General features: G+C 42.0%; 152 protein-coding genes, 2 tRNA genes and 2 pseudogenes (1 of these 156 cut by a window edge). 67 read left to right on the forward strand and 89 right to left on the reverse strand.

The features are described 5' to 3' along the window. Positions 1-136: the 3' portion of a formylglycine-generating enzyme family protein gene (locus tag ACQ93I_RS01065; protein WP_431696755.1), read on the forward strand. 644 nt of this gene lie to the left of the window's left edge; only the last 136 of its 780 coding nucleotides appear in the window; its start codon lies off the left edge, out of view; its stop codon occupies positions 134-136. A 2-nt stretch (positions 137-138) separates the two neighbouring features. Next, positions 139-756 carry an SCO family protein gene (locus ACQ93I_RS01070; protein ID WP_431696756.1) on the forward strand — a complete coding sequence of 206 codons (618 nt, stop codon included), beginning with the start codon at positions 139-141 and terminating at the stop codon, positions 754-756. Positions 757-876: 120 nt separating this feature from the next. Here the strand turns inward: ACQ93I_RS01070 and ACQ93I_RS01075 are convergent, their stop codons facing one another. The 4 genes from ACQ93I_RS01075 to ACQ93I_RS01090 form a co-directional block, all read right to left on the reverse strand. After that, positions 877-1,830, reverse strand: a complete 954-nt coding sequence (locus tag ACQ93I_RS01075; RefSeq protein WP_431696757.1) for a GNAT family N-acetyltransferase — start codon at positions 1,828-1,830, stop codon at positions 877-879. Between the two features lie 416 nt (positions 1,831-2,246). Then, complete coding sequence (locus ACQ93I_RS01080; RefSeq protein ID WP_431696758.1) at positions 2,247-4,616, reverse strand: heavy metal translocating P-type ATPase; 2,370 nt, start codon at positions 4,614-4,616, stop codon at positions 2,247-2,249. Between the two features lie 135 nt (positions 4,617-4,751). Beyond that, positions 4,752-5,636: a YihY/virulence factor BrkB family protein gene (locus ACQ93I_RS01085; protein WP_431696759.1), complete on the reverse strand. Its 885-nt coding sequence runs from the start codon at positions 5,634-5,636 to the stop codon at positions 4,752-4,754. 79 nt (positions 5,637-5,715) lie between these two features. Continuing rightward, entirely contained in the window at positions 5,716-6,981 is a 1,266-nt protein-coding gene (locus tag ACQ93I_RS01090) for a cation:proton antiporter (RefSeq protein ID WP_431696760.1), read from the reverse strand. 141 nt (positions 6,982-7,122) lie between these two features. Between ACQ93I_RS01090 and ACQ93I_RS01095 the strand changes: the two genes are divergently transcribed. After that, the gene (locus ACQ93I_RS01095; RefSeq protein ID WP_431696761.1) at positions 7,123-7,890 is read left to right on the forward strand and encodes an XRE family transcriptional regulator; all 768 of its coding nucleotides are present in this window, start codon (positions 7,123-7,125) and stop codon (positions 7,888-7,890) included. 75 nt (positions 7,891-7,965) lie between these two features. Here ACQ93I_RS01095 and ACQ93I_RS01100 read toward each other — a convergent pair whose 3' ends face one another. The 5 genes from ACQ93I_RS01100 to ACQ93I_RS01120 form a co-directional block, all read right to left on the reverse strand. Continuing rightward, positions 7,966-8,130, reverse strand: coding sequence for a hypothetical protein (locus tag ACQ93I_RS01100; RefSeq protein WP_431696762.1), 165 nt, complete (start codon positions 8,128-8,130; stop codon positions 7,966-7,968). 21 nt (positions 8,131-8,151) lie between these two features. Beyond that, positions 8,152-8,304: a hypothetical protein gene (locus tag ACQ93I_RS01105; RefSeq protein WP_266067940.1), complete on the reverse strand. Its 153-nt coding sequence runs from the start codon at positions 8,302-8,304 to the stop codon at positions 8,152-8,154. A gap of 98 nt (positions 8,305-8,402) precedes the next feature. Continuing rightward, entirely contained in the window at positions 8,403-8,639 is a 237-nt protein-coding gene (locus ACQ93I_RS01110; RefSeq protein ID WP_431696763.1) for a hypothetical protein, read from the reverse strand. Between the two features lie 306 nt (positions 8,640-8,945). Further along, positions 8,946-10,640, reverse strand: a complete 1,695-nt coding sequence (locus tag ACQ93I_RS01115) for a hypothetical protein (RefSeq protein WP_431696764.1) — start codon at positions 10,638-10,640, stop codon at positions 8,946-8,948. Positions 10,641-11,036: 396 nt separating this feature from the next. Next, a complete protein-coding gene (locus ACQ93I_RS01120) occupies positions 11,037-11,534 on the reverse strand; it encodes a DUF456 domain-containing protein (protein ID WP_431696765.1) in 498 nt (165 codons plus the stop codon). 107 nt (positions 11,535-11,641) lie between these two features. On the opposite strand from ACQ93I_RS01120, the gene ACQ93I_RS01125 reads away from it, so the two are divergent. The 6 genes from ACQ93I_RS01125 (at position 11,642) to ACQ93I_RS01150 (ending at position 19,344) form a co-directional block, all read left to right on the forward strand. Continuing rightward, positions 11,642-11,998, forward strand: coding sequence for a BlaI/MecI/CopY family transcriptional regulator (locus ACQ93I_RS01125; RefSeq protein ID WP_266067937.1), 357 nt, complete (start codon positions 11,642-11,644; stop codon positions 11,996-11,998). A 6-nt stretch (positions 11,999-12,004) separates the two neighbouring features. Further along, positions 12,005-13,378, forward strand: coding sequence for a M56 family metallopeptidase (locus ACQ93I_RS01130; RefSeq protein WP_431696766.1), 1,374 nt, complete (start codon positions 12,005-12,007; stop codon positions 13,376-13,378). Between the two features lie 3 nt (positions 13,379-13,381). After that, positions 13,382-14,545, forward strand: a complete 1,164-nt coding sequence (locus tag ACQ93I_RS01135; protein ID WP_431696767.1) for a tetratricopeptide repeat protein — start codon at positions 13,382-13,384, stop codon at positions 14,543-14,545. A gap of 279 nt (positions 14,546-14,824) precedes the next feature. Next, entirely contained in the window at positions 14,825-15,214 is a 390-nt protein-coding gene (locus ACQ93I_RS01140) for a (deoxy)nucleoside triphosphate pyrophosphohydrolase (RefSeq protein ID WP_431696768.1), read from the forward strand. Continuing rightward, positions 15,211-18,357: a DUF3427 domain-containing protein gene (locus tag ACQ93I_RS01145; protein ID WP_431696769.1), complete on the forward strand. Its 3,147-nt coding sequence runs from the start codon at positions 15,211-15,213 to the stop codon at positions 18,355-18,357. The genes ACQ93I_RS01140 and ACQ93I_RS01145 overlap by 4 nt, the downstream gene beginning before the upstream one ends. Positions 18,358-18,363: 6 nt before the next feature. Next, entirely contained in the window at positions 18,364-19,344 is a 981-nt protein-coding gene (locus ACQ93I_RS01150; protein WP_431696770.1) for an HNH endonuclease, read from the forward strand. 316 nt (positions 19,345-19,660) lie between these two features. On the opposite strand, the gene ACQ93I_RS01155 is transcribed toward ACQ93I_RS01150, so the two are convergent. The 6 genes from ACQ93I_RS01155 to ACQ93I_RS01180 all read right to left on the reverse strand — a co-directional run bounded on the left by ACQ93I_RS01155 (position 19,661) and on the right by ACQ93I_RS01180 (position 27,031). After that, on the reverse strand, positions 19,661-19,915 hold the full coding sequence (locus ACQ93I_RS01155; protein WP_431696894.1) for a type II toxin-antitoxin system RelE/ParE family toxin: 255 nt from the start codon (positions 19,913-19,915) through the stop codon (positions 19,661-19,663). Positions 19,916-19,934: 19 nt separating this feature from the next. Then, positions 19,935-20,186, reverse strand: coding sequence for a hypothetical protein (locus tag ACQ93I_RS01160; RefSeq protein ID WP_431696771.1), 252 nt, complete (start codon positions 20,184-20,186; stop codon positions 19,935-19,937). A gap of 229 nt (positions 20,187-20,415) precedes the next feature. Beyond that, complete coding sequence (gene hemN / locus ACQ93I_RS01165) at positions 20,416-21,780, reverse strand: oxygen-independent coproporphyrinogen III oxidase (protein ID WP_431696772.1); 1,365 nt, start codon at positions 21,778-21,780, stop codon at positions 20,416-20,418. Between the two features lie 1,199 nt (positions 21,781-22,979). Further along, positions 22,980-23,762, reverse strand: coding sequence for a TIGR03915 family putative DNA repair protein (locus ACQ93I_RS01170; RefSeq protein ID WP_431696773.1), 783 nt, complete (start codon positions 23,760-23,762; stop codon positions 22,980-22,982). Next, complete coding sequence (locus ACQ93I_RS01175) at positions 23,763-25,022, reverse strand: putative DNA modification/repair radical SAM protein (RefSeq protein ID WP_431696774.1); 1,260 nt, start codon at positions 25,020-25,022, stop codon at positions 23,763-23,765. A 539-nt stretch (positions 25,023-25,561) separates the two neighbouring features. Then, entirely contained in the window at positions 25,562-27,031 is a 1,470-nt protein-coding gene (locus ACQ93I_RS01180; protein WP_431696775.1) for a hypothetical protein, read from the reverse strand. Between the two features lie 280 nt (positions 27,032-27,311). Here ACQ93I_RS01180 and ACQ93I_RS01185 point away from each other — a divergent pair, with 280 nt between their 5' ends. After that, positions 27,312-27,656: a hypothetical protein gene (locus tag ACQ93I_RS01185; RefSeq protein WP_431696776.1), complete on the forward strand. Its 345-nt coding sequence runs from the start codon at positions 27,312-27,314 to the stop codon at positions 27,654-27,656. Between the two features lie 192 nt (positions 27,657-27,848). Here ACQ93I_RS01185 and ACQ93I_RS01190 read toward each other — a convergent pair. Next, a tRNA-Leu gene (locus tag ACQ93I_RS01190) sits at positions 27,849-27,930 on the reverse strand. Between the two features lie 210 nt (positions 27,931-28,140). Between ACQ93I_RS01190 and ACQ93I_RS01195 the strand changes: the two genes are divergently transcribed. Next, positions 28,141-29,538 (forward strand): dipeptidase, encoded by a 1,398-nt coding sequence (locus tag ACQ93I_RS01195; RefSeq protein ID WP_431696777.1) that lies wholly within the window; start codon positions 28,141-28,143, stop codon positions 29,536-29,538. A gap of 169 nt (positions 29,539-29,707) precedes the next feature. Here ACQ93I_RS01195 and ACQ93I_RS01200 read toward each other — a convergent pair whose 3' ends face one another. From ACQ93I_RS01200 to ruvC, 10 genes are all read right to left on the reverse strand, one after another. After that, a complete protein-coding gene (locus tag ACQ93I_RS01200; RefSeq protein ID WP_431696778.1) occupies positions 29,708-30,283 on the reverse strand; it encodes a PhnA domain-containing protein in 576 nt (191 codons plus the stop codon). A 121-nt stretch (positions 30,284-30,404) separates the two neighbouring features. After that, complete coding sequence (locus ACQ93I_RS01205; protein WP_431696779.1) at positions 30,405-31,304, reverse strand: EamA family transporter; 900 nt, start codon at positions 31,302-31,304, stop codon at positions 30,405-30,407. A 231-nt stretch (positions 31,305-31,535) separates the two neighbouring features. Further along, a complete protein-coding gene (locus ACQ93I_RS01210) occupies positions 31,536-33,248 on the reverse strand; it encodes a DUF885 domain-containing protein (protein ID WP_431696780.1) in 1,713 nt (570 codons plus the stop codon). A 57-nt stretch (positions 33,249-33,305) separates the two neighbouring features. Continuing rightward, positions 33,306-34,307 carry a metal-dependent hydrolase gene (locus ACQ93I_RS01215; protein ID WP_431696781.1) on the reverse strand — a complete coding sequence of 334 codons (1,002 nt, stop codon included), beginning with the start codon at positions 34,305-34,307 and terminating at the stop codon, positions 33,306-33,308. A 175-nt stretch (positions 34,308-34,482) separates the two neighbouring features. After that, positions 34,483-36,258, reverse strand: coding sequence for a MutS-related protein (locus ACQ93I_RS01220; RefSeq protein ID WP_431696782.1), 1,776 nt, complete (start codon positions 36,256-36,258; stop codon positions 34,483-34,485). 5 nt (positions 36,259-36,263) lie between these two features. Continuing rightward, positions 36,264-36,620 carry an MmcQ/YjbR family DNA-binding protein gene (locus ACQ93I_RS01225; RefSeq protein ID WP_431696783.1) on the reverse strand — a complete coding sequence of 119 codons (357 nt, stop codon included), beginning with the start codon at positions 36,618-36,620 and terminating at the stop codon, positions 36,264-36,266. A 17-nt stretch (positions 36,621-36,637) separates the two neighbouring features. Beyond that, positions 36,638-37,015 (reverse strand): DUF4260 domain-containing protein, encoded by a 378-nt coding sequence (locus ACQ93I_RS01230; RefSeq protein ID WP_431696784.1) that lies wholly within the window; start codon positions 37,013-37,015, stop codon positions 36,638-36,640. Beyond that, positions 37,012-37,767 (reverse strand): cyclase family protein, encoded by a 756-nt coding sequence (locus ACQ93I_RS01235; RefSeq protein WP_431696785.1) that lies wholly within the window; start codon positions 37,765-37,767, stop codon positions 37,012-37,014. Before ACQ93I_RS01235 ends, ACQ93I_RS01230 begins: the two co-directional genes overlap by 4 nt. 290 nt (positions 37,768-38,057) lie before the next feature. Next, the gene (hemW, locus tag ACQ93I_RS01240; protein ID WP_431696786.1) at positions 38,058-39,239 is read right to left on the reverse strand and encodes a radical SAM family heme chaperone HemW; all 1,182 of its coding nucleotides are present in this window, start codon (positions 39,237-39,239) and stop codon (positions 38,058-38,060) included. Positions 39,240-39,269: 30 nt separating this feature from the next. Next, a complete protein-coding gene (ruvC, locus tag ACQ93I_RS01245) occupies positions 39,270-39,821 on the reverse strand; it encodes a crossover junction endodeoxyribonuclease RuvC (RefSeq protein ID WP_431696787.1) in 552 nt (183 codons plus the stop codon). Positions 39,822-39,894: 73 nt separating this feature from the next. Between ruvC and ACQ93I_RS01250 the strand changes: the two genes are divergently transcribed. Genes ACQ93I_RS01250 through ACQ93I_RS01260 form a run of 3 tightly spaced genes read left to right on the forward strand, consistent with a single transcriptional unit; the run spans position 39,895 to position 42,911 of the window. Then, complete coding sequence (locus ACQ93I_RS01250) at positions 39,895-40,860, forward strand: hypothetical protein (protein ID WP_431696788.1); 966 nt, start codon at positions 39,895-39,897, stop codon at positions 40,858-40,860. After that, positions 40,857-41,990 carry a glycosyltransferase gene (locus tag ACQ93I_RS01255; RefSeq protein ID WP_431696789.1) on the forward strand — a complete coding sequence of 378 codons (1,134 nt, stop codon included), beginning with the start codon at positions 40,857-40,859 and terminating at the stop codon, positions 41,988-41,990. The genes ACQ93I_RS01250 and ACQ93I_RS01255 overlap by 4 nt, the downstream gene beginning before the upstream one ends. A gap of 48 nt (positions 41,991-42,038) precedes the next feature. Next, positions 42,039-42,911: a hypothetical protein gene (locus ACQ93I_RS01260; RefSeq protein WP_431696790.1), complete on the forward strand. Its 873-nt coding sequence runs from the start codon at positions 42,039-42,041 to the stop codon at positions 42,909-42,911. A 94-nt stretch (positions 42,912-43,005) separates the two neighbouring features. Here the strand turns inward: ACQ93I_RS01260 and ACQ93I_RS01265 are convergent, their stop codons facing one another. Further along, a complete protein-coding gene (locus tag ACQ93I_RS01265) occupies positions 43,006-43,485 on the reverse strand; it encodes a hypothetical protein (protein ID WP_431696791.1) in 480 nt (159 codons plus the stop codon). A gap of 99 nt (positions 43,486-43,584) precedes the next feature. Next, complete coding sequence (locus ACQ93I_RS01270; protein ID WP_431696792.1) at positions 43,585-43,980, reverse strand: hypothetical protein; 396 nt, start codon at positions 43,978-43,980, stop codon at positions 43,585-43,587. Between the two features lie 150 nt (positions 43,981-44,130). Between ACQ93I_RS01270 and ACQ93I_RS01275 the strand changes: the two genes are divergently transcribed. From ACQ93I_RS01275 to ACQ93I_RS01295, 5 genes and pseudogenes are all read left to right on the forward strand, one after another. Next, a complete protein-coding gene (locus tag ACQ93I_RS01275) occupies positions 44,131-45,417 on the forward strand; it encodes an L-lactate MFS transporter (RefSeq protein WP_431696793.1) in 1,287 nt (428 codons plus the stop codon). A 519-nt stretch (positions 45,418-45,936) separates the two neighbouring features. Further along, positions 45,937-48,174 carry a formate C-acetyltransferase gene (pflB, locus tag ACQ93I_RS01280; protein WP_431696794.1) on the forward strand — a complete coding sequence of 746 codons (2,238 nt, stop codon included), beginning with the start codon at positions 45,937-45,939 and terminating at the stop codon, positions 48,172-48,174. A 98-nt stretch (positions 48,175-48,272) separates the two neighbouring features. Continuing rightward, complete coding sequence (gene pflA, locus ACQ93I_RS01285) at positions 48,273-49,061, forward strand: pyruvate formate-lyase-activating protein (RefSeq protein WP_431696795.1); 789 nt, start codon at positions 48,273-48,275, stop codon at positions 49,059-49,061. Between the two features lie 110 nt (positions 49,062-49,171). After that, on the forward strand, positions 49,172-50,794 hold the full coding sequence (locus tag ACQ93I_RS01290) for an aspartate:alanine exchanger family transporter (RefSeq protein ID WP_431696796.1): 1,623 nt from the start codon (positions 49,172-49,174) through the stop codon (positions 50,792-50,794). A gap of 486 nt (positions 50,795-51,280) precedes the next feature. Next, positions 51,281-52,360 (forward strand): annotated as a pseudogene (locus ACQ93I_RS01295) (serine hydrolase domain-containing protein). A gap of 531 nt (positions 52,361-52,891) precedes the next feature. Here ACQ93I_RS01295 and ACQ93I_RS01300 read toward each other — a convergent pair. The 6 genes from ACQ93I_RS01300 to ACQ93I_RS01325 all read right to left on the reverse strand — a co-directional run bounded on the left by ACQ93I_RS01300 (position 52,892) and on the right by ACQ93I_RS01325 (position 56,559). Beyond that, positions 52,892-53,473, reverse strand: coding sequence for a DUF1989 domain-containing protein (locus tag ACQ93I_RS01300; RefSeq protein ID WP_431696797.1), 582 nt, complete (start codon positions 53,471-53,473; stop codon positions 52,892-52,894). Further along, a complete protein-coding gene (locus ACQ93I_RS01305) occupies positions 53,457-54,077 on the reverse strand; it encodes an FMN-binding negative transcriptional regulator (protein ID WP_431696798.1) in 621 nt (206 codons plus the stop codon). The genes ACQ93I_RS01300 and ACQ93I_RS01305 overlap by 17 nt, the downstream gene beginning before the upstream one ends. Before the next feature lie 3 nt (positions 54,078-54,080). Then, positions 54,081-54,761 carry a guanitoxin biosynthesis heme-dependent pre-guanitoxin N-hydroxylase GntA gene (gene gntA / locus ACQ93I_RS01310; protein WP_431696799.1) on the reverse strand — a complete coding sequence of 227 codons (681 nt, stop codon included), beginning with the start codon at positions 54,759-54,761 and terminating at the stop codon, positions 54,081-54,083. Between the two features lie 106 nt (positions 54,762-54,867). Continuing rightward, positions 54,868-55,134, reverse strand: a complete 267-nt coding sequence (locus ACQ93I_RS01315) for a SemiSWEET family sugar transporter (protein ID WP_431696800.1) — start codon at positions 55,132-55,134, stop codon at positions 54,868-54,870. Next, complete coding sequence (locus tag ACQ93I_RS01320; protein ID WP_431696801.1) at positions 55,134-55,655, reverse strand: DUF421 domain-containing protein; 522 nt, start codon at positions 55,653-55,655, stop codon at positions 55,134-55,136. The genes ACQ93I_RS01315 and ACQ93I_RS01320 overlap by 1 nt, the downstream gene beginning before the upstream one ends. 46 nt (positions 55,656-55,701) lie before the next feature. After that, entirely contained in the window at positions 55,702-56,559 is an 858-nt protein-coding gene (locus ACQ93I_RS01325) for an SDR family oxidoreductase (RefSeq protein ID WP_431696802.1), read from the reverse strand. 136 nt (positions 56,560-56,695) lie between these two features. Here ACQ93I_RS01325 and ACQ93I_RS01330 point away from each other — a divergent pair, with 136 nt between their 5' ends. Continuing rightward, the gene (locus ACQ93I_RS01330) at positions 56,696-57,913 is read left to right on the forward strand and encodes an NAD(P)/FAD-dependent oxidoreductase (RefSeq protein WP_431696803.1); all 1,218 of its coding nucleotides are present in this window, start codon (positions 56,696-56,698) and stop codon (positions 57,911-57,913) included. 38 nt (positions 57,914-57,951) lie between these two features. Here the strand turns inward: ACQ93I_RS01330 and ACQ93I_RS01335 are convergent, their stop codons facing one another. Genes ACQ93I_RS01335 through ACQ93I_RS01350 form a run of 4 tightly spaced genes read right to left on the reverse strand, consistent with a single transcriptional unit; the run spans position 57,952 to position 59,406 of the window. Further along, positions 57,952-58,101, reverse strand: a complete 150-nt coding sequence (locus tag ACQ93I_RS01335) for a hypothetical protein (protein ID WP_431696804.1) — start codon at positions 58,099-58,101, stop codon at positions 57,952-57,954. Beyond that, positions 58,091-58,561: a PIN domain-containing protein gene (locus ACQ93I_RS01340; RefSeq protein WP_431696805.1), complete on the reverse strand. Its 471-nt coding sequence runs from the start codon at positions 58,559-58,561 to the stop codon at positions 58,091-58,093. The genes ACQ93I_RS01335 and ACQ93I_RS01340 overlap by 11 nt, the downstream gene beginning before the upstream one ends. 28 nt (positions 58,562-58,589) lie before the next feature. Next, positions 58,590-59,093, reverse strand: a complete 504-nt coding sequence (locus ACQ93I_RS01345; RefSeq protein WP_431696806.1) for an SDR family NAD(P)-dependent oxidoreductase — start codon at positions 59,091-59,093, stop codon at positions 58,590-58,592. Further along, the gene (locus ACQ93I_RS01350) at positions 59,044-59,406 is read right to left on the reverse strand and encodes an SDR family NAD(P)-dependent oxidoreductase (protein WP_431696807.1); all 363 of its coding nucleotides are present in this window, start codon (positions 59,404-59,406) and stop codon (positions 59,044-59,046) included. The genes ACQ93I_RS01345 and ACQ93I_RS01350 overlap by 50 nt, the downstream gene beginning before the upstream one ends. Before the next feature lie 87 nt (positions 59,407-59,493). Between ACQ93I_RS01350 and ACQ93I_RS01355 the strand changes: the two genes are divergently transcribed. The 8 genes from ACQ93I_RS01355 (at position 59,494) to ACQ93I_RS01390 (ending at position 67,633) form a co-directional block, all read left to right on the forward strand. Then, the gene (locus tag ACQ93I_RS01355) at positions 59,494-60,579 is read left to right on the forward strand and encodes a diphosphomevalonate/mevalonate 3,5-bisphosphate decarboxylase family protein (protein WP_431696808.1); all 1,086 of its coding nucleotides are present in this window, start codon (positions 59,494-59,496) and stop codon (positions 60,577-60,579) included. A gap of 93 nt (positions 60,580-60,672) precedes the next feature. Then, a complete protein-coding gene (locus tag ACQ93I_RS01360) occupies positions 60,673-60,903 on the forward strand; it encodes a DUF2442 domain-containing protein (RefSeq protein WP_431696809.1) in 231 nt (76 codons plus the stop codon). A gap of 24 nt (positions 60,904-60,927) precedes the next feature. Further along, positions 60,928-61,866, forward strand: a complete 939-nt coding sequence (locus ACQ93I_RS01365; protein WP_431696810.1) for a mevalonate kinase family protein — start codon at positions 60,928-60,930, stop codon at positions 61,864-61,866. 8 nt (positions 61,867-61,874) lie between these two features. Then, positions 61,875-62,780, forward strand: a complete 906-nt coding sequence (locus ACQ93I_RS01370; protein ID WP_431696811.1) for a geranylgeranylglycerol-phosphate geranylgeranyltransferase — start codon at positions 61,875-61,877, stop codon at positions 62,778-62,780. A gap of 379 nt (positions 62,781-63,159) precedes the next feature. Further along, the gene (locus tag ACQ93I_RS01375; protein WP_431696812.1) at positions 63,160-64,068 is read left to right on the forward strand and encodes a pseudouridine synthase; all 909 of its coding nucleotides are present in this window, start codon (positions 63,160-63,162) and stop codon (positions 64,066-64,068) included. A gap of 261 nt (positions 64,069-64,329) precedes the next feature. Beyond that, the gene (locus tag ACQ93I_RS01380; protein ID WP_345596965.1) at positions 64,330-65,727 is read left to right on the forward strand and encodes an arginine decarboxylase; all 1,398 of its coding nucleotides are present in this window, start codon (positions 64,330-64,332) and stop codon (positions 65,725-65,727) included. Positions 65,728-65,793: 66 nt separating this feature from the next. Further along, the gene (speB, locus tag ACQ93I_RS01385) at positions 65,794-66,669 is read left to right on the forward strand and encodes an agmatinase (RefSeq protein ID WP_431696813.1); all 876 of its coding nucleotides are present in this window, start codon (positions 65,794-65,796) and stop codon (positions 66,667-66,669) included. Beyond that, positions 66,662-67,633, forward strand: coding sequence for a deoxyhypusine synthase family protein (locus ACQ93I_RS01390; RefSeq protein WP_431696814.1), 972 nt, complete (start codon positions 66,662-66,664; stop codon positions 67,631-67,633). Before speB ends, ACQ93I_RS01390 begins: the two co-directional genes overlap by 8 nt. Before the next feature lie 305 nt (positions 67,634-67,938). On the opposite strand, the gene mptB is transcribed toward ACQ93I_RS01390, so the two are convergent. The 15 genes from mptB to ACQ93I_RS01465 all read right to left on the reverse strand — a co-directional run bounded on the left by mptB (position 67,939) and on the right by ACQ93I_RS01465 (position 80,578). Continuing rightward, entirely contained in the window at positions 67,939-69,285 is a 1,347-nt protein-coding gene (gene mptB, locus ACQ93I_RS01395) for a polyprenol phosphomannose-dependent alpha 1,6 mannosyltransferase MptB (RefSeq protein ID WP_431696815.1), read from the reverse strand. 73 nt (positions 69,286-69,358) lie between these two features. Continuing rightward, the gene (locus ACQ93I_RS01400; RefSeq protein WP_266069402.1) at positions 69,359-69,682 is read right to left on the reverse strand and encodes a type II toxin-antitoxin system PemK/MazF family toxin; all 324 of its coding nucleotides are present in this window, start codon (positions 69,680-69,682) and stop codon (positions 69,359-69,361) included. Beyond that, positions 69,673-69,918: an AbrB/MazE/SpoVT family DNA-binding domain-containing protein gene (locus ACQ93I_RS01405; protein ID WP_266069401.1), complete on the reverse strand. Its 246-nt coding sequence runs from the start codon at positions 69,916-69,918 to the stop codon at positions 69,673-69,675. The genes ACQ93I_RS01400 and ACQ93I_RS01405 overlap by 10 nt, the downstream gene beginning before the upstream one ends. 68 nt (positions 69,919-69,986) lie before the next feature. Continuing rightward, positions 69,987-71,489, reverse strand: a complete 1,503-nt coding sequence (locus ACQ93I_RS01410; RefSeq protein WP_431696816.1) for a cellulose synthase family protein — start codon at positions 71,487-71,489, stop codon at positions 69,987-69,989. Beyond that, entirely contained in the window at positions 71,489-72,178 is a 690-nt protein-coding gene (locus ACQ93I_RS01415; protein ID WP_431696817.1) for a glycosyltransferase family 2 protein, read from the reverse strand. Before ACQ93I_RS01415 ends, ACQ93I_RS01410 begins: the two co-directional genes overlap by 1 nt. A 102-nt stretch (positions 72,179-72,280) precedes the next feature. Beyond that, positions 72,281-73,858 (reverse strand): 4Fe-4S binding protein, encoded by a 1,578-nt coding sequence (locus tag ACQ93I_RS01420; protein ID WP_431696818.1) that lies wholly within the window; start codon positions 73,856-73,858, stop codon positions 72,281-72,283. Between the two features lie 50 nt (positions 73,859-73,908). Further along, positions 73,909-74,475 (reverse strand): transposase, encoded by a 567-nt coding sequence (locus ACQ93I_RS01425; protein ID WP_431696819.1) that lies wholly within the window; start codon positions 74,473-74,475, stop codon positions 73,909-73,911. 60 nt (positions 74,476-74,535) lie between these two features. Further along, positions 74,536-75,819, reverse strand: a complete 1,284-nt coding sequence (locus ACQ93I_RS01430) for an NAD(P)/FAD-dependent oxidoreductase (protein WP_431696820.1) — start codon at positions 75,817-75,819, stop codon at positions 74,536-74,538. Next, the gene (locus tag ACQ93I_RS01435) at positions 75,819-76,649 is read right to left on the reverse strand and encodes a purine-nucleoside phosphorylase (RefSeq protein ID WP_431696821.1); all 831 of its coding nucleotides are present in this window, start codon (positions 76,647-76,649) and stop codon (positions 75,819-75,821) included. Before ACQ93I_RS01435 ends, ACQ93I_RS01430 begins: the two co-directional genes overlap by 1 nt. A 10-nt stretch (positions 76,650-76,659) precedes the next feature. Further along, positions 76,660-77,220, reverse strand: coding sequence for a peptide-methionine (R)-S-oxide reductase MsrB (gene msrB, locus ACQ93I_RS01440; protein ID WP_431696822.1), 561 nt, complete (start codon positions 77,218-77,220; stop codon positions 76,660-76,662). A 10-nt stretch (positions 77,221-77,230) separates the two neighbouring features. Continuing rightward, positions 77,231-77,842: a TIGR04282 family arsenosugar biosynthesis glycosyltransferase gene (locus ACQ93I_RS01445; RefSeq protein WP_431696823.1), complete on the reverse strand. Its 612-nt coding sequence runs from the start codon at positions 77,840-77,842 to the stop codon at positions 77,231-77,233. 4 nt (positions 77,843-77,846) lie between these two features. After that, positions 77,847-78,902 carry an arsenosugar biosynthesis radical SAM (seleno)protein ArsS gene (gene arsS / locus ACQ93I_RS01450; protein ID WP_431696824.1) on the reverse strand — a complete coding sequence of 352 codons (1,056 nt, stop codon included), beginning with the start codon at positions 78,900-78,902 and terminating at the stop codon, positions 77,847-77,849. A 61-nt stretch (positions 78,903-78,963) separates the two neighbouring features. Then, the gene (locus tag ACQ93I_RS01455; protein WP_029036636.1) at positions 78,964-79,299 is read right to left on the reverse strand and encodes an arsenosugar biosynthesis-associated peroxidase-like protein; all 336 of its coding nucleotides are present in this window, start codon (positions 79,297-79,299) and stop codon (positions 78,964-78,966) included. 96 nt (positions 79,300-79,395) lie between these two features. Next, positions 79,396-79,584: a hypothetical protein gene (locus tag ACQ93I_RS01460; protein ID WP_431696825.1), complete on the reverse strand. Its 189-nt coding sequence runs from the start codon at positions 79,582-79,584 to the stop codon at positions 79,396-79,398. A 100-nt stretch (positions 79,585-79,684) separates the two neighbouring features. Further along, on the reverse strand, positions 79,685-80,578 hold the full coding sequence (locus tag ACQ93I_RS01465) for a sulfotransferase domain-containing protein (RefSeq protein WP_431696826.1): 894 nt from the start codon (positions 80,576-80,578) through the stop codon (positions 79,685-79,687). Between the two features lie 132 nt (positions 80,579-80,710). Between ACQ93I_RS01465 and ACQ93I_RS01470 the strand changes: the two genes are divergently transcribed. From ACQ93I_RS01470 to ACQ93I_RS01480, 3 genes are all read left to right on the forward strand, one after another. Further along, positions 80,711-81,187 (forward strand): DUF4168 domain-containing protein, encoded by a 477-nt coding sequence (locus tag ACQ93I_RS01470; protein ID WP_431696827.1) that lies wholly within the window; start codon positions 80,711-80,713, stop codon positions 81,185-81,187. A gap of 225 nt (positions 81,188-81,412) precedes the next feature. Then, positions 81,413-82,564, forward strand: a complete 1,152-nt coding sequence (locus ACQ93I_RS01475) for a zinc-dependent alcohol dehydrogenase (protein ID WP_431696828.1) — start codon at positions 81,413-81,415, stop codon at positions 82,562-82,564. Between the two features lie 31 nt (positions 82,565-82,595). Beyond that, positions 82,596-83,117, forward strand: coding sequence for a hypothetical protein (locus tag ACQ93I_RS01480; protein ID WP_431696829.1), 522 nt, complete (start codon positions 82,596-82,598; stop codon positions 83,115-83,117). 81 nt (positions 83,118-83,198) lie between these two features. Here the strand turns inward: ACQ93I_RS01480 and thrC are convergent, their stop codons facing one another. The 3 genes from thrC to thrA are packed head-to-tail and all read right to left on the reverse strand — an operon-like array spanning position 83,199 to position 87,865. Further along, on the reverse strand, positions 83,199-84,494 hold the full coding sequence (thrC, locus tag ACQ93I_RS01485) for a threonine synthase (RefSeq protein WP_431696830.1): 1,296 nt from the start codon (positions 84,492-84,494) through the stop codon (positions 83,199-83,201). After that, positions 84,491-85,414, reverse strand: coding sequence for a homoserine kinase (locus tag ACQ93I_RS01490; protein WP_431696831.1), 924 nt, complete (start codon positions 85,412-85,414; stop codon positions 84,491-84,493). The genes thrC and ACQ93I_RS01490 overlap by 4 nt, the downstream gene beginning before the upstream one ends. A gap of 3 nt (positions 85,415-85,417) precedes the next feature. Beyond that, on the reverse strand, positions 85,418-87,865 hold the full coding sequence (thrA, locus tag ACQ93I_RS01495; RefSeq protein WP_431696832.1) for a bifunctional aspartate kinase/homoserine dehydrogenase I: 2,448 nt from the start codon (positions 87,863-87,865) through the stop codon (positions 85,418-85,420). A gap of 480 nt (positions 87,866-88,345) precedes the next feature. Between thrA and ACQ93I_RS01500 the strand changes: the two genes are divergently transcribed. Beyond that, a complete protein-coding gene (locus ACQ93I_RS01500; protein ID WP_431696833.1) occupies positions 88,346-89,542 on the forward strand; it encodes a DUF7282 domain-containing protein in 1,197 nt (398 codons plus the stop codon). A gap of 99 nt (positions 89,543-89,641) precedes the next feature. Here ACQ93I_RS01500 and ACQ93I_RS01505 read toward each other — a convergent pair whose 3' ends face one another. The 14 genes from ACQ93I_RS01505 to ACQ93I_RS01570 all read right to left on the reverse strand — a co-directional run bounded on the left by ACQ93I_RS01505 (position 89,642) and on the right by ACQ93I_RS01570 (position 102,120). Then, on the reverse strand, positions 89,642-90,883 hold the full coding sequence (locus tag ACQ93I_RS01505; protein ID WP_431696834.1) for a DUF418 domain-containing protein: 1,242 nt from the start codon (positions 90,881-90,883) through the stop codon (positions 89,642-89,644). Between the two features lie 149 nt (positions 90,884-91,032). Beyond that, entirely contained in the window at positions 91,033-91,908 is an 876-nt protein-coding gene (locus ACQ93I_RS01510; protein WP_431696835.1) for a DUF808 domain-containing protein, read from the reverse strand. Between the two features lie 285 nt (positions 91,909-92,193). Beyond that, positions 92,194-92,442 (reverse strand): hypothetical protein, encoded by a 249-nt coding sequence (locus tag ACQ93I_RS01515; protein ID WP_431696836.1) that lies wholly within the window; start codon positions 92,440-92,442, stop codon positions 92,194-92,196. Positions 92,443-92,485: 43 nt separating this feature from the next. Next, a complete protein-coding gene (locus ACQ93I_RS01520) occupies positions 92,486-92,980 on the reverse strand; it encodes a hypothetical protein (RefSeq protein ID WP_431696837.1) in 495 nt (164 codons plus the stop codon). 389 nt (positions 92,981-93,369) lie between these two features. Next, positions 93,370-94,407, reverse strand: a complete 1,038-nt coding sequence (locus ACQ93I_RS01525; protein ID WP_431696838.1) for a hypothetical protein — start codon at positions 94,405-94,407, stop codon at positions 93,370-93,372. 205 nt (positions 94,408-94,612) lie between these two features. After that, complete coding sequence (locus tag ACQ93I_RS01530) at positions 94,613-95,215, reverse strand: hypothetical protein (protein ID WP_431696839.1); 603 nt, start codon at positions 95,213-95,215, stop codon at positions 94,613-94,615. A gap of 44 nt (positions 95,216-95,259) precedes the next feature. Continuing rightward, positions 95,260-96,237, reverse strand: coding sequence for a DUF6624 domain-containing protein (locus ACQ93I_RS01535; protein ID WP_431696840.1), 978 nt, complete (start codon positions 96,235-96,237; stop codon positions 95,260-95,262). Positions 96,238-96,406: 169 nt separating this feature from the next. Then, positions 96,407-96,556 (reverse strand): hypothetical protein, encoded by a 150-nt coding sequence (locus tag ACQ93I_RS01540; protein ID WP_431696841.1) that lies wholly within the window; start codon positions 96,554-96,556, stop codon positions 96,407-96,409. 108 nt (positions 96,557-96,664) lie between these two features. Then, positions 96,665-98,005, reverse strand: coding sequence for a ferredoxin reductase family protein (locus tag ACQ93I_RS01545; RefSeq protein WP_431696842.1), 1,341 nt, complete (start codon positions 98,003-98,005; stop codon positions 96,665-96,667). Between the two features lie 264 nt (positions 98,006-98,269). Next, positions 98,270-98,578 carry a hypothetical protein gene (locus ACQ93I_RS01550; protein ID WP_431696843.1) on the reverse strand — a complete coding sequence of 103 codons (309 nt, stop codon included), beginning with the start codon at positions 98,576-98,578 and terminating at the stop codon, positions 98,270-98,272. Between the two features lie 120 nt (positions 98,579-98,698). After that, a complete protein-coding gene (locus tag ACQ93I_RS01555) occupies positions 98,699-99,520 on the reverse strand; it encodes a carboxypeptidase-like regulatory domain-containing protein (protein WP_431696844.1) in 822 nt (273 codons plus the stop codon). Between the two features lie 54 nt (positions 99,521-99,574). Continuing rightward, positions 99,575-100,396 (reverse strand): CPBP family intramembrane glutamic endopeptidase, encoded by an 822-nt coding sequence (locus tag ACQ93I_RS01560; protein ID WP_431696845.1) that lies wholly within the window; start codon positions 100,394-100,396, stop codon positions 99,575-99,577. A gap of 184 nt (positions 100,397-100,580) precedes the next feature. Further along, positions 100,581-101,405 carry an alpha/beta hydrolase gene (locus ACQ93I_RS01565; protein WP_431696846.1) on the reverse strand — a complete coding sequence of 275 codons (825 nt, stop codon included), beginning with the start codon at positions 101,403-101,405 and terminating at the stop codon, positions 100,581-100,583. Positions 101,406-101,556: 151 nt separating this feature from the next. Then, on the reverse strand, positions 101,557-102,120 hold the full coding sequence (locus tag ACQ93I_RS01570) for a hypothetical protein (protein ID WP_431696847.1): 564 nt from the start codon (positions 102,118-102,120) through the stop codon (positions 101,557-101,559). A gap of 996 nt (positions 102,121-103,116) precedes the next feature. Here ACQ93I_RS01570 and ACQ93I_RS01575 point away from each other — a divergent pair. The 3 genes from ACQ93I_RS01575 (at position 103,117) to ACQ93I_RS01585 (ending at position 107,080) form a co-directional block, all read left to right on the forward strand. After that, positions 103,117-105,573 carry a TonB-dependent siderophore receptor gene (locus tag ACQ93I_RS01575; RefSeq protein WP_431696848.1) on the forward strand — a complete coding sequence of 819 codons (2,457 nt, stop codon included), beginning with the start codon at positions 103,117-103,119 and terminating at the stop codon, positions 105,571-105,573. 590 nt (positions 105,574-106,163) lie between these two features. Continuing rightward, positions 106,164-106,559: a hypothetical protein gene (locus ACQ93I_RS01580; RefSeq protein ID WP_431696849.1), complete on the forward strand. Its 396-nt coding sequence runs from the start codon at positions 106,164-106,166 to the stop codon at positions 106,557-106,559. Positions 106,560-106,714: 155 nt separating this feature from the next. After that, positions 106,715-107,080 carry a hypothetical protein gene (locus ACQ93I_RS01585; RefSeq protein ID WP_431696850.1) on the forward strand — a complete coding sequence of 122 codons (366 nt, stop codon included), beginning with the start codon at positions 106,715-106,717 and terminating at the stop codon, positions 107,078-107,080. 113 nt (positions 107,081-107,193) lie between these two features. Here the strand turns inward: ACQ93I_RS01585 and ACQ93I_RS01590 are convergent. Continuing rightward, a tRNA-Phe gene (locus ACQ93I_RS01590) sits at positions 107,194-107,269 on the reverse strand. A gap of 118 nt (positions 107,270-107,387) precedes the next feature. Here ACQ93I_RS01590 and ACQ93I_RS01595 point away from each other — a divergent pair. The 7 genes from ACQ93I_RS01595 to ACQ93I_RS01625 all read left to right on the forward strand — a co-directional run bounded on the left by ACQ93I_RS01595 (position 107,388) and on the right by ACQ93I_RS01625 (position 115,031). Beyond that, positions 107,388-108,119: a type III pantothenate kinase gene (locus ACQ93I_RS01595; RefSeq protein WP_423818089.1), complete on the forward strand. Its 732-nt coding sequence runs from the start codon at positions 107,388-107,390 to the stop codon at positions 108,117-108,119. Beyond that, positions 108,116-109,363, forward strand: coding sequence for a hypothetical protein (locus ACQ93I_RS01600; RefSeq protein ID WP_431696851.1), 1,248 nt, complete (start codon positions 108,116-108,118; stop codon positions 109,361-109,363). The genes ACQ93I_RS01595 and ACQ93I_RS01600 overlap by 4 nt, the downstream gene beginning before the upstream one ends. A 34-nt stretch (positions 109,364-109,397) precedes the next feature. Beyond that, on the forward strand, positions 109,398-110,768 hold the full coding sequence (locus ACQ93I_RS01605) for a hypothetical protein (protein WP_431696852.1): 1,371 nt from the start codon (positions 109,398-109,400) through the stop codon (positions 110,766-110,768). A 1-nt stretch (position 110,769) separates the two neighbouring features. Further along, positions 110,770-111,336 carry an LPS export ABC transporter periplasmic protein LptC gene (lptC, locus tag ACQ93I_RS01610; protein WP_423818092.1) on the forward strand — a complete coding sequence of 189 codons (567 nt, stop codon included), beginning with the start codon at positions 110,770-110,772 and terminating at the stop codon, positions 111,334-111,336. Then, on the forward strand, positions 111,333-111,521 hold the full coding sequence (locus ACQ93I_RS01615) for a hypothetical protein (protein ID WP_431696853.1): 189 nt from the start codon (positions 111,333-111,335) through the stop codon (positions 111,519-111,521). The genes lptC and ACQ93I_RS01615 overlap by 4 nt, the downstream gene beginning before the upstream one ends. A 5-nt stretch (positions 111,522-111,526) precedes the next feature. Next, positions 111,527-112,813, forward strand: coding sequence for a hemolysin family protein (locus ACQ93I_RS01620; RefSeq protein WP_431696854.1), 1,287 nt, complete (start codon positions 111,527-111,529; stop codon positions 112,811-112,813). A 97-nt stretch (positions 112,814-112,910) separates the two neighbouring features. Beyond that, complete coding sequence (locus ACQ93I_RS01625) at positions 112,911-115,031, forward strand: peptidylprolyl isomerase (RefSeq protein WP_431696855.1); 2,121 nt, start codon at positions 112,911-112,913, stop codon at positions 115,029-115,031. Positions 115,032-115,142: 111 nt separating this feature from the next. Here the strand turns inward: ACQ93I_RS01625 and ACQ93I_RS01630 are convergent, their stop codons facing one another. Together ACQ93I_RS01630 and ACQ93I_RS01635 are read right to left on the reverse strand one after the other, a co-directional pair. Next, complete coding sequence (locus ACQ93I_RS01630; RefSeq protein WP_431696856.1) at positions 115,143-116,063, reverse strand: GYDIA family GHMP kinase; 921 nt, start codon at positions 116,061-116,063, stop codon at positions 115,143-115,145. Beyond that, complete coding sequence (locus tag ACQ93I_RS01635; protein WP_431696857.1) at positions 116,063-117,376, reverse strand: hydroxymethylglutaryl-CoA reductase, degradative; 1,314 nt, start codon at positions 117,374-117,376, stop codon at positions 116,063-116,065. The genes ACQ93I_RS01630 and ACQ93I_RS01635 overlap by 1 nt, the downstream gene beginning before the upstream one ends. Before the next feature lie 208 nt (positions 117,377-117,584). Between ACQ93I_RS01635 and ACQ93I_RS01640 the strand changes: the two genes are divergently transcribed. From ACQ93I_RS01640 to ACQ93I_RS01655, 4 genes are all read left to right on the forward strand, one after another. After that, positions 117,585-119,786, forward strand: a complete 2,202-nt coding sequence (locus tag ACQ93I_RS01640; protein WP_431696858.1) for a S9 family peptidase — start codon at positions 117,585-117,587, stop codon at positions 119,784-119,786. Then, complete coding sequence (locus tag ACQ93I_RS01645; RefSeq protein ID WP_431696859.1) at positions 119,786-121,381, forward strand: peptide MFS transporter; 1,596 nt, start codon at positions 119,786-119,788, stop codon at positions 121,379-121,381. The genes ACQ93I_RS01640 and ACQ93I_RS01645 overlap by 1 nt, the downstream gene beginning before the upstream one ends. Further along, positions 121,381-123,168 carry a peptide MFS transporter gene (locus tag ACQ93I_RS01650; protein ID WP_431696860.1) on the forward strand — a complete coding sequence of 596 codons (1,788 nt, stop codon included), beginning with the start codon at positions 121,381-121,383 and terminating at the stop codon, positions 123,166-123,168. The genes ACQ93I_RS01645 and ACQ93I_RS01650 overlap by 1 nt, the downstream gene beginning before the upstream one ends. Before the next feature lie 97 nt (positions 123,169-123,265). Then, a complete protein-coding gene (locus tag ACQ93I_RS01655) occupies positions 123,266-123,817 on the forward strand; it encodes a thioredoxin family protein (RefSeq protein ID WP_431696861.1) in 552 nt (183 codons plus the stop codon). Positions 123,818-123,875: 58 nt separating this feature from the next. Here the strand turns inward: ACQ93I_RS01655 and ACQ93I_RS01660 are convergent, their stop codons facing one another. From ACQ93I_RS01660 to surE, 5 genes are read right to left on the reverse strand one after another with little or no spacing between them, the layout of a single operon-like run. Beyond that, positions 123,876-125,891: a ComEC/Rec2 family competence protein gene (locus ACQ93I_RS01660; protein ID WP_431696862.1), complete on the reverse strand. Its 2,016-nt coding sequence runs from the start codon at positions 125,889-125,891 to the stop codon at positions 123,876-123,878. 37 nt (positions 125,892-125,928) lie between these two features. Further along, on the reverse strand, positions 125,929-126,480 hold the full coding sequence (locus ACQ93I_RS01665; RefSeq protein ID WP_431696863.1) for a C40 family peptidase: 552 nt from the start codon (positions 126,478-126,480) through the stop codon (positions 125,929-125,931). Then, entirely contained in the window at positions 126,477-127,595 is a 1,119-nt protein-coding gene (gene lpxB, locus ACQ93I_RS01670) for a lipid-A-disaccharide synthase (protein ID WP_431696864.1), read from the reverse strand. The genes ACQ93I_RS01665 and lpxB overlap by 4 nt, the downstream gene beginning before the upstream one ends. Before the next feature lies 1 nt (position 127,596). Then, positions 127,597-127,878 (reverse strand): hypothetical protein, encoded by a 282-nt coding sequence (locus tag ACQ93I_RS01675; RefSeq protein ID WP_431696865.1) that lies wholly within the window; start codon positions 127,876-127,878, stop codon positions 127,597-127,599. After that, positions 127,871-128,653 (reverse strand): 5'/3'-nucleotidase SurE, encoded by a 783-nt coding sequence (gene surE / locus ACQ93I_RS01680; RefSeq protein ID WP_431696866.1) that lies wholly within the window; start codon positions 128,651-128,653, stop codon positions 127,871-127,873. Before surE ends, ACQ93I_RS01675 begins: the two co-directional genes overlap by 8 nt. 145 nt (positions 128,654-128,798) lie before the next feature. On the opposite strand from surE, the gene ACQ93I_RS01685 reads away from it, so the two are divergent. After that, on the forward strand, positions 128,799-130,931 hold the full coding sequence (locus tag ACQ93I_RS01685; protein ID WP_431696867.1) for a carboxy terminal-processing peptidase: 2,133 nt from the start codon (positions 128,799-128,801) through the stop codon (positions 130,929-130,931). Between the two features lie 826 nt (positions 130,932-131,757). On the opposite strand, the gene rodA is transcribed toward ACQ93I_RS01685, so the two are convergent. Genes rodA through purH form a run of 6 tightly spaced genes read right to left on the reverse strand, consistent with a single transcriptional unit; the run spans position 131,758 to position 138,806 of the window. Then, positions 131,758-133,008, reverse strand: coding sequence for a rod shape-determining protein RodA (rodA, locus tag ACQ93I_RS01690; protein ID WP_431696868.1), 1,251 nt, complete (start codon positions 133,006-133,008; stop codon positions 131,758-131,760). A gap of 2 nt (positions 133,009-133,010) precedes the next feature. Beyond that, the gene (mrdA, locus tag ACQ93I_RS01695) at positions 133,011-134,879 is read right to left on the reverse strand and encodes a penicillin-binding protein 2 (protein ID WP_431696869.1); all 1,869 of its coding nucleotides are present in this window, start codon (positions 134,877-134,879) and stop codon (positions 133,011-133,013) included. After that, the gene (locus ACQ93I_RS01700) at positions 134,876-135,382 is read right to left on the reverse strand and encodes a rod shape-determining protein MreD (protein ID WP_266069341.1); all 507 of its coding nucleotides are present in this window, start codon (positions 135,380-135,382) and stop codon (positions 134,876-134,878) included. The genes mrdA and ACQ93I_RS01700 overlap by 4 nt, the downstream gene beginning before the upstream one ends. Continuing rightward, on the reverse strand, positions 135,375-136,202 hold the full coding sequence (gene mreC / locus ACQ93I_RS01705; RefSeq protein WP_266069340.1) for a rod shape-determining protein MreC: 828 nt from the start codon (positions 136,200-136,202) through the stop codon (positions 135,375-135,377). The genes ACQ93I_RS01700 and mreC overlap by 8 nt, the downstream gene beginning before the upstream one ends. Positions 136,203-136,211: 9 nt before the next feature. Continuing rightward, entirely contained in the window at positions 136,212-137,240 is a 1,029-nt protein-coding gene (locus ACQ93I_RS01710; protein WP_097055686.1) for a rod shape-determining protein, read from the reverse strand. 39 nt (positions 137,241-137,279) lie between these two features. Next, positions 137,280-138,806 (reverse strand): bifunctional phosphoribosylaminoimidazolecarboxamide formyltransferase/IMP cyclohydrolase, encoded by a 1,527-nt coding sequence (gene purH / locus ACQ93I_RS01715; protein WP_431696870.1) that lies wholly within the window; start codon positions 138,804-138,806, stop codon positions 137,280-137,282. 147 nt (positions 138,807-138,953) lie between these two features. Between purH and ACQ93I_RS01720 the strand changes: the two genes are divergently transcribed. Then, the gene (locus tag ACQ93I_RS01720) at positions 138,954-140,207 is read left to right on the forward strand and encodes an ABC transporter permease (protein ID WP_431696871.1); all 1,254 of its coding nucleotides are present in this window, start codon (positions 138,954-138,956) and stop codon (positions 140,205-140,207) included. A gap of 78 nt (positions 140,208-140,285) precedes the next feature. Continuing rightward, on the forward strand, positions 140,286-141,602 hold the full coding sequence (locus tag ACQ93I_RS01725; RefSeq protein ID WP_431696872.1) for a serine hydrolase domain-containing protein: 1,317 nt from the start codon (positions 140,286-140,288) through the stop codon (positions 141,600-141,602). 111 nt (positions 141,603-141,713) lie between these two features. Here the strand turns inward: ACQ93I_RS01725 and ACQ93I_RS01730 are convergent, their stop codons facing one another. Next, the gene (locus tag ACQ93I_RS01730) at positions 141,714-142,169 is read right to left on the reverse strand and encodes a GAF domain-containing protein (RefSeq protein ID WP_266069336.1); all 456 of its coding nucleotides are present in this window, start codon (positions 142,167-142,169) and stop codon (positions 141,714-141,716) included. 87 nt (positions 142,170-142,256) lie between these two features. On the opposite strand from ACQ93I_RS01730, the gene xrtF reads away from it, so the two are divergent. The 11 genes and pseudogenes from xrtF (at position 142,257) to ACQ93I_RS01785 (ending at position 156,764) form a co-directional block, all read left to right on the forward strand. Continuing rightward, the gene (gene xrtF / locus ACQ93I_RS01735; protein ID WP_431696873.1) at positions 142,257-142,814 is read left to right on the forward strand and encodes an exosortase family protein XrtF; all 558 of its coding nucleotides are present in this window, start codon (positions 142,257-142,259) and stop codon (positions 142,812-142,814) included. Further along, entirely contained in the window at positions 142,798-143,250 is a 453-nt protein-coding gene (locus tag ACQ93I_RS01740; RefSeq protein ID WP_431696874.1) for an exosortase F system-associated membrane protein, read from the forward strand. Before xrtF ends, ACQ93I_RS01740 begins: the two co-directional genes overlap by 17 nt. 27 nt (positions 143,251-143,277) lie before the next feature. Further along, complete coding sequence (locus tag ACQ93I_RS01745) at positions 143,278-143,676, forward strand: HYC_CC_PP family protein (protein WP_431696875.1); 399 nt, start codon at positions 143,278-143,280, stop codon at positions 143,674-143,676. 77 nt (positions 143,677-143,753) lie between these two features. Continuing rightward, positions 143,754-147,629, forward strand: a complete 3,876-nt coding sequence (locus ACQ93I_RS01750) for an efflux RND transporter permease subunit (protein ID WP_431696876.1) — start codon at positions 143,754-143,756, stop codon at positions 147,627-147,629. Further along, the gene (locus ACQ93I_RS01755) at positions 147,613-148,866 is read left to right on the forward strand and encodes a TolC family protein (protein WP_431696877.1); all 1,254 of its coding nucleotides are present in this window, start codon (positions 147,613-147,615) and stop codon (positions 148,864-148,866) included. The genes ACQ93I_RS01750 and ACQ93I_RS01755 overlap by 17 nt, the downstream gene beginning before the upstream one ends. Further along, complete coding sequence (locus tag ACQ93I_RS01760) at positions 148,850-150,610, forward strand: efflux RND transporter periplasmic adaptor subunit (protein WP_431696878.1); 1,761 nt, start codon at positions 148,850-148,852, stop codon at positions 150,608-150,610. The genes ACQ93I_RS01755 and ACQ93I_RS01760 overlap by 17 nt, the downstream gene beginning before the upstream one ends. 24 nt (positions 150,611-150,634) lie before the next feature. Beyond that, positions 150,635-151,234 carry a DUF3347 domain-containing protein gene (locus ACQ93I_RS01765; protein ID WP_431696879.1) on the forward strand — a complete coding sequence of 200 codons (600 nt, stop codon included), beginning with the start codon at positions 150,635-150,637 and terminating at the stop codon, positions 151,232-151,234. 44 nt (positions 151,235-151,278) lie between these two features. Then, the gene (locus ACQ93I_RS01770; RefSeq protein ID WP_431696880.1) at positions 151,279-151,797 is read left to right on the forward strand and encodes a helix-turn-helix domain-containing protein; all 519 of its coding nucleotides are present in this window, start codon (positions 151,279-151,281) and stop codon (positions 151,795-151,797) included. Positions 151,798-151,875: 78 nt separating this feature from the next. Then, a pseudogene (locus ACQ93I_RS01775) lies at positions 151,876-152,583 on the forward strand (heavy-metal-associated domain-containing protein); the annotation flags it as partial. A gap of 195 nt (positions 152,584-152,778) precedes the next feature. Further along, positions 152,779-155,487 (forward strand): heavy metal translocating P-type ATPase, encoded by a 2,709-nt coding sequence (locus ACQ93I_RS01780; protein WP_431696895.1) that lies wholly within the window; start codon positions 152,779-152,781, stop codon positions 155,485-155,487. Positions 155,488-155,540: 53 nt separating this feature from the next. After that, positions 155,541-156,764 carry a permease gene (locus ACQ93I_RS01785; RefSeq protein ID WP_431696881.1) on the forward strand — a complete coding sequence of 408 codons (1,224 nt, stop codon included), beginning with the start codon at positions 155,541-155,543 and terminating at the stop codon, positions 156,762-156,764. Positions 156,765-156,812: 48 nt separating this feature from the next. Here the strand turns inward: ACQ93I_RS01785 and ACQ93I_RS01790 are convergent, their stop codons facing one another. Next, entirely contained in the window at positions 156,813-159,305 is a 2,493-nt protein-coding gene (locus tag ACQ93I_RS01790; RefSeq protein WP_431696882.1) for a zinc-dependent metalloprotease, read from the reverse strand. Between the two features lie 218 nt (positions 159,306-159,523). On the opposite strand from ACQ93I_RS01790, the gene ACQ93I_RS01795 reads away from it, so the two are divergent. Both ACQ93I_RS01795 and ACQ93I_RS01800 read left to right on the forward strand, forming a co-directional pair. Further along, entirely contained in the window at positions 159,524-161,383 is a 1,860-nt protein-coding gene (locus ACQ93I_RS01795) for a T9SS type B sorting domain-containing protein (protein WP_431696883.1), read from the forward strand. Position 161,384: 1 nt separating this feature from the next. Then, a complete protein-coding gene (locus tag ACQ93I_RS01800; protein ID WP_431696884.1) occupies positions 161,385-162,389 on the forward strand; it encodes a PorP/SprF family type IX secretion system membrane protein in 1,005 nt (334 codons plus the stop codon). A 47-nt stretch (positions 162,390-162,436) separates the two neighbouring features. Here ACQ93I_RS01800 and lysS read toward each other — a convergent pair whose 3' ends face one another. Beyond that, positions 162,437-164,134: a lysine--tRNA ligase gene (gene lysS / locus ACQ93I_RS01805; protein WP_431696885.1), complete on the reverse strand. Its 1,698-nt coding sequence runs from the start codon at positions 164,132-164,134 to the stop codon at positions 162,437-162,439. A gap of 120 nt (positions 164,135-164,254) precedes the next feature. Here lysS and ACQ93I_RS01810 point away from each other — a divergent pair, with 120 nt between their 5' ends. Both ACQ93I_RS01810 and lipB read left to right on the forward strand, forming a co-directional pair. Beyond that, on the forward strand, positions 164,255-164,416 hold the full coding sequence (locus ACQ93I_RS01810) for a YqaE/Pmp3 family membrane protein (protein WP_266069320.1): 162 nt from the start codon (positions 164,255-164,257) through the stop codon (positions 164,414-164,416). A gap of 11 nt (positions 164,417-164,427) precedes the next feature. After that, complete coding sequence (lipB, locus tag ACQ93I_RS01815) at positions 164,428-165,126, forward strand: lipoyl(octanoyl) transferase LipB (protein WP_431696886.1); 699 nt, start codon at positions 164,428-164,430, stop codon at positions 165,124-165,126. Between the two features lie 85 nt (positions 165,127-165,211). On the opposite strand, the gene ACQ93I_RS01820 is transcribed toward lipB, so the two are convergent. After that, on the reverse strand, positions 165,212-167,638 hold the full coding sequence (locus ACQ93I_RS01820) for a hypothetical protein (protein WP_431696887.1): 2,427 nt from the start codon (positions 167,636-167,638) through the stop codon (positions 165,212-165,214). Positions 167,639-167,660: 22 nt separating this feature from the next. Further along, complete coding sequence (locus ACQ93I_RS01825) at positions 167,661-168,260, reverse strand: ribonuclease HII (protein ID WP_266069316.1); 600 nt, start codon at positions 168,258-168,260, stop codon at positions 167,661-167,663. A gap of 324 nt (positions 168,261-168,584) precedes the next feature. Here ACQ93I_RS01825 and ACQ93I_RS01830 point away from each other — a divergent pair, with 324 nt between their 5' ends. From ACQ93I_RS01830 to ACQ93I_RS01840, 3 genes are all read left to right on the forward strand, one after another. Next, positions 168,585-171,584 (forward strand): SusC/RagA family TonB-linked outer membrane protein, encoded by a 3,000-nt coding sequence (locus ACQ93I_RS01830; protein WP_431696888.1) that lies wholly within the window; start codon positions 168,585-168,587, stop codon positions 171,582-171,584. Between the two features lie 12 nt (positions 171,585-171,596). After that, entirely contained in the window at positions 171,597-173,051 is a 1,455-nt protein-coding gene (locus ACQ93I_RS01835; RefSeq protein WP_431696889.1) for a RagB/SusD family nutrient uptake outer membrane protein, read from the forward strand. A gap of 68 nt (positions 173,052-173,119) precedes the next feature. After that, on the forward strand, positions 173,120-173,968 hold the full coding sequence (locus ACQ93I_RS01840) for a hypothetical protein (protein ID WP_431696890.1): 849 nt from the start codon (positions 173,120-173,122) through the stop codon (positions 173,966-173,968). The last annotated feature ends 409 nt before the right edge of the window (positions 173,969-174,377 follow it).

Genomic DNA, 174,377 nt, shown 5'->3' on the forward strand with positions numbered 1-174,377 from the left:
CGCAGTTGGTGCCACAGATCTTATGAACTATGCAGCCTTTATGCGCTATGCCTTCCGCGGAAGCGTAAAAGCAAGATATGCTGTAAAGAACCTCGGCTTTAGATGCGTCCGGGATATTGAAAAAACAAATTTATGATTATGAAAAAAATAGCTTTTATAATGCTTTCTATGGTTCTTTTAGCAGCTTGTAACGATGGCCAGAAGAAGGAAGCAAAGGTTGAAGAAGTCGCAGTGAACAACACAGAGGTAAAAGGGGAACTACCCGAATTGTCTATCTATAATCTTCCTGCTACGTGGACTACCCAGAACTATGAGGACATTCAGCTTGAAGATCTTCGCGGCAATGTGCTGGTCATGGTAATGATCTATACTTCCTGCAAAGCTGCCTGCCCGCGATTGATTGCCGATATGCGCAACATCGAAAAGCAGGTACCCGAAGAGTATCTGGATAAAACAAAATTCATCATGGTGAGTATTGATCCTGAAACCGATACGCCCGATCGGCTTAATGCCTTTGCCAAAGAAAATGAAATGGAAGACGACCACTGGCTTTTTCTTCGCGGTACGCCCGAAGATACCCGTGAGTTTGCAACCGTACTGGCCGTAAGCTATAAAAAGATCTCGCCCATAGATTTTTCACACTCCAACATCATCAGTGTTTTTGACGAAGAAGGAGTGCTGGTTCACCAACAGGAAGGCCTTGGGGTAGACAATACCGAAACCGTAGAAGCTATTAAAACTGAAGTTTCAAATTAAGTAAGATCAGATCAGATAGTCGGGGCTGCCTGAGAAAAGTACTGTACCGTAAACCTGAAATTTATTTCGGGTTCTCCAGAAATTCTGAAGTAAAATCCAGACTGGCGGTGCGTTCTTCTCTCAGGCAGTCCTTTTTTTAATCCTCATCTCCATTTGGTAAAGATCAAAACCCGGCGCCCAAAAGTCCTTCTCAAAATGTCTTTTTTGGAACCCCATGTTTTCATAGAATTTTTCGGCCTGCCCGGTAGTCCTCACAACAATTTTTTCAATGCCAGGTAGTTTTTTGATTTGCTCAATGCGGTAGAGTGTCAGCTTTTTTCCAATTCCCAGGCCCTGGAATTCCGGGTGCACCAAATCCCATGAGATCCTTGCCGCCCGGCCTTTATCAAAACCGGTATTAAAACCTCCTGCAGCCACAATGCCGCCGGGGCCGTCTACAACAAAATAATTTTCAGCCTCATTTTCCAGGTATTCTCGCAAATCTTTTTCTTCGGAAGGGTGGAAGCTTGTGGGAGTATTTAATCGAAGCAGCTTTAAAATTTCTTCTTTTTCATCATTTCTGAAGGCTCTTATGCTGAAAAGTTCTTCCCGGGAGATCGCGTAATGTACTTCATGATCTTCTTCTCCGGTTCTTCTGAAGTTTAACCGCTCCAGGAGTTTAATGGCCGAAGTATTCCCGTTAGAAGTTACAGCACATATCTTTTTAAGGCCTTTCTTAAACCCCACAGCTATTGCCAGCCGCATAGCACGGCTCATAAAGCCTTTGCCCCTGTACTTCTCGAGCAGGATACAACCAAGCTCCCCCGAATCATTTTTGAAGCCACGGTAATAGCCGCAGGTGCCTGCAATCTTTCCCGTGCTCTTTTCTTCTATACCCCAGTGAATACTGTTTCCAGAAATATAATCCTGCTCGATATTTTTCAGCATCATGGCAGCTTCAGCTTCATTTGCAGCCTTTTTTCCGTCGTAGTAGGAAATGTTCACCAGCGCCGGAACATCTTCGGGTGTAATTTCCCGAAGCAGGATATCTTCAGAAGCAATTTCAGGAAACTCTGAATAAGGGGGTGGAATCATAACTCTTGAAAGTAAGTGGAAATCATTAAACTTTTCTTCTTAACCTGATAGCACATGAAGCTCAAAATATTCATACCTGAAAATAGAGAGGTGTCAAAAATGGCATTTTTGGCTCCTCGTATTTTTCGATCTTATCTTATTACAGAGATCTTGATTTAGAGGAAACCGGTTCTTCAGAAAAAAATATATAAATCTTATTAGGAAAGGTTTTTTCTGCTGTGTCAAAAAGGGCGTTTGGGAGGGTGCTTTAAGCAACAAGAAGCAAGTAGGGGTTTGCTTTCTCGTCGCTTTCCCGCCATGAGGCAGGAAAACAAATAATCACCTTTCTAAAGTATAAGTTTTTGGCTCTAAATCCCAACTTTTTTTCAGAAAAAACACAGGTTCAGAATATTTTGCCACGGCAAGGCCTTTAGCGACTAAATTTTTCGGCCAATAATGTTGGTGCATATTGTGGTGAAAGCAATAATGCTTATTGAGCTAAACGGCATCAAAATAGCAGCAATAATGGGAGATAACTGCCCTGTTACTGCAAAATACAATCCTACCACATTGTAGAGAAAAGATAAAATCATGCTCACTTTGATGACGCTCATGGCCTTTTTAGATGCGGTGATGAATTTTGGCAGACTTTCAAAGCGGCTGGCGTCTAAAATGGCATCGCAGGCGGGAGAAAAGACGTTTACGTTTTCAGAAATGGCAATTCCCACTTCACTTTTGGCCAGGGCCCCGGCATCATTGAGTCCGTCGCCTACCATAATGGTCTTTTTTCCCTCTTTTTGAAGGGAGGCAATATAATCGAGCTTGTCTTCCGGTTTCTGGTTAAAGAGCATCTGGGTGCTTGCAGGTAAGAGTTCTGTAAGCCTTGATTTTTCTCCTTCATTATCACCAGAGAGAATGGAGAGGTGGTATTGTGGAGCCAGGTCAGTAAAAAGGGCCTGCACTCCTTCACGATATTCGTTGAAAAAGACATACCTGCCTTTGTATTCATTATTGGCACTAATGTGTACCGAGGTGTTAAGGGAGGCGCCGGCTGTTGTGCTTCCAACAAAATCGGCCGATCCCACTTTCATGGCCTGTTTGTGGTAAACAGACTCGATTCCTTTTCCGGTTATTTCACGGAATTCTTCAGGCGCAACGATATCATATTCGGCCAGCATGTCGTAGAGGCTTCGGCTTAACGGGTGGTTTGAAGCGCGCAGAGTATTCTTCAGAAGAAATTCTTCTTCCGAAGTTAAAGTGACGCCTTCATAGCTAATGTTGCTTTTCTTGTTTGAAGTAATCGTTCCCGTTTTGTCAAAGATGAGGGTATCGGCTTTGGCAAGTTGCTCAATGACTCCTGCGTTTTTGAGGTAAAATCTCTTATTCCCAAAAATGCGGAGCAGGTTGCCCAGGGTGAATGGTGTAGACATAGCCAGGGCGCAGGGGCAGGCAATAATGAGCACAGCGGTAAAGACGTTAATGGCTGTTGCCACGTCTATAAAAAGCCAGAATGCAGTGGCCGAAAAGGCGATTAACAGCAGTACCGAGGTAAAATATTTGCTGATGTGGTTGATGAAAGAGGTAAACGAATCTTCCTTTTTTACCTGGAAAACGTCGTTGCTCCACAACTTTGTAAGGTAACTTTGAGAAACCGATTTAAGAGCTTCCATCTCTATCATTCCCGAAACCTGGCGCCCCCCGGCAAATAACTTGTCTCCCGATTCCTTTTCTACGGCCTCCGATTCTCCTGTTACAAAGCTGTAATCTATACGTGCTTTGCCGTTGATAAGAATCCCGTCTACGGGAATGAGTTCTTCATTTCTTATCAGGATGCGGTCGCCTTTCTTAATGTCATGAACGTGAATGCTTTCTTCTTTCCCATCAGGATTTATGCGGGTGATGCCAATAGGGAAATACGATTTGTAATCTCTCTCAAAAGAGAGGAAATTGTATGTCTTCTGCTGAAAGAACTTTCCGAGGGTAAGGAAAAAAACGAGTCCGGTGAGGCTGTCGAAGAATCCGGAACCCCAGTCAAAAATGATTTCAAGCGTACTGCGCACAAACAAGACGAGCACACCCAGGGCAAGAGGCACATCTATATTAAGGATGTTGGCCCGCAGACCTTTATAAGCTGATACAAAATAATCTTGTGCGGCATAAAAAACCACCGGCAGGGAAAAGGCAAACATGAGCCATCTAAAAAGGCCTTTATACTGGTCTAGCCAGTATTCATTAACTTCAAAATATTCGGGAAAAGAGAGGAACATGACGTTCCCAAAAGCAAAACCGGCAACCCCAAGTTTGTAGATTATGCTGCGGTTTATCTTTTTCTTTCCGGTTTCACTGTCATCAAGGCTTATGTAGGGTTCATAGCCAATGCTGCTAAGAAACAGGACCAGGTCTTTTAAGGTGAGTTTTTCAGAATTATAGGTAATGCGCAGGCTCTTTTTAGGAAAATCAACCTGTGAGGCAGTGATCCCGGGCTTTAATTTACTCAGGTTTTCAAGGATCCAGATGCAGGAACTGCAGTGAATATGGGGGATGTACAGCGAAATAACCTGCACATTGCCGTCATTGAATTCCAGGAGTTTGTCAACGATCTTTTCATTGCTCAAAAAGTCATATTTCCCCTCGAGTTTTGCAGGCGCGGCGCCGGGAGCCGTCTCCATTTCATAATAGGAAGTAAGGCCGTTCTCTGAGAAGATCTCATAAACAGTTTTGCAGCCATTGCAGCAAAAAGACTTATCATCAAAGCTGATGCATGACTTAATCGTATCACCGCAGTGATAGCAAGAAAGTTCTTCCATAAAAATTGCTCGTTTCGTACCGGGTGCAAAGGTTGAAAATGAGCGGGTTGGAAAATATGATACCGGTCATGTTTTTAAATGCCTCTCAAAAATGGCATTTTTGAAGGGTGTTTTTTGAGGCCGGCCGTTGTGGGTCTAGGGTTTAGTGCGGGAATATTTTTCTATTTCTGAATTGATTTCAGCGCCAATAAGAATAATAATGCTGGTAAGAAAGAGCCATAGCAGCATCACTACTACTGCTGAAATAGAACCATACACCTCGCCGTAACTTCCGAAGTTTTTCACGTAGAATGAAAATCCCCAGGAGGCGATTAACCACAGTAAGGTGGCAATAAGGGCTCCCGGCAGCACCCATTTAAAAGCAGAAGTGGGTTTTGCAGGTGCATAGCGATAGATCAATCCTATAAAATATACCACCATGGCAGCGAGAATAAGCCAGCGCAGCCAGGTTATCAAGGCGGTTATTGTAGACGGCAATGGGATTTCGTCTATGATCACGGGCCAAATCACAATGATTCCCAGGCTTATGATCACCAGGAGAATAGCACCAAAAGTAAAAAGTAAGGTGAGGGCGTTTTGTTTGATGAAGCCCCTTTCATTGTTGGTGCCATAAGCGATATCAATGCCTGTGAAGAGCGATTTCATGCCTTTATTGGAACTCCATAAACTTAGAAGGATCCCAATGGCCAGGCTCCAGCTAAGGGCACTTTGAGGTGTGGAGACCAGATCTTTTAACTGGGTTTGAATAATCTCAAAGGCCTGTTGTGGCATGACCTGTGAAATTTTTTGCAGTTGCCCCTGAAGGCTCTGCGGATCCATCGCAAGGCCGTAAATAGAAACCAGTGCCCCTATAGCCGGGAACACCGCTAAAAACGCATAAAAGGCGACTCCTGCCGAAACGATGGAAACATTGTCTTCTCCAATTTGATCTTTAACTGCAATCCCAATAGATTTCCAGCCAGAGGAGGAGATTTCAGATGGTTTTTCTACGGTTTGGGAAGAATGGTAGCCTTTGCTCATTTTTCTTGTTTTTCTGAATTTTCCTTTTAAAATAAGAAATTCATTCAGCAGAAGTTCAAATATTTGCTATAAACATTTGTTAATCCTCAAGGGTAGAGCCTTTCTTTTCAAACTTTCCGCGCTTTTTAAAGTGACCAATCACCGAAGGTGCGGTGAAGCCGTGAATCACAATAGAGATGAGAATGATGTAGGCGGTAATGGCGTATAATTCATTCTTATGGCTAAAATAGTCGAAAGTCACAAAAGCCCAGGAGAGGTAGAAAATAGAGCCAATTCCCCTAATTCCGAAGAAACTAATGGCAAGTTTACTTTTGAAGTCCTTCTCTACGCCCCATAACCCGATGAGTCCCGCGACCGGTCTAACGACAAGAACAAACAGAAAGGCGAAAACCACCCCTTTCCAGTCGGTTAGCGTAAGCATGCCGTTCATTATTGATCCTCCAAAAAGCAGGATATAGATCACCATAAAAAGGTGCTCCATCTCCTGGACAAAGTCGTGCAGTTTCTTCTTGTAATCCTGATCTACCTTTTCGTAATACCTAAGGCTGAAGCCGGCGAAGAAAACTGCGAGAAAGCCGTAGCCGTGAAGTAATTCGGTCACGCCGTAGGTCATAAAAGTAAGGGAGAGGGCAAGGAACCCCACAAAGGTTTTTACGCCGGCGTATTTATGGATACGGTCCATCAAATGTCCAATGAGCCATCCAATGAACAGCCCGCAAATAACCCCAATAACTACTTTCAGAAGTAACTTGTCCCAAAGCCAGTCTGTAAAACTGAATGCGGCCCAGCTCCCAGCCTGCGCCACGAGTACAGCAAGATAGGAGAAGGGATAGGCGATCCCATCATTGAGTCCGGCTTCGGCAGTAAGTGTAAACCGTATATCGTTGGCATGTTCTTCTTCTTCGAGTGGATCATCAAGTTGTACCTCGGCGGCAAGAACGGGATCAGTGGGGGCGAGAACAGCTGCCAGTAAAAGACTGGATGGTAAACTGAGCAGCAGGAAATACTGCCCCAGCAGGAATGCTGAAACCATGCAAATGGGCATGGTAATGAACACCAGTAGCAGGGGTTTGCGCCAGGCTTTAAGGCTGTAGTTTGCGCCAATTTTTAAACCGGCGCCCATGAGTGAAATAATGACCAAAGCTTCAGAAAAATACATGAGGCTTTGATCATCCCACAAAGGATCTGGCCAACCCAGGGGCAATCCCACTGCATAAAGGCCAAACCCGATAAGCAACAATAGAATGGGGGAGCTTATCTTCAGCTTTTCTGAAAAAGACGGTAGCCATGCCATAATGATGGTAGCGAAACCGAGGCCTGCGAGGATCAGGTAATGTGTTTCCATTATTGAAAAATAGGGTTTATTCTCCCTTTTTCTTCCTAAAGGAATGTTACTTCTTTAGTTACAGGTAAAAAAATGGAAAACTTTAGGAAAATGTCCTATAAATAAGTTGGATATTTTCCTAAAATAGCTACATTTGTTTGTATGGGAACAGATGTATCACAAGAAATTAAGCGGTTTAAAGAGGTAAGGGATGAGAATAACTTTACCCAAACCGAGTTTGCTAACCTGCTGGGCATCAAAAATTCTACGGCCGATATTGAAAGAGGACGTACCAAACTATCGGGAAAAGTGGTGGCTGAATTGCTGCGCCAATTCGCTATTAATCCGATGTGGTTGTTTGGGGAAAGCAACCAAAAATATCTGCAGGTAACTAAAGGAGATATAAGCCCCAAAGTGGTGAGCCTTAACAGTGCAGAGGAAGAAAACATTGTGCTGGTTAATGTAAAGGCCGCTGCGGGTTATCCACACAATGTGCAGGATGTTGAATGGTATCAACAATTACCGGCCTTTGATATTCCCCTGCCCGAGTACCGAAACGCCACACACAGGGGCTTTCAGGTTGAGGGAGACAGTATGCTGCCCAACTTCAGGCCGGGGGAGTGGGTTCTGGGAAAAGCTGTTCCCACAATTGAGGAAGCCAGCAATAACAGGATCTATGTGGTAGTACTTTACGACTCAGTTCTGGTAAAAAAGCTTCAGAAATTACCCGATCCTTCAAAACTATTGCTCATTTCTTTAAATGAAGAATATTTGCCTATTGAAGTGAGGGTAAATGATATTCAGGAGTTGTGGCAGGTAAATTCCAAACTCACTTTTAACCTCGATGCCCCTTCCGAAAGTAGCTTGCTGAAGCAGTTACAACAGTCGATGGAAGATCTTAAGAGTGAATTCAAAACATTTAAACACTAAAAAAACGGCCTGAAATAAATCAGGCCGTTTTTCGGGATATTTTAATCCCCGTTTAAAGTTGGTTAGTGGTTGTTATTAGAGATCATCCTGGCCTCCCAGCCCTGTGTTCTCTCTGGTTTCATTTACTCCTTCTTCTACAGCTTCGCCGGTTGCTTCGGCAGCATCTTTTGTCTCCCTGCACGAAATAAGGGAAGTTGACAAAGCAAAAGAAAAGAACAGTAATAAAGCGTACTTTTTCATAATGATTGATTTAGTTAAGAATTAATCAAGCTCATCTTCCAGTTCATCACCGGCTTCTTCAATCTCTTCACCTACCTCTTCTACATCATCGGCTTCTCTCCCGGTGTCACGGCAGGAAATAAATCCTGAACTCATCGTGAACAGCAGTACAAATAATAGCGCAATACGTTTCATATTTTATGTATTTGTGGTTAATTATTTTTTGTGATTTCCCTTCCTGGAAAAGATGTCTTTTTTTTTGACATTTTTGACAATCCTGGATATGAGGGAAATTAATTGTCATCTCCTATTTTGTCTATTTCCTCGTCAATTTCCTTATTGACTTCCTGGTCTATTTTCTTACCGGTGCGTTCTATGATCCCTTCACTATCTTCATCTTCGAGAGGTTCTGTTTGTTCAACCTCGACTTCTTTTTCACGTATCACTTCTCTTTCTGTAACAGTCTCGCGACAGGAGACAAGTAACGAACTTCCAAGCACCAGAACGGCAAATAAATTTGTGATTCTCATAGTTTTTAATTTTCATTTGAGACCACCAAAGTAGTAAACTGCTGCTCCTGCGCTTAAGTAATTAGCAATTATTTAATAATAAAACTAGATAATCTACAAAAATATCTTAAAAATAATAGCTTAAATGGGGTGTAAAAAAGACCTGCTTAAGAAGCTTTGTTGTTCAAAATGAGCCGGTTCTGGTTTTAATTACCAAATCCTGAAATCAATTTGAAGTTACAGCTCTTTAAACAGGTCTCTTAGAACTTACAGGGGCTTAGGTAGGAAATAATCGTATTTACCTCCTTAGCACAGCATAATTTAATTTTAGAATATACCTTCAAGCGCAAGCATACCACCTACAGCAGATGCTGCTGCTGAAACCACACCGGTTGCCACAAGCCACCATGCTGCGGTCGCAGCTGCTTTCCGCGATTCTTCAGCTGCAATAAGTGCTTTCTCTTTTGCTTCTTCCATCTTCTCGTTTACCTTGATCTGTACCTCATAGGCTTTTTCAAGAACAGTATTCCTGGCACTCACTATCTTATCGGCAATAGGTTCTGCTTCAGCACGGGTTAAAGAAGTCCTGTTAGAGATCATGGTGATCATTTCCTCTTTGTTATAATGCTCCAGTTTATATTTCAAATCTGGTCCTGCACCCGAATCCTGAAAGATGGCAGTGAAATCTGAATAGATCCTGTTGAGGTCATTAGTGCCGCTAGAGAACATAGCTTTAACCCTGGCCTCGAGGTCTCCTTTTTTCTGCTGTAATTCACCTTTTTTGGCTTCAGCATTATTTTGACCTTCACTAAAAAAGGATTCTATTTTATTCAGCACTTTTTCGGCCTGTGAAATTCGCTTGTCAGCTTCTCTTTCATCCATATCCTGAGATGCGAGAAGTTTTACCAGGGTATTACGGTCTATGGCACTGGCTTTTGCTTTGGCAATATTGGTTGCCTGCCCCGGCTCGTTGAGGATCTTCTTAAGATCCTGCTCAAGTTGTTCAGGTTGTAGCTCTCTCTTATTAGTGTTTTGCAGTGCTTCTTTTATCTTATCCTGGTATTTATTTATCTGCTCACGGTCGGCCGGGGTGAGATCTTCGATTCCGGCTTTAGCTTTTTCCTGAGGCGTGGCATCGCTTTGGGCAATGTCTTTAATACTGTTCACGTGGTTTTTTACAGCTTCCTTGTCTTCTTTTGAAAGTGTACTTTTATCGGCCTCTTCCAGGATCAGTTTCTTTACTGAGTTTGGATAATCAAAATCATCTTTTTCTGTCACCTGTAGGTCGGTGATCAAATCTTTGATCTGTTTTTTCAGGTTTTGTATGTCTATGCGCTGTGGCTTCAGTTGTTTGACATAGTTATCAACTTTCTTATCTACATCATGTGTAGAGAAAAGTTTTTCAAACTGCTTTCTCATTTCTTTTGCTTCAGTCTTTGCTCTTGTTCTGGCAGCATCTTTTGCGACACCGGCATCAGACTTAGAAAAGACGGAACCCGCAGATGATAAGCTATTTTTTACGGTTGAGGCCAAACCTCCTACTAAAGAAGTCACCATGTTCACTTCTAAATATGTGACTACCATGAAAAATGCGGCCCAAATAACAAGCCCCAGGGTAGCCCCAATAAAGTTGGCACCTATTAATCCCAGCTTTACGGCAAAAAGACTGGCAAAGAATAGAGCAATAGCAGTAGTAACAAGCGTCCATACCCCAAGCCCGGTAGAGACCTTTTGCCCTACATTCATACCATCGTCATCATGGTCATCGTGATGGGTGTCTTTAGCTTTCTGCCTGTCGGTGTCTGACTTGTGGGCTTTCTTGCGGATATTTCCAACTGCAGTAATGCCGCCCGCCACCGAAATGGCTGTTAACAGTAACTGGAATCCCAGTGCTAATAATACTCCGGCAACTACCGCGATAAAGAAATTTGTTTCCTCAAGTAATACGGCTGTTCCCACTCCCTCCTGGGCAAATAAGTTTAAAGGGAGCAGTGCAAGTAATAATAATGTATACTTCTTCATAGCTGATTTTTAATTGGTTACACCTCAATTTAATGCTTTGGAAGGAAGAAATTTTTAAATTAATCTTAAAACCTGAAGCTTTTAAGTAGAACTTAAGGTTTGCTAGCAAAAGCCGCCTGGGAATGATAAAAAATTAAGAGTTGAGGATGCTTATAGTTTGTTTATCAGATAATTATCTAATCATTTTCGTCTGAAGGTTATCAGCAAAATTTATTTACCGGCCTCTCAGGTGAACTTGATCATCCCCTGTGCTGCTGAAGGTATGAAGGTAAAATCTCCAATTGCGACAGGAAGTATTTTCAGAATAAAGACAATTTATAAGGTAGTCAAAAATGTCATTTCTGATTTTTCTTAAATGAGATCAAGGAGGTTTAAAGTTTTGTGGCTAAAGGATATTTAAAAAAGCAGTGCTCTAAATTCCCATAGCTTGTAAATAAAGAGCAGAAGAAAAATGGCCGTTACTATAAATTCCATAAAAGTAGAAGCCAGTAACCCAATAAAGGAGCCCGTTGCCGCTTTGAGTGCAGTACGGGAGTCGGCTTTATTGATGATCTCTCCCAAATAAGCCCCAACAAAGGGAGCTATTAAAATTGCAAAGGGGATAGGAATAAAGATTCCGGCGAAGAGGCCTATTGTCGCACCAAACATCCCTTTTTTACTGCCACCAAGATATTTGGTGCCCAGGGCCGGGATAGTGTATTGGAGCACAAAAATGACTATGGTGATGAGTAAGGTAATACCAAGATAGGTATAATTCATGGGAATGGCCGAAGTGAGGTGCAGTAACAGCAGGCCTGCCCAACTTACTGGTATTCCGGGTAACATGGGTAAAAAACTTCCAAGGATTCCTACGAGCATGAGAATGGCCGCCAGTGCTACCAGAATAAGGTCCATAAATGTCATTTTAGGGCTAAGATAGAGAAAGAAGCTCAACAATTAAGAACTAAAACATTAGTTTGAACTAAATATTTAGTTTATATTAGCTCATACATTAAGATGTTATGAAGCAATTGACCAAAGCCGAAGAGGAGATCATGCAGATCCTTTGGGATCTTAAAGAAGCCAACGTGGCTACAATAATTGAAGAAATGCCCGAGCCTAAACCTGCATACAACACGGTTTCTACCATCGTGCGGATTTTGGAAAGCAAAGAATTCGTGAACCACCGCAAGCAGGGTAAAGGCTATATCTATTTCCCTACCCTGGAAAAAGAAACCTATACAGATCAAAGCATGAACAAACTCGTAGACGGATATTTTAATGGGTCATTTAAAAGTATGGTGTCTTTTTTCATGAAAAAGAACAAGATGGATACTGCCGACCTGGAAGCTATCCTGAAGGAGATCAACAAAAAATAGAGAATTATGCTGCATTACATTCTACAAACCATCGTTTTTCAGCTCATCTTCCTTGTGGTGTACGAGCTGTTGTTAAAGAGAGAAACTTTTTTCAGCTATAATCGCATTTATCTACTTGTTACCCCCATACTGGCACTTCTACTTCCTCTGCTGAAGATCTCTGCGCTGCAAAATGCCATTCCTGCTGAAAATTTTGTCATGCTTCCCGAAGTGTTTTTAGGGGAAGCGCCCAAAACCGATTTAGGTGATGCAGGAAGTACTATAGCTGCCAAAAATGTGCTTTTAGATCATTGGTTGCAGCTTATCTATTTTGGAGGGCTCCTCTTTAGTCTGGGTTTTTTCTTTAATAAGCTTAGGATCATTAGGCAGCTCTTTCATTTTAAACCGGTGGTGAACACTTCAGAAATGAAGGTTGTGGAAGTGCCAGATTCCGATATTGCCTGCACCTTTTACAAAACCATATTTCTTGGTACCAGGCTTTCAGAAAAAGAGCGGGAGCAAATTCTGTCGCACGAAATCGTACATGTGAGGCAGAGACATACGCTAGACCTGCTGTTCTTTGAGCTGTTGAGGATCATCTTCTGGTTCAATCCGCTTATTTACATCTACCAGTCAAGGATATCAGCGGTGCATGAATTTATGGCCGATGCCGGGGTAGTCAAAAATGTCAAAAAACAGGACTATTTCCAACAGCTGCTCAATTCAGCTTTTAACACTAAAGACATTTCATTTATAAATCAATTTTTTAATCACTCAATCATCAAAAAACGAATAGTTATGTTGCAAAAAACCAAATCAAATTCAGTTTCAAAGTTCAAGTTTTTGATCATTCTGCCGCTCATGGCCGCCATGTTAACCTATGTGGCTTGTAGCTCTTCCAAAACAGGAAATGAACAAGTTTCAACTCAACAAGTGCCGCCCCCGCCTCCTCCGCCTCCAGCCCCTGAACCTCCAACCTCTGTTCCCAAAGTAGGGCAGGAAATGCCTAATATTCCATTTGCAGTTGTTGAAGAGTTGCCTGTTTTTCCGGGGTGTGAAAGTTTTGAAACCAGAGAGAAAAAGGCCAAATGTATCACCCAAAAAATAAACCAGTTTGTAAACACTAATTTCAATACTTCTCTGGGTAAAGAATTAGGATTAACAGGTCTGAACAGGATCTATGTACAGTTTAAGATCGCTAAAAATGGAGTTGTGGAAGTGTTGGGAGCAAGGGCACCACACCCTGCACTTGAGGAAGAAGCAAGGCGGGTAGTAAATCTTCTCCCAAAAATGACCCCGGGTAAACAAAGAGGAGAAGAAGTAGGAGTACTGTATTCCCTGCCAATTAGCTTTATGGTTCCCGAAGCTACTTCTGAAGACAAAAAAGCTTCTGATAACTAGTTGATGAAGCTTAAGAATTTATTCATCATTATTATAATCTTTTCCACTAAAGCCGAAGCCCAAACTTCGGCTTTAGCCATGGCCGATAGTCTTTATGCAGTAGGAGATTATTCCGGAGCTATTCAAGAGCTTGAAAAGGTGAATTCCCAATCTGAAGCTGTGCTTCTTAAGCTGGCCCAGGCTCACAAGGCACAGGGGAATCCTGCTGCGGCTCTATCGTATTACAAGACTGTTTTGGAGGTCAACCCAAAAAAGCTGCTCACGGCCGTAGCATATGCAAGACTGTTATCTTCTACCGGAAAATTGGAGCAAGCCGACAGTATTTTTCAAGAGCTGGTGAAAAAATATCCTATGAATGCTAATTTTCATTATCAGCTGGGACTGGTAAAAGAACAGCGAAAGGATTCTACTGCAATAAAACATTATAATATTACCGTTCTGCTTCAAAAGCACCATCAACAGGCCCTGTCAAAAGTGGCAAAAAGTGAACTGGTTCACGGAAAACTGATGCGAGCAGAGAGGCTGAGTAAACAGGGCCTGGAATTCAATCCTGCCAATAAAACATTGCTTTCAATCTTAGCACAGGCTTATTACTTTCAAAAGGAATACAAACTGGCAATAGAAGAATTTGAAAAGTTAGTCGATCTCGGCGCGGGTAGCGAATTTATTCACCGTAGACTGGGAACAGCCTACTTTTATCTTGAGGATTATGATTCTGCTCTAGAACATTTTAATAAAGCGCTCCATTACGGGCCTCAGAATCATTCCACCCACTACAGCCTTGGGAAACTCTACGCCTTAAAGGGAGAATATAAAAACTCTGAAGTACATCTCTTAGAGGCAATCCTATTAAAAGATGTACTTCTTGACGAAGAGTTTACCAGTCTTGGACTTACCTATAAGCTTTCTAAAAAGCCAAAACAGGCGCTGACCTACTTTAATAGAGCTTTGGAGGAAAATCCCGATAATGAGCGGGCCATGTTTGAACGGGCCATAGCTGCCGATTCTTACTATGAAGATCTGGAAACCAGGATGAACTATTACCAGGCCTACCTTGACAGGTTTGGGGAATATGGTAATCCTCAACTTATCAGGTTGGCCGGGCAACGGATTAAAGATATCAGGGAAGAAATGCATTTGGAACCTGCTACATCTGGTGAACAATAGGTTTTTTCGGCAAGCCCCTTAATTTCACTGCTTTTGGATTGAGTTTAAGTCCCGAATGAAGAAATCTTAATCCTTAATATTCTGTGACAGAAAACAGACCAATACTTTCTATTCTTGATAATTGAAATTAATTTCTTAAACCGTACAACACTAATTAGGGAAGTTTAGGCAGAGGGGGAAATGGGGTTTTTGAGAGGGTCGTTTGATCAGAATTCCCTGTGTACAACAACATCTTCTAAAGTATTTCCTTACATTTATCTAAACAACTATTCTTTAAAGGTGATCATAGTAACATGTGCAATTATAGAACAAGATCAAAAAGTTCTTTGTGCACAAAGAAGCCAAAATATGGCTCTGCCGCTAAAGTGGGAATTCCCAGGCGGGAAAGTTGAAAAAGGTGAAGATTTAGAAGACTGCCTAAAAAGAGAAATTGAAGAAGAATTAGGCGTAGAAATAGAAATTAAAGAACGTCTACCTTCTAATATTCATATTTATTCAGACGAAAAATCTATTAAACTAATTCCATTTCGCTGTTCCCTACAAACATTTGAAATTAATTTAAAAGAACACTTAAAAATTGAATGGGTGAGTTCAAGTGAATTAACACAATTTGATTGGGCAAAAGCAGACATTCCTATTGTTCAAAATTACATTCAAAATTATAGATGAATTTCGAAACAGGTCTCTACGAACAACTAATAAATAAACTCGTAGCTAACAAATTAAGTTTAGTTGATACTCAAAAATTTCACATAAGTGAAACTACTCTAGACAAGGAAGAGGCATCACAGCATTTAAGTATTTATCTCGCCGAAACCATTAAATATGCTCTGAATGAAATAAAGGAGAAAGACCGTCCTTTACTTCAAATCGAACTTTCTAATAAAATAATACAGCTGCTTGCGACAGAACTAAAAAATCTGGATTTAACAGAAAACTTGATAGAAACTGAGGGAAAAATTCTGCAAGCTGTATTTTCAAAACTTGATTTTCCTTATTCAAATTTGGAAGCCAGGTTAAAAGAAATCACTCCCTATACTAGATTAAGCCAAAGTGAATTATTCACAGGTAACAACGTAGGTATCTCTTTGGAGAGTGAACTGAGAAAGGAAATACTTTCATCTGACGAAATTTCTTGGTTGGTTTCATTTATTAAATACTCTGGAATTCGGATCTTTAAAAAAGAGCTAGAAGAGTTTACAAATAGCGGAAGGAAATTAAAGATTATTACCACGTCCTATATGGGAGCCACCGATGTAAAGGCGGTTGAATATCTTTCTTCCTTACCTAACACTGAAATTAAGGTTTCCTATAATTCAGAACATGAACGTTTACACGCTAAAGCATATTTATTCTTAAGGAATTCTGGATTTCATACGGGTTATATTGGCTCATCAAATCTTTCACGTTCTGCACTCACAAATGGTTTGGAATGGAATTTAAAAGTTACTACTCAGGAAATCGGACATATCATCGATAAGTTTCAGAAAACCTTTGAAACATATTGGGAGGATCCAGAATTTGAATTCTACGAAAAAGGGAGAGATAGAGAAAAATTGAGTAGTGCTCTTAAAAGACAAAGTTCATACGGCACAAATCAAATCACAACCTTCTTTGATTTAAAACCATATCCTTATCAAGAGGAGATTTTATCTAAACTCCAGTCTGAAAGAGAGGTTCATAATAGAAATAAAAACTTATTGGTTGCAGCCACTGGAACAGGAAAGACTGTTATTTCTGCCTTTGACTTCAAGAGATTTTATTTAGAAAATCCGAGTGCTAAATTTCTATTTGTTGCACATCGAAAAGAAATTTTACAGCAGGCTCAAATAACTTTTCAGCATGTACTTCGCAATGCCAATTTTGGAGAATTATGGGTAGACGGGAATGAGCCTGTAAATTATAATCAAATTTTTGCATCCGTTCAGACTTTAAATAATCGGCTACACAAATTAGGCCTAGGTTCCAATTTCTTTGATTATATAATAATTGATGAAGTACATCATATTGTTGCAAACAGTTATCGTCCAATTCTCAAAAAATTTGCTCCCAACATACTTTTAGGTTTAACAGCCACACCCGAAAGAATGGATGGAGGAGACATCGCTGAAGATTTTCACAACAAAATTGCTGCAGAAATACGCCTCCCGGAAGCTTTAAACCGAAAGCTATTAAGTCCTTTCCAATATTTTGCTCTTTCTGATACTATTGATCTCTCTAATGTCAATTGGAGGAATGGTAAATATGAAGTAAATGAACTTACTAAACTTTACACCGAAAATGACAGAAGGGTTTCTGATATCATTCATAATTGTGAGGAGTATTTAACCGATACTCATGATGTACAGGCATTAGGATTCTGTGTGAGTCAAGAACATGCGAGATACATGGCAGAAAAATTTACAATAGCTGGATTAAAAGCTGATTATCTTGTAAGTAGTAATAGTTCATCTCGCGAAGGAGTTCGAAATAAACTGTTTAAAAAAGAAATAAACTACCTATTCGTGGTAGACATTTTTAATGAAGGTGTCGACATTCCTAATATTGATACAGTACTATTCCTTAGACCTACAGAAAGTTTAACTGTTTTTCTCCAGCAATTAGGTCGTGGACTTAGACTTGCAGAAAATAAAGACTGCTTGACTGTTTTAGACTTTGTAGGCAATGCTCGGGCAGAATATGATTTTGAACATAAATTTAGAGCGCTTGTTGGGAAAACTCACACCTCTATAATAAAGGAAATAGAAGATGAATTCCCGCATTTGCCATTAGGCTGTTCTATTGTACTGGAGAAAAAGGCTAAGGAAGTAATTTTAAAAAACATTCGAGAAGCTACAGAATTTAGAAGACCTCAAATTCTGCTTAAAATACAGCAGTTTAAGCACCACTCCACTCTCCCACTTACTTTAAACAATTTTTTAGAATTTCACCATTTTGAACTTCGCCAAATTTACAAGAAGGGAAGCTGGAAGAGATTATGTGCAGATGCAAAGGTTATCCCAGATTTTGATGAACCCCAAGAGAAGGAGCTAACAAGTTGTATGCAAAAGAAGCTTATGTATTGCAATTCATTAAGCTATTTGGAATTTATTCAGAAAATTATTTCTCCTAAGGCCAATTTAAATTTGCTGACTGAAGAAGAGCAAATAATGCTTCTAATGTTCCACTATGATGTATGGCAGGAAGCTGGGACAAAACTCAATTTTGTAAATGCAAAAGAGAGTATCGCCTCACTTAGAAACAACCCAGTCATGTTACAAGAAATGCAAGAATTCACTGAGCATCTAATTGAAAAAATTGAGTTTGTAGAGAAAGAAATTGATTTAGATTTCCCATTCCCGTTAAAGCTCCATAGCAGGTATAATCGGGAAGAGATACTCGCTGCAATAGGAATGAGCACCTTCAGTAAAAAATCCTCAAATCGCGAAGGAGCAGCATTTAATAAAAATGTCAATGTAGAAGCATTATTTGTTACCCTGAAGAAAACCGAAAAAGAATATTCACCCACAACTATGTATGAAGATTATGCTGTGAATAAAACACTTTTTCATTGGCAATCTCAGAATAGCATCTCTCCTAACTCTCCAAAAGGAGAATCTTACATTCAGCATAAGAAGATTGGAAAGAAAATTCTACTTTTTGTTAGAGAACAAAATGTTGATGAATATGGATTCACAATGTCATACACATTTTTAGGGAAAACAGAATTTATTAAATCTCAAGGAGCAAAACCAATGAGTGTAGAATGGAGGCTTCTTGAACCTATGCCTTCATACATTTTAAAAGAAAGTCAAAAATTAGCTGTTGGGTAAAAGGATATGTCCGAAGAAGTAGTAATAAAATATTCAAACCAATTCAAAAAGTTGAGATGCGCCTATGTAAAAGGTATGGGCAAGGCTCCTCACAAGCCTATTTTATTACTTTCAATACTTCAACAAATTTCCAAAGGTATTATAACCACAAACCGGATTTTTATCACTGCCGAACTACTGCTCGCTTTTAAGCAAAATTGGAATCAACTTGTCCATACTGATCATAAACGAAATTTTTCCCTTCCATTTTTTCATTTAAGGTCAGAGCCATTCTGGTATTTAGTTGCAAAACCAGGAAAAGAGATTATTACCACTAGTTCAAAAAGTATAAAAAGTTTTAAGAATCTAAAAGAATCTATTGCGTTTGCAGAAATTGACCGGGAACTTTTTCTACTCCTTCAGGAAATTCCGAATCAGTTATGGTTTGAATACCTGATTTTAGAGACCTACTTCGCTAACAGTAAATCCATTTACTTAAGACCAGAAAGAAATTACGAAGAAGAAAATATTGAATATGCAATCTTAAATGAGCCTAAAGAGGTTTATCAAAATCATATCCAAAGATTAAGAGAAACCATGGAAGAAGATGAATATGAAGAGGAATTATTTGTTCGTGGCGGTCTATTTAAGAAAACCATTCCAAGGATCTATAATCATACCTGTTGTATTACCGGAATGAAAATACAATCTTCTCATAATCTCCAGATGATAGATGCCTGTCATATTTATCCATTTAGCCTTTCCGGAGATGATACTGTGACTAACGGGATTGCATTATCACCTACGCTCCATAGAGCTTTTGACAGAGGTCTAATAACAATCAATTCCGGTTTTTTAGTAAGAGTTTCGCCTTCTATTCAGGAAGATGAATCAAAATTCAATCTCTCACAATTTGAAGGACAACAAATTATTCTTCCCGAAAAAGAAAAACATTTTCCCTCACAAGAGTCTTTAAGTTGGCACAATAAGGAGGTTTTTCTTCTCTAAATATTGGACCTTTTTCAATTAACCTATCTAATCCCTAAACCGTCATCGAGAACAACCTCGTCTCCGGTTTATTTCTTTGAAGCAGCAGGTCAAAAGCCATACAGATGTTCCTTACAAAAGGACGTCCCGATTCTTTTACGATGAGCTTTTTATCTTCGAATTTAAGTCGGCTTCAGTTAAGCATTTGCTAAGCGGTTTCATTTATGAATCTGACGGAAAGACACCGGCCGAAGGGGTGGTCGTTTACATTCACCATACCAATGCAGAAGGCGTATACGTATCCGGAGAAAAGCCAGAAATTCTGTGGGAAACTGATTTAAATTTTATGTTTTTCGGGATTATGTCTGGTATCAAAAACTTGTAAAACTACTATTCCATTCCCCATTGCACGATAAATTATTTTAAAATGTCTAATTATTATCCTCCTGTAATTCCCTGGTAAAGTTTCCTCTACCTGGTACTGCTCTAAAAAAACGAGGTTTTTGACCCCCTCCAGAATTTCACCAATAATTTTATCAGCCAGATCGGGATTTATTTCAGCATAGAACTGCCATATATGTCGGAGGGAAATTTAGCGGGGTTTGTCCAAATTATTTTCTCCAATTCCTGATTTCTTCCTCTAATTGATCCTGTGTACTAAAATTGCCCTTTCTATATTCGGCCTCAGCTTCAGAAATTTCCTTTTGAAACTCCTCTCTATTTAAAGGCTTTCCCTGTACGGTATAAGCTACTATGGAATCATTTTCATAATTCTCCACCAGGGCCTGAACTTCTTTTAGTACCGTTTCATCAGCTTTATTTATGTAATCCACTAACCTGCGCCTCAATTCTATAGCTTCCATCTCATCATTTTTATTAAAGATAATGAATTCAACCGATCCTTCAATTCCTATTTATTTCCAGATGATATGTGCCAAATTTAAGGTGAATTGGGTATCGATCGGAGGTAATGCAAAAAAGTAAGGCAATAAGAATGAACTTCTTCATCCGAAGTTGAAAGAGGAGCAGAATACCGCTAGCGGCAGATTCCTTCAGTCACTATCTGGCTCCTTCGGAATGACGTAAAGAACCCTAAACCGTCATAGAGAACAACCTCGTCTCCGGTTTATTTCTTTGCAGTAACAGGTCAAAAGCCATGCAGATGTTCCTTACAAAAGGACGTCCTGTTTCTTTGATGATGAGTTTTTCATCTCCGAATTCCAGGAGGCCATCGGCTTCCATTTCTTTCAGGCTGATGAGGACTTCAGGAAGTTCCGGAAACTTCATTGCGTCGTCTTTCCATGATGTTTCGAGGTTGCACATAAGATTCAGAATGTGTTGACGCATTTTTTCATCTTCCGCAGTAAGAATATGTCCGCGGTAAAGGGGTAGATCGCCTTTTTCAAGGATCTCGTAATATTCTTCAATGGTCTTGACATTCTGGGCGAAACCGGTCCAGCTGTCACTAATAGCCGAAACTCCCAAACCTATCATTACCTTTGTCTTTGAAGAGGTGTAGCCCATAAAGTTGCGGTGCAGCTTGTTGCTTTCCATCGCCTTGTAAAGTGTGTCGGTCTTTAGAGCAAAATGATCCATGCCCACTTCTACATATCCGGCTTCGGCAAGTAACTGTTTTCCCACCTCGTACATTTCGCGTTTCACAGCGGCTGTTGGCAGGTCTTCATCTTTAAAACCACGCTGCCCGTTCCCTTTTATCCACGGCACGTGCGCATAGCTGTAAAAAGCAATCCTATCGGGCATTAATTCTTTGGTCTTCTCTATGGTTTCCCTCACGTGGTCTACAGTCTGAAATGGCAGACCAAAAATCAAGTCATGACCTACAGAAGTGTAACCAATCTCGCGGGCGCCTTCAGTAGCATTTTTTACATTCACAAAAGGCTGAAACCTGTGAATAGCCCGTTGCACCTCAAAATTATAATCCTGCACGCCATAGCTCACCCGGTCAAAACCCAGTTCATAAAGCAACTGCAGGTGCTCCTGTTTGGTGTTGTTGGGATGGCCTTCAAAGCTGAAATCGGTTTCCTCTGCCCGCACAGCTTTTTCAAAAAGTCCGTCAAGAAGGATCTTGAGGTTTGCAGGAGAAAAGAACGTGGGTGTTCCTCCACCCAGGTGTATCTCCTTTATCACCGGTTTTTCCTCCAGCAGGTTCACATACATGTCCCACTCCTCGAGCACCGCAGCGATGTACGGCGACTCCACTTCGTGGCGTTTGGTAATGCGTTTGTTGCAACCGCAAAAAGTACAGAGGCTCTCGCAAAAAGGCAGGTGAATGTAGATACTTATTCCCTCTTCGCTGTTGCTCTCCAAAAATGACTTTTTTAGTCGCTCTTTATATTGTGCTACCGTAAATGCAGCTTCGTTCCAGTAGGGCACCGTGGGATAACTGGTATACCTGGGGCCGGGAACGTTGTATTTCTGAATTAAAGAAGTGCTCATACCTTTTAATTTAGTTGCAAAAGTATAAGGGTGGTTCTGATTATAACATGATTTTAATCAGGTCATAAATGTCTGAATTACATATCTCTTTAAAATAGCATTTTCTGAAGATATTTTCTGAAGGATTTGTCAGGCATCAACCTGTACCGATGCTTCGGGAGGTTCAGGTTCACGTTTTTCCGAAGACCTCTGAAATAAATTCAGAATGACGTCGATTTCAGGTTCTATTTTAAACAAGAAATCACCTCGTGACCTACATATCTAAAATACCATTGTCAGCGGGTTATTTTGAAAAAAAAAGGATAAGAATTTTTCCAATTGAATATTGTTCTGTTCTTTTTTGCATTGCCCAAAAAAGAACCAAAAAACGCTAGGTTTACGTAAATTGATCTAAATTTTTCGGTCGATGTCTAAATTTTCTGAACTTGCGGGAGAAAAAGTGCAACGAGAAAAATAAAGGACGCTCAAACCTGCCTACCGGCAGGCAGGCAGCAGAAAATTTAAACGCCATCTCTCTTCAAATTTCACAATCAATTTTCGATAGGCCGGGGATTTGCCTTCTTCAATTCTGATAATCAACAAAAACATTTTCGTCAACCTGTTCCGATGCTTTGGGAGTTTAAGGTTCTATTCGTTCCAATGAGTTCTTTTCAATGGAAGATACTCTTGTTCTTTTTCCATTGATGAAAAAGAACCAAAAAATCTGGGCTTACGAAAATGTTGCTAAAATTTTCATTCGGAGCCTAAATTTTAGGAACTCGCCACAAGCCTTTTTCTAAATCTCAAGATCCATTCGGCTCAAACAGCCTAAAATTTTGCGGCCCGCTCATTTCAATTTTTACGCAAAATTTTCGATAGGCCGGGGATTTACCTTCTTCAATTCAAATTCTTCAAAACTGTTGGAAAACTCAAAATGAATAGCTCTGTCAACCTGTTCCGATGCTTTGGGAGTTTCAGGTTATTTTTATTAGCAAGAAAGAAATATCAATTGCCTTCGCCTTTAGGCGGAGGGTTTAATGGAATAAAAGATAGATAGGGCTTTAGCCCAATTGAGTTTTCCAATTCCATCAGCTCCTTTTACATACAACCAGGATTTTGGGCTAAAGCCCCAATTTCACCTCTTCTTCAAACCACTGGCTTTAGCCAGTGGCAAATCATCGATATCATTTTGATCTTGGATAACTTACCTCTCTAAAATGTCATTTCTGAAGGTTCTTTTCTGTGAGGTACTTCCAGTAACGCTTTGGGAGGTGCTGCACATGCAACTTAGAGTTTGCCCTGCTTTTGATGTTTGTGCTGGTAAAATACTGATTCCACAGCTGCTGAAATGCTATTTCTGAAGTATGAAAATAAGTCTCTGGTGCGCCTGAAATGCCTATGGCGGGATTGAGATCCAGAGTGATATAATTTATTTCTGAAAGATCCCACGCGATGCCGAAATTTCGTTTTAGATCATAAATAATCCACTTTTGATCTGCATAGCGGTTCTTAAAATGACTTTTTATAAGCGGCAGTACATTGAAATCGGGTTCAATTGCAGCAAAATACACCTCATCTTTGGTCAGCCTGAAGCGCACAAAAGCTTCCATGCGATGTTTCTCGCGTCCCACTTTCTTTGCTGCCTGTGCTACTTTTAGCACTGCGGGATGGGAAAAATCCCGGTCCACCGGCACATTTTCGGCAAGGATGTAACGAATCATGCTGAACATGTGCATTTCCATCCCCAAAATTTCACTCAGAAAAGCCCATTTTAGATCCCGCAGCCCGGCGGGGGAAGCTTTTTTCTTCAGGGACGTCCATACGCGTTTGGCCTTTTCAGGCTCTGTGATCACCTCCCTTGATTCTGAAAATAATTGTTGCCCTGCCTGCCCTCCCGGCGGTTTTATATCCACGACTTTCAGCTTTTCTTCATAGGCGGTGAACACGCAGCAGAGAAAACCTTCCAGCGTGCCGTCATAAATATGTACCGCCTGCTGTTCCATCTAAAAAAGGCTTAACTGGGTTCCAATCTCCTTCCTGAACTTCCCCGATGAGGTCTTTAAAATGACATTTTTGAGATACTCGCTGGAAGGTTCTTTTACTTCAAATTCGCGGGAGTCGCAGGTGATAAAATGTTTCGCCCTGTTCATGGCGATCCCGATGTTCTTCAGGTGCTCCCAGTTGAGCTTCCGGAATTTTCTCGCCTGCAGGATCTTGTTGACCGACTTCAATCCAATACCCGGAATGCGCAACAGCAATTGCTTTTCTACCCGATTAATATTCACCGGAAACAAATGTCGGTTTCGCAGCGCCCAACTGAGTTTTGGATCTACCTCAAGGTCGAGATTTAGGTTCTGCTCATTCAGTAGCTCCCGAATGTCAAATCCGTAGAAGCGCAGCAGCCAGTCGGTTTGGTACAGGCGGTTCTCCCGCAACAGCGGTACCTGAGAATTCAGAGCCGGCAACCGCGGATCTTCGGCCACCGGCACATACCCGGAATAATAGACCCGCTTCATGTTGTACTTCTTGTAGAAAAAATTAGCCGAATACATGATGTCACGGTCACTCTCCCCCGATGCGCCAATGATCATCTGCGTGCTCTGCCCCGCCGGGGCATATTTGGGTGTGCTTTTTATAAGCCGACTTTCCTGTTTGTACTGGATGATCTCATTTTTCACCTTTTCCATCGGCTTCATGAAATCTTCATGCTTTTTGTCGGGCGCCAGGAGCTTGAGTCCGCTTTTGGTGGGGATCTCGATGTTAACACTCAGGCGATCGGCATAGAGTCCGGCCTCGCGCATGAGTTCGTCGCTGGCGCCGGGAATCGACTTCAGGTGAATATAGCCATTGAAATTCTCTTTCAGCCGCAGCTTTTTCGCCACCTGGATGAGGCGTTCCATGGTATAATCGGCATCTTTAAAGATTCCGGAACTCAGGAAAAGGCCTTCAATATAATTACGCCGGTAAAAATGAATGGTAAGATCCACCACTTCCTGCACCTTAAAAGCAGCGCGTTTTACATCATTACTCTTGCGGGTCACGCAGTAGGCGCAGTCAAAAATACAGTGGTTGGTGAGCAGGATCTTGAGCAGGGAAACACAGCGGCCATCTTCGGTATAAGAATGGCAAATGCCCATGCCCGAGGAATCACCGAGACCGTTGGTGGTGTTTTTGCGTTTGCTTCCGCTGGAAGAACAGGAAACGTCGTATTTAGCGGCATCGGCTAAGATACTCAGCTTCTCCTTTATTCTTTCATAATCCATACTGCTGATTTTCAGCAAAAATAGGAAATTTTCCTATTGTATGGAATTATTCCGTATAATTAAAAATAGGATCGCTTCGCTGTAAGAATTTGGAACCAGGACTTGAGTTTGAGATGAATATCCACCACTTTAAACATTCAACCTTTAAATTACCTAACAATTTTATCTCATGGCCGTCACTTCGAGCTTGCCTGATACAGGCAGGTGATTTTTATGAGCGGGAGCGACGGGAAATCGTATCGGGAAGAAAGCCGTCCACTTAGCCACTGTTCTCGATACAAATCTACCCTTGCTATTGCAGTCAAAGATTTACCCGGTTCTCGATACATTTTTCACCATGCTCCCGCATGGCGAAAAACACTCGAACTGACGGGGAACTGCAAATTGTAGATCTGTTTATTATTCATTGATCATTCACTCAAACAACTTCAGAATAAGGATTAATGCAACTTCCCTCTCAAAAATGGCATTTCCGAAATCTTTTTTCTGAAAGAAATTTCGCTTAAACCTGGAACCTTGAACATTAAACCTTAAACTTTTTAAAGCTGTCCCACGGCATCGAGCAAGCCTTCACGCAGGCCTTTCCAGGCATAGTTCCAGAAAGACTTGTTTTTGGTGCGCTCTACCCGCACGTCCTGGCCGCCGCCTTCATCGGGTTCCTGTTCGTTATCTACAAAGAGGTTGGCAATAGCACTTAAAAAGCCTTTTTTCTCCTTCTCTTTATTAACCAGTTCCACTTTAAACTCATCGTATTCCATCCTGAAATCGCCTTGCAGCACGTCATCATTTCCGTGGAAATTAAAGTAGACGCTATTTACGGTTCCGCGGGCGCGGGCATTAAGGGAAGGAATAAGAAAAGGATCCAGGGCCTCACCTTCGATGGTGCCAAAGTTGCCCGAGATCTGAAATTTGTCCTGAGGATTAAAAACAGGAAAGGTCCAGTCAATACTCACCGGGGTGCCTTGCATAAAATCGGCATTAGCAGTTATTTTGGGTTGAGTATCGAGCTCCTTTAGATTGTGGAGGTTATTAATTTCGCCATTAACAGCAGCAAAGCGAACTATAGCTGGCTTCTCTGCGCCCTCTGTCTGTTCTTCATATACAATTTCGCTGTTTTTCACCTCTACCTTTTCAAAATTCAGGTAAATAGGCGCTTCCCGCAACATCTTACTGTAAAGCGGCTTCTCATGGGGATAATCGGTTACCAGTTTGTTCCTGTAAATATCAAGCTGAGCCCGGGCAACGGTCATTTTTGGGTTTCGCAGGTACAAGGAATCTTTCCGCATCTCAAAGTTAAGACTGTCGAGCGTGATCTTTTCTACATCAAGCCTTACGTAATCTTTTTCGTAAGGGATCCTTTGCACAAATTCTTCGCGGGTAAAGAGGGAACGGATCTTAAAATCGGAAATCTCAATTTGCCCATTCTTAGCTGAAACCCTTCCCACATCAATGTAGTGCTCAGGATTCATCTTCAGATAAAGCGTATCGAGTTCAAGCTGATAATCTTTGAGACCGGAGAGCTGCATTCCCGATTTAATATCTTCAATCCGTGCTGTTGGGATATGAGCATACATGGTGGCCGCAGCAGTATCGGAAGGTTGTTTACTAAAACTGCCATTTTTGACCCGTAGATTCTTTACATGTACCTGCTGTTGCGCCGAAGGTTTATTTGCAGAAGTATCTTTAGGAAAGAAGGTAAGCGAGGGGGAGATGATCTCAAATTCATCTACCTCGATATTGTTATTGAATAAATATTCGGTGTACGAAAGTCCGCTTACTTTAACTTTATCTATGCTTCCCGCAAACCTGCGTTCATCAAGCTTCAGGTTCTCTACGCTGAACCTATTAAGAAAGATATTTACTGAAAGATCATTGTAACCCGAAGCCTGCAGTTTCTCATCAAGCTGCTGCTCAATCCTGTTCTTCACGTATAGATTTGCCAGAAACAGCAGAAGAATAATACCTGCCACACCCACACCGATCCAGATTGTTGTTTTTTTCTTACTCACGCTTTTTTTGTTTAAGATAGTATTTTTCCTTCAAACACCTGTTAACACTACTTCAGGAGAAAAACAGGCTATGCCTTACAGCCTTAAAAAGAGGGTAAAATTATTAAGGTTTTGCTGTAGGATTCTACGCACTTTTTCTTAATTCTTCACAACTTTTGTTTAGGAATGTTACTTCGCTGTTAATTCTTTATTAATCAACATTTTATTAGAACATTTTTAACACCTGAAGTCTTAATTTAGGCCCTGTAAAAAGAAAACTAACTAAAATATAATCAGCCACATGACATCATTTCAACCCTCTCAAATTATTGAACAATTCAAGAATTTTATACACGATAGTTGTACTACTTGTGAAACTGAAATGGAAAAATACAGCTCACTTCACAAGGGGATCATTAAAATGTATTTTGGAGCCCGTCGTGTAGAGATAGATTATAAGCAACAACTTATTAAAGCCGAAATTCCTATGGCTCCGCATCAATACACTACAGTAAATTTTGAGTGCCAGGACCTGGACAGGTTCCTTTCTTCCTGCCTCAAAAATGACAAAAGAAGCCTGAATTTTTATCAAAGCTCATTAAACTACTATAACCATACCCCGGAAGCACTTTCCCAGGTTGCATAGTGAAATGTTGAAATGCGGTTTATGAATTTAGCTTCGGAATCTTCCGGAGCTTTTTTTTGCTGAAAAGAATCTGCTGACAGAAGAGAGGTGGATATCAACCTTGTTTAGCTGGGTATTTCTCAATTACCGAAATATCCTGAAATATTGATCAATAAAAAAGCCGACTCGTTAAAAGTCGGCTTTTTCAATCTGTGCGGGCGAAAGGACTCGAACCTTCACACCGTGAGGCACTAGATCCTAAGTCTAGCGTGTCTACCAATTCCACCACGCCCGCGTTGGTAATTTCAATATGATTGCTTGTTGTAAGCGGATGCAAATATAAACATAAGTTTGAATCTGCAAATGGAAAAATAATTTTTTTTCATTCGAGGATGAAAAAAATTATTTCAGACATCAGTAATTAAACCTGAGCTAAGTCTCAAATCTCATATCTAATGTCTCACATCTAATTTTCTTACCTTTACTCTTTACCAAAATTATACACATGCAAGACATTAAAAAATATGTGGAAGCGAATAAACAGCGGTTCATTGACGAACTCGTGGAGCTGCTAAAAATCCCTTCCATTAGTGCCGATTCCAAATACAAGAAAGATCTACTAAAAACTGCCGAAGCTGTTAAACAAAGCCTGTTAGACGCTGGTTGCGATGTGGCCGAAATCCATGAAACACCCGGTCATCCGGTTGTTTTTGGAGAAAAGATCATTGATAAGAACCTGCCCACCGTGCTCGTTTATGGTCATTACGACGTCCAGCCGCCAGATCCTGTTGAACTATGGGAGAGTCCACCGTTTGAGCCGGTGATCAAAAACACAGAAATTCATCCCGAAGGTGCCATTTTTGCCAGGGGAGCATGTGACGATAAAGGCCAAATGTACATGCACGTAAAGGCATTGGAGTACATGACCAAAAATGATAAACTTCCCTGCAATGTGAAGTTCATGATTGAAGGGGAAGAAGAAGTGGGAAGTGAAAACCTGGGCTGGTTCATTGAGAAGAACAGGGAAAAACTGCAGAACGATGTTATCCTTATTAGTGATACCGGGATGATTGCCAAAGATGTGCCATCTATCACCACAGGACTCCGCGGCCTCAGCTATATGGAAGTGGAAGTGACCGGGCCCAACCGCGACCTTCATAGCGGACTATACGGAGGAGCGGTCGCAAATCCCATTAATGTGCTTTCAAAAATGATCGCTTCTTTACAGGATGAGAACAACAGGATCACCGTTCCCGGGTTCTACGACAATGTAAAGGAATACAGCGAAGCCGAAAGAGAAAAAATGGCCGAGGCTCCTTTTGATCTTGAAGCATACAAGAAGAAACTCAATATTGAAGATGTGCAGGGAGAAGAAGGTTTCAGCACCCTGGAACGGGCTTCTATTCGCCCTACACTAGATGTGAACGGAATTTGGGGAGGCTATACCGGCGAAGGTGCAAAAACAGTATTGCCATCAAAAGCCTATGCTAAAATTTCTATGCGCCTGGTAAGTGATCAGGACTGGAAAAATATAAGTCAATTGTTCACCAAACATTTTGAGAGCCTCGCGCCAAAAAGTGTGAAGGTAAAAGTGACTACTCATCACGGTGGGCAGGCCTACGTTACTCCTATTGACACACTCGAATATCAGGCTGCCAATGATGCTTATGCCGAAGTCTTCGGAAAAGATCCAATCCCGCAGCACAGCGGTGGAAGTATTCCCATAGTTGCCCTGTTTGAGAAAGAACTGAAAAGTAAGACTATTCTGATGGGCTTCGGACTGGATACAGATGCAATCCACTCCCCAAATGAACATTTCGGAATATGGAATTATCTTAAGGGAATTGAAACCATTCCGTACTTCTATAAGCACTTCACTAAACTGAAGCAGGCAGAGAAGTAGTGGTATACAAGGCACGGATTGCAAATCCGTACCAAACGGAATATATAAAACCTAACAGGTCTCAAAGACCTGTTAGGTTTGAATACAATACAAAAGGCCTCACAGTTTTGAAAATCTATGAGGCCTTTTAATATGTTGTAAAGTCGCAAATCTTCTGAGACTCCTTTTTTTATGTCTTCTTAACGAACTTTGTTAGGATCACGATCTGTTGACCTTCCACCTTACCTTCAATCTGCTCCGGATTGTCGTGAACTAAAGAAACTCTTCTTACGGCCGTTCCTCTTTTCGCAACGAGGCTGGAGCCACGTACCGGCAGATCTTTAATCAATACCACGGTATCCCCGGCTTCTATAGTTACACCATTAGAATCCTTGTGAACCACACCTCCAGAGGTTTCTCCTGTAGTCTGTCCGGCTTTTGCCCATGCCAGCTGCTCCTCTTCCATATACATCATATCAAGCAGGTCTTGCGGCCAGCCTTCGCCTTTTAGACGATTTAACATACGCCATGCCATGACCTGTACAGCAGGGACTGTACTCCACATGCTGTCATTAAGACATCTCCAATGGTTGGGGTCTGTCTTTTCAGGATCTTCTATTTGCTCTTTACAGGTAGCACAAACAAGTATATGGTGTTCGCTACCTGCAGGAGAATCGGGAATTTCATATACCTCAAGATCATTGGTAGACGTACAAAGTTCACATTGCGAGGAACTTCTTTGAAACAGGTCTTGTTCTAAGCTCATTTTAAGGAAATTTTAAGACAAAGGTAGCATTTTCTGTAGTTTAAGAATGCCACCTTCAGGCTTTCCTGAAATTATTCTCTTCTGCTGAAACCTGTGATAAATCTTCAGAAAAATTATTTATTTAGATCTTGTACCGCCTGAAATTAGGCAGGTTCATCTGAATTACTGCGATAAGTATAAGAGCAATACCTGCCCATTGATAGAGATTTACTGTCTCACTCAACAGGAAGTACGCCATAAGCACCGCTGCCGGCAACTCGATTGAAGATACTATGGCACCAAGGCCCACTCCTGTTTTAGGCATTCCCTGGGTGTAAAGAATGGGAGGAAGAATAGTTCCAAAAATGGCAAGGATCAATCCCCATTTCTGAAATATCTGCAGGTTAAATTGTTCTATTAAAAAAGGGAAGGAAATGATCCCGACAATAAGAGTTCCTCCAACCATCATCCAAAGGCTTCTCCTTAAAGGGTGCAGTTGTAATGAAACAGTATTTGAGGTGTAGATAGTCACGGTATAAGACATTGCGGCAAGCAGCCCCCAGCCCATTCCTCTCCAGTCCAGCTGGAAAGAATCGGTCATTAAGTTGGTCGCAATTACCGTCCCGGCAAGGATAGCAACTACAGCAAATACCTTTTTTGCACCCGGTCTTTTCTTTTCAAGGATAGCTTCCAGGACCACACCCATCCAAACGCTTTGCATTAAGAGTACGATACCAATAGATACCGGGATATACTTAGCTGCCAGATAATAAAAAGTACTGGTAAGACCCAGTGAAGTCCCTGCGGCAACAAGTTTCAGAATATTTTTTGATTTATTTTGAACGGGAGCAGCTCCCTTCTTTTTCCCTGTAAAAAGGTTGATAACAAGTAATCCCACAAGGCCCAGGGCCATTTGGGCAAAAGTGATCTCATGAGAGGTGTATCCTTCGGCATAGGCCATTTTTACGAAGGTAGTTAGCATTCCATAGCTAATCGCCCCAAGTGCAACAAAAAGGCTGCCTTTAAGTAAAGAGTTGTTCATAAATAGAGGTTGCAGAACGTCTGCAGGTGATTTTAAGGATTGGATTTTATTCAGAAAAATCCTGTGTTAAGAAAGAATTTTTGCGGGTGCAAAAGTAGGTTATTTCCACGAAGTGGGAAAAGATTTTTTGGAATGTGATTTAGCTGCAGGATTTATAGTTTTTTAAAGAGCCGCCTTCAAATTATGTACTAGACCTCACAGGTTTCAAAAACCTGTGAGGTCTTTAAAATATTACTTCAAACTCCTTTCAATATAAGCATCCACCCTTTCTTCCAGGATGGGTAATGTCACCGTTCCCTGTTCGAGAATGATCTCATGGAAATCCCGAATATTGAAATTGGTTCCAAGAGCTTCTTCAGCTTTTTTGCGGAGTTCGCGGATCTTCATCTCACCAATTTTATAAGAAACTGCCTGTCCCGGCCAGGAGATGTATCGGTCCACCTCAGTATTGATATTATGCATCGAAAGTGCTGTATTCGATCGCAGGAACTCTACCGCCTGTTCTCTTGTCCAGCCCAAGGCATGTATACCTGTATCGACTACAAGTCGGCCGGCGCGCCATTGTTCATAAGTTAGTTTGCCGAAGCGCTCATAAGGAGTTATGTAAATGCCCATCTCTTCTGCCAGACTTTCAGAATAAAGTCCCCAGCCCTCTCCAAAAGCCGATAAATAGAAGTTCCTTCTAAACTTCGGAATGCTATCTCCCAGCTCCCCGTTTAAAGAGATTTGCAGGTGATGGCCGGGCACTGCTTCATGGGCTGTCAACGCCGGAAGCACATACAGTGGCCGGTTTGAAAGATTGTAAGTGTTCACCCAATAATACCCCGGCTGCGTATCATCGCTGGCACCCACATATCTTCCGGTAGTGTACTTTGGTGCAATAGCATCGGGCACGGGAGCCACACCATAAGGCTTCCGCGGCAGGGTTTTAAAGAACTTCGGAAGCTGGGCATCGATGCGTTTGGAAATATCCCTCGCCTCTTTTAGCAGCTCCTCTCCGGTTTTCGCATAAAACTGCTCGTCTGTCCGAAGGAAGTGGATAAAATTTTCAAAACTGCCTTCAAAACCTACTTCTGAAATGATCTTTTTCATTTCGGCATTGATCCGTGCCACTTCTTCCAGGCCTTTTTGATGGATCTCTTCTGCGGAAAGATCCAGCGTGGTATAGTAATTCAGGCGATTCTGATAATAATCGCTGCCTCCGGGAATTTCTGAAACTCCAATAGATTCTCGCGCCGCCGGAAGGTATTCCGTCTCAAAAAAGGCTTTTACACGCCTGAATTGCGGGATCACATTTTTAGAGACTGCAATTTCAGCCGCAGCTATAACTGAATCTTTTTGCTGCTGATTCAGAATAGGTGGAAGCTTCAAAAATGGCGAATAGTAGAAACTTTTTTTAGGATCATCAACAATCTGGTCATTATAGGTAGCCTCATAACCCTTAAAAATAACCGCAGGCTGTAAATTGCCTTTTTTGATCCCTTTCCGCAGCAATTCCAGGTGTTGATCTACATAAGCGGGAATCGCATTGAGCTTGTTCAGGTATTCTTTTACCTGTGTATAGGTACTAAAATCCCTCACGTGATAGGGCAGACTCACATGAAAGCCGGCATCTGAAAGCAACGGATTCAAATAAGCCTCGTATTCATAAAAATCGACAGTTTCCTGAAGATCATATCGCAACAATTCCGCAGAGATCTCTTCAGTTTCAGAAAGCTGCTCTTTATTGATCTCTTCGAGCTCCTTTAGGAGCTCCCGGGCAAATTCGGCCTCTTTTTTATATAATTCTTCTGTAAAAAGTCCCAGCGGATTGGCCTGTCGGTCATATGCTTTGTGCTTATCAACCTTTTCTATCACCTGCTTTAATGCTTCGGAAGAATTCTGACTCTGTACTGGAAAATTTACAAGGAGAAGAAATGTTAGGTTCCAAAAAAGGTATTTCATGATGACATTTTTGTTGAATGATAAATATAAAGCTTCCTGGGAATCTTACTTCTGAAGTTAATTGCCTTTGATGCGCTCCCAAAGATCTATAAGGATCTGTTTTCCATCTTCCGGGCGCTTGGGCTCTTCTTCGGCTGTTACGCTGCCATCTTCCGGAATCAATTTATAGCTGAAAGCAAAATTTGAATCTTCAGCTGAAGGATTAAGTTTTCCGAAGCGCAGATCGTTAAAGTAAAGGAACCCATCTTTCTCGGAGATGCTGTACCAGCCATTGGTGATGTCAATTAAACGCTGCACATTTTTGTCATTTTTGAGACTCCCCAGGTAATGATGGTTCTTTGGCACGGCTTCAAATCTTATCATCTCCTCATCAAAAAAGGAATAATAGCCAATGAGAAAGTCTTCTTCGGCCTCCACATTAGCCGACCATAAAACGGTATTGAGCGGAGTGGGGCGCGTATCGATGCGGGAGTAAAATATGCCCTGCTGCTCCAAATCTTCTACAAACTGTTGGTGAGCAATAAACTTCAAGAATAAAGTGAGCATCAGGTAGCTTGTACTCACAATCAAACCAAGGCGGTTGAATTTTGCCCTTTTTGGATCCTCTTTTTTCCGCCGCATGGCGAGGATAAGGAAAATCAGGAATGGCAGAGTGTATAAGGGATCAATCACGAAAATGCTCTTAAACGCCAGCCGGATGTCGTGCGGCCAGAACAACTGCGTGCCCCAGGTGGTAAAGGAATCGAGAATGGGATGTGTAAATAACCCCCAGAACATGAGCCATGACCAGTCTTTCCAGCCAACGCCGCTCTTTCGTTCTATCTTTGAAATGAGCCAGCCGAAAAGTGGTGACGCTAATACAGCAAAAAAGATGGAATGTGTTAATCCGCGGTGGACCTCAATTGCAGTTATTGTGTCGGTGAAATTGCTCGCAAGTGCATCGAGATCGGGGATGGTTCCCGCAATTGCACCGTAAAGCATCGCCTTATTCCCGACTTTCCTGCCCAAAACCGCTTCGCCCACCGCTGCACCGAGTACTATTTGAGTTAAACTATCCACTCTTTATTGTATAATGTATATTGTATAATGTTTGAACACAGATCCCTCTTCGGAGGCTGGGAAGTCAATCCTAGGCAACTTCCTTCTACATCTTCTAAGGCAGACCTCACAGGTTTTCAAAACCTGTGAGGTCTAAACACGTGCTACTTCTAACTTCGTAAATCTAATTCGTACTTCAATCCACAATTTCCATTTTCTTCAGCAGGAAAGAAGCATTCATATTCTGGCAGATGCCCTTTTTGAAGCGGTAATCAAAATTGAGTTCGTCGTTGATGATCTCTGCATCAAAATAATAGTTTTTCACCTGTGGCAATTCTTCAGAAACTTCACACAGGCTAAGATCATGGGTGGCAATGATGCCGGTAGAGTTGGAGCCAACCAGCTTTTCTATGAACTTTCGGGAACCAATGGCTTTATCTGTACTGTTTGTTCCCTTCAGGATCTCATCGAGGATTATGAAGTATTTATTGGTCTTTATCTCGTCTACCACGAACTTCAGCCGTTTTAATTCCGAAAAGAAATAGGATTCATCATCTGTAAGCGAATCTGTAGTGCGCATACTGGTGATGAGTTTTATTGGCGTGTAATGGCAGGCAGTGGCGCAAACAGGAAGTCCCACATTTCCCATAAGGATCTGCAAACTTACAGTTCTCAAAAAGGTGCTTTTCCCGGCCATGTTTGCACCGGTAATGATGAAAAACTGCTCTTTTTCGATGGAAAAATCATTAGCTATTCGTTTCTCTGGGTCCAATAATGGATGCGCCAGCTGAGTGGCTTCAGAAATATGGGAATCGTGGTGCAGTTCAGGAAAAACGTAAGACGGGTGATTAAAGGCGAAGTTTCCGAGAGAATTGTAGGCATCCAGAAATTCTATAGCCCGAAACCATTTTTGAACCACCTGCCCGTGTTCCTTTATCCACTGCTCCAGCTTCCAGGAATAGCGCAGGTCCCACAGGAGAAAGCCATTTCCAAACACCCCAAAGATCATGTTGTTTCGCTGATCAAGGGAATCGATAGACCTGGAAAACTTCTTAAGAATGGCGGAAGCTTTCTGCTTTTCGGAAGCTATTTCTTCTTTGTTCTTCTTCAGTAATTCTGAATGAAATGTCGTGTTCTCAATTAACGCCAGTAGCTGATAATATTGATGGAAGGTATCCTGAACTTTGCTTACACTTGTGGAGAGCAGGTTGATACGCTTCAGGAAAAATCCGGTGATTAGTAGTCCGGCGAAGAACCAGAGTGCAAGTTCGATTCCGCCGATAAAGTCGAGGAAAAAAGCTGTTATTACTATCCCCGAAATAGTGGAAAAAAACAGGGGTAACCACTTCATGAATGTGGGGACAAAATTCTTGTAGTTGTTGAGCCACCCAGTGATGGTGGCGGTACGGGTTTCCGTTTTCACTAAGGTAGCAAGAGCAGAGAAATTCTGGCGCCAGTCGGCTTTTTCAGCAAGTTCTTTGATTGCTTCCTGCTTCAGTTCAATCTGGTTTATATCATTAGAAAGCAGCAGCTGTGCCAGTTTCTCCTTACCTTCAATTAAAGTTGAGCGGTTAAGGTACTGGAAAAAAGAAGCCCTTCCGAAGAGATCGATATCCTGACTGTATGGATGCAGCGGATCTGCAAATTCATCTCCTGTTGGCAGGTTGTGAAAATTCCGCTTAAGCACATCAAGTTCGGTCTCATTGATCTTGATCAATTCCCTGAATTTATCCCGCTCGTACCGCAAATCGGAATGCCTGGAAACCAGGAACACAAAAATGGCAATCCCCACCAGCAGGGATGCCACAACAGCTGTCGCATTGCCCCAAAAAGCATAGACTGCAAAAGCGATCGCCAGGAATACCAGGAAGCGCAAGAGGCTGGAAAGCCCCAGTTTTCGGGAAGCTGCATGAAGCTGTGTGCGGTATTTTTCTATTTGAGATTTATAAAAAGTTGCGGGTTGCTGTGTCATTTAATTTATAGGTTTTGTAATTCCTGCAGAAGTTTCTTTGTGAGACCCGAAACTACAAGCAGGTAAGAATGATCTATTAACTCCCGCACCAGTTGCGGCGGAAGACTTTCTACCTGAAGGCTGTTCCAGTGCTTTTTGTTCATATGATAAGCACCTTCAATGTAATCTGGATATTCATCTCTTAAAGTAAGGGCTTTTTCAGGATCGCACTTGAGGCTCACCTTAAAAGGAACACTTTCTAAAGCGGCAAGCGCAAACATCTTACCCATTACTTTAAAAACAAGAGCATCAGGGCCAAAAGGCAACTCCTCGGTCACGCCTTTCTTCGCTAGACAATAATTTCTGAAGCTATCTACGTCCATAACTCAAAGATAAGAAATCAGGAAAGCTGATCATCTACTTTCTGGGCCTTTCCAATGGTACCGAGATGAGTGTGCTGGAAACCCTGCTCGTATTTGAGTCCGTAGCCTAGCATCCGGTCAAAAGCGGCATGAGAGAACATGATCACGCCGATGAGCTGCAACACCGGCAGAAGAAAAAAGGATCCGGCAAGATAGATCGCAATGGCCACAGCTTTGTGATGAAAAAGGTTGTACATAAATGCACCAGGTGTGTTTCCAAAAAGATATCCCAACATTGAAAAATCTGGAACAAAGAAAAGCAAAGGGAACCACCACCATTCAAAGGGAAGCATGCTGAATCCATAAACTCCTAACAACAGCATGGCCATTTCTTCAAGCTTTAAAGTGAGGTTCATCCTTTTTCAGGTTTATATAGTACAGGCCTGGACGGCGCGGCATCATTTTCAAAAGATGCCGGCTGCAGGTTTAAGAAATAAAAGCCGTCTTCGATTCGGGAGGGTACGTAGACGAGTTCAGTAATTGTTGATCCAAGGCGGGTGTTCTTAGGGTAATTCCAAAATGCTTTATGAGCCAGTAATTTCCCGCCGTCCTCTTCCCTGTCTACAGAAGGCAGGTCGATCAACAGATGTTCCACTCCGCACTCCCGCAGGTAAACTGCTGCCTCTTCCTCTAAATAAGGCCAGTTGGTGTGAGAGTAATGTTTGCTACGCTTGGCAATGCTGTTTGGCAGCGTACGAATCACAACCGCCTGCGCCTCTCCCTCTCTAAAAAGTTTTTTCAGCTGATCTTTGGTGATCACCTCATCGCCATCTGACTTTACCGGCTCTACCGAAACTAATTTAGCCGAAAAAAAGAAGGTCTTAAGGCTTTCGTTGATGCCGTAATATTCGGGGGTGATGTGGCCCACACATTCGGTATGGGTAGTGTGGCCGTGAGGATTGAAAGAGATATTATTGAAGTTTACAGATCCGCCTTTGCTTACCTTTCCAATCCAGTTTCCCTCCTGCACGGGTTGAATCCGGGGCGCTTTTAAATACCACGCCACCGGATTCTTGTCGTCGCCTCGTAAACTAAGGGAAATATCCAGTGGCTTGGAGAAGTCGATGGTATAGTTGGTTTGATTATTAAATTGAACGCTTGCCTGCATTTAAGATGTTTCTTTGGGATGTTGTAAAAATAGAATGTTTTTTGGAAGGTTCTGCCATGCTGAGCAAAAACAACGTGTCAGGGTTGCAAACCCTTAATCCAGAAATTTCAATCCCGAAGGGATTGCACATTTATAAAAAACCCAACAGCAAAACGTTCGACCCCGAAGGGGTCGTATGATTTTCTTTTCTATAAATATTGAACCCCTTCAGGGTTTGCCTTAATCAATTTGTTAAGTAAGCTCAACCCCTTACAGGGTTTGGATCCCTGAAAGGGTTCTTCCGGATCAATTTACTCCTCTACCCAAAATAATTCTGAGGCTATTCCGTCGCTTAAGAATTTGCCTTTTTTGGAAATCTGGAGTCGGTCGTCGTTCCACTCCAGCATTTCATCTGCAATTAATTTCGAAGCTTCCCGAAGCAGGTATTCTCTGTACTTCAAACCAAAACTCCTTTCCACCTCATCTATAGCAATGCCCCATTTGGTGCGGAGCCTCGTCATCACCAGTTCGTTGTATCTATCTGAGATCGACAGCTTCTCAATTTCCGCCGGAATTTCCCCTTTTTGAAGACTTTTAATGTAGAGCGTATTATTGCTGATGTTCCACTTGCGGTGAAAACCGTCAAAGGAATGTGCCGATGGTCCAATACCGAGGTAAGGCTTACCAAACCAGTAGGCGGTGTTATTGCGGGAAAAGAATCCGGGTTTGCCAAAGTTGGAGAATTCGTAGTTGTCAAAGTCGGCAGCCGATAAGGTTTCGATCATGATCTCGTACTGTTCTTTGGCCAGTTCTTCCTCTACGGGGGCTACCTTTCCTTTTTCGATCATGCTTTTTAAAGCAGTTTTTGGTTCGACAGTCAATGCATAACTGGAAATATGCGGCACATCCAGATCAAGAGCCGTCTGCAGATTCTCTTTCCACCGCTCATTGCTCATGCCGGGAATCCCGTAGATAAGATCTATAGAAATATTCCCGAAATACTGCTTCGCCAGCTTTATTGACTCCAAAGCTTCTTCAGCATTATGCGCCCGGTTCATCAACTTAAGATCCTGCTCAAAAAAAGACTGCACCCCAATGCTTAGCCGGTTTATTGGAGAAGCTGCAAACATTTTCAGTTTTTGTTCAGTAAGATCATCGGGATTTGCTTCTAAAGTAACTTCTGCGTCTTCAGAAACTTTGTAATTCAGCTGAATTACTTCAAAGATCTGCTGCAATTCTTCCGCAGAAAGCAGCGACGGAGTTCCTCCCCCAAAGTAGATGGTCTCCACTTCCGTCGGAATTTCCTCTTTCCGCAGCAACAATTCCTTGCAGATCGCCTCCACCATCTCGGGCTTCTTCTTTACCGAAGTCGAGAAATGAAAGTCACAGTAGTGACAGGCTTGTTTGCAGAAGGGAATGTGAATATAAATAGCCCCACCCAGCCTCCCCAAAGGGGAGGAGCTAATACCTATATCTTTCTCCTTCTTTTCCATATTAATATCCCCCTTTGGGGGTTAGGGGGCTTATTTTATTTTCCCCGGATTTTGCTTTACAAAAGCTTCCCACCCGGTGTAGCTTTTCCCAACTTCCACCTTTCCCGAGTTATAGAAGTGGCAAACCGCAGCTGCGAGTCCGTCGGTGGCATCGAGGTTCTTGGGCAGGGATTTGAGGGAAAGCAGGCTTTGAAGCATTCCGGCGACCTGTTCTTTGCTGGCATTTCCGTTTCCGGTGATGGCCATTTTTATCTTTTTTGGAGAGTATTCTGTAACCGGAACCTCCCGGCTAAGACCTGCTGCCATTGCTACTCCCTGTGCGCGCCCCAGCTTAAGCATAGATTGCACATTTTTTCCGAAGAAAGGAGCCTCAATAGCAATCTCATCTGGGTTCCAGGTATCGATGAGTTCTACAGTGCGCTCAAAAATTAATTTAAGTTTTATATAAGGATCATTGTACTTTTGGAGCTCGAGCTCGTTAAGCTGGAGAAAAGACATTTTTTTGTTCACGACCTTAATAAGCCCAAAGCCCATTATGGTCGTGCCGGGGTCAATGCCTAAAATGATTTTTTCAGTATTCAAAAGCTTCGTAATATTGTAGGTTCAAACCAGCCGGTGATGTAATGCCGGAAATTTCCGGTTCTTAAATAAATTCATGCGAATAACCTCGCACAAAGCTAATCAATTCTTCTCACTAGTTCTCAAAGTACTGGTGGTATTGGCCGCAGTATCATTTATTTGGTATAAAGTGACCAACGATGAAGCAATGGACTTTGATCGCTTCGTCGATATTCTTAATGATTACAGGATCTTTTCCTTTTCCAACATCGTGATCCTCATTATTCTCACTGTCTTAAACTGGTATTTTGAGATCTTAAAATGGCAGACCTTAAGCAGTCATGTGCGTGAGAATTCCTTTAAAGCCGCCATGCGCGAGAGCCTTGCATCTTTCACAGCAGCCATATTTACTCCCAGCCGCATTGGGGAATATGGCGCCAAGTGCCTTTACTATACCCGGGCTGCCTGGAGAAAGATCATCTTTTTGAACTTTTTGGGGAATACCGCCCAACTATTTGCCACCTATTTCTTTGGGATTGCCGGCCTGCTGTTTCTCATCACTTCGCTTGACCTCGCCCTGCCCATATTCAATATTATTCTGGTCTCGGGCCTTTTATTTGCGCCGTTTATCATTTATGTGGTGATGAAAAAATTCAGGATACGAATTAAAGGCTATTCGATTCAACGCCTGGAAGAATCCTTTCACAATGTTTCAGAAAAAATAAGGTGGAAAACCCTCATTTTTGCCAGTATAAGATTTTTGATATTTACCCATCAATTCTATTTTTTGCTACTGGAATTTAAAGTAGACGTGTCTTACCCTTTACTTATATCGGCCGTTTTTAGCACGTATATCCTGGCTTCCATTATCCCTACCATGATCATTTTTGATGCCTTCATAAAAGGCGGATTTGCGGTATGGATCTTCGGAATGTTACAGGTGCCCCAAATCATTGTACTCACTATCGTGCTTACGGTTTGGATCCTTAATTTTGGGCTTCCCGGTCTTGCCGGAAGTTACTACGTGCTCAGGTATAAAAAAGCCAAACACGCCGTAGCATGATCATCGCGGCCGTGATCATCACGCTGCTTTATGTGCTGGCAATGCTTTTCCTGCTCTACGGATTTTCGCATGTCAAAAATTTCTACGGAAGTAATCCGGATCCAAAAATCAGTTTTTCCATAGTCGTTCCTTACCGAAATGAAGCTGAAAACCTTCCGTTTTTGTTTAAATCTCTACTGAAGCTGAAGTATCCGGCAGAATTGTTTGAGATCATTGCCGTGAACGATGCTTCAGAAGATACTTCGGAAGCGCTTTGGGAGGAATTTCAGAAGCAAAATCCTCAACTCCCCCTGAAGCTGTTGCAGAACAGCCGAAAATCGGGCAGCCCCAAAAAAGATGCTCTTGCCCTGGCAATTGCAGGTGCGAAGAACGATTATATCTTAACCACCGATGCCGATTGTGAGTTGCCGCCCCACCTGCTGGCCCTTTACAACGCCCATATTCTTGAGAGTGGTGCAGCAGCTATTGCCGCCCCGGTCGCGATAAAAACTGAAGGCTCAAAAATGACATTTTTGAAAGGTTTTCAGGAAGTAGATTTCTTCAGCTTACAGGCAGCTACCATTGGGAGTTTTGGTGTTGATATTCCATTTATGTGCAACGGTGCAAATTTTTGCTATTCAAAAAAGGCATTTTTGAAGGTCGGCGGATTTGAAGGAAATACTGAGATGGCCAGTGGAGACGATATTTTTCTACTGGAAAAGTTTCAGAAAGAAGGACTAAAAACGGCATTTTTGAAGACTCCAGGGGCAGTTGTACTCACTGTACCTGCCTCCTCCTGGAAACAGTTGTTCTATCAACGTGTGAGATGGGCTGCAAAGACTTCAGCTTACCAGAAATTTTTTCCAAAAAGCCTGGGTTTACTCGTGTTTCTAATGAATTTATTGCTCGTGACCCTAAGTTTGCTCGTGTTAGTGGGAATTAAACCTCCAGCTTTACTGTTGATGATCTTTCTGGTTAAATTCAATGTAGATTTTTACCTTATTTATAGCAGCGCTAAATTTTTCGGCCGGGAAAGGGGCGTGAAAAGGTACTTTTTGAGCAGTATACTTTATCCTTTCTTTAGCAGTGGCGTTGCAGTATTTTCACTTTTTTTGGGTTATGATTGGAAGGGGCGGCATTTCAAAAAATAAAGCTCCCCTTGATTTTTTGTTATCTTTATTTCAAGTGAAACCACGAAAATGCAGAAAGTAAGATTTATTTTAACCGTCCTGTTCTTTTGCCTCACCCTGCCACTGGCTGCACAAAATGTCTATATCATCAACAATGATACATTGCAACTCAAAAGGGAGGTGAAGGGGCCATTAAGCCTCTTTTGGACCGAAGATGATCTCGAGTATCGCTATTTTGTTCAAAAAGAAAAGCGCATGGTTGAGCTTTTAAATCCCGATGGAAATGGAAAGTTCAGGGAACAACTTTCAGAATTAACAACAGATGCAAAAATTAATACCCGCGATGTAAAATTTGTGCTGTACAGCCTACGGCATTTCGCCAATACTTATAATGCAATTGTACAGGAAGATTACGTAAAGAATGAATCAACCAAAAATATTCTACAACGGATAAGCATTTTCACAGGTTTGTCTAACAATATTTATACTGATAATCCCGAAAATATCCTCGCGCCGGTGCTGGGGCTTGAATATGAATTCTACGACCCAAACCTGGCACCTCGCCATTCCGCTTTTTTGCAACTGCGGCATAATTTTGAGCAGGACGAGTACCAGTACAGCGCTACCCATCTTTCAGTGAATTACAGCTTTAAGGCCTTATATTTCAAAAATTTTGATTTACATGTAGATGCAAGACTGGCTACGCTTTATTATTCTTCTGAAACAATTTCGGTGAAAAATGATGCGGGCAAGGTCGTTTCCGTCCAGGATGAAAGCGGATTCACATTCACGGCGCCTTTGAGCTTTGGGCTGGGCAGCGATATCAAGATCACACCCACCAGCTTCATTACAGTAGGTTATAACGATATTTTTTCTATAGTCCTGGACAGTAATGGTGAATTTCCGGTCGACTTTACGGTAGGATATAAGTATAGTTTGTAGTTCAGAGTTATTAGTTCGGAGTTCAGAGTTATGAGTTCAGAGTTAAAATTTCAGGGTTCACTTCGGCCTGAATTTCTATCTTCGTACTTCCTAATTATTCTGCTTTGATCACTATCGGCATCCGGAAGGTGGTTTTTACCGGGATACCGCGTTTGGTGGCGGGATAGATCTTTGGTAAAGAATCTACGCTTTGGGAAAGCCAGGTCCGGATTTCGGGCAGTTGGCGGATTACCAGGGAATCTATTTCCATAGAATCTATTGCCGGTTTGCCTTTTTCGGAAATCTTGAGATACAGATATAGTGTATCGTCTAAAGCTTCGGTAACTACAGGTTGTTTTGCTTCAAGTCGGGAGTAAAAATACTGGGCAACTTTATTCCCAAAACACGACTTTGCGGCTTCGACTTCAGTAATACTTCGGCATTCAGAAAAAGCAGGGTATTGATCTACCTCATGCCAATTGAAATCACGGGTCTCTTCTACCAGAATTTCTTCCGAAGATATTTTGCGCGTCTTAAACTCCTCACAGGAGACAAATATTAAACACAGAAATATTAAGAATAAAGTTTTCTTCATTCGGCACTAAAGCTTAGTCCAAAAGTAGTGAAATTAAGGAGCTTGCCGAAAAAATTCTATATGCTGTCTGATTTTGTGATTTTTAAAACCACTTTAAAATCACATACTGCCCATTAATACAAAGAACAGTACCAGGGCAATACCAACGGCGATAAGCATGGGTTTCATCCAGCTTTTCTTTTGATATTCAAGATCACGGCCAATGAATTTGTTCCAGAAGAATTCGTTGAGAATTGCGGCGCCAATAACGTTGGCTATTGCCGTCATGGAAGGGGAGAGGCTAAGAGCCTGCATGACCATTGCGGTGGCAAAAAGATAAACAACGGCAAAGAGGAGTACCCACCCGGCTTCTTTCTTTTTTCCCAGCGTTCTTAGGTTTGACACAAGAATGACGGCAGCAAAAATGGTTGAAAAAAGTAAGGCAAAGACCAAAATAAGGCTTTTGGAATATAGCTGGGGTACGTGAGATTGGGAGTTCCCTTCTTCTGCTGTCATTGTTAGGCTTTTTAGCGGCTGCAAAATTAGAGATTTCTAAATAAAAGAGCCGTGAATCCCGAAACAATTACCTGCGGCTGACTCATGTCATGTTTTACTCCTTGCAACTTTACTTATTTTGCCAAAAATTCTCTTTTAATTCTCTTTCTCATGGGAAAAGTAAAAAACCGCTGGCTTATTGCCGCATCTGCAGTTGGTATGCATCTTTCAATTGGTTCGGTATATGCCTGGAGCGTATACACTACGCCCCTTACCGAACAACTGGGTTGGGATTTAAAAGAGACGCAATTTACATTTAGTCTGGCAATATTCTTTTTGGGTATTTCAGCAGCTTTTCTTGGGCATTTCCTTGAAAAGAACGGCCCCGGAAGGTCGGGTATTCTTACTGCAGTTCTCTTTGGAGCTGGTATTGCCGGTTCGGGTCTCGCTATAGAACTGGAATCTATTTATATGCTATACCTGTTTTACGGGCTGTTGGGAGGTATTGGGCTGGGGCTGGGGTATATTACCCCTGTTTCGGCACTCATAAAATGGTTTCCCGATAAACCCGGTCTCGCAACGGGCATGGCAGTGATGGGCTTTGGCTTTGCAGCACTTATAAGCAGCCCCTTAATTGTATATCTTATTGGAGCTATAGGTATTGCAAATACTTTTTATCTCATGGGAAGTATTTATTTTGTGGTGATCCTTCTGTCTTCCCTGTACCTTTCTTTACCCCCAGAGGGCTGGTCTCCCGGCGAGACTGCAAAAGATGTAAAAAAGGTGGTGGTGACTTCTTCGGTTGAGCTTACGGCAGGAGAAGCAGTAAAGACCAGGCGGTTCTGGTTGTTGTGGCTCATGTTCTTTATTAATATTTCGTGCGGAATTGCCATTATCTCGGCAGCATCACCCATGGCGCAGGAGTTTGCGGGATTAACCGCAGTTGCTGCAGCCACTATGGTGGGAGTGATGGGCTTGTTCAACGGCCTGGGCCGTATTGGCTGGGCTTCCTTTTCTGATGCTATTGGAAGGCCTAATGTGTTTAGCGCATTTTTCATTGTGCAGATCATCGCTTTTCTGGTGCTGCCACAGGTTACCAATGCATGGGTGTTTCAGTTGCTTGTATTTGTGATCATCTCCTGTTATGGGGGAGGTTTTGCTACTGTACCGGCCTTTATAAAAGATCTTTTTGGCACCCGCCAATTGGGAATTATTCTTGGCTATATGCTCACTGCTTGGGCTGCAGCAGGAATGGCAGGGCCTTTATTGGCTGCATGGGCGCGTTCTATCTCTACCAGCTATAACTCTACCCTGTATATCTTTTCGGGCTTGCTGGTTATTGCCCTTCTGCTTTCAGTAATTATTCGACGGGATGTCAAAAAACTGGCGGTGACGGGTGAAGACGAAAAATTAGCTTCTCCAATTTCAAATGCAGCTATTCCTTCTTCTAAAGGATAGCCGTATTTTATTCCAGGTGGGTAAAGACCCCGGGATTGCCTTGTTAGGAGACGTTTGAAGTCTGAAATGGTGCCTTTCTGAAGTTCTCCGCCGGCTTGTCCCGGAGGGATTTACTTTAGGAGCTATACAGGCTTCAATAATTTAATCTATCCCAGGGTTTATTCTCTATGGCTACCAACTATCGGGGTTTATGTCTGGTATAATTCGGCATGTTTCCACCACGGCTTATCTACAGCTCATGGCACTATGTTGCTATGAGCTCCAACACTTTTTCCGAAGAAATCTGAGGTTCGCATAACACGGTTTTACCAAAGGGCAAAAAAATATTCCTGCCCGGTAACGTTGTAGTAAAATCTATTTATTAACTAAAACGATTGAAGCTATTTTCTTTACCGGCGCCAGGTCGAATTATGATTATTATCATAAAAAAAGGGGACTTTCTGATGGAAATTTGCAATGTAATTAAGTTTGAAGAGTAGAAAATTTAAAAAACGGCCTCTTCAGCAAAAAGAAGAAAAGATGCTAAAGTTATCTCAGGAAGTACTAGAGTTCCGCGAAGGAACCTGGAACAGGAAAATTGATGTAAGGGATTTCGTGACCCTTAATGTTAGCCCTTATTATGGCGATGATTCATTCCTCGTCGGTGCTACAGAGAGAACAAAAGAGCTGTGGCAAATTTGCCTCGCTGCCATGAAAGAGGAGCGGGAGCGAAATGGCTGCAGGGCTATAGATACCGAGACTATTTCGGGTATTACCAGTCATGGCCCCGGTTACATCAATAAAGATCTTGAGGTTATAGTAGGTTTACAAACCAACGAGCTTTTAAAGAGGGCCATGAAGCCTTTTGGTGGATTTCGTGTAGTAGAAGGTGCAGTGGCCGAAAAAGGTCAGCAGGTAACACAGCGTGTTAAAGAGATTTTTGATTATACCAAAGATCATAACAACGCTGTGTTTGCTGCATATGATGATGAGATAAGAAGTTATCGATCAAACGGTATCCTTACCGGATTGCCCGATAACTACGCCCGTGGCCGAATCATTGGTGATTATCGCCGCCTTGCCCTTTATGGTATAGATCGCCTTATTGAACTAAAAGAAGAGGATAAGCGACTTGTAGATGGCGAAATGACCGAGCACAAGATACGTCTTCGCGAAGAGATCACAGATCAAATCATTGCTCTTAAGGATATTAAAAAGATGGGAGCCATGTACGGTCTCGATCTTGCAAGACCTGCCCAAAATGCGCGCGAAGCTGTACAGTGGGTATATATGGCTTACCTTGCTGCTGTGAAAGAGCAGGATGGAGCCGCCATGTCACTGGGTAACGTTTCTTCCTTCCTTGATGTATATATTGAAAGGGATCTTAATGAAGGTTTAATTACTGAAGAAGAAGCTCAGGAATTTATTGATCAATTTGTGATGAAACTGCGTATGGTAAGACACCTGCGCCCTGAAGCATACGACGAAATTTTTGGAGGAGATCCTACCTGGGTAACTGAAGCTATTGGCGGACAGTTCCAGGATGGAAGAACAAAAGTTACTAAAACTTCCTTCCGATTCTTACAAACTCTTTATAACCTTGGAGCTTCTCCTGAACCTAACCTCACTGTGCTTTGGTCACAGGATCTTCCTGAAGGATTTAAAAAATTCTGTGCCCAGGTCTCTATAGACACTTCTTCAATTCAGTATGAAAATGACGATTTGATGAGACTGGTAAGAGGTTCTGATGATTACGGGATTGCCTGTTGTGTCTCTTACCAGGAATTAGGAAAAAGGATACAGTTCTTTGGAGCTCGTGTAAATCTTCCAAAGACCTTGTTGATGGCGCTTAACAATGGTAGAGAAGAGAATTCAGGTCAGTCGTTATTAGAAGGAATACCTTCGCTTGAAAGTGATTACCTCGATTATGAAGAAGTAATGTCTAATTTCAAAAAGTCGATGGTTGAAGTGGCCAGGGTATATTCCAAGACCATGAACATCATCCACTACATGCACGATAAGTATTACTACGAGAAAGCACAGCTGGCATTTGTAGACTCCGATCCAGGCATTGATATGGCTTATGGAATTGCAGGTATCTCTATTATTGCCGATTCACTTTCGGCCATTAAATACGGAAAAGTAAAAGCCATAAGAAATGAAGAAGGACTTACTGTAGACTTCAAAGTAGAAGGAGAGTATCCAAAATTCGGGAATGATGATGAAAGAGTAGACAGTATTGCACGGGAGATCACTAAGTTCTTCTCTCAGGAACTGGCTAAACATAAATGTTATAAGAACGCTTTCTCTACCCTTTCTCTGCTCACCATCACCTCTAATGTGATGTATGGTAAGAAAACCGGTGCCACACCCGATGGTAGAAAAGCAGGTGAAGCCTTTGCCCCAGGTGCAAACCCAATGCACGGGCGCGATGAACACGGCGCAATAGCCTCTTTGAACTCGGTGGCCAAGTTAGATTACCGGGATGCGCAAGATGGGATCTCCAATACTTTCTCTATTGTTCCTAAATCTTTGGGAAGTGACAGGGAAGGACAAATGGAAAACCTGGTCGGATTGCTGGATGCCTACTTTGGCCTCAACGCTCACCACCTCAATGTGAATGTGCTTAACCGTGAAACCCTCATGGATGCTTACGAGCACCCCGAGAATTATCCACAGTTGACAATTAGGGTCTCCGGGTATGCGGTAAACTTTATAAGGCTCTCAAAAGCCCACCAACTGGAAGTGATCGCAAGGACCTTCCACGAAAGAATGTAGTTTAGGATTGAGTTTTTAATTGAGCATCAGGAGATTTCAGAGACCCCCAATCGAAATCTCCTGATCTTTTTTATTAATTTCCTCAAAAAATAAATGCTATGATAAAGGATGGATCTTTGGTTAAACAGGAGGTTGCACAGTTAAACGCACCAGATTCTGAACAGCTTAGGGTACACTCCATAGAGTCTTTTGGAACCCATGATGGCCCCGGGATTAGAATGGTAGTATTTGTGCAGGGTTGCCAGTTTCGCTGTCTTTACTGTGCCAATCCCGATACCATGGATGTAAAAGGAGGGCACTTTTTGGATCTTGATGAGATTATAGCGCGTGCGGTAAAACAGAAGCCTTACTTTCGCGATAAAGGGGGCGTTACCGTTTCGGGAGGGGAACCTTTGTTGCAGCGGGCCATTCTTAAGAAGTTATTTGACCGCCTGCACGATGAGAATATCAATACGGTGCTTGATTCTAATGGGCGCGTAATAGACCAGCAGGCAAAAGACCTGCTCGATGTGACCGATTTGCTGATGCTCGATGTGAAGCATTTTAACAACGAATGGCATAAAAAACTTACCGGCCTCTCTAATGTGAGTACTTTTAAAATAGCCGAATACCGCGAAAGTACCGGTAAACCCATGTGGCTAAGATATGTGCTGGTTCCCGGCTGGAGTGACCAGGAAGAACACCTGCATGAGCTGGGCAGGCATTTTAAAGATTATAAGACCATAGAGCGGGTAGAGATCCTGCCTTATCACCAGCTTGGGGTTCACAAATGGGAAGCTCTGGGCATGGAATATAAGCTGAAGGATGTAAGTCCTCCAAACGCTGAAACTCTTGAAAATGCTGCCTCTATTTTCAGAAAATACTTCCGGGAAGTACGGGTAAACTGATCCTGAAAAATTCCGAAGAAATTTCATCCAGCTTCAGCTAAAAATTAGTTCCTGAAAAGGCTACTTTTGGATGGTCTTTTCAATAGTTCAAAAATCAAAATAAGATAACCATGTCTGCACTACTGGACTTTCTAAGTACCGATTATGTTGCTCTTTTTATAATTATAGGTATAGGGATCATCCTGGGAAAAGTTTCCTATAAAGGTTTGTCGCTGGATTCTTCGGCAGTGATCTTTGTCGCGATGTTCTACGGCTACGCAATGTTCTCGCAGGGTGTGGAGTTTGCCTTACCAGGCATTATTCAGCAAATAGGATTGTTGCTGTTTATCTTTACCATTGGGATGCAGGCTGGTCCCACCTTTTTTGAGGTATATAAATCTCAGGGAAGAAAGCTCATCAGCATGGCTTTTTTGACTGTTTTGGTGGGTGCTGTTACGACTCTTGTTTTGGCACAGGTATTAGATATTGATTACAGGATCGCTGTAGGATTGTTTTCAGGAGCGCTCACCAGTACTCCGGGTCTGGCAGCCGCTATCGAAGCTACAGGCTCTTCTTTGGCGTCTATTGGATACGGAATTGCTTATCCTTTTGGAGTAGTGGGGGTCATTCTTTTTGTTAGGCTGGTGCCCAAGATTTTTGCAACTAATATGGCCAGGGAAGAACAGAAGTACATTGAAGAAACGCAAACCAAGATCCCCGAAGTGGGCCATAAGAACTTTATGGTGACCAACGAGAATGCCGATGGGAAGACCATTGGTGAACTGGATATTAGAATGATGACCAAGGCGAATATTTCCCGGGTCATGAGAGCGAATGAAACCTCCATTCCACCCGCAGCCGATCTTGTTCTTCGGAAAGGAGACGTGGTAAGGGCAGTAGGTACCAATGAAGCACTTAAAAGAGTAGAACTTCTTCTGGGACATCCCACAGACATCGAGATTCCCGAAAGCGGAATGTTTGAAGTGAGATGGTATGTGATTTCCAAACGAAACGTGGTGAGTAAGACTTTGGGAGAACTCAGTTTGAGAGAGAACTATAAAGCAACGGTTACGCGAATTAGAAGGGCCGGGATAGACCTGCCGGCAAGACCATCAGTAAAGTTGAGGTTTGGCGACCGCCTGTTCATTTCATCCACTAAAGGAAACGTAAACGGACTAAGTCTGCTCTTTGGAGACAGCATGAAAGAGGTTGAAACTACCAGCTTTTTGCCGGTGGCCCTTGGTATTATAATCGGTTTGATGATTGGGGCCATTGAAGTCCCTCTTCCCGGTGGCGGCTCTTTTTCACTGGGGCTTACCGGCGGCGTCCTGCTTGCTGCTCTTGTTTTAAGTAGGATTGGAAAAACCGGGCCCATTCTATGGAATCTCCCGGGCACCGGAAATCATATTCTGCGACAGTTTGGCCTTTTGCTTTTTCTCATTCCCGTGGGGCTTTCGGCCGGCAGTCATTTAGGGCCCACTATTCAGGAATACGGGCTAAGCCTTTTCGGAATTGGAGCGGCCATTACGCTGATTCCTATGATCATTGTGGTGCTGGTAGCCAGGATCATTCTCAAAATGAACTTCCTGTCTGTTCTGGGAGCTCTAACGGGCGGGATGACCAGTACGCCAGGCCTAAGTGCGGTAGATTCCATGACGAGTAGTGAAGGCCCGCAGGTGGCATATGCTACTGTGTACCCGCTGGCATTGGTAGCGATCATCATCTTCACCCAGGTGCTTAGTTTTATTCTATAAAAGCTTACATCAATTTCTTCGGAAGCATATTTTTTCTGGGAGCGGTATAAATTCAGGTTTTTGCTGACTAAGTTTGACGAGTTTACTTCTGAAGCTGGCGTAGGAAATTTCAGAAAAGGAGCAGGGTTTTCCGCAGTTGATTCCAACAAAAGTAGTTGTCAAAAATGACATTTTTGGAAGGTAAAGGAATTTACTTTTATATTTAAGATTCCAATACATTCAATGAAAAAGATCCTTTTATTTATTCTGGTCCTGTTATTCCTTGCCCTTGGGGTTGTGGCGTACATTTATTATCCGCGGCTTAACCTCATTACAGGATTTGCTGCTAAAAATATGTGTTCCTGTGTTTACGAAGCCGGAAGAGAGCCACAGAGCGTGGCTGCTCAGGACAATAATTTCAGTCCTGTAGATCTTGCTGAATACGAAATCGACAGGCAGGACAAAACTGCCTCTGCTACCGTTTTTGGACTTAAAGAGCGTACTGCCATGTATAATCCCGGTTTGGGATGCGTGCTTCTTCCCGAAGATACAGGCCGAAATGACCTGCCCACATCAAAACCGAACCGCCTGCAACCCTCATCTTCTCTTCCTTATCCCTACGGCAATAATAAACCTGTAGACACAATCTTTCCCGAAGTTGATTACGGGCAGCTGGAACTGGCGCTCAAAAATGCCTTTTTTGAGGCGCATAAATCGAGGGCCGTTGTCGTGTTGTACAAAGACAGATTGTTAGCCGAAAAATATGCAGCCGGATTCAGTAAAGACACGAAATTATTAGGATGGTCTATGACCAAAAGCATTACCAGCGCAGTTCTGGGAGTGTTGGCGAAGCAGGGAAGAATTTCTCTAGAAAACGATCATCTTTTTCCCGAATGGGAAGGTGATAGAAGGCAAGATATTACTCTTAACAACCTGCTTCACATGAACAGCGGATTAAAGTGGGAGGAAGACTACACAAAAATTTCAGATGTCACCAAGATGCTTTTTCTGGCCGAAGATATGAGTGAGGTGCAGCTGCATAAGAATCTTGTAGGGCAGCCCGGCATCATTTGGAACTACTCATCGGGTACTTCCAATTTGCTTTAAGCATATATTAGGGACCAGTTTAGTACCCACCAGGAATATCTCGATTTTTGGTACGCCCAACTTATCGATAAAATTGGAATGAATTCAATGACTTTGGAAACCGATCTGGCCAGTAACTATGTTGGCTCCTCCTATTCCTGGGCTACCGCCCGCGACTGGGCAAAGTTCGGGCTGTTGTATCTCAATGAAGGCAATTGGAACGGGGAGCAGATCATTAGCAAAGACTGGGTGAGATATACGGTAAAACCTGTCGAGGGCTCAGATGGGAAATATGGTGCGTATTTTTGGCTCAATGCCGGTGGTGAATATCCAGATGTGCCGCGCGATCTTTACTCAGCAAACGGTTTTCAGGGGCAGCATGTATTCGTTATTCCGTCGAAAAATTTGGTAGTAGTTCGATTAGGGCTTGTTGAACATCCGGAGTTTGACCTCAATGTATTTCTAAGAGAAGTTATTGCAGCAGTTGAGAAAGATCAATAAACAAGCACTGAATTTAGGATAAGAATACCACTATTTCCGAAAGAGTACCTGCAATTACTGCGAAAGCCAGAACTCCTTTTTGCACTTACTTCTGAAAAATTCCAACAGCCGAAATCCGAATATCGCTTTGAAAGTAAGCTCTGGATATTACCGTGCACGCACTTTATCGGCGATACCTGCCGTTAGTCGAAAAATAAGGAAAGAGTGTCCAAACATTCTGTTAACACTAAGCTGAGGTATATTGTAATTATTACATTTAAAGCCCTATATGTTTTAAATGAAGTTTAAAGTAAATAAAGCCGTCCTGCTGTCAATTATCGTTTTTGGAGTTATTGCAGCACTATACTTGAATTATTTGTTTTCCCTTATTTAGAGATCCTAAGCCGGTTTTTCTCGAAAGCAAATAGTGAGAGCTAAAAACATCAGGCTGAAATTATCCTCGCGTTTTCCGCAATCTTGTTTCCAACCTTCCTTTACTTCAGAGTTACCGTAATTTATATGGAATGATTTTCTTCCGAAGTGATTACGCTTCTAATCCACAATTTCGTAGTGTATCGGCTTAAAGCTGCCGTTGTTACTGTCTTCGGCCGAGCAGGCAGTGAGGGCGACAATGAGATCCATTTCGGCTTCAAAGAGGACATAATCTCCGGCTTTGCTCAGCGGCGGATCTACACTCAACTTTCCATTTTCGTCAAACTGCACATTCATAAAAATGTTGAAAGCTGTCGGCACATCATCAGGTTCAATGTTGAAAGGCTTCAGATTTGTATACAAATTTTCAAAGCAGCTGGGATGATAATCGGGGTTGTTGTACATGATTTTGAAAGTCTCGGGGCTGCACGGGGCGAGTAAGAAATCATTTCGGCCATTGGTGTCTTCCAGGATCTTCATCATTTTATTACTTCGGTTACTCCACAACCAATCGCCTTTAGTGATCAAAATGCTTTCCTCAAAGTCCAATGTTTTTCCTGAAGAGATCTTTTCCCGCGGGTCTTCAGCATTAAAGAGCACCATGTCGCTCACCTGTTCCCCCTGCGGATCTATGACCTTCAATTTTTGCCCTTTTTTAAGCTTAAAGGCTGCGCCTGTTTGTTTTTCAATGACCTGTACCATGTTCTTTTTTTATGTTTTTACTTAGTTGTGAAGATTGAAGATCCTGTCTTTCTTCAAGGTGCCGACAAACGGAATGTACATCATCCTTTTCAAATCCCTGGTGCAGCTTTGCCATAGCCTGCACCTTAACCGGTTCGCACCAAAACCCGGTGATGAGCGGAAGATGGTCTTCAATCATCTCTCTTGGCAAATCTTTGTATAAAACAGGACATTTTTGATCTTTTTCAAACCTGCGGATGAGGTTTTGAAGACTTTCCTCCAGCTCTTCGGTAGTCTGCAATTTCAGTTTTACATTTACATGTACGGCCGAATAATCCCAGGTGCTAATGTTGATGTCTTTGTACCAGGAAGAGGACACGTAGCCGTGTGCGCCGTGAAAGATAAGCAGGGCATCGAGGCCGTCTTTTAAGAATTTGTATTGCTCATTGGCTTCGGCGATGTGCCCGTATAACCTGAATTTTTCGGGAGTACCTTCAATTAATACCGGAATATGAGTAGCCAGCAGGTCTTCTCCCTGCAACACAAAGGTGGCGAAGGGATGCTGGTCTATAAAATCGAAAACGTACTGCGGATCTTTCTTAAGGTATTTCTTTTGCCGAAACATATTTTATTTTTTTCCGTGAAGAAAAGGACATTTCCATTCTTCTCCAACTTTTCGGCCGCTATACTGTCTGGCTTCGCTGCGTTCTCCAAAATCTTCGAGCATGGGGTTGATCTCTCCCTGCAGCTCAATATCCCTTTCCCTAATTTTATCTCTTACGGTGTGGTAAGTGTTCATTTCCCTCAATTTCTCAAACTGCCAGTGCAGGTTAAAAGCAATGGCTGGGTAAGGCGCCTGTCTTGCCTTGCGGGAGCTGTTGGGGTGCAGACCTACGATATAAAAAGCGCGGCCTCCAAGACTAAAGCTAAAACTTTTATGGGCCGGATCCTGGCTTACTTCTTTATCCCACGGCATATCATCTTCTTCGTGCAGGTACTGTAACTGTTGCCAAAGCACCTTCTCAAATTCTTCTTCGGAATAATGCTGCTTACCTTTAAAACCGACTAAAAAGGTGAGAAAATCATTAGATTCAAAATCGTATGCTGCGATGTATTTCTTTAAATCGGTAAGTATGGCTTTCGCAGTTTCTTTGCTTCCGAAGTTATCGTATTCATGAAAGTCCACTTTGTCCATACTAAACACGGTCTGGGCCATAACGCATGGATGATTGTTACCTAATATGAAATCTTCAAACTGAGATTTCGCAGAAGAAACTTCAGAAATTTCCTTTTCTTTTACCTGGGACATAAAAATGTATTTCAGTAAAAATAATATCTGAAAGTGTTGTTTTCAGCAGGTTTAAGAATCCCTTAGTTGAGTTTTAAGTAAGATTAACAGCTTTTTGCCTAATGAGTTAGTTTTTATCTCGATAGCGGTAAATAAGGAAAAGCATAAAGCTGTTGAGCATTAAAGCAACCCCGTTGGTAGCGATAATGGGAATGTCTTTTGTGATCGCCCCATAAGTCACCCAAAGTGCCAGGCCGGTAATGAGAACAAAGAACATTCCGGGAGAAACGTCGTCTACCTCTTTGGTCTTCCAGGCCTTCCAAATTTGCGGGGTGACCGCTGCAGTGGTAAAAACGCCTGCGGTTAGGCCCAATATTTCTGTCCAGCCTATCATTATCGCGCTACATCTTTTAATAACCAATCTTCAAGTATTTCATCTTCGCTGTTGCTGTGCAGTACCGAAATATCTCCTGTGGTCTCAAAAACTACTGCCCGAACTTGAGAGAGGTTCAGCACATTTGCCTCGCGCAGCTTTGATCTTAAATCTCCTTCGGTGACCTTTGCCCTGCGCAGGTTGTGTGTAAGTATTTTCTGTCCGTCCATAAGCATTAAAGGAGAATTATCTACCGCTTCACCAACTCCTTTATATCTTCGGAAAAAAGCAACACTAATCTGTAATCCGTAGATGAGAGCGAGCCCGAGAATTCCGCTTGACAGGCTCACATTTTTGGAAAGCACTGTAGATGCGATTATAGAACCTATGGCCACCGTCATAGCGAAATCGAAGCTCGACATTTTTGAAAAACTGCGTTTCCCTGCCAGCCGTGTAAACAGGATGATCGCGGTGTAAATACCTATCGCGTTTACCGAGATAGCAATAACAGATTCCCAGCCTATGTTAAACCATTCTTCCATAGTATAATAATTGGTTAAGAGAAACAAGATAAGCATCTGAGGTTTATCAGGCGCCTACCACTTCGCCGCCGTTCACGTGAATGACCTGCCCGGTGATATAACTGGCATCTTTAGAGGCCAAAAATACGTACGCCGGCCCTACTTCGCTGGGTTGCCCGGCTCTTCCAAGCGGAACTTTTTTGCCAAATTCGGCTACGTGTTCTTCACTAAAGGAAGCAGGAATTAGCGGCGTCCAGATTGGGCCCGGGGCAACGCCGTTTACTCTGATATTTTTCTCTGCCAGCATTTTTGAAAGCGAGCGGGTAAAGGCAGTGATTGCGCCCTTTGTACTCGAATAATCGAGCAGGTGCTCACTGCCGCGATAGGCCGTCACTGAGGTGGTGTTAATGATACAATCACCGTTTTTAAGATGTTTTAAAGCCTCATTGAGGGTAAAGAAATAAGGATAGATATTAGTTTCAAAAGTCTTTTTAACCTGGGCTGAGGTCACTTCTTCGGGTTCCTCTTTTGGAAACTGCATGGCCGCATTGTTTACCAGAATATTGAGGCCACCGAATTTCTTAACGGTCTTCTGCACCACTTCCCGGCAGAATTTTTCATCCTTAAGGTCTCCTTTTAGGGCCAAACCTTCAGATCCTGCTTTTTCAATCATTTTGACGGTTTCTTTGGCATCTTTGTCTTCAGAAAGATATACAATGGCCACTTTAGCGCCTTCTGTAGCAAAATGTACCGCTACACTTTGGCCAATACCGCTGTCACCGCCGGTGATAAGCGCCACTTTGTCTTTCAGTTTTTCACTGCCTTTGTAATCTTTTCGTATCACCTCGGGTTCGGGGTGCATCTTTTGCTGGTTTCCCGGTTGTTTTTCCTGCTTCTGCTTCGGAAGGTCTTTAGGTTTGCCCATAGCTTGACTTTTAGAATTTTAAAGTTAGAGAACCACACTTTAGGCTGCTGAAGGTTTAAGAAAGATTTAGCGCAGCTTTAAACAAAGAATAACGTCTCTTTAATTTGAATATCTTTGAGGCTGAAAAATGACATTTTTGGAACCTCTTTCTTTTGATATTGTAATTATTGGCGGTGGCGCCGCCGGATTCTTCACCGCGATAAATGCTGCGGAAATGGCTCCGGAAGCCAAAATTTGCATCCTGGAAAGAGGAAAAGATGTGCTTACCAAGGTGAGGATCTCGGGCGGCGGAAGGTGTAACGTTACCCATGCCGAATTCCTTCCGAAGGAACTCACTAAAAACTATCCTCGCGGCGAAAAAGAGCTGCGCGGACCCTTCCACAGCTTCATGACCGGAGATACCATCGAATGGTTCGAAAAGAGAGGCGTGCCGCTGAAGATCGAGGATGACGGGAGAATGTTTCCGGAATCAAATTCTTCAGAAACCATTATAGATCTATTTCTACGGGAGTCAAAAAGGTTAAATATCGAGGTGCTTACCAAAAGAGCGGTGCAGGATGTGCAATTGCACAATGGCCGCTGGAAGATTGAAACTTCCCAGGAAAATTTCACTGCAGGTAAAGTACTTGTTGCCACCGGAAGCAATCCAAAAATGTGGGAAATGCTGAAAGATCTGGGGCACAACATTGTCCCCGGCGTGCCTTCGCTGTTCACCTTTAAAATTACCGATGCCCGAATCAAAGATCTCCCCGGAGTGGCTACAAATGCCGTTGTTCGCCTAAGAGGTAAAAAGCTGGAAACTGCAGGGCCACTTTTGATCACTCACTGGGGCATGAGCGGGCCTGCTATTCTGAAACTTTCGGCCTGGGGCGCAAGGGAACTCAGCGATAAAAAGAATTTTGAGATCGAAGTCAACTGGCTGCCCGAACTTTCTCCTGAAGAAATTTCTGAAGAACTGCAACGTCTCAAAAAGGACAGTGCGAAACAGTCGCCACATAAATATGCACAGTTTGAGCTGCCAAAACGGCTTTGGCAAAGTTTGGTTAATGTTTCGGGAGTTGATAGCGACCTCCGCTGGGCCGATCTCAATAAGCAGCAGCTGGAAGAATTAACAAGCCAACTTAGCTGTGGCACTTTCCAGGTGCATGGAAAAAGTGCTTTTAAAGAAGAGTTCGTGACTGCGGGTGGAGTAGAACTAAAAGAAGTGAACTTTAAAACTTTTGAAAGCCGGGTCTGTAAAAACCTCTTTTTGGCAGGTGAGGTTTTAAACATTGATGCCATCACCGGCGGCTTCAATTTCCAAAATGCCTGGACCGGCGGATTTCTTGCAGCAAAGGCTATGACTTTAGAATAATCTGAGGCTTTTTCTGCTGGCTATTATTATTTATTTTGTTAGGCGTTTGGTCGTATTTCTTTATTCAAGCGTTTCCTTTTAAAATATTCGACGATTTCCTTTTTAGTCATGGTTGACAATTTTTCGCTTAATGTTTTTCGTTGCTCCCGCATAAATTGAACAGCATCAAAATCTTTTTTAGTTTTCATTTTCATAGTTTATTATTTCTCTTGGTGAGCGAATTTCCAATTGCTTATACCCATTTTTCATGTTTATGGCATTGTACCCACGTATTCGCTCAATATTTACTATATGCTTAAAATTCCAGCTTATTAAAAGATCAGCTCGGTTTACTGTCGCTAAGGCGATATGGAGACAATCTGCATAGCTTGTTTTTCCCACTACCTTTTCTTTTTGATATTCTAATGCTAATTCAACCGCTTCATCGTCTGTTTCGAGAAAATCGGTCAGGTCAGCTTTTATCCTGGTCACTAAGGTCTTAACTTTCCCGGGCGCAAATTTTAATTCCTCCTGAGTGACATCAGAAAACAAGATTATAAATTCCCCCTTATTTATTCGTTCAAAAAGCGGTTTGGTGAATTCTTCAAATTCCATATCAAAAAATCCTCCAAAAACTGACGTATCAATGTAAATCCGCTGTTTTTTCATCTATTAAATTTACCAAATTTTGCATTGACTACCGATTCTGCTGTTTAAAAACTATTTTATTGAACCAGGAAATCGGTAGGAGCTTTCGGGCGATGAGTACTGCCCCGGCACCTTTTCCGGCAGGATATCTTAATTTTTGGCTGTCATCTGTAGCGGCTTTATAAACGGTTTCTGCAACTACCTCGGGCCCGGGAGCTTTCTCATTTCTTTTCTTCATTCCGTTGAGAATATTTTTCTCCATTTTGTCGTAGCCTTTCACATTGTCATTTTCAAAGGTTTTTAGAGAACGACCATGAAAATCTGTTTTAATAGCAGCCGGTTCTATCATTTTAACTTCGATGTTGAACTGTTTTAGTTCATATTGTAAAGCTTCAGTGAAACCTTCAAGCGCCCACTTACTGGAGCAGTACAAACTGTACAGCGGAATGGTGAACCTGCCCACCACAGAGGAGGTGTTGATGATCATGCCTTCCCCTTTCTGCTTAAAATAAGGGATAAATTCGCGGGTAAGATCCATCACGCCCAAAAACATTCACCTTAAACTGGTTGAGTACATCCTCTTCTGAAGATTTCTCAAATGCGCCCACTGCGCCATAACCTGCGTTGTTAAACAGGACATCTATGGAGGTGAAATCGTCTTTCACCTGTGAGATAATATTTTGCAGGTGCTCCTTTTTTGTCACGTCCAGCCTGTAAAGTTTCAGGTTAGAGGTTTCCCCTAACTCAGTTTCTTCTTCGGGAGAACGCATGGTCGCGGCAACATTCCAGCCTTTTTCGGCAAAAAGTTTTGCTGTGGCGCGGCCAATTCCGCTGGAGGTACCTGTGATCAATATGGTCTTGCTCATAGTTATATTTTTTTTGCCTCTCTAAAATAGCATTTTTAAACGGCTTTCGCTTTTTCAGGAAAATCTATCTTTGCGTAAACTGCAAGCATGACCAAAAAAGATTTTATTCCGAAGTCCTACCCGGCAGCGATAGAGCAGGGGGAGGTAACCTGGCAAAGCCCGAGTAACATTGCCCTCGTAAAATACTGGGGAAAGCTGGAACATCAAATTCCGGCGAATCCTTCTATAAGTTTTACACTGGATTCCTGCCGGACAACCACCACGCTTAACTTCAAAAAAAGGCAAAAGCCGGCAGATGATTTCCACTTCGACCTGACTTTTGAGGGGGAGAAAAAAGGATCTTTCCGACCAAAAATTGAGAAGTTCCTGGAAAGAATAGATCCTTATTTGCCCTTTTTGAAGGACTATAAATTCACTATTGAAACCTCCAATTCCTTTCCGCATAGCAGCGGGATCGCTTCTTCGGCCAGTGGGATGAGTGCCCTGGCACTTTGCCTTATGAGCCTGGAAAAGCAATTAAATCCTGAAATGGATGAAGAATATTTCACCCGGAAAAGCTCATTTTTGGCAAGATTGGGATCGGGCAGTGCCTGTCGCAGCATTGAAGGAGAGCTTGTAGTCTGGGGCATGCATAACAGTATTTACAGGAGCAGCAATCTCTACGGGGTTCCTTTTCGGGATGAAGTCCATGAAAACTTCAGGAATTATCGCGACACCATTTTGCTTGTCGACAAAGGTGAAAAGCAGGTGAGCAGTACCTTGGGGCATGATCTTATGAATGATCATCCTTATGCAGAAACCCGCTTCAGGCAGGCGCACGATAACCTTGATAAGCTCAAAAAGATCTTCCGCAGTGGTGATCTTTCAGAATTTATAAAAGTAGTGGAAAGTGAAGCCTTAACCCTGCATGCCATGATGATGACGAGTCAGCCGTATTTTCTCCTTATGAAACCAAACACGCTGGCGATCATCAACAAAATTTTCAGGTTTAGAGAAGAAACCGGGCTGCATCTTTGCTTTACTCTTGATGCAGGTGCTAATGTACATTTGCTTTTTCCGGAGAAAGAGGCGCAGGAAACGCTGGAATTTATTGAAGCAGAACTAAAACTATTCTGCCAGAACGGCCAGTATATCAATGATAAAGTAGGCAGCGGCGCGAAGAAATTGGCCTGATAATTGACTTAGATCATATAGGGTAATGAATTACATTTCAGTTAAATGTATATCTTTGCAGCAATATGTTCGAAGACTTACCGATTCAAGAAATTGAAAACCGTTAAGACTAACATAAAAATTAAGGATGTATTCTTCAGGGATGAGAAAGTTTTCTTTTCTTTAGAAGATGGTGAGATTGGCGCTCCTTTGGAGTGGTATCCCAGATTATACAACGCTTCTCAAGAAGAGCTGTTGGATTTTTCAATTTCTCCCGGTGGTTATGGGGTGCATTGGAAGAGGGTAGATGAAGATCTTTCTGCCCACGGAATATTAAACTCATAACCAGGAAAAAAATACCAAGTCGCTATGAAAGGACCTTTATTTTATTCTAAAATCTTACTCTTCGGAGAATATGGGATCATCAAAGATTCCAAAGGTTTGTCTATTCCGTATAACTTCTACAATGGGGCTTTAAAAGTTGATGAAGATCCATCGGAAGAAGCACAGAAATCTAACAGGAGCCTAAAGCGATTTGCAGATTATCTGGAGGAGCTGCAGGCGAAAATGCCGGAGCTTGTTCAATTTAATTTTACTGAACTTAAGGCAGATATAGAAAAAGGGATGTACTTCGATTCCAGTATTCCGCAGGGATATGGAGTGGGAAGTAGTGGGGCTTTAGTGGCCGCAATTTATGATGAATACGCAGTAGAAAAGATCACTGTACTCGAAAATCTTACCCGGGAAAAGCTATTGAAGCTGAAAAAGATCTTTGGCGAAATGGAGTCCTTCTTCCACGGGAAATCTTCGGGGCTGGATCCATTGAACTCCTATTTAAGCATTCCGATTTTAATCAATTCTAAAGACAATATTGAACCTGCGGGTATTCCATCGCAAACTCAGGATGGAAAAGGTGCAGTGTTCCTGCTCGACAGTGGTTCTGTTGGAGAGACTGCTCCCATGGTGAACATTTTTATGGAGAACATGAAGCAGGAACCTTTCAGAAAAATGCTGAAAGATCAATTCGTAAAACACACAGATGCCTGTGTTGATGATTTCTTAAAAGGTGACGTAAAATCTCTTTTTGGGAACATGAAAAAGCTGTCTCATGTTGTACTCGACAACTTTAAACCTATGATCCCGGACCAATTCCATAAACTTTGGAAAAATGGAATTGAAACCAATGACTACTACCTCAAGCTTTGCGGCTCTGGTGGTGGAGGTTATATTCTTGGATTTACAGAAGATATTGAAAAGGCCAGAAAAGCATTAAAAGATTACCGTCTGGAAGTAGTCTACAACTTCTAAAACGCTCCATGGCTTCTATTTCCAAAAAGCGGCTTCTGCTCAAGATTCTCAGCTTTATTTCGGTCATTAGGGGCTACAATATCCTGGTGCTGGTCATTGCGCAGTACCTGACTGCAGTTTTTATCCTCGCACACGATTTGCCTATGCGGCGTGTGCTTTTTGATCCAAACCTGTTTTTTATGGTGCTGGCTACTGCCTCTGTAGCGGCTGCAGGTTATATTATCAACAACTTTTACGACAGCGAAAAAGACCTGATCAACAGGCCGCAAAAAACTATGCTGGACCGGTTTGTGAGTCAGCGGACCAAGCTTTCGGTGTATTTTATTCTCAATATGGCCGGTGTTTTCTTTGCCAGCTATCTCTCTTTTAGAGCCGTATCCTTCTTTGCGATATACATTTTTGTGATCTGGTTTTATTCCCACCGTCTCAAGAAAATTCTTTTTCTCAATAACCTGGTTGCATCTGTAATAACGATTACCCCGTTTTTTGCTGTTTTTCTTTACTATAAAAATTTCGATACAGTTATACTCGTCCACGCAGCCTTCTTATACCTCATTATTTTGATGCGGGAAATGGTTAAGGATTTGGAGAATATGAAAGGGGATTTGGTGCAGGGGTACAGGACCATTCCCATTGTGTACGGGGAAAACTTCAGTAAGAGCTTAATCACCGGCCTAACGTTGTTATCAATGATCCCGGTTTATTTTCTCATCTTTCGGTTTGAGATCGGCAAAATGTATTACTTTTTTTACGGAGCAGTGTTCGTGCTGTTAATCTTCCTGCTGGTGCTATACTTCAGTAAAGCCAAATGGCAGTATCTGTTACTCCACAATCTGCTGAAGTTCATTATTGTGGCCGGGGTTTTCAGCATCTTGCTGATTAATGTAGATGCCTTGTTGAGCAGAGTATTTTAGGATTGTATAAGGTATATTCAATAGTCGGGAGTTCGGAGTTAGGAGTTCGGAGAAGAAAGCTCAAATTTCTTTTCGCTGATATTTGATTATTGTCTGTTGTCACCTCGAGAGGAGTCGAGAGGTTATTCCTAAGTTTCCCACAGATCACAGAGATTGTAAAATTTTCAATCCCCGATAACCATTTTCCAACTAACCACCTTGGAAGCTATTTTATCCTCTTCAAATTTTCAAATTCCCACATTTTCAAATCTTATATTGGAATTTCTCTTCCCATCATCTTCAAATTCTCAAATCCCCACATCTTCAAATTTTTTTTTCAATTTTGGTGCTTGCAATTATATTGTTAACAAACCACTATCTTTGTACAAAATTATTTTATATGAGTAGAAATGACAGGTCATCCGGAAGCAGGGGAGACCGCTCTTCCAATAAGACGAGTAGCGGAAGACAGGGCGGCGCTGGCCGTACCAAGTCCCATTCCCGCGGAAATGCTCCGGTAAGCCGAGATGAAAAGGATCCTAAGAACATGTCCCGCGGCAATGCACCCGTAAAGAAGAAACAGGGCGGGGCCGGAAAAAGTGAAGGGATGAGGTTGAATAAGTATATTGCCAATTCCGGTATCTGCTCCAGGAGAGATGCCGATATCTATATTGCTGCCGGAAACGTTACAGTAAATGGGAAGGTGGTGATAGAAATGGGACACAAAGTACAGATCTCTGATGAGGTGAAGTTTGACGGCCGCCGCGTTAACCCCGAAAAACCTGAGTACATCCTTTTAAACAAGCCTAAAGGTTTTTACGTAACCGGAAGTCTTGAGAAAAAGAACAGAACGGTGATGGATCTTGTAGCAAATGCTTCAAAATCAAAGCTTACTCCTGTTGGGAAACTGGATACCCAGGCCACAGGTTTGTTGCTGTTTACCAACGATGGTACCCTGGCAAAGAACCTTGCAAATCCAAAGAATGGGATAAGGCAAATATATCATCTTGAGCTGGATAAAGATTTGGCATATGATGATCTTCAGAAGATAAAAGAGGGTGTAAACCTGGAAGACGGTACTGCCAAAGTCACCGAAGTGAGTTATGTAGAGAACAAACCAAAGCGGGAGGTAGGCCTTGAAATTAAAAGTACTAAAGCTCACATTGTACAGCGTATATTTAAAAGCCTGGGGTACGAAATATTAAAACTTGACCGTGTAGTCTACGGCGGATTAACTAAAAAAGATCTTACCCGCGGCCACTGGAGAGTATTGAGTCAGCAGGAGGTGATCAACCTTTCTAATCTCTGATTTCACTCAGTTTAAAGCTTATAAAGACCAGCCGGAAAGTTGTAAAAGGAGATTAAAAAAAATCCTGCAACTTTCCGGCTTTTTAATACATTTGCTTTAGCTAAGCTAAAATGATGAAAGAAACACCACTTGGATTATCCCATTGGTTTTTAATAAATTACCTTTCCGGCCACTGTAGCCTTAACAAACTTTTATCACGTTATTTTTTCAGCATTGGCTTATAATTTCTACTTTTTAACCTTAAACTTTATTACGTAAAAATTGAATACGAAGTATAGCGATTTAATCGACCAGACTTATTATTTCCCCCAGGAAGAATTTAAGGTAGAAGGAAGTGAACTGCATTTTCATGGTATTGATCTCATGGAGCTCGTTAAAGAATACGGTGCACCCTTAAAATTCACTTATCTTCCCAAGATTTCGGAAAATATAAACAAAGCCAAAAACTGGTTTTTTGATGCTCTTAAAAAGCACGATTACCCCGGCACTTACAACTATTGCTACTGCACCAAAAGTTCTCATTTTGAGCACGTGCTCAATGAGGCCTTAAAGAATGATATTCACATTGAAACTTCGGCAGCCGTAGATATCAATATTGTTGAAAATCTTAAAAAGAACGGGAAGATCACTAATGATACTTATGTGATTTGTAATGGTTTTAAGAGGAACGGTTATATTACAAACATAGCCAATCTCATTAATGGCGGGCATAAGAACTGTGTTCCCATCATTGATAATTACGAGGAGATCGATCTGCTTTCTGAAGCTATTGACGGGAAATACAAAATTGGGATAAGGATTGCTTCGGAAGAAGAGCCAAAATTCGAGTTTTACACCTCCAGGCTTGGTATAGGCTATAAGAACATTGTGCCTTTTTTCAATAAGCAAATCAAAGATAATGAGCAGGTAGAGCTTAAAATGCTTCACTTTTTTATTAATACCGGGATTCGCGATACCGCTTATTACTGGAACGAATTGCTGAAGTGTTTACGGGTTTATATCAACCTTAAGCGAATTTGTCCTACTCTGGACAGCCTGAACATTGGCGGCGGTTTTCCGGTGAAAAACTCTCTTCACTTTGAATATGACTATAAGTACATGGTGGAGGAGATCGTCAATCAGATCAAGATCGCCTGTGATGAAGCTGAAGTGGAGCCACCTCACATATTTACAGAGTTCGGTTCTTTTACCGTGGGTGAAAGTGGGGGTGCCATTTATGAGATCCTTTACCAAAAGCAGCAAAACGACAGGGAGAAATGGAATATGATCAATTCTTCCTTTATTACCACCCTGCCCGATACCTGGGCAATTAGCAAGAAGTTCGTTATGCTGGCTGTAAACCGGTGGAATGATGAATATGAGCGGGTATTACTAGGGGGTCTCACCTGTGATAGTGATGATTACTACAACTCAGAGCAAAACACCAACGCCATTTATCTCCCAAAGTATAAACGGGAAAAGCCATTGTATATCGGCTTTTTTAATACCGGTGCTTATCAGGACACGATTGGCGGTTTTGGCGGCTTGCAACACTGTTTGATTCCGCAGCCAAAACAGATCCTTATTAACAGAGACAAAGACGGAAATCTGGAGACCAGGTTATTTAGCGAGCAGCAGGAGCCCCAGGATTTTCTAAAAATTCTCGGATACGAGAAATAGTCAGGAATTTTTATATTTTTAACTATATATAATTGAAGCAATTAGAACACAACAATCGCTAATAAAATGAGTAAAAAGAATTACGCCGGCATTCCGGACAAGTATGCACGCTTAGATGACGCAAAAGTAGTTTTGATCCCGGTTCCCTATGATGGAACAAGTACCTGGGGTAAGGGTGCCGATAAAGGCCCTGATGCTTTTCTGGAAGCTTCCGAGAATATGGAGCTCTTTGATATCGAGACCCGTACTGAAGTCTATAAAAAAGGTGTGTACCTTGCGCCGCCGGTGACCGAAGATTCATCTCCAGAGAAAATGGTAGAAGCGGTTCACAAGACCGTAAAGAATTACATTAAGCAGGAAAAATTCGTTACTATTTTTGGCGGCGAGCATTCAATTTCTATTGGAACCATTCGTGCTTTTAATGAGAGCTTTGAAGACCTTACCGTAGTGCAGATCGATGCACATGCCGATTTGCGTCCGGAGTACGAAGGCACTACGTGCAATCATGCCTGTGCTGTACATGAGGCCAGTAAAAAGACTAACCTTATTCAGGTTGGTATCAGGTCTATGGATATTTCTGAAATGGATCACATGGATGAAAATCAGGTGTACTGGGCACACGATCTTTATGAGGACTGGATGGATGATGCGATTGGGCAAATGACGCCAAACGTTTTCATTACTATTGATCTTGATGCTTTTGATCCTTCTATATTGCCTTCAACAGGAACTCCTGAGCCGGGTGGAATGTTTTGGTATGAAACTCTCGAGTTCTTAAAGCTGATGTTCAAAAAGAAGAATGTGGTAGGATTCGACATTGTAGAGCTTAACCCGAATAAAAATGAAAGATCATCTGACTTTCTTGCGGCTAAACTTTACTATAAAATGTTGAGCTACAAATTCAAATATTTAAATCATAACGAAGACGAAGACGATGAGTAAAGGACCGGTTACGGAATTTATAGAAAAACATTTTAAACATTTTAACTCAGCGGCTCTTGTAGATGCCGCAAAAGGATATCAGGATCAACTTGACAAAGGGAACAAAATGCTTGTTACCCTGGCTGGTGCGATGAGTACTGCCGAGATTGGAAAAAGTTTTGCTGAAATGATCCGTCAGGACAAGGTGCAGTTTATTTCCTGTACAGGTGCAAACCTGGAGGAGGATGTGATGAATCTTGTGGCGCATACACATTACGAGCGCGTGCCTCATTATCGTGATCTTACTGCCCAGGATGAATGGGACCTGTTGGAGCGTGGGTTAAACCGGGTTACCGATACCTGTATTCCTGAAGAGGAAGCTTTCCGAAGAATTCAGAAGCATATAGTGAAGATATGGAAAGATGCTGAAGCTGCAGGAGAAAGATATTTTCCGCATGAATATATGTATAAGCTGTTGCTTAGCGGAGTAATGGAGGAGTACTATGAGATCGACCTGAAGGATTCATGGATGTATGCCGCAGCCGAAAAGAACCTGCCAATGGTAGTTCCGGGCTGGGAAGACAGTACCATGGGAAATATTTTCGCTTCTTACGTAATGAAAGGCGAATTGAAAGCAAGTACAATGAAATCCGGAATCGAGTACATGGGCTTTATAGCCGACTGGTACACTAAGAACACCGACAAAGGAGTTGGTTTCTTCCAGATTGGAGGAGGAATAGCCGGGGATTTCCCGATATGTGTTGTGCCAATGCTGTATCAGGATATGGAAATGCATGACATTCCTTTCTGGAGTTATTTCTGCCAAATCTCCGATTCTACAACCAGCTACGGAAGTTATTCCGGTGCTGTACCAAATGAAAAGATCACATGGGGAAAACTCGATAAAGACACACCTAAGTTCATTATTGAGAGTGATGCTACCATCGTGGCACCGCTTGTGTTTGCTTACTTACTTGGTTGGTAGGCAAAAGATCAATAAAAAATTAAAAACTCCGGAATCAGCAATGTTTCCGGAGTTTTTTTGCCCCCTAAATCCCTCAAAGGGGGACTTTTCTTCTGAATCTTCTTCGCTGATTTTTTTCGTGAGCTTCTTTAAACTCTTAATTTTCTTTGTGTGAAATTTTATCTGCATCAATCTGCGAGATCAGCGGGAAATTTAAAATGTAAAAAGCTTGATCACTTACTACCGATCACTGAACACTATAATCAGCGTTCTCTGCGGAAAAATCTTTGCGCCCTTTGCGTGAAATTATCACGTCTTCATCTGTTTCAATCTACGGAATCAGCGGGAAATTTTACCTTATTATGCCCGAAAATTTCATAAAACATTACTCCCATAACCACGACATATTCCGCTGCAATAAGCCACAGATTCTCCTCATAATTGGTTTGCGAATAAGCAAAATAACTCAGTACCACCATCAGGCTCCATACCTGCACAAATTTGTATCGGGTAAAAACAGAGAGTAGCAACGGAGTGGCCAGGTACCATGGATGAACAGTGGTGGACAGTGACAAATAAATGAACATTCCAAACATCATACTGGTGAGTAAACCTCGCATTTTGTGATTCCGTTCTAAAATGGCCATAATGAGGATCGAAACAAACACCACGCCCGCAAGTACAGGTCCGGCGTAGCCAATAATATTATATCCTTCAACCTCGTAACCTATCCACCTGATGAGGTAATAAATACCCGCATTAAACTCAAACTTCTGAAACCAGAGATTTATGCTGCTGAAGAAATTCTCTGCAAATACACCCGAAAGAAACGGCAGGAAGAAGAGAAGTAAGATTATACCTGTGGCTGCATAATAACCTAAAGCTTTTTTCCACCCAAGCTTCCTGATAAGTAGAGGCAGAAAAATAAGCGGAATTAATTTTACCGCAATGGAGCAGGAAAAAAAGAGAGCGCTAAAAAGCCATTTTTGACACTGTAGTAAATAGAGTGCCGCCAGCAGAAAAAATAGCATGACACCTTCAAAATGCAGGTTTCCTGTAAGTTCAATGATGACGAGCGGATTTAGCAGATAGAGAAAAATATTGCTTTCGGGAAGCTTGAGGTTTCTCAGCAATTTTCTTCCGAAGTAAAAGATCCCGATATCGGCAGCGATGATGAAGATCCGAAGCCAGATAATTGAGCCCAGGATGCTATTTCCGCCAAGAAGTGCAGCCAGTGCAAAGAAAAACTGGTTGAGCGGCGGATAATTAGTCGGATTCCCGGCGCTAAGGCTACCCATGCCTTCATAAAGTTCCTGCGCTTCAGAAAATGGTAAATCTCCTGAAGAAAAATATTCAGCAGGAGTCATTAAATAAGGATTTATTCCTTCCAGCAATAACCTGCCGTCCCAGATAAATCTAAAGAAATCCTGAGATAGATTGGGAGCAGCAATCAGGAACAGCAGGCGAAAAATAATTGCGGCAGTTAAAAGGATCTTCCATTTATACCGCTGCATCTGGAAGAATTTCCAGCTCAAAAAGAAAAGTCCGCCCCAGAGGGTCAAAAGTTTAAAAAAGTCGGTTCTTTCCAGGTCGTAGGCGAAGGCTAGGTAAAAGGCACAGCAACTGAGGAAAATGAGGAGCGGGATTTTGTGGAGGTTTATAAAATTCTTCATTCCTTACCAGACCTAACAGGTTTTGAAAACCTGTTAGGTCTCCCAAGTGTAATATTTAAGGGTACTCGAAACATTAATCCACAAATGTCTCTTTAAGTACCTCTTTGCATTTCTGTATTTCAGATTTGCTCAGAGAATCAAGCACTCTAATAATTCTTTGTCTGTCAACCGTCCTGATCTGGTCTATTGCTATCATCCCTTTTTTATTATCCACTCTAACTGGTACTCTTGTTGGATATTTCTTAATGTTAGTGGTCATCGGTGCTATGACAATAGTTCGTAAATATTTATTCATTTCATTGGGTGAAAGAATAACACAAGGCCTGGTTTTTTTGATTTCACTTCCAAGTGTTGGATCGAGGTTTACCAGAATAACGGAATATTGGTTTAGCTCCATTCTTCGAAATTTTCATCATCAAATACATCATCGATAAGCAATTCATCGTCCTGTTGATTTGCCATTTCTCTAAATTTCTCTTCCCAATCTTTCCTCGGAGACTCCATAGGGCGCAGGATGATCTGTCCTTCTTCAAGAATCAATTCTACTTTTTCTTTGATCTGATATTTATCCAAAATAGTCTTACTTAATCTAAGACCTTTGGAATTCCCGATTTTAATAATTGGAGTTTCCATAAAACAAATTTGTAAGTACAAAGTTATTACTTTTTACTGAAATTATAATTATGTGTCCTCACTAAACCTCACAGGTTTTGAAAACCTGTGAGGTCTGATTTTATACCCCGAAAGAGTTCTACATTCAAAGAAGCCAAGACCACATACGAAAACCCGAAGAACATCATTAAATGGAACGGGAGCAGGCTGTAATTTCCAATCCTGAAAGAAGAAAAAATTCCGAAGGCAAATAACAGCATCAACAGAATCTCCAGGATCAATTGAAAAGTGATCTTCACCGGCTGCTTTAAAGCTGCACCCGACTTGTTGCCGAGATTGAACTTGGGAGTCCTGATAAATTCACTCTTTTTTCCAAAATGTCCTTCCAGAATGGCGATGCTATTGTGCAGGGAAAGCCCCATGGCAATAGAAAAGAACGTAAAGAACAGGCCGGTAAACCTGAATATCGAGAGCTGTTGATCTTTATGCAGTTCCCGGTAAGCTGCGTAATAAGTGACAAAAAAAATGACAGGGCTTAAAATGAAGACGGTCATCCCGGTCAAAATTTCGGAGTAGGAGGGATTATCGAGTAAAAAGAGCACCGGGATACTAATGATTCCCATTAACAGCACCACGAAAAAAAAGCTGCTGTTCAAAAGGTGAAAAAAACTGTGGACGCGGGTGCCAAAAGTAGCGTTTTTGTCCTTTAATACTTTCCTGTAATTTTTCTGAAAATTCTCTGCTGCCCCTTTGTTCCACCGGAATTGTTGGGAACGTGCTGCTTCGATAGTAATGGGTAATTCGGCCGGAGTTACTACCTCTTTAAGGTATTTAAAATTCCAGCCTTTGAGCTGGGCTCTGTAACTCAGGTCCAGGTCTTCGGTGAGGGTATCGCCCTCCCAGTTTCCGGCATCAAGAATGCAGCTTTTTCGCCAGATTCCGGCAGTCCCGTTGAAGTTGATAAAATGTTTTCCGAAGTTGCGCCCGGTTTGCTCCAGGATAAAGTGGTAGTCCAGCAGGAAAGCCTGCAATCTAGTGAGTAACGAATAATCTTCATTGAGATGCCCCCAGCGGGTCTGCACTACACCCAAACTATCATCTTTAAAATAAGGAACAGTTTTTTTTAGCCAATCGGGTTGAGGTAGAAAATCGGAGTCAAAAATGGCAATAAATTCCCCTTTTGCAGAGGCCATTCCGGCTTTAAGAGCCCCGGCTTTAAAGCCCTTCCTGTGGGTTCGGGTAATATGTTCAATTGGAAAGCCTTCAGATCTTAATTCAGAAATTATTTCAGCAGTTAGAGCTGCCGAATCATCTGTAGAATCGTCGAGTACCTGTACTTCTAATTTATCAAGAGGATAATCCAGTTTTGAAATATTCCGAAGCAGCCGTTCTACCACCGGTTTATCGTTGTAAAGCGGAAGTTGCACCGTGACAAAAGGAATCTGAGAAGGGTCTGAAAAATCCCAATTTTGAGAGGTAACTTTCTGGTTCCTGCTTTTTTGGAAGTTGATAAGCAGGTGCAATAGGGAGAGGCTGTAGAGAAAAACTACCAGCATTAACAACCCGAAAATTATTAAAATTGCCGTTCCCATTATTTGAAACTGTATTTAAAGATCCACGTGAGGATCTTGACTCCGGCCATAAAAGCCCCTTTCACAGTACCTGAAACTTTTGAAACCCCTATCCGGTTGCGGTAATGCACCGGTACTTCTTCATAGCTGTACTTCTTTTTTAAAGCCTTTAGCTGCATTTCTACCGTCCAGCCGTAGGTTTTGTCTTCCATGTTTAAAGCCAGCAGCTTTTCGTATTTAATGGCCCTAAACGGACCTAGATCGGTGAACCGGGCGTTGAAGAACAATTTCATAAGGCTTGTTGCCAGCCAGTTTCCAAAGATCTGCGGAAAGGTCATCGCTCCTTTCTCCCGCCAGCGTTTGACCCTTGCTCCAATAACCATATCCATATTTCTCTGGATAATTGGCTCCACTATCTTTTCCAGTTCCTGCGGGAAGTCGCTGTAGTCACCATCTAAAAATACGATTATTTCAGGCTTTTTTGGGAGCTGTGCGATATATTCCATCCCTTTTAAGCAGGCATAGCCATAACCTTTTCGGGGTTCATGTAATACAGTGGCTCCTGCTTTTGCGGCAACTTCTTCTGTGTTATCTGTGGAATTATTGCTCACCACGATCACTTCGTCAACAAATTCAGGAACATCGCCGACCACAAGACCAATTGAACCTGCTTCGTTGTAAGCCGGAATAATAACTTTTATTTGAGGCATGATGCAAAGAAAATCATTCTTCCAAGATTTCGGGTTCAAAATTTAAGATTCAGGATTTCTGTAAATTTTGAATGGCATCGAATTTCTGTATTTGGTGCTTGTCTAATTTTTTCTTGTAGCTTTTTTCTGTTGCTGAATGAGATCCAGAAGGTCGACATCATTTCCTAACAAAACTGCATCGCCGTTGATCCTGCCCTCAAGGGATCCGTTTTCTAATTTCAGAACACCCCGTGGACAAACCGCACTGCATATTCCGCAGCCCACACAGCTGGAGCGCACAATGTTTTCCCCTTTTTGAGCATATGCCCGCACGTCAATTCCCATTTCACAATAGGTGGAGCAATTTCCGCAGGAGATGCATTGTCCGCCGTTGGTTGTGATCCTGAATTTTGAAAACAACCGCTGCTGCATTCCCAGAACGGCGGCCATGGGGCAGCCAAAACGACACCACACACGGTTCCCGAAAATTGGATAAAAACCGACCCCTATAACTCCCGAAAAAGCAGCACCAATTAAAAAGCCGTACCACTGTCTTAGCAGGTAGCCGTAGGTCATTCCGCTGAAGTAAAATGCAGCGATAATGGCCAGTACAATGCTGAGGGAGATAATTGCTCCTTTTTTAGCATCTTTTGCCAGTCTGTGTCTTTTGAATATCCAGATAAGCCCAAAAAGCAGGACCAGAAATGCTGCCGATCCCAGAAGAAAAACATTTTTGTTTAACCAGAATTGATCTGGATTTTCATTTAGGAAAGAGTAGACTACTGCAATGGTCATTACCACCACGAGCACCAGAACTGTGTGAATGATATAACGTTCGAATTTCCATGTTGCCCTGCTCTTATCCGATAAATGTCGGTATGAGTCGCCGGCAGTTTCCGCGAGTCCACCGCAGCCGCAAACCCATGAACAATACCATCTTTTTCCGTAGAAATAGGTAAGGATGGGAGTGATGACAAATATAGAAGCGATTCCGAAGAAGAGCATGAGGAGTCCAATGTTTCCGCCAGAAAAGAATTCAGATAATTTATACCCCGCAAAAAGGTCATAATTAAGAGGCCAGATGTTCACCGGATTAAAATACGGCTGATTGAGCCGCATGAGGATCTCGGGGATAAGGAATGCGAATCCTAACTGAAAGAACATTACAGACCAGGTGCGAAGTACTTCATATTTATTGTGGCGGTACTTCAGCAAAAACTTGTATCCAAAGGCAAGGATGGCAAGGGTGTATAAAGTGCCGTAAACAAACCACTGACTCGCAGCATGACCGCTTATCAACCTGCTAAGCGGATCGAATAATGCTATGAGTCCGCTGTTGGCGCCATCGGGATTGTAGCCCAGGTACTGCGGAAACCAGTATAACACGATGTAGAACAGGGTGAGGATTATTCCTGTGCCCCAGGCGAGGACGCCGCGGGCAGTCATTGACCTGAACCAGATGCCGTCATTCTTTATTCCTGCCGATTTCCCCAGATATAGATCATTTGCAAAAATGATCACTCCCAATCCAATCAGCCCGATAGCCGAGTAAAGAAAAACTGAAGGCAGTTGCAAGTTGAATAGGGCAAGGACCAAAATAAATACGCCTGTCCAGCCGATGCCGGTGGCTACTTTTTGAGTAGTGGAGAGTGTTGCGGGCGGTTCTCCGGAAAGAGACATGTTATTTTGGGCTGTGGACATAATTTAAAGATCAGACCTCACAGGTCTTGGAGACCTGTGAGGTCTCTATTTTAGTTTTCTATATCAAAGTTTAAATCTACTCCTCTTAATCTTTTTGCTTCATGTACTGCAGCGAAATTTTCAACAGAATCAAATAAAGATAAAATAGGTTCTTTTTCAACAAGTGAGGGCATTCGTCCAAGATAACCTAAATAAGAAGAATGTTTATGATCTTTAAAATCGGTAACCATTCCATGATGCTCAGGATTAAGATGAATATATAAAGCCAGATTGACTAAATAAGATTCCTCTGTTACCAGAATACGTTTAAAGCGATCTTGAAAAAGACTACCGGCTCGATTGTAGGATTTGTTTATTGCCTTAGCATAAGCATTAAAAAGATTGGAAAAAGCTTTTGATATGCTTTTTCCATCCCTGAAATTCCTGGTTTTAATTAAAGGATGAAAATGGTTTTTTAAAAGGCAGTAGGCCAGGATATCGCAGACGGGAAGAATATGTCGATTAATAAGTTGAAGAAAATATTGGTAATTCTTCTCTTCAATGAAAATATTTTCTCCATTATTTCCTCTATTGTAAATATGAAAATATCTATCTGGAAGTAATGGTTGATACTGCATTTGTTGCTTTTTTGCAGACCTCACAGGTTTTGAAAACCTGTGAGGTCTTGAGTTCCGGTTCTAAACCTTTTCCTTAAAACTACTAAAAATCTCCTTCTCGTAGCGATCGTAAAATTCGGGATCAAAATTGGCTTCGCGAAGGTGTGACAGGACATATTCAAGATCCCGTTCCTCTGTCAGCCAGCGGTCGAATACCTCATGGCGCATCCTGATCCCAAAGGTGTTAATTCCGAGGAATTGATTGGTTCCAGGTTCAAAGGCAATGGTTATAGCCTTCTCACCGTCCTTATGCTGCCAGTGAAAATGCTGTTCTCCCTCTCCGGGGCTTGCACTCACATTTCCGTAAGTCTGATACTCGATGTCAAAGAACTTTGCACTATTGAACCAGTGACCGGGCTTATAAACAAATGGCTTTCCGCAGATGGTCTGCGCCACGGTTTCTCCCATCATGCGGGCGGTGTACCATACGGCTTCAATATCTTTTCTGCCCGTCGCGGGCTGCCGGTGTTGTGCACAATCCCCAATCGCATAAACGTTAGGAAGGTTTGTCTGCAAATGAGCATCAACAAGAATTCCGCGATCGGTTTCAATTTCTGACCCTTCCAAAAAGGCGATATTTGGCTTAACACCTACCGAAATCCCCAGCAGATCGCACGTGAGCTTTTCTTCCGAAGAGGTTTCTATAGAGGTCACTTTTCCGTTCTGTCCGTTAATTTTCTTAAGCTCAGTTTCGTGTTTTAAAACAATCCCTTGGCTTTCTATGTGCCGGGAGATCAATTGGGCATCTTCAATGGGCAGTACATTCTGCCAAAAAGCTTTTTCCCGAATGAGCATGGTCACAGGAATTTTGCGGGTGTGCAGCATTTCGGCCAGTTCCACTCCTATGAGTCCGCCGCCAACGATCACTGCACTCTTGCAATTCCGGGTGTTCTCTTCCAGCAGCTCCAGGTCTTGTTTTGAAACCAGTCCCTGTACGCCTTTGAGTTCTTCCCCATCCCATCCCAGAAATCTCGGAACAGAGCCGGTGGCAAGGATAAGCTGATCATAAGACATTTTTTTACCACCTCTCAAAAATAGCATTTTTGAAGGGGCTTCTATTTTCTCGACATACGCCTGCTTCAGCTCAATGCGGTTCTCCTCCCAAAACCAGTCTTCGTAAGGCTTCAGGTGTTCCCATTTCATGTGGCCCATGTACACGTACATCAGGGCGGTACGCGAAAAGAAGTAGTCACTTTCCGCAGAGATCACCGTGATCTTTTTATCAGAAATCCGGCGAATGTGACGTGCAGCAGTGATGCCGGCCACGCCGTTTCCAATTATGACCACATGTTCTGTTGTTGACATTATTCTGCCGGTTTAAGTTCTATGCGTTTAATAAGTTCCCTGAATAAAGTGATCATCATAGGTTCGGCATTCCCTGCGGTCTCAATGATATCCTGAATATTTACAGGTTGTAAATCGTCTGGATTTCCTTCATCTGTAAGTACAGAAACTGCTGCAATCGGGATCTTTAAATGATTGGCTACAATAACTTCGGGAACGGTGCTCATACCCACGGCATCGGCTCCAATGGTGCGCAAATAGCGATACTCAGCGCGGGTTTCGAGCTGAGGCCCCACCACTGCAGCGTAAACTCCTTTGTGCAGTGGAAAGCCGTGTTCTTTGGCGGTTTCCTGCATAATTCGGCCGCTTTGTTGATCGTAAGGGGCACTCATATCTGTAAAGCGGGTGCCCAGTTGTTCCACACCCCTAAAAGCCAAAGGAGAACCGCCCTGGAGATTAATATGGTCATCGATAAGCATGATTTCGCCTTTTTTGAACTCAGGATTCAAGGAGCCTGCTGCGTTTGAAATGAGCAGTTTTTTGATCCCCAGGCGTTTCATAACCCTAACCGGGAAAGTTACATCCCACATTGAATAACCTTCATAAATGTGGAAACGCCCCTGCATTACTACTACTTTTTTATCGTCGAGCTTCCCAAAAATAAGTTTTCCTTTGTGGAATTCCACGGTAGCTGTAGGAAAACCTGGAATGTGATTATAACTGACTTCTGAAATTATTTCCAATTCATCAATCAATTTCCCCAATCCTGTTCCTAATATGATCCCTATTTCGGGTTTATCGAAGCCCCTGGCCTCAAGAAATTCTGTAGTGTGTTCTAAATCTTTGAGCATTGATTATTTTTTAAATATCCATTTGTTTAAAGTCGAGCGCCAGTGAATTCAGGCAATGCCGCTCTTCTGTTGGTACTCCCTCGTAAGGAAAAATGTGTCCCAGGTGAGAATCGCACTGGGCGCACACCACTTCTACGCGCTCCATTCCGTAGCGGCGATCTATCTTTCGCTTCACAAGTTTTGGATCTATAGGAGCATAAAAGCTAGGCCAGCCTGTGCCCGAATCAAATTTGGTATTAGAGCTGTACAGCGGTAAATTACAGCCGCCACAGTAGTAAATTCCCTGCTTTTTGTTGTTGTAATAGGCGTTGCGAAATGCCGGTTCTTTGCCTGCTTCGCGTAAAATTTCGTATTCTTCGGGAGAGAGCAGCTGTTTCCATTCTGCCTTTGTCCTTGAAACTTTTTCCACATCAATGGTGTCAGCTGTTACCGAATCATAGCTGTGGGTTTGTACAGGCACTTCTTCGACCTGGGTCATGAGGGTTGCACCTTTTTCGGTTTTCTTCCCGTCATTACATGCAAGGATCAAAACCGCTGCCATTAAAAAACTTAAAATCTTCATCTTCTTCATATCATTGTTTTTAATCAATCAATTTCATTAGTTCAGGATGGCTGCGCATATCTTCAAAAGTATCAATATCGTTGCGTACCGGCAACAGCTTTAGCTTTTCCTGCTCCAGGTCGTTAAGGGTTTGATCAAGGACCCGGCTGGTGCTCCAGTCTTTATTTCTGAAGAGTTGCGGAGTGGGTTTTTTCATGCCGAGCAGGAAATAGCCTCCATCCTGGGCCGGCCCCACTACATATTCGTGATCTTCAAGTGTCAAAAATGCCATTTTCAGGTCTTCTTTTTCAATATCAAAAAGATCGCTTCCAATGATCACCACTTTTTTAAATCCTGCTTTAAATGCTTCGGAAAAAGCCTGCTCCATACGCTGTCCCAGATTCTGACCCTGCTGAAGTTTTTTTCTGAAAAGATCTTTTTCCCAAATATCATTCTCCGGAAGGGCTTCAGAATAATACACCCACTTTTCTACCGGAAGTGGACGTGTGATGGCTACAGTATGCTGAAGCAGATAATTATAAACTTTTAAAGCTGCTTCGTCTCCAATATTTTGCGCAAGGCGTTTTTTGACTTTGCCTTTCTCAGGATTGCGGGTAAAAATGAGCAGCAATTCAGTGGTTTTTTCTTTCATAATATCAGGTTACGCTGCCCTGGCAGCTGCTGCCTGCTCCTGCCGTGCAGCCATAGCAGTGTTGGGAAATGCAAATCTCTCTGTCCTGCAGCATTTCCGGTTCAAAATCTTTTAAATGCTGCACTTTTGAATTGACCTTCAATCCCAGCATCTGGTTAAAATCGCAGTCGTACAGCCAGCCGTCCCAACTTACTGATAGTGTGTTCTTGCACATCACATTTTCTACGGCAGCGGGATTGTAAGCCTCAACCAGCGCAATCATGTAATCTTCATAATTTTCTGAAGCTATAAGATACTCCAAAAAACGGCTTATTGGAAGGTTGGTGATGCAAAAAAGCTCATTGAATTCAATGTCAAAATCTTCTTTTAATGCCTTTTTAAAATCCCGCTCCAGGGCTTGTTGGTTGGCCGGTAAAAATGCCCCTGCAGGGTTGTAGACCAGGTCAAGTTTGAGTCCGCTGTCTATTTTGCCATATCCTGCGGCATTGAGCATCTTTAAAGCCTGAATGGATTTGTCAAAAACTCCGTCGCCACGCTGCCTGTCCGTTTTTTCTTTTTTATAGAACGGAAGTGACGAGACCACATGCACATTGTGTTTTCTGAAGAATTTCGGCAGATCGTGGTACTTTTTGTTGGCTACGATGATGGTGAGGTTGGAGCGAACAATAAAATCTTTGATTCCTGCTTTTGAAGCTTCTTCTACAAACCACCTGAAGTCTGGATTCATCTCTGGTGCACCGCCGGTAAGGTCTAGGGTATGTGCCCCAGATTTCCTGATCACGTCCAGGCAGAGCTGCATGGTTTCGCGGGTCATTATTTCCTTGCGATCGGGACCCGCATCTACATGGCAATGCGAACACACCTGGTTGCACATATAGCCGAGATTGAGCTGCAGGATCTCCAGCTTTTTGGGCTTAAGCGGAAATGTTCCTGTGGTTGCCACTTTTTCCTTAAAAAGCGGCAGCTCTCCGTCTCCAAAGATCCCGTTGCTAAGGTACTTTAGCTGTTCCTTCGGATTGGAGAGGAGGTTTTTTCGGGATTGTAGGGATTTTGTGGGCATGTGTTACTGGTGGTTATAGTGACTGCTGAGCCGTTGCATGCAACGGCTTTACAACAAGTTGTCACATGGACAACTTGTTGTACTTGTTCATCATCTGGACTCCATGCACCAGGGTGGCACCGCCTTTTATGGCTGCGCCAACATGGATGGCTTCCATCATCTCTTCTTTTTCTATGCCGCGTTGAAGGCCGTCTTTGGTATAGGCATCTATACAATACGGGCATTGTACCACATGTGACACGGCAAGTGCGATAAGCGATTTCTCCCTGGCTGTAAGGGCGCCTTCTTCAAACACGCTGTTGTAGTATTCAAAAAATTTGCTTCCTAATTCTTCATCCCATTCTGATATACTCCCGAACTTCTTTAGATCGGCCGGATCATAATATGTTTTTGACATAAGTTTGTATTTGGGCCTCTAAGATAGGAAGTGTAAGGTAAAGAGCATTTAAACCTTCGTGAAATAAGGTCTTAAAAATGGCATTTTTGGAACCTCTTATGCAAACACATCAGAAAAGAACAATAATCCCAGCACCACAATGGCAATAATTACCCAAATGGCGATTATGCCCAGACTACCTCCTGTTTTTTCTTCGGTTGATTGATTGACATGGTACTTTTTGTCAGTTTTTTTGTTCTCTACAGGCGTAGATTTTTTATTTTCCTTGCGATCGTTAGTTTCCATGGTAAAAGCTTTTAAAGTTTAAGGTACAAAATTGCCTTTAGAAACTTTTGTTTCTGAAAATATGCAGGGGCACAATTAAGAAAAGTTTAGAGGTTAAGGCCTAATAAAGCTTTTTCCAGTCAATTTTGTTCAGGATATCTTCCAGCTCCTTTTTGGGAATATCCACCAGCATGGCAGGCAATTTATCTCCTTCTCCCGGGCTAAGCGGATATCCAAAAATGCGCATTAGCGGCCCTGCTTTTATGGCTGCTCTTTCTATTTGATCTATGCTCAATCCTTCCACCCATTTACGGCTTTTGCCCTTGTGTAGGTGCCGCGGATTCTCTTCTTTCATGCTTGAAAAACTCACTTCTGAAGCTATGGTCTTCTTTTCCTCTTCACTTAAATCGAGATTGAGATACTTCAGCAATGACTCATATTCCTTCGGAAAAGATTTCAGCAGGTTTTCGTAGAATACAAAATGCAAATCCAGTTCTCCCGAATGCAGCAGGTAATTTCCGTAGAACCAGACCCATTGCTCCAGGAGGCATTCATATTCCGCAGAAAAAAATTCTTCGACCGAATTATAAGGGGAAGGGTAGTGCTTTTGCATGTAAGGCGTAAAGGCAAATTTAGCGGCCGAAAGTGCTGTGTCTCGCGGATCTCTTACAATGCAGACTTTCCTGTCAAAAAAGGCAAAAACTTCAGCAGTTTTTTGGCACCAGGTAGAATGCGTCCAGGCGAGGCTGGCCTTTTGAGAATATTGCTGCATATTAGGAACGGGCTCTTTCAGCAGAGAACTCACCCTGAAGGCAACACCATTGTCTTCAATATCGAGCATATCGGTGCCTGCCTGGTCTTTAAAACTGAGTTTTTCCTGCTTAAGAGTGGCGTATTCGGGCCGTGTCTTAATATAATAAGAGATTTCTTCACCCGCTTGTTCCAGGCTTTTCTTCAGAATTGTATTAAGCCAAAAGCTGCCAGATTTTGGGGCGCTAACCTGTAATATGTTCATATTTCTGCTTTTTTGGCCAGAAGTTAGTAAAATTTAAAGAAAGTGCTTTACTGCCATTTTTCATGAGATTAAGCCTTCAGAAAGATGCTGGCATGGTACTTGATCCAACCCCGAGCAAATAAAACTTTTAATATGATCAAAGTAAACAAACTGGCAGGAGCGCTTATAGTATTTTTAATGCTGGGTAGTACAGGGACTTTTGCACAGGAGCAACAGGCGCCGGAGCAACAACAGCAATCGGCCGAAGTAACCGATGCCGAATTGACCAAATTTGTACAGGCGCTGCAGGGCGTACAACAAGTGGCGATGGAAGCACAACAAAAGATGATGCAACTGGTAAAAGATGAGGGGATGGAATTTGCCCGTTTCAACGAGATCCACCAGGCTTCAGTAGATCCTGAAGTTGAGGTAGAAGCTACTCCCGAAGAAAAAGCGACCCACGAAAAGGTCATAGGTCAATTTGAATCTATGCAGGCAGGACTTCAGCAACAATTGGAAGAGTTCATCAGCCAGCAGGGACTTATGCTTGAAAGATATGAGCAAATTGCGATGAGAATTCAGACTGATACGCAACTTCAACAGAGAATTCAGCAGATGCTACAGGGTTAAAATCCCCAAAATATTTTTCAAGAAAGGCCGTTTCATGCGGCCTTTTTTTGTACCCAATATTAAGATGTTTGTTAGCAGCCTCCCAAAAAACGCTGGTCGGGTTATAAAGTATCGTTAAAAAGTTTTGTTGAAAGATCCCTTTCTTTAATTTTAAAACACACTAAATCAGCATAGTGTAATTCACTTCTGATTTATGGATGCTTTAAAAAAGAAAAACTTACCAGTATGTTAGCAATGAATTACCGCGGTCCTTTCAGGATTCGTGCAGACCGTGACCGCCCTTTCCCAGAAATTGAGCATCCCGAAGATGCTATTGTAAAAGTTACCAGAAGTTGTATTTGTGGCTCAGACCTTCACCTGTATCACGGCCTTGTGCCCGATACACGGGTGGGAACTACTTTTGGCCATGAATTTATAGGAGAAGTGGTAGAAGTTGGATCTTCAGTCACTAAAGTAAAGGTTGGCGACCAGGTGATGGTGCCTTTTAATATTGCCTGTGGTAAATGTGCATTTTGCAAGCAGGAAATGTACGGCATGTGCCATGAGGCAAATCCACAATCTACCGCTGCCGGCGGAATTTTTGGGTATTCACATACTACAGGAGGATACCATGGCGGGCAGGCAGAATACGTGCGGGTTCCTTATGCCAATGTGGGCCCTACCGTGATTCCCGACTGGATGGATCCCGATGATGCTGTGCTACTCACAGATGTGGTACCCACAGGATATCAGGCAGCCGAAATGGGAGGCATTCAGGAAGGTGATACTGTGGTGGTATTTGGTGCCGGCCCAATAGGGATTATGGCAGCAAAATCGGCCTGGCTTTTTGGCGCAGGCAGAGTGATTGTGATAGATAAGCTTGATTACCGGCTTGAATTTGTAAAGGATTTTGCTCAATGCGAGGTGTATAATTTTACGGCACTTGAAGACCCGGTAGTGTTCATTAAAAAAATCACAGATTCGCTTGGGGCCGATGTTTGTATTGATGCCGTGGGTGCCGAAGCTGCGGGTGATACCATGAATACCATGCTGGGCCGAAAGCTGCTTATGCAGGGAGGTTCAACTACTGCGCTACACTGGGCTATTAACTCGGTTAAAAAGGGCGGAATCGTTTCTATTGTTGGTGTATATGGACCTATTGATGCTTTAGTGCCTATAGGGAACGTGGTGAACAAAGGAATTACTATCAGGGCGAGCCAGGCTTCGGTAAAAAGGCTGCTGCCAAAAATGATAGAACACGTAAAGTCGGGGGCTATAAATCCTAAAGAGATGATCACGCACCGCATTCCGCTGGAAGAGGTAGCCGAGGGCTATCATATTTTTAGTAATAAGCTAGACAATTGTATAAAGACCGTGCTTATTCCGCCATCAGCATAAGAGCAGCATTTTAAATCAAAAAACAGAATTTATGATCGGAGATCAAACCAAGCCCGAAGACTTCAAGAATGAAAGAGGGGGCGACCACAGCCATATAAAAGGATGGGGAATAGACCGGGATCCAAAAAATGATCCCACTTACCCTATGAAACATAGAACAGATGAAGAAATAGAAGGATATACCTGGGAACGGCCCGAGCAACAACCAGTGAATATTGAAGTGTTGCATTCGGTGGAACGGCCTAATATTCCGGCGGTTTTTGGAACAGCACAACCTCCAGAGGGCCTGAGTGGTGCCATAAGACGTTTTGCCTTTAAGTACAGTGAATCGAGCTATGGGCGCTGGCTTCCGCTGGTAATGGCCGATAGGATAGGAGAGATTGAAGGCATTGTTGATGACCTTAAAAAGGGGCATATCCCCAACCTGTTTGCCGAACACGGTTTAAAATCTGAATGGAAGTACAACCGTAAAAAATTTGTACTTAAAACGGCAGTTACTGTAGCTGCGTTTGCAGGAGTACTGCTTTTTCTCACGAGAGATAAAAAAGATTAAGCTGAAGTTCGTATTCAGCTAAATTTAAAACCCAGGTGTCAAAAATGCCATTTTTGACACCTGGGTTTTTTTGATGTTTCTTTATTTCAGAAGGAAATTCTTCAGGTCTTCGTAATCCGAAATTTGAACAGCTTTCTTTTCCCGGTGTTTTAGTGCTTCAATATCAGGCGGGAGCGAGATCTTTTTTCCAATCACATCTTCAATGGTTTCCAGGAACTTTACGGGATGGGCCGTTTCGAGGAAAATTCCGTAGTAATCCTTATGCTCCTGAAGGAATTCTTTGAGCCCCAAGTATCCTACAGCGCCATGTGGATCCATTAAATATCCTGTGTCTTCATAGACCTTCTTGACAACTTCCCGGGTTTGATCATCAGTATAACTAAAGGAAGACAGATGCGACTTCAGGTTATCAAAATTATTGCTGAAAAGTTCCAGGATACGAATAAAATTGCTGGGATCACCAACATCCATGGCGTTAGAGATGGTCTGTACGCTGGCAGTGGGTTCATATTTCTGAGTTTGTAAAAATCGGGTGACCACGTTGTTCTCATTGTTGGCAGCTACAAAATGATCAATGGGTAGACCCATTTTTTTTGCGAGGAGTCCGGCGCAAATATTTCCGAAGTTACCACTGGGTACCGCAAATGCCAGTTTTTGATCCCTGTTTTTCACTTGCTCATAGGCGAGGAAATAATAGAACATTTGAGGCAGCCAACGCGCCACGTTGATCGAGTTGGCCGAAGTAAGTTTTCTATGCTGCTGGATTTCGGAATCCAAAAATGCCATTTTTACCATGCTTTGACAGGCATCAAAAGAACCATCTACTTCGAGGGCGGTAATATTTTCTCCCAAAGTGGTAAGCTGTTTTTCCTGGATCTCACTCACTTTACCTTTTGGATAGAGGATGACCACTTCAATACCTTTCACTTTCAGGAAACCCCTGGCCACGGCGCCGCCGGTATCACCCGAGGTTGCCACAAGCACAGTGACTCCCGGAATGTTGCCTTTCTTTATGAAATAGCCCAGGGTGCCCGCCATAAATCTGGCACCTACATCTTTGAAGGCCAGGGTAGGGCCGTGGAACAATTCAAGTACGCCCACCTGCTCTTCAACAGGTTTTACGGGAAAGTCAAAATCAAGCGTATTTTCTATGATGCCTGCTAATTCGGCGGGTGGTATATCTCCATTCACAAACTGGCCGATTGCTTGTGTGGCAATTTCGGTTGGGGTAAGGGAAGAGATCTGTTGAAAGAATTGCTTCGGAAGTTTTTTTATTTCCTCCGGAAAGTACAGCCCTTTATTTGGCCCCAAACCATTGAGCACCGCCGTTCCAAAACTTACTTTGTGGTTTTTGTCGTTTAAGCTGAAGTACTTCATGATATGATTTTTACGCCTTCATTCCCTATTTTAGAGAGGTGAAGATCAAAGTCTATTTCCTTTTCCTGGTAGTATTTCTGGATAGCTGCTCCTGTTTGTTTTGCTGAAGCCTCGCCTTTACACATTGCAAAGACCGACGGCCCCGAGCCAGAAATGCCAAATCCCAAAGCACCGCTCTCCCGGGCTATGATCTTAAGCTCGTCAAAAAAGGGAATTAAAATGGAACGTACAGGTTCTACGATTTCATCTTTAAGGCTTCTGCCCAAAAGGGCGTAGTCATTAGAATACAGACCACTTACAAAAGCGCCTAAATTTCCCCACTGTTTTACAGCTTTTTGAAGGCTGATGTTCTGCCTGATGATAGAACGGGAATCCATAGTCTTTACTTCAATTAACGGGTGCAAGATCACCATGCGCAAGTCTTGCGGAGTGGGCAGGTGAATTACTTCAAGCGGCTCGTAACTTCTTATGAGGTTAAAACCGCCCAAAAGTGCCGGCGCCACATTATCGGCATGGGCATTCCCACTGGCAAGGCGTTCCCCTTCCATAGCAAAGGGAATAAGTTCTTCGGGTGAAAAGGGCTCTTTCAGAAGCTTATTGACGGCAAAGACTGCTCCTGCCGAGCTTGCAGCACTGCTTCCAATCCCACTACCTGCTTTGATCTTTTTATAGATCTCAATATCAAAACCCTGTTGCGAATTCAATTCCTTCAGGAGCGCACGAACGGCCACTCCGGCTACATTTTTATCTGCTTCCATAGGAAGGTCCTGCCCGGTGATCTTTGTAATTCTTATCTCACCTGTAGTATTCTTCCGAAGCAACATTTCATCACCTATAGATTTCAGGCAGCAGCCCAAAACGTCAAATCCGCAGGATAAGTTTGCAACAGTGGCCGGGGCAAATATTTTAATTTCTTCCATCGCCTATTTTTTTCCGATTCTTATGATGTCGGCGAAGATCCCCGAGGCAGTGACATCTGCACCGGCACCTGCTCCCTTCACGATCAATGGCTGCTGGCTGTAGCGATCTGTAAAGAAAAGCACAATGTTATCACTCCCGCTCAAATTATAGAATGGATGCTCGGGGCCTACTTGTTGCAGCCCCACACTGGCCTTACCGTTTTCAAGCTGGGCCACATATTTTAATTGGGCATTGTTCTGGGCAGCATTGTTATAAATCTCTTTGAATTTAGGCTCGTCTTTCTCTAGAATCTCAAAGAATTCTTCATTAGAACCTGCTTCGAGGCTTTCTTTGGAAAGGAAACTCTTATTCTCTATATCTTCAAGTTCCATCTGGAGCCCGCTTTCGCGGGAAAGGATGAGTATTTTCCTGGCCACGTCTACCCCGCTAAGGTCAATAGTAGGATCGGGTTCGGTATAGCCTTCTTTCATCGCTTTTTCTACCACCTTGTAAAATGGTTCTGTGGCGTCATAATTATTAAAGACAAAGTTGAGGCTGCCCGAAAGGACTGCCTGAATTTTAGTGATCCTATCACCCGAAGCCACAAGGTTCTTAAGCGTATCTATGATGGGCAAGCCTGCACCCACGTTGGTTTCGTACAAAAAGGAAGCGCCGTATTCCCGTGATAAATCCTGCAGCCTTGAGTAGCTCTTATATTCCTGCGAACAGGCAATTTTATTACAGGTCACCACCGAAATAGAGTGGGAGAGGTAATGGTCATATAGCGAGGAAATGTCGGGACTGGCTGTGTTATCCACAAAAATGCTGTTGCGAAGGTTCAGAGATTTTACCTGCTCAAAAAAGGCATTTTTGTCACCTTTTCCTCCGTTGTCAAGAAGTTCTTTCCAGTTTTCGAGGTCCAGGCCATTTTCATCAAAAACCATTTTTTTGGAGTTGGAGAGGCCGAGGATCCTTACTTTAAGTCGAAGTTTTTCCAAGAGATAAGCTTCCTGGTTCTTTAGCTGGTTGAGCAGTTTACTGCCCACATTGCCTACACCGGTAATAAAGAGGTTGAGTTCTTTTGAAGGCACTTCAAAGAATTGTTCGTGAAGCACATTGAGGGCTTTGGTGACATCTTTTTTAGCAATTACTGCTGAAATATTGCGTTCTGAAGAACCCTGTGCGATTGCTCTAATGTTGATGTTGTTATTGCCCAGAGCACTGAACATTTTTCCGCTTAGCCCATGATGGCTCTTCATGCGGTCGCCCACCAGCGCAACAATGGCGATATCATCTTCAATCTCCACACTTTTAATTTTTCCCGACTGTATCTCTACCTCAAAAGCTTCATTAAGCGCATCTTTTGCAGCCTGGGCTTCATCTTCTTTTAGAGCAAGGCAAATACTGTGTTCCGAGGAGGCCTGTGTGATTAAGACCACACTTATATTCACGTGGAACAAGGCCTCAAAGCAGCGTTTTGAAAACCCGGCTACTCCCACCATTCCGCTGCCTTCAATATTGATCAACTTTACGGCGTCTATATGAGTGATGCCGGTAACCCACCGGAAGTTTTCTTTACATCCTTTAGAAATCACGGTACCCGCTGCTTCAGGCTTAAAAGTATTTTTGATATTGATCTTGATCTCATTCTTTAGAAGCGGCTGAAGCGTGGGAGGATATAGAACTTTTGCACCAAAATGTGAAAGCTCCATGGCCTCTTCATAAGAGATGTTCTTTAAAGCATAAGCCTGCGGCACTATACTTGGGTTGGCAGTATACATTCCGTCTACATCGGTGTAAACCTTAAGGGTTTGCAAATCTAGCGCCCCGGCAAATATCGCTGCAGTAAAGTCCGATCCGCCACGGCCCAGTGTGCTGGGAACACCCTGTTCATTGCGGGCTACAAATCCGGGTGCGACAAAGAGTTTTGCCTTATTTTGGTTAAAGAGATCCTGGATGTTTTTATAAGTCTTTTCGTAGTTCACCTGAATTTTCTCCTGCGTATTTCTGCAAACAATAAGCTCCCGGCTGTCAACAAACAGCACGTCTTCTTGCAGGCTTTTGAAGTATTCAGCAATAATGAGCGAAGATAGAATTTCACCAAAACCCGAAATTACGTGTCGGGTACGGTCAGATAACTCATTTAGCAGGTAAACCCCTTCATACAGCGTTTCCAGTCGGTTAAATTCATTTTTAACACGGGCAAGGATCCGGCTTTGATCTTTTACCTGAATTAATTCTTTAACGACATTAAGATGTCTTTTTTCATTTTTTTCAAGCAGGTCTTTATAGGAGGAGTCTTCGTTCGCGGCGAGTTCGGCCATTTGCAGCAGGTCATTGGTGACTCCGCCAAAAGCTGAGAACACTGCTATAGTATTATCGGCATGTACGTGGTCTTGAACAATTTTTGAAACAAGTTTAATATTTTTCGAAGAGGCAACAGAGGAGCCCCCGAATTTCAGGATATTCATAAGGTTGGAATTTAAGACTATAAATGATTTAGTGTCTTGTTTAAAAACAAGAAGGTATGCGGACGGAAATATATTAGATCACTACCCCCAAGGGGTAATCATAATCATTGTAGTAATAGTCATCGTGGCAACAGTCCCTGTCGCGGAAAGAAATAGATTGTATGTGGACTGTTGATTGCTCATGTATGGCTTACAGTTGGTGAATATATTCATTATTTTCAATTAAAGAAATTAATAAAAGTGTTTTTTCGTAAAAAACTGTAGTTTGTTTAATATTTCGGTCTTTTTTGTATTAAGTGAACAGCTTTTCCGAAGAACTTTTAAAGATGCTCATGCCAGGCTGGCAAAGTGTAGGGATGCTTAGTCGAAGACTATTAAAGAAATATTAATTAGGGTTTTTATTAGGGTATTTAGCATAGCATTAACGGCGATTGCAATCTTATCTGGGTACTTTGAAAAAAACCTAAAAAAAGAGCTATTATGAAATTAAAGAAATTTTATCTTCTAATGTTGCCAATGATTCTAAGTCTTGGATTAGTGGCGTGTAGTGATGATGACGATGGTGGTGTAGATCCCGATCTTCCCCCAACCGGAGCTATTGTTGTAGATGAGCAGGTAACTGTGCAGGATGGTACTTTAACTATCAATTCGGTTAATATTAGTGAAGACGGGTGGGTAGTTATCCACCGTGATAACAACGGAGCACCTGTAGTTCCTGAAATTATCTCTGTTCCCAAACAAATTGATGATGGGCCTACCACTAATGTGACTATTGAATTAAAAGATGGTGAGCAGGTACAAAATGGAGAAACCCTTTGGGTAATGCTTCACGTAGATAACGGTGAGAGAGGCGTTTATGAATTTGATAGCGTTGACGGTATTGATGCGCCTGTGACCGATCTACAGGGTGATATTGTAACCGTGCCATTTACTGTAGTTGTAGAAGGTGATGATGTTTTGCTTACTGCTGCCGACCAGGATCTAGTGAACGGAGTGGTTTATGTTGAATCTATTACCCTTGAAGAGGATGGGTATGTGGTGATCCATGAATCTAATGATGCCGGAGACGGGCCTCAGGTTCCTGAAATCATTTCGCAACCTGTTTATCTTGAAGCCGGTGCTTATGCTAATGTAGGAGTGCCATTAAAAGAAGACGCCAGTGTTGAAGCCGGAGATGTTTTATGGGTAATGCTCCATGAAGATACCGGGGAAGAAGGTGTTTATGAATTTGACGGTGAGAATGGACTTGACAGTCCTCTTACAAAAGATGGTGACATTGTTGTTACCTCTATTACCATTAATGATGTGACAGAGGCTGCAATGAGCGGTATGCTTACAGTAAATGACCAGCCTTTAGCCGATAATACTATTACTATTGAAAGTATCAATGTTGATATGGACGGATGGGTAGTAGTTCATGCTACTAATGAAGCCGGAGACGGACCTCAGGTTCCCGAAATTATTTCTGAACCTGTATATCTTGAGGCTGGAGACAATACCGACGTTGTAGTGACTTTTGAAGAAGACGCTAATGTTGCTGCAGGAGATACCGTTTGGGTAATGCTGCATGACGACACAGGAGTTGAAGAAGTCTATGAGTTTGACAACATGAACGGGCTTGATTTGCCTCTATTTGATGATGACGGAATCATTGTTACTCCTATCACTCTTGAGTAGTAAGTAATTGCTAATATTGAAAGGCTGCCGGTTTTGGCGGCCTTTTTTGTTTAATATCATTCTAAGACGTATAATTCAAAGCTGGAAATTCTGCGGTTTTTAATGCTTATGAAGTTGAGGTGATTCACTTCGTTTCTTCCTGATGGTCGAAAAATTGAAATTTGAGAGTCCTTTCCATACCCATTCTGCCGGGCCTTGTTTGAACCTGCCAAGCCACCAGTGACAAAATTTGAGCTGTAGAAAAAATACAGCAACTCCTAAAAGAACATTTATAGCCGGTGTCGTTTGGTCAAAAAGCCCCAGCCCAAAATTGTAGAACAGGAGCAAACCAAAGAAGGTCTGCGATAAATAGACCGTGAGGGCCATTCTGCCCATGGCACCCAGCGGACTCAGTAATTTCCTGAAGGTTTTCATTTTGTAGAGGAGGGAAATTCCGGTAATGTAGAAGATGCTCAAAAAGGCATTGTAGATACTGAATAAGAAGTCGGCCAGCCATTTCAATTCGGGCACAACTTTAATTCCGGGGAGGGTGACCAGGTGAAAAAGATACATGAGCAAACCCAGGAACAATAAGAAGAGAACGGCTTTTTCCGCAGTTTTATTCCAGCTTTTAAATTTTTGAAGGTGCTGGTCTAAAGAGCTGAAGAGGTTTCTGCGACCGGCGTACAATCCTAAAAGAAAATACCCAAAGGTCATGAATAGCCTGCCACTTTCAAACTGGTACCTGATCTTTGCCGGCCATGAGTTCCAGTTATCTTCCAAAACAGTTAAGAAACCGGCATTTTTGACCAGGGCGTAGTAGCTTTCAGCTTCATCGGCCATGGGAAATTCTACTTCAGTATTGGCTGTTTCAGTATAAAAAGCCTCGAAGAGATGAGTGGGAACATTAAAAATGAGCAGAAAATTTAAGATCAGTATGAATTTTTCAGGCATATTTCTGAAAAATATCAGGATAAAACCAAGCACAGCGTAAATAGAGAGGATGTCGCCCCGCCAGAAGATGTGGTGCAATAAACCTATGAGAAAAAGCAGGAACAGGCGCCAGATGTAGGTTTTGAAATAATTTGTCTTCGATCTTTTCCTGCGGAAATTCAGGTAAAAACTCAGCCCGAACAAAAAGGAAAAAACCGAAAAGAACTTTCCAAAGACCATAGCTCCAAAAATTCCGAAGGCTATCCCATCGGCAGTGCTGTCGTACTGCGTATAAACTTCGGGCGGCAGGGAGGCACCGGTGTACCAAATTACCATGTGGGCATAAAGGATTCCCGCCAGGGCAAAACCTCTTAGCACATCTATAGTATCAATTCGGTGATTTGATTTGGTAATTGTACTTCCTCCCATTTTCCGTAGCAATCAAGATAAAAACTTTCAGGCGTTTGGCTACGGCTTTTCACAAAGCTTTAGGTCAGTTTTAAAGGCGCAGGATTAAGATCATGACCTTCCAAAAATGGCATTTTTGAAGAGGATTTTCCGAGAGGTTCAAACCCGGCTTAGTGAGCAAATTTTTTCCAGACGCCGGTGGCCGATTTTATGATCAGTAACATTAAAATTCCAACGGCCAGGCCTGTGAGCAACTCTACCAGAATTCCCGGTAAGTTGGGAAGAAGGTCATGCATAAAATGAATGTTATGAACAAAAATCCCTCCCGAAACCAGGAGCAAAGCTATAGTTCCAATCACCGAGAGGCTTTTAATGACCTTGGGCAGGGCGCTAACCAGAAAACCTCCTATTTTGTCTGAGATACTGTCTTTTCGATCATTGAGATCTATGAGTTTTGCACCAAATTCATCCATTCTTACAATAAGGGCCACAATACCGTACACACCCACGGTAGCTATTAAAGCAATGACGGTAACCACAAGAATCTGCGTGACCAGGGTTTCATTGGCAACACTTCCCAAAGCAATAATGACGATCTCTACTGAAAGTATAAAATCGGTTAAAATGGCCGATTTGATTTTTTCTTTTTCGATGCTCAATATCTCTTCTTCGGAAAGTTTTTCGAGTTTAGGCGCATCAGTTTCATGAACATGAGGAAAGAAATATTCATATATTTTCTCTGCCCCTTCGTATGCCAGATATAGTCCGCCAATGATCAGGATCACGGTCACTGCAGCAGGCAGGAAGGCGCTTAGCAAGAAGGCTAGTGGCAGGATAATCAACTTGTTCAAAAATGAGCCTTTAGTGATTGCCCATAACACCGGCAGTTCACGGGAAGACATGAAGCCTGAAGCCTTTTCGGCATTCACCGCAAGGTCGTCACCCAAAATTCCTGCGGTTTTCTTTCCGGCGACTTTAGACATCATGGCTACGTCGTCCATTAAAGTTGCAATATCATCTAAAAGAGCAAAAAATCCTGAAGCCATAGTTGATTATAATTTTTTGCAGGCAAGATAAGCGGTTTTTAGAAATTTCAGGAGCAATAGGAGAGGAGTTGATTCATCTTCACATAACTTTATTACTAATAAAGAAGGAGCTCTCTTAAAGCAGCTGGAAAATCACTGCTGAAAAATGCCATTTTTAAGAGGTAACCGGAAGTGGCTTTACCCGCGTGTTTAAAAAGTCTTTTTTGACAAAATTAATAAGCCCTATTTGAATAAATTTTTAGGTAGAGATTGAATTTTCAGCAAAATTCTTCAAAATGTAATTGCCTAAAGAATAGCCCGGGCCCTACGATGACGAAATTGTGATAGCAGCTCAAGTTCGCTGTTGCTGCGACAAATCTGGTACTTATTTACCAGCGAATCTTGTGGTATATCTGCCGACAAAATTTCAGATCTCATTCCTACCGGTGGTTTGCCGCAAGGTGTGGCCTCATATTTTTCCCAATCTGTGAATAACATGCTAAGTGCGGAAAAGCTGATAATGGTAAAAATTATAATTCTTTGTGTGGCTTTCATAACTGTGAATAGGTTTGATGCTGGTTTGGTTGATGGTTGTAGATTAGAGGGGTTTTGGTTGTCTACTTACGGCGGTATTAATACGGCTGAAGGAGCTGAGCAAGATTTTATAATAGATTCCTATTAACAGGAGATGTATGATTAAAGAGAGGATCTCATTCCAGAGATCGGGTAGATAAAAGCCCATTTTTGCAGCGAGAAGGGTAGCTGTAGCAATGATTGCGGCAAGAATGAAAAATGCAACAATAGTTTTAAGGCTGGCAACAAGTGATAGCGAGATCACACGCTTTAGATAATCTTTGCCGTCGCCATTCTGGTTGATCTCAAAAGTCTTTCCCATACCCCAGGAGATCGCAGCGAGGGCGACAATAAGCTTAACATATAGCGACCATACCGGAACCTCTACAGAATTCCCCGGGAAGTTGTACAAAAGGGCCAAAAGCAGTAGATGGGCCAAAAAATATTTAAACGCAATTAAATCTGAAAGCTCACCGTGGGCCAGCAGCTTTTCAAGCCTTTTAATCTTAAACCAAATCATAATCTTTTCATTCTTATGTCGGTGACTTACAAAAAACTCTTGTAGGGAGATCATCGGCCTTTACATTCGGCAGATTCACATAGAGTCGTAAGTCTAACAGCTGTAGGGAGTGCTGTTTCTTCGGGTGACAGGACAGGGATCTTTAGAAATATCTTCAGAAGAAATTGTCCTATTAAATTTCCGACAATATAGATAGAAAATTTGAAATTCTTTAGGGGTTGGTAAAAATTTATGAGCTGGTTAAAAGCAAGTTATGAGTTAATGAAATTCTGAAGGTACTTCAAGCCTCTCCTAATAATAGCCTGAAGAAAAGCTCAGATGTAGACATAACTAGGCTTTAACCGAATTTTCACTGCTTAGCTGGTGTATGATAAATTAACTAATGATATTTAAAGTTCTGTAACTCCAATTATGTTTACAACCGAAAAAATACTTTTGGGATCGGGAATTTCTATCATTTCATATTCACCTGTTGAAGGCCTGTACTTAAAAAGGTGTTTCTTATTGTCAGCTCCTATCAGTTCTGCAAATTCTTTTACCTCTTTATTGTAAAAGGTTTTATGCGCAATGTTAAGGGCCGAAATGCGTGGAACTTTAGAGACTTCCTTCACAGTGCCATCCTGCACGTTGAAAGTTACCGGCCTCACTTCTGCCATTAAACTGGAGTTTGGTACCGGTGAAAATCCGAATAGCGTGTGGTCATTCCCACTGTTTCCAAGATTGGTGATTCCGGCTTCCCGGCCCGTGACCGGAAGAACTTCTACAGCGTCATTTTCAAGATCGATTTCCAGAAGATCGGGATCCCAATTGCTGTTTTTGAGGGTAACTGCGTATATTTTTTGTCCCATGAGGCTTGTGGAATATACGTTGGAATAGCCCATGGAATGTAGATCAACTTCAGAAGTTGTGGTCACCTTAAAAGTATCCGGTTCGATTCTAACCACTTTAACAGGTTTGAAACTGGTGGGTAATTCCAAATCTTCTCTTGTAATTCCAACAAGATTTTGGTTTTCTTCATCCCAGTCTAAAGACATTAATGCCGTATTCTCTCCAAATTCTTCCGGAAAATCAAGAATAGCAGAAACAGTTTTACCCGATTGCTTGTCGTAGATATAAAGAATGCCTTTAGGAGGGTCAAAACGGTGTTCATAGATGAAGATCTTTGATCCCGATGAGGTAACCGAATTAAAGATGGTATTAAATTCGATACCAGGAATTCTATCCGTCTGGACTACTTTGCCCGTATTATTTCCAATGGTATAAAGCGTACCATCGTTCTGTAGCGCGATGTAACTAAAGGAGTCTACTGCCTCTTCGGGAGTTTCAGATGGCTTTTCTTCTTCTGCGGAAGAATCTTCTTCTGAACAGGAAAAAAGAAAAACAAGTAAGGCCGACATAAGTAATGACCTGAATATTTTTGAAGACATACATCCAAATTTATGGAGGTGAATGTAATTAATTTACAGGTATGTAGGTATAAAATCTTCTGAAATATTTTCCTGAATTGAGTGTCAAAAATGGCATTTTTCAGAAGCAATTTTTGCGGTATTAACTTGCTGAATTCTGAGTTTTTTTAGGGTCTCTTAAAGATGAAAATCGTGCAGAATTAATTAAAGTAAAGTTCCTGCCTGGTTATTTCGTGATGCCGTATTTGCCGTATTTTTTGATAAGTTTTTTTACTCCCTTCATGGCAAGGGGCTCACCACTATTCACATAGTCCCAGCTATTATCCTCTTCACTTTTGGTGACTTTTGCTATGCCTGTAACATTGCTTTCAGAGATAAGTTCCTGTGAATTGAGATCGTAGATCTTTATAGATATTCCTGCTTCATTTGCCTGAGTGGAGAAACCTACTGAAGGGGCATGTGCAAATGAGCCCATTTCATCTTTGATAATGTTAGATTCCACAGTAATAAGGAAGTCTTTGTTGGTAGCATTTTTTAGATACCGCAGCTGCTCTTTATTGGGATCTTGCGGCATGTATTTGGGGACTTCTTTGCGGTGGCTAAGATCATCAATGGATACAAGGGAGTCGCCCAGAATTTTGGTGAATTCCTTAAGGGCCATTTTTTTGATACGATCTTCATCGTAATTGGTGTACGGCCGGTTAAGGATCCATTCACCCCGGGTAAAATCTATCATTCTACCCCTTTCAAAATGATAGTGATATTTAGTATTGCCGCAGGAAGTAAGCAGCAAAACAAGAACTATAAGAGTAAGAATCTTTTTCAACATGAAAATAAGGGGCTTTTAAAATGGCTTTTTTGGAAGGTTTGGAATTAATTTTTTGACCTTTCCATAGCTTCAAGTTTGGGTAATTCTTTTTTGTAGGTCTCTACATCCCAGGTGATGTCCCAACCCGAAACATAGTCCTGTAGTGGTTGTAGTCCCACTTCGGCTCTTCTCCTGTCTACGCTATCTGAATCCTGAAGTGGTGACACGTAATATTTTCCGGTTTCCGGATCCCTGCTAATCTGGCTTCCGTAGATCTGCTTTTTGCCCTGCCTTAGTGCAACCCTGTCTTCCATAAGGGCGAGGTCTCGCGGGGCTGCGTTGCCTTTTTTAACGGCTTCCTGTAAGAGAGGTATATATTTTTCCTGGGTTTGAAGATCTGCATGCTGAATAACAAGAAAGAGTGCGCTATTGCCATCCCGGCCAATTAGGTCTGGTCCCAGCCAACCGTGCTCATTCAGGATCTTTTCTACTTTGAGGAGGTTGACCGAATCTTTTTGATTTATAAGCTCCCAATGTGCATGTAGCTCTTCGGAATCGTGCCCGTATTTTTCCTGTATTCCTGCTGTTTGTCTTCTAAGGTGTTGGTCATCCCTGTAGACGGTGTCCAGAGTGGAAATTACCCCGGGCACAAAAGCTAATGCTTCTTTTTGATTGTCGCTTACCCTTGTAAGCACCTTTATCCAGCGCTCATCTGTTCGGAGGTTACTAAATTTAGTGTCAGTAGAGATCTGCCCCAAATCTGAATATTTTCCTTCTTCAGAAATCATGAAAAGTTGTGCAAAAGCCGAATCTTTTTCTTGAGCCAGCGACCAGGCACGGGCAGCTTCATAGTGGTGCAGTAAGCTGTCTCTGTCATCTGCCAGCGCAAAGGCCCTGGAAAATTTCCTGCCGGAATTCTCATATTCACCTGCTTTATAATATTGCCTGGCTTCACTTAGCAGTTCATTGTATCCCGGCGCCTCTTTGTTACACGAGCTTAAGAGCAGAAAACTGGATAGGATCAAAAGTGGTATTTTCTTCATGTATTTTTTTTTAAAAAAGGATTGTTCCATCCATCAATAGCTACTTCCAGAAAGTAATCGAACAACACCAGGACTAGTATGACCAGAGCAACGTAGGCTAATATGTTCAGAGGTTTTTTTGTGCTCACAGGTTAATTTTTAGATCTGAAAATCCTTCAGTAGAAGAAGATCAGTGAGTAAAATAGTACAGCGCCTTCCCGCTGAAATATCCCGCTGTCATTAATAATAATCCCAGGATCGCAATAGCGAAGACACTCCACAAAATTTTGCCCACGGGATTTTTAAAATCGGGCAGATAGTTGTAAAAGAATTTCGTCATAATGTTGATCGTTAAGCCTATAGGTTTGTATAAGAATTGCGATTTTGTTACAGGAAAGTTATGGAGCCGGGTCTCCGGGCTTCGTTTAAGCGCAGCAAAGAATAATTTTTAATCGAAATCAAATTCTTCAGAATATATTCTTGCTTTGGGGATCTTGAGCGCTTTCAGTTCTTTGCAAACGGCCTTCCGCATATTTCTGGGTCCGCAGAAAAAGATGTCACTGTTTTGGATTTCAGGATGATCTGCGGGATGAAAGTAGCCGTCGGTTTCCTGGGAGATCACTTCTACATGAAATCGTGGCATTTTCTTTTCTAAGGCTTGAAAAGTAGATATATGTGTCGCTGCGGCGGCATTTTGCACGCAATAATATAATCTTACGCTCAGGGAATCATCGGGTTGGCTAAGCAGGTAGTTGGCCCAGCTAAGAAAAGGAGCAATTCCCACGCCGCCACCCAGCCAAACCTGCTGTTTGCTGGCAGTCTCAAAATTAAACCGGCCGTATGGGCCTTCAAGTAAAACCGGAGTATTTGGTTTGATTAGGGCATATAGCCGGTGGGTGTAATCTCCTAAAGATTTTACCATGATCGAAATTTTCCCGTCCCGGCTGTGATCACAGATGGTAAAAGGATGGCTCTCTGCCGAAATATCTTCAGAAAGAAATGAAAAGAAGTAAAACTGCCCGGGCCGGAAATGAGTATCTTTTTTCTTTTTTGGCTGAAGTTCAATTTCTACAATATTGTTGTTTAAATACCGGACTCCCGTGACTGAATACAGACTTTTCTTTTTTACAAGATCGAATAAAACCGACTTGTACAACCAGGCCGAAATGCCACCAACTGACAGCAGTCCCATATAAATGCCAAGGGCAGGATTTTCAGAAAAAGAGATTCCTTGGAAGAAGATATGAGCTACTCCTAAAATAAAGAAAAAGCCCATGAATTTATGGGAGATCTTCCACTTATCATACGGGATCTTTACAAGCAGGGTGAAGATCACAAGTAAGATCATTCCCCAAAGTGACCAGCTGCCAAGGTCAATTTCCAGGCGTCGGTGAAGGGGAAACAGGTACCAGAGGGTTTTGGAAACATCGGTTGGGATCCACCTAAGAGCGAGGAAAATTGGATGCGCCAGGATCAAAAAGAAGGCAAACTTCCCTGTGGTTCGGTGCATTTTGTACACCTTGTCAAGGCCTCCAAACCAGTTTTCGAGGAATGTTAACCGGGAAGTTAATATTAAGCTGAGGGCAAGCAAGGCAAAGCCGGTGAGAGAAAATAACTGACTAGCATATACAAGAAAAGGAGTGGCATTGTGCTTTACCGTAGTTTCGGGATAGGAGAGCATCCACAGCGGGATAACCAGCAGCGCAATTCCCCAAAAAATAATAGACCCTGGGTGTTTTTCAGTCAGCCTGTTTGTTCCGGGGCTGGTGGTGAGTTCATAGGACAACATATCTTATAGCTTAGTGATTTCATACTAATGCGCAGCAGTAATACTGCTGTTTCGAAGATGTCCTGAAAGGGTGGAAGGATTCTTTTAAAAACCAATGTGTATTACCACATTGATCAGCACTCTAAAATTACAATAAAAATTAATTGAGGAGATGGAAACCGGAGGAAATTCTACCTTGAAAAAAAGGTTCCAAAAATGGCATTTTTGGAGACTATGTTTTAGTAAGATTAGTTATTTAATTGTTTGCTATGATTCGGGATATTATCAGGATTGAGAATATTTTTCGTCAAACTTCTTCCTGGCATACTCATTAAACTCCTGTATTTCTTTTTCAGTCATTTTGGTTTTTAAAGAATCTAATTGAATACTCCATTTTGTTCCGTAGGGAGCCATTATAAGCGAATCTGGTTGGTTTTCCCAGTAATCTGCCTCTTCCAGTATTTTATCAATGGAGTATTTAGCTAACTCTAAATTAGAAGCAATATCGGGAGTATCTTCTTTTGAGGATGAGTTATTATTAGAGTTACAACTAAAAAAGGCAAGAGCTACTGCGAAGACAAGGAATTTTTTCATGCATAAAATTTTTGATGATTAAGAATTATCTAAAGTTATACTTTTCTGGCATTTAATAATTTCAGCTCATGTTAAATTAATTATTGATTTTCAATTAGTTGGAATCTTGGTTTTTGTTTCCTAATACTCTACTTCTACATTAATTGATTGTGCTCCTTCCACTTCTTCCCATTTTCCCAGGCTACTTGCTCTCATATAAGCATTTCCTTTAGTGAGGATAGCTCCCATAAAAACTTTACGTGGTTTTTTAGCGTCTGGTATGATTTCCACTCCAACAAAAAAGTCCTCTTCAAGGTAAACGGAGTATTTCGTAAGGTCAATGTTCACCCACCCCTGCTCAATAAGTTTTCGTTGAATAATATTTTCGAAGATTATTCTATCTCCAGGTCGGTCGTCCAGGTTCTCATAAAAATTTATTCTTATATAGGCACTATCTGCTTCAAAGCCACGTCTCATATAAAAATTCACATCTTTAACTCTAACAGTTTTATTGTTTGGAATTTTAATTTGTTTTGCACTTTCGATAACGTCCATTTCTGTTGAGATGGTACTCATCCATAATAATGGGTTGTAACTTTTAACTCCTATTTTCTTATTTTTCTTCTTCCTGTTAGTCACTATAACCTCAGATAATTTGTTTTCATTGGGCTGAAGTTGAATCATCAGGTTTTTGGAGGTTTTAATGGGAATTCTTACCGTTTGATAATTCACGTGACTAATGGTAAGGCTATCGCTTGCAAAGGCTTTAGGAAATTTAATCTTAAATTTTCCATCCAGGTTTGAAACTGTACCTTTATTTTTATTGACCACACCCATATTCGCAAATTCAACAGGATTATTGGTTTCGGAGTCAATAAGTAGTCCGCTAATTTCAATTTCCTGCGAAAAGGCAGAAAGGCTTAGACATATTGAAACAGCTAAGGCGGAAATAGATTTTTTCATTTTTGGAGTTTTTGTTTAGTGAACCAGGCGTTGCAGCGAGCTCAGTTTTCCGATTCAGGATTGATTTAAGGTATGTTTTTTATATGGTGTAGGACATAGTTTTTTTATCAGAAATATGATTGCGAGAATTTCTATGGCCGTGAAAATTGGCCTGTAACTCCCGTAAAGGATACTGTTATTACTCGTGAGATTTACTATGTCGTTACCTAATAAGTAATCAAACAAATTGTGACCAACATGAACTCCTAATGGCACCCATAAGCTTTTATATTCAATGAATAGATAAGCGTATAATGTTCCAAACATAAAAGTAGATGTGAGAATAAAATAACTCTGGTAAAACTGGAAATGAGGTAGTGTGAAAATAAAGGAGGACAATACGATGAAGAGAATTTTATTTCCCTTTAATGCTTTTCCAATGGTCTCATAAAAATAATGTCTAAAGACCAATTCTTCAAAGAGAGCTGCTATAAAAATACCAATGAGATAAAAAGGAATTACGGTGAAATTATATCCTGCATTAACATTTAAAATTTGAGTGTCCTTCTCAAATAAGAGAGCTGTCAACTCAATTGCAAGTTCAATAAAGAAGGTAAGGAGCGTACCCGTCAGGAAAATTTTAATGTATACAGGCTTAAGTGGATTTTCTATTTTTTGATATTTATAAATAAGAACAGTGCTGCCCAAAAGAATTAAAGGTTCAATAAATATCGTCAATTTCCCGTAACTGTTTTCCAAATCAGATTCTTGAAACCCTGTTAGGTAGAGCACTAATACATACAGAAGTAGAAGTATGAATAAAAACAGAATTCCTAAAATGAACTTAATAGAGTACTTCAATTTATATTCTGAGTTTTTAATCTTGACTGCTGTCAATTGTTGTTGATTTTAAATGAGTTATTAATTTCACTCTTTTGTTTTTTTTCTTTGTTGCGATCTTTTTACTTGATTTTAGCGGAAGAAATTCAGGATGTATCCATATTAGAAATTATTCCTTACGGTGAATATAAAAAAGAGTGCGAGCTGGCGCTGCAAGAGTCGTTGGCAAATGGTTTTATTTTTATTTTCCGATGAATTCCATTCCATCGATTAGTGATTTTAGACCAGAAGTAGAATGAGTTTCATTCTCGTAAATTTTCATTCCTACTTTTTGATTTCCCGATTTATGTTTATCCAAATAATCTTTTAACCATTCCACATTTTCTCGGTAGCCATTTGCATCATTTAATCCTGCGGTTAAAAACATAGATTTGAATTCGAAAATCCCCTTCTTTTCTATTGTCTTAAAAATAAAATGTTGGTCATACATTGTACTTGGACTTGCCGAAATATAATTTTCAAATATCTCTGGTCTTAATACAGCAAAAGACAAAACTCCCAAACCTCCGAGAGAATGTCCAAATATTGTTTTTTCATTAAAACTAATGTTGTATTTATTTTCAACTGAAGGGATTAATTCATCACCAACAAAGTCCGCAAATTCACTAAATTTTCCAGTTGTTGAATATAAATCTTCATATCCAATCTCAACGTTTGTAGTATCATTTGTTGGAGTGTAAAAAGCCCACCTGCTTTCTTTTGTGCTTGGCAGTGAAATAATTACCGTGGGGTGGATTTTGTCTCCAAATTCGTAAAGGGAAGCAACATTCTCTGCAATACCAGCATAATCATCTCCGTCTAACAAAATCAATAAACTTAAACTGTCTTTTTTATTATCTAAATTATCTGGAAGAATTATTTTAAATGGAATATTCTTATTGAGACTTTTAGATTCAAATTTTTCTAATTCAGATGATTTTTTGCCTTCTTTTACTGTTGCATATTTTGTAGAATTATTACAAGATATTAGAAAGAATGGTAATAAAAGAAAAATTATTTTATTCATTGATTAAGTGTTTTCAAGTGTGCAACACCATCCATAATAACGCAGGTTGCAGTTTGAGAATATAAATTGGTCAACCAAATATTTCATTTTAAAGGTTGTCAAAAATGCCATTTTTGGATAGCCATTGGTGTACAAATTTATTTTATTTGATTTAGAAGCGGTAGCCTATTCTTAAATGCAAATTTGCTGCGGCCTCACTCTCGTTTTCAAGAAATCCAGCTTGTTTTGCAAAAATGTATCTATATCCTATTCCAATTCCTGCTTCATAATTAAAATGCCTTCCAATGTTTCTTCGTATTCCCCAGGTTGGAATGATTGAAATATCACTTATTACACTCACATTAGCCGTGTTGGAAATTACAAACCAGTCAGGATGATAGCTTGTTTTTAAAGACACAAAATTTCCGCTATTTCCTTCTATTTTTCTTGATTTGATAGCTCTTTTTTTTAAGTTGTAATACCACCGAGGTTCTACGGTTATTACAGGTGTCATTAAAAAACCTGTTTTGTCGTAGAAATCACCGCCCCAAATTCCGCTATCAAACCCTATTTCAGTCCGTAATGCTATTGAACTAGCCAATTCTGATTCGTTGTGAACCCAGATCCCAAGAAATCCGGTTTGTATCCCATAGGTCGATTTTTCTACACTAGCGTCTTGAGCGTTGGTTATAAAAGTTAGTCCGCAAAAGATTAAGGTCATGAAGGTTTTTCTCATTTCATTTATTTTTTCTCTTAAGTTTTATTTTTGTTATCAATCTATTGCATAACTCTTTCTATAAATTTTACCCCCGCTAACGGCTCGGAAAAAATAATTCAGATCTCCCTTCGGAAATGCCTTTTTTACAGCGGCGTCCTGATAAATTTGAGCTTAAAGAGGCAAATACAAGTCTTACAACCTGGATTTTCGCCTGAAGCTATAGGTACTCAGAAATGAATAATACATGGTTATGACATACAGCGTGTAGGGAAGAGCGGTTGTCAGGTTATTATTAATGATTGCTGAAAAATAGTAAATTTTTTAGGAGGTTCTCGCGAAAGCAAAAATTTTTGGAGTCAGCATTACAAATTCAGGAAAAGAACAATCCATCTCTTTATATAAATCCATAATTTTTTTCTAGTAGAGGCTCGTTCTATCCAGTAGTTCTCAGGTGAGCTATATGCCCTCGGAATCATGAATAGTTCAATAGTACAAATAGATCCTGAACAAGAAAGCGGCTGAATCTTCCCGGGTGCCAAAAATGGCATTTACAAGATGTCACTGAATACTTTGTAGAAAAAATAAATGTGATAAGGGGAGTGGATTATTGTAAAAAGATGTGGGGAATGATAATCAGACAAAAGCTTGTAGGGAGTCGCTTCTGCCCTTAACTCGTTAACTAGTTTTTAAATATAAACAAAAAAACCATTGATTACCAAATCAATATGAAATTTAGGTTAGATGTGAATTGACTTCAGCCCTGTGAAGAAATGAAAATAGTTCTCTTCATGGTAAATAAATCCACTGTATAATCAACAGATCTGTGTTTCCGTGTAACAAATCAGCTGCCTTCAGGGCCTTTAAAAAAATGATTTTTAATTTACTGATTTTCTTCAGTTTAGGGTATTTGCCTGTATTTTTTATTTGTAATTGTTTTAAATAAGCTTTTGTATTTAGATTATGCTTCCTAGATTTGCGCTCTATTTATAATTAGTCTAAATTAATTTATATAAAATGCATCAGAAATACTACATCATGTTTTTGTTTATGCTTATGGCTACAATTGGGTTTAGTCAGGCAACAGGAAACATTGAAGGAAATGTCATTAGCAGTAACGGTAATCCTATTGCCAATGCTAATGTGAATATTGTAGGCACAAGCCTTGGATCAGAAACCAACAGGAACGGGGAATTTGTTATTAAAGCCATTCCGCAGGGAAATTATACGCTTCGGGTTTCTTACGTGGGTTATGAAAACAAAGATCTTGCTTTTTCAGTTCAGGCCGGGCAAACTACTGAGATCCCTGCTGTTATTTTGAGAAATAATGAAGAGGATCTGGATGAAGTAATTATCACCGGGAACGCTAACATCAACAGCTTTGCAAGAGCTAAAAGTCAGTATGTGGCTAAACTTCCTCTAAAAGATATTGAAAACCCGCAGGTTTACAATACTATAACGGGAGAATTGCTGGAGCAGCAGGTGATCACTTCTTTTGACGATGCCCTAAAAAATGCTCCCGGGATTACCAAACTCTGGGAATCTACAGGTAGGGGGAGTGATGGCGCCGGATATTTCTCTATAAGAGGTTTCGCCGTACAGCCTACTTTGGTCAACGGCTTACCCGGTTTGACCAATGGAAGCCCCGATCCTGCTAATATTGAAAGCATAGAAGTCATTAAAGGCCCTTCTGGGACCCTTTATGGAAGCAGCCTTATCTCTTATGGTGGGTTGATAAACGTGGTGACAAAAAAGCCATACGATTACTTTGGCGGAAATATCTCCTACACCATGGGAAGCTTCGGGATGAATCGTGTTACAGCCGATGTGAATATGCCTCTTGATGAAGATGGTGACGTGGCTTTGCGTGTAAACACCGCATATCACAAACAAAATAGCTTTCAGGATCTTGGCTTCAGCGAATCTTTCTTTGTGGCGCCTTCGTTGAGCTATAAGGTAAATGATCGTTTGTCATTTTTGATAAATACAGAATTCTATACTTCTGAAAGTACTAACCCTGCTATGTTATTTCTTGATAGGGGTGCGCCGTTAAAGGCTACAAATATGGATGAACTGGGTTATGACCCTAATCGTTCTTATACAAGCAACGATCTAACCCTTAAGAACCCTAACTATAGCCTTCAGGGGCAAATGGAATACAAGTTATCTGATAACTGGACGTCTCAAACAGTCTTTTCCAGAAGTTCTTCTAAATCTCTTGGTCACTACTCCTATTTGTACGAAACCACACGGTTCTACATGGGGCGTACAGAGGTAGAAGGTTCTGTGACCAATTTAGATGAAGGTTTTGTCTTTACCCGTTACATGAATAATCAAAATTCTACCACGCTTACCAGTGATATTCAGCAGAATTTTATTGGAGATTTTAAGATTGGAGATTTGAGAAACCGCATGGTTGTTGGGCTTGATTATTTTAACAGGGAGACCATCGACAATAGTTCAGGCTATATTGCTAACGGGGATGTGTACATAGGCGATGCAAGCCTGCAGAATGTGAATGAAAGCGTCTTTGGCAGGTTTGATCCCGCAAATTATGTGAGGAACAATGATAGCGGATTACTTTCGGAGGCATCGGTAAACAACCTGCTTTCAGGGGTAGCTTTAAATAATTCTACGATCACTGAAGAAGTGTACAGTGCCTATATTTCAAATGTGCTGAATATTACTCCTAAGATCTCTGCTATGGCCAGCTTGAGAATTGACCAATTCGAGGGCGAGAATAACAGCCAGACAGCGCTTTCTCCAAAATTCGGACTTGTTTATCAGCCAATCCTGGAAAGAGTTTCAGTTTTCGCGAACTATATGGACGGCTTCAGCAATGTTGATCCGCGAGAGCAGGGGAATCCTGCAGAGGGTGCTACAACTACCGTGAGCTTTGATCCTGAAAGAGCTAAGCAGCTGGAGGTGGGAACCAAGCTAAACCTTGTTAAAGACCGCGTTTCTGCCAGCCTTAGCTATTATGATATCAAAGTTTCCAACATTGTGATGGAAGATATGGACAGGCCGTTCTACTACGTGCAGGAGGGGGAGCAGTATAGCCGCGGTTTTGAAGCCAGTATTACCGCCACTCCTGTTGATGGGTTAAATGTAATTGCAGGTTACAGCTACAATGAAAGTGAACTTGAAGAGTCTGGTTTACGCCCTGAAACTGCCGGACCTAAAAATCTTGCGAACCTGTGGGCGAGCTACAGCTTTGCCGGTAACCTGGATGGTTTCGGACTAGGTTTTGGAGGAAACTATGCAGGTGAGAACATGATCTTCAATAGAAATCTTGGAACCTTCACACTTTCATCGTATACCGTTCTAAATGCAGCAGTTTTCTATAATGCAGAGAAGTTTTCGGTTAACCTGAAGCTGAACAACCTTACTGATGAGGAATACTATAATGGTTGGTCAACAATCAATCCGCAAACGCCAAGAAATTTTGCGGCCAGCTTTACCTATAAATTCTAGTAAAATATAAACTGAATAGAAATAGCCGCTTCGGAAGAAATTCCGGGGCGGTTTTTTGTTTGGGAGAAGTCAGGCCATAGGTGTCAAAAATGGCATTTTTCTTTACTGTTTTTTCTGAAGGTTTAGATAACCCGTTACATTTGTTGACTCTATCTACAAAAACTATGTAAGTAGAAAATTTGATAGCTGCTTAAGAGAAATGTTCTATAATACAATTGAAAAACGCCTTTTTTAAGAGCTTTTTTGTTTAAGAAAAATTTAGTATCTATACAGGGAAATATTCAATTAAAATTTAGTTAAGTTTTTTGCTTGAATTTTACAGCTTTGGATAGTGCTTAAGCAGTGCTAATAAATGTATTCACTTCTCTTCTTTCAATACACCCTACTTGAGAAAATGGAATATCAGTCTGCAAAATAAAGTTTTATGAGAAAGTTTTTCTCGAAGCTTCTTGCCGAATGATATAATGAAGGACTGTTTTTTTATTTTTTGCACTGAGTAAAGGTGTAATCTTGAATATCACTATATGAGTTTTTTTAAAACCTCGTTTTAAGCTTTTTGTGATTATAGTTTAAAACAAAAAATCACTTTTATGAAAAAAATTTTCTATCTGTTCTTTTTACCGATGATTTTTCTGTCATGTTCTTCAGATAATGATGAAGTAAATTCTAATGGTATTAATCCCCCAGATTGGATACAGGGGACTTGGTTAGTAGAAGGTTCAGTAACAGGAGATGTAGGTTTTAGGTTTACAGGGAGTGATGTCGTCTTGCTACAAAATCTTTTGGATACCAGCTATGGGGATCTAGTTAACCATTCGCGTGAATTAGGGCAGAAAGTTGAAATCGAACAAGATGTTTCATCCGATCATTATTCTTTACACCTGATTTTTAGTTCAGGGCAAACGATGAAATTTGAATTTAGAAAAATTTCGAATGATGAAATTACATGGGTTCAATCTCAGAACACTGTTTTAGTTAAACAATAATTTATAGAAAAATGGCAACAGCAATACTAGTCATGATAGTATAGTCGTCGGCTTTCTAGTATTAGGGTTTATGTTTAGTAAGAGGGTAAACGAGAAAAAATTACTGCCAAAAACTTGAATTAATTTAGCTTTATAAAAAGCATTAATGATGTTATATGATAAGAAAAAGTATTTTATTGTTGGTGTTTGTTTTTAGCTTATCATGTTCCAACGATTCAGATAATATTTCGGGGAGCTTAGATATTCCTGAAGTGTTTATAGGGGAATATGAGGGTGTTCAAACAGAAAAGATTGCAAAGATTCACCATTCCTATTTGGAAATTGAGACTGACCAAGGAAAAAAGAGAATTACAGAGGGTGAAAATGAATACTTCAATGGTTCAAATCATTATGAGGTAGATTTACCTAATGATGAGAGATTAGTTCTTTTATCCGGTAATGGGTATATAGGAATTACCATATTTAGTAGTAGTGGTAGTTGGATAATCAGTGATTATTTTGAAAATTTAAGCAGCCAATAGAACTTCCTATGTCAATTGGTAGTTTTAATGATCATGATCCCCAAAAATGCATTTTCGAGAGGTATATAAATTAAAAAACCCTCAAATTTTCATTTGAGGGTTTCTGCTTTTGATGGTGGTGCCTCCAGGAATCGAACCAGGGACACAAGGATTTTCAGTCCTTTGCTCTACCAACTGAGCTAAGGCACCAGTGTTTAAAGCGGCTTACCTTGTAGTAAGCGGGTGCAAATATATATTCAAATTTAATATCTCCCAAGGGAAATTGAAAAAAAATGCTTTTGTACTTTAGCTTTTTCAAATAACTGCCATGAATCTCGTTGTTGATATAGGCAATACAATTGCCAAACTGGCTGTTTTTCAGCAGGATGAAATCCTTGTGAAAATTTCAGCAGATAAATCCGATTTAAATAAAAAAATTTCTGAAATCCTGAAACTTCATCCGGGAATCAAAAAAATGGTGGTTTCCAACGTGTCTTCGGCAAAATGGAAGCTTCCTGAAGGAGCTGAAAAATCGGTTAGGGTTGTGGAGCTTTCCGCAGAAACCCTGCTACCCTTCAAAAATAACTATGGAACGCCTGCTACTTTAGGGAACGATCGTAAAGCTCTAATCGCTGCTGCCGTAAAATACCATGCAGGTAAGAATGTATTGGTGATAGACGCCGGCACCTGCATTACCTACGACTTTAAAACTGCCAGAGAAGAATATCTGGGTGGCGGAATTTCTCCGGGTTTAAAAATGCGATTTTTGGCACTAAATAATTTTACGGCAAATCTTCCGTTAGTAGAAGCAGGAGAAGGACATGAATTAATTGGTGATTCCACCACTTCCTCAATAACTTCGGGTGTTGTAAATGGCACGCTCATGGAAATTGAGGGCATTATTGGTAAGTATAAAGAAAAATATAACAATTTAATAGTTATAATTACCGGTGGAGATGCAACTTTCTTGTCTGGAAACTTAAAAAATGGCATATTTGCGAACTCCAATTTCTTGTTGGAGGGTTTAAATTTTATTCTCGAATTTAATATCGATCAATGACAAAACGATTGTTTATAATCGTATTCATTTTATTTTCAGTGATTACGACCGCTCAGGAGCGAACTTCCTCACCTTATTCTTTTTACGGGCTGGGATTAAACACCTTCAAAGGTACCGTAGAAAACAGATCAATGGGTGGTCTCAGCATTTTCTCAGATAGTATTCATGTCAACCTGCAAAACCCGGCAGCACTGGGCAGGCTTAGGTTAACTACTTATACAGTTGGACTGAGTGGCAATTCTGTTGAGATAAAGAGTGGAGACGAGAGTGAAAATGCTAGTTCAAGTTCGCTTGATTATTTAGCTGTGGGAATTCCAACGGGTAAATTTGGTTTTGCATTTGGATTGGTACCTTATTCTTCTGTGGGTTATAACATAGATGATATCAATCAGGACGAAGGGATAGGAAACAGGTATACAGGCAAAGGTGGTCTTAACCGGGTCTTTCTCGCTGCGGGTTATCAAATAACCTCAAATATCAATATTGGCGTAGACGCTAGTTATAACTTCGGAAATATTCAGAATAAAAGCATATTGGTACGCGAAGATGTGCAATATAGCTCCCGGGAAATAAACAGAAGTGACCTTAGTGGTTTCACTTACAAAATCGGGCTTGATTACGAGAGGATGCTCACTGAAAGCCTGCAATTTAAAATGGGTGCGTACTACACGCCTGAAACTACTTTAAAAACCGAAAACCAAAGAGAGCTTGCAACGATATTGTTAGGGGTTGACGGCAGGGAGATCACTGTAGATAGTCGTGATGTTTCTGAGCCTGCGTCAGATTTTGTTTTGCCTTCAAGCTTTAGTATAGGAGCAGGAGTGGGGCGGCCTCAAAAATGGTTTGTTGGAGGAGAGTTTTCTACAACCGAAGCGGGAGATTACAGCAACCGTGCCTTCGCAATAGAAGGAGCGTCATTTGAACAGGCTTCCAAATATAAAATTGGAGGATTTTTCATTCCCAACTATAACTCTCTTACCAGCTACTTTAGCCGAATTGTATATCGTGGGGGTCTTCGTATGGAAGAGACAGGGCTTCACCTCAATGGAGAGTCTATTAATGAGTTTGGCATAGCTTTTGGTTTAGGACTACCAGCAGGAAGGATGTTGACCAACATTAATCTGGGATTTGAGTATGGACAGCGCGGTACAACAAGCGCCGGATTAATCCAGGAAAACTTTTTTAATGCCATGATAAGCCTCTCGTTGAACGATAGGTGGTTTATCAAAAGAAGATTCGAATAATTACAAACTATTAATCAGGAATAAAACTTATACTATGAAAACCAAGGTAATATTATTTCTTTCAGGGGTTGTTCTGGGAACAGGGGCCTTGCAGGCACAGGCTAATCAGGAATGTGCCACCACAGCAGCCCTGGCCTATAGCGATGCGAAGGCAAAAAACTATGATGCGGCCTGGACCAGAATTCAAACTTTAAGAGAGGAATGTCCTTCCTATCATATAGCAACATATCAGTACGGAGAAAGGATATTGAAAGATCGCCTTGACAATGCACCCGATGCTGAGAAAGAAAGCGTAGCACAGGAGCTTATAAAATTATATAAAGAACGTTTGCAGCATTTCCCTGCAAAGACCGATGCAGGAGATGTTAATGCCGATATCGCGCAGCTCATGTTTGATGTAAAATTGGGTTCAACCGAAGAGCAATATGAGGCTTTTGACAAAGCTTTTGAGGCAGATCCAAACAGTCTTAATGCCAAGTCACTGTATACTTACTTCTACCTGTTGGTAGAGTTACAGGATTCGGGTAAAAAAGATCTTCAGGAAGTATTTGACAAATATGATGTTGTTATTGCTAAACTTGAAGAGCAGGAGAATGAAACTGCTGAGTCTTTAGCTAGCTTAATCGAAAAACAGGAGGCTGGAGAAGAGCTTTCTTCTAAAGATAAGGCAAGACTTAATGCATATGAGAAAAACCTTGTAGCCTATAGTGCTGTAAAAGGAAGCATCAACGCAAAACTTGGTCAACGTGCAGATTGTACTAACCTTATCCCGCTTTACAGCAAAGATTTTGAAGCTAAAAAAGGTGATACTGAATGGTTGAAGCGAGTGAATAGCAGGTTGTCTGCAAAAGATTGTACTGAAGATCCACTTTTTGTAAAGGTGTCTGAAGCTTTGCATAAACTTGAACCATCTGCAAGCTCTGCATATTCACTTGGTCAATTGGCCGAAGCAAATGGAAACCAAAGTAAGGCACTTGAATATTACAACCAGGCAGCCGAACTACAAAAAGATCCATCTGCAAGAGCAAGTATTTATTACAAGATTGCGAACCAGTACAAAGAAAAAGGCCAGTTTGGGCAGGCCAGAAATATGTATCGTAAGGCTATAAGCTCAAAACCATCATTTGGTAGGGCTTACCTTCAAATCTCTAACATGATCGCTCAAAGTGCAAACAACTGTGGAAATACTGCTTTTGAAAAAAGAGCTGTATACTGGAAAGCTGCAGAATATGCCGAGAGAGCTGCAAGAGTTGATCCGTCAATAAGCAGTACTGCTAATGAGACTGCATCTGCATACAGAGGTAGAGCACCACAACGTAGCGATATCTTCCAGAATGACATGCAGGGTAAAACCATCAACATTGGATGTTGGATAGGAGAAAGCATTCGCGTACCTAATTTGTAGTATGAAATTTACATACAGGATATTTTTTAAAGGCATTGTCACAACCCTTGTTGTGACAATGCTTTTTTCTTGTGAGGGGAATTTGAAAGGCGTTAGGCAAATGGAGATCCCCGAAGATGCACCGCAATCTATAGGGGTGGGAATTAATATGAAGTACGTTGATTCCGGAAAGGTGGTGGCTACTCTTAGAAGTGAAACCATGAGAGATTTTTCAAACAAAGCTTTTCCCTATCGCGAATTTCCTGATGGTGTTATCGTAGAATTTTTTGACGAGAACCAACAAAAGAATACAGTAACTGCCAATTATGGTATTGTTTATAATGAAACGGGGCTTATAGATTTGCAGGGTGATGTGGTGGTGGTGACCAGCGATAGCACAAAGCTTACTGCAGATCAGCTTTATTGGGACCAGGTGAGAAACTGGGTTTTTACAGATCATCCTAACACCATCAGGTTCAAGAATGGAGCGATCAATGAAGGAAAGGGTTTTGATAGCAATCAGGAATTCACTAATTTCCGTTCAAGATCTAATGTTGGGGTGCAAATTTTAGAAGAAGACAAACCATGATGAAATTTTCGAAGTTTTTTGAATTTGCCTACCTGGCAGCCGCAGCGTTCTTTCTTTACGAGGCTGTGGTCATTTGGAATGATCAACGCAACCAGGCCTATCTCTTCCTTTTCTTTGTGGTGATAGCCATATTTATGTTCTTCTTTAGAAGGCATTTCAGGCACAAGTACGATAACAGGAAATAGGTACTATGGCCTTCGAGATCATTATTATTCTGTGTTCCCTTATTCTTTCAGCTTTCTTTTCGGGTATGGAGATCGCTTATGTGTCTGCCAACAAGATTCATGTTGAAATTGAGAAGAAGCAGAATGATTTTTTAGCCAAAATACTTACCCGTCTTACCCGTAAACCTTCAAAGTTTATTGCTACTATGCTGGTGGGCAATAACATTGCCCTGGTTATCTACGGGTTTTTTATGGGAGATCTCTTAATGGCATGGCTCACTCCCGATAACTTTAGCAATGAAATAGTAGTTTATCTGCTTACAGATCTCAGCCTTCTCACTCAAACCGTTATTTCCACACTTATTATTCTGCTTACTGCGGAATTTTTACCCAAAGTGTTCTTCCAGATCTACGCCAATTTCTTTCTGAAGTTCTTTGCTGTACCTGCCTATTTATTTTACCTGCTCTTCAGTTTTATATCCTCTTTTGTGATATGGGTTTCAGACCTCGTTTTGAAAAGGTTCTTTAAAACCCAGGGAGATGAAGTGCAATTGGCTTTCACAAAGGTGGAACTCGGAAATTATATTTCTGAACAAATGGACAAGATTGAGCACGATCAGGAGGTAGATTCCGAAATACAGATCTTTCAGAATGCCCTCGAATTTTCCGAAGTAAAGTCCAGGGAAGTGATGATTCCCCGTACAGAGATCGTAGCTGTAGACATTACTACCGATCCGCGGGAGCTGGTGGAGACTTTCACCGCCACGGGGCTCTCAAAGATCCTGGTGTACCGGGAGAATATTGACGACATTATTGGTTATATACATTCCTTTGAGCTTTTCAAAAAACCGCCTACCATAAAATCTATCCTGTTGCCGGTAGTCTTTGTGCCCGAGACCATGCTGGTGAAAGATGTTCTTAATATCCTTATTAAAAAAAGGAAGAGTATTGCGGTGGTTATAGATGAATATGGCGGCACCAGTGGAATGATGACCGTAGAAGATATCGTGGAAGAGCTGTTTGGTGAAATAGAAGATGAACACGATCCTGTAATTCTTATCGAAGAAAAACTGGAGGAGAATAAATACCTTTTTGCAGCCCGTTTGGAGGTAGATTATCTCAATGAGAACTATAAGCTAGACATTCCCATAGGAGAGAATTATGAGACCCTGGGAGGTTATATCCTCGATCACACCGAAGAAATTCCGCCAAAGGACGGAGTCGTTGAAATTGATAGTTTTACCTTTTATATCAAAGAAGTTTCCAACACAAGGATTGAGCTTGTAGAGGTGATCGTGAACCCAAACGATTAATTTTTAGTTTTTCCTCACATTTTGAAGATTTATAGTTTTTTAGTAAAGCTAAAAACGTTATTTTCGCCCCCTATATTTTAGAATTAATTATAAGATAATGGCAGTATTAAATTCAATAAGGCAACGTTCGGTCTTCCTTATCGTAATCATTGCTTTGGCACTTTTCTCATTCGTTTTAGCCGATGTGATTAGGAACGGAGGGATGGTTTCTCAGAAATCACAGAATACCATAGCGACAATTAATGGTGAGGACATTGATAGAGAGCAGTTTGCCCGTCAGGTTGAGTCTTTGCAGCGTAACATGGGTCAAAATGCGACCACTGCACAAGTTGTGAACCAGGTGTGGGAAATGAACGTTCGTAGAACGCTTATGCAAGAGCAGTTTGAAGAGCTGGGTATTCGTGTAGAAGAAGCTCAGGTGAAAGAGATGATGAGAAGGGAACTGGCAAACAATCCTAATTTCACTAACGAGGCCGGAGTTTTTGATGAAGCCAAATTAAGAGAATATGTAGCTACTTTAAGATCTACTTCTCCCCAGGCATATCAGCAATGGTTAGATTTTGAAACCAGTCTTGCCGAAACTGCCAGAGAGCAAATCTATCTTAACCTGGTTCGTGCCGGGGTAGGGGCAACGCTTCTTGAAGGCGAGCAGGCTTACAGGTTTACTAACGATAATGTAGACATGGAGTTTGTTCACATTCCCTATACTACAGTTGAAGACTCACAGGTAGAAATTTCTAAAGATGAGATCAGAGACTACGTAAAAGCACATCCGGGACAGTTTAAAACTGAACCTACCAGAGACATCCAGTACGTTCTTTATGAAGAAACTGCTTCTGTTGAAGATGAAGCTGAAGTAAAAACTGAGCTGCTAGGACTTCTTAATGATAAAGTAGAATTCAACGCTGCAACCAATACCAGCGATACGGTTGAAGGTTTTGCAACAACCAGAAACTGGGAAACTCTCGTTAATGAAAGATCTGATGAAAAATTCCAGGACAGGTTCGTGTTCAAAAACCAATTACCTGTAGATCATGCAGACTCTCTGTTCAACCTTAATGAAGGAGAAGTGTACGGGCCATTTAAGTTCAATGGTTCTTACAGGCTTGCAAGAGTAGTTGAAACTGCTCAGATTCCAGATTCTGCAAAAGCAAGACACATTCTTGTATCATGGCAGGGTTCTCCGGTAGGAGGACAGGTGACCAGGAGTAAAGAGCAGGCGCAGCAATTGGCTGATAGCCTTGCTAACGTAGTAAAAGGTAACAAAGATAAATTCGCTGAGCTTGCTTCAGAATTCTCTGCCGATGCTTCCAACAAAGAAGATGCAGGTCAGCTTGGCTGGTTTGGTCCTGGAGCAATGGTGCCTCCATTCAATGATTTCGTGTTTAACAATAACGAAGGATCTATAGGAGTAGTTGAAACTCAATTTGGATACCACGTGATCCACATCCAGGAGCAAACTGAAAAAGAAAAAGCTGTTAAACTGGCAACTGTTTCAAGAGCGATCCAGCCTTCAGAAAAAACATCAAACGAGCTTTTTGCTGAAGTGACAAAATTTGAGCTCGGTGCAAAAGATGGCAACTTTGCTGATCTTGCAAAAGAGGGAGGAAAAGAAGTGAGACCGGTAAAAGAAATTAAACAACTCGAAGAAAATATCCCAGGTATTGGTGCGCAGAGAAGAATTGTGCAATGGGCATTTGAAGAAGAAGTAGAAGTTGGGGATATTAGAAGGTTTGAAGTTCCTTCAGGATATGTGGTGGCGCAGGTTACCGGATTGAACAAAGGTGGCCTTAAATCGGCTGAAGCTGCGTCTGCAACCGTTATACCAATTCTTCAGAAGCAAAAGAAAGCTGAGATTATAAAATCTGAGATCAGCGGAAACGATCTTCAGGCCATCGCCCAAAAGCAGGGAGTGCAGGTAAATACTGCAAACGCAGTGAACCGCAATAGCCCAACCCTTCCAGGTGTTGGAAGTGAGCCAAAAGTTGTGGGAGCAGCTTTCGGACTTGAAAGTGGTGAAACCAGCAGTCCTCTAGAGGGTGAAAAAGGAGTTTTTGTAGTGAAAGTACTTCAAAAAAATGACGCTCCTCAAATGGAATCTTATCGCCCTTATGCTGCAAGAGAGGCTTCTGCCCGACGCATAACTGTGAACACTGAGGTTTTCCAGGCGCTTAAAGAATCTGCAGAAATTGAAGATAACCGCGCAAGGTTCTACTAGGATCCTGTTAGGAAAATTTATAAGAAAAGCCCTTCATTTGAGGGGCTTTTTTCATTTCATGCGGCGATGTAAAAAAGGGTTAGCTTAAATATTCCTGTGAAGGACAAAAAGTTATTGTAAGATCATATCAGCATAGGAGAGGATGGTGTTGTAACCTTTACTTCTGAAGTATTCCATATCCTTCGCTGTGCCCGTGACCATTACAAAATCGCCGCCCCAGCCTCCAAGGCTTTTTATTGCCCCCGGGTAATCTGGGAACAGGCGGGATTTGACCTTTTGCAGCCCTACCAGCTGTGAGATGATGTTTTCATGTACTTCCAGAAGCATTTTAAACTCTAAAAGATCTTTACTGCTAATTAAACTATGGGTGAGTGCCGAAATTTTATCAACACCCGTGTTTAAAGCTGTTTTGTCCTGCTGCCTGTAATGCTGTATGGCTTCCCGGCTGTTCTGTTTTTGGTTTAGGTGCACAAAAAAGATCTGGTCTTTAAAAGCAGGGTCAAATGAGGTCTTTAAAATGCTATTTTCGGAAGGGTGCTTTTCAAAGGTTATCGCGGTTTCGTGTATGGCTACTGCCACATCATAGCCGCTGCCCCCAAAAGTGTGCTTCAGGAGCTCGTAAGGGTCAATTTTTAGCCATTTGGCAAGGTTTGCAACAAGGGTAGATGATGTTCCAAGGCCCCAGTTTCTTGGGAAGTCCGATTTTGTGGAGATTTCAAATCCACCTTCAGAAAATTTCTCCCGAGCCATTTTTCTGGCAAAAAAGAGTGTCAAAAATAGCATTTTTGACACCTCATTTTTTTCATGCTTCCGTGGTGCTTCCGAAGATGTTAAAGCTGAAATTTCAAAGTTGTCTTCAAACCATATTTCCTGTTTTTCATCGTAACTTTTCCACTTTATTACCGGCTCTTCAATGTTTGTGACTTCCAGGCTTTGTCCAAATTTTGTAGGTAAGGCAAAACCGGTGGCGCCATCAAGAATAACATATTCTCCGCTTATCAGTAATTTTCCGTGACTGTGGAATACCTCCATTAGCTTCTCAATTTTTCAAGTTGCTGCTCCACAGCGCTGTGCGAAACATTGTGGTTCTTAAAATAGTTTGTTAGCACTTCTTTTTCCTGTGCTGTTGCCTGGAATTGGTTGAGGATATTCATAAGGTGCATTTTCATGTGTCCCTGCTGAATTCCCGTAGTGATAAGTGACTTTACGGCGGCAAAATTCTGTGCCAGGCCGGCTACTGCCACTATTTTCATCAATTCTTCGGCTGAAGGTTTTTGCAGAATTTCCAGGGCGATCTTTGAAAGCGGATGTAACGCCGTGAGACCACCTACCGTTCCCAGGGCCAGCGGAATCTCCATCCAGAACCTGAACTGCCCATCCTGTACTTCGGCGTGGGTAAGGCTGCTGTATTTTCCCTCTTTTGAAGCATACGCGTGAATGCCCGCTTCTACCGCTCTAAAATCGTTTCCTGTGGCCAGTACTACCGCGTCAATTCCGTTCATTATGCCTTTGTTGTGGGTCACGGCCCTGTAGGGTTCGGTTTCAGCGATCTTGAGAGCCCTAACAAATTTTGCAGCGAAATCTTCCCCGCTCATGCCCTGATCGGCCAACGCTGTTACCGGGCAGGAAACTTCAGCCCTTACAATACAACCGGGTACATAATTGGAAAGTATGCTCATTACGATCTCTATCTCCTTTTCGGTAGCATTAAAAGCCTCATGGCTCTTAGCTGCTTCACGAAAAGTTTCAGCAAAACGCTCCAGGCAGGAGTTGATGAAATTTGCACCCATCGAGTCTTTGGTCTCAAAAGTGCAGTGCAGTTGGTAGTAATTGTCGAGCAAATTTGTTTTGTCACGCAGCTCCATATTCATTACTCCGCCGCCGCGCTTCTCCATGTTTTTGGTGAGGGGAGCGACCGCTTCAAGTAATGCTGGTTTGATGCTATTGAAAAAATGCTCCAGCTTTTTACCGTCTCCGCAGTACATGAAATGTACCTGGCCAATCTTTTCTGTTCCCAATACTTTGGCTTTAAAACCGCCCCTGTCGCTCCAGAATTTGGCTGCTTTGCTCGCAGCAGCAATTACCGAGCTTTCTTCTATAGCCATGGGTACCGCGTAAAGCCGGTCATTGATAAGAAAATTGGGGGCAAGCCCAAAAGGCAGGTAGTAATTTGACAGGGTGTTCTCTGTAAACTCCTCGTGGAGCTGTTGCAGGCCGGAGTCCGGGTTCCAGTACTGGGTTAATATCTTCCTGGCGTTTGTATTGTGAGCCAGGTAAGTTTGGCTAAGCCAGTCAATTTTCTCCTCTTTTGACAGTTTGGAAAAGCCCGAAATAGGTGTAATCATTATGTGAAATTTGAGAGCACAAAGATACAATTACTGTAAGAAACATGGCAGCTGTTAGAATTTCTGGAGCAGGGGGAGCAAAACTTACAGATTTGCAGATCTACACTCATTCGGTTCATTAACATCTTCTTATGATTTAACAGCAGAAAGCCTGTTTTTTAGCCGAATTTTTACTAAACTTGGCAAGCAAATTTTTTAAACGCAAAAAATGAAGTTGACCTACGGGTTTTTGGCCCTTTTTCTTTTGGCTACAACGGTTCTCACTGCGCAGAAAAAAGCAATTACACTTGAAGACATTTGGGGAGGAACATTCCGGCAGGAAAGAATGGAAGCCCTGCAATCTCTCAATAATGGAGAAGAGTATGTGGTGCTTAATTTTGATCGAAGTGCAGGTACATCAGCCATAGACGCTTATTCTTACAAGACCGGTGAAAAGACAAGAACTATTCTTAACAGTAAGGATCTTGAGGAGATTCAATATTTTTCGGAATATGAATTCAGTGAAAATGAATCCAAACTGGTGCTGGGCACAGAGATCGAATCTATTTACAGACACTCTACCCGCGGGATCTTTTACGTGTACGACCTGCAAACGAATGAGCTGAAGAAGATTTCAGAAGAAAAAATCAAGGAACCTACCCTGTCGCCCAATGGTGAGAAGGTTGCTTATGTATTCAAAAATGACATTTTCGTGAAAGATCTTTCCTCCGGAAAAGTGACGCAGGTTACTACAGACGGGGAGATGAACAAGATCATTAACGGGGTGGCCGATTGGGTGTACGAGGAGGAATTTTCTTTTGTGCGCGCTTTTCAGTGGAATAAATCTGGTGATAAAATCGCTTTTTTGAAGTTCGACGAAACTGAAGTCCCCGAATTCTCTATGGATGTTTACGGGCAGGATCTTTATCAAACCCAAACAGTCTTTAAGTACCCTAAAGTAGGAGAAAAGAATTCAGACATAAGCCTTCATATTTATGATCTTCAGCAGGAAGAAGTTTCAGACGTAAATTTGGGTGATTATGAAGATTTTTATATTCCGCGGATAAAATGGACCAATGATGCCAATGTGCTAAGTGCACAGGTTCTTAACCGTCATCAAAATGTACTCGATCTTATCTTTGTTGATGCTGAAGCTAATGAAGCTAAAATAGTGCTCACAGAAACCGATGAAGCTTATGTAGATGTCACCGATAATTTGACATTTTTGGAAGATAACAGCTTCATCTGGACCAGTGAAAAAGATGGCTGGAATCACATTTATCTCTACGACAAGAACGGTAAACTGAAAAATCAGGTGACCAGAGGAAACTGGGAGGTGACCAATTACTACGGTCTTGATCCTAAAACCAAAACTATTTTCTACCAAAGTACCGAGAACGGAAGCATCAATCGCGATGTGTTTTCAGTAAAGACCAACGGAAAGAACAAAAAACAACTTACAGATAAGGTAGGGCAAAATAGTGCCGACTTTAGTGCAGATTTTACATACTTCATCAACAGTTACAACAGCGCAACTACACCTTATGAGTTTACCCTGCACCTCGCAAAGAATGGGAAACTTGTAAGGGAGATTGTCAATAATGAGGAGCTTTTGGAGCAAATGGCCGGGTATGAGATTGTTCCGAAGGAATTCTCAACTCTTGCGGTTAATGGCGCCGATCTCAATATGTGGATGATCAAGCCTGCTGATTTTGATCCTGCAAAAGAGTATCCACTTTTTGTCGCGCAGTATTCTGGGCCCGGTTCTCAGGAAGTAGGTAACCGCTTTAACAGCACGAATGATTACTGGTATCAAATGCTTGCCAGCAAAGGATATATTGTAGTGGGAATTGATCCTCGCGGTACAGGATTTAAAGGTGCTGCCTTTAAGAAGGTGACTCAAAAGGAACTTGGTAAATATGAAGTGGAAGATATCATTGAAGCCGCACGAATTTTAGGGGCCAGAGATTATATTGATGAAAACAACATGGGTATTTGGGGCTGGAGCTATGGAGGTTTTATGTCTTCAAACGCTATTCTTAAAGGTAATGACGTCTATAAAATGGCTATTGCAGTGGCACCGGTTACCAGCTGGAGATTTTACGATAGCATTTATACTGAAAGGTATATGACCACACCGCAGGAGAATCCTTCGGGATATGATGAGAATTCCCCCATCAATCATGTGGAGAAACTAAAAGGTGATTACCTGCTTATTCATGGTACAGGAGATGACAATGTTCATGTTCAAAACACCATGAGAATGATAGAAGCCCTCGTGCAGGCGAACAAACAGTTTGACTGGGCAATATATCCCGATAAAAATCACGGTATTTACGGTGGAAATACCCGTATGCACCTTTACACGCTCATGACGAACTTCATCGAAGAAAATCTAAAAGTTAATTCTAATATCAAATCATCCCTATAATGGCACAGGCAACAACAGCACCTCAAAAGAGTGAATTATTTGGTCACCCGGTAGGTCTTTACATTTTATTTTTTACTGAAATGTGGGAGCGCTTTTCCTATTACGGAATGCGCGCCATTCTCGTACTCTATCTTGTTAGCGCTACCCAGGGCGGAAATGCCGGACTCGGCTGGACCAATGCCGAAGCTTTAGCGCTTTACGGATGGTACACAATGCTGGTATATGTGGCTTCCATTCCGGGAGGTATAATAGCCGATAAACTTCTGGGTCAGAAAAAAACTGTGCTGTGGGGAGGAATAATTTTAGTGGCAGGACACGGGATACTCGCAGTTGAAGAAATGTGGGCATTCTACACAGGGCTTGGGTTAATTATTGCCGGCGTGGGAATGCTTAAACCTAATATTTCTACCATGGTGGGAGGTCTCTACAAAGAAGGGGACATTCGCCGTGATAAAGGATTTACCATATTTTACATAGGGATCAACCTGGGAGCTTTTCTTTCAAGTTTAATTGTAGGTTATGTAGGTGAGAATATTGGATGGCACTGGGGCTTCGGTCTTGCAGGAATAGCCATGGCACTGGGACTTCTAGTGTACCTGTGGGGGCAAAAATATCTTACAGAAGTAGGGAATTTACTTTCAAAAGCTGAAAGAGATTCAGGTGCTTCTTTTGGCGGGATGTTCAAAGATCTTTTCAAATCTCCGCTACAGTTAACAATTACTGCTGTGCTACTGGTAGGTTCAATCTACTATCTTCTTGCCATAGACATCGCATATGGTTTCCTATTCATATTCCTAACCTTCGTAACTGCCATGATGCTCATGGTTTATAAAGATCTTACCACGCAGGTAATGAAAGACAGGTATATTGTAATGCTGCTTTCGTTTATCCTGGTAATTGTGTTCTGGGGAGCTTTTGAACAGGCCGGTGGACTTATGAATATCTATGCTCTAGAGAAAACTGACAGGTCATTGCCATTTAGTCTGCCATTGATAGGTAGTGAAGTACCTGCTTCCTGGTTTCAGTCTTTAAATGCACTTTTCATTATTATTTTCGGGGTGATCGTAGCCAACTTCTGGGCTAAGAGAAAACTGAAGAGTAAAGAAGCTTCTTCTATCTTTAAAATGGCAATTGGGGTTATCATCATGGGGCTTGGATTTGTTTTCATGGTATTTGCCTCTATGGAATTTCAGAACAATGGAGCTTCGGCTATGTACTGGCTGGTATTGGCTTATCTATTCCACACGATTGGAGAACTGAGTTCTTCGCCGGTGGCACTTTCATTCATTACCAAGCTTGCACCGGTAAAATACGCCTCTTTAATGATGGGGGTTTATTTTGCAGCGACAGGTCTTGGGAACAAGGTTGCGGGAATTGTGGGAGAATATTCTTCTGAAGCTGGTGATGGAACCATCTTTATGGGAATTACCATTTTCACTGTTGCTTTCGCTATCCTTGTACTGTTAATGCTTAAGCCTCTTAAACGTCTTACTCACGGAGTAGAAGATGAAGAGCGCGAGTTACCACAGCAGGAAAAATTTGAACTCGGTGACGATGATCTTGTAGAAAAAGAAGCAAATAAAAGAAGAAGATAATGGCAGCTACGGTTCCAGCGGCAGAGAACGATTTCTTTAAATCAAAAGTTTTGGGCCATCCCGCCGGCCTATTTGTTCTTTTCTTTACAGAGATGTGGGAGCGCTTTTCATTCTACGGAATGCGGGTTCTCCTTATCAACTTCCTCACCATGGCAATTGTGGGCGTGGATAACCCCGGTTGGGGTTGGAGTGCAGAGAACGCAGGTGCCCTTTTTGGGACCTATGCAGGTTTGCTTTACCTTACCCCTATTGCAGGTGGTATCATAGCCGATAAGATCACCGGCTATCGCTGGGCGGTGGTTATTGGTGCTGCAATTATGACCCTGGGCCATGCATCTATGGCTTTAGAAACCGAATTCTCCCTGTATTTTGGGCTTGCTTTGCTGGTTATAGGAACAGGGTTCTTTAAACCGAATATCACCTCGATTATTTCTGAAATGTATGACGGTAAGCCCGATAAGAAAGATGGGGCTTACACTATATTCTACATGGGGGTAAATGCCGGAGCTTTCTTCGGAATGATGTTGTGTGGCTACCTGGCCGAAAGAGTAGGATGGAGCTGGGGCTTTGGTCTTGCAGGTATTTTTATGTTCCTTGGAACCCTGCAGTTCTGGCTGGCAAAACCTCTCTTTGGTAACATAGGTGGTGTGCCAGATAAAGCTAAACTGGCTGAAGAAAAGGCTAAAGAAGAAGCATCTGGAGTCAAAGATCATTCTCACAACCCATTCACGCTTTTAGACAAGATCCTGGTGGTTGCCACTTCAGTTATTGGTTTGTTGTATTTGATCAATGATCCCGTTTCCAGAATCGCAAATCTCAATTTACTGCCGGCTGTAATGCCTTTCGACTTTCAGGGGGAGCCTTTTTCAGGACCACTTGGGCTGGCATTAATTGGCCTCGGGCTATTCCTGGTTCTGGTCATTTCCCGTATCTCTAGATATGCTAAAGTGGTACGCGACCGGATGATAGCCGTAATTATCTTCGCATTTTTCACGGTTTTCTTCTGGATGTCTTTTGAGCAGGGAGCTACTTCCCTCATCATTTTTGCACGTGACTCTGTAGACAGGGTCTTAGTGGGCGGAGGAGCCACTATTTTTAATATATTCAATACCCTGCTCACCGTGGTGCCGCTCATGATCATCACCTGGGTTTTGTATTTGTTATGGAAGCAGACTCATAAACGAGTGCTGGGATCTAATGTTGTTCTGGTAATTTGCTTCGGAATAATTTGGGCTATCGTGATCTGGATGCTTGTAAGAGAATTTCAGGGAGACGCGACTGAAATCACTGTTTCATGGTTCAGTATTCTCAACTCTTTCTTTATTATAGTATTTGCCTCTTTCTTCTCAAAATGGTGGGAAAGCAAGTACAATCCTTCCGCAGCATGGAAGTACAGCTTTGGTTTGATCCTGCTCGGGATTGGTTTCGGATTGCTGGCCTTTGGGTCAAGCGGTGTAGCCGAAGGAGCCAAAGTAAGTATGATCTGGCTTATCCTCGCATATCTTTTCCATACGCTGGGCGAACTTTGTCTTTCTCCACTTGGTCTTTCTTATGTGAGTAAGCTGGTGCCGGCAAGGATGATCGCCTTTATGTTCGGGATGTGGTATCTCGCCATTGCAATCGGGAACAAGCTGGCAGGTTCCTTTGGAGGTATGATTGATGAGATCACACACCAATACAGCCTCTCTACTTTCTTTCTTATTTTTACTGTGGTTCCTATTACCGCCGGGGTTTTAGTGGCGGTGCTGAATCCTTTACTGAAGAAATTGATGCACGGGGTTAAATAATTTCCTCTCTAAAATGTTATTTTTACGCCCTCATTCCTGAGGGCGTAGTTTTTTTGGAAATTTCGGAATGACTATTGCTAAAAAACAAAGAAAAAGTATGAAGAAAATTATTCTTAGCCTTGCTGTTTTGCTGTTTTCGGCTTCTGCCATGCTGGGACAGGAGATCAAGTGGATGACCATGAATGAGGCCCTTGAAGCTCAAAAGAAAGCGCCTAAAAAAATATTCATGGATGCCTACACCACCTGGTGTGGCCCGTGCAAGATGCTCGATAAGAACACTTTTTCTAATAAAGATGTGATTAAATACATAAACCAGCATTATTATCCCGTAAAATTCAATGCTGAAGGTATCGAGGAAGTCAATTACCAGGGCATGGCATTTAAGAACCCGAATTACGATCCTAAGAGAAGGGGCCGAAATAGTCAGCATGATTTTGCAAGGGCTATGAAGATCACCGGCTACCCCAGTCTGGTCTTTTTTGATGAAGAGGCTAACCTGATAGGGCCAATTCCCGGGTACCGCACTCCGCAGCAACTCGAGCTGTTCCTAAAGATGTTTGTGGATGAAGATTATAAGAAAATAACCAGTCCCGAAGCCTTTCAGGATTATTCCGCGGCTTTTGAAAACGAATTCACAGATTCAAAATAGCTTTTTTGAACATGAAATTTTAGGTCTCCCGGGTTTTCAAAACTTGTGAGGCCTTTTTTTATTCCAGGATATAAGCCCCATCTTTACCGGTGTAGAAAAATGGAATGTGGTTCGCTCTTGCAGTTTTCTCCCATCTTTTTATAAGCGCAGGATAATTGCTGCCATCTGCAATGATGACTTCAGGTTTAAAATTCATTAAGACCCGCTCCAGATTGATCCTGGGAGCGCCCGAGAGGAGCAGGTGAGTGTTCAAAGGCGTTTGCTTCGGAAGGATTGCGCTACTGTCAGCCACCACTAAGAAATGCCCTTTTTGAAGGTATATATTTTGAAGCGGCGCTTCCCTGATTTGTTGAAGATCTTCTCCCCCCATGAAATTTTGAAGCAGCTTCAGGTCTTTTGCAGGTGTTAGGAGGTTGTGGTGCAGCTGTAACCAATCACTTTGCTGTTGTCCTATCAGGCTGTTTCGGCTTTTGTGAAAAACAATAAGCCGGTTCTCTCTTTTTACTTCGGAAGAAATATAAACCGATTGCAGGATTATTACTGAAAACAGGACAGGGATGAATTTTTTATAGCTGAAGCTTTTCCATAGCAGAAATGCAGCGAACAAAAAGAAATACCAGCTCCAGACTTCCGGTAAGCTGAAGGCAATGTCTTTAAAGAGGAATTGTTCGTGCCCGGCAATCCAGTCCACTGTTTTAATCAGGGTTTCGATGATGATTCCGTAGGTTTCAGCAATAAATGAGGGCAACACATCTACGACAGCCAAAAAGATGACCAGCACGCCCAAAATAAGAATGAGGCCCAGGAACGGAAGGATAAGCAGGTTTGTGAGAAAGAAGAGGCCGGGAAACTGGTGGAAATAATAGAGGCTTAGGGGTAAAACCCCAATTTGCGCAGCAAGAGTAACGCTGAGCAAATCCCAAAGATATTTTACAACCCGGTTTGTGGGAGCGTATAGCCTGTGAAACAAAGGCTGAAAAAGCACAATGGAAAGCACCGCCAGATAGCTCAGTTGAAAACCGACTTCAAAGATCCATCCCGGCTTGATGAGTAGCAGTAGGAACAGCGAAAGGAAAATGGAATTGAGGGTTCCGGTGCGTCGTTTTATTTCCATGCCTACGGCAATAAAGCTGAACATGGTCACAGCCCTCACCACCGAGGGCGAAAGTCCTGCCAGTACAGCGAAGCCCCAGAGACATAAAATAAGCAGGAAAGTCTTTAAGAATTTACCATTTTTGAGACTTGTAATAGGTTTAAAAAGCCAGTGTAACATCAACAAAATGATTCCCACATGCAGGCCCGATACTGCGAGGATGTGTATGGCTCCTGCTGCAGCAAAATTGTTGTAGGTCTGTGCTGAAATATCCTGTTTTTGACCCAGCAGCAGCGCCTGTACCAAAGAAAGCTCCTCCTGTCCAAAATTATTCTTTTTAAGTGCTAAAGTGATTTTACGCCTTAAATTTGCCGCTGCTATTTTTATTCCGGATTCTTTTTTATCCAGGGTTTTTGAAATCCCATGGCGGAGATTGGCCTGTCGCCAAACTCCTTTTCTGTTCATAAAAGCAGCATAATCGAACTGGTGTAGATTTAGGGGCGCAGGAATGGGAGCTAAAGTGGAAGAAATCAGGAGGTGCTCACCTTCCAAAAATGGCATTTTAAGGCTGTCTTTTGGAAGCAGGAGCAGGAGCTTTCCATGCGCAGATTTTCCGTTGACCGCGTTCACTTCAGCAATATATTTATCGCTGTAGAGATCGGGTTTTAGCGTTTCCAGGATACTGAGCTTCAGAAGTGGCATTTCTTCCGAAGAAATTTTGTTGATGTAGTGCTGTGGCTGGTTTTTGGGAAGGTGAAGGCTTGCAGAAAAGATTCCGAAGAGAAAAAAGAGGAGGGCGACACTGCTTCCGAAGAAAAGATCAGGGAAAAGCAGTTTTCGGGCTCTAAAAAATGTTAGGAGAAATAATAGGATTCCCGGCAGTAGTGCCAAAAATGCCATTTTTAGCGAGAGCTCCAAATAAAAGCCGCTGCATGTTCCCAGCAGCAGCAAAATGGTAAGCCGAATGATTGCAGTATTCAAATTATTATCTCCTAGGTGTTTAGCCTAAGATAATAATTTACAGGATGCGGCGGGCCATCACAAAATGCTCTTTCCAGTAATTTTCATTGAGCGCCGAAATAATGACGCCGCGGGAGGTGCTGGAGTGAATAAAAAAGATATTGTCTTCATCAAGCTCTACCACCAAACCTACATGATTGATGTTCTTTTTGCGCCTGTCGGTCTTAAAAAACAGGAGATCGCCCAATTTTAGGTGCTTAAGATCGAGTTCGTCACCCAAAAGAGCCATGTCTCTGGAAGAACGCGGCAATTCGATATTATTTTCGAGGAAGCAGGTGTAGACGAGTCCCGAGCAATCCATGCCTTGCGGCGTGGTGCCGCCGTATTTGTACTTTGTGCCAAGAAACTGAAGGGCGTAATCTATGATGCTGAAGGTCTCTTCACCCACCTCTTCAATAATGTCTTCGGCGTCGTTATAGAAATCGGGAAGTTGGGCATAGTCATCCTGTTTCTCTACAACTGCGGTCTGATTCCCCACTGCAGATTTGCGTGCCCCGCAAGAAGTGAGGGTAAAGATGAGGGCCAGCAGCGTAAACCTCAGGAACTTCATTGAGCAGAGATCTTTTTAAAAATTAATTCGGCGGTCTTTTCACTTGCGCCTTTACCGCCGAGTTTTTGTTCCAGTCCGTGGTAATCGCTAAAGATCCTTTTTCTGTTTTCTTTATCGAGAATTTTGGTGAGTTCTGTTTTTAGATTTTCGCGGTTGAACTCGTTTTGGATGAGCTCTTTTACTACTTCGCGATCCATAATGAGGTTCACCAAAGAAATATAGTCGAGATTGATGATGCGTTTGGCAATTTGGTAAGAAATGAAGTTGCCTTTGTAGCAAACAACTTCGGGCACTTTAAGCAAAGCGGTTTCCAGGGTTGCGGTACCCGACGTTACCAGTGCAGCCGTGGATATTTCAAGAATATCATAGGTGCGGTTCATAACGAGGTGCACGTTTTTCTTCTTGATATACGGCCGGTAGAAGCTCTCTTCCTGGCTGGGTGCACCTGCGATAACGAACTGGTAATCTTTAAAATCGTCAGTCACGCTAAGCATGATCTCCAGCATTTTGGAGATCTCCTGCTTTCTGCTTCCCGGCAGGAGAGCGATTATAGGGCGGTCATCGAGGTTGTGCTCGGCTTTGATCTTTTCAGCCTTTACGGGAGGTCTTCCTGCAATAGCATCAATAAGCGGGTGGCCCACAAAATTGACTTTATAATTGTGCTTTTTCTCGTAGAAATTTTTCTCGAAAGGCAGGATCACATACATCTCATCAATATCGCGCTGAATGTCTTTGATCCTGTTTTCTTTCCATGCCCAGATTTGTGGAGAAATGTAGAAATGGGTTTTATAACCTTCTTTGCGGGCCCATTTTGCAATACGCAGGTTAAACCCGGGATAGTCAACAAAAATGATGACATGAGGCTCCCATTTTTTAATGTCTTCCTTACAAAATGAAATATTGCGAAGAATGGTACGCAGGTTCATAAGCACTTCAGCAAACCCCATAAATGCGAGGTCGCGGTAGTGCTTCACCGGGGTGCCGCCTTCCTGTTGCATGAGATCTCCTCCCCAAAACCTAAACTCAGCCTGGGGATCGGTCTTCTTAAGGCTTTTCATGAGGTTTGCCGCATGTAAGTCTCCCGAAGCTTCTCCTGCAATAATGTAGTATTTCATATTAACTAAGCTTTATTATCGCAATCACAAGTGCAGCAAGAATAGAGGCCATTAAGACTCCTCTTGCTCTATAGGTATATTCTTTTTTTATAAAATAAAAGAAAGGCAGGAAATTCAAAATTGCGCCTGCTGTGATAAGGGTGCCAATAAAGCCGCCGCGCATAGATTCCTGAAGTGTTTCCCATATGGGGAGATCAGAAAAAATGAGAATATAAATGAGCATTCCAACCAGATTGGCTGCAATACCTGTTACAAAACCTAAAAGGATCTCTTTCTTAATCATTGAGTTCCCATGAATTTAGATCACCCAGAAATTGGTGTGCAGTAAGGTCAAACTGAACCGGCACCACCGATACATAACCTTGAGAAAGGGCATGTTCATCACTGTCTTCTCCCTCGTCTTCATTTATAAATTTCCCCGATAACCAGTAGTAGTCGCGGCCCTGCGGATTGGTCCTCTTATCAAATTCTTCTTCCCAGCGAGCCTTGGCCTGCCTGCATACTTTGATCCCTTTTATCTCGGTTTCACTTAGCTTTGGAAGGTTTACATTTAAAACCACTCCTTTAGGAAGGCCGTGTTTTAGTACCTGCCGGGTAATTTGTTTTACAAACTTTTTGCAGGGTTCAAAATCGGCATTCAGGGAGTAATCCAGCAAGGAGAAACCAATGGCCGGGATGCCTTCAATGCCGGCTTCTACTGCGGCACTCATGGTACCCGAATAGATCACATTGATTGAAGAATTAGAACCGTGGTTAATACCACTTACACAAAGATCTGGCTTGCGGTGAAGGATTTCCTGGGTAGCGATTTTCACACAGTCGGCCGGAGTTCCGGAGCAGCTGTATTCTTTATGCTTGTAGTTTTCTTTTACTGTAATTTGATCACAAAAGAGGGTGTCGCTAATGGTGATAGCGTGTCCCATCCCGCTTTGGGGACTGTCTGGGGCGACCACAATCACGTCTCCCAACTGCTTCATGACCTCTATAAGGGCTCGAATTCCAGGAGCCGTAATTCCGTCGTCATTGGTTACTAAAATGAGCGGTTTTTCCTGAGACATTATGAAAAATTTATGGCTGCTAAATTAAATTAATTTCCTGAGGAAAGGCTTATATTCGTAAATTAACAAAAAAGAACAAAACTGTGGAAGTTGGCATAGTTTTTACTGTAGTACAGGTATACTAATGATGAAAATAAAATCTATAATGAAAAGGAACTATAAGCTACTGGTGCTGGTCTTGCTGTTTGCCGCGGCTTCTTGCAGCTTTACCACCAAGACATTCAATGATCCAAATAAAGATAAAACCCTAATTGAGCTTATTTCTTATGTTCTGAAAAACGGACATTATGATGCCAAGGAGGTAGACGATTCCTTTTCTTCTGAAGTTTATAAAGATTACCTCGAGGCGCTTGATCCTCTAAAAAGGTACTTTTACGCAAGTGATATAGAAGAATTTCAGCAATATGAAACCCTTCTTGATGATCAGATAAAGAACAGCGAGATCACATTCTTTGATCTTACCCACACCCGGCTTTTAGAGCGTATGGCTGAAGCTGAAGGAATCTATAAGGAAGTTCTTGAGAAGCCTTTTAACTTTGGCAAAGAAGAAGTTTTAGATACAGATTACAGCAAACGCGACTATGTAAGTTCTAAGCAGGAGATGAAGGAAAGATGGAGAAAGCAGCTTAAATTTTCGGCTATTTCCAATTACTATGATATAAAGAAAGAACAGGAGAGAAAGCTGGAGGGCGATGCCGATTTTGTTGCAAAATCTGATGCAGAGCTGGAAAAAGAAGCACGGGAATTAACCCTGAATTCTCTGGATGAGTACTTCGACTTCAGTGATGACCTTGAAAGAAAAGATTGGTTTTCAGTATATGTAAATGCAATTGTTGAAGAATTTGACCCCCATACATTTTACTTTGCACCACAAGACAAAGATCGTTTTGATATGGCCATGAGTGGTAAACTTGAAGGTATTGGTGCACGCCTGCAAAAGAAAAACGACAATGTAAAGATTGTTGAAGTAATCTCGGGAGGACCAGCCTGGAGAGGAGAAGAAGTAGAAGTTGGTGATGAGATCATAAAAGTAAAACAGGAAGACGAGAAAGAACCAGTGAGTGTGGTTGGAATGCGACTTGATGATGCTGTTAACCTTATAAAAGGTCCTAAAGGATCTAAAGTTACCCTTACTCTTAAAAAAGTTGACGGGACTATTGAGGACGTAGACATTATAAGAGATGTTGTAGAGATAGAGGAGACTTATGCAAAAGCGGCTAAAGTAGAGAAGAATGGCCGTGTTTACGGAGTGATCAACCTGCCCAAGTTCTATTTTGATATGGAAGATTATTCTGAAAGAAATGCAGCTTCCGATGTGAAAGAGGAAATTGTAAGACTTAAGAAAGAAGGAATGGATGGGTTAGTACTTGACCTGCGAAACAACGGAGGAGGTTCTTTAAAGACGGTTGTTGATATCGCCGGATTGTTTATCAAGGAAGGGCCTATAGTACAGGTGAAGTCTAAACTTGAAGGGCAACAGGTTCTTGAAGATACAGATTCCTCAATTTTATGGGATGGTCCTTTGGTGATCCTTGTGAATGAACTTTCTGCTTCGGCTTCTGAGATTCTTGCAGCTGCAATGCAGGATTATAAAAGAGCAGTTATTATTGGAAGTAAACAAACCTACGGAAAGGGAACCGTGCAAAACGTACTTGACCTTAACCGATGGATCAAGAACAACGACCTTGGTGACCTTGGAGCCTTAAAGATCACCACTCAAAAATTCTATAGAGTGAATGGAGGTTCTACCCAGCTTGAAGGTGTGAAAAGTGACGTTGTGGTGCCCGATCGTTATTCCTTTATTGATATAGGTGAGAAGGATCAAAAGAATCCGCTGCCTTGGGATCAAATTGAAGCAGCTTCTTTTAAAGAATGGAACGGATATATCGACTTTGAGGAGACTCTCGCTAACAGCCAGAAGAGAATGGCCCAGAACGAGCATATAGACTTGATCAGAGAAAATGCAGAATGGATTAGAGATCAGCGTAACAGTACCACCTTTCCACTTAATTATGCTAAATTCAGCAGGGAAATGGAACTGAATGAAGAGCAGGCAAAGAAATTTGACAGGCTCTCAGAATACCAGTCAGACCTCAGTTTTGAATCGCTTCCTTACGAGATTAAATTGTTTGAAGTCGATACTGTACTTTCTGAGAAAAGAGAAAGATGGCACGAGAATCTTAAGAGTGATATCTACATGGAAGAGGCGGTGCATGTACTGGAAGACATGAAGATGAATAACATCAAGAAGTCTGGTTTAGCCGATGTCAAGAAATAGAAGACGAGAAACATAGTATTCAAAAAGGGCTTTTTTAAGCCCTTTTTTTATGGCTTATTTTCAGCGTTCATAGTGATGACTAAAAAGAGGAAGCTAATGAGGAGTTTTGAGGAGGTATGTGCTTTGATTAATGACAGTTTTCGGGTTTAGATTGTGAAGAAGAAGCCTTATCCCGATTTAACCACAGCACAGGTTTTTTGTGTCTAATTTTTTCGGAATAATGCAGTCGTTAAATACCTTTTTTGAGAGGTATAGATTAGATATTTATTCCCGGCTGCTATTTTTTCATGATGGGGCCTTGAAACTCTAAACTATCGACTCCTGACTATCAAATGAATTCATCGAAAGCACAAGTTTGTTATGACTAATATCTTCCGAAAAATGCAGTTGTAAAAATACCTTTTTTGAGAGGTATAGATTAGATATTTATTCCCGGCTGCTATTTTTTCATGATGGGGCCTTGAAACTCTAAACTATCGACTCCTGACTATCAAATAAATTCATCGAAAGCACAAGTTTGTTATGACTAATATCTTCCGAAAAATGCAGTTGTAAAAATACCTTTTTTGAGAGGTATAGATCAGATATTTATTCCCGGCTGTAACCATGATCGTGACTCTAAACTATCGACTACCGACTCCTGACTATCAAATGAATCCATCGAAAGCACAAGTTTCTTATGTCTAATTTCTTCGGAAAAATTCAGTCATTAAACACCTTTTTTGAGAGGTATAGATCAGATATTTATTCCCGGCTGCAACCATGATCCTGACTCTCAACTCTCAACTCCTGACTACCGACTACAGACTACCAACTACCAACCGATCTACCAGAAAGACATGCGGTCAGAATCCAGTTTCAGGAATATAAACAGGAGTATGGTAAAGCCCCACAATCCGGAGCCGCCGTAACTAAAGAACGGCAAGGGAATCCCCACGGTAGGGAAGATGCCAATTACCATCCCGATATTGACAAAGAAGTGTAGAAAGAGGATCCCGGCCACACTGTAGCCGTACACCCTATTAAACTGGGATTTTTGTCTTTCGGCCAGGTGAATTACCCGGAGGATCAAAAAGATGAAGAGGAAAATAACCACAGCACTTCCTACAAAGCCCCATTCCTCACCAACTGTACTAAAGATGTAATCGGTATGTTGTTCGGGAACAAAATTTCCTTTTGTCTGGGTGCCTTCAGTCCATCCTTTTCCAAACCAGCTACCACTGCCAATAGCTATCTCACTCTGGTTGGTGTTGTAGCCTATTCCGCGGTTATCTACTTCTTTTCCAAGAACGATGTTGAAACGGTCGCGATGACGTTGTTCAAATATGTTCTCAAAAATATAATCTACAGAAAAAGATAGCGCAACAGCTACAATAAGCAAGCTGAGAGAGGCCATTAGACCTGCTATCCTCTTTTTCTTTAAGAAGAACAGTAGGGCCACCAGGATCGTTGCTCCAACAGAAACCCATATGGGGCCAAATAACAGGGTGAAAACGAAAACCAGCACGCCAATGACCACAACTATTAGATATCCTCCTGAGAGCCCTTCTCTGTACAGCGGAAAGAAGAAAGCGGCATATACCATGGCGCTTCCGGCATCGGGCTGCATTAAAATGATCACAGCCGGTAAGGCTATAATGATAAAGGCCTGGAATTGATGGGAAAGACTATGGATGTTAGTTTGAATGTCGCTTATGAACTTGGAAAGCGCCAGGGCTGTACCCACCTTTGCAAATTCAGCAGGCTGAAATGTAAAACTCCCTATGGCATACCAGGAAGTGGCGCCATTGATAGTTTTTCCGAAGAAAAATAAACCTGTAATAGAAATCAGGGAGATAATATAGAATATACTGGAAAAGCGTTCGTAAAACTTGGCTTCCAGAGAAAGAAGAATAATTATAAGAAAGACACTTAAAATGATAAACAACATTTGCTTACCGTAGATTTGATCAAGGTCAAAAAATGATCTTGCGGTGTCATCGAGAGATGCCGAGTATATATTTACCCAGCCAATGATTACCAGTAAAAAATAAACAAGTATAGAAAGCCAGTCAAACTGGGAAATAGTTTTGGGCATAGTTACTGGTTAATTCTAAAAGGTTCCCCGCTTAATGGTTTTGCATATTCCTCTTCCAGGCTGTGGGTAAGGATCCATTCTTCCATATCCTTTCGGGTAATCTCTCCCTTTATGTATTTTTCAATCATTAAGCCAGCAATACGTCCTGCGTAGCGACCTCCCCAATATCCGTTTTCAACAAAGATTGCCAAAGCTATCTTAGGATTATCTACAGGAGCAAAGGCTACGAAAATGGAATGGTCTGTAAGTTGGACTCTTTTTCCGTCGATCCTGGTGAAATTCTCGGCAGTTCCGGTTTTCCCTGCGATCTCTATCCCGGGGATTTGAAGTGCAGATGCGGTTCCCGATTTATATACCTGGTGCATTCCTTCTACCACAGGTTCAAAGTGGCGGGGGTCTACGGTGGTAATCTTCTTTTCGGTAAACTCTTTTTCCTTTATGGCGTTTCCTTCAATTTCCTTTAAAACATGAGGAGTGTAGAACCATCCGCGATTTGCGATAGCAGCTGTCATATTTGCCAGCTGAATTGGGGTCATAAGTACCTCACCCTGCCCTATAGCGTTAGAAAGTGTAGCTGTAGAAAACCATTTGTAGGTGGGGTAATCATAGATCTTGTTGTAGTATTTTGAAGTGGGGATCTTACCTGGTCTTCCGGTAGAAAGGTCAGACCCAAGATAATCACCCAAACCAAAACTTTTCAGGTGATTTGCCCATGCATCTACGCCCTCTTGCGGAGTGGGATATTTTTCAACGATCCTTCGGTAAACATTTGCGAAATAGGCATTACAGGACTGTGCTATTCCGGGAATCATGTTCAAGGGGCTGGAATGGGCATGACAACCCATTTTTCGGCCTCTACCATAGAAATATCCTCCATGGCATGAGAAACTTTCCTGGGTAGTTACAACGCCTTCCTGTAATGCAATTAAAGCATTAATGGTCTTAAAAGGTGATCCGGGAGGATACTCGGCCAATAGTCCTCGGTCAAATAAAGGTTTTGAAATTGAATCAAGCCAGAGTTTGGTGAAGTTTTCTGACCTCTTTCGCCCCACCAGGTCGGCAGGATCATAATTTGGAGCTGTTACCAACGCCAGGATCTCGCCGGTTGCAGGTTCTATAGCAACGATACCGCCTCTCTTATTTTTCATGAGAAGCTCTCCGTATTTTTGCAGTTCGGCATCGATGGTAATGGTAATATCTTTTCCCTTTTTTGGAAGGGTGTCGTAGATCCCTTCTTTATAGGGCCCTATATCACGGTTAAACCTGTCCTTCTGAATGTACTTAACTCCCTTTACACCGCGCAGAAGTTCTTCGTAATAGCCTTCCACTCCCTGGCGGCCAATAAGGTCTCCCGAGAGGTAATAAGGATTCTCATTTACAATACGCTGGTTAACTTCGGTAATATAGCCCAACACATTTGCGCCATGTTCGGTATAATAATCACGCAAGGAACGTTTCTGAATGTAGAAGCCTTCGTATTTACGCATCTTTTCAGCAAGATAGGCGTATTCACTTTTGGTAAGCTGTGGAATTACTACCGACGGCAGGCGGGGGGAGTAGATCTTGGCTTTGTCAAGTCTCTCTACCAGCTGTTCTGTAGTAATACTTAGAATATTGCACAATTCGGTTGTGTCGAAAGGTTTGAGGTTTCGCGGTATCACCATAACGTCATAAGACGGTTGGTTGGAGACCAGCAGCTCTCCATTTCGATCAAAGATAAAACCGCGTTGCGGGTAATCGTAGACTACTTTTATAGCATTATTCTCTGAAAGCCCTACAAAAGAGTCATCCATTACCTGTAGGTAGAAAAGCCGGGCCAGAAAGATAAGGCCGGAGGTAATGACTATTATGTAGAGTAAAATTTTTCTCATCTTGACCTTTTGTTAAATAAGGCAAGCGTTATAAACACCAAAATTATTGTAAACGCTGCCGAAAAAAATGTTTTTTTAAGAAGTAACAATAAGTGTGCAAAATTGAAAAATTCTAATAAAAACAATACCAGGTGATGTACAAGTACAATAATTAAGACATAACTTATTCTTGAACCGGGCTGCGTACTTGAGAACTTGATAGTTTGATAATCATAACTCACCCCAAAAGAGAAACGAAGAACTGCCGGACGAATGTATGCAGCTACTACACATGCCGCAGCATTTATACCACCGCTATCTTCAAAAATATCAATTCCCCAACCCAGTAAAAAACTCAGAAAGATGAAGAGGGTTTGATTTGCATTAAAAGGGTACAGCAGGATGAATACCACATAAAGGTATGGGTTGATATAACCCAGAAAATTGATATTGTTCAACAACAACACCTGTAGCATTAGTAATACTATAAAACGAAGGGCGTTATTGAATATCACACTATTCATCTTTAGAAAGATTTTGTAATTCTCTTATTTCAGTCTGGCTGGTGTTTTCAATAATATAAACATACCCAATGTTGGTCATGTCATTAAACAATTCAATATCTATATTATAGTAGCTCTCGCTTTGATCCAGGGAAAAGTTTTTTACTGCACCAATAGGTAAACCTTTTGGGAAAATGAGGGAGCGTCCTCCGGTAATTATAGTATCTCCTTCGGCTATTGGGGCTACAGATGGCACATCTATAAGCTGTACAATATTGGGATTATCCCCATTCCATACTAAAGTTCCAAAATGGTTGGAGCGTTTGAGCTGGGCATTGATTCGGGAGTTTGAATTGAGTATGGAGATCACTGTGGAATAGTTTGGGGAAACATTCTCCACTATTCCCACAATCCCTTTACTGGTTACCACCCCCATGTCTCTCTCAATACCATCCCGGCTTCCGCTTTTAATGGTAAGATAGTTATCTACCTTAGCGTAGTTGTTATTAATAACTTCTGAAGCTCTAAAAATATAATCGGCGTCAAAGCTACTTGTATCCCGATAGGTTTTGATTTCTAAGGAATCTTCATAGGTTGCCAGCCGCGTGCGCAATCGCTCATTTTCCTCGAGTAAACGCAAATTGTATTCTTCAAGGTAAAAATAGCTGTTGATGTCGCTGGTCCAGCTATAGATACCGCCACTTAAAAAATTAGCAGAACTAATAAATTTACTCTTCTGGTAAGAGTGGGACTGAATGGTTAAAAACAGGGAAAAGGTGAGCAGCAATAAGAATAGGATATTGTTCTTATTGCGAATAAGAAAATTAATTATTTGCTGCATAAATTACTCCTACTTTATCAGGATTCCCTTGTAACGATGAAGGGTCTTCAGGCAAATACCCGTTCCTCGAACAACTGCCCGTAAAGGATCTTCGGCGATATAAACCGGAAGATCAGTCTTTTGTGATAACCTTTTGTCCAGTCCGCGCAGCATTGATCCCCCACCGGCAAGATAGATCCCGGTGTTGTAGATGTCGGCTGCGAGTTCCGGCGGAGTTTGTGAAAGCGTCTCCATCACGGCATCTTCAATTCTCAATATCGACTTGTCCAGGGCTTTGGCGATTTCTCTATAGGAGATATTCACCTGTTTTGGTTTTCCTGTTAAAAGATCCCTTCCCTGCACATTCATTTCATCTGGTGGTACCTCAAGATCTTCGGTAGCGGCACCAATCTGAATTTTTATTTTTTCAGCAGTACGCTCACCCACATAAAGGTTGTGCTGCGTACGCATATAATATACAATGTCATTTGTGAAAACATCTCCCGCGATCTTAACCGATTTATCACACACAATTCCCCCAAGGGCAATAACCGCGATCTCGGTAGTACCACCACCTATATCAACAATCATGTTTCCTTTTGGCTGCATGATGTCAACTCCAATTCCTATAGCTGCAGCCATAGGTTCGTGTATCAGGTAAACCTCTTTTCCATTCACTCTTTCTGCACTCTCTTTAACTGCTCGCATCTCCACCTCGGTAATACCGGAAGGGATACAAATCACCATCCTTAGAGCAGGAGTGAACATTTTCTTTTTAAGCGCAGGAATTTCTTTTATAAACATGGTAAGCATCTTTTCAGATGCATCAAAATCGGCAATTACCCCATCTTTCAAAGGGCGAATTGTTTTGATATTCTCATGCGTTTTCCCCTGCATCATGGCAGCTTCTTTTCCTACTGCTATGATCTTTCCGGTAGTGCGGTGACGGGCTACGATAGAAGGACTGTCAACCACCACCTTATCGTTATGTATAATAAGGGTGTTTGCAGTTCCTAAATCTATAGCTATTTCTTCAGTGAGAAAATCGAAAAATCCCATGTTAAGTCAATTAGTTGAGGTTCGGTAAATGTAATAAAATTAATGTTTAAAATGTCTTGTTCCGGTCATTACCATAGCGAGATTATTATCGTTGCAATAATCTATACTTAGCTGGTCCTTAATGGATCCGCCGGGCTGGATAACGGCAGTGATTCCCGCTTTATCTGCAATTTCCACACAGTCTGGGAAAGGGAAAAAAGCATCACTGGCCAATACTGCACCTTTTAAGTCAAATTCAAAAGAATTCGCTTTTTCAATGCTCTGTCTCAATGCATCTACCCGTGATGTTTGGCCCGTACCGCTGGCCAGTAACTGGTTATTTTTTACCAGAACAATAGTATTTGATTTTGTGTGCTTGCAAATTTTGGAGGCAAACAACAGGTCATTTAACTCCTGCTGTGAAGGTTTATTGTTGGTAGCATAAGTTAAATCTTCTGTAGTATCTGTTCTGGAGTCTTTATCCTGAACAAGAATACCGTTCAAGCAAGTGCGTACCTGCTTTTGCGGAAGTTCGGTTTCTTTCTGAACAAGCAGAACCCTGTTTTTCTTTCCTTTTAAAACTTTTAGGGCTTCTTCGGAATAACCAGGGGCAATGACCACTTCACAAAACAGCTCATGTATCTCTTCGGCAGTAGCCTTGTCTATTCCTTTGTTCGCAATAAGAATACCTCCAAAAGCCGAAACAGGATCTCCTGCCAAAGCATCTTTATAGGCTTGCAGTAAAGTTTCTCTTTGGGCCAGGCCGCAGGCATTATTGTGCTTTAAAATGGCAAATGTTGGCGCTTCATTCTGAAATTCATTCATCAGGTTTACAGCAGCATCTACATCCAGCAGGTTGTTGTATGATAATTCTTTGCCGTGAAGCTTATCAAACATGGCCGAAAAGTCACCGTAAAAATGCCCTTTTTGATGGGGATTCTCCCCATATCTCAACTCGAGTCCGCCGTTGAAGCTTTCCTTGTAAGATTGCTCTTCGTTATTCAGGTAATTGAAGATCGCAGTGTCGTAATGAGAAGACACGTTAAATGCCTTTGCGGCAAATCTTTTGCGGTCATTCAGGCCTGTCTGGCCTTTTCCTTCAGAAATAATTTCTAAAAATTCGGCGTAATTGTCTACTGAAGGTACACAAATTACATCTTTATAATTCTTTGCAGCTGCCCTGATTAAAGAAATGCCGCCAATATCAATTTTTTCAATGATCTCTTCTTCCGAAGCATTTGAAGCAACCGTTTTTTCAAACGGGTAAAGATCAACAATTACAATATCGATCTGTGGGATTTCATACTGCTCCAGTTCGGCTTTATCCTGCTCGTTTTCACTGCGGTTAAGAATCCCGCCAAACACCTTGGGGTGCAGTGTTTTTACACGTCCTCCAAGAATGGAAGGGTAGGATGTTATATCCTCTACCGGTACTACATTTATTCCCAGGTCTGTAATAAATTTTTCAGTTCCTCCTGTAGAGTAAATGGTGATACCCAGCTCGTTAAGCTTTTTAACAACAGGTTCAAGTCCTTCTTTACTGAAGACAGAAATAAGTGCAGATTTAGCCGATTTTAGGTCGCTCATTGTGTTGGTTTTGTTGAGGTTGCAAAAGTAATTATTTCAGTATAAAATAAAGAGGCTGCCGCTCTTATTTAAATAATTATTTTGTAACGAATATTTAAACCCGGCGTCTTATGAAGTGCAGGTTTATAATAATACAGGAAAAGTACCATGTTAATATATCTAAGGGTTCTTAAAGAGAGTTTTTTTTTCGCCATTAACGCTCTTAAAAACAACAAGCTGCGAACCATGTTATCCCTTTTGGGGGTAACCATCGGAATTTTTTCTATCATAGCCGTACTTGCGGCAGTAGATTCTCTGGAGAAGGAGATTAAGGGTAGCCTTAGCGCGTTAGATAACCGCACCATGATACTTACCCGCTTTTCTTTTGGCTCTAATGAGGTGCCACAGTGGAAAAGGGAACAGTTTCCCGATGTTAGTTATGAAGAGTACGAATATTTGAGCCGGAGTGTGCCTGAAGTTTCTGCTATGTCTTACGTGCTTAACGTTCCTCCCGAAAATATTAAGTACAGCGACAAAACTGCCTCAGATGTTGGGATAGCTGCTGTCTCTGCTGAATATTACGACATTGAAGCCCTGCAAATTGAAGAAGGCCGCTTCTTTAATATGGCCGAATCTGTAAGTGGTACTCCTGTGGTTGTTCTGGGTCACGATGTGTATGAAAACCTCTTCGGAAGTCGAAACGCCCTGGGCGAACAGGTGAGGCTTTATGGTAGAAAATTTTCGGTGATAGGGGTATTGGAAAAAAAGGGGGCAAGCCTGTTTGGAGGTAGTCATGATACCAATGTTTTTGTGCCGGTGAATGTGGTAAGAAGGATCTACGGCGGAAGCAATCGCGGTACCTTTCCGCAAATTGTAATTAAGCCCGAACCCGATGCCGACACTAATGAACTTATAGCATACATTTCTCAACAACTCCGCAACTTTAGAGGCTTGAGGCGCGACGATATTAACAACTTCTTCGTGAATCAGCTGGAGGGTTTTACCGATCTCATTGATAATATGACCGGGCAACTCAATTTCTTCGGACTCATCATTAGCGGTTTCTCACTTCTGGTTGGGGGCTTTGGTATTGCAAACATCATGTTTGTAAGTGTAAAAGAACGTACCAACCTTATCGGGATTCAAAAGTCGTTGGGAGCCAAGAACAAATTCATCCTCTTCCAGTTTTTATTTGAAGCGGTGATACTTGCTGTTATTGGTGGGCTTATCGGCCTGTTCCTCGTGTGGCTGGCCTCACTGGTAGTTTCCCAGTTTACAGGTAGTTTCCAATTCATACTCTCTACCTGGAATATGTTTATAGGTACGGCGGTATCGGCAGTTATTGGGCTTGTCTCGGGAATTATTCCCGCCATTTCAGCCTCAAAACTCGATCCGGTAGAGGCTATTAGAACGGGGATGTAAATCCGCACGTACTTTGTATAGCATAATACCTTTTTATGTATATTTGATTTATCAATCAATCATTTAAACGATATTTACATGAAAAAATTTTTCACAGTACTGGCTTTGGGTTGTTCCCTCTTTGCGACAGCTCAGGATTTTGACAGGCAAAAAATGGACAGCCTTTTTACCGTTGTTGAAAAGAACGACAGGGGAATGGGCAGCTTTGCAATTCACAAACAGGCGGAACCTGTCTACGCGAACACCATTGGCTATAGCGATATATCTAAAGGAACTAAAGCCAACACACTTACTAAATACCGGATAGGATCAATTTCAAAGACTTTTACGGCAGCTATGATCCTGCAACTGGTTGAAGAAGGAAAACTTTCACTGGATACCCAGCTCTCAAAATTTTATCCCGGAATTCCCAATGCCGAAAGCATCAGCATAGAAGACCTTTTAAGGCATCAAAGCGGACTTTTTAATTTCACCAATGAAGATGCTTATCTCGACTATATGGAACAGCCAAAGTCAAAAGAGGAGCTTCTCAAAATATTTAAAGCCCAGGAGCCGGTTTTTGCGCCAGGGGAGAAAAACGATTATTCCAATACAAATTACGTGCTGCTTTCTTTTATACTTGAAGATGTGGATGGAAAGAATTACGCAGAGATCCTGAAAAATCGAATTACCCAACCGCTCAATCTCGAAAATACCTACTACGGAAGAAAAATTGATTCCGGTAATGCTGAAGCATATTCCTATCAGAAAAAGAAGGACTGGCAACCTGCTACAGAAACCGATTTAAGTATACCGCTGGGAGCAGGGGGCATAGTTTCAACTCCAACAGATCTCAATTTGTTCTTTACCGCTCTCTTCGACGGAAAAGTTCTAAAATCTGACACTTTTGAAAAAATGAAAGCTCTTAAAAATGGGTTTGGGATGGGACTTTTTAGCTATCCGTTCAATGACAAATCACTTTATGGCCATACAGGAGGCATCGACGGGTTCAATTCCATGAGTATCTACTATCCCGAAGAAGAACTCGCGGTGACCTATATTTCTAACGGAACAGATTTTTCTCCAAATGATATCGTGATTGGAGCTTTAAGTATTTTTTGGGATCTGGATTATACCTTACCCTCTTTTGAACCTGCTATGGAGGTTTCACAAGAAAAGCTTGAGCAATATACCGGCACCTATGGGAGTGAAACCTTTCCGCTGGAAGTAAAGATCTTCATTGAAGATGAAACGCTTATGGGGCAGGCTACCGGACAACCTTCTTTTCCGCTTGAGGCTTACGACGAAAATAAGTTTCAGTTCACCCGCGCCGGACTCAAACTGGAATTTAATCCTGAAGCCGATAAATTGACATTATTCCAGGGAGGCGGCTCTTATGAATTAACCCGGAAGTAAAAAAGTAAACCATAAAACAAGGGGTGCCAAAAATGTCATTTTTGGCACCCCTTGTTTTTTTTAAATAATTTCAAACTCCCCTTTCCTTAGGAGAGGGGCCGGGGGAGAGGATTAAATGATCTCGGCCACCTTTTCATTCACAAATTCGAGGAAGCGCTCATCTTCTTCAGTAAACGGATCGGGAACATTTGAATCTATGTCGATTTGGCCAATATTTTCTCCATTCTTGAACAAAGGCACAACTATTTCGGCTTTTACATGTATGCTACAGGCAATATAATTGTCTTGCGCAGATACATCGGGCACCACAAAGTTTTGATTGGAAACGGCAACCTGTCCGCATATACCTTTTCCGAAGGGAATAATTGTATGATCTGTAGGTTCTCCTGCAAAAGGCCCTAATTTTAATTCATTTTTATCCCCGTTCTTGAAATAGAATCCTACCCAGGTGTAATAATCTACTTCGGCTTTTAAAAGTTCGCACACTTTAGAGAGCCGCTCTTCAACCTGAACTTTATCATTCGCAAGGATTTCTGTTACCTCTTGTTTTAATCTTTCTAATGCCATTGTTTACTTTTTAAGCAAAAGTATTTAAAAAAACAGCTTTTTAAATAGGTATAAATAAATACTTTTGATGAAACCATTGGCTAAATTTTGCGACAACTCCTTCAAAGATACGCGCCGGTAATCCGGTTCATTTTTACCTTTTTAGGCGTTTACCTGCTGTTGGCCCTGCTGTACAACCTCTACCTGCAAAATTTTTATTCCCCTGCTTATTACCCCGATTTTCTTACACATCTAGTGGCGCTGCAAAGCGAGGCCGTGGTCTCTGCCCTGGGGTACCACGCACAGGTGGCGCCGGGTTATCCCGAAACCAACATGCACCTTTTTGTAAATGGCAAGTTTGTAGCCCGTATTATTGAAGGTTGTAATGCCGCCAGTATTATTATCCTCTTTGTATCTTTTATGTTTGCGTTTTCGGGTAAATGGAAAACCACCCTTTTCTTTACTCTTGGGGGTGCGGTGATTATTTATGTAACAAATATCCTAAGAATTGCTCTAATGGCTGTGGGGATCTATGAATATCCATGGCATGCCCGTTTTCTGCATTCTGTCGCTTTTCCCCTGGTGATCTACGGAGTGGTTTTCCTGCTGTGGGTGCTTTGGATCATTATTTATACTAAAGAAATTAAGCATGAAAGGAATCTTTAAGATCGTAATAATTCTTGGGCTGGTGGGAGTGCTGGCGATGATAAGAGTATACGAGTACCGGTTTTTTTACGACCCTTTTATGTATTTCTTTGAAAGGGCTTACCAAAGCGGGGAGACTGTAAATTATACTTTTGAGATGTTTTCTAATCTCTTTTTGCGCTTTGTACTTAATACGCTGGTCTCGTTGTTAATTTTATGGGTGGCCTTCAGAAGTTGGGGGATCATAAAATTCTCAGCACTTATTTATGTAGCATTTCTGGTAGTGCTTTTTCCCATTTTTGTATACCTCATGCACCATGTTGAGCCGGGACAGTATCTTGCGGCCTTTTACGTGCGGCGTTTTCTGGCCCACCCACTTCTCATTCTCATTTTGTTGCCCGCTTTCTATTATTATAGATTGAGTAGGAACATCAAAGATGGAGAAAGAACTTCATAATATTATTTTTACTAAATTTGCATCTTAATGAAGCAGATTTTCCACAATACAGCCTCGTTTGCAATGGCATTTTTAGTGCTGTTCTCTACCGTGTCTTTTACGGTGGACAAGCATTTTTGTGGAGAAATTCTGGTAGATCAGGCTGTTTTTTCTGAAGCAAAGTCCTGCGGAATGCATGGAGATATGCCTTCTTCTGCTGAAGATGATTGCTGCGATGAAGAGAAGGTAATTGTTGAAGGACAAAAGGAACTGAAGATCTCTTTCGATGATCTTGACCTGGATCAACAGGTTTTTCTGGCTACTTTCACCTGGTCTTATGCAAATCTTTTTGAAGGAGAAGCTCAGGCCAAAATTCCTTTCTTTCACTATAAGCCACCTTTACTCGTTTACGACATACATTTGCTCGACGAGACTTTCCTTATTTGATATTTAAATTGATTTTTTAAACCCTGCATGTTGGGGTTGCTGTGTTTGTTCACATTTAATCAATTTAATACTAAAGAATGCTTTCTAAAATAATAAGTTACTTCCTGTATAACCGGCTGGTTACGACTTTGCTGCTAATCTTTATGATTGGCTGGGGAGTGGTCACTTCTCCTTTCGATTGGGACTTTGACCTACTGCCTCGCGATCCGGTGCCGGTTGATGCAATCCCCGATCTGGGTGAGAATCAGCAGATCGTCTTTACCGAATGGCCTGGCCGTTCGCCACAGGATATTGAAGACCAGATCACCTATCCGCTTACCACTGCTTTACTCGGAATTCCAGGGGTGGAGTCTATTCGTAGTACCTCCATGTTCGGATTTTCCAGTATCAACATCATTTTTAATGAAGATGTGGAGTTCTACTGGTCACGGACCCGGATTCTTGAAAAGATCAACTCTTTGCAATCGGGACTTTTACCCGAAGATGCACAACCTACTTTGGGTCCCGATGCAACAGCCCTGGGCCAGGTTTTCTGGTACACGCTCGAAGGAAGGGATACAGCAGGTAATGTCACCGGAGGCTGGGATCTGCACGAGATAAGATCGGTGCAGGATTATTACGTTAAGCTTGGTTTAAGCGGAGTGGAAGGAGTATCGGAAGTTGCTTCTGTTGGTGGATTTGTACGTGAATACCAGGTAGATGTTGATCCAGATGCTTTAAAGGCATTTAATGTGGGCATCGACGAAGTGATGATGGCAGTGCAAAACTCCAACCGAGACATAGGTGCCAAGACTATTGAGGTCAACAAAGTGGAATACCTTGTTCGTGGGCTGGGTTATATTGAATCTCTTGAAGATATTGAGAACACTGTGGTCGCAGTGAATGAGAACAAACCGATTCTGATTTCCGACATCGGTGTTGTCACCCTGGGGCCTGCCGAAAGGCGCGGGATCCTCGACAAGGCCGGTGCTGAGGTCGCCGGCGGAGTAGTAGTTGCCCGTTACGGATCTAATCCGCTGGCGGTGATCAACAATGTCAAAGAAAAAATAGAGGAGATCGCCCCCGGAATGCCCACAAAGGTGTTGCAGGATGGAACGGTTAGCAAGTTGACCGTAGTTCCTTTCTATGATCGCACTCAGTTGATCCAGGAAACTTTGGGAACACTTGAAAGTGCCCTTTCAGACGAGATCCTTATTAGTATCATCGTCGTGATCATCCTGGTACTCAATTTACGCGCGTCAATTCTTATTTCCAGTCTGCTGCCCATTGCGGTGCTCATGACCTTTATCACCATGCGCTACTTTGGGATAGATGCGAATGTGGTGGCGCTTTCGGGTATTGCTATTGCAATCGGTGTGATGGTAGATGTGGGGATCGTCTTTGTGGAAAACACGCTGCGGCATCTTGAATTTCCTGAAAACAAGAACGCCCGGGGTTCAAAACTTCTTGAGGTAATAAAGAACGCAACTATAGAAGTAGGACCTGCGGTCACAACTGCCCTGGCCACAACAGTGGTAAGTTTCCTTCCAGTATTCTTTATGGAACATGCCGAAGGAAAGCTCTTCATTCCCTTAGCCTTTACCAAAACTTTTGCCCTGGTAGCAGCCTTTCTTCTGGGGATTATTGTGCTGCCAATGCTGTCTTACTATTTCTTCTCTTTTAGATTGCAAAAGGAGAGAGTCAACCGTATCTGGAACTACAGTCTTATTGGCGGCGGAATTATTCTTGCGCTCCTTTTTTCTATGTGGTTACCATTAGCTTTAACGGTAATCGGAATTTTGAGATTGCTGGAACCCAGGAGCCGTGGTTTCCTCGGAAAATATACCCGGGAGATATCTCTTTTTATAATTCTTGCAGTAACTATATTTTTCCTCACTACGCACTGGATGCCGTTGGGGGTTAGAAATTCACTTATTGAGAACTACCTGTTCGTAATCGTGCTCCTCATCCTTACTCTGGCGGCCCTCCTGGCGGTTGTAAGATTTTATGAGCCAATCCTTAACTGGTGTCTTGAGAACAAAAAGACCTTTTTAATGCTTCCGGTGATAACAATTCTTATCGGATTATTGATCTGGCAGGGTTTCCCAAAGATCTTCGGATTCATTGGTGACGGCGCAGAAGAAGTTGGCTGGGAGATTAGAAAAACTTCAGCCTGGCAAGGTGCTTCCGAAGCATTTCCCGGGGTAGGTAAAGAATTTATGCCAACGCTGAATGAAGGTAGCTTTCTTCTAATGCCGACTGCAATGCCCCACCTGGGAATTGAGGGTAGTAAGGAAGTGCTTCAAAAGCTGGATATGGCCGTTACCAACATTCCTGAAGTTGAGGTTTCTGTAGGGAAACTGGGAAGGGCGGAGACTGCGATAGATCCGGCGCCTATTTCGATGTACGAGAATGTCATCAATTATAAATCGGAGTACATGCTGAACGAGGAAGGTGAAATGCAGCGCTTCAGGGTAGATGATGACGAAAATTTTATTCTGAAGTCAGGAGAAGCCTTTCCTCATGAAGAAGTGGTCCTTCAGAATATCACAGCTAAAGACCTGATTCCCGATGAAGATGGGGAATATTTCAGAAACTGGAGAGACCACATCAATAGCCCCGATGATATCTGGGACGAGATCGTCAGCGCGACCAGGTTACCCGGAATTACTTCGGCTCCCAAACTGCAGCCCATAGAAACCAGACTGGTGATGCTGCAAACGGGAATGCGTGCTCCAATGGGGATCAAAGTTTATGGACCCGACCTGGAGACCATTCAAAATTTTGGGTTTGAACTGGAAGAGATCCTCAAACAGGTTCCTTCGGTGAAAGAGGAAGCGGTCTTTGCAGATCGTATAGTTGGTAAACCATATCTGGAACTCGACATTAACCGGCAAAATATTGCCCGTTACGGCCTCAGTATTGAAAAAGTACAGCAAACCATTGAAACTGCCATCGGCGGGATGGAGATCACCACCACTGTTGAAGGCCGGGAGCGTTATCCTGTGCGGGTGCGGTACCCGCGGGAGTTAAGAAATTCACCGGAGGAGATCGAGCAGATCCTGGTGCCAACACCTACGGGAGCTCAGATTCCGTTGGGACAGCTGGTAGAGGTGCGGTACGTAAAAGGGCCGCAAATGATCAAGAGTGAGGATACATTTTTGGTAGGTTATGTGCTTTTTGACAAAAAAGAAGATTTTGCCGAAGTAAACGTGGTGAATGATGCGCAGGATCTAATAGCAGAAAGGATTGCTACAGGAGAACTGGTAGTGCCGCCCGGGGTAAGCTTTGAATTTTCCGGAAATTACGAGAATCAGGTGCGGGCAGTCAAAAGACTTGCTATTGTCATTCCAATTTCCCTGATCATTATCTTTCTGCTGTTGTATTTTCAGTTTAAAACGGTGATCGCTTCCACGATCCACTTTTCGGGAGTATTTGTGGCTTTTTCCGGCGGATTCATCATGATCTGGCTTTACGGGCAGCCGTGGTTCATGGACTTCAGTATATCAGGACTCAATATGCGCGACCTGTTCCAGATGGGCACGATCAATCTGAGTGTGGCCGTATGGGTCGGATTTATTGCCCTTTTCGGGATCGCAACAGATGATGGGGTGCTCATGGGAACTTATATTCACCAGGTTTTTGAGAAACGTGATCCACAAACAGTGCCCGAAGTTAGGGCAGCCGTTCTTGAAGCAGGTAAGAAAAGGGTAAGGCCGGCAATGATGACCACAGCAGTGACAATCATCGCCCTGTTCCCTGTGCTTACCTCTACCGGAAAAGGAGCAGATATTATGGTGCCTATGGCTATTCCGATCGTAGGAGGAATGGTCATCCAGATCATGACCATCTTTGTAGTGCCGGTATTGCAGGCAATATGGCGCGAAACGGTGGTGACAAAAAATAAAAAGCCCCTCCCTAACTCTCCCCAAAGGGAAGGGAACTTAAATAGTGACTATGAAAATGGATTATAAAATATCATTTTTGACAGGTCTGTTTTTTCTTTTCTTCGGAAGCATGGAAGGTCAGACGCTGGAGGATTATCTGTTGATCGCTGCAGAAAATAATCTGCAGGTGAAGGCTGCGTATTCCGAATTTGAGGCGGCCCTGCAGGAAGCGCCGCAGGTGAAGAGCCTGCCCGATCCCACCCTCACCGTTTCGGCCTTTGGCCAGATGGTGGAGACACGACTGGGGCCACAGGAAGCCCGTTTTTCTATCATGCAGATGTTCCCCTGGTTTGGAACGCTTGAGGCACGGGAGAATGTGGCAACTTTAATGGCCGAAGCTAAATTCCAGGCTTTCCTGGAAACCCGCAATGAGATCCTGTTGCAGGTGAGCAGTAAATACTATGAGCTTTACGAGCTCGAGCAACAGCTGCAGTATCAACAGGAGAATCTGGACATACTTCAGAACTATAAGGATCTTGCGCTTTCCCGCGTAAGTGCAGGAAGCGGAGCATTGTCTGATGTTTTACAGGCAGATATCATGCGGAATGAATCTATTACTGGACTGGACGTGATCCGGCTCAGAAAGGATGTGCTGCTCGCGCAGTTCAATGCTTTACTGGACAGTGAAAAATCTGAAACAGTAGTGGTGCCAAATGAGGTAGAAACACTTCCTGAAAATGCCATTTTTGACACACTTGTTGATAACAACCCTCAGCTGGAGGAACTGGAGAATATGGCAGCATCGGCGCGGGCACGCGAAGACCTGGCGAAAAAAGAAGGAATGCCGAATGTTGGGCTGGGACTGGATTATGTGATCGTTGGCGAAAGAATGGATATGGCAGTTGAAGACAATGGCCGCGATGCGATTATGCCTATGCTCACTGTAAGCCTGCCCATCTTCCGCGGGAAATACAAAGCGGCCAGAAAGCAGGCGGCCTTTTTGGCGGAGAGTTATGAGCAGCGAAAAGAAGGTTTAAGAAATCAACTTTCAGCAGAACTTGAGGCGGCCCTTTTTGAAGTCCGGGAGGCGCAGGCCATGCTGCAGCTTTACAGGCGGCAGGTAGAAAGTTCAGAGCAGGTCCTTAACTTATTGCTTTCCTCTTACCGAAATGCAGCTTCAGATTTTGAGGAGGTGTTGCGGGTTAGGCAGGAACTTTTAAAATATCAGCTGGCGGTGGCAGGGGCAGAGGCCAATTATCTCACCGCACTGGAAAGAATCGATTATTTATCGGGTAAAACTTTAGATTATGACAGGCAGAAATAAAAATATACTCATCATAGCCGGTACACTGGTGGCAGGTATCCTGCTTGGCTGGCTTTTCTTTGGAGGCAGCGATGATTCCGAAATTCATGACCACAGCACAGAAGTCGCGCAGGAAACCATCTGGACCTGTTCCATGCATCCACAGATTCGGGCAACCGAGCCGGGGAAATGTCCTATCTGCGGAATGGATCTTATTCCGCTGGAAAGCTCCGATGTTATGGAAAACCCCGATGCGGTGCAAATGACGGAATATGCCATGAAGCTCGCCAATATCCAGACGCAGGAAGTAGGCAGTACATCTGCAGAAAGAGAGATAGAGCTTAACGGAAAAGTAGTGGTTGACGAAAGGATCTCTTATACCCAAAGTACCCACGTTCCGGGAAGGATCGAAAGGCTGCTGGTCAATTTTACGGGAGAGGAAGTCCACAGGGGACAGGCACTCGCAGTGGTATATTCCCCTGAACTGGTAACGGCCCAGGAAGAACTCTTACAGGCATACGCCATTCGTGAGTCTCAACCTGAACTTTTTGAAGCAGCAAAACAAAAGCTGCGGAACTGGCGGATTGAGGAAAACCAGATCAACCGTATTCTCGAAAGCGGAAAAGCCACAGACCGTTTTACCATCACCGCCGATGTGAACGGGGTGGTGACCGAAAAATTAGTGGAGGTAGGAGATTATGTGGAAAGAGGAATGCCGCTATACCAGATCGCCGACCTATCAAAAATGTGGGTTCTTTTTGATCTTTATGAGCGGACCTTAGGGATGGTCGATGTGGGAGACAAAGTAGAATTTACTGTAGCTTCTATTCCGGGAGAAACTTTTACCGGGACTATCAACTTCATAGATCCCATTATTGACCGTCAAACCAGAGTGGCTACTGCGAGGGTAGAGGTTTCCAATATTGATCAAAGGCTGAAGCCGGAGATGTTTGTCTCAGGGATAGTGACGGGAGGTAGTGATGATAAAGCAGCTTCAGGATTAACTATTCCGAGGTCGGCAGTGCTGTGGACCGGGAAGCGCAGCATCGTCTATGTGAACGAAGGCACTGCAAATAATCCTCTTTTTGTGATGAGGGAGGTGGTGCTGGGGCAACTTTTGGGATCATCGTACGTGGTTCAGGAAGGACTGGCTGCGGGAGAAGAGATCGTGGTAAACGGAACTTTCACCGTAGATGCTGCGGCACAACTTGCAGGAAAACCGAGTATGATGAATCCGGCAACGGCAACTTCAGCCGCAGTACAGGTTGATGTAAGACAGTACCTGCAGGATAGCGGTTATGACTACAGGGCGCAGGCTTCCAAAGAATTTCAGCAGCAACTGGATCTGCTTGTTAGAGATTATCTTCAGCTAAAAGATGCCCTTGTGGAGGGACAGGCAGAGGAAAGTCTTAATTTTACAAAGCAGTTTGTAAATACGCTTCAGCAAATCACCGAAACAGGAATGGCGGGAGAAGCAGAGGCTTTTTGGAAGGAAAAGAAGAAGTTCCTGTTGCAACATTCCGAAGAAGGGTTGAATACGACCGACTTGAAAAAGCAAAGGGAGAATTTTGTTTATCTTTCTGAAGCAATTATCAAAACCGTAGCTGCTTTTGGAACAGGAGATAAAACCGTTTACGTAGATTATTGCCCTATGGCGAATTCAGATAAAGGTGCGTATTGGCTAAGCGACGTGGCCGAAATCAAAAACCCATATTATGGAGATGCCATGCTCACCTGTGGCGAGATTGTTGAACACATTAAATAATAACTAATCATAAAATCGAGAAAAATGAAAAGAACAAAAATGACAATTATGGCTTTGGCAGGAGCTTTTATAATGGCTTCATGCGGAGAGACTAAAAAAGAGAACGAAGTGGAAGAGGTTGCAATGCCAATGCAAAACGAGATGCATATGGAAGAGACCGGTGATCACGATATGGATAACATGAGCGGGAACCTTGATGACGGGCAGTCTGTTGCCGTTGAATTCAATAATGAACAGGTGGGCACCGCCTATCAACACTACATGCACGTGAAAACTGCATTGGTGAATACTAATGCTGAAGAAGCTATGAGCGGCGGGAAAATGCTTGTTGAGGCATTAGCTAACGTAGAGAACAATGCCCAGGCTCTTGAAGCGGCACAAACCATTGCTAATTCTACGGAGATCAATGCGCAAAGAACGGCTTTTGAAGATCTTTCTATGGTGATGGAAGGAATGTTAAAAGGTGCAGTTAAGTCGGGCGAAGTGTATAAGCAGTACTGTCCTATGGCTTTCGACGGAAAAGGGGCTTTCTGGTTGTCTTCTTCAGAAGAAATTAGAAACCCATACTACGGTGACAAGATGCTGAAGTGTGGAAGGGTTGAGGAAACTATTAGCGGTAGCTAAGGGTGAAATTGTTCATCAAAAATATGGTTTGTAACCGCTGTAATATGATGGTGAAGTCTGAACTGGAACAGTTCGGGCTTCATCCTCTTACAGTTGAACTCGGCATGGCCGAAGTAGAGCGCGAACTTTCTTCGGAAGAAAAAAAGCTGCTGAATGAGCGCCTGGAAAAACTCGGTTTCGAACTTATTGACGATAAAAAGACCCGGCTCATTGAGAGCATAAAAACCACGATTGTTGAAATCATACAACATCCTGCACACCTTCCAAAAATGACATTTTCGGAACATCTTTCCGAGAAGTTCCATCAGGATTATTCTGCCATCAGCAAACTTTTTTCTGAAGTACAGGGCGTGACGATTGAGCAATATGTGATCAATCAAAAGATTGAAAAAGTGAAGGAACTGCTGGTGTACGATGAACTTTCCCTTAGCGAGATCGCACATCAATTGAACTATTCGAGTGTCTCCCATTTAAGCAAGCAGTTCAAAAAAGTAACAGGATTAACGCCTACCCATTTTAAGCAGGTTAAGGAAAACAAGCGCATTCCTCTGGATAAACTTTAGAATCTTACCACAAAAATCCAGAATTGTATAACATTTCCGCTTTAAATCCTGCGAACTTTGGGATGTAAAGTTAGAGAGATGAAAAACACCTATAAAATCACCGGAATGACCTGTAATGGTTGCAGAAGTCATGTAGAACAAACCTTACAGGACGTAAAAGGAGTAAAGCACGCATCAGTCGACCTTAAGAAGGAAGAGGCTGTGCTTGAGATGGAGCAACATGTGCCGCTTGATCTTTTGGAAACCGCCCTGCAAAAAGAAGGCGGCAATTATCATATTCTCGCGTTGAATACTTCCGAAGAAATTTCGACTGGTAAAGGTGTCAAAAATGGCATTTCTGAAGCAGATTCTGAAGATGTAGCATCTTTGATGACGCATACTTACAAAGTTGCCGGCATGACCTGTAATGGCTGCAGGAAACATGTGGAAGAAGCACTTCAGCAGGTTGAGGGGGTGGAGAATGCTTCCGTAGATCTCGAAAAAGGAGAGGCTGTAATCAAAATGCAGCAGCATATTCCGTGGGATATTTTTGAAACAGCGGTTCAACAAGCCGGTGGGAACTATCATGTTCTGGCGCCGGGAACTTCTGAAAAAATTTCAACTGGTAAAGGTGTCAAAAATGGCATTTCTGAAGCAGATTCTGAAGATGAAGCATCTGTGATGACACACACTTACAAAGTCACCGGCATGACCTGTAATGGCTGCAGGAAACACGTGGAGGAAAGTCTGAATAATATTCCGGGGGTTGTAAATGCAGCTGTAGATCTCGAAAAAGCGGAAGCAGTCATAAAAATGAAAGAACATATTCCTACAGATGTTCTTGATGCTGAAGTAAAAAAAGCCGGTGCTAAATATGGCATTTTAGAGAGGGAAGGAGAAGACGGTGCAGGTATTTCTGAAGTTTCTGAAACTGCAAAGACACATTCAGGAGCAGGTTCGTCTGCAGATCATAGCTCTGGTAAAGTTGAAGGGGAAAAAGTCATGACCCACACCTATAAAGTCTCCGGAATGACCTGCAACGGCTGTCGCTCTCATGTAGAGGAGACGTTACAGAAGGTCGACGGAGTGAAAAATGCTTCGGTGGATCTGGATAAAGCAGAAGCGGAGATCGAAATGGAGCGTCATATTCCCATTGGCGTTTTTGAGGATGCGCTGCAAAGCGATGGTGAAAGGTACCATATACATTCGGCCGGTTCAGAGGAGAAATATGAGGTGACAGGAATGACCTGCAGCGGGTGTAAAGCTCATGTAGAAGAGACGCTGCGGCAGGTTGAGGGTGTGCAGAATGTTTCTGTAGACCTCGAAAAAGCTGAGGCAGTTATCTCTTCAAAAAGGGCAATTCCTGTTACAGTTTTTCAGGAAGTCCTTAGAAAGGATGGCAGCACCTATAACATCTACCTTCCCGGGCAGGATATCACAGCCCCGCCAAAGCCCGAAAAGCCCAAAGGCAAAGGCACAGGAACTTTTTACTGCCCAATGCACTGTGAGGGCGACAAGACTTACGACAAGCCGGGAGATTGTCCCGTCTGCGGAATGGACCTGGTGGAGGAAGTGAGTTTAAAAGCCGATCAGCCACAGTACACCTGCCCCATGCACCCCGAAGTAAAGGAGGACGAACCGGGTAGCTGCCCCATCTGCGGAATGGACCTGGTACGCATGGAACCCGAAGCTTCTGCCGAGCAGAAATCTTACCAAAAGCTGCTGAAAAAGTTCAAAATAGCTGTGGCTTTTACGCTGCCCATCTTTCTTATCGCAATGTCCGAAATGATCCCGGACAATCCTATTTATGACTGGATGAGCATGGAGACCTGGAATTGGGTGCAGCTGGCTCTGTCAATTCCGGTGGTTTTCTACGCGACCTGGATGTTCTTTGAGAGAGCATGGAGATCTATAGTAACCTGGAATTTGAATATGTTCACGTTAATAGGCATTGGTGCGGGAGTCGCATGGAGCTTTAGTGTATTCGGGATGCTGTTTCCGGGACTTTTTCCGGAGCAATTCCTCACGCACCACGGCACTGTACATGTCTATTTCGAGGCCGCTACAGTAATTCTTACCCTGGTCTTGCTGGGGCAATTATTGGAAGCGAGAGCCCACAGCCGTACAAATTCGGCTATCAAGGAACTGCTGAAGCTGGCGCCCAATAAAGCCACTTTGGTGGTGAATGGAGAGGAAAAAGAAATTCATGCAGATGAAATTAATGTAGGCGATATTCTTCGGGTAAAGCCGGGAGATAAAATTCCTGTGGATGGAAGTATTCAGAAGGGACAGACTAACATTGACGAATCCATGATCACCGGCGAACCTGTGCCTGTAGAGAAAGCTGAAGGGGACAAGGTAACTTCAGGAACAATAAACGGCAACAGGAGTTTTACTATGAAGGCCGAAAAAGTGGGGGATGAGACCCTGCTTGCCCAGATCATTAAAATGGTTAACGATGCGAGCAGGTCGCAGGCGCCAATTCAGAAGTTGGCCGACAGGATCTCCGCTTATTTTGTTCCCGTAGTTGTTATGATTTCGGTAATTACTTTTATTGTCTGGGCTGCTTTTGGACCTGAACCCAGTTATGTGTACGCTTTGATCAATGCTATTGCTGTTTTGATCATTGCCTGTCCCTGTGCTTTGGGGCTGGCCACGCCAATGTCTGTAATGGTTGGTGTGGGGAAAGGCGCCCAAAACGGCGTGCTTATCAAGAACGCCCAGTCTTTGGAGCAGATGGATAAGATCGATGTGCTTATTATTGATAAGACCGGTACTATTACTGAAGGAAAACCATCGGTAGAAAAAGTGGTGGCTACAGGAGATACTTCGGAAGAAGAACTAATTAGAACAATAGCTTCAGTTAATGCTCAAAGTGAACATCCGTTAGCAGAAGCCACGGTGCGTTATGCAAAAGCCAAAAACCTGAAGTTTTCGGAAACCACCGACTTTGATGCAGTAACCGGAAAGGGAGTTACGGGAATTTCCGAAGAAAAAAAGATTGCGATAGGTAACGAAAAGCTGATGCAGGAAATAAATGTTGAGGTTGATAATAAGCTTCAGCAGCAAGTGAGGGAAGAGCAGCAACAGGGGAAAACCGTTTCTTATGTAGCTATAGACGGAATAATCGCCGGATACGTCACCATTACAGATCCCATTAAAAAAACGAGTCGGCAGGCGATCTCCGAACTTATTGATGCCGGCGTGGAGGTGATCATGTTGACCGGGGATAATGAGATAACAGCAGCGGCGGTGGCGAAAGAGCTGCATCTAACCAGTTTTAAGGCCGGGATGTTGCCACAAAACAAACTTGAGGAAGTAGAGAAACTACAACAGCAGGGCAAAAAAGTGGCGATGGCCGGTGACGGAATTAACGATGCACCCGCACTTGCAAAAGCCGATATTGGTATTGCAATGGGCACCGGGACCGATGTGGCTATAGAAAGCGCAGAAATTACCCTTGTAAAAGGGGATCTACACGGGGTGGTAAAAGCGAAAAACCTGAGTAAAAAGGTGATGAAGAATATTAAGCAGAACCTGTTTTTCGCCTTGATTTACAACACGCTTGGCGTACCAATTGCGGCCGGAGTGCTGTTCCCGTTCTTCGGAATTTTGCTTTCACCCATGATCGCGGCTTTGGCAATGAGCTTTAGCTCGGTTTCGGTAATTGCAAATGCTCTGAGGTTAAGGGGCGTAAAACTTGACCATTAAAAATGGCATTTTTGAAGAGTCTTCTATAATTATTAATTTGTGAGTAAAAATTTATGCAGGATTTCTGGAAAAGCTGGGCAGAAGCAGCTTACACAAGTACAGGGTTTTTTTGGATGGCCTTATGGGCCTTCATTCTCGGCTATCTGATAAGTAGTGGGATCCAAATATTCGTAACCGAAAAGAAAATGCAGGAGACCATGGGTGGTAAAAACTCAAAAGGCGTTCTCCTGGGCACATTTTTCGGGTTTATAAGCAGTTCCTGTAGTTTTGCAGCTCTCGCTTCTACCAAAAGCCTGTTCAAAAAGGGAGCAGGTTTTATTCCATCTATAGCTTTTCTTTTGGCCTCGACAAACCTTGTGATCGAGCTGGGAATCATTATCGCTATTTTCCTGGGCTGGCAGTTTGTAGTAGGGGAATATGTGGGAGGAATCCTGCTTATCCTCATCAGCTGGCTTATCGTAAGGCTGATCAATCCGAAGAAATTGATCAAACAGGCCAGAGAACGGCTAAAGGGAGAAGTGGAGGACGATGAAAAAGCTGATAAGGACTGGAAGGAAAAAATGAAATCTGAAACTGCCTGGGCCAAAGTGGCAAAGCAGTACGCCATGGAATGGAAGATGGTTTGGAAGGATGTGACCATTGGTTTCACAATCGCCGGAATTGTAGCTGCTTTTGTACCCGATTCTTTTTTCAGAACCCTTTTTATCAACAGCGGACCTGAGGTTGAAAGCCATAGCTTTTTTACCATTTTAGAGCATATTATTGTGGGGCCTGTTGCTGCATTTTTAACCTTTATTGGTTCTATGGGGAATATTCCATTAGCGGCGCTGCTCTTTGGTAAGGGCGTCAGCTTTGCCGGGGTAATGGCCTTTATCTTTAGTGACCTCGTAGTATTTCCGGTGTTGCGGATCAATGCTAAATATTATGGCTGGAAAATGTCACTTTTCATACTCTTTTTATTGTTTACTGCACTTATTGGAACGTCCCTGGCCTTGCACTATTCTTTTGACCTGTTAAGCCTGCTGCCCGATCCAAACAACGTGAAGATCCTTGAATCTGAACATTTCCAGATAGACTATACTTTCTTCCTTAACCTCGCCTTCCTCATTATCTCCGGAATTCTTCTTTACATTGGCTTTTTTAAGAGGAAAGATGTAAAGCACATGAAAGAAATGGCACCAAAGAGCCAGGTGATGGAAAACATCATGAAGTATCTTGCCTTTATTGCTTATGCGTGGTTAATAGGCGGCTGGATCGTTAGAATTTGGGTGGTATAAAAAAAGCCAGACGTTAGTCCGGCTCATTCATTTATGCAAAAATGAGGTTTAGCTGTTAGGATCGAGAATAAGATTTACTCTTTCTAAAGCATCTTCCAAATGGTAGCGGGTCAAAGTATCTCTGCTGCGACCAATGCTGTTGCGAAGATCGCGCTGAAGCCTTTTAAGCTCGCCTCTAACTACCGGGCGAATATCGCTCTGTGCCACATCAATGTTAGAGCGGGTTATCCAGGAACGGTAACGTGCAGGGATGGCCTCCTGTTCTTCGTTCATTAGATATTCCATTCTGTCGATGTATGCACGCTGAAGATTTCTGCGGTAGGTGTCAATGCCCTGGCCTCTTCTAAGTTCACTCCAGATTCCGGTTCTTAGGTCCTGCATCATATCGAGAAGTCCGTAAGCACTATTGCCGTTCATTTCGCGATTCTCGATCAACCTTGCCATTCTTCCGAAGTCAAGCAGGTTATTTAAAGTGCGCTCCTGGGTATTTCTGATCCTTTCCACACTTCCGTCAAATTCGATCCTGTTGAAGATCTCCTGCTCAAGAAGCCATTCGGGAGTAGAAAACAATTCATCCTGAAGGAAGTTCATTGCATTTTTCTGCTTTTCAGGAGTTACATGAAAGTATACTGCACCTTCCTGGTCGTAAGTTTTAGTTTCTTTAATCACACCACCCACATTTGCAGCAACGTGCCCCATGTAACGGTTGTACTGGCTAAGTACCTGCTCGTACATAGTTTCAAGATCATCGTAATCTTTACCTTTTTCGGCAGTCCATTCGATGAGATTTGGAATTATCCTTTTCAGGTTTTTGATTCCGTACTGGCTGGCAAGCACAGAGTCATCACCAAGATCTTCGGTCTGGGAAGTAGGATCGATCACCCCGCTTTGCTGGGCACCAAATCTATAAACAGGATCTCCTGCTTTTTCAAGGATCCAGGAGTCGAGGACTTCTTTTTCCTCTTTTCCTGTTTTCCCCGGAATTGGCTTGTAACCCCACATCACCGAATACTTGTCATAAGGCCCAATGTTTGGCATTAGCGCCACATCACCATCTTCGGGCTGTGCGATATAGTTGAAACGTGCATAATCCATGATTGAAGGAGCAGTTCCATATTTTTGGGTGAATTCAGCATCTCTCAAAGATTCTACAGCATAGGCTGCACTGCTTCCCATGTTATGAGGTAAACCAAGTGTGTGGCCTACTTCGTGAGAAGATACGAACCTTATCAAACGGCCCATGATCTCATCTTTAAATTCCACACCGCGGGCATCTTCATTGATGGCTGCAGTCTGTACAAAGAACCAGTTTCTCAACAGGGTCATTACATTGTGGTACCAGTTTATGTCCGATTCCAAAATCTCTCCCGAACGTGGGTCACTTACGTGCGGCCCGTTTGCGTTTGGTATTGGAGAAGCAAGGTAACGCACTACAGAATAGCGAACATCTTCAGGGCTCCAGTCTGGATCTTCCTCTTTAGATGGAGGATCTTTTGCAATAATGGCATTTTTGAAACCTGCAGCTTCAAAAGCCACCTGCCAGTCTTCAATTCCCTGTTTGATGTAAGGGATCCATTTCTTTGGAGTCGCACGGTCTACGTAATAAACGATCTGTTCTTTAGGTTCAACCAGTTCCCCACGCTTGAATTTTTCCATATCTTCTTCCTTCACCTCAAGTCTCCAGCGGTCAAGGTAGCGTACGGTTTCACTTTTTTGAGCATCAAGGCCGTAATCGGTTTGCCCGGTGGTGAACCAGCCAACGCGCTCGTCATAGTATCTTCTTTCCATAGACACCTTTGGTAGGAGGATCATGGAGTTGCTCATTTTTACTGAAATAGATCCTGTACTTGAATTTGAAGGTGGTTCGCCAGCATTATAAGTTTTCACGTGACGTACTTCAATGTTTTCAGGATAACTCCGGATGGTGTCTATGTACGATCTGCTGTCATCCAAACGACTGATCTTGTATTCTTTTCGGTTTCTTTCAGGAAAACCAAGCGCCTGAACATCCTTTTTGAAAAGGTCGGTTACCTTGATCACTGTTGCATTGTTCACCGAATCCTTACGGAAAGCTTCAATGTCAAAAGAAAAAAGAATAGGCTCGAAGTTAGAATTCCTAACAGCTTCGTGAACCGGTAGGGAATCGGCAGCAAAAACGTCGTGAGATACCACGCGAAGAAGAACGTTCTTATTTTTCTTTTCCCAACGCAGCACCTGCTCGTTTTGTTTACCGCCACCAAAGCCTATTCCTGAAGCAGTTTGGGCAATCCTGGTAACCATAAGCATTTCGCGGTTAAAGAGGCTATCGGGGATTTCGTAGTAGTAATCATCATCTACCTGGTGTACAGTAAATAATCCGGCATCAGATTTTGCTTTTTTGGTGATCACCTTATCATAAGATTTAATCCCGTTTTTGTCTTTTTCAGAAGATTTGGCTGCTGTAGTCGATTTTTTATCCTTTTCAGGTTGAAAGACGGCACAACTCGTTATTGAAAAAGAGAAAAAAACAATAACCAGCCGGAACAAGAGTCGGTTGTTCATTAATTGTAAAATTTAAGTTAAGAATGGCTCAATTTAAAGAAACAGATCCCGGTTGCCTAATCCATGGCTGTTAAATAAAAAGAGAAGCACTTTGCTTATGGTTGGACAGTAGTAGCAGTAAAAGGTTTAAAATGAAATTATAACTGGTAGCATTTGCATTTAAATAAGATGCTAAAAATTTCTTAAAATTTGAAGCTTTCCTGTACCTTTGAAAGAAGATGAGGGTTTCCTGCTTTCTTATTTTCTTCCTTTTATCTGGAAATGTCTTTTCCCAGCTGGGATTTTGTCCCGGCAGTAAGGGGGACGCTATTTTCCATGAAGATTTTTCGTCTGGTACTTTACCAGCAGGGACTACAAGTTATCCGCGTGTTTCGGGTGATCCTCAGGACGGTTATTATACTATTTCAAGTACAATTGGACAGGGAATTCAAGACTGGCATTCTTCTCTGCCCAACACCACTTTATCTAATGGAAACGCATTAATAGTCAATGCCGACGATAAAAATGCCGGATTGTTCTTCAAAAGAGAAATATCAGGGTTGTGTGAAGCTACTACTTACGAGTTTTCGGCTTACCTTATGAATATTCTAAGTCCTATTCGTACTGGTTGTGCAAATGGTGGCATTCCAATAAATGTGAGGTTTCAAATTTGGGATAAAACCGACACTCAGTTGCTAGCCGAGGGTGATACGGGAGATATCCATTCTTCATCTACCCCTTACTGGGAGCAGTTTGCATTGACATTCCAATCTCAGCCGGGGCAGGACCTGGTGATCCTTAAAATGTTCAACAATGGGATTGGTGGCTGCGGAAACGATCTCGCCATTGATGATATTATTTTTAGGTCTTGTGGAGACCTCACGGAAATCACATCTGGTACAACTACCGGAAGTTCTCTTGAAGTTTGTGAACCCGATGCTCCCGTGAGTGTGGCATTAACCGCCACTCCAGACCATACGGTGTATAACAGTCATGCTTTTCAATGGCAGGAAAGTACAGATGCCAATAACTGGCAGGATATTTCGGGGGCAACAGGTACGGTGTACACTTCTCCGGCTATTAGCTCTACCCGGTATTACAGGGTTAAAGTAGCCGAAAATTCGGTGAATCTTGACGATAATCTTTGTAGCTCGGTTTCCGAATCTTTTGCTGTGTACATTGTGGAAACTCCTTTGGCGCCGGTAAGTAGCGGAGATGAAAATATATGTGAGGGAGAGCCATTTCCTGCACTTAAGGTAAACGTGGAACCAGATGAATCTGTAACCTGGTTTGATAAAGCTACAGGAGGCGTTGAGGTTGGAACGGGAAATTCTTTTGTGCCTGCAGCTGCCGGAACTTATTATGCCGAAGCTGTGAAATCGGGTTTTAATTGTGAACCCGGGCCCCGCACTCCGGTTACTTTGAAAATCTTTACTGTACCTCAAACAATGGATAAGGAGTTGCAATTGTGCACCGGCAATACGGTAGAGCTTGATGCCGGACCTGGAAATTTCAGCTACAACTGGAGCACCGGAGCTTCGGGCAGGACGATCTCTGTGACTAATCCCGGCAACTATTCAGTAACAGTGACAAATTGCAACGGCTGCAGTGCGTTGAGAACATTTGAAGTAGCAGCTGTAGCGGTTGCCGAAATTGCCAAAATTACTTCGGAAGCAAACAGCGTGATCATCGAAGCAGCTCATCCGGGACAATTTGAATTTTCTCTTGACGGAAGCAATTTTCAGCAGTCAAATGTTTTTCAGAATATTTCCGGCGGAATATATACTGCTTATATACGCGATCTCGAAGGTTGTAAAACTGTTTCCGAAGAATTTCCGCATATTGTCATTCCCCAATTCATCACACCTAACAGTGATGGTTTTAATGACAGCTTTGAACTTAAAGGAGTTGAATATTTCAGTAATTCTGAAATCAGGATTTTTGACAGGTACGGGAAGTTATTGGCTGCCGGAAGTGGCGCCGGATTTTCCTGGAATGGTACTTACAATGGAAAGGAACTGCCTTCAGAAGATTACTGGTATCAAATATTTATAGATGGTTTTGAACCTCAAAAAGGCCACTTTTTATTAAAGCGTTAACATGGTTGAACAGAAGAAAAATAACAGCCTCTTAAAATCCCATTTTTGGGTCCTTATTCTCTGTACTTTTTTCAATATAGGGGAGAGTAAAGGGCAGGAGATCATTCCGACATATTCAGACTATCTTACAGATAATCTTTTCCTGCTGCATCCCTCTCTTGCAGGGGCGGCAGTGAACAATCAACTGCGGTTAACGGCCCGGCAGCAGTGGTTTGATATAGATGATGCGCCGGGATTGCAGACGCTTACCATTAATGGCAGATTGGGCAACAAAGAGGGGATAGGTGCCATTCTATTTAACGACAGGAATGGAAATTTCTCTAAATCGGGCGCATATGGGGCATTCGCCTACCATTTGAGGCTGCCAGCAGGAGACCTTCAATTGCATAGGCTGAGTTTTGGAATTAGTGCAGGGGTTATTCAGCATCGCCTTGACCAAAGCGGCTTTACCCAACCCGATCCGCTGCTGGGGCAGGAGAAGGCTTCGGTGAGTTATGCGAATATGGATGTGGGAATGTCGTACTTCAATAAAGATCTTTATATACATGGCACTGCAAAAAATCTTTTACCCGTAACGAGGGAATTGTTCAATAGTCACAATATCGCTACTAATCAAAGACGATATTTTTTAACTGCCGGTTACATTATTTCACCGGCTTATGACTGGTACCTGGAGCCTTCGGCCATGCTGCAACTGATGGAAGACACTTCTGAAAAACTTGCAGATGTTAACCTCAAAGGCTACCGCAATTTTGAGTTCGGGCAAATATGGGCCGGATTGTCTTACCGGCAGGGGCTTGATAAAATGGAAGGTGATACAGAAAACCTGAGATATCTTACTCCTTTTGCCGGTGTGGAATACAGGAAATTTTTGGTTGGTTACACGTTTTCCCGGCAGTTTAATGAAGTGGTGCTTAGTAACAGTGGTTTTCATCAAATTACCCTTGGGTATAACTTTGGTGCACCAAGAACGCGATATCACTGTGGGTGCCCGGCGATAAATTAAAAAAGGAACCCGAAGGCTCCTTTTTATAAACTGTCAAAAATGGCATTTTAGAACCACTTTTCTACTTCGTCCAGCTGCAGTGCAGCGATGGGTAATTTATTTTTCTTTCTTAGTCCGTTGAGCTTTTGATGTACCTGGGTAGGTTTATTTTCCTGAAGTTTGGCAACAGTACCATATTCGTGCATCACCGTATCTACCCATTCCTGCGGAACTCCGATTTTTATGAAATCTTCGGGTTTAGGAGTTGCAGCTTTCTTTTCGGGCTTCATTTGTGGGAAGAATAATACTTCCTGTATAGATTGTTTGTTGGTAAGGAACATGATCAAACGATCCATTCCAATACCAAGACCCGATGTTGGGGGCATTCCGTATTCCAGTGCTCTTAAGAAATCATTGTCAATAAACATAGCCTCATCATCGCCTTTTTCAGACAATTGTAGCTGCTCTTCAAAACGGTTTCTTTGGTCTATAGGGTCATTTAGCTCAGAATAAGCGTTGGCAATCTCTTTTCCGCAGACCATAAGCTCAAACCTCTCGGTTAACTCCGGATTTTCACGGTGCTCCTTACAAAGAGGACTCATTTCTTTAGGATAATCTGTGATGAATGTGGGCTGTATGAAGTTGCCTTCACATTTCTCACCAAAGATCTCATCGATAAGCTTTCCTTTACCCATAGTATCATCAACTTCGATGCCCATGCCTTTTGCGGCCTCAAAAAGTTCTTTTTCAGACTTGCCTGTAATGTCAAATCCTGTGAATTGTTTGATGGCATCGGTCATTGTCACTCTGGCGTAAGGCGCTTTAAAATCTACCTGGTGTTTTCCAAAAGTGGCTTCTGTAGTTCCGTTTACGGCAACAGCACAGTGTTCCAGGAGATTTTCGGTAAATTCCATCATCCAGTTGTAGTCCTTATAGGCTACATAGATCTCCATCGCAGTGAATTCCGGGTTGTGCGTTCTATCCATTCCTTCATTTCTGAAGTTCTTGGAGAACTCATAAACGCCGTCAAAACCACCTACAATAAGCCTTTTAAGGTAAAGCTCGTTGGCAATCCGCAGGTAAAGCGGGATATCGAGCGCATTGTGATGGGTAATGAAAGGCCGCGCAGCCGCTCCTCCCGGAATGGATTGTAAAATTGGGGTTTCAACTTCAAAGTAGCCTTTGTCGTTAAAGAAGTTCCTCATTGCGGTGAATAGCTTTGTTCTTTTAACAAAGATCTCTTTCACTTTTGGGTTCACCACCAAATCGGCATAACGCTGGCGGTAACGCAACTCTGGATCATTAAATTCGTCGAAGGTCTTACCTTCTTTATCGGTCTTTGGAAGTGGAAGCGGTTTTAATGACTTGCTAAGAAGTGTGAAGTTCTCAACCATTACTGTTTTCTCACCCACCTGCGTGTTGAAGAGCTTACCTTCAATCCCGATAAAATCTCCTATATCAAGAAGTTTCTTATAGACGTCGTTGTATTTGCTTTTATCGTCTCCCTTGCAAATCTCGTCACGGTTGAAATATACCTGAATTCTTCCGGTGGAATCCTGAATTTCAGCAAAAGAAGCCTTTCCCTGTATTCTTCGGGACATAAGCCTCCCGGCAATGACCACCTTTTTGTTTTCTTCAAATTCAGACTTTATTTCCGAAGTAGTATGATCTACGGGATAAAGTGCCGCGGGATAAGGGTCTATATTCAGTTTCCGCAGGGAATCGAGTTTCTCCCGGCGAATGAGTTCCTGTTCAGATAAATGCATTTTCTTTAGTTCAAGATTCGACTTGCAAAGATACAGACTATACCGCAACCAATCAATTGTTTTTTAACGGGCAAAGCGCTAATTTGGTTGGTGTAGATTTTAATATATTTGTAGCTGCCTATGAGTGTTTGGAGAGTAATATTGTCGATCCTGTTTCCACCCCTTGCTGTGATAGACAGAGGTTGTGGATCTATTCTTATCGTGCTTATACTTACGCTTTTAGGTTGGGTGCCGGGAGTAATTGCCGCACTAATCATCCTGAATAATAACAAAGGCAGGTAAAGAGAGAAGATTTGAACAGGAATATTGAATTAGAGGAGTTAGGGCAGCGGGATTATAAGGAGATCTGGGAGTACCAGGAGAAATTGTTTCAGGGAATTCTAGATCAAAAGATTGCCAACCGCAGAGAAGGAACTTCAAAAGCCACTAAAAATCACCTGCTTTTTGTAGAGCATCCCCATGTCTATACCCTGGGAAAGAGCGGAGATATGTCACATCTCCTCATTAATGAGGAACAACTGGGACTAAAAAATGCCACTTTTTACAAGATCAACAGGGGTGGTGATATTACTTATCACGGACCCGGACAAATTGTGGGGTATCCTATACTCGATCTCGAAAATTTCTTTTCAGACATCCATAAATACTTAAGGCTTCTTGAGGAAACTATTATTCTCACTCTTGAAGAGTACGGGATCAAAGCAGGCCGCAGTAAAGGAGAAACAGGAGTATGGCTGGATAGTGATACGCCTTTTGCGCGAAAGATTTGTGCAATGGGGGTGCGTGCCAGCCGCTGGGTTACCATGCACGGTTTTGCCTTTAATGTAAATACTGACCTGGGTTACTTTGATAATATCATTCCCTGCGGAATTAAAGGGAAGGCAGTAACCTCACTCAATGTAGAGCTGGGCGTAAAGGAAGTTCCTGTAGAGGAGGTGAAGCAAAAAATAAAGAAGCATTTTTCTGCCCTTTTTGAAGCGGAATTAGTGTAATTTTTATTGCACGAATTCACATATATTTTTTTGATTTTACAGACTACAGACTACAGACTACAGACTACAGACTACAGACTACAGACTACTGATTCACCTCATAAACCAAAATTCCATTCTCTTCGCCCTGCACCACTAATTCCAAAGCTGCATCTTCGTCGGCATTTGAGAGGTCTATTAAAGAATTTCCATAAACAGGGAATCCCTCTATTAGATTGGCATTGCTGTCAAACAGATATACTTTTTTAGCTTGAAGATCGGTTACTGAGACGTAGATCTTGTTGTTGAGGAAGAAGATTTGAGGCGAACTATAAAGCCCAAAATCCAGAGTGACAGAATTTCCTTTTATGCTGAGCTCATTTTCTGAAAGGGTGACCAGGGTTTTTTCGGTGGCTGTGATGCGGGTATTTTCGGCAAGGCCAAGATCCTCTTTTTTTACATTTCCGTTTTCGCTGATCTTTATGATCTGGCCTGAGGTGTTCGTAGAAACAAAATTCCCGTTGTACTCATACCAGGCATTTTCAGAGAAATTTAGATCTTGCTTCACAGGAACACGAATTTTTCCGGTGCGGCTAAGAATATTTAGTTTTCCGGAAGTTTCAGGAATTACGATGTAATCTTTTCGGCCTATTCTAATGTGTTTTGGAGGCTGGATAATTTCCGAAGTTGCTTTAGAGAAATTGAATCCCTTTACACCTTTTCCTTTGCGATCGTACATGTAAACTTCCCGGCCCTGCGTGACCATAAAACGGTAATCACGTTTCTTATCGTAATCAAAAACAGACAAAGGCTGGGTAATCTTATCTCTAAACTTAAGAGGGAAAGGTTTAACAGGGTTCCCATCGCGATCTATGACATGAACTTCATTTTGAGTCGCAAAAGCAAGTTGAAATCTGCCATTTTTTAAAATATCTACCGTCTGTACTTCTCCTAAAATGGGAGATCCAAGATCTTTTTTCCAGTGAATCTTTCCTTCTGGCGAAATGAGGTACAGCGTATTTTGAACATCCTGCGCTACAATGTCCATTCCGTTGGAGCGATGGTTTTTGAAGAAGACTGGCGGGGAATTTAGGGCTGCCGCCAGGGCAACACTCGCGGCCTGCGAAGTCGGATTGTCGGTTTTTAGAGCAGCGCTCCTCGCCACCACACTGTGCAGGTGGGCAAAATTGTCCTGGTAAATATATTGGACTGCCGTAATGGGGTAATTAGTGTAGTCAAGTTGCTCTGTTTCATTTGTTCCTTCTGCCTGGTTGTTCCGGATTATCAAAAGTGAAGCTTCTGAACTGAGGTTTTCTGAAGAGGTTTTGTAAGCTTCGGTATTTGACAATACGAGATCATCCTGAACAGCGGCAATCACTTCCTTCAATGCTTCGGAAGATTCAGAAAAGAGTATGTAGCTATCCAAAAATGTCAAAAAATGGAGGTCTTTTGGATTCAGTAACGGCTGAAGTATTTCAGAAAAAGAATTGGAGTGGGGAAATTTGTAGATGAGTAGCCCACGGAATTCTTCAGTTTGTTCCGGCTCATAATTTAATGTCTGCAGGCCATTTTCAGCTTCCGCAGAGCGTATAGCGAACACTAAACCTTCAGCAAGATGAATACTTCCTGCTTCACTGGCTGCTGTGAGGAGGGAAATTTCTTCAGTAAAGGTAGTTTCTGTTTCCTTACCTCTCAAAAAGAGCAAATTCTCATTCAATTTTTTGAAATCCTGAAAGCTTACGGAATTGAATCCGGAGCTGGTCACGGGAGTGATATTGGCCAGGGTGTTTTTTGAAGTCCCTACTCCCTTGAAGACATTGATGAGGCGCGGAAGAGAATCGGAAGCAATAGTGATGCCGTTAAGCCTGATGTCGTTCTGGGAAATGTCGGTATCAACGACAGTCCATTTAGTAAAGTTTGAAAAAGGTGTCAAAAAGAGCTTTTTCAGGAAAGGAGCTGCTTTATCGGAATTCAGAAATACAGAAGTTTTTTTGGGAGAGGCTGCTTTGAAAGCCACCTGTAGATCTTTACTCAAGGCTGAATTGCCCCTGGCGGTTTCTTTTAATAAGGGAAGGGAGTTACTTAACAAACTGATGCTATCTATATGTGTTGAAAAAGCCGTTTTACCTTCCAAAACATATTTTTGCACCTCGAGATCATCAAAGTTCATTGTTTCTACCTGCCGGTTGGGGATTGAATCAAGGTTTTTAGGTTTGAGGTTATCGCGACTAATAAATAGGAAATCCAGGGATTTTTCGGCTTTAGGATCAAGGACGAGTAATGCCTCTTTTTGATGAGGGAAATATTTCAGGATCTCGAGTCCTTCTTTAATTTTAATGTAAAGTTCATTTTCGGAATTGAGCTTGAGAAAATCATTGTTTTGAATATTGCTGAAGAAGAGATCGGGGTTTTTCATCTGCACTATTACCGCCGGATCTTGGGGCAAAAAATCGGTAAGTTCTCCCGAAACCGAGGCTTCGTTGGCGCAGGAAAAGAATAACAGGCTGGTGAAAAATGACAGGATCTTCTTCATGGAAAGTTGAATGTAGTAAATTTTAAAGAGAAAGTTCCAGTTGCTCGGGCAGGAGCTTAAAGCTTTTGCGGTGGTATTTTGTGACTCCGTATTTTTTGATGGCTTCGCGATGTTCAATTGTGGGGTAGCCTTTATTTTGTTTCCAGTTGTATATGGGATATTCTTCGTGAATCCTGGTCATGAATTCGTCTCTGTAAGTCTTGGCTAAAATTGACGCTGCTGCAATACTTAGAAATTTGCCGTCTCCTTTTATAATACACTCGTGCGGAACTTCTTTATAGTTCTTGAACCTGTTGCCGTCTACGATAATGAATTCGGGTACCGGGTTCAGGTTTTCTATGCATTTGTGCATTGCCCTGATAGAAGCGTTTAAAATATTGATTTCGTCTATTTCTTCCATATAAATATGTTGCACCGAATAACAGACTGCCTTTTCCCTGATAATTTTCTGCAATTTGTTTCTGGAAAGTGCGTTGAGCTGCTTTGAGTCATTGATGATCTTGTTTCGGAAATTTTTGGGCAGGATAACGGCCGCCGCAGTGACAGGGCCTGCAAGGCAACCCCTGCCAGCTTCATCTGTGCCGCATTCAAGTGGAAGTTTGGAAAAACTCTTTGCTAACATGGGAAAGCTAATTAAAAGGAAATGTAAGGATCTTAAATGTTATGTAGCTGCAAAAGTAGAAATTTCACATGACCCTGAAAGTCTTATGTCGAAAAGCTGTGTTCAATATAGAACAACTTAAGCATTTGTGTTTTATTGCTAAAGAAATCTCTTCTTTTCAGCTATAACAGCAAAATCGAGAAATTAATTTTATCAACTATAAGGTTATAGACGTGGAGTTTCATCAACTTCTTAAATAATTAACAGGTTAGTTTATAAGCCAATCTTGTTTTATTAAGATTTTATTACCATTTTTGGCGTTGGCTAATTCAAATAATTTATAAAATGAAAAGAAAATTAAGTGGAATTCTAACGCTTTTACTGGTGTTAGTGGTGCAAATTTCGTTTGCCCAAGACAGAACGATAGCCGGGATGGTTACCGATTCTGAAGGTTTGCCCTTACCTGGAGTTAACGTACTTGTTAAAAACACGAATAGAGGGACACAGACTGATTTCGATGGGAATTATAGTATTAGGGCTAGTGAAAATGAGATTCTTGTTTTTTCTTACCTTGGTTTTGAGACTATAGAATATCCTATTGCTAATCTTAATACAATTAATGTAACTCTAAGCCCTGATGCTGCCGAGCTTGATGAGGTTATTGTACAGGGTTATCGTACCTCGACAAAGGAGAAGTCTAATATTGCGTCAATTACTGTTAGTTCAGAATCTATTGAGAATCGACCTAATGCCAGTGTTGTGCAGACTTTATCTGGACAAGTTGCAGGATTGAACATTTCTACAAACAGTGGTCAGCCAGGAGCGGCTTCTGTGATTAACCTTAGAGGTGTTAACTCTATTAATGGTAATACTCAGCCATTATTTCTTATCGACGGTATCCCTGTTGATGAGAGTAACTTTCGTAGTTTGAACCCTCAGGATATCGCATCGATCTCTGTGCTAAAAGATGCAGGTGCAACTGCTATCTATGGTAACCGTGGTGCTAACGGTGTGGTGATCATTGAAACTAAACAAGGGAATTTCGATTCTCCTTTACAAATCAGTGCTACCTCCATTATAAGCTGGAATAAACTTCAAGATCATGATTATGACTTGAACAATGCACCAGAGGAGCTTGGATTAGAAAATCTTTACGGGTCAGGAAGAGGTGCTTCAATGAGTGAAGAAGAAATTGCTTCAGCTGAATCTGCAGATTGGCTTAACCATTTCTTTAGAACTGGTATTACCAAGAACAATACCCTTAGTCTTTCAAGCGGTGGAGAAAGAGCTACTCAATTTACATCGCTTGGGTTCTATGATACTCAGGGAATCTTAAAAGGTTCAGATTTGAAGAGATTCAACTTTAGAAATAACATCACTGGGAAATCAGATAATGACAAGTTTAATTATGGATCTAGTGTTTCTATAAATTATTCTAATTCAAATGAACCTAGTAGTATTGGAACGGGTGGAGTAAACCAAAATTTTGTTTTGGGAGCTTTTCAAGCCTTGCCTTATGTGTTGCCTTCAGGATATGAAGAATGGGCTGAGGCACCTGTAGCATCTTTTACCGCGACTCCATATATGTTAATGGATAAATTAAAGTACTTCAAACAGGCTGATGAAGAGGTTAAAATTTTAGGAAGTTTTAATGCTAATTATAATTTCACCGACTATTTGTCTGCTAGTATTGTAATGAGTGCAGATTATGAAAATGAAATTTATGTTCAGGCGGTTCCTTCAGAATCTTTTAACATCGCTCTTTTTGCTGAAACAGGTAATGATAATGATGGCCGGCAGACTCAGAGTAGCCGTAGAGTGTTTAGTTACAACCAGGTAGCCTCTCTTAACTTTAACGAGTCATGGGATAAGCATACTCTTGATGTAGGAGTATTTACAGAGTATTTCAAAGCTCACTTAAGAAGTTTTGGCTACACAGCTAACGGTTTATTCTCAAAAACTTTTGCTTTGGGAGACGGCGCTGGTTTTATTAGTGATAACTCACAAAATGACTGGTATACTGATGAAGCTTTTGCTACTAGCAGAAATGCAGGGCTTTTCTCCTATTTTGGACAGATAAACTATGATTACGATACTACCTATGGTGTAGGTGCGACAGTGAGACGTGATGCTTCTTATAGATTCCCTGATGCCAATAAATGGGGTACTTTCTATTCTGTTTCCGCAAGATGGAACATTAATAATGAAGATTTCATGGATGGTTCTGTTTTTGATATTCTTAAACTACGTGCATCTCATGGTACTGCCGGAAACCAAAGAATTACAGGAGATACATATTTCTCAGGTCCAGATTTAGGGAAAAGTTTATTTGCTTCTGGCGTTGGGTATGGAGGAGAGAATGCTATTTTCCTTAGTCAAATTGGTAACCCTAGCCTTAAGTGGGAAACTGTGACACAAACGAATGTGGGTGTTGATTTTGAAGTTTTCAACAGAAGGTTGAGAGGGTCTTTTGATGCTTATTGGAAAAAAACAGAAGATTTATTCCAGAGTATGCCAGTTTCAGCAATTAATGCTACAACCGGTATTAATACAAACATTGGTTCTTTAACAAACCAGGGGTACGATGTGAACCTTAAATATGATGTTCTAAGAGGTGGTCCTGGAGGATTTAATATGGATGTGAGTTTCGTAGGGAACTATAACAAACAAGAATTCGTTGATCTTCCAAGTGAAACTGGAGTAATTGAAGACATTGGACGTGAAGGTGGAAAGTTCGGAGAAATCTATACCATTAGATTTGCGGGTGTGAACCCGGCTAATGGAAATGTGTTGTTTTATACAGCAGACGGAGATGTTACCGAAACCCCTAATACTGATACTGATAGAGTGTGGACTGATAAAAACATTTATCCTGATTATACTGGAAGTTTTGGTATAAACATGGATTATAAAGGTTTCTTTATCCAATCTCAGTTTAACTATGCTGTAGGTGGAGATAGATTTGATTGGGACCTTTTAGGTTATCAGGATCCTTCAAGTATAGGTACCTTTAGACATAACAGAGACCTGGCTAGAGCCTGGACTCCAGAAAATAGAGTAACTGATATTCCATCTCTTACGGCTACTAACATAAATACTTATGATTCTGATAGATATCTTCGAAGTACAGATCACTTAAGGATCAGATTTTTAGGTGTTGGGTATAATGTTCCAAATAGATTTTTAGAACCTACTGGTTTTAATCAATTAAGAATATTTGCCAACGCTGAGAATTTAGTTACTTTTTCAGAATGGAGGGGATTTGATGTAGAGGCTTTACAGAGTGCTCAATGGGATTACCCAACACCAAGAATAATTTCATTGGGAGTAGAATTAGCTTTTTAAAAAAAAATAAAAATGAAAAAATTAAATCTAATTTATGTTGTCGGTCTTCTGTTCTTCTTTGGAAGTTGTGATGATGCGATAGAAATTGATCAACCGGGACGTTTACCGGCAGAACAAGCGTATGAAAATGTTAATGACCTTGAACTTGGATTAACAGGAGTTTACGCACAATTTGATCTTAACCCGGAAATATACTTCACTACTATCTGGACAGACGAGGTGAGTATTGATGCGCCGGAAAATGGTGGACAGGGACAGTCGGATTATGGTTTCGTTTTAAACCCTTCGTCTGCTGGCCCAGCTGTGATTTGGACAAGTAATTATGCCGCTATTAACGCGGTTAATAGGGTAATTGAAGGAGCACAAGTTATTGAGCCGTCAGAGGGTCAACAAGAGAAATACAATAGTATTCTTGGTCAGGCCTATGCACTTCGTGCATTTTTCTACTTCCAGTTACAGTCTTATTTCACAACAGATTATGCTGATGATTCAGCTCTAGGTGTGCCTTTAGTTGATTATGTGCCAACCATTAATGATGAAGCGGTTCTTAGAAGTACAAATGGAGAAATTTTTGCTTTTATTAAAGATGATTTAAATAAAGCTGAAGACCTTTTGGTTGAGGAGTCAAATGCAACTTTTGTGAGTCAGGATTTTGTTACTGCCTTACGTGCTCGTATGGCTGCATACCGTGAGAATTATCCTGACGCTGCTACCTATGCTTCAGAATTGTTGGAAGACTACGCAATAGCCGATTCTTTAGAGTATGAAAATATTTGGGAGGATGAAGGTAATACTGAAATTATTTTTGAACTGGAACGCACCATTGGTGATAACTATGACCAACAGGGAGCTTCAGGAAGTCCTGCCGGTGCCGGTTATGTTGGAGTTAACTGGGCATTTACAGGTCCTGGACCAGACGGGGGAGTTTATTATGTAATGAGTCAGTCTTTGTTAAATGAGTTAAATCCTGCTGATGTACGTTTTAATGTTTTGCTTCATCCAGAGTCAACGACAGAGGTTCCGGTAATTGATAAATATTCTGGTTCTGAATCTCAACCGTTGATGAATGATCTGAAAGTTTTCAGAGCATCTGAAATGTTGTTAATTCTTGCAGAGGCATATGTTGCTATGGATCGGTTAGAAGATGCTGCTGCTCTTATTAAGCAACTAAGAGACTTAAGGTTTGGCATTGACACTGTACTTCCTGTATTCGCAAATAAAGCTGAAGGATTTGGCGCTATCCTTGACGAGAGGAGAATCGAACTTGCTTATGAAGGACACCGGTATAAGGACCTTAAGAGATTAGGTGAACGTGGTAACAGAGGAATAGAAAGAGCTCCGGCAGATTGTGCTGTTAATAATGCATGTTCTTTAGATGTCACAGATTACAGGTTTACTTTTCCAATTCCAATCGTTGAATTAACAGCGACACCTGAATTGCGTGATCAACAGAATCCTGGATACTAATTTAAAAATTTAAAAAAATGAAAAGAATATTTTCAAAATTATCGGTGTTGCTACTAGTGGTAGGAACATTGGTTAGTTGTGAGGAAGATCTGTTGGTCTACGATGTAGATAATGGACAGACCCTCGCTGAATTCTCTACGGATGGAGCCAGCCTGGCAACAGCAGAGGAAGGTGCTTCGACTACGGTTGAAGTGGCCGTTAGCACAAGATCATCTAAAGATAGGAGCATAGAAGTAGTGATTGACGAAGAAGAAACCACTGCTACCCCAGATCAATATGAGATAAGTGATTTATATATACCTGCAAATTCTTTTGTTGGGACAATAACTATTACTTCGAATTTTGAAGCTTTACCTGAGTCAGGTAGTACTGTACTTTCATTAAACCTTGTTGGAATTGAAGGTTCAGATGCATCAATTACTCATGATACTTATGAAGTAGAGTTGTTTAGATGGTGTACCACTACCCTGGATGAGTACGTTGGAACCTGGACGGGTCCTGGTGCGTGGAATTATCCTACTCAAGTTGAAACATTTCTAAATGAAGATGGAGAGTTGATGATGACAGGTCTCATGTTTGGTTGGATCGAAATTCCTTGGGGTGAACCAATTGTTACAAGTCAACCTGTGAAATTGGATGTTAACTTGGAAACTGGTGAAATCACAATAGCAGAACAACCTTATGCTACGACTACTTATGAGGGTGAACCTCAAGCAGCGTATTATCTTAGAGGTACAGGAACCATTTTAAATTCCTGTGAAAAAGTACTTCAGATAAAACCTGTATTAGTTCAACCCGATGGTGCTGGTGTTCTTACTGGACCAAGATATGGTGGTCCGGTTTTTACTGAAACTATTCAACTTATAGCAAGTGATGCGCCTGATTCAGGAGACGGAGACGGTTCTTCTGAAGAGTAACATTTAAAAGCGTTAATATTATGAAAAAGGGCTGCTCAATTAATCTGAACAGCCCTTTTTTTGCTCAACCCTCTTTCTGAAAAAAATTGATGATAATCTGAATTTATTATTAGTTCTTCAACAAATAATAAATTAAACGAACATAAAAGGATTACAACCTGGATCTAAATATTAGATTCAAGTGAGAAGTACAGTGTGGGAATGCTCAAATAAATATAATACATTAGACAAGGTCTCACCAAAGCCAGTATCCATACCTTTAAAAAAGAGACGCTAGCCCATAAATTAAAAAGAGGTTCTGATGAAAAATTGAATACCGCGCACCTTAAGAATAAAATTGAACTCTCCAATTAGCACTATAATGTTTCAATTCAAAAAAGAAATTTTTTTGGCTGAGAATATGCTAGTT

This window comes from Salinimicrobium sp. WS361, from assembly GCF_050750585.1.
Taxonomy (GTDB): Bacteria; Bacteroidota; Bacteroidia; order Flavobacteriales; family Flavobacteriaceae; genus Salinimicrobium.

Excerpts from the sequence above, each read along its gene's own strand:
- ACQ93I_RS01070 (WP_431696756.1), top strand. The coding sequence starts at position 139 with ATGAAAAAAATAGCTTTTATAATGCTTTCTATGGTTCTTTTAGCAGCT.
- ACQ93I_RS01075 (WP_431696757.1), bottom strand. The coding sequence starts at position 1,830 with ATGATTCCACCCCCTTATTCAGAGTTTCCTGAAATTGCTTCTGAAGAT.
- ACQ93I_RS01080 (WP_431696758.1), bottom strand. The coding sequence starts at position 4,616 with ATGGAAGAACTTTCTTGCTATCACTGCGGTGATACGATTAAGTCATGC.
- ACQ93I_RS01085 (WP_431696759.1), bottom strand. The coding sequence starts at position 5,636 with ATGAGCAAAGGCTACCATTCTTCCCAAACCGTAGAAAAACCATCTGAA.
- ACQ93I_RS01090 (WP_431696760.1), bottom strand. The coding sequence starts at position 6,981 with ATGGAAACACATTACCTGATCCTCGCAGGCCTCGGTTTCGCTACCATC.
- ACQ93I_RS01095 (WP_431696761.1), top strand. The coding sequence starts at position 7,123 with ATGGGAACAGATGTATCACAAGAAATTAAGCGGTTTAAAGAGGTAAGG.
- ACQ93I_RS01100 (WP_431696762.1), bottom strand. The coding sequence starts at position 8,130 with ATGAAAAAGTACGCTTTATTACTGTTCTTTTCTTTTGCTTTGTCAACT.
- ACQ93I_RS01105 (WP_266067940.1), bottom strand. The coding sequence starts at position 8,304 with ATGAAACGTATTGCGCTATTATTTGTACTGCTGTTCACGATGAGTTCA.
- ACQ93I_RS01110 (WP_431696763.1), bottom strand. The coding sequence starts at position 8,639 with ATGAGAATCACAAATTTATTTGCCGTTCTGGTGCTTGGAAGTTCGTTA.
- ACQ93I_RS01115 (WP_431696764.1), bottom strand. The coding sequence starts at position 10,640 with ATGAAGAAGTATACATTATTATTACTTGCACTGCTCCCTTTAAACTTA.
- ACQ93I_RS01120 (WP_431696765.1), bottom strand. The coding sequence starts at position 11,534 with ATGGACCTTATTCTGGTAGCACTGGCGGCCATTCTCATGCTCGTAGGA.
- ACQ93I_RS01125 (WP_266067937.1), top strand. The coding sequence starts at position 11,642 with ATGAAGCAATTGACCAAAGCCGAAGAGGAGATCATGCAGATCCTTTGG.
- ACQ93I_RS01130 (WP_431696766.1), top strand. The coding sequence starts at position 12,005 with ATGCTGCATTACATTCTACAAACCATCGTTTTTCAGCTCATCTTCCTT.
- ACQ93I_RS01135 (WP_431696767.1), top strand. The coding sequence starts at position 13,382 with ATGAAGCTTAAGAATTTATTCATCATTATTATAATCTTTTCCACTAAA.
- ACQ93I_RS01145 (WP_431696769.1), top strand. The coding sequence starts at position 15,211 with ATGAATTTCGAAACAGGTCTCTACGAACAACTAATAAATAAACTCGTA.
- ACQ93I_RS01150 (WP_431696770.1), top strand. The coding sequence starts at position 18,364 with ATGTCCGAAGAAGTAGTAATAAAATATTCAAACCAATTCAAAAAGTTG.
- ACQ93I_RS01160 (WP_431696771.1), bottom strand. The coding sequence starts at position 20,186 with ATGGAAGCTATAGAATTGAGGCGCAGGTTAGTGGATTACATAAATAAA.
- hemN (WP_431696772.1), bottom strand. The coding sequence starts at position 21,780 with ATGAGCACTTCTTTAATTCAGAAATACAACGTTCCCGGCCCCAGGTAT.
- ACQ93I_RS01170 (WP_431696773.1), bottom strand. The coding sequence starts at position 23,762 with ATGGAACAGCAGGCGGTACATATTTATGACGGCACGCTGGAAGGTTTT.
- ACQ93I_RS01175 (WP_431696774.1), bottom strand. The coding sequence starts at position 25,022 with ATGGATTATGAAAGAATAAAGGAGAAGCTGAGTATCTTAGCCGATGCC.
- ACQ93I_RS01185 (WP_431696776.1), top strand. The coding sequence starts at position 27,312 with ATGACATCATTTCAACCCTCTCAAATTATTGAACAATTCAAGAATTTT.
- ACQ93I_RS01195 (WP_431696777.1), top strand. The coding sequence starts at position 28,141 with ATGCAAGACATTAAAAAATATGTGGAAGCGAATAAACAGCGGTTCATT.
- ACQ93I_RS01200 (WP_431696778.1), bottom strand. The coding sequence starts at position 30,283 with ATGAGCTTAGAACAAGACCTGTTTCAAAGAAGTTCCTCGCAATGTGAA.
- ACQ93I_RS01205 (WP_431696779.1), bottom strand. The coding sequence starts at position 31,304 with ATGAACAACTCTTTACTTAAAGGCAGCCTTTTTGTTGCACTTGGGGCG.
- ACQ93I_RS01210 (WP_431696780.1), bottom strand. The coding sequence starts at position 33,248 with ATGAAATACCTTTTTTGGAACCTAACATTTCTTCTCCTTGTAAATTTT.
- ACQ93I_RS01220 (WP_431696782.1), bottom strand. The coding sequence starts at position 36,258 with ATGACACAGCAACCCGCAACTTTTTATAAATCTCAAATAGAAAAATAC.
- ACQ93I_RS01225 (WP_431696783.1), bottom strand. The coding sequence starts at position 36,620 with ATGGACGTAGATAGCTTCAGAAATTATTGTCTAGCGAAGAAAGGCGTG.
- ACQ93I_RS01230 (WP_431696784.1), bottom strand. The coding sequence starts at position 37,015 with ATGAACCTCACTTTAAAGCTTGAAGAAATGGCCATGCTGTTGTTAGGA.
- ACQ93I_RS01235 (WP_431696785.1), bottom strand. The coding sequence starts at position 37,767 with ATGCAGGCAAGCGTTCAATTTAATAATCAAACCAACTATACCATCGAC.
- hemW (WP_431696786.1), bottom strand. The coding sequence starts at position 39,239 with ATGGAAAAGAAGGAGAAAGATATAGGTATTAGCTCCTCCCCTTTGGGG.
- ACQ93I_RS01250 (WP_431696788.1), top strand. The coding sequence starts at position 39,895 with ATGCGAATAACCTCGCACAAAGCTAATCAATTCTTCTCACTAGTTCTC.
- ACQ93I_RS01255 (WP_431696789.1), top strand. The coding sequence starts at position 40,857 with ATGATCATCGCGGCCGTGATCATCACGCTGCTTTATGTGCTGGCAATG.
- ACQ93I_RS01260 (WP_431696790.1), top strand. The coding sequence starts at position 42,039 with ATGCAGAAAGTAAGATTTATTTTAACCGTCCTGTTCTTTTGCCTCACC.
- ACQ93I_RS01265 (WP_431696791.1), bottom strand. The coding sequence starts at position 43,485 with ATGAAGAAAACTTTATTCTTAATATTTCTGTGTTTAATATTTGTCTCC.
- ACQ93I_RS01270 (WP_431696792.1), bottom strand. The coding sequence starts at position 43,980 with ATGACAGCAGAAGAAGGGAACTCCCAATCTCACGTACCCCAGCTATAT.
- ACQ93I_RS01275 (WP_431696793.1), top strand. The coding sequence starts at position 44,131 with ATGGGAAAAGTAAAAAACCGCTGGCTTATTGCCGCATCTGCAGTTGGT.
- pflB (WP_431696794.1), top strand. The coding sequence starts at position 45,937 with ATGCTAAAGTTATCTCAGGAAGTACTAGAGTTCCGCGAAGGAACCTGG.
- pflA (WP_431696795.1), top strand. The coding sequence starts at position 48,273 with ATGATAAAGGATGGATCTTTGGTTAAACAGGAGGTTGCACAGTTAAAC.
- ACQ93I_RS01290 (WP_431696796.1), top strand. The coding sequence starts at position 49,172 with ATGTCTGCACTACTGGACTTTCTAAGTACCGATTATGTTGCTCTTTTT.
- ACQ93I_RS01300 (WP_431696797.1), bottom strand. The coding sequence starts at position 53,473 with ATGGTACAGGTCATTGAAAAACAAACAGGCGCAGCCTTTAAGCTTAAA.
- ACQ93I_RS01305 (WP_431696798.1), bottom strand. The coding sequence starts at position 54,077 with ATGTTTCGGCAAAAGAAATACCTTAAGAAAGATCCGCAGTACGTTTTC.
- gntA (WP_431696799.1), bottom strand. The coding sequence starts at position 54,761 with ATGTCCCAGGTAAAAGAAAAGGAAATTTCTGAAGTTTCTTCTGCGAAA.
- ACQ93I_RS01315 (WP_431696800.1), bottom strand. The coding sequence starts at position 55,134 with ATGATAGGCTGGACAGAAATATTGGGCCTAACCGCAGGCGTTTTTACC.
- ACQ93I_RS01320 (WP_431696801.1), bottom strand. The coding sequence starts at position 55,655 with ATGGAAGAATGGTTTAACATAGGCTGGGAATCTGTTATTGCTATCTCG.
- ACQ93I_RS01325 (WP_431696802.1), bottom strand. The coding sequence starts at position 56,559 with ATGGGCAAACCTAAAGACCTTCCGAAGCAGAAGCAGGAAAAACAACCG.
- ACQ93I_RS01335 (WP_431696804.1), bottom strand. The coding sequence starts at position 58,101 with ATGAAAACTAAAAAAGATTTTGATGCTGTTCAATTTATGCGGGAGCAA.
- ACQ93I_RS01340 (WP_431696805.1), bottom strand. The coding sequence starts at position 58,561 with ATGAAAAAACAGCGGATTTACATTGATACGTCAGTTTTTGGAGGATTT.
- ACQ93I_RS01345 (WP_431696806.1), bottom strand. The coding sequence starts at position 59,093 with ATGTTTTTGGGCGTGATGGATCTTACCCGCGAATTTATCCCTTATTTT.
- ACQ93I_RS01350 (WP_431696807.1), bottom strand. The coding sequence starts at position 59,406 with ATGAGCAAGACCATATTGATCACAGGTACCTCCAGCGGAATTGGCCGC.
- ACQ93I_RS01355 (WP_431696808.1), top strand. The coding sequence starts at position 59,494 with ATGACCAAAAAAGATTTTATTCCGAAGTCCTACCCGGCAGCGATAGAG.
- ACQ93I_RS01365 (WP_431696810.1), top strand. The coding sequence starts at position 60,928 with ATGAAAGGACCTTTATTTTATTCTAAAATCTTACTCTTCGGAGAATAT.
- ACQ93I_RS01370 (WP_431696811.1), top strand. The coding sequence starts at position 61,875 with ATGGCTTCTATTTCCAAAAAGCGGCTTCTGCTCAAGATTCTCAGCTTT.
- ACQ93I_RS01375 (WP_431696812.1), top strand. The coding sequence starts at position 63,160 with ATGAGTAGAAATGACAGGTCATCCGGAAGCAGGGGAGACCGCTCTTCC.
- speB (WP_431696813.1), top strand. The coding sequence starts at position 65,794 with ATGAGTAAAAAGAATTACGCCGGCATTCCGGACAAGTATGCACGCTTA.
- ACQ93I_RS01390 (WP_431696814.1), top strand. The coding sequence starts at position 66,662 with ATGAGTAAAGGACCGGTTACGGAATTTATAGAAAAACATTTTAAACAT.
- mptB (WP_431696815.1), bottom strand. The coding sequence starts at position 69,285 with ATGAAGAATTTTATAAACCTCCACAAAATCCCGCTCCTCATTTTCCTC.
- ACQ93I_RS01400 (WP_266069402.1), bottom strand. The coding sequence starts at position 69,682 with ATGGAGCTAAACCAATATTCCGTTATTCTGGTAAACCTCGATCCAACA.
- ACQ93I_RS01405 (WP_266069401.1), bottom strand. The coding sequence starts at position 69,918 with ATGGAAACTCCAATTATTAAAATCGGGAATTCCAAAGGTCTTAGATTA.
- ACQ93I_RS01410 (WP_431696816.1), bottom strand. The coding sequence starts at position 71,489 with ATGGGAACGGCAATTTTAATAATTTTCGGGTTGTTAATGCTGGTAGTT.
- ACQ93I_RS01415 (WP_431696817.1), bottom strand. The coding sequence starts at position 72,178 with ATGCCTCAAATAAAAGTTATTATTCCGGCTTACAACGAAGCAGGTTCA.
- ACQ93I_RS01420 (WP_431696818.1), bottom strand. The coding sequence starts at position 73,858 with ATGTCCACAGCCCAAAATAACATGTCTCTTTCCGGAGAACCGCCCGCA.
- ACQ93I_RS01425 (WP_431696819.1), bottom strand. The coding sequence starts at position 74,475 with ATGCAGTATCAACCATTACTTCCAGATAGATATTTTCATATTTACAAT.
- ACQ93I_RS01430 (WP_431696820.1), bottom strand. The coding sequence starts at position 75,819 with ATGTCAACAACAGAACATGTGGTCATAATTGGAAACGGCGTGGCCGGC.
- ACQ93I_RS01435 (WP_431696821.1), bottom strand. The coding sequence starts at position 76,649 with ATGCTCAAAGATTTAGAACACACTACAGAATTTCTTGAGGCCAGGGGC.
- msrB (WP_431696822.1), bottom strand. The coding sequence starts at position 77,220 with ATGAAGAAGATGAAGATTTTAAGTTTTTTAATGGCAGCGGTTTTGATC.
- ACQ93I_RS01445 (WP_431696823.1), bottom strand. The coding sequence starts at position 77,842 with ATGAAAGAAAAAACCACTGAATTGCTGCTCATTTTTACCCGCAATCCT.
- arsS (WP_431696824.1), bottom strand. The coding sequence starts at position 78,902 with ATGCCCACAAAATCCCTACAATCCCGAAAAAACCTCCTCTCCAATCCG.
- ACQ93I_RS01455 (WP_029036636.1), bottom strand. The coding sequence starts at position 79,299 with ATGTCAAAAACATATTATGATCCGGCCGATCTAAAGAAGTTCGGGAGT.
- ACQ93I_RS01460 (WP_431696825.1), bottom strand. The coding sequence starts at position 79,584 with ATGGAAACTAACGATCGCAAGGAAAATAAAAAATCTACGCCTGTAGAG.
- ACQ93I_RS01465 (WP_431696826.1), bottom strand. The coding sequence starts at position 80,578 with ATGAACATATTACAGGTTAGCGCCCCAAAATCTGGCAGCTTTTGGCTT.
- ACQ93I_RS01470 (WP_431696827.1), top strand. The coding sequence starts at position 80,711 with ATGATCAAAGTAAACAAACTGGCAGGAGCGCTTATAGTATTTTTAATG.
- ACQ93I_RS01475 (WP_431696828.1), top strand. The coding sequence starts at position 81,413 with ATGTTAGCAATGAATTACCGCGGTCCTTTCAGGATTCGTGCAGACCGT.
- ACQ93I_RS01480 (WP_431696829.1), top strand. The coding sequence starts at position 82,596 with ATGATCGGAGATCAAACCAAGCCCGAAGACTTCAAGAATGAAAGAGGG.
- thrC (WP_431696830.1), bottom strand. The coding sequence starts at position 84,494 with ATGAAGTACTTCAGCTTAAACGACAAAAACCACAAAGTAAGTTTTGGA.
- ACQ93I_RS01490 (WP_431696831.1), bottom strand. The coding sequence starts at position 85,414 with ATGGAAGAAATTAAAATATTTGCCCCGGCCACTGTTGCAAACTTATCC.
- thrA (WP_431696832.1), bottom strand. The coding sequence starts at position 87,865 with ATGAATATCCTGAAATTCGGGGGCTCCTCTGTTGCCTCTTCGAAAAAT.
- ACQ93I_RS01500 (WP_431696833.1), top strand. The coding sequence starts at position 88,346 with ATGAAATTAAAGAAATTTTATCTTCTAATGTTGCCAATGATTCTAAGT.
- ACQ93I_RS01505 (WP_431696834.1), bottom strand. The coding sequence starts at position 90,883 with ATGGGAGGAAGTACAATTACCAAATCAAATCACCGAATTGATACTATA.
- ACQ93I_RS01510 (WP_431696835.1), bottom strand. The coding sequence starts at position 91,908 with ATGGCTTCAGGATTTTTTGCTCTTTTAGATGATATTGCAACTTTAATG.
- ACQ93I_RS01515 (WP_431696836.1), bottom strand. The coding sequence starts at position 92,442 with ATGAAAGCCACACAAAGAATTATAATTTTTACCATTATCAGCTTTTCC.
- ACQ93I_RS01520 (WP_431696837.1), bottom strand. The coding sequence starts at position 92,980 with ATGATTTGGTTTAAGATTAAAAGGCTTGAAAAGCTGCTGGCCCACGGT.
- ACQ93I_RS01525 (WP_431696838.1), bottom strand. The coding sequence starts at position 94,407 with ATGTCTTCAAAAATATTCAGGTCATTACTTATGTCGGCCTTACTTGTT.
- ACQ93I_RS01530 (WP_431696839.1), bottom strand. The coding sequence starts at position 95,215 with ATGTTGAAAAAGATTCTTACTCTTATAGTTCTTGTTTTGCTGCTTACT.
- ACQ93I_RS01535 (WP_431696840.1), bottom strand. The coding sequence starts at position 96,237 with ATGAAGAAAATACCACTTTTGATCCTATCCAGTTTTCTGCTCTTAAGC.
- ACQ93I_RS01540 (WP_431696841.1), bottom strand. The coding sequence starts at position 96,556 with ATGACGAAATTCTTTTACAACTATCTGCCCGATTTTAAAAATCCCGTG.
- ACQ93I_RS01545 (WP_431696842.1), bottom strand. The coding sequence starts at position 98,005 with ATGTTGTCCTATGAACTCACCACCAGCCCCGGAACAAACAGGCTGACT.
- ACQ93I_RS01550 (WP_431696843.1), bottom strand. The coding sequence starts at position 98,578 with ATGAAAAAATTCCTTGTCTTCGCAGTAGCTCTTGCCTTTTTTAGTTGT.
- ACQ93I_RS01555 (WP_431696844.1), bottom strand. The coding sequence starts at position 99,520 with ATGAAAAAATCTATTTCCGCCTTAGCTGTTTCAATATGTCTAAGCCTT.
- ACQ93I_RS01565 (WP_431696846.1), bottom strand. The coding sequence starts at position 101,405 with ATGAATAAAATAATTTTTCTTTTATTACCATTCTTTCTAATATCTTGT.
- ACQ93I_RS01570 (WP_431696847.1), bottom strand. The coding sequence starts at position 102,120 with ATGAGAAAAACCTTCATGACCTTAATCTTTTGCGGACTAACTTTTATA.
- ACQ93I_RS01575 (WP_431696848.1), top strand. The coding sequence starts at position 103,117 with ATGCATCAGAAATACTACATCATGTTTTTGTTTATGCTTATGGCTACA.
- ACQ93I_RS01580 (WP_431696849.1), top strand. The coding sequence starts at position 106,164 with ATGAAAAAAATTTTCTATCTGTTCTTTTTACCGATGATTTTTCTGTCA.
- ACQ93I_RS01585 (WP_431696850.1), top strand. The coding sequence starts at position 106,715 with ATGATAAGAAAAAGTATTTTATTGTTGGTGTTTGTTTTTAGCTTATCA.
- ACQ93I_RS01595 (WP_423818089.1), top strand. The coding sequence starts at position 107,388 with ATGAATCTCGTTGTTGATATAGGCAATACAATTGCCAAACTGGCTGTT.
- ACQ93I_RS01600 (WP_431696851.1), top strand. The coding sequence starts at position 108,116 with ATGACAAAACGATTGTTTATAATCGTATTCATTTTATTTTCAGTGATT.
- ACQ93I_RS01605 (WP_431696852.1), top strand. The coding sequence starts at position 109,398 with ATGAAAACCAAGGTAATATTATTTCTTTCAGGGGTTGTTCTGGGAACA.
- lptC (WP_423818092.1), top strand. The coding sequence starts at position 110,770 with ATGAAATTTACATACAGGATATTTTTTAAAGGCATTGTCACAACCCTT.
- ACQ93I_RS01615 (WP_431696853.1), top strand. The coding sequence starts at position 111,333 with ATGATGAAATTTTCGAAGTTTTTTGAATTTGCCTACCTGGCAGCCGCA.
- ACQ93I_RS01620 (WP_431696854.1), top strand. The coding sequence starts at position 111,527 with ATGGCCTTCGAGATCATTATTATTCTGTGTTCCCTTATTCTTTCAGCT.
- ACQ93I_RS01625 (WP_431696855.1), top strand. The coding sequence starts at position 112,911 with ATGGCAGTATTAAATTCAATAAGGCAACGTTCGGTCTTCCTTATCGTA.
- ACQ93I_RS01630 (WP_431696856.1), bottom strand. The coding sequence starts at position 116,063 with ATGGAGGTATTCCACAGTCACGGAAAATTACTGATAAGCGGAGAATAT.
- ACQ93I_RS01635 (WP_431696857.1), bottom strand. The coding sequence starts at position 117,376 with ATGATTACACCTATTTCGGGCTTTTCCAAACTGTCAAAAGAGGAGAAA.
- ACQ93I_RS01640 (WP_431696858.1), top strand. The coding sequence starts at position 117,585 with ATGAAGTTGACCTACGGGTTTTTGGCCCTTTTTCTTTTGGCTACAACG.
- ACQ93I_RS01645 (WP_431696859.1), top strand. The coding sequence starts at position 119,786 with ATGGCACAGGCAACAACAGCACCTCAAAAGAGTGAATTATTTGGTCAC.
- ACQ93I_RS01650 (WP_431696860.1), top strand. The coding sequence starts at position 121,381 with ATGGCAGCTACGGTTCCAGCGGCAGAGAACGATTTCTTTAAATCAAAA.
- ACQ93I_RS01655 (WP_431696861.1), top strand. The coding sequence starts at position 123,266 with ATGAAGAAAATTATTCTTAGCCTTGCTGTTTTGCTGTTTTCGGCTTCT.
- ACQ93I_RS01665 (WP_431696863.1), bottom strand. The coding sequence starts at position 126,480 with ATGAAGTTCCTGAGGTTTACGCTGCTGGCCCTCATCTTTACCCTCACT.
- lpxB (WP_431696864.1), bottom strand. The coding sequence starts at position 127,595 with ATGAAATACTACATTATTGCAGGAGAAGCTTCGGGAGACTTACATGCG.
- ACQ93I_RS01675 (WP_431696865.1), bottom strand. The coding sequence starts at position 127,878 with ATGATTAAGAAAGAGATCCTTTTAGGTTTTGTAACAGGTATTGCAGCC.
- surE (WP_431696866.1), bottom strand. The coding sequence starts at position 128,653 with ATGTCTCAGGAAAAACCGCTCATTTTAGTAACCAATGACGACGGAATT.
- ACQ93I_RS01685 (WP_431696867.1), top strand. The coding sequence starts at position 128,799 with ATGAAAAGGAACTATAAGCTACTGGTGCTGGTCTTGCTGTTTGCCGCG.
- rodA (WP_431696868.1), bottom strand. The coding sequence starts at position 133,008 with ATGCCCAAAACTATTTCCCAGTTTGACTGGCTTTCTATACTTGTTTAT.
- mrdA (WP_431696869.1), bottom strand. The coding sequence starts at position 134,879 with ATGAGAAAAATTTTACTCTACATAATAGTCATTACCTCCGGCCTTATC.
- ACQ93I_RS01700 (WP_266069341.1), bottom strand. The coding sequence starts at position 135,382 with ATGAATAGTGTGATATTCAATAACGCCCTTCGTTTTATAGTATTACTA.
- mreC (WP_266069340.1), bottom strand. The coding sequence starts at position 136,202 with ATGCAGCAAATAATTAATTTTCTTATTCGCAATAAGAACAATATCCTA.
- ACQ93I_RS01710 (WP_097055686.1), bottom strand. The coding sequence starts at position 137,240 with ATGGGATTTTTCGATTTTCTCACTGAAGAAATAGCTATAGATTTAGGA.
- purH (WP_431696870.1), bottom strand. The coding sequence starts at position 138,806 with ATGAGCGACCTAAAATCGGCTAAATCTGCACTTATTTCTGTCTTCAGT.
- ACQ93I_RS01720 (WP_431696871.1), top strand. The coding sequence starts at position 138,954 with ATGTTAATATATCTAAGGGTTCTTAAAGAGAGTTTTTTTTTCGCCATT.
- ACQ93I_RS01725 (WP_431696872.1), top strand. The coding sequence starts at position 140,286 with ATGAAAAAATTTTTCACAGTACTGGCTTTGGGTTGTTCCCTCTTTGCG.
- ACQ93I_RS01730 (WP_266069336.1), bottom strand. The coding sequence starts at position 142,169 with ATGGCATTAGAAAGATTAAAACAAGAGGTAACAGAAATCCTTGCGAAT.
- ACQ93I_RS01740 (WP_431696874.1), top strand. The coding sequence starts at position 142,798 with ATGAAAGGAATCTTTAAGATCGTAATAATTCTTGGGCTGGTGGGAGTG.
- ACQ93I_RS01745 (WP_431696875.1), top strand. The coding sequence starts at position 143,278 with ATGAAGCAGATTTTCCACAATACAGCCTCGTTTGCAATGGCATTTTTA.
- ACQ93I_RS01750 (WP_431696876.1), top strand. The coding sequence starts at position 143,754 with ATGCTTTCTAAAATAATAAGTTACTTCCTGTATAACCGGCTGGTTACG.
- ACQ93I_RS01755 (WP_431696877.1), top strand. The coding sequence starts at position 147,613 with ATGAAAATGGATTATAAAATATCATTTTTGACAGGTCTGTTTTTTCTT.
- ACQ93I_RS01760 (WP_431696878.1), top strand. The coding sequence starts at position 148,850 with ATGACAGGCAGAAATAAAAATATACTCATCATAGCCGGTACACTGGTG.
- ACQ93I_RS01765 (WP_431696879.1), top strand. The coding sequence starts at position 150,635 with ATGAAAAGAACAAAAATGACAATTATGGCTTTGGCAGGAGCTTTTATA.
- ACQ93I_RS01770 (WP_431696880.1), top strand. The coding sequence starts at position 151,279 with ATGATGGTGAAGTCTGAACTGGAACAGTTCGGGCTTCATCCTCTTACA.
- ACQ93I_RS01780 (WP_431696895.1), top strand. The coding sequence starts at position 152,779 with ATGACCCACACCTATAAAGTCTCCGGAATGACCTGCAACGGCTGTCGC.
- ACQ93I_RS01785 (WP_431696881.1), top strand. The coding sequence starts at position 155,541 with ATGCAGGATTTCTGGAAAAGCTGGGCAGAAGCAGCTTACACAAGTACA.
- ACQ93I_RS01790 (WP_431696882.1), bottom strand. The coding sequence starts at position 159,305 with ATGAACAACCGACTCTTGTTCCGGCTGGTTATTGTTTTTTTCTCTTTT.
- ACQ93I_RS01795 (WP_431696883.1), top strand. The coding sequence starts at position 159,524 with ATGAGGGTTTCCTGCTTTCTTATTTTCTTCCTTTTATCTGGAAATGTC.
- ACQ93I_RS01800 (WP_431696884.1), top strand. The coding sequence starts at position 161,385 with ATGGTTGAACAGAAGAAAAATAACAGCCTCTTAAAATCCCATTTTTGG.
- lysS (WP_431696885.1), bottom strand. The coding sequence starts at position 164,134 with ATGCATTTATCTGAACAGGAACTCATTCGCCGGGAGAAACTCGATTCC.
- ACQ93I_RS01810 (WP_266069320.1), top strand. The coding sequence starts at position 164,255 with ATGAGTGTTTGGAGAGTAATATTGTCGATCCTGTTTCCACCCCTTGCT.
- ACQ93I_RS01820 (WP_431696887.1), bottom strand. The coding sequence starts at position 167,638 with ATGAAGAAGATCCTGTCATTTTTCACCAGCCTGTTATTCTTTTCCTGC.
- ACQ93I_RS01825 (WP_266069316.1), bottom strand. The coding sequence starts at position 168,260 with ATGTTAGCAAAGAGTTTTTCCAAACTTCCACTTGAATGCGGCACAGAT.
- ACQ93I_RS01830 (WP_431696888.1), top strand. The coding sequence starts at position 168,585 with ATGAAAAGAAAATTAAGTGGAATTCTAACGCTTTTACTGGTGTTAGTG.
- ACQ93I_RS01835 (WP_431696889.1), top strand. The coding sequence starts at position 171,597 with ATGAAAAAATTAAATCTAATTTATGTTGTCGGTCTTCTGTTCTTCTTT.